This is a genomic window from Pedobacter sp. Bi27 (genome assembly GCF_918698255.1).
Taxonomy (GTDB): Bacteria; Bacteroidota; Bacteroidia; order Sphingobacteriales; family Sphingobacteriaceae; genus Pedobacter.
The window spans coordinates 634387-865072 of record NZ_CAKKMW010000002.1; the positions used below are offsets into that span (position 1 = coordinate 634387).

Annotated in this window: 193 protein-coding genes and 2 tRNA genes (2 of these 195 running past the window's edge); 67 read left to right on the forward strand and 128 right to left on the reverse strand. The window is 39.3% G+C overall.

What is annotated here, in order from left to right; genetic code table 11:
- Positions 1–28, reverse strand: partial view of a Gfo/Idh/MocA family oxidoreductase gene (locus LQ227_RS08140; protein WP_230142576.1) — the start only. It extends 998 nt beyond the left edge of the window; 28 of the gene's 1026 nt are visible here — the first part of the coding sequence; its start codon is at positions 26–28; the stop codon falls past the left edge of the window.
- Between the two features lie 105 nt (positions 29–133).
- Here LQ227_RS08140 and LQ227_RS08145 point away from each other — a divergent pair, with 105 nt between their 5' ends.
- Entirely contained in the window at positions 134–478 is a 345-nt protein-coding gene (locus tag LQ227_RS08145; RefSeq protein ID WP_131028267.1) for a hypothetical protein, read from the forward strand.
- Between the two features lie 697 nt (positions 479–1175).
- On the opposite strand, the gene LQ227_RS08150 is transcribed toward LQ227_RS08145, so the two are convergent.
- From LQ227_RS08150 to LQ227_RS08165, 4 genes are all read right to left on the reverse strand, one after another.
- Positions 1176–1853, reverse strand: a complete 678-nt coding sequence (locus LQ227_RS08150; RefSeq protein WP_029274435.1) for an OmpA family protein — start codon at positions 1851–1853, stop codon at positions 1176–1178.
- 176 nt (positions 1854–2029) lie between these two features.
- Positions 2030–2722 (reverse strand): ABC transporter ATP-binding protein, encoded by a 693-nt coding sequence (locus LQ227_RS08155; protein WP_230142578.1) that lies wholly within the window; start codon positions 2720–2722, stop codon positions 2030–2032.
- A 2-nt stretch (positions 2723–2724) separates the two neighbouring features.
- Positions 2725–4197, reverse strand: a complete 1473-nt coding sequence (locus tag LQ227_RS08160) for a DUF5687 family protein (RefSeq protein WP_230142580.1) — start codon at positions 4195–4197, stop codon at positions 2725–2727.
- Between the two features lie 66 nt (positions 4198–4263).
- Entirely contained in the window at positions 4264–5544 is a 1281-nt protein-coding gene (locus LQ227_RS08165) for a replication-associated recombination protein A (RefSeq protein ID WP_230148970.1), read from the reverse strand.
- 114 nt (positions 5545–5658) lie between these two features.
- On the opposite strand from LQ227_RS08165, the gene LQ227_RS08170 reads away from it, so the two are divergent.
- On the forward strand, positions 5659–6039 hold the full coding sequence (locus LQ227_RS08170) for a VOC family protein (RefSeq protein ID WP_057931620.1): 381 nt from the start codon (positions 5659–5661) through the stop codon (positions 6037–6039).
- Positions 6040–6202: 163 nt separating this feature from the next.
- Here the strand turns inward: LQ227_RS08170 and LQ227_RS08175 are convergent, their stop codons facing one another.
- Positions 6203–7501 (reverse strand): MFS transporter, encoded by a 1299-nt coding sequence (locus LQ227_RS08175; protein ID WP_230148973.1) that lies wholly within the window; start codon positions 7499–7501, stop codon positions 6203–6205.
- 155 nt (positions 7502–7656) lie between these two features.
- Here LQ227_RS08175 and LQ227_RS08180 point away from each other — a divergent pair, with 155 nt between their 5' ends.
- The gene (locus tag LQ227_RS08180; RefSeq protein WP_230148975.1) at positions 7657–8394 is read left to right on the forward strand and encodes a class I SAM-dependent methyltransferase; all 738 of its coding nucleotides are present in this window, start codon (positions 7657–7659) and stop codon (positions 8392–8394) included.
- 109 nt (positions 8395–8503) lie between these two features.
- Here the strand turns inward: LQ227_RS08180 and hisS are convergent, their stop codons facing one another.
- The 5 genes from hisS to LQ227_RS08205 all read right to left on the reverse strand — a co-directional run bounded on the left by hisS (position 8504) and on the right by LQ227_RS08205 (position 12480).
- On the reverse strand, positions 8504–9895 hold the full coding sequence (gene hisS / locus LQ227_RS08185) for a histidine--tRNA ligase (RefSeq protein ID WP_230142589.1): 1392 nt from the start codon (positions 9893–9895) through the stop codon (positions 8504–8506).
- 193 nt (positions 9896–10088) lie between these two features.
- Positions 10089–10703 carry a LytTR family DNA-binding domain-containing protein gene (locus LQ227_RS08190; protein WP_230148977.1) on the reverse strand — a complete coding sequence of 205 codons (615 nt, stop codon included), beginning with the start codon at positions 10701–10703 and terminating at the stop codon, positions 10089–10091.
- Complete coding sequence (locus tag LQ227_RS08195; RefSeq protein ID WP_230142595.1) at positions 10693–10887, reverse strand: hypothetical protein; 195 nt, start codon at positions 10885–10887, stop codon at positions 10693–10695. The genes LQ227_RS08190 and LQ227_RS08195 overlap by 11 nt, the downstream gene beginning before the upstream one ends.
- Before the next feature lie 231 nt (positions 10888–11118).
- The gene (locus LQ227_RS08200; protein WP_230142598.1) at positions 11119–11469 is read right to left on the reverse strand and encodes a translation initiation factor; all 351 of its coding nucleotides are present in this window, start codon (positions 11467–11469) and stop codon (positions 11119–11121) included.
- Positions 11470–11598: 129 nt separating this feature from the next.
- The gene (locus LQ227_RS08205; protein WP_230142601.1) at positions 11599–12480 is read right to left on the reverse strand and encodes a diacylglycerol kinase family protein; all 882 of its coding nucleotides are present in this window, start codon (positions 12478–12480) and stop codon (positions 11599–11601) included.
- Positions 12481–12705: 225 nt separating this feature from the next.
- Here LQ227_RS08205 and metK point away from each other — a divergent pair, with 225 nt between their 5' ends.
- Entirely contained in the window at positions 12706–13956 is a 1251-nt protein-coding gene (gene metK, locus LQ227_RS08210) for a methionine adenosyltransferase (protein WP_230142603.1), read from the forward strand.
- Positions 13957–14513: 557 nt separating this feature from the next.
- Here the strand turns inward: metK and LQ227_RS08215 are convergent.
- From LQ227_RS08215 to LQ227_RS08235, 5 genes are all read right to left on the reverse strand, one after another.
- Entirely contained in the window at positions 14514–16625 is a 2112-nt protein-coding gene (locus LQ227_RS08215) for a peptidase domain-containing ABC transporter (RefSeq protein ID WP_230142605.1), read from the reverse strand.
- A gap of 5 nt (positions 16626–16630) precedes the next feature.
- Entirely contained in the window at positions 16631–17791 is a 1161-nt protein-coding gene (locus LQ227_RS08220; RefSeq protein WP_230148978.1) for an HlyD family secretion protein, read from the reverse strand.
- Positions 17792–17853: 62 nt separating this feature from the next.
- Entirely contained in the window at positions 17854–18060 is a 207-nt protein-coding gene (locus LQ227_RS08225; RefSeq protein WP_230142610.1) for a bacteriocin, read from the reverse strand.
- A gap of 308 nt (positions 18061–18368) precedes the next feature.
- Complete coding sequence (locus tag LQ227_RS08230; RefSeq protein ID WP_230148979.1) at positions 18369–18902, reverse strand: biopolymer transporter ExbD; 534 nt, start codon at positions 18900–18902, stop codon at positions 18369–18371.
- A gap of 215 nt (positions 18903–19117) precedes the next feature.
- Positions 19118–19648 (reverse strand): superoxide dismutase family protein, encoded by a 531-nt coding sequence (locus LQ227_RS08235; RefSeq protein ID WP_230148980.1) that lies wholly within the window; start codon positions 19646–19648, stop codon positions 19118–19120.
- Positions 19649–19766: 118 nt separating this feature from the next.
- Between LQ227_RS08235 and LQ227_RS08240 the strand changes: the two genes are divergently transcribed.
- A complete protein-coding gene (locus LQ227_RS08240; RefSeq protein WP_230142616.1) occupies positions 19767–20114 on the forward strand; it encodes a hypothetical protein in 348 nt (115 codons plus the stop codon).
- A gap of 116 nt (positions 20115–20230) precedes the next feature.
- Positions 20231–21082: a DMT family transporter gene (locus tag LQ227_RS08245; protein ID WP_230148981.1), complete on the forward strand. Its 852-nt coding sequence runs from the start codon at positions 20231–20233 to the stop codon at positions 21080–21082.
- Here the strand turns inward: LQ227_RS08245 and LQ227_RS08250 are convergent, their stop codons facing one another.
- On the reverse strand, positions 21083–21367 hold the full coding sequence (locus tag LQ227_RS08250) for a putative quinol monooxygenase (RefSeq protein ID WP_230148982.1): 285 nt from the start codon (positions 21365–21367) through the stop codon (positions 21083–21085).
- Positions 21339–21968 (reverse strand): NAD(P)H-dependent oxidoreductase, encoded by a 630-nt coding sequence (locus tag LQ227_RS08255; protein ID WP_230148983.1) that lies wholly within the window; start codon positions 21966–21968, stop codon positions 21339–21341. Before LQ227_RS08255 ends, LQ227_RS08250 begins: the two co-directional genes overlap by 29 nt.
- Positions 21969–22066: 98 nt before the next feature.
- Here LQ227_RS08255 and LQ227_RS08260 point away from each other — a divergent pair, with 98 nt between their 5' ends.
- Together LQ227_RS08260 and LQ227_RS08265 are read left to right on the forward strand one after the other, a co-directional pair.
- Positions 22067–22969, forward strand: a complete 903-nt coding sequence (locus tag LQ227_RS08260) for a LysR family transcriptional regulator (protein ID WP_230142622.1) — start codon at positions 22067–22069, stop codon at positions 22967–22969.
- Positions 22970–23062: 93 nt separating this feature from the next.
- On the forward strand, positions 23063–25555 hold the full coding sequence (locus tag LQ227_RS08265) for a PAS domain S-box protein (RefSeq protein ID WP_230148984.1): 2493 nt from the start codon (positions 23063–23065) through the stop codon (positions 25553–25555).
- 213 nt (positions 25556–25768) lie between these two features.
- On the opposite strand, the gene LQ227_RS08270 is transcribed toward LQ227_RS08265, so the two are convergent.
- Both LQ227_RS08270 and hutH read right to left on the reverse strand, forming a co-directional pair.
- Positions 25769–27775: a urocanate hydratase gene (locus tag LQ227_RS08270; RefSeq protein ID WP_230142624.1), complete on the reverse strand. Its 2007-nt coding sequence runs from the start codon at positions 27773–27775 to the stop codon at positions 25769–25771.
- A gap of 18 nt (positions 27776–27793) precedes the next feature.
- Positions 27794–29329, reverse strand: coding sequence for a histidine ammonia-lyase (hutH, locus tag LQ227_RS08275; protein ID WP_230148986.1), 1536 nt, complete (start codon positions 29327–29329; stop codon positions 27794–27796).
- 76 nt (positions 29330–29405) lie between these two features.
- On the opposite strand from hutH, the gene LQ227_RS08280 reads away from it, so the two are divergent.
- Entirely contained in the window at positions 29406–30299 is an 894-nt protein-coding gene (locus tag LQ227_RS08280; protein WP_230142627.1) for a LysR family transcriptional regulator, read from the forward strand.
- 378 nt (positions 30300–30677) lie between these two features.
- On the opposite strand, the gene LQ227_RS08285 is transcribed toward LQ227_RS08280, so the two are convergent.
- The 27 genes from LQ227_RS08285 to tssO all read right to left on the reverse strand — a co-directional run bounded on the left by LQ227_RS08285 (position 30678) and on the right by tssO (position 63042).
- Entirely contained in the window at positions 30678–31637 is a 960-nt protein-coding gene (locus LQ227_RS08285) for a hypothetical protein (RefSeq protein WP_230148988.1), read from the reverse strand.
- Complete coding sequence (locus LQ227_RS08290; RefSeq protein WP_230142631.1) at positions 31603–36222, reverse strand: RHS repeat-associated core domain-containing protein; 4620 nt, start codon at positions 36220–36222, stop codon at positions 31603–31605. Before LQ227_RS08290 ends, LQ227_RS08285 begins: the two co-directional genes overlap by 35 nt.
- 11 nt (positions 36223–36233) lie before the next feature.
- A complete protein-coding gene (locus tag LQ227_RS08295) occupies positions 36234–37517 on the reverse strand; it encodes a hypothetical protein (protein ID WP_230148990.1) in 1284 nt (427 codons plus the stop codon).
- A 19-nt stretch (positions 37518–37536) separates the two neighbouring features.
- Positions 37537–39354, reverse strand: a complete 1818-nt coding sequence (locus tag LQ227_RS08300) for a type VI secretion system Vgr family protein (RefSeq protein WP_230142635.1) — start codon at positions 39352–39354, stop codon at positions 37537–37539.
- A 12-nt stretch (positions 39355–39366) separates the two neighbouring features.
- A complete protein-coding gene (locus tag LQ227_RS08305) occupies positions 39367–39954 on the reverse strand; it encodes a T6SS effector amidase Tae4 family protein (RefSeq protein ID WP_230142637.1) in 588 nt (195 codons plus the stop codon).
- Between the two features lies 1 nt (position 39955).
- A complete protein-coding gene (locus LQ227_RS08310; RefSeq protein ID WP_230148992.1) occupies positions 39956–40507 on the reverse strand; it encodes a hypothetical protein in 552 nt (183 codons plus the stop codon).
- A 102-nt stretch (positions 40508–40609) separates the two neighbouring features.
- Positions 40610–41005 carry a type VI secretion system tube protein TssD gene (gene tssD / locus LQ227_RS08315; RefSeq protein ID WP_025141860.1) on the reverse strand — a complete coding sequence of 132 codons (396 nt, stop codon included), beginning with the start codon at positions 41003–41005 and terminating at the stop codon, positions 40610–40612.
- A 135-nt stretch (positions 41006–41140) separates the two neighbouring features.
- Complete coding sequence (tssD, locus tag LQ227_RS08320) at positions 41141–41536, reverse strand: type VI secretion system tube protein TssD (RefSeq protein ID WP_025141859.1); 396 nt, start codon at positions 41534–41536, stop codon at positions 41141–41143.
- 514 nt (positions 41537–42050) lie between these two features.
- Positions 42051–42827, reverse strand: a complete 777-nt coding sequence (locus LQ227_RS08325) for a hypothetical protein (RefSeq protein WP_230142639.1) — start codon at positions 42825–42827, stop codon at positions 42051–42053.
- A 5-nt stretch (positions 42828–42832) separates the two neighbouring features.
- Positions 42833–43528: a hypothetical protein gene (locus LQ227_RS08330; RefSeq protein WP_230142641.1), complete on the reverse strand. Its 696-nt coding sequence runs from the start codon at positions 43526–43528 to the stop codon at positions 42833–42835.
- A 12-nt stretch (positions 43529–43540) separates the two neighbouring features.
- The gene (locus LQ227_RS08335; protein WP_230148994.1) at positions 43541–46141 is read right to left on the reverse strand and encodes an OmpA family protein; all 2601 of its coding nucleotides are present in this window, start codon (positions 46139–46141) and stop codon (positions 43541–43543) included.
- A 3-nt stretch (positions 46142–46144) separates the two neighbouring features.
- Positions 46145–46624, reverse strand: a complete 480-nt coding sequence (locus tag LQ227_RS08340) for a DUF4280 domain-containing protein (RefSeq protein WP_230142646.1) — start codon at positions 46622–46624, stop codon at positions 46145–46147.
- A 4-nt stretch (positions 46625–46628) separates the two neighbouring features.
- Positions 46629–47585 carry a hypothetical protein gene (locus tag LQ227_RS08345; protein ID WP_230148995.1) on the reverse strand — a complete coding sequence of 319 codons (957 nt, stop codon included), beginning with the start codon at positions 47583–47585 and terminating at the stop codon, positions 46629–46631.
- Between the two features lie 302 nt (positions 47586–47887).
- A complete protein-coding gene (locus LQ227_RS08350; protein WP_230148996.1) occupies positions 47888–48226 on the reverse strand; it encodes a hypothetical protein in 339 nt (112 codons plus the stop codon).
- Positions 48227–48228: 2 nt separating this feature from the next.
- Positions 48229–49818 (reverse strand): hypothetical protein, encoded by a 1590-nt coding sequence (locus tag LQ227_RS08355; protein WP_230142653.1) that lies wholly within the window; start codon positions 49816–49818, stop codon positions 48229–48231.
- Positions 49819–49825: 7 nt separating this feature from the next.
- Entirely contained in the window at positions 49826–49990 is a 165-nt protein-coding gene (locus LQ227_RS08360) for a hypothetical protein (protein WP_157258313.1), read from the reverse strand.
- Between the two features lies 1 nt (position 49991).
- On the reverse strand, positions 49992–51857 hold the full coding sequence (locus LQ227_RS08365) for a type VI secretion system Vgr family protein (RefSeq protein WP_230142655.1): 1866 nt from the start codon (positions 51855–51857) through the stop codon (positions 49992–49994).
- Between the two features lie 362 nt (positions 51858–52219).
- Positions 52220–52615, reverse strand: a complete 396-nt coding sequence (tssD, locus tag LQ227_RS08370) for a type VI secretion system tube protein TssD (protein WP_025141860.1) — start codon at positions 52613–52615, stop codon at positions 52220–52222.
- Between the two features lie 141 nt (positions 52616–52756).
- The gene (tssD, locus tag LQ227_RS08375) at positions 52757–53152 is read right to left on the reverse strand and encodes a type VI secretion system tube protein TssD (RefSeq protein WP_194126757.1); all 396 of its coding nucleotides are present in this window, start codon (positions 53150–53152) and stop codon (positions 52757–52759) included.
- A gap of 316 nt (positions 53153–53468) precedes the next feature.
- Complete coding sequence (locus LQ227_RS08380; protein ID WP_215124633.1) at positions 53469–54041, reverse strand: NAD(P)H-dependent oxidoreductase; 573 nt, start codon at positions 54039–54041, stop codon at positions 53469–53471.
- Positions 54042–54164: 123 nt separating this feature from the next.
- Positions 54165–55553 (reverse strand): DUF5458 family protein, encoded by a 1389-nt coding sequence (locus LQ227_RS08385; RefSeq protein ID WP_230142657.1) that lies wholly within the window; start codon positions 55551–55553, stop codon positions 54165–54167.
- Between the two features lie 18 nt (positions 55554–55571).
- A complete protein-coding gene (locus tag LQ227_RS08390) occupies positions 55572–56018 on the reverse strand; it encodes a hypothetical protein (RefSeq protein WP_230142659.1) in 447 nt (148 codons plus the stop codon).
- A gap of 56 nt (positions 56019–56074) precedes the next feature.
- Complete coding sequence (locus LQ227_RS08395; protein WP_230148997.1) at positions 56075–58591, reverse strand: ATP-dependent Clp protease ATP-binding subunit; 2517 nt, start codon at positions 58589–58591, stop codon at positions 56075–56077.
- 5 nt (positions 58592–58596) lie between these two features.
- On the reverse strand, positions 58597–60972 hold the full coding sequence (gene tssR, locus LQ227_RS08400; protein WP_230148998.1) for a type VI secretion system protein TssR domain-containing protein: 2376 nt from the start codon (positions 60970–60972) through the stop codon (positions 58597–58599).
- Between the two features lie 39 nt (positions 60973–61011).
- A complete protein-coding gene (locus tag LQ227_RS08405) occupies positions 61012–61989 on the reverse strand; it encodes a PKD domain-containing protein (protein WP_215124637.1) in 978 nt (325 codons plus the stop codon).
- Positions 61990–62023: 34 nt separating this feature from the next.
- Complete coding sequence (locus LQ227_RS08410; protein WP_215124638.1) at positions 62024–62509, reverse strand: type VI secretion system transmembrane protein TssO; 486 nt, start codon at positions 62507–62509, stop codon at positions 62024–62026.
- An 11-nt stretch (positions 62510–62520) separates the two neighbouring features.
- Complete coding sequence (gene tssO, locus LQ227_RS08415) at positions 62521–63042, reverse strand: type VI secretion system TssO (RefSeq protein WP_230148999.1); 522 nt, start codon at positions 63040–63042, stop codon at positions 62521–62523.
- A gap of 179 nt (positions 63043–63221) precedes the next feature.
- Between tssO and LQ227_RS08420 the strand changes: the two genes are divergently transcribed.
- Positions 63222–63656 carry a GPW/gp25 family protein gene (locus LQ227_RS08420; protein WP_230149000.1) on the forward strand — a complete coding sequence of 145 codons (435 nt, stop codon included), beginning with the start codon at positions 63222–63224 and terminating at the stop codon, positions 63654–63656.
- A gap of 26 nt (positions 63657–63682) precedes the next feature.
- Complete coding sequence (locus LQ227_RS08425) at positions 63683–65548, forward strand: hypothetical protein (protein ID WP_230142670.1); 1866 nt, start codon at positions 63683–63685, stop codon at positions 65546–65548.
- A 232-nt stretch (positions 65549–65780) separates the two neighbouring features.
- On the opposite strand, the gene LQ227_RS08430 is transcribed toward LQ227_RS08425, so the two are convergent.
- Positions 65781–66719 (reverse strand): type VI secretion system baseplate subunit TssG, encoded by a 939-nt coding sequence (locus LQ227_RS08430; RefSeq protein WP_230142672.1) that lies wholly within the window; start codon positions 66717–66719, stop codon positions 65781–65783.
- Positions 66720–66835: 116 nt separating this feature from the next.
- On the opposite strand from LQ227_RS08430, the gene LQ227_RS08435 reads away from it, so the two are divergent.
- Together LQ227_RS08435 and LQ227_RS08440 are read left to right on the forward strand one after the other, a co-directional pair.
- Entirely contained in the window at positions 66836–67729 is an 894-nt protein-coding gene (locus tag LQ227_RS08435; RefSeq protein WP_230142674.1) for a TssN family type VI secretion system protein, read from the forward strand.
- A 22-nt stretch (positions 67730–67751) separates the two neighbouring features.
- Positions 67752–68891 (forward strand): hypothetical protein, encoded by a 1140-nt coding sequence (locus LQ227_RS08440; protein WP_230149001.1) that lies wholly within the window; start codon positions 67752–67754, stop codon positions 68889–68891.
- 70 nt (positions 68892–68961) lie between these two features.
- On the opposite strand, the gene LQ227_RS08445 is transcribed toward LQ227_RS08440, so the two are convergent.
- From LQ227_RS08445 to LQ227_RS08475, 7 genes are all read right to left on the reverse strand, one after another.
- Entirely contained in the window at positions 68962–69378 is a 417-nt protein-coding gene (locus tag LQ227_RS08445; RefSeq protein ID WP_230149003.1) for a hypothetical protein, read from the reverse strand.
- 101 nt (positions 69379–69479) lie between these two features.
- Positions 69480–69920, reverse strand: a complete 441-nt coding sequence (locus tag LQ227_RS08450) for a DUF2147 domain-containing protein (protein WP_230149006.1) — start codon at positions 69918–69920, stop codon at positions 69480–69482.
- A 22-nt stretch (positions 69921–69942) separates the two neighbouring features.
- Complete coding sequence (locus LQ227_RS08455; protein ID WP_230149008.1) at positions 69943–70944, reverse strand: NADP-dependent oxidoreductase; 1002 nt, start codon at positions 70942–70944, stop codon at positions 69943–69945.
- Positions 70945–70999: 55 nt separating this feature from the next.
- Complete coding sequence (locus LQ227_RS08460; RefSeq protein WP_230149010.1) at positions 71000–71767, reverse strand: SDR family oxidoreductase; 768 nt, start codon at positions 71765–71767, stop codon at positions 71000–71002.
- A gap of 23 nt (positions 71768–71790) precedes the next feature.
- The gene (locus LQ227_RS08465) at positions 71791–72603 is read right to left on the reverse strand and encodes an SDR family NAD(P)-dependent oxidoreductase (protein ID WP_230149012.1); all 813 of its coding nucleotides are present in this window, start codon (positions 72601–72603) and stop codon (positions 71791–71793) included.
- 136 nt (positions 72604–72739) lie between these two features.
- Complete coding sequence (locus LQ227_RS08470) at positions 72740–73330, reverse strand: TetR/AcrR family transcriptional regulator (protein WP_230142684.1); 591 nt, start codon at positions 73328–73330, stop codon at positions 72740–72742.
- A gap of 165 nt (positions 73331–73495) precedes the next feature.
- On the reverse strand, positions 73496–73891 hold the full coding sequence (locus LQ227_RS08475; protein ID WP_230142685.1) for a helix-turn-helix domain-containing protein: 396 nt from the start codon (positions 73889–73891) through the stop codon (positions 73496–73498).
- Positions 73892–73968: 77 nt separating this feature from the next.
- On the opposite strand from LQ227_RS08475, the gene LQ227_RS08480 reads away from it, so the two are divergent.
- The 7 genes from LQ227_RS08480 to LQ227_RS08510 all read left to right on the forward strand — a co-directional run bounded on the left by LQ227_RS08480 (position 73969) and on the right by LQ227_RS08510 (position 80381).
- Positions 73969–74604: an NAD(P)-dependent oxidoreductase gene (locus LQ227_RS08480; RefSeq protein WP_230142686.1), complete on the forward strand. Its 636-nt coding sequence runs from the start codon at positions 73969–73971 to the stop codon at positions 74602–74604.
- Positions 74605–74792: 188 nt separating this feature from the next.
- On the forward strand, positions 74793–75776 hold the full coding sequence (locus tag LQ227_RS08485; RefSeq protein ID WP_230142688.1) for an AraC family transcriptional regulator: 984 nt from the start codon (positions 74793–74795) through the stop codon (positions 75774–75776).
- Positions 75777–75958: 182 nt separating this feature from the next.
- The gene (locus LQ227_RS08490; RefSeq protein ID WP_230142691.1) at positions 75959–76882 is read left to right on the forward strand and encodes an NADP-dependent oxidoreductase; all 924 of its coding nucleotides are present in this window, start codon (positions 75959–75961) and stop codon (positions 76880–76882) included.
- A gap of 57 nt (positions 76883–76939) precedes the next feature.
- A complete protein-coding gene (locus LQ227_RS08495; protein ID WP_230142693.1) occupies positions 76940–78019 on the forward strand; it encodes an alkene reductase in 1080 nt (359 codons plus the stop codon).
- A gap of 21 nt (positions 78020–78040) precedes the next feature.
- The gene (locus LQ227_RS08500) at positions 78041–78430 is read left to right on the forward strand and encodes an MmcQ/YjbR family DNA-binding protein (RefSeq protein WP_230142695.1); all 390 of its coding nucleotides are present in this window, start codon (positions 78041–78043) and stop codon (positions 78428–78430) included.
- A 529-nt stretch (positions 78431–78959) separates the two neighbouring features.
- Positions 78960–79730 carry a glycoside hydrolase family 11 protein gene (locus LQ227_RS08505; protein WP_230142696.1) on the forward strand — a complete coding sequence of 257 codons (771 nt, stop codon included), beginning with the start codon at positions 78960–78962 and terminating at the stop codon, positions 79728–79730.
- Between the two features lie 126 nt (positions 79731–79856).
- Positions 79857–80381, forward strand: a complete 525-nt coding sequence (locus LQ227_RS08510; RefSeq protein WP_230149014.1) for a hypothetical protein — start codon at positions 79857–79859, stop codon at positions 80379–80381.
- A gap of 1124 nt (positions 80382–81505) precedes the next feature.
- On the opposite strand, the gene LQ227_RS08515 is transcribed toward LQ227_RS08510, so the two are convergent.
- Entirely contained in the window at positions 81506–82228 is a 723-nt protein-coding gene (locus tag LQ227_RS08515) for an SDR family oxidoreductase (protein ID WP_230149015.1), read from the reverse strand.
- 85 nt (positions 82229–82313) lie between these two features.
- Complete coding sequence (locus LQ227_RS08520; RefSeq protein WP_230149017.1) at positions 82314–82490, reverse strand: hypothetical protein; 177 nt, start codon at positions 82488–82490, stop codon at positions 82314–82316.
- 62 nt (positions 82491–82552) lie between these two features.
- Here LQ227_RS08520 and LQ227_RS08525 point away from each other — a divergent pair, with 62 nt between their 5' ends.
- Positions 82553–83452: an AraC family transcriptional regulator gene (locus LQ227_RS08525; protein ID WP_230142701.1), complete on the forward strand. Its 900-nt coding sequence runs from the start codon at positions 82553–82555 to the stop codon at positions 83450–83452.
- 81 nt (positions 83453–83533) lie between these two features.
- On the opposite strand, the gene LQ227_RS08530 is transcribed toward LQ227_RS08525, so the two are convergent.
- From LQ227_RS08530 to LQ227_RS08590, 13 genes are all read right to left on the reverse strand, one after another.
- Positions 83534–84544 (reverse strand): carboxymuconolactone decarboxylase family protein, encoded by a 1011-nt coding sequence (locus LQ227_RS08530; protein ID WP_230142703.1) that lies wholly within the window; start codon positions 84542–84544, stop codon positions 83534–83536.
- Positions 84545–84610: 66 nt separating this feature from the next.
- Positions 84611–85024 carry a cupin domain-containing protein gene (locus tag LQ227_RS08535; protein WP_230142706.1) on the reverse strand — a complete coding sequence of 138 codons (414 nt, stop codon included), beginning with the start codon at positions 85022–85024 and terminating at the stop codon, positions 84611–84613.
- An 821-nt stretch (positions 85025–85845) separates the two neighbouring features.
- The gene (locus LQ227_RS08540; RefSeq protein ID WP_230142707.1) at positions 85846–86232 is read right to left on the reverse strand and encodes a hypothetical protein; all 387 of its coding nucleotides are present in this window, start codon (positions 86230–86232) and stop codon (positions 85846–85848) included.
- A 27-nt stretch (positions 86233–86259) separates the two neighbouring features.
- Positions 86260–86520: a hypothetical protein gene (locus LQ227_RS08545; protein WP_230142710.1), complete on the reverse strand. Its 261-nt coding sequence runs from the start codon at positions 86518–86520 to the stop codon at positions 86260–86262.
- 253 nt (positions 86521–86773) lie between these two features.
- Entirely contained in the window at positions 86774–87472 is a 699-nt protein-coding gene (locus LQ227_RS08550; protein WP_230142712.1) for a hypothetical protein, read from the reverse strand.
- 75 nt (positions 87473–87547) lie between these two features.
- Positions 87548–88300 (reverse strand): hypothetical protein, encoded by a 753-nt coding sequence (locus LQ227_RS08555; protein WP_230142714.1) that lies wholly within the window; start codon positions 88298–88300, stop codon positions 87548–87550.
- Between the two features lie 2 nt (positions 88301–88302).
- Positions 88303–93378, reverse strand: coding sequence for a DUF6443 domain-containing protein (locus LQ227_RS08560; protein ID WP_230149019.1), 5076 nt, complete (start codon positions 93376–93378; stop codon positions 88303–88305).
- 28 nt (positions 93379–93406) lie between these two features.
- The gene (locus tag LQ227_RS08565; RefSeq protein WP_230142719.1) at positions 93407–93772 is read right to left on the reverse strand and encodes a hypothetical protein; all 366 of its coding nucleotides are present in this window, start codon (positions 93770–93772) and stop codon (positions 93407–93409) included.
- Between the two features lie 34 nt (positions 93773–93806).
- Positions 93807–97553 (reverse strand): hypothetical protein, encoded by a 3747-nt coding sequence (locus tag LQ227_RS08570; protein ID WP_230142721.1) that lies wholly within the window; start codon positions 97551–97553, stop codon positions 93807–93809.
- 936 nt (positions 97554–98489) lie between these two features.
- A tRNA-Asp gene (locus LQ227_RS08575) sits at positions 98490–98563 on the reverse strand.
- A gap of 194 nt (positions 98564–98757) precedes the next feature.
- Positions 98758–98831, reverse strand: a tRNA-Asp gene (locus tag LQ227_RS08580).
- Between the two features lie 103 nt (positions 98832–98934).
- Complete coding sequence (gene prfA, locus LQ227_RS08585) at positions 98935–100008, reverse strand: peptide chain release factor 1 (RefSeq protein ID WP_057933254.1); 1074 nt, start codon at positions 100006–100008, stop codon at positions 98935–98937.
- A gap of 492 nt (positions 100009–100500) precedes the next feature.
- Positions 100501–101250 carry a UDP-2,3-diacylglucosamine diphosphatase gene (locus LQ227_RS08590; protein WP_230142723.1) on the reverse strand — a complete coding sequence of 250 codons (750 nt, stop codon included), beginning with the start codon at positions 101248–101250 and terminating at the stop codon, positions 100501–100503.
- A 352-nt stretch (positions 101251–101602) separates the two neighbouring features.
- Between LQ227_RS08590 and LQ227_RS08595 the strand changes: the two genes are divergently transcribed.
- From LQ227_RS08595 to LQ227_RS08610, 4 genes are all read left to right on the forward strand, one after another.
- The gene (locus LQ227_RS08595) at positions 101603–103729 is read left to right on the forward strand and encodes a prolyl oligopeptidase family protein (protein WP_230142726.1); all 2127 of its coding nucleotides are present in this window, start codon (positions 101603–101605) and stop codon (positions 103727–103729) included.
- 11 nt (positions 103730–103740) lie between these two features.
- Positions 103741–104271: a hypothetical protein gene (locus LQ227_RS08600; RefSeq protein WP_230149020.1), complete on the forward strand. Its 531-nt coding sequence runs from the start codon at positions 103741–103743 to the stop codon at positions 104269–104271.
- A 157-nt stretch (positions 104272–104428) separates the two neighbouring features.
- Positions 104429–105439, forward strand: coding sequence for an NAD(P)/FAD-dependent oxidoreductase (locus LQ227_RS08605; RefSeq protein ID WP_029274634.1), 1011 nt, complete (start codon positions 104429–104431; stop codon positions 105437–105439).
- A gap of 42 nt (positions 105440–105481) precedes the next feature.
- Positions 105482–105808, forward strand: a complete 327-nt coding sequence (locus LQ227_RS08610; protein WP_025141835.1) for a 2Fe-2S iron-sulfur cluster-binding protein — start codon at positions 105482–105484, stop codon at positions 105806–105808.
- 594 nt (positions 105809–106402) lie between these two features.
- Here the strand turns inward: LQ227_RS08610 and LQ227_RS08615 are convergent.
- From LQ227_RS08615 to LQ227_RS08635, 5 genes are all read right to left on the reverse strand, one after another.
- Entirely contained in the window at positions 106403–109009 is a 2607-nt protein-coding gene (locus LQ227_RS08615) for a glycoside hydrolase family 2 TIM barrel-domain containing protein (RefSeq protein WP_230149021.1), read from the reverse strand.
- 111 nt (positions 109010–109120) lie between these two features.
- Positions 109121–111379 (reverse strand): GH92 family glycosyl hydrolase, encoded by a 2259-nt coding sequence (locus tag LQ227_RS08620; protein WP_230149022.1) that lies wholly within the window; start codon positions 111377–111379, stop codon positions 109121–109123.
- A 306-nt stretch (positions 111380–111685) separates the two neighbouring features.
- Complete coding sequence (locus tag LQ227_RS08625; RefSeq protein ID WP_230149023.1) at positions 111686–113011, reverse strand: alpha-L-fucosidase; 1326 nt, start codon at positions 113009–113011, stop codon at positions 111686–111688.
- A 231-nt stretch (positions 113012–113242) separates the two neighbouring features.
- Positions 113243–114934, reverse strand: coding sequence for a S41 family peptidase (locus LQ227_RS08630; RefSeq protein WP_230149024.1), 1692 nt, complete (start codon positions 114932–114934; stop codon positions 113243–113245).
- A gap of 184 nt (positions 114935–115118) precedes the next feature.
- Complete coding sequence (locus tag LQ227_RS08635) at positions 115119–115334, reverse strand: hypothetical protein (RefSeq protein ID WP_230142739.1); 216 nt, start codon at positions 115332–115334, stop codon at positions 115119–115121.
- 239 nt (positions 115335–115573) lie between these two features.
- On the opposite strand from LQ227_RS08635, the gene LQ227_RS08640 reads away from it, so the two are divergent.
- Together LQ227_RS08640 and LQ227_RS08645 are read left to right on the forward strand one after the other, a co-directional pair.
- Positions 115574–116176, forward strand: coding sequence for a porin family protein (locus LQ227_RS08640; RefSeq protein WP_230142741.1), 603 nt, complete (start codon positions 115574–115576; stop codon positions 116174–116176).
- A 190-nt stretch (positions 116177–116366) separates the two neighbouring features.
- A complete protein-coding gene (locus tag LQ227_RS08645) occupies positions 116367–118199 on the forward strand; it encodes a PQQ-binding-like beta-propeller repeat protein (protein WP_230142742.1) in 1833 nt (610 codons plus the stop codon).
- Between the two features lie 72 nt (positions 118200–118271).
- Here the strand turns inward: LQ227_RS08645 and LQ227_RS08650 are convergent, their stop codons facing one another.
- From LQ227_RS08650 to LQ227_RS08670, 5 genes are all read right to left on the reverse strand, one after another.
- A complete protein-coding gene (locus tag LQ227_RS08650) occupies positions 118272–120116 on the reverse strand; it encodes a RagB/SusD family nutrient uptake outer membrane protein (RefSeq protein ID WP_230142746.1) in 1845 nt (614 codons plus the stop codon).
- Between the two features lie 12 nt (positions 120117–120128).
- Positions 120129–123596 (reverse strand): TonB-dependent receptor, encoded by a 3468-nt coding sequence (locus LQ227_RS08655; protein WP_230149025.1) that lies wholly within the window; start codon positions 123594–123596, stop codon positions 120129–120131.
- A 263-nt stretch (positions 123597–123859) separates the two neighbouring features.
- On the reverse strand, positions 123860–124657 hold the full coding sequence (locus tag LQ227_RS08660; RefSeq protein WP_230149026.1) for a DUF4397 domain-containing protein: 798 nt from the start codon (positions 124655–124657) through the stop codon (positions 123860–123862).
- A gap of 23 nt (positions 124658–124680) precedes the next feature.
- Positions 124681–126291 (reverse strand): SusD/RagB family nutrient-binding outer membrane lipoprotein, encoded by a 1611-nt coding sequence (locus tag LQ227_RS08665; protein ID WP_230142754.1) that lies wholly within the window; start codon positions 126289–126291, stop codon positions 124681–124683.
- 8 nt (positions 126292–126299) lie between these two features.
- Entirely contained in the window at positions 126300–129383 is a 3084-nt protein-coding gene (locus LQ227_RS08670) for a SusC/RagA family TonB-linked outer membrane protein (protein ID WP_230142756.1), read from the reverse strand.
- Between the two features lie 240 nt (positions 129384–129623).
- Here LQ227_RS08670 and LQ227_RS08675 point away from each other — a divergent pair, with 240 nt between their 5' ends.
- On the forward strand, positions 129624–130370 hold the full coding sequence (locus LQ227_RS08675) for a DeoR/GlpR family DNA-binding transcription regulator (RefSeq protein WP_215124683.1): 747 nt from the start codon (positions 129624–129626) through the stop codon (positions 130368–130370).
- Between the two features lie 35 nt (positions 130371–130405).
- On the opposite strand, the gene LQ227_RS08680 is transcribed toward LQ227_RS08675, so the two are convergent.
- From LQ227_RS08680 to LQ227_RS08690, 3 genes are all read right to left on the reverse strand, one after another.
- Positions 130406–131713 (reverse strand): RagB/SusD family nutrient uptake outer membrane protein, encoded by a 1308-nt coding sequence (locus LQ227_RS08680; RefSeq protein WP_230149028.1) that lies wholly within the window; start codon positions 131711–131713, stop codon positions 130406–130408.
- A 27-nt stretch (positions 131714–131740) separates the two neighbouring features.
- Complete coding sequence (locus LQ227_RS08685; RefSeq protein ID WP_230149030.1) at positions 131741–134902, reverse strand: SusC/RagA family TonB-linked outer membrane protein; 3162 nt, start codon at positions 134900–134902, stop codon at positions 131741–131743.
- A gap of 104 nt (positions 134903–135006) precedes the next feature.
- Positions 135007–136203, reverse strand: a complete 1197-nt coding sequence (locus LQ227_RS08690) for an anhydro-N-acetylmuramic acid kinase (protein ID WP_230149033.1) — start codon at positions 136201–136203, stop codon at positions 135007–135009.
- A gap of 153 nt (positions 136204–136356) precedes the next feature.
- On the opposite strand from LQ227_RS08690, the gene nagB reads away from it, so the two are divergent.
- The 4 genes from nagB to LQ227_RS08710 all read left to right on the forward strand — a co-directional run bounded on the left by nagB (position 136357) and on the right by LQ227_RS08710 (position 141416).
- A complete protein-coding gene (gene nagB, locus LQ227_RS08695) occupies positions 136357–138282 on the forward strand; it encodes a glucosamine-6-phosphate deaminase (protein WP_215124687.1) in 1926 nt (641 codons plus the stop codon).
- 230 nt (positions 138283–138512) lie between these two features.
- Positions 138513–139040: a transposase gene (locus LQ227_RS08700; RefSeq protein ID WP_371824741.1), complete on the forward strand. Its 528-nt coding sequence runs from the start codon at positions 138513–138515 to the stop codon at positions 139038–139040.
- 155 nt (positions 139041–139195) lie between these two features.
- The gene (locus tag LQ227_RS08705) at positions 139196–140356 is read left to right on the forward strand and encodes an acyltransferase family protein (RefSeq protein WP_230142773.1); all 1161 of its coding nucleotides are present in this window, start codon (positions 139196–139198) and stop codon (positions 140354–140356) included.
- A 37-nt stretch (positions 140357–140393) separates the two neighbouring features.
- Positions 140394–141416, forward strand: a complete 1023-nt coding sequence (locus LQ227_RS08710; protein WP_230142776.1) for a LacI family DNA-binding transcriptional regulator — start codon at positions 140394–140396, stop codon at positions 141414–141416.
- A 6-nt stretch (positions 141417–141422) separates the two neighbouring features.
- Here LQ227_RS08710 and LQ227_RS08715 read toward each other — a convergent pair whose 3' ends face one another.
- Positions 141423–142967 carry a glycoside hydrolase family 10 protein gene (locus LQ227_RS08715; protein ID WP_230142779.1) on the reverse strand — a complete coding sequence of 515 codons (1545 nt, stop codon included), beginning with the start codon at positions 142965–142967 and terminating at the stop codon, positions 141423–141425.
- Positions 142968–143174: 207 nt separating this feature from the next.
- Here LQ227_RS08715 and LQ227_RS08720 point away from each other — a divergent pair, with 207 nt between their 5' ends.
- Entirely contained in the window at positions 143175–144077 is a 903-nt protein-coding gene (locus tag LQ227_RS08720) for a hypothetical protein (RefSeq protein WP_230149035.1), read from the forward strand.
- 40 nt (positions 144078–144117) lie between these two features.
- Here LQ227_RS08720 and LQ227_RS08725 read toward each other — a convergent pair whose 3' ends face one another.
- From LQ227_RS08725 to LQ227_RS08740, 4 genes are all read right to left on the reverse strand, one after another.
- Complete coding sequence (locus LQ227_RS08725; RefSeq protein ID WP_230149037.1) at positions 144118–147849, reverse strand: HAMP domain-containing sensor histidine kinase; 3732 nt, start codon at positions 147847–147849, stop codon at positions 144118–144120.
- Positions 147850–147939: 90 nt separating this feature from the next.
- A complete protein-coding gene (gene fabD, locus LQ227_RS08730; RefSeq protein ID WP_230142786.1) occupies positions 147940–148821 on the reverse strand; it encodes an ACP S-malonyltransferase in 882 nt (293 codons plus the stop codon).
- A gap of 87 nt (positions 148822–148908) precedes the next feature.
- Entirely contained in the window at positions 148909–149544 is a 636-nt protein-coding gene (gene folE / locus LQ227_RS08735) for a GTP cyclohydrolase I FolE (protein WP_230142789.1), read from the reverse strand.
- A 12-nt stretch (positions 149545–149556) separates the two neighbouring features.
- The gene (locus LQ227_RS08740) at positions 149557–149967 is read right to left on the reverse strand and encodes a 6-carboxytetrahydropterin synthase (RefSeq protein ID WP_230149039.1); all 411 of its coding nucleotides are present in this window, start codon (positions 149965–149967) and stop codon (positions 149557–149559) included.
- Between the two features lie 105 nt (positions 149968–150072).
- Between LQ227_RS08740 and mqnB the strand changes: the two genes are divergently transcribed.
- Positions 150073–150696 (forward strand): futalosine hydrolase, encoded by a 624-nt coding sequence (gene mqnB / locus LQ227_RS08745; protein ID WP_230142791.1) that lies wholly within the window; start codon positions 150073–150075, stop codon positions 150694–150696.
- A 115-nt stretch (positions 150697–150811) separates the two neighbouring features.
- A complete protein-coding gene (locus LQ227_RS08750; RefSeq protein WP_230142794.1) occupies positions 150812–151660 on the forward strand; it encodes a menaquinone biosynthesis family protein in 849 nt (282 codons plus the stop codon).
- 140 nt (positions 151661–151800) lie between these two features.
- On the opposite strand, the gene LQ227_RS08755 is transcribed toward LQ227_RS08750, so the two are convergent.
- The 3 genes from LQ227_RS08755 to LQ227_RS08765 all read right to left on the reverse strand — a co-directional run bounded on the left by LQ227_RS08755 (position 151801) and on the right by LQ227_RS08765 (position 155131).
- Positions 151801–152496, reverse strand: a complete 696-nt coding sequence (locus LQ227_RS08755; protein ID WP_029274212.1) for a response regulator transcription factor — start codon at positions 152494–152496, stop codon at positions 151801–151803.
- 176 nt (positions 152497–152672) lie between these two features.
- Positions 152673–154493 (reverse strand): sensor histidine kinase KdpD, encoded by a 1821-nt coding sequence (locus LQ227_RS08760; RefSeq protein WP_230142795.1) that lies wholly within the window; start codon positions 154491–154493, stop codon positions 152673–152675.
- Positions 154494–154765: 272 nt separating this feature from the next.
- Positions 154766–155131 (reverse strand): DUF3127 domain-containing protein, encoded by a 366-nt coding sequence (locus LQ227_RS08765; RefSeq protein WP_029274214.1) that lies wholly within the window; start codon positions 155129–155131, stop codon positions 154766–154768.
- Positions 155132–155202: 71 nt separating this feature from the next.
- On the opposite strand from LQ227_RS08765, the gene LQ227_RS08770 reads away from it, so the two are divergent.
- From LQ227_RS08770 to LQ227_RS08835, 14 genes are all read left to right on the forward strand, one after another.
- Positions 155203–156381, forward strand: a complete 1179-nt coding sequence (locus LQ227_RS08770) for a class I SAM-dependent RNA methyltransferase (protein WP_057933303.1) — start codon at positions 155203–155205, stop codon at positions 156379–156381.
- Between the two features lie 67 nt (positions 156382–156448).
- Entirely contained in the window at positions 156449–156943 is a 495-nt protein-coding gene (locus LQ227_RS08775; protein ID WP_057933225.1) for a hypothetical protein, read from the forward strand.
- A 313-nt stretch (positions 156944–157256) separates the two neighbouring features.
- Positions 157257–157538, forward strand: coding sequence for a helix-turn-helix domain-containing protein (locus tag LQ227_RS08780; RefSeq protein ID WP_029274217.1), 282 nt, complete (start codon positions 157257–157259; stop codon positions 157536–157538).
- A 73-nt stretch (positions 157539–157611) separates the two neighbouring features.
- Positions 157612–158256, forward strand: coding sequence for an HD domain-containing protein (locus LQ227_RS08785; RefSeq protein WP_215124698.1), 645 nt, complete (start codon positions 157612–157614; stop codon positions 158254–158256).
- An 82-nt stretch (positions 158257–158338) separates the two neighbouring features.
- Positions 158339–158866 carry a hypothetical protein gene (locus LQ227_RS08790; protein ID WP_230142798.1) on the forward strand — a complete coding sequence of 176 codons (528 nt, stop codon included), beginning with the start codon at positions 158339–158341 and terminating at the stop codon, positions 158864–158866.
- Positions 158867–158959: 93 nt separating this feature from the next.
- Positions 158960–160216 (forward strand): putative DNA modification/repair radical SAM protein, encoded by a 1257-nt coding sequence (locus tag LQ227_RS08795; RefSeq protein ID WP_230142799.1) that lies wholly within the window; start codon positions 158960–158962, stop codon positions 160214–160216.
- A 97-nt stretch (positions 160217–160313) separates the two neighbouring features.
- Positions 160314–161078 carry a TIGR03915 family putative DNA repair protein gene (locus LQ227_RS08800; protein ID WP_230142800.1) on the forward strand — a complete coding sequence of 255 codons (765 nt, stop codon included), beginning with the start codon at positions 160314–160316 and terminating at the stop codon, positions 161076–161078.
- Positions 161079–161306: 228 nt separating this feature from the next.
- The gene (gene groES / locus LQ227_RS08805) at positions 161307–161597 is read left to right on the forward strand and encodes a co-chaperone GroES (RefSeq protein ID WP_010599229.1); all 291 of its coding nucleotides are present in this window, start codon (positions 161307–161309) and stop codon (positions 161595–161597) included.
- A gap of 131 nt (positions 161598–161728) precedes the next feature.
- Positions 161729–163366 (forward strand): chaperonin GroEL, encoded by a 1638-nt coding sequence (groL, locus tag LQ227_RS08810; protein ID WP_230143449.1) that lies wholly within the window; start codon positions 161729–161731, stop codon positions 163364–163366.
- 351 nt (positions 163367–163717) lie between these two features.
- On the forward strand, positions 163718–169591 hold the full coding sequence (locus tag LQ227_RS08815) for a PKD domain-containing protein (protein WP_230149041.1): 5874 nt from the start codon (positions 163718–163720) through the stop codon (positions 169589–169591).
- Complete coding sequence (locus LQ227_RS08820) at positions 169588–170607, forward strand: PorP/SprF family type IX secretion system membrane protein (protein WP_230142802.1); 1020 nt, start codon at positions 169588–169590, stop codon at positions 170605–170607. The genes LQ227_RS08815 and LQ227_RS08820 overlap by 4 nt, the downstream gene beginning before the upstream one ends.
- Positions 170608–170630: 23 nt before the next feature.
- Positions 170631–171290: an MgtC/SapB family protein gene (locus tag LQ227_RS08825; protein ID WP_215124704.1), complete on the forward strand. Its 660-nt coding sequence runs from the start codon at positions 170631–170633 to the stop codon at positions 171288–171290.
- A 226-nt stretch (positions 171291–171516) separates the two neighbouring features.
- Complete coding sequence (locus LQ227_RS08830) at positions 171517–172944, forward strand: L-serine ammonia-lyase (protein ID WP_230149043.1); 1428 nt, start codon at positions 171517–171519, stop codon at positions 172942–172944.
- A gap of 112 nt (positions 172945–173056) precedes the next feature.
- Complete coding sequence (locus tag LQ227_RS08835) at positions 173057–174250, forward strand: aminopeptidase C (protein ID WP_230149045.1); 1194 nt, start codon at positions 173057–173059, stop codon at positions 174248–174250.
- Between the two features lie 270 nt (positions 174251–174520).
- Here LQ227_RS08835 and LQ227_RS08840 read toward each other — a convergent pair whose 3' ends face one another.
- The 11 genes from LQ227_RS08840 to LQ227_RS08890 form a co-directional block, all read right to left on the reverse strand.
- Entirely contained in the window at positions 174521–175432 is a 912-nt protein-coding gene (locus tag LQ227_RS08840) for an AEC family transporter (protein WP_230149047.1), read from the reverse strand.
- A 70-nt stretch (positions 175433–175502) separates the two neighbouring features.
- Positions 175503–176723, reverse strand: a complete 1221-nt coding sequence (locus LQ227_RS08845) for a DEAD/DEAH box helicase (RefSeq protein WP_230142809.1) — start codon at positions 176721–176723, stop codon at positions 175503–175505.
- 184 nt (positions 176724–176907) lie between these two features.
- Positions 176908–177360, reverse strand: coding sequence for an Hsp20/alpha crystallin family protein (locus tag LQ227_RS08850; protein ID WP_230142811.1), 453 nt, complete (start codon positions 177358–177360; stop codon positions 176908–176910).
- A gap of 52 nt (positions 177361–177412) precedes the next feature.
- The gene (locus LQ227_RS08855; protein WP_230149050.1) at positions 177413–177805 is read right to left on the reverse strand and encodes a hypothetical protein; all 393 of its coding nucleotides are present in this window, start codon (positions 177803–177805) and stop codon (positions 177413–177415) included.
- A gap of 4 nt (positions 177806–177809) precedes the next feature.
- On the reverse strand, positions 177810–178043 hold the full coding sequence (locus LQ227_RS08860; protein ID WP_230149052.1) for a hypothetical protein: 234 nt from the start codon (positions 178041–178043) through the stop codon (positions 177810–177812).
- 5 nt (positions 178044–178048) lie between these two features.
- Positions 178049–178315 carry a hypothetical protein gene (locus tag LQ227_RS08865; RefSeq protein WP_230142817.1) on the reverse strand — a complete coding sequence of 89 codons (267 nt, stop codon included), beginning with the start codon at positions 178313–178315 and terminating at the stop codon, positions 178049–178051.
- Positions 178316–178717: 402 nt separating this feature from the next.
- Positions 178718–179071 (reverse strand): hypothetical protein, encoded by a 354-nt coding sequence (locus tag LQ227_RS08870; RefSeq protein WP_230142818.1) that lies wholly within the window; start codon positions 179069–179071, stop codon positions 178718–178720.
- Between the two features lie 10 nt (positions 179072–179081).
- Positions 179082–179633 carry an RNA polymerase sigma factor gene (locus tag LQ227_RS08875; RefSeq protein ID WP_057933206.1) on the reverse strand — a complete coding sequence of 184 codons (552 nt, stop codon included), beginning with the start codon at positions 179631–179633 and terminating at the stop codon, positions 179082–179084.
- Between the two features lie 114 nt (positions 179634–179747).
- A complete protein-coding gene (locus tag LQ227_RS08880) occupies positions 179748–180683 on the reverse strand; it encodes a ketopantoate reductase family protein (protein WP_230149054.1) in 936 nt (311 codons plus the stop codon).
- A 10-nt stretch (positions 180684–180693) separates the two neighbouring features.
- A complete protein-coding gene (locus LQ227_RS08885; RefSeq protein ID WP_230149056.1) occupies positions 180694–181629 on the reverse strand; it encodes a hypothetical protein in 936 nt (311 codons plus the stop codon).
- 246 nt (positions 181630–181875) lie between these two features.
- Positions 181876–182637 (reverse strand): DUF4197 domain-containing protein, encoded by a 762-nt coding sequence (locus LQ227_RS08890; protein ID WP_230142821.1) that lies wholly within the window; start codon positions 182635–182637, stop codon positions 181876–181878.
- Between the two features lie 216 nt (positions 182638–182853).
- On the opposite strand from LQ227_RS08890, the gene LQ227_RS08895 reads away from it, so the two are divergent.
- Both LQ227_RS08895 and LQ227_RS08900 read left to right on the forward strand, forming a co-directional pair.
- The gene (locus LQ227_RS08895) at positions 182854–183432 is read left to right on the forward strand and encodes an RNA polymerase sigma factor (protein ID WP_230149058.1); all 579 of its coding nucleotides are present in this window, start codon (positions 182854–182856) and stop codon (positions 183430–183432) included.
- Entirely contained in the window at positions 183425–184741 is a 1317-nt protein-coding gene (locus tag LQ227_RS08900) for a carboxypeptidase-like regulatory domain-containing protein (protein ID WP_230149060.1), read from the forward strand. The genes LQ227_RS08895 and LQ227_RS08900 overlap by 8 nt, the downstream gene beginning before the upstream one ends.
- A 600-nt stretch (positions 184742–185341) precedes the next feature.
- Here the strand turns inward: LQ227_RS08900 and LQ227_RS08905 are convergent.
- From LQ227_RS08905 to miaB, 8 genes are all read right to left on the reverse strand, one after another.
- Positions 185342–186352: an inorganic phosphate transporter gene (locus tag LQ227_RS08905; protein WP_029274247.1), complete on the reverse strand. Its 1011-nt coding sequence runs from the start codon at positions 186350–186352 to the stop codon at positions 185342–185344.
- A 12-nt stretch (positions 186353–186364) separates the two neighbouring features.
- On the reverse strand, positions 186365–187006 hold the full coding sequence (locus LQ227_RS08910; protein WP_029274248.1) for a DUF47 domain-containing protein: 642 nt from the start codon (positions 187004–187006) through the stop codon (positions 186365–186367).
- A gap of 251 nt (positions 187007–187257) precedes the next feature.
- Positions 187258–188283: a cell wall metabolism sensor histidine kinase WalK gene (locus tag LQ227_RS08915; RefSeq protein WP_029274249.1), complete on the reverse strand. Its 1026-nt coding sequence runs from the start codon at positions 188281–188283 to the stop codon at positions 187258–187260.
- Positions 188284–188416: 133 nt separating this feature from the next.
- Entirely contained in the window at positions 188417–188779 is a 363-nt protein-coding gene (gene secG, locus LQ227_RS08920) for a preprotein translocase subunit SecG (protein WP_230142823.1), read from the reverse strand.
- Positions 188780–188793: 14 nt separating this feature from the next.
- Positions 188794–189843 carry a hypothetical protein gene (locus tag LQ227_RS08925; protein WP_230149062.1) on the reverse strand — a complete coding sequence of 350 codons (1050 nt, stop codon included), beginning with the start codon at positions 189841–189843 and terminating at the stop codon, positions 188794–188796.
- 74 nt (positions 189844–189917) lie between these two features.
- Positions 189918–190430, reverse strand: a complete 513-nt coding sequence (locus tag LQ227_RS08930) for an LptE family protein (protein WP_230142826.1) — start codon at positions 190428–190430, stop codon at positions 189918–189920.
- A gap of 38 nt (positions 190431–190468) precedes the next feature.
- Complete coding sequence (locus LQ227_RS08935) at positions 190469–191719, reverse strand: sigma 54-interacting transcriptional regulator (protein WP_230149064.1); 1251 nt, start codon at positions 191717–191719, stop codon at positions 190469–190471.
- A gap of 69 nt (positions 191720–191788) precedes the next feature.
- Positions 191789–193204 carry a tRNA (N6-isopentenyl adenosine(37)-C2)-methylthiotransferase MiaB gene (gene miaB, locus LQ227_RS08940; protein WP_230142830.1) on the reverse strand — a complete coding sequence of 472 codons (1416 nt, stop codon included), beginning with the start codon at positions 193202–193204 and terminating at the stop codon, positions 191789–191791.
- Between the two features lie 1127 nt (positions 193205–194331).
- Between miaB and LQ227_RS08945 the strand changes: the two genes are divergently transcribed.
- The 4 genes from LQ227_RS08945 to LQ227_RS08960 all read left to right on the forward strand — a co-directional run bounded on the left by LQ227_RS08945 (position 194332) and on the right by LQ227_RS08960 (position 199563).
- Positions 194332–196116, forward strand: a complete 1785-nt coding sequence (locus tag LQ227_RS08945; protein ID WP_230149066.1) for a hypothetical protein — start codon at positions 194332–194334, stop codon at positions 196114–196116.
- 68 nt (positions 196117–196184) lie between these two features.
- A complete protein-coding gene (locus LQ227_RS08950; protein ID WP_230149068.1) occupies positions 196185–197999 on the forward strand; it encodes a hypothetical protein in 1815 nt (604 codons plus the stop codon).
- A gap of 50 nt (positions 198000–198049) precedes the next feature.
- The gene (locus LQ227_RS08955) at positions 198050–198607 is read left to right on the forward strand and encodes a LemA family protein (RefSeq protein WP_230142836.1); all 558 of its coding nucleotides are present in this window, start codon (positions 198050–198052) and stop codon (positions 198605–198607) included.
- Positions 198607–199563, forward strand: coding sequence for a DUF3137 domain-containing protein (locus tag LQ227_RS08960; RefSeq protein WP_230149070.1), 957 nt, complete (start codon positions 198607–198609; stop codon positions 199561–199563). The genes LQ227_RS08955 and LQ227_RS08960 overlap by 1 nt, the downstream gene beginning before the upstream one ends.
- A 206-nt stretch (positions 199564–199769) precedes the next feature.
- On the opposite strand, the gene LQ227_RS08965 is transcribed toward LQ227_RS08960, so the two are convergent.
- The 8 genes from LQ227_RS08965 to gltX form a co-directional block, all read right to left on the reverse strand.
- On the reverse strand, positions 199770–200135 hold the full coding sequence (locus LQ227_RS08965; RefSeq protein ID WP_029274261.1) for a response regulator: 366 nt from the start codon (positions 200133–200135) through the stop codon (positions 199770–199772).
- 19 nt (positions 200136–200154) lie between these two features.
- Positions 200155–200739 carry a chemotaxis protein CheB gene (locus LQ227_RS08970; RefSeq protein ID WP_230149072.1) on the reverse strand — a complete coding sequence of 195 codons (585 nt, stop codon included), beginning with the start codon at positions 200737–200739 and terminating at the stop codon, positions 200155–200157.
- Positions 200724–201542, reverse strand: coding sequence for a protein-glutamate O-methyltransferase CheR (locus LQ227_RS08975; RefSeq protein WP_230142842.1), 819 nt, complete (start codon positions 201540–201542; stop codon positions 200724–200726). The genes LQ227_RS08970 and LQ227_RS08975 overlap by 16 nt, the downstream gene beginning before the upstream one ends.
- Positions 201543–201545: 3 nt before the next feature.
- Positions 201546–201917, reverse strand: coding sequence for a two-component system response regulator (locus tag LQ227_RS08980; protein WP_131030583.1), 372 nt, complete (start codon positions 201915–201917; stop codon positions 201546–201548).
- 16 nt (positions 201918–201933) lie between these two features.
- On the reverse strand, positions 201934–205518 hold the full coding sequence (locus tag LQ227_RS08985) for a response regulator (protein WP_230149074.1): 3585 nt from the start codon (positions 205516–205518) through the stop codon (positions 201934–201936).
- Between the two features lie 18 nt (positions 205519–205536).
- Entirely contained in the window at positions 205537–206670 is a 1134-nt protein-coding gene (locus LQ227_RS08990) for a hybrid sensor histidine kinase/response regulator (RefSeq protein ID WP_230142846.1), read from the reverse strand.
- A 104-nt stretch (positions 206671–206774) separates the two neighbouring features.
- Entirely contained in the window at positions 206775–207617 is an 843-nt protein-coding gene (locus LQ227_RS08995) for a neutral zinc metallopeptidase (RefSeq protein WP_230149076.1), read from the reverse strand.
- 165 nt (positions 207618–207782) lie between these two features.
- Complete coding sequence (gltX, locus tag LQ227_RS09000; protein ID WP_230149078.1) at positions 207783–209291, reverse strand: glutamate--tRNA ligase; 1509 nt, start codon at positions 209289–209291, stop codon at positions 207783–207785.
- Positions 209292–209513: 222 nt separating this feature from the next.
- Between gltX and LQ227_RS09005 the strand changes: the two genes are divergently transcribed.
- From LQ227_RS09005 to LQ227_RS09015, 3 genes are read left to right on the forward strand one after another with little or no spacing between them, the layout of a single operon-like run.
- A complete protein-coding gene (locus LQ227_RS09005) occupies positions 209514–210722 on the forward strand; it encodes a HAMP domain-containing sensor histidine kinase (RefSeq protein WP_230142852.1) in 1209 nt (402 codons plus the stop codon).
- Positions 210703–211212, forward strand: coding sequence for a DinB family protein (locus LQ227_RS09010; RefSeq protein ID WP_230149080.1), 510 nt, complete (start codon positions 210703–210705; stop codon positions 211210–211212). The genes LQ227_RS09005 and LQ227_RS09010 overlap by 20 nt, the downstream gene beginning before the upstream one ends.
- A complete protein-coding gene (locus tag LQ227_RS09015; RefSeq protein WP_086548540.1) occupies positions 211202–211624 on the forward strand; it encodes a hotdog fold thioesterase in 423 nt (140 codons plus the stop codon). Before LQ227_RS09010 ends, LQ227_RS09015 begins: the two co-directional genes overlap by 11 nt.
- Positions 211625–211755: 131 nt before the next feature.
- On the opposite strand, the gene LQ227_RS09020 is transcribed toward LQ227_RS09015, so the two are convergent.
- Complete coding sequence (locus LQ227_RS09020) at positions 211756–212121, reverse strand: DUF6249 domain-containing protein (RefSeq protein WP_230142856.1); 366 nt, start codon at positions 212119–212121, stop codon at positions 211756–211758.
- 137 nt (positions 212122–212258) lie between these two features.
- Between LQ227_RS09020 and LQ227_RS09025 the strand changes: the two genes are divergently transcribed.
- The 4 genes from LQ227_RS09025 (at position 212259) to LQ227_RS09040 (ending at position 214704) form a co-directional block, all read left to right on the forward strand.
- The gene (locus LQ227_RS09025) at positions 212259–212825 is read left to right on the forward strand and encodes a Crp/Fnr family transcriptional regulator (protein WP_230149082.1); all 567 of its coding nucleotides are present in this window, start codon (positions 212259–212261) and stop codon (positions 212823–212825) included.
- A 69-nt stretch (positions 212826–212894) separates the two neighbouring features.
- Positions 212895–213215 (forward strand): multidrug efflux SMR transporter, encoded by a 321-nt coding sequence (locus tag LQ227_RS09030; RefSeq protein WP_057931064.1) that lies wholly within the window; start codon positions 212895–212897, stop codon positions 213213–213215.
- 428 nt (positions 213216–213643) lie between these two features.
- On the forward strand, positions 213644–214225 hold the full coding sequence (locus LQ227_RS09035) for an RNA polymerase sigma factor (protein WP_230149084.1): 582 nt from the start codon (positions 213644–213646) through the stop codon (positions 214223–214225).
- Entirely contained in the window at positions 214222–214704 is a 483-nt protein-coding gene (locus LQ227_RS09040) for an anti-sigma factor (protein ID WP_230142862.1), read from the forward strand. The genes LQ227_RS09035 and LQ227_RS09040 overlap by 4 nt, the downstream gene beginning before the upstream one ends.
- Before the next feature lie 222 nt (positions 214705–214926).
- Here LQ227_RS09040 and LQ227_RS09045 read toward each other — a convergent pair whose 3' ends face one another.
- The 5 genes from LQ227_RS09045 to LQ227_RS09065 all read right to left on the reverse strand — a co-directional run bounded on the left by LQ227_RS09045 (position 214927) and on the right by LQ227_RS09065 (position 221214).
- Positions 214927–215118, reverse strand: a complete 192-nt coding sequence (locus tag LQ227_RS09045; RefSeq protein WP_025141747.1) for a cold-shock protein — start codon at positions 215116–215118, stop codon at positions 214927–214929.
- 104 nt (positions 215119–215222) lie between these two features.
- Complete coding sequence (locus LQ227_RS09050) at positions 215223–216149, reverse strand: hypothetical protein (protein ID WP_230142864.1); 927 nt, start codon at positions 216147–216149, stop codon at positions 215223–215225.
- A gap of 69 nt (positions 216150–216218) precedes the next feature.
- The gene (locus LQ227_RS09055; protein WP_230142865.1) at positions 216219–217094 is read right to left on the reverse strand and encodes a phosphodiester glycosidase family protein; all 876 of its coding nucleotides are present in this window, start codon (positions 217092–217094) and stop codon (positions 216219–216221) included.
- Positions 217095–217357: 263 nt separating this feature from the next.
- Complete coding sequence (locus tag LQ227_RS09060; RefSeq protein ID WP_230149086.1) at positions 217358–219874, reverse strand: zinc-dependent metalloprotease; 2517 nt, start codon at positions 219872–219874, stop codon at positions 217358–217360.
- Between the two features lie 92 nt (positions 219875–219966).
- Positions 219967–221214 carry an aspartyl protease family protein gene (locus LQ227_RS09065; protein WP_230149088.1) on the reverse strand — a complete coding sequence of 416 codons (1248 nt, stop codon included), beginning with the start codon at positions 221212–221214 and terminating at the stop codon, positions 219967–219969.
- 51 nt (positions 221215–221265) lie between these two features.
- Between LQ227_RS09065 and LQ227_RS09070 the strand changes: the two genes are divergently transcribed.
- Genes LQ227_RS09070 through LQ227_RS09085 form a run of 4 tightly spaced genes read left to right on the forward strand, consistent with a single transcriptional unit; the run spans position 221266 to position 225237 of the window.
- Complete coding sequence (locus LQ227_RS09070; RefSeq protein WP_230149090.1) at positions 221266–222594, forward strand: D-alanyl-D-alanine carboxypeptidase; 1329 nt, start codon at positions 221266–221268, stop codon at positions 222592–222594.
- Positions 222595–222624: 30 nt separating this feature from the next.
- Positions 222625–223650 carry a glycoside hydrolase family 18 protein gene (locus tag LQ227_RS09075; RefSeq protein WP_230149092.1) on the forward strand — a complete coding sequence of 342 codons (1026 nt, stop codon included), beginning with the start codon at positions 222625–222627 and terminating at the stop codon, positions 223648–223650.
- A gap of 1 nt (position 223651) precedes the next feature.
- The gene (locus tag LQ227_RS09080; RefSeq protein ID WP_230142870.1) at positions 223652–224698 is read left to right on the forward strand and encodes an aminotransferase class I/II-fold pyridoxal phosphate-dependent enzyme; all 1047 of its coding nucleotides are present in this window, start codon (positions 223652–223654) and stop codon (positions 224696–224698) included.
- Between the two features lie 38 nt (positions 224699–224736).
- Entirely contained in the window at positions 224737–225237 is a 501-nt protein-coding gene (locus LQ227_RS09085; protein WP_230142871.1) for a histidine phosphatase family protein, read from the forward strand.
- A 166-nt stretch (positions 225238–225403) separates the two neighbouring features.
- Here the strand turns inward: LQ227_RS09085 and LQ227_RS09090 are convergent, their stop codons facing one another.
- The 4 genes from LQ227_RS09090 to LQ227_RS09105 form a co-directional block, all read right to left on the reverse strand.
- The gene (locus LQ227_RS09090) at positions 225404–226087 is read right to left on the reverse strand and encodes a M15 family metallopeptidase (protein ID WP_230142873.1); all 684 of its coding nucleotides are present in this window, start codon (positions 226085–226087) and stop codon (positions 225404–225406) included.
- A gap of 169 nt (positions 226088–226256) precedes the next feature.
- A complete protein-coding gene (locus tag LQ227_RS09095) occupies positions 226257–227483 on the reverse strand; it encodes an alanine dehydrogenase (protein WP_230142875.1) in 1227 nt (408 codons plus the stop codon).
- Between the two features lie 74 nt (positions 227484–227557).
- Complete coding sequence (tsaE, locus tag LQ227_RS09100; RefSeq protein ID WP_230142877.1) at positions 227558–227974, reverse strand: tRNA (adenosine(37)-N6)-threonylcarbamoyltransferase complex ATPase subunit type 1 TsaE; 417 nt, start codon at positions 227972–227974, stop codon at positions 227558–227560.
- Positions 227975–228159: 185 nt separating this feature from the next.
- Positions 228160–229713 (reverse strand): PglZ domain-containing protein, encoded by a 1554-nt coding sequence (locus LQ227_RS09105; RefSeq protein ID WP_057931049.1) that lies wholly within the window; start codon positions 229711–229713, stop codon positions 228160–228162.
- A gap of 111 nt (positions 229714–229824) precedes the next feature.
- Here LQ227_RS09105 and LQ227_RS09110 point away from each other — a divergent pair, with 111 nt between their 5' ends.
- Positions 229825–230686, forward strand: the 5' portion of a protein-coding gene (locus tag LQ227_RS09110) for an HD domain-containing protein (RefSeq protein ID WP_230149095.1). It continues 362 nt past the right edge of the window; the window shows 862 of its 1224 coding nt (coding positions 1–862); it begins with the start codon at positions 229825–229827; the stop codon falls past the right edge of the window.

Genomic DNA, 230686 nt, shown 5'->3' on the forward strand with positions numbered 1-230686 from the left:
TAATTGTTTTATTGATATTCGTATCCATAGGTTATAAATGTAGCTAAAAATACAATTACGATTCAAGCTTTAATGTTAAAACAGCAAAGCTTTTACTTAGGCCTTACACCTTTTTACATTATCTTTGCAAGATATGAAGCCGTCTGAGATTAATGCCAAGTGGAAAGTTTTGCAGGAAAAGATTTCAAAGGAATTTGATTCGGATTTTCCTGATTTAAAAGTAATGCTTTTTCTAATTGGCGTTCAGGAATTGGGCAAAGGGCCAAAGAAATATAGTAAACGCCAAAAAGAGGAGCTGATGCACATTGCTACCTGCCGTTTATTGAGCGAAATGGGTTTTTATGAGCTTGAGGGCTTAGATCAGGATGGTTGGCCACATTGGAAATTAATTAAAGCGATACCTCCTTATACCATGCTTGAGCAGGAAATGCTGATGAAATCGCTCGTGGTAAGTTATTTCGAAGATATTTATTCGTAAATTCTATCGTGCTGTTAGATGTTTCTATCCGGCATCAATCTACTCCATCAGATGGTAACATCTGACGGCACAATAATGCCGCGGATTAACTTCCTCGTGGTGTTGGATGTTACCATCCGACACGGATCTATTCAAATACTTATTTAAAAGGTTTGGAAAGCAAGGCCATTTGCTTTTTTTAATGTCAGTCAGGCTTTTCGCTATATCTCCCAATCCGATGAAGAATCGGGATCGGGAGGATGCCGCTTCAATCCCGTTTAGATCATTCAGTTTGTGCAAGTATTTGGGGCTGCAGGGCGGTTAGAAAACTTCCGATTTAGCCTCGGTTTGGGCTAAGCAAAACTTCGCAAGTTTGGCCTGGCCAGCACCGAACCCATTTAACTAAACCTGATAGAAACGGAAAGCCCGTAACGCAGTGGAGGCTTGAAGGGATAGCAGGGCTTTCGGAACCGATGTGCACAGGAACCTGCTTTTCAGAAAAACAGACTAGTTTATTATCTAGTGTCAGATGGTAACATCTGACACCACAACTACAGGAACCTGATTTTCAAAAAATTATGTCGTCTTCATTTAAAGAGTTGTCAACTTAAATAGCAGGTTTGAGAGAAAGTTGACAACTCATAAACAAAAAAACCCCGGTGGATGTACACCGGGGCTGCATTTATAATGACCTCATAGGTAGAGGGAAATTGCGATCTTATCCTTGTTTTTGTGCTGTCGCTTTTAATGCATCGTTAGCAACGATTACAATCTCAACACGACGGTTAGCTGCACGGCCTGCATCAGTTTCGTTATCTGCAATTGGCTCAGCAAAACCTTTACCAATGGTAACTAACCTTGATGATGGAACACCTTGAGAAACCGCATAAGCTTTAACAGCTGCCGCTCTTCTTTCAGATAAGCCCATATTATATTGTTCTGTACCACGGCTATCGGTATGACCGATAATTTTGATATCAGTATCAGGATATTGATTTAATGAAGAAGCTAAACTCTGGATGTTTGTTTTAGCAGCATCTTTCAAAGCCGTTTTATCGAAATCAAATAAAATACCACTATCGAATTTTACAATAATTCCTTCACCTTCACGAATAACTTCTGCGTTAGGAATAGCTTTCTGAATTTCAGCTGCCTGTCTGTCCATTCTACGGCCGATAAAAGCTCCCGCTGTACCGCCAATAGCACCACCAATTAGTGCACCTACTGCTGTATTACCGGCTTTTTTACCGATCAATGCACCAATAACACCGCCAGCTGCAGCACCAATACCAGCCCCTTTTTGTGTTTTAGTTAAACTATCACAACTTTGGAATGCCATCGAACCTACTGCTAACCCTATACTTAATGTCGCTATTCTTACTTTTGAAATACTCATAATAATCTAGATTTATAATTTCTACTCCTTATATTCAAACACAATGCCAAAAAGTTACCGAACTGTATTTTCTGTCTGTTTTGACCAAATTTTACCCTAAATAAAAATTATACGCACAAAAAAAGAGTCCCGAATAACGGAGACTCTTCGATAATGTATCATTCTTAGTACAAAAACTAGGCAGAGAAATAACTCTCCAACTCTTTCAATGTATTTTCGTCTGTTTTAAAATCTTTAATTATCTGCCCTTTTTCAACCAAAATGATCCGGTTACAAACGTCGGTAACGTGGTTTAAATCATGACTGGAGATAAAGGTAGTCATATTGCCTGTTTGCTCTTTCAACAATTTCTTTAAACGGATCTGCGTGGTTGGATCGAGGTTGGCAAAAGGCTCATCTAAAATTAAGATTTCTGGCTTCTGCATCAGGGCGGCCGCAATTCCTACTTTATTCTGATTTCCTTTACTAAAATCGCGGATGTATTTTCCACTGTTTAATATTTCTCCATTAAAGAACTCACCGTATTGACTCAGATAGGCAGAAACATCAGCCACACTTAAGTTATTCAAACTGCCAATAAAAATAAAATACTCCTCTGGGGTCAAATAATCAATCAGAAAACCTTCATCCAAAAATGATGCTGTATAACTCTTCCAGTTGTCGTTGTGCATTACATTTTCGCCTTTTGATAAAACCTCTCCATTAGTTGGGCGGATTAAATCTAAAAGCATCCGGAAGAAAGTGGTTTTACCAGCGCCGTTATTTCCAACTAAGCCAACGGTTTCGCCAGCAGCAATCTGCAGATCTTCGATGTTTACAACGGTTTTATCGCCATAAACTTTTTGTAAATTCTTAACTTCTAAAATCATAATTATTCTCTAAAGCCTTCGGCTATTTTATAACGTTGTAACTCTAATCTTTTTGCAATGTAATTAACCCAAAAACCACGTAATAATAACATCGCCAGGCCAAAAACAGATACGGCAACCAAGCCCCAGTAAGGTTTGTTGAGTATGCCAAATGGTAAATAAATTAATATGGGTGTAAGCGCATAAGGAAACATTAACAACCATTGGGTAGCACCGGTACCCTGATAGTTAAAACTTGCCGCTTTGGTAATATCTAATCTTTTATAGTTTAATGTAGCAAGATAGAGCACCACAACGGTACCAAAACCAATGTTGTATAAATAGGCTGCCAAGTGTAAGAGTAATAACTTCGGACTTAAAAACCCATAAAAACTCGCCAATAAGGTAATAATGGTACAGCCAATGGTAAATAGTAAAAATTTAGCCCTGATGTAATCTTTAAAATTGATTTTATTGGCTAATATCCCGTCAAAATGGGCACTTTGCCATGCAAACATAAACTGGCCATAAATAATAATAGAAACGCCAGTCATAAAAATGGCACCAAACATCATTTGTCCGAAAGCATCGCGATCTATTGCTTTTTCTTTATAAAAAATAAAGCCGTAGAACAGGAAGAAGAAACCAAGAATAACCGAAGAACGGGGGCGTTTGTGGCGAAGGATTAATTTCAGTTCTAAAGCTGCCAGTTCGCCAACTTTACCAAAGCGGTTAAGGAAAGCATAATCGGTACTCCCTTTTTTCTCTTGCTTTGTACTTAATTCTTCTACGTATAAATTTTTACGCAAGAAATTAGAATTGAAGTAAAAAATACCAGCAGCAGCAATTGTAAATGCAAAACCATATAGAGGCTGTGCAGCGATGGCCCTGAAAACCATATCAGAACCTGCCATGATTGAAATAACCTTATAATATTCTAAAGCAGCAAAGGCAGCAATAACAACCAGGCCTAAAAAAGTATAAAGTGTATTGGTGATCGATTTCCGCTTGATGTACAACACCAGATAGTTATTAAAAATCATGATCGAAAATATGGAGACGATGTACATAATTGTAACCAGGGCTCCGTACTCAACAGAAATTTTAATGAAACAAAAAGGCAGAAAAATAAAGAATGGCCATATATTAAATGCAGAGAATAATGCCTTAACATTTAAAAATTTAATAATCTTACTCTTCTGGATCTTTAGGTGCAAATAGGGAATAATACTAAGGGTTGGTAGCTCCTGAAACTGCATGCGCATGATAAAATCGAATGCAAAATAATAGAGGATAATGCCGTTAAAGCTTGTTAGAATGTTTTGATCTGGAAAAATTTTCGGAAGAAAAATACTCATCCCAAAGCCTATCCCAACGGCTACTGCAAAGAAGTAGAGCATAAAAAAACCCAAAACAATCTGGCCAGCAATACTACTGCCTCTGTTTCGCGAACGCCAGAAAGATTTTCTTTGATGGCTTAAAAAAGTACTCAGCATATTTAGTTTAGGTGTTTGATTTTAGTCAATATACTTATTAGTATGCATTAGGCAGAAAATGTTACACTAATATTTGTATTTGTCTTTCCAGTTCTGCTTAAGCTTTTCACGCAACTTCTCTTCTGCAGGGTTTTTCCCTGGATCGTAGAGCTTCGTACCGCTTAATTCTTCTGGAAAATATTCTTGTGGTGAAAAATTGCCTTCATATCCGTGCGAATATTGGTAATCTTTTCCATAACCGATATTTTTCATCAGTTTGGTCGGTGCATTACGGATATGCAAAGGCACAGGCAGATTTCCCGTCTGCTTAACCAAAGCCTGTGCTTTGTTAATGGCCTCATAAGATGCATTGCTTTTAGGCGAACTGGCCAGATAGGTTACACACTGCGATAAAATGATCCGTGCCTCTGGATAACCGATTACATTTACTGCAGTAAAACAGTTATTGGCCAAAAGCAGCGCATTAGGATTGGCATTGCCAATATCTTCTGAAGACAAGATCAGTAACCTACGGGCAATGAACAACGGATCTTCACCACCTTCTATCATCCGGGCCAGCCAATAAACGGCGGCATTGGGATCGCTCCCACGGATGGATTTAATAAAGGCCGAAATGATATCGTAGTGCTGCTCTCCGGCTTTATCGTATAATGCAAGGTTCTGCTGTGCATGTGCCAGCACATTTTCGTTCGTGAGTATAATTTTATTTCCACCGATGCCATTAATGGCAATTTCGAGCACGTTTAACAATTTCCGTGCATCACCGCCCGATAAACGGATCAATGCTTCGTGCTCTTTTATCGTAATATTCTTCTCTGAAAGAAGGCTATCCTTTTTAATGGCTGTTTCCAATAAACCCGCTAACTCCGTTTCGGTTAACGATTTTAAAATATAAACCTGACAACGGGAAAGTAAAGCGGAGATCACCTCGAAAGACGGATTTTCAGTCGTGGCGCCAATTAGGGTAACCAAACCTCTTTCTACCGCACCTAACAAACTGTCCTGCTGCGATTTACTAAAACGGTGAATCTCATCGATAAACAGAATGGGTAGGCCTAAAAAACTATCCTTCAGCTGTGCAGCCCTATCAATTACCTCCCGAATATCCTTCACACCACTGTTAATGGCGCTTAAGTTAAAAAACGGACGATCTAATGCCTGCGAAATGATATAGGCCAAAGTTGTTTTACCTACACCTGGAGGTCCCCAAAAAATCATTGAAGGGAGCTGACTGCTTTCGATCGCCTTGCGCAATACTGCACCTTCTCCAACTAAATGCTGTTGACCAACATATTCATCGAGATTTTGAGGGCGCATACGTTCGGCTAAAGGAGGCAGGTTTTGCATAATGGTAAATATATAAAAATTGAGTATTTTGTTTGTCGATAATTTACTAACCAAATATTCAAAGTATAACTGTTTTAAAACAAAACGACGAATGCTTAGTTCTAATTTATTACTATGGACATTAAAAACTTAGATCACCTTGTACTAACGGTTGCCAATTTAGAAAGCACCTGCAGGTTTTACAGCCTTGCCCTGGGAATGGAAATTATTGAATTTGGCGAAAACAGAAAAGCCTTGAAATTTGGGAATCAGAAAATTAACCTGCACCAATACGGAAGTGAATTTGAACCAAAAGCTTTTAAACCCATGCCTGGAACAGCCGATCTGTGTTTTATTACCGATTTCCCCTTACACGAGGTGATGCAGGAACTTAAAGAAAAATGCATCGAAATTGAGGAAGGGCCTGTAGAACGCACTGGCGCCAATGGGAAAATCATCTCTATTTACCTCCGTGATCCGGATATGAATTTAATTGAGGTGAGTAATTATTTGTAAATGTATCGTTAGTTTTTTGCCACGGAAGCACAGATTAACATATAGAAAAAGTCGTCATCTTGACTGGAGCGCAGTCCGGAACGTTCGGGAGAGAGATCTATCTAGCTAGATTTCTCGACTGCGTTGCACTCCGCTCGAAATGACGACAGATGGCACAAAAAGTCTAATCCTCAATCTTCGAATGGTGTTTCGTATCTTTCATGGTGGTATATAAAATCAACGAGATTAAAATACATCCGGTTACATACCAGTAGAAATAATTTTCGTGACCGATTTTTTTAAACCAAAGTGCAAAATATTCTGCTGTTCCACCGAAAATGGCAACAGTTAACGCATAGGGTAAGCCTACGCCCAAAGCCCTGATTTCAGCGGGGAACAGTTCTGCCTTAACTACGGCATTAATGCTCGTGTAGCCGCTCACAATAATCAAAGCGCCAATCATCAGCAAGAATATGATAGTTGTATTGGTTTCTCCCGCCAAACCTGTTAAAATGGGGTAAGTACATAAAGTACCCAATACACCAAAACCAATTAATAAAGGTTTCCGCCCAATTTTATCAGACAACAGGCCGAACAGCGGCTGCATAATGGCAAAAACCAATAACGAAACGAATGATAATGTTGTAGAGGTTTCTTTACTCAGGTGAACCGTATTCACCAAAAATTTCTGCATATAAGTGCTAAATGTATAAAAGGCAATCGTTCCGCCCAAAGTTAAGCCTACTACGGTAAAAACTTCCTTTGGATATTTCATCAGTACCGCAATGCCACCTTTTTTGTCTGCGGTATTTTTGCTTTTAAAAGCCGAGGTTTCATCGATATGTCTCCGTAGGTACAGCGCGATGAAAGAAAGTATGGCACCGATAAAAAATGGAATCCGCCAGCCCCATTCATGCAGTTCGGCAGGTGTAAGCAACCAATTTTGCAAGATTAATTGAATACCTAAAGCCAGTAACTGCCCACCGATCAGGGTTACATATTGAAAGCTTGAATAAAAGCCTCTATGTTTTTTAGTGGCCATTTCGCTGAGGTAAGTGGCAGAAGTTCCATATTCGCCACCGGTACTCAAGCCCTGGATCAATCTTGCAAAAATGAGTAATAAAGGAGCCGCAATTCCAATCTGTTTGTAACCTGGGGTTAAACCGATAATCAATGATCCTATTGCCATGATAAGCACAGAAAGTGTCATCGAACGTTTTCGCCCAAGCTTATCGGCAATGCTGCCAAACAGCCAGCCACCGATAGGCCGCATTAAAAAGCCTACTGCAAAAATACCTGCAGTATCCAATAGCTGTGCCGTTGGATTACTGTTTGGGAAAAAGGCAGGAGAAAAATAAAGCGCAAAAGCAGAATAAGTATACCAATCGTACCACTCCACAAGATTACCGACCGAACCGCCAAATATAGATTTCAACCGATATTCCACATCCTTAATTTCCTTCTGTTGTAATGCTTTTTCCATAATAGATAATGATTGAATGAGAGCGTTTTGAATGATTGAATGAAATTTAATTTAAACAACAGTTCTTAACCAAAAATATAATAATTTTATAAGGAAAGAGCTGAGTCCTTTTCACTTTATTCATTCACTCCTTCTCTCATTCAATTATTAATAAAATGAAAGATAATTTTTCTACCCAATCTGCCGATTACGCTATTTACCGACCAACTTATCCGCAAGAATTATACGACTATCTGTTTTCGCTGGTAAAAAACAAAGAAACGGCGTGGGATTGTGCTACTGGTAACGGACAGGTTGCGCGTGTACTGGCCCAATATTTTGATGCCGTTTATGCGACAGATATCAGTGAGAATCAATTAAAAAATGCTTTTCAACTACCAAATATTACTTACAAAGTGGAGCCTGCGGAACAAACATCGGTGGGTAATGCTAGTTTCGATCTGATTACGGTGGCACAGGCCATTCATTGGTTTAATTTCGAGGCATTTTACACTGAGGTAAAACGAACACTGAAACCAAATGGCCTTTTTGCAGTGATTGGTTATGGCCTAATGTTTATCGATAAAAAAGTGGATAAGACTGTACATAAACTTTATGAAGATATTCTGGGTAAATATTGGGACAGCGAACGCCGTTATATTGAAGAGGGGTATAAAACCATCCCCTTTCCCTTTGAAGAGATCATTGCTCCTCATTTTCAGATTAAGACTACCTGGAATTTTAACCAGTTAATTGGTTATTTAAATACCTGGTCTTCTTTACAGCACTATAAAAAGGCGAATGAACGCAACCCATTAGAGTATATGTTTACCGAATTAAAAGAAGCCTGGGGCGATGTTGCGGAGAAGGATGTTCATTTCCCGGTTTTACTGCGGATTGGGAGACTAGGTTAACCGCAAAGAAAAAAAAGGCAGGCGCAAAGTGCACAAAGCGGGTACATAACCGGCCCTCTGCGCCTCTCGGCGAAATCCTTCGCGTTCTTTGCGGTTAAAAATGCGAAAACTATTTCAACAACTCCAAAATACCCAAAACAGTCAGTTTCTTCTGCTTACCGCTTTGCATATTTTTTAGGGTAAGTTCTCCGCTTGCAATTTCATCACCACCGATTAAAATTACGTAAGGGATGTTCTTCGCATCGGCATAGGCCATTTGTTTTTTTAATTTCGCCGAACTTGGGTACAACTCTGCCGAGATCCCTGCATTTCTGAATTGTTGAACAATTGGCAAAGCATATTTTTCAGCTTCTTCATCAAAATTACTGATCAACACTTTGGTGCCAACCTCTGCTGAGGCAGGGAAAAGGTTAAGTTCTTCCAGTACATCATAAATGCGGTCGGCACCGAAAGAAACACCAACTCCGGTTAAATCTTTTAAACCGAACATACCGGTTAAGTCATCGTAACGGCCACCGCCACCAATACTGCCCATGGCTACTTCGTTGGTTTTAACTTCGAAAATGCAGCCGGTGTAGTAGTTTAAACCTCGCGCTAAAGTAATATCCAATTCCAGTTTAGCCGTTAACGGCAAACCATAAGAAATCAAACTTTCTACATATTCAAAAACCTGTTCAATTTCTGCAACACCTTTTAAACCTGTTTCTGATTGTGCCAAAACAGTTTTCAAACTAGCCAGCTTTTCTTCGTTGGTACCTTCCAACAAAATTACCGGACGAAGTTTTTCTAAATCCGATTCTGTAAAACCACGTTCCAACAATTCTTTACTTACGCCATCTAAACCAATTTTATCCAGTTTATCGATGGCTACGGTCATATCGATAATTAAATCTGGTTTACCGATAATCTCAGCAATACCCGATAAAATTTTTCTATTGTTAATTTTTATGCTGAAATCTTTCAAACCCAATTTGCTCAAAGCTTCATTGTAGATTAAAATAAATTCAGCTTCGTTCAATAAACTTTCAGATCCCACCACATCCACATCACACTGATAAAACTCACGGTACCTGCCTTTTTGCGGTCGGTCTGCACGCCAAACGGGTTGAACCTGAAAACGTTTAAAAGGCAAGGTGATCTCGTGCTGGTGCATTACTACGTAACGCGCAAACGGCACCGTTAAATCGTATCGAAGGGCTTTTTCTGAGATTAGCGGAATCAGTTTATTGCTATTATCTTCATCTGCAAAATCGAAAGATTTCTTTTTTGGATCTTTAAGAAATTCGCCACTGTTTAAAATTTTAAAAATCAGTTTATCGCCTTCATCACCATATTTCCCTGTCAAAGTCGAAAGGTTTTCGAAACTAGGCGTCTGGATTTCGGCGTAACCATATTTTCTGAAAACCGTTTTAATGGTATCGTAAATAAAGTTGCGTTTTACCATTTCAACCGGAGAAAAATCGCGGGTACCTTTTGCTAATGAGGGTTTAATAACTGACATAGCCGCAAAAGTACAAAAATGTAAGGTTTATTAACCACAGAGTTTTTAAAAGAAGGCAATGGATGTTATTATAAAACACAAAGATACCCAGAACACAAAGAAGTTTTTCTATTTTCAATAAACAAGTCACTAGAAGGCAAATCAATCAATTGTCTTGGTGTTCTTTGTGCCTTGGTGGTGATAGAATGAAAAATTACTTCCCCAACACCTCTTTCACCAATTCCCGATTTGGTTTCGATACCGGAATTTTATCACCAGTATCCATTAAAAGTGTTCCACCATCTTCCTTAAGCCAGCTTTTCACAAACTTCGGGTTAACCAAATGGCTTTGGTGTGCCCGTACAAAACCGTGGGGTTTTAGCAGATCGGAATATTCTTTTAATGACTTCGAAATCAGCAGCTGATCGCCGTTAATAAAAAAGAAGTTGGTATAGTTGTTATCCGCTTCGCACCTGATGATTTCTTCAATACCAACATACCTAATTTCATTCTGTTGAGGTAACGCTATCCTGGTAACTCCTTTAACGGTATCCTTTTTGTCGATTCTTTCTTCAATTGTAGGATTTTGATAAGCAAGCGGAGGTGCAAAGTTTATGGCTACTGTATTCGGAGCAGCGTTTGATGACGTGTTCCGGTTTTTTTTAATCAAAAAGTAGATCAGCATAAAAATGCCACCAAAAAACCCGAAAAAGACGAGGCCTGCTATCAAGAGCATTATTATTTCGGGTGCCCCTAGCATAGCAGCATAAGCTGCCTGTATGCCATACACAACAATAAAAGTTACCCCGAAAACTATCTTATTTTTCATTTTCTACCCGCTTAGATCTTTTGAATAAATATATACATAAGAAAACAAAGCCTATCATTACAGCTATTGAGATAAAGCCCACCATAATGAGGAGGATTATTTCGGGTCCACCAATAGTTGCAGCATGGACAATTTGCAGGCCTATAAAAATGATAAAAAAGAATAAAAATAATAATTGTTTCATGTTGATTGATTTAAATGGTTCAGCAAAACTAGTGACGCGTTATCCATTTAAAAATCAACATTGAGAATAAGTCGGTTTGCGATGAGGATTGATGGGTAGACTTTTAGTATTTTACGAGGGCTGTCATAGTCGAAGACCATTATACCGGGAGAATCAAAAAAAGATCCTTCGACTACGCTCAGGATGACACCTCTATTTTTGACTTATCCTTGAACCAAATAGTGTTGAATACTATCCTCCGGCTTTCTTTACTTTATAGCCATCTTTCTGCAAGATACCCATTACTTTATCGCGTACATCGCCCTGGATCATGATTTCGCCGTCTTTAACTGAGCCACCTACACCACATTTGGTTTTAAGCATTTTGCCCAATACTTCTAAATCTTCAGTACGCCCTCTAAAACCGGTAATTAAAGTTACCGCCTTACCACCACGGTTCTTTTTATCGAGCATTACCCTTAAATCCTGTTGATTGTTTGGCGAAGTAACGGTATCATCAACTTCTTCTTCGTATTCGAATTCTGGATTGGTAGAATACATAATTCCGCCAAGATCACTTAAACTATTTTTCTTTGGTTTCATGTTTTATAAAAGTTCATTGGTTCACTGGCCATTGGTTCATTAGTCAATAGTCCATGGTTGATAGTTTGATGGTTCATGGCCTAATCACCTTCAACCGCTACGCCAAACACTCAACGCTTAGCGCCACACTCAAGGAACAATTACTTTGAGCGAAAGTGGATTTACTACTGCGTGTATCTCTATCCCCATTTGTAAAGGCTCGCCATCTACATGCACTGCGCCAGCTTTTTCTCTGGTAATTTTAATGTTTTTGCCTTTAATAATTTCAATCATATCTGATGTTTCGGCCTTCCCCCTTAACATTACATAACCCAATAATGGCAATTTTATTATCGGGAAAGGTTTAATAATGCAAACATCGAGCAAGCCATCTTTTACCGAAGCGTTAGGTGCGATATAAACATCGTTGCCATACTGCGATGAATTGGCTATGCTAATGGCAAAAGCTTTTCTGGTATATTGAGCACCATCAATATTAATGAGATAAGTTTGGGCTTTATAGTTAAAAACCTCCTTAAAACCCAGCTTTACATAACCTGATAGGCCGCGTTTTTTATCTTTCGAAAAAACAGCGCTCAAATGGGCATCGAAGCCCATACCCGCCAGATTAAAAAAACATTTGTTATTAAACTCGGCAGTATCAATCTCATCAACCTTAAAATTATTGATCAGGGAAAGTGCATACCTTAAATTTTTCGATATTCTTAAAAACCGGGCGAGGCCGTTTCCTGATCCAAGCGGTAAAATTCCCAAAATCTTTTTGTGTTTTAATACTTTACTTGCTACCTCGTTAATGGTGCCATCGCCCCCTGCAGCAACAATTACATCGAAATTTTTAGTCGCAGCTTCATCTGCCAATTCGCCGGCATGACCAACATATTCGCTAAAAACAAAGTTTGGGCTAAACTTTTCCTTATCCAGATATTGATCAATAAAATCAGGGATACGTAATTTCCCTCGCCCACCGGAGATAGGGTTTATAATAAAGAGGATATTGATCTTTGTGTGCAAAGTGTAAGAATGAATGCACAAAATAATCTATAATTTTTGAAATAAAGAAAATATGCTAATTTTGCAGCAGTAAAAAAGTGGATTGATTTGCTATCCCGACACCTCGGGACCGGATTGCAACCACTTAAAAAAATTGCTAATGCCTCCTTTCAATCATTTAAACACCTGTTTCCAAGGGGTTTGGCAAGTATTAATTTGTTTATTTACCATTAATTTATTTAATAAATGTCATATTTATTTACATCAGAATCTGTTTCTGAAGGCCACCCAGATAAAATCGCCGATCAAATTTCGGATGCATTAATTGATAACTTCTTAGCATTCGATCCAGAATCAAAGGTTGCTTGCGAAACTTTGGTAACTACTGGTCAGGTTATTTTGGCTGGTGAGGTAAAATCTAAAACATATTTAGATGTACAACAGATTGCCCGCGATGTAATCAAGAAAATTGGTTACACCAAAAGCGAGTATATGTTTGAGGCCAACTCTTGCGGAATTTTATCAGCAATACACGAGCAATCTCAAGATATTAACCAAGGTGTAGATAGAAGCAACAAAGAAGAACAAGGTGCTGGCGATCAAGGTATGATGTTTGGTTACGCAACAAACGAAACCGAAGATTATATGCCTTTGGCATTAAACCTTTCTCATAAATTATTACAGGAACTTGCTGTTCTGCGCCGCGAAAATAACGAAATCTCATATTTACGCCCGGATGCAAAAAGCCAGGTTACTTTAGAGTACGACGATAACAATAAACCCGTGCGTATCGATGCGATTGTAATTTCTACACAACATGACGATTTTGATGAAGAGGCAACAATGTTGGCTAAAATCAAAACTGATTTAGTGAATATCCTGATCCCAAGAATTATCAAAAGTAATCCTGCATACGCACATTTATTTAATGATAAAATTGAATACCACATTAATCCGACCGGTAAATTTGTAATTGGTGGCCCGCATGGCGATACTGGTTTAACAGGAAGAAAAATCATTGTTGATACTTACGGTGGTAAAGGTGCACATGGTGGTGGTGCTTTCTCTGGTAAAGATCCAAGTAAAGTAGATAGAAGTGCGGCTTATGCTACACGCCATATCGCTAAAAATTTAGTGGCTGCTGGTGTGGCTGACGAAATTTTGGTTCAGGTATCGTACGCTATCGGTGTTGCAAAACCAATGGGTATTTACATCAATACTTACGGTACTGGTAAGGTGGGTAAAACGGATGGCGAAATTGCTAAAATTGTAGAATCGATTTTCGATATGCGTCCTTACTTTATTGAGCAACGTTTGAAATTAAGAAACCCAATTTATAGCGAAACTGCTGCTTATGGGCACATGGGCCGTACGCCAGAAACGGTTACCAAAACTTTCAGAACACCAAACGGTGAAGAAAAAACAGTTACGGTTGATCTTTTCACTTGGGAGAAATTAGATTACGTGGATCAGGTTAAAACTGCTTTCGGCATTTAATTCTTTAAATAAATTTATAGAAGAGGCGTTTTGCAGCATTGCAGAACGCCTTTTTTTGTGGTCTGCGCGTAACTTATGAAGTTTAGGGGGCTAGTGGGTAGGCAAAACTTCGTAAGTAGGCTGTGCTTGGCCGATTCCAATATTTGTGAGCCATCAAGCAACAGAAAAATTAATTGATACTTTTTTGAAAAGCAAGGTTCTGTGTACATTGGCTCCGAAAGCCCCGCCATCCGCTTTACCTCTCTGCGTTCGGTGCCCGCTTCTGTCAGGTTTATTTAACTTTGGCTGGTGGTTCTTAGGGAGATAATCCCCTAAGAAATAAATACACTGAAACTGTGCATACTTCCGGTAATAGTAGCAAGGGCCTAACCTACCTAAACCTGATTGAAATGAAAAGCCCGCAAGCCCGGTCCTTCACCGGGAGCGGACTTGTAATGAAAAGCAGGACTGACATTAAAAAGAGCTTCTGCAATTGCTTTCCAAAAAAATAACTCAAACTCCTCCTTGCTAGACTTACGAAGTCAGCCTGCGCTACAGTCTTGGTAGACTTCGTAAGTTTAGGCCAAATGGTATTTCAGTTCCTGATGGCTGCCCTGTTCAACCACTAAACCTTTATCGAGTACAATAATTTTATCGGCATTGTTCAACGTGCTCGATCGGTGCGTAATTACGATTACCGTTTTCTGTTCAGCTTTTAAAAGTTCGATCATCCGTTGTACATGTTGCTCCGAAACCGAATCGAGCGATGAAGTAGCTTCATCTAAAATCAGAATTTCCGGATCGCGGTATAAAGCCCTTGCAATGGCAATCCGCTGTCTTTGTCCGCCTGATAAAGATGTACCGTTTTCGCCCAAATAAGTCTGAAAGCCTTTAGGTAAAGCCTCAATAAAACCAATTAAACCCAGCTTAGTGGCAATATCAATAATCCTTTGCATATCGGGTTCTTCTTCGCCAATGGCAATATTGTCGATTACGTTACCAGCAAATAAATCGATCTGCTGAGGCACAACCGATACCATTCTACGAAGCGACGAATTGGTAATGTATTTCAGATCATATCTACCAATGCGCACATTGCCGGCCTGTATCGGATAAATATTCTGCAGGATCGACATTAAAGTTGATTTTCCTGATCCGCTCTCGCCAACAATGGCTGTAAATTTACCTTGTGGAATGGTTAAATTCAGATTTTCGAAAACGGGTAGTCTTGCCCCATAGCGGAATGAAACATTTTCGAAATGAATATCCCCGATTTTATCGGCACTCAGTTCAATCTGGTTCTCATCACTTTCACGCTCCAGATCCATAATCTCGAATAACCTGTCGGCAGCAATTACCGCATCCTGTACGGTTTTGTTCATTCCGATTAAAGAAGATACTGGGCCTGTAAAATAACCGATCAACGTATAAAACGACAATAACTCTCCAGGGGTGATCGAATTGCTTAACACATAACCTGCACCCACCCAAAGCAATACAATGGTAATCATGCGCGAAATAAACTCGGTAGAAGTTCCTGATACAACGGCATTTATATTCGATTTAAAACCTGCCTGGAGCAACTTAATAAAACGGGTTTCGGTTTTATCGTTGGCATGATCTTCTAAGCCGAAACGTTTAATGGTACCTACAGCGTTTAAGCTCTCTACCAACTGCGATTCGAGCTCGGCAGCATCTTCCATTAACCTCCGTTGCGTACGTTTGTTAAATTTATCGGTAATTACATAGATTATTAGGTATAACGGGATAACCGTAAGCGTGATGAGTGCCAATTTCCAGTAGTAGGTAAACATCATGATGAACGAGAAGAAAACAATAAAAATGTTGACTACAAAATTTACGCATACATCATTTAAAAATGTTCTGATTTTTACCGCATCATTAATCCTCGAAATAATTTCGCCCACCCGCATGGTATCAAAAAACTGCTGTGGCAAACGGAGCAGGTGTTTGTAGTAGCCTAAAATAAGCTGCGAATCGATTAACTGGCCAGTTTTTAAGGTAAAAATTGTTTTTGCAGAGCCAATAAACAGCTGTACCAAAAGAATAACCATCATGGCTATGCTCATCAGGTTTAGCAGATTATGGTTACCATCTACCAGCACAAAATCAACTAGTTTTTGAACAAAAATAGAGGTGGATAAACCCAGTACAGTATAAACAATAGCACCAAATAAAACTTGCGTCAGAATGCCTTTGTGCGGTTTGATCAAACTCCAAAATCTACCCTGGATTGATTTTTTTTCATTGCCGATCTGAAAGTCTTCTGATGGCAACAATAAGACTAAAGCACCAGTCCATTCCTTTTTGAATTCATCGTGCGTTTTACGGTGCACTTTCCCATCTATAGGGTCCATCACCTCTATAAACTTACTGTTTACTTTGTAAATCACTACATAATGCTGAAGGATATCATTCACAATGATATGTGCTATAGCGGGCGTAGGTATTTTAAATAAACTGTCAAAAGGTGCCTTTACTCCTTTCGCTTCAAATCCTAATTTTTGGGCCGCTTCAACAAGTCCTAAAACGGTTGTACCTTTTTTATCGGTTCCGGCAAGCTGCCTGATGCGGGCAACGGCCAAATCCAATTTATAATGAGCAGCAATTGAAGCCAGACAAGCCGCACCACAATCTGTTATATCTCGTTGCTTAACTTTTGTACTCATTGCTTCTATGTTTTTTGGATTAAATTCGGATTAACCCAATCATCTACCTTATCATAAAGTAATTGATATAAACTGCGGTCGGTTACTTTAAAACGAGCCGTAAAATTCATTCCTTTTTTGAGGTATCCTTTGTAACCGTTTTTAAGCATCAAAAAATTTTTATCCATTAAACACTTTACCTTAAAAGCAGGCTGGTTACCATTTAAGATCACAATATCGTCTGAAATATCGATCACTTTACCTACTGCCAAACCCCACTGGTTATAATTATAGGCATTGATCTGAAAATGCACTTCCTGTCCTTTTCTAATGAGGCCAATATCTGAAGGATTGATATAACAGTAGGCGGCCAAACCCGCATCGGGCGAAACCTCTCCTACTTTTTGGTTGGCAAATACGTATGCGCCATTCTGCAAACCGACTAAATTCTGAACTGAACCATCTATCGGCGCACGTAATACGTATTGTTTTTTCTGCTCATTAAGCTCTGCCTGCTGGCCCGAAAGTTGGCGCAGCTCATTCCGGTAACCATTGGCTTCGGTTTGCCATTGGGTTTTATATTTGGTACGCACCATTAAGTAAACCGATTCGGCCTGCTCTAGCTCGTATTTGTATTTTTCGTATTCTGATTGTGTAAGTACTTTATTCTGATAGAGCTTACTATAGCGCGCAAAATTGCTCGCGGCCTGTCTTTTTGCAATACCAGCATTTTTTGACTCCTGCACATATTGTTGCCAAGAAGCCACATATTGGCCGCTTTGCAAATTTGATGATCCCCCGTTAAATGATAACAGCGTGCTAATGTCCTGTAAAAAATGGGTGATCTGGTTTTTGCGGGTTTCAACCAAGGCATCCTGTTGTTTGGGTAAACCCGCATCAATGGCTAAGAGCGTATCGCCCTGCTTAAGTCTTTTATTATCCGAAAGTTTGTACTGTATTAACCGGCCATTAACCGGTACAATAAGTTCTGTTTTTTCGATGGTCGATTGTAAAACGCCTGTCCCATTTATACTAATAGGTATTTTAACAAATGGAAGGGCAATCAAAACAATTAAAATGGCTGCCACGGCAACGATATAAATTAACTGGCTTGATTTACTAATTTGGGAACGGTAAACGAGAGCGGTATTTGAAATTCTTTCTGTAGAGTAACTGGTTAGCGCCATAGTGTTGAAATCGTAAAGCATCCGCTATTCTGGAAACCAGGACAGCGGATACAATAAATTGCTTATAGACTCCAAACAAGTTTCAAAACATTGGTTACTGTTTTGCTTAAAAATGCTGAAGTGTCTGCACCAACTGCATTTAAAGTTCCTGAAAGAGAAGCTAAAAGTTCGTTTAATGTATTGTTAACAATACCACCACCTTCAACTTGTGACATTTCAGTTGTGTTCATTTCTTTAACACCAAGATTTTTTAATTCTAAACTTTTCATACTAGATTTTTTTTGAGTTTTAAGATCCCTACTCTTTTGAAGGCTTTTCGGGATGCGCCTGATGCTTGGCCAAACACTTCAACGAATGTAATAATATTAGCTATACCGATGTAGTATTAAACACCTAACAAAAACGTAACGACTCGTTAATAACCCCAAAAAAATGCCTCCATCACACAATAAACGCAATCACTACCAAAAAACTAGGGTATTAGTTTTCATATTCAATTTATTCATTAGCCTGAAACCGCCTTGCATTCTTTTTATTCGCTGATTTTTATTAGTCTGCTTTAAAAAAAACAGCTTGGTTAGATACCGTTCATTTTCATAAATGCTACCTCTTTTTCTGCAATATGATCATCGTCAATGGCATATGATTTAATATTGGCAATTTTCATCTCATCAATTACATCAACAAAATCCTGGAACTTGGCCGTTTTAGCCGGCTTAATAATGACGATCATGTATTTGGATGGGTTATGCTGATGGGTTTCAGTAACCAGTTTCTCATTTTTACTGATTTCTTTTTGAATGTTTGCCACAGGTATAACGTGCATATCTGCCTTTTCTATTGTGCCCATGTAACAAACGGCCTTGTTGTTTTTGCCGAGCAGGATGGTCATGGTACGTGATTCGGGATATGGTACAATATCAACACCCTCATCTTTAACTGGCTTAGCAATATCTGCTGCATTTAAGCTGCCCAAAGAAGTGGTGAGCATAAAAAATGCAGTTAATAAAAACATCAGATCAACCATTGCGGTGAGATCTACCCTTGGAGTTGTTTTTTTGGTTCTTCCTTTCGCAGCCTTGCCGCTTTGAGATTCGTTTAATGTTGCCATAATAATTTAGGTTTTTAATGATGATGACAAGCCCTATCAAATTGCATAAAAAAAGCGATTAAAAATTTAATCGCTTAAGAAAAATCGTCATTGCGAGGAGGAATCCCGAATGTTCGGGAAAGCAATCTTACAACTGTCGGTCTATGGCTACCGCATTAAGATTGCTTCGTCGGCCGAAAAAGCCTTCTCGCAATGACGATCATATTAATATAAAATTACTTCACCGCTTCAATTACCCCGCAACCTACCCGTGGCCCTGAGTTACCAGTTGGTTGTGTAGTATAATCGTCGGTACCACCATGCACAATAATTCCTCGACCGATAATATTTTTAATATCGCCATCCTTAATGCTCCATCTATCGGTAGTAACCGAAAGCGTGGCATGACCTTTATTATCTAACATGATGTTGCCAATGTCACCGCTGTGATAATTGGCAGATCCCCATTTGCCGTGAGCTTCTTTAGTTGGGTTCCAGTGGCCGTGTGTATTTTCGCCCATATTGCCACAATCGCCATGTTCGTGAAAGTGGACCGCAACATTACTGTCTGCACGTGCAGCAAAATTCATCTCGATGTCCATCTTAATTTTTCCATCGCTTAATTCGTAAAACTTTGCTGTTCCAATGGTTTTTGTATGATCAGCTGTTTCGGTCAAAGTGGCCTGGGCAATTTCTTTGTCGGTTTTGGCACAAGCACTGATAAGTGCTACGCCTGCAATAGCTAAGCTTAAAAGATATTTTTTCATTTGATAAAAATTAGTTTACATATGAAACAGATTGACAATCATTTAGTTTGCTTTAAAAAGAAGGATAGAAAAACCATTTCGAATGCCACTTGTTTAATCAGTATAAAATCGTATAACTATGGAACAGCCAATTGCAATGAACACTTTAAGTCAAATTTTGGAGAAATTGAGGCTGAAAGGAAAAGATAACGAGTTAAAAATTTCTGATCATGGTAAGATGCAAAGTAAATCGCTCGGAAAAATTTATAAACCCGAAGATTTAACCATTGTTAAAACTTATCGCTTTGAAGGAGACTCAGATCCTGCAGACAATTCCGTATTGTATCTGGTAGAAGATCAGGAAAAAAATATTGGGTATATATTAGATGCTTACGGCATCTACTCTGACAATGAAGGCCCGGCATTTGATGATTTCTTAAAGAAAATTCCAACCGAAAATAGAGATGAACAGGAACTTTTTTGTTAATAGCCTAAAAATTTAATTGGAAGGGAGAATTAGCGTAATCTGATTCTCCCTTTTTGTATTTTAAAATATTGGCAGGTTATAATTCCTTAATTTTGCGCCTCATTTACGAGAACCGGATGAAAAGCAAAATCAATATCCCACCCATACCAGCCGTTTTACTGTCTATTATCAGTGTGCAGTGTGGGGCGGCAATTGCAAAAGGGCTTTTCCCACAAATTGGTGCTGCTGCTACCGCATCGTTACGGATCGGTTTATCAGCGGTCATCTTATTAATCGCTTTTAGGCCAAACCTATTTAAACTAAATGCCAAACAATGGAAATATGTTACCTTATACGGTGTTTGTTTAGGCGTAATGAATATGGTTTTCTATATGGCTATAGCAAGAATTCCGATCGGTTTAGGCGTAACTTTAGAATTTGTTGGCCCCTTGGGCCTGGCTATTTTTGGATCTAAAAAACCTATAGATTTCCTTTGGGTAATACTGGCCGCAGTCGGCATTGCACTAATTGCCCCCTGGACCAGTACAGGACTAAATGTTGTGGGTGTACTGCTGGCACTTTCAGCAGGCATTTTTTGGGCAGCCTATATTATACTGGGTGGTAGGATCTCAAAAATAATGAAGGGCGGTGATGCTGTTGCCATTGGAATGTTATTCGCTACCATAGTCATCTTGCCATTTGGTATTTTTAGCGACGGTTTAAGTGGCCTTAATCCGAAATTATTGGGCTTAGGAGCAGCGCTTGCTCTACTATCAAGCGCCATCCCATTTACCCTCGAAATGAGAGCCCTTAAGCAGCTCCCTGCCCGGACTTTCAGTATTTTAATGAGCCTCGAACCCGCCATGGCTTCATTAGCTGCACTCGTTTTTTTACAAGAATACCTCACTTTAAAAGAGTGTTTTGCCGTGGCTTTCGTTGTTATTGCTTCTGCGGGTTCTTCGTTAACAGCCAGGCGTGCAAAACTGTAATCAGGCCAGTTTTTCTGTTTTATAAATTACAATACCATCCGTTAACATATCTGCTTTCGCTACAAAGGCTAAAATATAAGGCTGCTGATCGTGGAGATCCAAACCTGCCTGATCTTTCCATTCCTCTTGAAAAATAAAAGTATTATCAACTGCAGATTCATGCAGATCGTACTGAATGCAGGCTTCCTCTTTACGGGAATTTACAACCATATCCAACAGCATAGTTCTTAATGCCGCTGTGGTTTCTTTCTTACTTTTAACAATTGCTGTTAGATAAATGCTCATATATTGGTGTATTTAAAAAATTTTGGGTTAAATGTTCCTCGTGCAATTTAAGTGCACTTCTAATATCTGCATTCTTTTCTACATCGTGAAAATGGATGCCATCTATGCGTTCCATTCCGGTAAAAGCGTTCATTCTATGAAAACCAAACAATACGCCATCATCTACACTGGTTTCCATAAAAAATTCTTCAGGTAAGGTAAATGCTTCTTTTGGTGCGTTCCACGATGATGTTACCATGTACTTACGGCCATGCAACATCCCTCCGGTGCCGTAGTTTCTTGTCGGATTATCTGCTTTACGGCCATCACTTAAATAGATTCCTTTTTTATGCCCTTCGGTAAACACAACATCGATATATTGTTTAAACCCATACGGTAACTGAAACCACCAGATGGGTGTATGGTAAATTACAACATCTGCCCAAACATATTTTTCTACTTCCTCTTTCGGGTCGTAATCATGATTGATGTTAGTTGTTTTCACTTCGAAATCTGCCAATGAGGAAAAGAAACTGGCTGTAGCATCAGCTATTGTTTCGTTAAATCTGCCGCCTGAGTGACCAAATTTTTGTCCTCCGTTGATGATGAATATTTTTGTCATTTCGTTTTCTTTTTTGATAAGACAAAATTACAGCGCCTAAATCTATTATTAAAACAAGTTAATTCATAGCTTTGTATCAGAATTATAATAGCAAGATTATGGTTAATTTAGAATGGTACAGAAGTTTTAAGGCAATTTATAAAACAGGGACCTTAACCGGTGCGGCAGAGAACCTGTTTATTTCGCAGCCTGGGGTAAGTTTGCATTTAAGTTCTTTAGAAAGTTACGTCGGCTATAAGCTGTTCGAACGTACGGGCAGGAAGATGATCCCGACCGAAAAAGGGAAAGTGCTTTATAATTTCATTGTAGAGCCACTTACAAAACTTGAGGATGCTGAAAAACATTTTCAAAAAAGCACAGAGAAACATACACCAACCATTAGCGTAGGCATGTGTTTCGAAACTTTTCAGATTACGCTCGAACAATATATATCTACACTTCCGTTTAATGTGATTATCCGTTTTGGCGAATATCCTGAAATGTTAGACCAATTGGATAAAGGTATTTTAGACCTGATTATAACCCCACAAAAAGGCAATTCGGCCAATGTAGAACACGAGGCTTTCTCTTCGGAAACAATTGTTTTAGTGGGTGGAATAGAAACTGATGGGCAAACTTTTGATTCATTGGTTAAAAAGAAAGATTTAGCCGGAATGGAAGCCTGGTTAAAACAGCAAAAATGGTATGGAACAGCCGGTGATATGGAGCACCTTCTACGTTTCTGGCAGCTTAACTTTGGCAAGCATGCCGATTTTCGCCCTAATTACATTGTACCTAACCTCAATTCGATTGTGCGCTGCTTATCTGGAGGAAAAGGCCTGGCTATCATACCCGATTTTCTTTGCAAAAAAGAAGTTGAAGAAGGAAAAGTAAAAGTAATTTGGGAAGGCACCTCAAAACTGACAAACACTTTATATTTTGGTTGTAGGAAAAACACCCAGTATGCGTCAGAAATCCACATCATTAAAAAACTTTTTAAGGAGGTTATGGTTAGTATATAGTTTATATTGAAAATGATCAGGTTAGATCCCTGATTTAATTTTGCTTAGACAATAGATAAATAATTATTTCAGATAATACTTTAAGCTTCCATAATGAGTTATCCTAATCACCTCTTAAGTAGCGATCAATTATTAGAAGTTTTTAATTTGACCCATACGGCCACAGCTGTTCATGTTGGCGAAACGGCCATAATTCAGGCGGCAAATGATGCAATGCTCAGCATTTGGGGAAAAGACAGGAGCGTGATCGGAAAATCGCTGGAAGACGCCTTACCAGAGTTAAGGGGACAGCCTTTTATTGAGATGTTCAGGAAAGTTTGGTTAGAAGGCTTAGTTATCTCAGGAAAAGATACCGCAGCGGATTTGGTGATCGACGGTAAACTGCAAACATTTTATTTTGATTTTGAATACCGGGCGATAAAAAACGATGCGGGTAAAACCATCTGCATTTTACATACGGCAATTGATGTAAGCGAGCGGGTATTTAGACAGCAGGCTGTGGAACAGGCGCTTGAAAGAGAAGAGGCGTTACAACGCGAGCAAACTTTAAACGAAGAACTGGCGGCAACAGTAGAAGAACTTGCCACAACCAATGAAGAGCTTGTGGCCACCAATGAAGAACTCCAGGAAACACAAGAAACGCTGCACGTTTTAAACAACGAACTGGAATTAAGGGTTGTTGAGCGCTTTAACCAGCTTTCGGAAAGCGAAAAACGTTTTAGGACCATGGCAGAAGGAACCGATATTTTTATTGCTGTTGCTGATGAAAGTGGAAATGCCGTTTATTTTAATAAATCGTGGGTAAAACTCACGGGCCGATCGATGAAAGACCTGCTCGACTTTGGCTGGGCAGATTTAATTCATCCTGAAGACAGGGATAGGTATATAAATATTTACCTTTCGGCCCTTGCCGAAAAAAAACCTTTTACCGGCGAATTTAGAATACTCACCAAAAAAGGCGACTACAGATGGTTGCTGGCTAGCGGCCCTCCACGTTTTCATGCCGATGGCTCATTTGCTGGTTACATTAGCTCCTGCATTGACATTACAGAACGGAAGTTAATTGAAATAGAGCGACTTAATCTAAACAAACTTATAGAGGCGAGTTCAGAATTTATAGGCATTGCCGAATTGGACATGTCAATCCAATACCTAAATCCTGCCGCATTACAAAAACTAGGTTGGTCCGGCATTTCGAACAGAACAATCTTAGATTGTGTTTTTCCTGAGGATCGATTAATGGCGGAGAAAATTCTACCCGAGATTTTAAAGAATAATACCTTCAGACAGGAGATTCGATTCTGGAATGAAAAAACAGGACATCCTTTTTGGATTGAATGGAATGGCTTTGCCATTCGAAATGAAACCGATGAAATAGTTGCCATTGCTACGGTAAGTCCTGATATTACAGAGCGAAAACTTTATCAGGAAGAACTGCAAGGTATAAATATGGAAATGGCAGCAGCAAACGAAGAGCTGGCCACTACAAATGAAGAACTTGCTAAAACGCATGATGACCTGATCAAGTACACCAACAAACTATCAGACAGTGAGGAAAAACTCAGACAGGCGATAGAAACCGGCAGAATGGGTACTTGGAGCATAAATCCGAAAACACTTGAAGTTACCATGTCGAGCTTTGTTAAGGACCTGCTGGGCTTGCCTTTGGATAAACCTGCAGAAATGGATATGATTATGAAGGCCGTGAATCCGGATTACCATAACATGCTTTTTTCGGCGCTGGATAATGCCATGAAAAACCATTTACCTAGCGATATGGAATACCCGATTAACAATTTAAACAATGGTCAGGAAAAATGGGTTAGAGCAACCGGGCGTGTATTTTTAGATCAACAAGGAAACCCAACGGAGTATTCTGGCCTTTTCATCGATATTACGGAGCAAAAATTAGATGAGATTCGAAAAAACGACTTCATTGGAATGGTAAGTCACGAGTTAAAAACACCGCTAACTGCAATTAATGGTTTTGTGCAGGTCTTGCAGCGCAAAGCAAAAAAAGATGAAGATAATTATGCCACTATCGCTTTAGATAAGGCGCACAGCCAGATCAGGAAAATGACCGCCATGATTAATGGTTTCTTAAATGTATCCCGTTTAGAATCGGGCAAGCTGCTTATCGAAAAAACAAACTTTAGCTTAGATGAGCTGCTGAAAGAAACCATCGAAGAAACTTATGTGTCACAATCTTCGCATCAAATTATATTAAACCCAACATGCGAGGTCAACATCAATGCCGATCGGAATAAAATCGGGAATGTGCTTTCTAACCTCATCAGCAATGGTTTAAAATACTCAGACAATGGTACACGTATCGAGATTACCTGCAAATTGCACGATACTGAGGTTGAAATTCAGATTAAAGATGAGGGAATAGGTATAAAGCCGGAAGATATTGATAAACTTTTCGAACGTTATTACCGCGTGCAGGGTAACCATACCATTTCGGGCTTTGGAATCGGGCTTTACTTAAGCGCCGAAATTATTGAAAGACATGGCGGCCAGATATGGGCAGAAAGCGAAGAAGGTAAAGGTTCCGTTTTTCATTTTACTTTGCCATTGGGTTAATTAGCACAGCTTTTTACCGCAAAGATCACTAAGGTTTTCGCAAAGTGAGCTAAGTTTTTTCTGGAAAAATGGTCGTTACGGAATTTGCACGATCTATATTTTTTTGTCATTCTGAGTGAAACGAAGAATCTTTCTCTTCTGTATGTGCTGTTACATGAAAAGATTCTTCACTGCGTTCAGAATGACAAAAAGGCGGTTTTCTTTTATAAAACTTTAATCTATCTGTAATCCCTCCAAAACCTCATCATCAACCAAATTCGGCAGTGTAATTTTTAAAGTACCAGTCCGTTCCATTTCGCGTTCGATGGCAAAACGGGCTTCTTTATTTCGTGCCCAGCTTCTTCTGGCAATGCCGTTGTTTACATCATAAAAAAGCATGTTTTGTAGTTTTTCAGCAGCTTGTTCGCTTCCATCCAATACCATCCCGAAACCACCGTTTATTACTTCCCCCCAGCCAACGCCACCACCATTGTGGATCGAAACCCATGTGGCGCCCCTAAAACTATCGCCAATTACATTATGAATAGCCATATCTGCGGTAAACCTGCTTCCATCGTAAATATTGCTCGTCTCTCTAAATGGAGAATCCGTTCCGCTTACATCATGATGATCTCTCCCAAGAATAACTGGTGCCGATAATTGGCCGGTATTAATCGCTTCATTAAACCTCAGTGCAATCTTTGCTCTTCCTTCAGCATCTGCATATAAAATCCGGGCTTTTGAGCCTACTACAAGTTTATTTTCCTTTGCTGCACTGATCCAATTGATATTATCCTGCAATTGTTGTTGTATTTCTGCCGGGGCACCAAGTTTAATCTCCTCCATCACCTCTTTAGCCATTTGATCGGTTAAATCGAGATCCTTTTCGTTACCTGAGGCACAAACCCACCTAAATGGGCCAAAACCATAATCGAAACACAATGGACCTAAAATGTCTTCTACATAAGATGGATATTTAAAATCTACCCCATTTGAAGACATTACATCAGCACCCGCCCTACTGCACTCCAACAAAAAGGCATTCCCATAATCGAAAAAATAAGTTCCCTTAGCAGTATGTTTGTTAACACTGGCGGCATGCCTTTTTAACGAATCCTGAACATAGACTTTAAACCGATCAGCAGCATTGGCCATCATTTCATTTGCTTCAACAAAACTTAAACCTACCGGATAATAGCCTCCAGAATATGGATTATGTAATGAAGTTTGATCAGAACCAATGGCCACTTCAATATTTTCCTGATCAAACCGCTCCCAAACATCAACGATATTGCCAATGTATGCCAGAGATACCGTTTCTTTTCCCTTTTGGGCAAGTATTACACGGTTAACCAATTCACCTAAGTTATCGATAAGTTCATCTACCCAACCTTGTTGGTGCCTTTTGGTTGCAGCCTTAGGATTTACCTCTGCACACACCGTAATACAGCCCACAATATTGCCCGCCTTGGTTTGTGCGCCGCTCATACCACCTAATCCTGCAGTAAGAAAAACTTTACCTGCAGTATCCTTGCCATAAAAACCCTTTTTGCGGAAAGCATTCATTAAGGTAATGGCCGTACCATGAACAATGCCCTGGGGCCCTATATACATGTACGAACCTGCCGTCATCTGGCCATATTGAGTTACCCCTAAAGCGCTAAACTTTTCAAGATCCTCAGGTGAAGAATAATTGGGCACCATCATCCCATTGGTTACCACTACCCGAGGTGCAGCAGTACTTGATGGGAATAGGCCCTGTGGATGCCCGCTGTAAATATTCAGCGTCTGCTGATCGGTCATCGTAGCCAGGTATTGCATTGTTAAAAGATACTGTGCCCAATTTTGGAATACACTTCCATTTCCGCCATAAGTAATCAGTTCTTCAGGATGCTGTGCAATTGCCGGATCTAAATTATTCTGGATCATGAGCATAATTGCCGCAGCATGAACAGTACGGCAGGGATACGTCGTTATGTCTCTCGCATAAATAGTATAATCGGGCATAAAACGGTACATATAAATGTGTCTGTAGTTTTCCAGTTCAGCCAAAAATTCTTGCGCAAGCACCTGGTGCCATGCTTTTGGAAAATAACGCAAGGCATTTTTAATGCTCAGTTTTTTTTCATCTGCATTTAAAACATCCTTCCTTACAGGCGCATGGCTTAGTTCGGTATTTCTGTTTTTGTGTGCAGGCAATGTTGAAGGAATACCTGCCAGTATCTGTGCTTTAAAATCCATTTTTTACAATTTAAACGCTTAATCCAATGTTGATTCTGCCTCGTTTGCAATGGCAACAATTTCACCTTTTTGTACCATTCTAATGGCATTCTCCATCCTATCGTACATAATCTGATCTTCTTCAAAATGATCAATTTCGGTACGCACAAAATCGTGTACTGCAGCCAGTATTTTACCCGGTTTTAATGGATGATGGTAATCAATGGCCTGTGCGGCACAGAACAGCTCGATACCCAGGATTTTCTCTACGTTTTCGATCACCTGCAAGGCTTTACGTCCGCTGATTGAACCCATACTCACATGATCTTCCTGACCTAAAGACGTTGGAATACTATCGGCACTTGCCGGAAAACAAAGTCCTTTATTTTCGCTGGCCAAAGCAGCAGAGGTATATTGAACAATCATAAAACCCGAATTCAATCCGGTTTCTTTCATCAGGAGTTTAGGTACGCCTGGCGTATTTCCTTCCAGGGAAAGATAAATCCTCCGATCGCTGATGTTTCCGATTTCTGAAGCGGCTAAACAGGCATAATCGAGCGGTAAGGCCAGTGGCTGACCATGAAAATTACCACCGCTGATCGTTAAATCGTCATTAAATATTACAGGGTTATCGGTTACCGAATTCAGTTCAATTTCTAAAGCTTCTTTTAAATGCATCCATGCCGTTCTGGAAGCTCCATGTACCTGTGGGATACACCTTAACGAATATGGATCCTGTACCTTGGCGCAATCGGCATGCGATTTCATAATTTCAGAACCTTGCAACAGTTTACGTACTTGCCCGGCAACCGCAATATTTGCCGGATAAGGCCTAAGCTGATGAAGCTGTGCATGAAAAGGTTTTTCAGAGCCTTGTAACCCTTCGATCATCATCGCCGAAATGATATTGGCTGAAGCCAGCACATTTTCTAATCGCTGCACCACTTTAACGGCATGCGCAGCAATAAACTGGGTGCCATTAATGAGGGCCAAGCCTTCTTTTGGACCCAACTGCAACGGACTCATCTGATATTCTTCTAAAAGCTGAGCTGTAGCAATAATTTCACCTTTGTAATGAACTTTTCCTAAGCCAATTAAAGGCAAAAAGAGGTGAGACAAAGGAGCAAGATCACCGGAGGCGCCAACAGAGCCTTGTTTGGGCACTACCGGTATAGCACCGATTTCTAAAAACCAGATCATTCGATCGAGCGTTTCAATTTTAATACCTGAATATCCCTGCGCTAAAGCCTGTAGTTTTAAAACCAACATTAGTTTTGATATTTCACTATCTATCGGCTCTCCAACACCAACAGCATGACTTTTCAAAATATTCTCTTGTAATTTACGGGTATCAACCGCCGAAATCATGGAGGTACACAGTGGTCCGAAACCGGTATTAATGCCGTAAACGGCTTTACCTGAAACCGCTATCCGTTCAACTACCTTACTACTTTCCAGTACTTTATCGCGGGTATTCTGGCTCAATATTCCTTTTATTTCGCCATTGCTGATGGCCAAAGCCAGTTTAGCGGTTAAATGATCTGTTCCGTAATTAAAAATCTGTTGCTCGCTCATGTTAAAAAGGTTTTAAACAAAAATAAGCCCTATATTTGATACCTATAAATACCAATTACATCATCATGTAATAACCATGGGTTATCAGATAGAACTTAGGCACTTAAAATATTTTCAGGTTTTGGCCGAGGAACTGAAGTTTAGAAGGGCTGCAGATCGCCTTTTTATTTCTCAACCAGGTCTAAGCCGGCAGATTAAACAGATGGAGGAAATTTTTAACGCCCCATTGTTCGATCGCAATAAGAAAAAGGTGGAGCTTACCGAAGCAGGCCTGTACCTAAAAAATGAGGTAGATTTTCTGTTCAGCCATATCGAAAACATTAAAAAACAGATCAGCAATATTAATGAAGGCAAACAGGGCGAACTCCGTATTGGTTTTTTAGGCTCAGCAGCACAAAAAATCGTGCCCGAAGTTATATTTAAACTGAACAAAGATTTTCCGGAGATCAGAACCAATCTGGATGAAATGCCCAATAAGTTACAGATCGAACTATTGGAAAAAGACATGCTTGATATGGGTTTTGTGAGGATGCAACAGTTTAAACCCAGCATTTCTAAACACATGATCCATCAGGATACTTTTTCCCTGGTATTGCCTAAAAGCCATCCCATGAAAAAGGCATCATTTGAAGCGGTAAAAAAATTGGGCAATGAACCCTTTATATTTTTCTCGAGTGATGACAGTCCATTCTATTACGACCTAATGATGAGCATTTGCGAGGATCATGGCTTTAAACCCAAAACCTACCACAAATCAGTCAATGCGCTCACCATTTACAAACTGGTTGAAGAAGGTTTGGGCATTGCCATTGTACCCACCGCCCTACAATATGGCTATCAGGAAAACGTAAAGTTTGTAGAGCTTACCCATATTCCGCAAAGAACAGAACTTTACATGATCTGGAAAGAATCTAACCGGAACCCGGCACTAAAAAATGTAATCAAATTGTTGTTGCAGGATAGGGTTTAGGTTGTGACACTTATTTCAATGAGTTTTAGAGAAGAAAAAATTTTACATATACCGGGTCTAATACAGGCACTTTAATCAGATCCTTGATTTTATTTTGTACGCTAAAATTCTTAAATAAAGATTTCTCGACTTCACTGCGCTCCGCTCGAAACGACGGACGATCGGATGGAGAAATCTCTATTGAGTGTCGTCATTTCGACTGAAGCTAACCGATTTTCATCGGTAGCGTAATGGAGAAATCTTTGGAGTTGGTTTTATGCTTCGCTTAAAGAAATTAAGTCGGAGTTCTTTTTGGCATCTACCCTCTTGATTTCAATGTTTTCACTATAGTTATTTATTGCTTTTTTAATTAAAATATTGCCCCAGTTTATCACAGCTCTATTTTTCTAAAATCCGTTTTTCCAGTTGTTGGGTTGTTTCATCCAATGGAATAGGAAGTTGTTGCGCTATAAAAGGTAGAAAATCTTTTAACAAAGGATGCGTAATAAAATCAATAGGTAAGCCTTTTTGAGAACGTAATTGAAGTAGTGCTATAATTTCTACAGGAAAATATTGCCAGTACTCTCGATTAAATGCAAATGTATGGTCTTCTTTGCTATTACTTATATGAAACTCTGCTAACTGATTTACCCAATCATTAACGATTTGCGCATCATCTGAATATAAATTGTCTGTCGCAGTGATATATGCTGGATGAGGAGGGGTACAAAATTTAAGAATTTTCTCTTTCGCTTCAGCATTTCCAAAAATACCTAATATAAATGCAGCTAAATATAAGATACTTGAACGGCCATATTCAGATTGAATGGAATAACCAAAGATTTTTTGCGAGTTAGCCGATAAATAACTATCCAAATGCTCGGCAATCATATTTAATTTATCATTAAAGAATCCGGCGCATAAAATAACTGACAGAGAAATATCTGTATGTAATTTTCCTGCTAAAAACAACCCTTCTTTCTGGCAAAATATCCCCAACAGTACATCCTTATAATAGGCTCCTAAAAGGCATTTAAAGTGCTTTTCGGTTTTCTCCCTTTCAAATTCCTTAATTGCATTTGGGATATCAAGACCATAAATAAAAGTACTCAATACATCAGGAATATGATGTTGAACAATTTCTTTTTCACCAAATACTATTTCCTCAGATTCAAACATTTCGGTGCCTTTAGTAATAAATTCACCCATAAATTGTTCAATGGGAACTCCTTCCGATTCAATAGACGATAAACATGAAATACAATATTGTAATACCTTCTTTTTTATTACTACCCACTCGTTGTTCATATGCTTCAAACTAAAATTACTTACACCCTTTTTGTATTTTAGATATCTCATCCCAATCAGATATCAAAGCCGATTTCACTTTAAACCGCCCTTTAGGCCCTCTACCTACAAATACATCTACTACACGCTTATCACCTATATTCTTTAAAATCCGGTTCGCTTCCTTAGAACTAAGCCCAAAGTCAGAAATATTTTTCTTTGTTAAAATATCATTTATAAACTCATCTGCTTCAAGCTGCCTCGCCGACAATTTCCCAACATCGCCTGAAATATTAGTCTTCACTTCAAAAATATCAAATTTTCCATCATGGCGCATACCCACCACATCAATACCGTGACCAGAAGCATTTTGAACTTGAAATACACGGGAATACTTATTTGAATTTTGTAAAGCTTCTTTCACCCACTTTTCGCCATAATCACCTAGTGCCTGCTGAAAGGTTTTTAAGCCAAATACATCTAACTCATAATTACTATCAAATACATATCCATAAACGGTAGGATTACCTCCAAATAATCCAATGGGATCCTGACTTATATATCCTCCAATTTCCGGATCATAATACCTAAACCTATTATAATAAAGCCCGGTTTCTACGTCTTCATATTGCCCCTGATACCTGAACGGAACAAATTCCCTGCTGCCGCTAAGTTTACGGATTTTTCCATAAATATCAAGTTCGCAATCCCACACTTTTTTACCTGCATCATCAAAAGCCTGTACAGGTGTGCCCAAATAATCGCTAATAATGGAGTAGTACTGGCCATTAACGATTTTGGCACTTGGGTTAAATTCATTCTGATCGTAAACCCAGGTAATTAAATCATTGCCCAGCGGTTCTGTTCTATCATAACTGAGAAGACCGTCTTCATTCACTACTAAATTTGGCCGGTCGTTTAAGGGGTAGCTCCATTCATGAAGGAGTAAATTCCCATCCCACACATAACGATACACCGTATTTTTAACAATTTTGGCTTTCCTCCTTCCTAAAGCATCGTATTCGAAACTGATGATCTCGCCATGTGGATTTTTAACCGCTTTCATCATGCCATTAGCCGTCCAGGCGTAAGCCCAGTCACCTTCTTTCCACTCTGGTAAATCGGGTTCGGCATCAGCTAAGATTTCAAGCATTTCAGCTTTGGGAACATCAGGGCTGGCCATTCCCCAGTTTAATTTTTTGCCAAATAAGCCATTGTCTTCAGGTTTAGTAGCTTCCTCTTTTACCAGACCGATAATATTACGTTTACTTTTTTGTACCAGGTTGCCTTTGGCATCGTAACGGTAATACCATTGGTCATCTTTAAGCAGTTTACCACCTTTATCGTAACGTCTGTCGCTGCGATCGCCTGTTTTATATAAGTTTCCTGTTTCATCGGGATTCTTATAAATCACTTTACCATCGCTATAACTTGCCGAAGAAAGACTACCAAAAGTATCGTATCTGTAATTGATGCTACCGCCCGTAATGCTGTTTAAGCAGCTATTCAGTTTATCGTTTGGCCCCCAGGCATATTGTTTAAATGCTGTGATGGAACGGCTGGCTTCGACCTTTTGACTAATTGGATGGCCTTCATGGTCATAATCGAATGTTGCTCTAACCCCGCCGCTTAAACTGCGGTTGGTTTCCTGTCCGTTTTTATTCCGGCCAATAGCTGCTGTCCATTCTGCCGATCCGCCACTTTTAGCTGCGATGCCATTCAGATAACCAATTTCATTATAATCGTATTTTATATCGGCCCCTAATGAACTTTTTAAACTTGTCAGATTTCCAAAAACATCATATTGATAATTAACCTGGTAGCCATCCTGTATTTCCTGGGTGATCATACCCAACGGATTGCGCCTAAAATTAACCGAAGAAAGTTCGTTCTCCGCTGTAATGAGCAAACCAAGTTTATTGTATTGAAAGGCTTCGTAAGTACCATCTTCATAGCTGCTGTATACCAATCGGCCGCTCAGATCGTAATTGTGGTACACAGCCTTTCCATCGGCCTGTATCGTTTTAATAATCTGCCCGTCCTGGTTACGGATATATTGCTGCTCTTGCCCGTCAAAACCAATTTCTTTTACCACATCATCATTCGCATCTCTTAAAAAGGTATACTCTTCCCCTTTTTCGTTGGTAATACCTTTTAAATTTTCCCACTTATCATAGGTAAAATGAAGGACCTGGGCATTTTGACTGGATGATTGACTGCTTCTTTTTTGTGTTTTTAGGCTACCCATTGGGGTGTAGGCCATGTGCCATTCTTCGCGGCCATCGGTGGCGTAAACCGGAAGATCATAGGCATCGTATTCGAAACGTAAAGCCTCTTCTCCAAAATCTTTCACAAGGATTACGCGTCCCATTTCATCACGTTCCCAGATCGTAGTTTGATCACCATCGGGGCTAAAACGGATCAGTCGACCGTAATCATCATAAGTCCAGCGACGGCTATTGCCTTCGCTCGAAACCGATTCAATTAGTTGATTTAAACTGTTATATGTCCAATGAACTTCATAGCCATCATTATCGCGACAAAATATGGGTAATTTTTGTCCTTCGGTATAATAAAAATCGACTATACGATTATCTTTTTGCACATGTTTAAGCAATTGGTTCTGCTCGTTGTACAACCATGTTTCGTTTGATCCAGCCGGATCACTGCGCAATATCAGGTTATTATTGTCATCATATGCATACTGATACTGCTCGCCATCTGCCGTATGGTAAGTGGTGATATTGCCCCTCTCATCGTATTCATAACCGATTACCCTACCCTCAGGGCTGGAAATCATTTTTTCTTCATTGTAACGATCGTGTTCATACCAGGTTTCGCCACCCATAGCATCTACTTTTTTGTACACCAGATCGTTTTCATCATAATAATAGCGTTCTACTTTACCATCGCGATAATATACTTCGTTATATCCTTCTTCCTGGAAATAGCTAATCGATCCACTCATAAAACCATCTCTGCCTTCGGTATGGATTACGCGGCCCTCTTCATCATAACGCCAGAAATAGGCCATCCCGTTGCGGTTTGTTCTTTTCACTACGCGATCGTGATCATCGTACTCAAAACTGATAGCTTTACCTGCCTGATCGTATACTTTGATCATATTGCCGCGTTGATCGTAATCGTAACTCACCAACAGATCGCTGGTATTTTTATATTGATAATAAACTGCTTTAATTGCCGTACTTGCCTCATTGTGCTGCATTTCGAGCACACGACCAGAATTTTCTACAATGCGGGATAAAAGTTGTTTTTGATAGTAAAATGTAAGGTTGGTGCCGCTATTGTACTCAATTTTGCTTATGCGGTAAATATCGCCATCAACTCCGCCACTAAAAAGCGCATAGGTATAAATATCCTGATCAATGGTGAGCACCCAGGTATTTTCATCGGGCCGTTCCATCCAGATTTTTTGTGCACGATCGTACTGTTTGCCTGAATATGGTTCGATATAGGGCAAAGGCATCACCATATTTTCTTTCGGATGGCTAAAACCAACAATTTCAGCTTCCGGATCGGGATAAATATATAAATCGTAATTATTGTAAACCTGATTGCCCAACATACCTGCATATGGCTTATCGCTGCGCCATACATTGTTCCAGGCCAGTGTTTGGCCACCATGCAGTTCGAAATCGGTCCATTCGAAAAACATGGCACCAGTAACAAAATTAACAGGTTCCAATCCCCAATGACAGAGTTTTTTTGATAGCGGGTTTGTTTTGCCCAACATTCGCTGGAGAAGCTTATTTACGCCTTTTAAGGCCCCTTTAGCTAAAGCCCCACCTAATTTGGTGAGCCCCCTCATAATACCAATGGCCGCAAAACGCATTAAATACTCTTTCAGCGTATAATTATGCGGCGCAAATGTACCACCAACCAACACAGGTTTACCAGTATTAATCTGTACATACATACTCAATAAATCGCTGTAAAAAGCGAAATAAGCCAATGGGTTTTTCTTCAATTTACCAGGTACAGTTGGCAAGGGCTTCAAACCCATTGGCGGGCACCAGCAGGTAAGCACCTGGCCAGGATTAGAACCGCTCATTTCCGAGCCTTGCCCTTTTACAGTAGTAGAACCCCAGTATACCTCGCCCTCATGTGGCGAGCCGGGGATATTCACAATAAAATAAACTGGAATAGAACTGATGTGCCTAAACGGGAGTAAAACACCCATAACTGTAGTGGTAGTAGTGGCTTTATGGCGACCATGTACATAAATTGAGCCGCCCATCGGGATACTGGCCGTACCGATTAAACCCTGTGCAAATTTTGGAATAGGAATACTGAAATGCAGGTAATCCATTGGATCGAACACCATCCCAATAAAAGGATGTGGCAAAGGCAAAGGAATAAACCCAAAAGATGGCGGAAGGGGAATGGTTGTCCAGTGAAAATCGATAGCCAGTACCACATCAAAATGCTTGCTAACATGTTGTACCGCGGTATTGGCCATTGCAGGCTTTTTAGCCTTTACAAGCTTTAAGGTGCTTTTTGCCGCTGGGGGATTACTTCCGGGGGCAACGCCGCCACCACCACCAACGGCTTTTGGTTCGGCTTTGGTTAAGCTTGCAGATAGGCTGATTGACCTATCGGTAGACATATTCGGTTTACTCGCTTTTACTTTTTTCATCCGTATATTTTTTATGATAATGGATTGGCGTGATTTTTTGGCACTTCAGCCATTGATTTCCAGTCTTCTCCGTAATCCTGCCGCATATCCATATCTAATTTTTTGCCCTCAGGGCTTTCCTCACCATATTTTTTTAACATGATCGATGCGGTATAAGCCATCGAACTTTGTCGCCGTTTTTCAACCGGCATTTTTCTGGCAATTTCCAAACACTTCAAATAATAATCCATTGCTTTTGCAGAGCCGGTTATTTTGCTCTCCGAAAGCTGACCAAGTAAGCGGGTACATTCCATTGCTATAAAATCGTTCTCTATAATTTCTGCGATTTTAATTGCCTTTTCGAAGTACTTTTTAGCTTCATCTTTACCCGAATGTGCCAGTAAGAAACTGCCATAGCTCATGTGGATATGTGCACTCAATAGTGTGTTTTCTCCAGCACGGGCCAAAGCCATCTCATATTGTTGGCGTGCTTCACTCCTTTTATTCTTTACGGCTAAACTCTGTGCCAGCATTATTCTTGCTGCCACTACCGCCTCGTGCAATCCTTGTTTCTGGGCGATTACAATTGCCCGTTCTAAAACTGCATTGGCCTGCTCATGTTTGCCTTTACTTAAATAATTACTTGCAATCAGGATCTGCTGCTGGTAATCACTTTCAGGGTCGTTCTTCTCCCGGTTGGTATGTGCTGCCGCATTTTGCATCAACTGGCTCACATCAATATTGATCCTGAATTCGGTACCCTGTTTTAATTTTTTTAAGGTACGGTGTGTATGGTGCTCGGTATAAACCAGTTTAATATTATGGTTATCGAACGCTTTAACACAGCTGCACCATTCGTTAATCCATTCAGATAGGCCAGTTACATCATGGGTGGTAGTTGGTGCCAGCTGAACATGTATTTTCTTTAATTTTAATTCAGGATAAAGATTGCATAACCTTATAAGTGCTGTAACAGGCAAATAGGCATCTGTTTTATAATTTCGGGCACCCTGGCCTGTTTCAATATCCCAAACAACACCGGCTCTTGTATCCTTCTGCCATAAGTCAAAAATCTCCTTCCATTCTTTAACCAAACTTTTACCGTAATCATTTTTGTTCTGGAATTCCTGATAATGGAGCAGGAACATATCGTTGGTTCTGCTTTCTTCTGTTAATTGGTATTTAAAATAAGCTTCGAATAAATTTACTTCGTGCCGCTCACCCAAACAGAGAAACAGGGTTTCTGATGGATGTTGCCTTACTACTTGTTGCCATTGTTTATCTATCTTAAATAATTCCAGTTGTATTGGGTTCATGGAGCTTTAATGTCGAAAATTAGTTTAGATTGATGGTACCGCTACTGATATTCGTTTCGCTTTCGCCTCCCACATTAATCTTTTTCGAAGCCAGATTGGCCTCTGTTTCGCCACTCATCGATAGCGTTTTTGTACCGATATCTAAGGTTTGTGATTCTATCCCGATACCAGAAGTTGGTGTTCCATCTTCAGGCCCTACACCTATACCAATACTGATTGAGGCAGAATTTCCGATGTTTTCTCCCAGTGTTAAAATATCCTTTCCCTTAATGATGATTTTTCCCGTTTTATCCATAAAAATGCTGCTCTCTCCGCATTTAATCAAGATTGATTCTTTAGTTTCGAAAACTGCTTTACCGGCTCCGTCGAGCTCGATAAAATTGCTGTCTTTATCCCGCATAATCATACCCGCACCGTCATCCATGGTTAAAGTATGTCCGCTTTTAGAAGTCAAACTTTTACTGTTATTGCTGGCACTCCCGCCACTACTACTTTTGCCATGAAATACCGAACCCAATACAATTGGCCTGGCAATATTGCCTTCTTCGAAGGTTAAAGCTACCTGATCGCCGATTTCGGGGATAAATACAAACCCCCTGTTTTTGCTCACTTTATCGCTGCTTCCTGCATCTGGTGTAATTACCCGCAGCCACTCCGTTACATCATTGGTTTTACACTCCCATTTAAATTTTACCTTAATACGCCCCTGCCCTTGCGGATCGGCATTGTCTATTACATCTGCCAATTGCATATCCGGGCTTGGTTTACTATAGTTTTTTACCAAAAGGCGCTCCGTTGTAGCTACCACACCTTCGAAAGTGTTATAATATTTACCTGTACCATCAATATCATGGTTGATACTGGTGATTAGAAATTTACCCAAGCTTTCTGTAGAAAAAGACAGTTCTTTTCTCACACTCATCGTAATTTCGGCGATACTGCCAATACTCAAAGCAGCATTATCTCCACTTGCATTTACTTTCAATAAATTGCTGATGTGTGCCTTTTCTTCATTCTGTACATGATTTTTAATGTCGTTGTTATTGTCTACCCGGATAAGCGATGGTTGATTAAAGGTTTTGCTATACATCGCGTTAGACACTTGTATGGCGTGCGCGAGGTCGGGTGGTCCATCTCCCTGTCCGCTGCTTTCACTCTGGAGCATCTCATCCTGTTTTGGGTTATAAGCAAAACGTTTATTCTTGATTGGCGCAATTTCCATGGCATACTGCAGGTTTTGTACATCGCGACCATAAATCAAGGCAACTTCTTTTTGATCATCTGGCTTACCAAAATTCAATTGCTTGCCATCATAATAAAACCATTCATGATATTCGCCCGAAAGCCTGTTCAGGAAATCAAAATCACTCTCCCTGTATTGAATTAAGTAATCAATAGGATCTTTTCTAGCGGCATTGGCCACAATTTTAATATCGTTTGAGGGAACATCAGATGTAGCAAGAGTTACGATCGAATTTAAATCTTTATCGAGATAAGAACCTAAATCAGGACCGCGATCGATCAAGATCGTTGGACTATAACCGCTCACAATCAGTACACCATGATAACCGTGGCTTTGCGCCAGTTCTACTTTGGTTACCAGACCAGCAAATTCCTGTAAACCACCAGAATCGTGGCCAAAGGAAGCGGTAAGGGTTTTACCCACAAAATCGCGACTGTCGTTAAGACTGATCATTCCCGGCGAACCCATCTGATCGTGGTTAAACCGCAGCTCGAAATAATGATGCGCATTAAAAGCTTGTTTTAAGCTAAATGAGGCAAAATGGGTAATTGCCTTATTTTCTATGTTAATTTCTACAATGAGTTTCTTTTCCATAAATTCGATCTTTTAGCAAATCCACAAATAAATTCCGCTGGTTCTGGGGTCTAAGAAATAATCCTGATATAAACATTTATAGCCATCCCAAAGGGTAAAATGACCTGTCGCATCACTAAACTGGGTTTTAAAGCAGATAATACCCGATACGCCATCTATTTTATTTTGAAACGCCCTTAAATCATGATGTGCGATCCAAGTGTCTCTAACTCCTTTTTCCACTTTAATATCGGGTTTTTTATATTTGTGGTTGAGGTAGTCGAAAAATTCGCTCACCCGGAAACAATAGCGCTTTTGATCAGCTCCGGCAATAGTTTCGAACTTTTTAGTATACGGATACCGAGTGGGTATGGCATGGACTTTTACCTTTTCCTGGGCCAGGAAATCCTGTTTTGTGGTATATTTCCAGCTAGGCAGGCCTATGCTAAAAACCTTGTTATTAATACCTAGATAATTAAACGCCCTGCTCATCCTCACCACACAGGTATTGGTAATGTAAGCAGCATTAACAGCCCCACCAATTGTTGCTTTTACCAGTTCGCTACTTGTTGCTGGGTAATTTATCCTTAAATCGGTAAAACTTGGCAAAGAAAGTGGCATGCTATTTTTTGGTTAGAAGTGAATCAAGATATTTAGTACTTTTAAATGATGCATTTTCCAGTGCATAGAAAAATACATTCTTGTTTCCTGAAGATGAAAGAGTTGATTTAGCTTTCTGAAGAAAAACAATCAGCGTATCATTTGGGTATTCAATATATTTTAAATCACTCATTACCATATACTTCAGGCTATCCATAGGTTTTAGCTTCCCCTTAAATGATTTCAATACTTTCGCACTAAAAACCTTTTCAGCATTGTAAACGGAGTCAACCCTGGTAATATTTACCAGCACAATGTACCCTGCTTCCTTTTTAAGCTCATGCACCATTTCTTTTGGCGGATCTTGATTTTTTTCGCCTTCCAGGTGTTTATTTGTATTAACTAAAGCCAAAGAATCTTTATTAACAGCAGCAGGTAAAACATTCTGCTTCTTATTATTTTGCTGGCATGCGGCAAAACCTATGGCTAAAAGAGCCCATAGTAAGTTATGTGCATATTTTTTTGTTTGCTTCTGTATATTTTTATCGATTTTAAAAGCAAATACATCTGCCATGAGAAGGTATTTAAATGTTTATTGCGATTCTATTCCGTTTAATTAAGGAAAAAGCATAAGACCAGGCACTAGAGGGATATCTGTGGCCTGGTCTGCTAAGATTTAAGCTTTAGGCCAATCGTTTTCGTGTTCTGCGTTGCCCAGTTTTAGCTTACGGGCCGATACCACAAAACTTAATGTCATAGGTGTATTGTCGTTTACCGCAATACCCTCGTTATACTGGATGATATAACCATCTTCGAAAGACAGTTCCTTCATTTTTGCATCTTCTTCGCCTTTTTTGAAAACCAATGTTCCTGAAAGCGGCTTATACTGGTTGTTTACCATCGATTCGATCACAGAAGTATCCTCGGTTGATTCGATTTCGATGTGGATGGTGCCACCATAAACACCTGACGATGGACGGCCTTTTGCGTCAACATCTCTATTTAATGAAAAGCTGCACTGTAGTACATCAAATTCTTTTGATCCTAAGTTTAAACGGGTTTTGAATGCCATTGTAGTAAGTTTTAATGTTTTTGAAAAATGAATGAATTGCGACGGGCGGTTGGCGTAGAGTGTAAAGCGGTTGGCATTTTATTTACCTTAAACCCTAAACCTTACACCTTCAACCTTTCTACCCTCAACCTCCCTTTAGGCTTTTGGCCAATCGTTAAGGTGCTCGGCGTTGCCTAATTTAAGCTTCCTGGCTGAAATCTGGAATTTGAGCGTCATCGGGTGATCGCCCACAATGTTGATCCCTTCGGAATATTTAACAATGTAGCCATCTTCGAAGTTAACTTCTTTCATTTTGGCATCTTCCTCTGTTTTCTTGATCAGAAGGGTTCCTGTAATAGGTTTGTACTGGTTGTTTACCATCGCCTCGATTATTGAGGTGTCTTCGGTTGACTCGATCTCAATGTCGATGGTACCGCCGTAAACTCCGGAAGAAGGTCTTCCCTTAGCATCTACATCGCGGTTTAACGCATAGGCACAATGAAGCACATCGTACTCCTTGCCCGAAAAATTTAATCTAGCTTTGAAAGCCATAGTTTTAAAATTTAAAGGTTAAAAAATTTGATTAGTATAGCCTCCGCTACGTTAAATATAAACCAAATATTAAGCCAATTATTGTGTATGTTACTCATATATAACAGCTAACGCGTACACCAAATTCTAAAATATTATCCTACGGTTAGCAGAACGCAGATTTTTGACAAGAAAAAAAATGTATTTTTTTTGAAACCACCAGCCGTCTCATTTTCGCTACATACAATAGCTTAAAATATTGTAGCATTTTTAGACAAGGCGTTACTTTTTGAAGCGTAATTTTGGACAATTACTAATTTTATACCAATCGAAAGCAAGGAAAGTGATCCAGTCTTTAGCTGCTCCATCTCTCCTATTTAAGGCCGATAACTCAACAGACATCTTTACCTGCACATGCATTTTTCCAATATGCCCCGGTTTTTAAGGTCTTTAGTTTGAGCACTACAGCCAAAAAAATACAATTGCGACTATAAATAGTATTCTCTTCTAATTTTTATTCCTGGTAATTGTGAATCTAGCGGATAATTTCGAACCCATTATTACCTTTTGGCAGGTGTATATAAAAAGGGAAACCAAACTCTTCATTTGCTCCCTTTTTGAGGTAAGAAATAATAGGGCTGTGATCCTTTCTTTTTAGGTTTAACAATTTATTCTGTGCATAAAATTCTAATTTGGTTTGATTAGGAAATTCTTGTAAAACATAATCTTCCTCTGCCAACATAGCGAACATATTTTTTAACGCACTCAAATTATCTTCTTCCAAATACATGGAAGTATCCGTTTCGTGATATCTCTTTTTTAACAGAGCGGATAATTCGTCGATTTTCTTATCCCTGAAAAGAAGGTATATGCTGCGATAAAAATCATTAACAAGTTTTAAGCTATTTTCATTTTTAACATCAATCATATGGGATGCTACCCAACCTAATGTTTGATAAGGTACTTCAGCTTTAAAAACACCTCCTATTTTTAATTCTGGTAGCTTTTTTTCATTTAAAGCCGGGGCATCTAGTTTTGTTATTGTCTGTTGATTATCAAAATTACCGTTTGCCGAATCCAAAACGTTTATTTTTATCTGAGCTTCGGCGTTAGGATTAATCAGTTCACCTTCAACTGGCTTTAAAACAACACTAAAACTTTGATTGCCGCTTGATAAAATAAAGTGGTTTATCGGGTATTGAGAATGGATGCTACCTCCTTCGGTATGGGTATGAACAACTACATCGTTTACAATGAGATCAAAATTTGCCAGTGAAATATTGTATTCCAGTAAATAATATGGTTCAGTCATAAAGGTTATTTTTTAAAAAGATGTGCATACGGACTGTCATATTCTTTTAATAGCGGCTTAGCATATTCCTCAACAATGTGATCCATATATGCCTTTTTAGTTATAATCTTAATTGACATATTTAGGTTAGCATTAGTCGGATCTATAACCAGTTGGGTTAATACATCATTTTTGCTCCAAAACAATTGTTGGGGATATTGCGTAGCCTTATTATCAAATTCATCAGCAACTTCTTTAACAAGATGTGGCATAAGGCTTTTTAATAATGCAGGCGTTTCCTTTTCATTGTCATCAAATTTTCTTTGATTATAAATAATGGAATCGGGTGTCGAATAGCTTTTCAGCATATCCTTAAGTAAGTTTGCAGCATCTTTATTATCCGGATGTACACTAATAAAACTCACATCGCCATTGTAGGTTACTACTTTTGTTTCTAAAACTTCTGCGATTTTCGTTTTGTTGAAAGTTACATTATCGTTCCCTGCGAAAAAATAATACACTATCTTTTCTCCCTTATCAACCAACTGAACACCATCTTTTGTTGGTAGTTCAAAGCGTCCCTTTTGTTCCTTTATATTTTTGGTGAATTCAGACAAATCTACATTGGGCTTTTCGGCAAGGACCAAATCTTTTAAGTCAATTTTTTTTGGACTGCAGCCTAAAAAGATTAAACAAACTAAAAAAGCTATATTTTTCTTCATGAGTATATAAAATTAAACCAAATAATGTTTCTTAAATTTAACATCGTCTTTTTCAACAAGAACAGCATCACCATCAAAGCTAAAAGTTCTCTTAATAAAACCAAATTTAATTGTTGTAGCAGCAACAAAGGTGGCTTTTATGCCTCCGAATTCTGCTATTGGAGCGACAAATACTCCTTCTTTATCAGCGCCTAATTTTACGCCTCCGGTAACGCTTGTTTTAGCATCCGCTTTTACAATCCCCGAAACCCCCATACTACCCGTTTCGGCTTTGGCCGTAGCTTTAAATTCGATATTGACCTTGAGCTCACCGGTAATTTTGACTTCACCGGTTGTTTCCTTAGGGAATTTAACATTGATGATGGATTTCCCTGCAATATTAAGTGCACCGCCTACGGTAATCAAAAAAGTTATCTTAACATATTTGTTCATTTTATCCTTAATCCAAGTGAGTACTTCACCAGCCCCCGGACATATAGCATTTCCACCATATTTTAGAACAATATCGATTAGATCTATACTGAGAGCGGCTTCTATAAGCGGTTTTGTTTCTGCGCCGATTTCGACAATCTCTCCAACAACTTTGTTTGTTTTTTTTAAATACCATTGAGCAGACACCGCTAAAACTGGTGCCTTCACCTCGAACATGAACCTACCTTTGGCCAAACAGGAATTAGATACACGATCTGCCATTTGCTTAACCTGATTTATAACCCTCAGGGTTTTAGCAATGCGTTCTGACCACTCTTTACTAAATTCAACCTTTTGCTTTTTACCTGCTGAGGTAGTCCATTCTCCTACAAATGATAACTCAAACTTTTGAGCCATCTCACCAAAGTTTTCAGACCAGCCGGCATCTACTGCAGCGCCTATTGCTTTCTTTTTTGCGTCATCTAACTCATAACCGTACAACTTATTACCGTAGGTGTAGGCAAAGGGTTGGGTATGCGACCATTTAAATTCTATGGTCCATTTAATATCAGAGTATACATGTATAGCCAGTGTAGGATTGTTCTGAACAGAATAATACCTGCAAGAATGGATATGAACCATGTAATTATTCATTAATCCATCCCGCTTGGGCCAAATGTAATTTAATGGAATAACATTGAACTTACTCATTGTTGATACTGCCGGAACTGTAATTTTGCCCTCATTCTCCGCTTTTACATCAATGTTGATTAATTTGATGGTTTTATTGTGCTTTTTGCGGTCAAAACAAGCTTTGGTATCGAATTTTACGGGTTCTACGGTAATATCTTTTGGTTTATTGCCAACAATAGTTTCATAAATAATAGTTTGTGCATTATGCCCGTAATATTCAAATGCAATATCTACCCTCCGGTTATTCTGATAGTCTGCCTCATTTTTATATTTAATATTGTCGCGACCTTTTTTATCGTCTGTGGGGGTTACTTCTCCATGTCCGGCCGTTTTGATCCGATTAGGATCTAATTTCCCTTTGATAAAAAACTCTCTTACTGTTTTTGCCCTGTTTTCTGATAATACATTGTTATGGTTCTGTTTACCGATTACACAAGCAAAACCATCAAGTTGAATAGTACTGTATCGATGCTCAAGCAAGAACCGCAATATATTATTAAGCTGCTTAAGACTTTCGGGTAAAAGTTCTGTACTATCAAATTTAAAAATAATAGACTCTAACGTTTTTTCCCGTTTATCGATTACATTTTTAACTCCACTTCCATTATCGAAAACTAGTTCGGGTTTACTTCCTTCTTCTGTTACATTAATTTGTTCAAACTTGCACAACTCAAATCTTGCCTCATTTTTATCGGGCTGGTAAATGGTTACCGGTGTTCTGTTTTCGGGTATTTCTACTATCTGCGATTTAAGTTTATCTTTTATCCTTAAAAACCGGGCATGGGCAGTATCACCCTTACCTCCCGTATCTTCAATATATTTACCAGTTACGGGATGCACCACACGCACATAAAATTCTTCAACATCCGATCTATCATTCATAGACTGGTACCATGAATACGTATTGGGAATTTTTAGGTTAATTTCGCCATTGGTTACACTTACCCGATAAATTTTTCGGGTTTCTTCATCATCTTTTGGCCATAGGCCTAGTGCTGATCTCAATTTTCTGAATACCCTAACCTCTACATTATCATAGCCATTTAAGCCTTCGGTAAAAAGCCTGAGCCAGATGAGTTCTCCGTACGAAAACTGGTAAGTTTTGCGTACATCTGCTCCTCCTTCATTTTGAGTCCACCTGCTGTCTACTATTTTTGCAGGTGATTCGCCCCTGATCTTTAAACCTGATTTACTATCGAAATTCCCGCTCCATGTTGCTTCAATGTACCACAGGTATGGTCCGCATAATTTTTTGGGTATCCGGTAACCATAGCTAAAATTGCTGGGTATTGTTTTCTGAAGATCGATGACGCTTTTCTCGTTAAAAACGGCCCATTTTATATCTTTCTTTCTATCTTGCTCGGTAGTGCCGGGCTGCCATTCTCCTATTTTGAACCAAACATACTGATCTGGAGCTACTACCACTAACTGACCGGGTATAGATCCTTTGTTAGCATTATATACTTTACCTTCGCCGGTCCAAATAATTTTCTTTATTCCCTTTGCCATACGTTATGCTTTAACACTCGCTTCTACACCGTTAAAATTATTTGCAGATTCATCTAAAGATTCTGACATGGGATTGAGCTGTGATTGTACGTCTTTATTTGCGTTATTAAAGTTTTGTTTTGAGGCTTCTGCTTTTTGACCATGCTGAACAATCTCAATGCAATCGGGCCCTCCGATAGGGCAGGTAGCTTTGCTATCTTCGAGCAAAATTTTACCACCGTTTGTAAGGATGGTATCTTCATAAAAACCCGACCATTTGGTTACCACAGCATTACAGGGTTTATTGTACATTTTTGAGCAGGATCCAAACATATTTTTTTCAAAAGTTGGACCGATATCCATTGTGGTTGCTATGGATTTTTGGCTTCCATCTTTATCGTTTGCATATTCTTTGGTATGCGTTAGCACTTTGAGTTTATCGGGCGCCGATCCAAATTTGCACATACACTGTGCCCCCTGAACTACAATATGTTTCTCTGCCATTGCCTTAATTATTTAGTAAACGATCCCAAAATCCTTTTTTTGACGGGCCATCAAGTACCACCATTTCTGTTACGGGCAAACCTTTAACATTGGTATCTAATTCGAAATCGTGATCAAACTCCTGGTCATTTTCGGGAATCAATGCAATTTTTACCTTTACTTTTGCTTTTTCCTGTACACCGTAACTGAAATCAGAAACGACAGATATGATCCGCTTAAATTTCGGGTGTAAAAGATAATATCCTTCATAATTACCAATAGCCCTGTTTGTGATATATAATTCATCCTCCAATGGCATAATAGTACCATCATGAATCAATTCTATTGCCCCAAAGCCATTAGATTGGGCACCTAATTTCTCTTGGGTTAGATAGCCTTCTACGTTAAAGCCTCTGGCTATCGGAAACTTGTATATGGATTCGATTATACGGCTCTGACCATATTCTTTATAAACCGGTTTAAAAAAAGTGTTGATAAACCAATCGTTATTTAAAAATGCCAGGTTTATACTATCAGTGTTGGCCAGCTGTTTTCCCATCCGCTCTACATAGTCTTCTACAAGACCACCTTCAAAATTATCCAGCACCTTCTTTTTAACAGATTGCCATCTTTTTAATATATCCTGGTGATTGTAAATACTTTGAAAACCACCATTTTGATCAACAGTAATTACCAAAGGATAAAACACTTTTCCCGCAGCATAAGCTAAACGATCGGCAACCAGATCGGGCAAGATTTCATTGACAAAAACATCACTAATCCGCTCAATTTGAAATAAAGGTTGTCCCTCTTTACCTGGCTTTAACCTGGTAACACGCACTTCGTATTTCACTTCGTTGCTATTTTCTTCGCCCTCGTTAAAAATAATTAAAACGCCATATTTTAAACATACTTCAGCAGGCCAATCTAAACGAAGGGCGTTTAAGCCTGAATAATATATTGTTTTATTTGAAATGTCCATTTTAAAACCGTATCAATCTATTTTACAAAGAATTATCGAACATACTTAATATACATTTAGCTTTGAAAAACATCATAATACCAATCCCCACCGTATCTGAATAATACAGAAACTATTAACAGCATCGGAAAAATAACACCAACTGCTATAAGGCTAAGTGTTATACCCATCCAAAGGCTTGTCCTTTTAACTTCCATATTATTTCTCTTTATCCCACAGATTTTCCCAAGCATAAATACTTCTTTTAACCAATTTACTGTATTGGGTTTGACTTCGGTTTTGGTAACAATTCCCCACATCACTTATTTTGTAAAAGGATTATCCAGCAATGCATTTGATATCAGATAAAAAGAAAGTATTAAGCTCACTATCGATAATATGCCGAAAAATACAATGCCCCGGGTCAAATATAAAACCCAAACAGTTTCTATTTTCTTAACTAAAAGATCTGCTAACACGAACAAAATGGCTGTTGGAATACCTATTACTAAGCCAAATTGTTTTATGGTCTGTAATATTGCACCGATAGTAATTTTATCTGCAAGACTACCGAAACTGTAAATAAAATACAGCGTAACAATGGTGGTTGCTAACAAAAGAACGATCAAAAACTGAATCAATAGATGAGGTATATTTTTCATAGTTATTTCTTTTTATAGCCGGGATTTACCTTTGAGCTAAATGCACCTCTTAACCCTGTTTCTACATCTTTCCAAAATTTAGTGTGACTTAAACTATGCGATACTACTGCCAGATAGGGTACTGTACCTGGCCGTGTAAGTAAATCTGGATAAGTTTTTTTATCTTTTTCTGCAACTAGTGGTGCATGATATTTGGAAACAAGTTTTGAATATACCTGCAAATCTTTTCTCAATTTAGTGATTTCGGTATCTAATTTACCAAAAACCAAAGGCTCTATTACTTTATCTATTGCTAATGTGATCAACAATAAAGTAACTGGATCAATAAATTGACTAAATAGACGCAGCAAAAGTTCTTCGAGATTGTTTCTTTGCATTGCTCCCACTGTCCCAGAGATAAAGCCTTCACATATTGCTTTTTTACCACGGCTATGGTAAGGGTCATGTGTGGTAATATTAACATCCTGAACACTTAAGCCGGCTGCTTGATCTGCTGGAGTCCATGCGTTAACCTCAATGCTATCTGTTAATCCCGTGTTTTCTGCAAATATCCTGGCCATTAAATGCAAGATATAACTGTCGCGCTCATTGGTTTTTATATCAAATAATGTATTTAAAATAGCTATTCCCTGTGTTAACTTTAAATTCGCAACAAACTTAGCTTTACTATAACCGTTGTTCGTATTGGAAAAATTGCCATATACATCATAAGTCCATTTTAAAAACGTATTAAGTAATCCCACAAATTCGTCTCTTTCTTTATTTAAAGTCGGTTTGTTAACATTTATCCCTTTAATATATTTGATAAATTCCTGTGCGAGTACATTTGCGCCTTTAAAAGCTTTTGCCATTTCACGCCACACAATAGCACCTTCTTTGTCAGACATCCAAATACCGAGCAGATTAGATTTAAGTGCCTCGGTATCTATCCCAGCAAGTATTTTAAGGCCATTTTCAAAGTTTTTCACATGAAAATCCTGAAGAAATGCCTCCAAATTCACCAAACTGAAGTCTGCAACAAGCTGTTGTGTTAAATCGTATTCATTATGTACGTTAATAATTTTACAGGCCTTATGTAGCTTTGCATGGTTTAGCTGGTGTTTCTTTTTAAAAAAAGGAGTAGATAGATAGGTAATACTTTTAATTTTCCATAGTTGAGGAAATGCTTTGCCTTTCTCTGAAGTAATTAAATTGGTAAATTCATTAATAACATTGCCACCATGCGAATGGCCTATTAAATGAAGATGTACCTCTTTTCTTTTAAATTTTGGGTATTCTCTATCGATTAGGTCTAATAAACGCGCTGCCGCCTTATTTCTTTCTTGGGTATTATTATCTCCAGACCAGCTGAAAAATGTTCCTTCTATATGTAGGTCATGAAATTGTGGCTTTAACTCCTTTACCTTTGCCCAAAAATTTTCGACACTTTCTTCTTCACCACCCCAGTACTTGGTATTTGCTTCATGTTTTAAACCTTTGGTATTAATGGGATCAGTTGTACCAGCAACCATCATCACCAAATCTGTAATCGTTTTATCTTTTGTAGCTTCAGGTACAACGAACCTCGGCTTCTTAAACACTACATTTGTCATAGCCTGCTTATTTACCGGTGATATTGATTTTTTTGTTCGAAGCTAAGACCAAATTTTCTCCCAAGGCAACAATCTCTACCTTTTCAGCAGTTTCAAATGCGGTTTGCGAAGTGGAAACATATTGATCAGTAATTGTAATGATCAGGTTTTTAGCAATTTTCTTAATGGCCATATTAAAAAAGATTTGATTTTTCCGCACTGTTAATCTCTACAGTTTTTTCAGAACTCTCCAACAGCATGTTTTCTTTGGTGCTAAAAATAGTTACCTTTTCAGCATACTGTGTAGATTCCTGAGCACTTCTCATGTATGCTTTTTCTACCATTTCAGTTTTATTGTTTGCTGATTCTTTCATATCTCCAGTGGCGCTGATATTGATATCTTTTCCGGCTGTTTGTGTAATGTCTTCGTTGGCACTTGTGGTAATGTTCTCACCGGCACTTTCTGAAATGTTTTTACCCACCTTCACATCCATATTTTCCGCTACATTGATCTGCATATTCTTACAGTTTAAAGTCATGTTCTCCAAAGCGGTAATGGTTATATTATTGCCTTTGGTATCGATATGGATAATATTATTGTGGATATCGGTGATTTTTATGCCTTGTGTACCCTGATTATCATCAAATTCTATTAAATGTCCGCTTCTGGTAATGATACTTTTAAGGTGATTTTGAATAAGCGGGCTACTATCTACGCTTGAGCTGTGGTAAACACTTCCCATTACTACGGGCCGTGCAATATTCCCTTCTTCGAACGCAATCATCACCTGATCATCTATTTCGGGGATCGCGAAGTAACCACGGTTATTACCCCTATCGCCAACACCGGCACTTGGCGTAACTACGCGCAACCACTCTGTAACATCGTTGGTTAAACACTCCCATTTAAATTGCACTTTTATACGGCCCTGGCCCTGTGGATCGTTATTATCAATCACATCTGCCAGTTGCATATCCGGCTGTGGTTTTTCGAAGTTCTTTACCAGTAACCGTTCGGTTGTGGATACTTTTCCTTCGAAAGTATTGTGGTATTTGCCGTTTTCGTCTATATGATGAGTAATACTGGTAATAAGAAATTTACCCAGGCTTTCGGATGTAAAAGCAAGTTCTTTACGGAGGCTCATTGTAATTTCAGCAATGCTGCCTATGCTTAAACCGGCATTATCGCCCCTGGCAGTTACTTTTAAAAGCTCACTTGTATTCGCTTTCTCTTCATTTTCTACCAGGTTTTTAATGTCGTTGTTATTATCTACCCTGATTAATGAAGGTTGGTTGAAGGTTTTACTAAAAGTAAGGTTAGAAGCTTTTACAGCATGGGATAAGTCGGGTGTGCCATCTACTTTACCTGTGCTTTCGCTCAGCAGCATTTCGTTCTGCTTCGAATTATAGGAGAACCGTTTATTTTTTATCGGTGCAATTTCCATTGCATACTGCATTTCCTGAACATCTCTGCCATAAAACAGGGATATTTCCTTTTGTGTATCGGGTTTTCCAAAATTAAGCTGTTTGCCATCGTAAAAAAGCCATTCGTGGTATTCGGCCGAAAGGCGGTTCAAAAAAGCAAAATCGCTTTCACGATATTGGATAATATAATCTATTGGTGTATTTCTTGTGGCATTGGCCACCACTTTTAAATCATTGGCTGGCGTATCTTTAGTTGCCAATTTCACGATCTCATTCAGGTCTTTATCTAAATATGAACCCAAATCAGGTCCACGATCGATTAAAATAGTTGGGCTATAACCACTTACAATTAGAACACCATGGTAACCATGAATTTGTGATAGTTCAACTTTAGAAACCAGGCCTACAAAATTCTGCATGCCTTCTGCCGAATGGCCAAAAGAAGCGGTTAAGGTTTTACCCACAAAATCGCGGCTATCATCTAAACTGATCAGTCCTGGCGCGCCCATCTGGTCGTGGTTAAAGCGCAGTTCAAAATAGTGATGTTCGTTAAAAGCCTGTTGAAGGACGAAGGAAGCAAAATGTGTAATTTCCTTATCCTCTATATTGATTTCAGCAATGAGTTTCTTTTCCATATTAATTTATCTTGATCACAACAATTACCCTAAGCCAAATGCTGGGTATGCACATGCTCTTATATTAAAAATGGATACATTTTCTGCAGACCGTATGTTCAGATGAATATTGTGTGTTGATGCCGAACCAAACATTTTACCTGAATAGTAATCGTTTTTTACTGCAACATGTTTGGAATGGTTAGACATAATTGAGCATTAATTTTTGAGATGGCTTTGTAATTAATATACGCATCAAAAGCAATATTAATTTTTTGGGATGATTGGGATGATAGGTAGATGTAGGGTGATGAAAATAGCAACGGATTAAAAGCGCCCCAGAAAAAGCCGGGGCGCTTTTAATACTATATTCTTAGTGATGACTAAGCTTTAGGCCAATCGTTTTCGTGTTCTGCGTTGCCCAGTTTTAGCTTACGGGCTGATACGACAAAACTTAAAGTCATAGGTGTATTGTCGTTTACCGCAATACCCTCGTTATACTGGATGATATAACCGTCTTCGAAAGACAGTTCTTTCATTTTTGCATCTTCTTCGCCTTTTTTGAAAACCAATGTTCCTGAAAGCGGCTTATACTGGTTGTTTACCATCGACTCGATCACAGAAGTATCTTCGGTTGATTCGATTTCGATGTGGATGGTGCCACCATAAACACCTGACGATGGACGGCCTTTTGCGTCAACATCTCTATTTAATGAAAAGCTGCACTGTAGTACATCAAATTCTTTTGATCCTAAGTTTAAACGGGTTTTGAATGCCATTATAGTAAGTTTTAATGTTTTTGAAAAATGAATGACTTGCGGGCATGGGGTTTGGCGCATGGCGATTGGAGATAGCATAGGGTTAATACAACCTTAAACCCTAAACCTTACACCTTCAACCTTTCTGCCCTCAGCCTCCCTTTAGACTTTTGGCCAATCGTTAAGGTGCTCGGCGTTGCCTAATTTAAGCTTCCTGGCTGAAATCTGGAATTTGAGCGTCATCGGATGATCGCCCACAATGTTGATCCCTTCGGAATATTTAACAATGTAGCCATCTTCGAAGTTAACTTCTTTCATTTTGGCATCTTCCTCTGTTTTCTTGATCAGAAGGGTTCCCGTAATAGGTTTGTACTGGTTGTTTACCATCGCCTCGATTATTGAGGTGTCTTCGGTTGACTCGATCTCAATGTCGATGGTACCGCCGTAAACTCCGGAAGAAGGCCTTCCTTTAGCATCTACATCGCGGTTTAACGCATAGGCACAATGAAGCACATCGTACTCCTTGCCTGAAAAATTTAATCTAGCTTTGAAAGCCATAGTTTTAAAATTTAAAGGTTAAAAAATTTGATTTATTGTAGCCTCCGCTACAGTATCAGCATTAACCAAAGATCAGGCCAATTACGCATTATATTGCTCATCTATAGTGAATAATCTTATTCTTGAAATCAAGATAAAATCCTGAAACGCACTAAACGATTAGTTAAACGAGTTATTGTTGTGGAAAACGTGTGGAAAAGTTTTAAGATATTTTTAGTGTTACAAATACAACGTGATAGAGAATAACTTACGTAACTGTAGTGGTTTTACCCAAGATGTAGTCTTTTTGGACAACAATTTCCCCTAATTTAAAGTTTTAAATCAGCTGTGAACCAAATTTTTCCATTTTAGCTACCCATTTTTGGCTATAATGATTTTCAAGAGAATGTAATTCACCAATGGTGTTGGTGAGCACGGGGCTCATTCTGCATTTCTCGAAAACAACTTTTTTGATGGATAGGTAAGTTGTTTTCTTATTTGCTTTCCATTCTTTAAAAGTAGCCTCATCCAAAATAGACACAATCCGTGCCGAACGACCACTAAAATTATTGTTTACGTTTTGCTGCTGGGTGGTAAAAATCTGGTCAGGCATAAATAAACGATCAAAAAAGCCCTTAATCTTTGCGGGAATATGGTCTACATATACAGGGCAAAAAAGCACTACATGGTTACTCTGCCTAATTGCGGTTAAAGCTTTTTGCAAATCGGGCTCTAACTCGGCAATCTGCCTGTTATTGAACAGCTTATTCGAGTTGAATATCAGGTCGATAATGGCCAACTCTCGTACGATTGCACCAGCACTTTCGGCACCTTGCTTATACGCGTTAATCAGGAAATTCGTAGATGCGTTTTTTTCAATATCCCCATTCAGGATAAGTATTTGCTTCATTTTTTTTGATTAATCTGATCAGGCCGATGCATTACAAAATTATAAAGAATTTGTTAAGTGTTATGCATAACCCATAAAAAAACCCAACGCTGGGGTTGGGTTTTTATTTTCAGTTATCAAAAACTATTGCTGATTATATTCTGAACTCCATGTGGTACTTTCATCTTCACCTTTGTGTCCATCCAGTTTTACCACAAAACTTTTAGCTGGGAAATATGGTGTGATGTGGATATCCAGGTGGATCCTGTCTTTCTGTTGTTCATCTCTTTCGAAACGCATTATTTTAAATCGCTCGATTAAACGGTCGGCTCCCTGAATACCATCCAGGAACTTAACAATCTGGCCACGAAGGTCCTGTTCCGTTTTAGAAGTCCAGTTTTCGAAAGCCCTTCTGTTCAGGAAATCGAATAATACTTTGGTAATATAATCGAATACACGTACAACCGAATAAGTTTGTAAACCGATGTTATCGCCATTAAATAAGGTTTTGGCAGAAAAAGCCATAACTTTACCATATTCGTTAACCATCGGCACCAAGCCTACTCTTTCTAAATGGGAGATTTCACTTTTCTTTAAATCGAATTTTACACCATCTACTTCATTTATAGCACCATGTTTTTTACCTGCAGTAACCTGCGACATTAAGGTGTAATACATTTTACCAGCAAGTGCTGCTGATCCGGGTACGGTTAAATCGTCTTCCTCACCCACTTCTGCAACTTTACCACGGCCGACTAACCAGTTACAGGTCATGATTACATTCGATCTGAATGCATCACCTCCGGTAAAGTTTGCTGCGGTAAATAAATCAAGTACATCATCCGGCTGATCAAGATCGGCAAAATCGGTTACCAGCATGGCTTTGTTGTTATGCGCAATTTTACCCCATCTCTCTAATACTTTATTGGAACCCATATAGCCGGGCACAACCATTAACGAATAGTTATTACGGAGATCCAAACGGTCGTAATTCTGTTTTAACTCATCATCTACGTATTCAATAAAACGTGGATTATCAAGATCTTTGATCTGATCCATTGATGCATTTAACAGCACTACATTTTTAAGTTTGTCGGATTCGGTATTTTTATAGAACAAATGTACCGAACGGTATGCCTGCTCCAGTTCTCTCGTGCTTTCTAATGCGGTACCGATGTTTTTATTCAGGTTTTCTTCGGCAGCATTCAGTTTTTGGGTACTTTTTTCTACCATATCGGCAACTGAAGTAGAAGATTCAAGCACATCAATCCAAAGCTGGATTTTCTTTTTCAGCTCTTCGCGTTCTTTCTTTTTCTCATCACCGGTTAAAAAGATCTGTTTACGGGCTTTACGTTCAGGGTTTAAATTCTGCAGACCATCAACAGTGGCTTCCAACAGATCGAAACCGCCAACACGGGCCAGTTTTTCGAGGTTATCTTTAAGTGATGTTTTTTCTATGGTTTTGGTTTCAGCTGGTTTAAAGCCTGCCTGGCCTGTATTTTCGTCGGTTTTTAATTCTTGAGGGTTTGACATGTTTTCTTGGCGTTAAGATTATTTATTTTGCTCCAATTCGTCAACAAAGTTCTTCAAAGCGTTAATGAAGGCCGACTTTGTTTCTTCGTCATCAAGTGTGGCTTTTAAGGTTTTATTCGATTTTAACTGTTTGATTACATTAAGCGACATTTCTCTTTCGATGTTCACGTTAGTAAGGTAATTACTTTGGTTGATGATGTTTTTCACACCAAAATCGCCCAAATCGTTAAAGTTTATCGTTTCGCTAACGGTAGATCCATCCTGCTTTTCGAAAGCAACCTTCACATTTGGTTTATAATGTTCGAATACATCTTTCACCGTTTTTAATCCCTCTACTTTTTCTGGTTTTATCGGATCGTTATCGGTAAGTTTCTGTACAAAAAGCGTTTTGTTGTGGGCAATTTCTGCGAAAGCTTCTGAGGTGTCAATTTTTCGCTCGTTACCACCAATTTCATAGTTAAACATAGTATGTTGATTTAGGTTTACGATTATTTTTTTCTAATAATATAATAGTTAACGTTTTAACTCAATTTTTGTTCCAATGTTACGGTTTCTGGCTGAATAATATTCCATTCAAGCTTATCTTCGGCTGCATGTTTGCTTACCACAACCTTCGATCCTTTTTTTAGTTCACCAGAAATGATGTATTTCGAGATCGGCCTGCGTAAAAGATTTCTGATAACTGCCGATAACTGCCTTGCACCATATTTTGGCGTAAAACCATCTAAAGCGATCATTTTTTTGGCATCTTCTGCAATTTCAAAATCGATACCCATTTTATTGAGCGATTGTACCAAACTGCTTAACTGGATTTCGAAAATACGCACCACATTACTTTCGTTTATCGGCGCAAAAGGAACAATTTCGGAGATCCTGGCTAAAAATTCGGGGCGAAAATGCCCGGCCATTACCTCCATTAACTGATTTGAAGCAGGGATTACACCTTTTCCAATCTGTTCGGCAATCCATTCACTACCAATGTTCGAGGTAAAAAGAATGAGTGAGTTGCTAAAATCGCCCTCTTTTCCCAAACGGTCGTGCATGTGGCCTTCGTCCAGGATCTGTAAAAAGGTATCGAAAACGGAAGGGTGCGCTTTTTCAATTTCATCGAAAAGCAGTACAGAATAAGGCTGTTGCCTGATTTTATTCACTAATAGACCACCTTCTTCGTAACCTACGTATCCTGGAGGCGCGCCATAAAGTAAGGCGGCACTGTGTTCTTCCTTAAACTCGGACATATCGAAGCGGATCATTGCTTTTTCGTCGTTGAACAAAAATTCGGCGATTGATTTGGCCAGTTCGGTTTTACCGGTTCCGGTTGGTCCCAATAAAAAGAAGGATCCTATTGGCTGTCCTTTTTTGTTCAATCCGCTGCGCGATTCGAGTATGGCATCTGAAACAGCTTTTAATGCCTGATCCTGTCCTACCACACGTTTTTTAAGGTAAGCTTCCATATTGAGCAATTTTTCCTTTTCACCGGCCTGCAGTTTACCCATTGGGATACCTGTTTTGTAGGCCACTATAGAAGCAATATCCTGTTTGCTGATGCGATCGCTTTTTTCAGCGGCATATTTTTTTAATTCCTGTAGGCTTTTGGTAATATAACCCTGGTATTCATCGGCGGTTTCGAACGCATCGGTCTGTGTTTCATCGGTTAAGCGGCCCAGCAAAACCGGACTTAATTTATTCTGAAGCAAAGAGAAAAGCCATTTATAATCGGCAAATTTCTCTGCTTCCGATTCTTCGGTATTGCCATTTAAAGCTTCCAGATCGGTTTCCAAACTTTCGATTACCTGATCAGAGGTATCGTTCATCATTTTCATGGCAGCCATTGTGCGGTCGAGCAGATCGAATGCAGAATCAGGGAGCCTTCTATCTTTCATATAACGTTTGGCCAGGCGCACACATTCGCCCAAAGCATCGGGTTCGATGGTTAAGGTATGGTGCTCTTCGTATTTTACGGCCAGTTTCTGCAGCATTTTAATGGTGCTTTCTTCGTTTGGCTCATTTACCTGCAACACTTCAAAACGTCTGCTGAAAGCCTGCTCAGGCTCGATAATTTTGCGGTACTCATCAATGGTTGTGGCACCAATTACCGTAATTTCGCCACGGGCCAGTTCCGGTTTCAGCAAATTACCTATACCCGCACCCAAGGGGCCCTTACTATCCAATAAAGTGTGGATTTCATCAATAAACAGCACCGCCTTTTCAAACTGTTTGATTTCTTTGATGATGTTTTTTAAGCGGTCCTCTATTTCTCCCTTGTAAGAGGCACCTGCAATTAACGAACCTAAATCGAGTTCAAAAAGCTGCACGGGTTTTAAGTTCTCGGGTACATTCTGGTTTACGATATCAATGGCAAAACCGTCAACCAAAGCGGTTTTACCTACACCGGCATCACCGGTTAGGATTACATTTGGTTTGGTGCGGCGGCAAAGGATTTCCATCATCTGCCTGGTTTCCTTATCACGGCCGATAATCGGGTCGGTTTTACCATCGCGCACCATCTGTAACCTATCTATACAATATTTATACAGGGCGTTGCCTGTACTTTTGCTTTCAGCACCAGCGCTTGTTTTATCAGGCGAAACCACCCTCGAAATTTCTTCATCTTTTACATACAGATCCAGGATTTCACGTTCTTTAATCGGGAACGATTTTAGCTGATCGGGCTGAAAACCGATACCCGGTTTTGCCAATGCGGTTAATACACATACCGGGGTAATTAAGTCCAAGCCAAGTTTAATGCGTACATTATCGGCCTCTTCAAAAATCACGGCAATCTCTGGCGCACCGCTTACGGTATCCGTAAAACCCGCCGATTTTGCCTGTTCGTCAATCCGCACCTCAGCCCATTCGCTAATATATTCTTCATCTTTACCAATAGAGGTAATGAACGCGCGCAGGCCAACATCTTTATGCATCAGGCCTTTGAGCAGGTGAGCAGCAGTAAACACCTCGTTTCTATACTCTTTAGCTAAAGACTGTGCAATATGCAGGGCTGTTTTGACCGATTCGCTTAAATTTGTAACTGCCATATCCCTTAGTTGGTTGTAGGCAATACTGCCGGGTTAAAATTATTTTCGGTGATGTAGTAATATATTTTGCCGTTCGAAATAAACTGCTGCTCAATCTGAGTAGCCCTTTTAATCTGTTGAACCGATTGATTTAATAATTTAATGTAGCTTTCGAATTCTTCGAGCGGCATTTTAGAACTGTTCTTTAAATCGCCTACGGTATATTTCTCTAAAAATTTGTTGTTTAAAGGCAAACCGGTTACCAATTTAATGTAGTTGGCCAAGGTTAAACGCTTTATGTTGCCCGATGACTCTTTAATACCCAGCATCTGTTTTGGCATTTTCACATAATTTTTAACAAGTTTACTCCTGAAAGAAGACTGATCGGCCTGCAAATTCTGCCCCAACATCATCGAAAACACATCTACAATCTGTTTGTACTCCATGTTGTTTAAAACGATGGCATATTGTAATGTTAAAGGGTTGTTTTTCACTGCATCAGCCGACAGATTTGCAGTGCTATAATATTTAAACGCATTGTGCGGCATGCGGTCTGCAACTTCCGCGCCAACGGGTTCCGGCAATAAACCTTCTACATCGGCAGTCAGGTTTTTACGCAATATACCTGTTAAACGGAAAGCACTATCCAATGAACTGATCTGGTTATAGATATCGGAGCTGGTTTCTTTTACGAAACGGCGTAAAGCAATCGTCATGCTCTGGTTAGAATTTACCGAACCTTTTGTCGGGAAAACTACCCCACCCTGGATTAAACTGTTTTTGGGATAATCTAAATAGTAGGAGATAGAATCCTGTAAACTGGTATTATAAGGCTGGAAGCTTTTTAAACCCTCACCTTTTACCATGGTGTTTTTTCTGTATTCGGCAGCGCGGATAGCCGATTCGGAAACGAGTTTACGCGACTGGATTACAAAATCGTTAAATGACTGATTGAAATCGCTATACACCTGTAAGGCTAAAATACGGGCATCTGCCTGCGCAACCTGCTCGCTCAATTCGTTAATCAGGTAATTGTTGGTTCCCCCGGTATTTCCGGTACTGCCAACTAAAATAATTAAATTGGTTTCGTTCTTTTTTGCTTTAAACAAGCCCAATCCGGTTTTTATCGCTTGAAAAACAGGCTCTTCGCTTACTTCTCCATTACACCTAACGGTATTTTTAGCCTGATTTGAAAGGAACGTCATCAACTGTCTGTAATCATTCTGGATCGGGCTTACAAAAATACCTTTTAAAGCGCAACCACTTTCACCACGGTACACTACACCGCCGAAGTTCACTTTTGTTCCTTTACCAAAATCGCCCATAATATTTTCGAAAGAAGCGATGGTATTGGTCATTCCAGAAAAATATTTGGTCATTGGGCTACCACCGTCCACTACAAAAACAACATTTACCTTCGTTTTATTTTTACGGAGGTTGAGGTAGTCCTGATAAGAAAGTGCAGAACCGTTAATGGTTAATATTTTATTGTCTTTTTTATTGTAAACATCTGCAGCGATACCTACTGTGTTACCTCCTTCATCGTTTGAAACAACAGGTACACTACGCAGGATCAGGTTTTCCCTTGGCAATAAGGGGTCCACTGTGAAAGTTGTTCCTTTATTGATTCCGTTTTTGAGGGCTACCGAGGTAGAATCATCCCTGTCATAATCGCCTGGTTTAACTGAGGTAATGTACAAACGATCGCCCCAGCTGTGTACGGCTTCGGCAGAAACCCAACCGTAAATACTTTTTAAAGCGGTATCTGCAACCAGCTGGTCATCAGAACCTATCAGGTATTTCTTACCATCTTCTGATTTTTTGTAGATATAGGCAATTTCGTGCAGCCTTACTTTTGTACGTCGGTCTTTAAGTTCGGGTGTATTGTAAACCAGGATAGAATCAGTAGTATCGAAATAGAACTTTGGTTCGGTTAAGGCATTTTTCCCGTTTACGATACCGATGGCTTTTTCTGCATAACCTGTTTTTTGGTTAGAGAAAGCGCGTTGCCATAAAAGCAGTTTAGATTTTGCGATCCAACCATAACTGATGGCACTTTTTTTATCGTTTATTTTTCTGCCCCTGATCATTCCGGCCTTGTATTTAATCAGTTTCAGGTAGCCGTTTTCTTCTTTTGAAACATAGAAAGGTTCCATAAAGCTGATTTTTTTCATAATCAGGCTTCCACCTGGTGCAGTAGTAGTATAATTATCTTCACGGTCTGAAAAAACAATCCATGGCAAACTGCTGCTACTGGTATTGTCCATTACGTTTATACTTTCTGAAGGCCTTTCGTAAGATTTAGGCATGTATTTTACTCTTTTGCCAAAGGATGCCGGCGATTGTGCGTAGGCAAACGATATTCCTATAAAAAGGAGGGTTAAGGCATAGTATTTTTTCATAATCTGTAGATGAGCTTTAAAATTAGGTGAGCGGTTAATTTATCTTGTTTTGGCAGGTGCATCAGCAGTTGTTGCCGCAGGTTGGGCCGTTCCCGAATGTTGCTTAATGTTTACCAAACTGGCACAGGTAGAATTTGGCTTGATGGTTAGCTGCGCTTCATCAACGGCTATTTCTCCCCCAAAGGTGAGTCCCATGCAGTATGAATAAATATCGGTCTGTTTTTTCTTACCGTTCATTTCTACATTTACCGTTACTTTTTCGTTACCGCACATGTATTTGTTAACGAGATAATAATAGTTGGAGTTAAAATCGGCACCATTGGCAATGGCCTGTAAACGGGCCCTGATATCATCGATGGTTTTACGTTCGCCATCACCAGGGGCAACAATATCTTCAACGATTTCGGCATTTGGATCAGTGATCAAAATGTTTAGGAAAGCGGGTTTACGGCTTTTATCCGAGCGCAGGCGTACCACATATTTCCCTGGGGCACGGTAGGTGTATAAAGCAGTTTTTCCTTTAACATCTACTCGCCCGGTTTCGCCGAACGACCATTCGAAATCTTTTCCTTCCCCGTCTCCTTCGAGCCTGATTTCTTCATTAACCAAACCTGCGGTTGGGCCGCTAATGGTTAATACACTATCTACAACCGGTGTATGAACGGTATCGCGTACGGTAACCGGAAATTCCTGACGGAGTTCGCCATCAACGGTTAAGCGTACAATATAAGTGTCGGGCTTTGTGTAGTGATAAGAACCGGTTTTTGTGGTGGCTTTTTCGCCGTTTCCGAATTCCCATAACCATTTTGTAGCTTTTGGGGTATTATCGGTAAAAACCAGACTTTCATTTAAATAAATTTCATCTTTTAAGATCCGCGCATCAATTGTCCTTTTTTCGAACAATGAACTTTTAAATAGGAAAATAAGACCTGTTAGGAGCAATACAGCTAATAGGATGTAGAGAATAACATAGCCCTGCGAATTTGAATTAACTTGCTTGGTGTTTGTGTCAGACATAGGTAGCGTTTTTTATAGGTTGTTTTTGAGGTATTTATCTAGCAGATATGGTTTGCTGCAATTGTCGCCTGTTGAGAATACAATCGTCCAATTGTCGTTTATGCAATTCGATATCCGTAATGTTTCTGTTCTGTTCCTGCCTATCGTAAAACAACCTGTCGTACAGCTGTGCCGTTTGAACAAATATTTTATAGCGCTGGTCTGATGCTTTGCGATCAAACGCAGCCCTGATAGAGCCTAATGAATTCTGTATATCGTTTTTCAAGAAAACCGCCTGTACATTTGGGTTGTAGCGGGTAATCTGTTTATAAGTGGTATCAATAGTAGGCGAAGTTTCTTTTACCATGCTTTCGAAGGTTTCGTTCTCGCTAATTTTTACTTCAAGCTCTTCTTTGGAGATTTCGTAGCGCGATTTATCGCTATAAAAAATACCAAAACTTAAAAGCCCTACGGTAAAAACAAACAGCGCTATAAAAAACAAGAATTGTTCGCGTCTTTCTTTTATACTTAATTTTATCATAATCGTTTTAATTATCGGCCGAACCGTCCGTTTCTGATCTTGGTTGCCGTAGCCTGGTTTGCGCGGTGGCAATCGTCTATCTGTTCTTTATACCTTTGGATATCGCCCCTTGATTTAATAAGCGAATCTTGCAGATCGGCCATTGCACCAACATTGTTGTTTATTTTGGCGTAAAGATCAAAACTCGGACTGGTTTGCGTTTTTTGGGAAATAAGGTCTTTAACCCTGTTGTTGGCGCTTTGGATATCGCCCAAAAGGATACTCTGTTTGCTCATTTCGTTGGCATTGTAATCGCGGTATTGGGCAAGTTCTTTAAAACGGACAAGGATAAGATCGAAATTGGTATTGATATCTTTTCTTAGATAAGATAGTTTTTCGGTTTCCTTTACCTTTTTATCGAGCAGAGTATACTCATAATCAGATGCGGCAAAAAAGAGATAAATACAGAGAATGGAGAAAAGTGTTAGGAATACAAAGTTTAAGATAAACCTCGTGTAAGCAGTTCTGATTTCGATGGCATTAATAGGTTTCATAGAGCATTAAATGTTTCACATAGCAATAGTATAATAATTAATCCGACAATCAACCACACTAAAATCACACAAACTTTTTCAAATTTACATTGTACTATAACAATTTTTAATATTTGTTGTTTGGTTATTAAAACGATATTATTTCTTTTACTTTTAACAAACTTTAAGCCAAACCGTGTATGTCTGAAAATTTTTACAACAAACCCTTCAGATTTAGGTCGGTTTTCTCCGGCATTGGCCTTCAGGCAACTGACCTCGGAAAATCGATTTCGAACCACTTGGAACTGATTATTTTTACCCGTTTTGGGGAGCATCGGTTCCATAACGATTTTGGATGTGAAATATGGGATCTCGACTTTGAGTTAATCGTGAGTGAGAGCATTTGGGAGGAAAAATTCCGCAAATCGTTGCTAAAATCCATTACCGACTATGAATTTAGGATATATAATACCGAGGTAGAAGTACGCATTACTGAGGTAGAAAATGTATACCCCCTACGTAAGATAACCGAGATTAAAAAAAAGGTAGATATTAGCGTTAGAGCACTAATAAAAACCACAGGAGAAAAATATTTTTTTAACACCGCTTTATTTCTTAGCCCATTATCAACTTAATCTAAAACGCCCCAAATATTCTACACATGAAACCAGTTTTTTATTCATCAAAAGATGAGATCCGGAACAGAATTCTAAAAAATGCTGAAGATTTCTGGAATATTAAAGACAGTAACGACTTCGATCCGCTTGTTAGACTGATTATTGAGGCATTGAGCAATGAGCTTTTTAATGTATCCAATGATGTTAAAAATTTAGAGAACAGGATCTTTGATAAAATCAGCCGTATTTTAGCGCCCGATCATTTAACTTCATCGTTACCGGCCCATGCCATTATGCATGCCAGGCCGATTGAACAACAAGACTATCTTTCGGTCTATTCGCAGTTTGCATTTAAAAAGAATATCCCGCAGGAAAATGATAAGGCCAAGAAAACCGATATTTTTTTTAGCCCGCTGCATACCGTAAAATTAAATAACGCATCGATAAGATACATCGTTACCGGAAATACACTTTTTAATGTAGAGCAATTTGGCAAGCAGCCTATACACAATACCCTTTCGGGCACTTCTGTAGAGAAAAATACGATATACATAGGTTTTAACGGCATTAAAGACTGGATGGATTTTAATAAACTAAATTTATTTTTCGACTGGAAAAATTATTCGGTGCCCGAAAACACTTACGATCTGCTCTCGCTGGGGAAATGGTTCTACAAAAACAACGAGCTCGCCGCCTATACAGAACGTTTTATGGATGAACCTTTAACAGGGAAGGTACAGGCTCCGTTTCAGCACAAACAATTGCTTAATCTGATCAAAGCAGATGTTTTACAGTTTTACAGCAACAGATTTATTACCCTGGGCGATCTTAACGATTTTAATATCGACGAAAGCAGGGAACTCCCCCCTGAGTTTGCCAACCTATTCCAGCCGGCTGTTTTAAACCAGATCGATAATTCGGTAAAATGGCTTAAAGTAATTTTTCCGGCAGCTATAAACCAGGAAATGCTGAACGAGCTTCATATTTATATCAACGCATTCCCCGTGGTAAATAAACGGTTAAGCCAGATCAAACACCGGCTTAAAACGATGAACAATATTATCCCGATCAAAACGGAATCATTGGATCAGATGCTTGCGGTAGAAAACCTGAAGGATAATAAAGGGAAAAGTTACAACGAGATTCCCTACACCAATGAAAACCAAAAAGGAGACGGATCTTTCTCAATCCGATACGGAGGCACAGAGCGTTTTGATACGAGAAATGCCAAAGAATTAGTAGATTACCTTTTTGAGCTGTTACGCGATGAGAAAGCAGCTTTTACCGCTTACGGACCTGATTTTTTAAGCACGATCCTTAAAAATCTGGAACAGAATATTGCGCTTATTGAACAAAAAAGCCGCTCGGCGCTTAAAGACACTAAAGAACTGCCCAGCTATATTGTATTGAAACCGATTGATGATGCGGATATTTTATTCCTCGATATCTGGGTTACACAAGCAGAAGAGGCCAACCACATTAATGCCGGAAGCCGTTTAGTGGTTTACGATAACAATAAGGTAAATGCAGAGAGTATCTTTTTATTGAGCCAAACAAAAGGCGGCCGGTCGAGATTGAATGCAACCAACAGGGTGCAGGCTTATAAATATGGTTTAACCACAGCCGACCGGATTATTACGAAGGCTGATGTGATCAATTTTTGCCGTTACGAACTGGGCAACAAATTAAAGGGCATTACTCTGGCCAAAGGCTTGATAATGGATAATAAACCAAATGCAGGCTTTATTAAAACCACTGATATTTTGATCGAACCTGCAGATCAGCTTAACCTTAGCGGGCAGGATTGGGAAGAACTGTTGAGTTTAACTTTGGCGAAATTAAAGCTAAGGAGTACGATGAATGTACATTACCGCATGCTGTTAAAGCCGGTGTTGTATAAAGTGGTTTAAGGTTTTGTGGTAGGACTTAAAATAAACACCATCATCTCGACTGGAACGCAGTGGAATGGAGAGATCTATCTAGATAGATTTAGTTTCGCTGAGCTTTCGGGTTCCCGGCTGCGTTGCACTACGCTCGAAATGGGGTATTGCAAGGATAGCTATCGGTGTAAGATTGCTTCGTCGGCTGAAAAAGCCTTCTCACAACGACGATCTCTCGCTGCTTGTTACAGCTTCAGATTAACTAAAGATATACCGTATACCCTAAATAAGCACTTTCGCCGTCCTCGCTCAATACCGTTTCCTGATAATCGGGTGCGGTAAGGAGTTCTACGTTAACCTCTGCATCTACAGGGATTAAATAGCTGATGGCCATATCCAAAATGGCCCTGTTTTTTTGTCCGGGAATAAACTTAACCAGTTCCTGTGGCGAAGTTGGACCGATATTAACATGATAAGCTTCGTGTTCGGGCGTAAAGCTATCACCAATGATGGTATCAATCCCCAATGCGCTTCCACCCAGCTGCATCTGCATTTCTTCAGCAATTTTTACCGGTGCAATATTGGCTGTAGCATCAACAATGGTAAGCGGCAGGTTGAACAGTGCAGTAAGTACTTTTGATACAAAACCGATATCATTTCTCTTTTGCTGGATTTCGGGCAGCAGGTGCATCCAGATGATGCTCTGTTCTTTGTTGAGCAAATTAAATTCATCCCATCCAAATTCAAAAATCTGACTTAAATCGGAATAGGTTGTTTTTTTATCGAGCATATTTTCATATAACTCGGTCATGATCCTTACATAATTAATTTCCGCATCAAAGGGTGTAAAAAATAGCCTGGCTTCCTTTTCTTCCTCTCTCCTATCCCTGATATCTTTAATCATAGATTCCTCGTCCATACCGGCACTACCGGTTGGCGGACGGTGGAAAAGCCCCTCAGGTAGCATATCATACAATCCTTCGCGGTTGGTACTGATGCGGATGCGTTCGTGCCTTCTTTTTTCAGAATAATAAGCCGTGGTATCCTCAATATCTTTTGCAAAAGCACGTTTATCTGGCCCCAATGGGATAATTTCAATCCTATCGGCATCAATTATCTTACGTTCAATCAGGTCGGCAGCGTGGGCAACGGCTTTGTAATCTGTAAATAGTTCGTTATTAATCAAAGTTTCCTTTTTCATTAAACTTTAAGGCTTCATTTTTGTTATAGGTTAAATTTTTATTACCGAAAAAATAACGATTATAATCAAATATTAAAGATACTATATTTGCAATACATCTCATCTATAAAAATTTAATGGACGTTCAATCATTTTTTATCCGCTTTCTCTTGTTCCCGCTGATCTTCGTCGTATCAACAGCGGTGCTTTCTATCATCAACAAAAAGAACCAGTTTCTCAATAACAAAAGACTTATCGTAAGTGTTCTGCTCATCGGCATTATTTTAGCCCTTCCGGGATTTTTAGGGTTCCTAAATTTTAATTTTATGCCCTGGGGCTACATTATCTGCTGTATTTTTTATCTCTTGATGGGCACGGTTTTCGTTTATCTGTTAACCAAATATTACCCTAAAGATGTACTGGAGCGCAAGGTTTTTATCTTTTTCGCCACTTTAATTTCGGCCATTTTAGCTGTTTATTTATACCAGCTTGCCTTTAACTGGTTAAGCACGGTAAATTTTGGGTGGTTTGGTGCGGGCAGTATCACCTGCTTTTTTGTTCCACTTATTTTTTGGTGGGCTTATGTTTCACTGCTTGGTATCCCTTCAGAAATCTACAAGATCTGGAAATATCCCGATACTCCATTGGACATCAACATGGACCATGTAGATTTTAACCGTTTATTGGTACTGGAGCTGGAACTTTACAAAAAAAGCAGCGATCCCGAACCCTTAAAGGTAAAGGTAAAAGCTGTAGAGAACATGAACTTCGGTATCTGGTTCCACAAGTTTATTGATGATTACAATTTAAAATTTGCCAAAAGCCCTGTAGAATTCAGGGGCGACGATATGGAAAATTATAAATGGATTTTCTTTATCAAAACTTCTTTTTTTAAACGCAATATTTTCATCGATCCTGATCTCGACATTATCGAAAATGGCATTACCGAAAAAATGACGATTTACGCTAAACGGGTATCTGAAAACGCAAACAAACCCAATGAAGTTGGAGAAAGTGCTATCTTTATCTAATCTATAATAAAAAACATCTACCATGATAAAGCCGCTAAAATATAAATCCATTAACTGGATTAATGGCATGAAGCTTTCCAGTGATCATTTTACATTAAGTGATCTTTATTTACAGGACTTTGTACGCGATGCCGCCTCTCTTCATCTAAATAATAGTAATTACGGATTTTTACCGCCTTTTGCAGGTTATAAAAGTTCGCACGATATCGAAATTATCGAAAAAGCAACCAACCATATCGAGGTAAGGGTAAGATATTGTAATGCCATTACGCCCGAAGGCTGCCACATTGATATTGTACAATCGGATAATATGGATACCCTGGTACACAACCATTATTTTGGCCAGTCGGAACCGCGAAACTATGTGATTCTATTAGTGGTAAGTCCGTTTAACCGTGTACCGACAGGCACACCAAACCCTGAAGAAAACCCCATCCGTTACCCTGAACTTGCCAAAAGTTATGCTATTGCGGTTTTACCGGAGAGCGAGGTGGGTTCGCAAACAGCAGATAGCTATTTCTTAACCATAGGGCAGGTTTACTACGAAAATGGCAGGTTATCAATCAACAGCAGTTATATACCGCCCAGCTCAACCATAACAAGTCATCCAGCCCTGATTAGATATTATGAATCTTTTAGTGTTTTACTAAATGATTTACAGCTGGCGGCTTTTAAAATTATCGACAAAACAGGAGGAAGGGACAACATTACGCCGCTAGGCAAGAACATCCGTTTAATATCAGAGAAAATTGTAGATTACATTGCAGGTTTATTTTACGAATATAGAAACATTGCGCACCGCGAATCGCCAGCAGTTTTAGTAGGTTATTTCTCCAGTTTGGCGCACATTTTTTTTACGGCCATTAAACTGATTGATCCCCGCGAAAGAGAAGAACTGTTAAAGTATTTTTACGAGTGGAAAGATGTAACCCCGGGAAACTTTGAAGAGCTTTTAGCCAAAACCATCGAACTGGTTTACGATCATAAACAAATTAACAACAGCATGCTAATGGCCAACGAATTTATGAGTGTATTGGTAGCGCTTTGGAATAAATTGAGTGGATTAGAATATATTGGCCAGCGCAAAGAAAATATTGTGGTTGCCGAACAGCAAGTTGTACAGCAGGTACAGGCCAGAAAAACCTGGACATTGCTGGATTAAATTATTTCTCGGAGTAAATTAATAATGAAGCTGTACTTATAACCAGGTACAGCTTTTTTATTCTTATTTATTAATCGAAAGCAACCTGCTCAGGTCCTGAAATTTTATTGATGTGACAAGCGCACTTGCCCCCACTTACTTTAATTACAACAGATTTAGTTTGCCCGGTTTCTACAGAGGTACCGGTAATTTTCAGATCATCGCCCTGTTCTGACAGACCAAATTTATTATTATCATCAACGATAATAAATACGCCTTTGATGGTACTTGTATAAATACTTGAATTAGCCGTTACCCGCTCTCCTGTTCTTTGGTTGATTACATTGAAATCCTTTACTTCAGCGCCAGCACCTTTATTGTCTACAAATTTAAACATTACCGAGGCAAATTCTTCAGTACACATTTTCTCTCCACAATCGGAAGTTTTATTTTTTTCGCACGAAAACAGGGCAATACCCATCAATAATAGCAGTGTTATTTTTTTCATCGTCTATTTGGTTTTTAATGAAAAACGACAAAGCGCATTAAAACGCTACAAAAAGGGAAATTATAGGCCATATATCAACTAATTCGCATCTTAACTAAACATTACTTCACCCTTTCCCAAACACTTGTCCGGCCAAATAAAGACACACCAATATAACCCCTGATATTCAGATTACCATCCTTTAGTTTCAATGTACAGCTGTATGTTTTACCACTATAAGGATCATAAATCTCGCCACCATCCCACACTCCATCATGGTAAGTAAAATCGTAAAGCATGATCAGCTCTTTAAGGTTACGGCCCCTTAATTTTTCATCCTTGTTTTTTACGTCTTTCCGGGAAGTAATTCCATTCGGTTCGTACATCGTTTTACCCCAGATCAGCTTGCCGAAATACTTCCCTTTTGCTTTATAAATATCAATTTTACCGGTTTTATCTTCACTCAGCCATACGCCTAAAATTTTATCAGCTTCTGGAGTTTGTGCGAAAGTTTTTGTTGCCGCAAAAAGGCACAGCAATAATATTATCCTTAGTTTTTTCATTATACATGTTTTATCAATTAAATCATTTAACTTTTATGACCACTTTTCCTTTGGCACGACCACTTTCTACATAAGCTATTGCTTCATTGACCGATTGGAACGGAAAAATTTTGTCTATCACAGGTTTAATAGCCCCGGCATTTATAAGCGTCGTAATTTCATTTAACTGAGATCCGCTAGCCCTCATAAACAGAAAGGAAAAATCCACATTCAGCCTTTTTGCTTTCTTCCTTACCTTCGAACTTAACAGGCGCATAATCAGTTTCACGAACCAGGAGGCACCGATTTGTTCCGCAAAATCCGGATCGGGAGGACCAGAAATCGAGATGAACTTTCCACCCGGTTTCAATACCTGTAGCGACTTTTCAAGCGTCAATCCGTCCTGGCTGTTTAAAACCAGATCATAATCATTCAGAATTTTCTCAAAGTCATCTTTTCTATAGTCTATAACCACATCTGCACCGAGACTTTTTACCAACTCGATGTTGCCTGGGCCTGTCGTGGTAGCCACAGTAGCCCCCAGATATTTGGCCAACTGAATGGCAAATGTGCCCACGCCGCCTGAGCCAGCCTGAATGAAAACTCGCTCTCCTTTTTGCAGTTTCCCCTTTTCGATGAGTGCCTGCCAGGCAGTAAGGCCCACGAGTGGGATGGATGCCGCTTCTTCCATGGTAAGTTCTGCAGGCTTTATTGCCAAATCAGCCTCATTAACGGCAATGAATTCTGCAAAAGTTCCAATACGATGATCTGCGGGCCTGGCATAAACATGGTCTCCAACCTGAAACTTTTGCACCTGCGCACCAACCTTAGTTATTATACCGGCCAGGTCATGCCCCAGAATAAATGGGGTTTTATAAGGCAAAAAAAGTTTGAACTCTCCTTTCCTTATTTTGGAATCGAGAAGGTTTATGCCGGCAGCGTATACTTCTACCAATACTTCATCGGCTTTCAGTACAGGAATGGGTACATTTTCAATCTTACCGCCTTCCTTGCTTTTATATTTGTCTATTATGAATGCTTTCATATTCTTGTATATTATTAACCACCAGCACAATATGGTGGAATTTATGAAGTGATTTTTATTGCGATATTACTTTATAACTTTTCTTTGGGTTAGCCAGATTAAAAACCATCTTTGGAAAAAGCCGGTTAAGTATATACACTGTTTTAGTATCACCTATACGGATAGTGAGCTTATCTTTTTGAAGGCCAGCAATAAAGTCTTTCACCATATCTGCCGCGCTCATTTTTTTTCCGTTCATGTCCGTGGTCATTTCTGTTGCTACCAGTGGAGGTAAAAGTTCAAAAACCTTTACGCTGCTGTTCAAAATCTGAAGGTGTTTTCTAAGCGATTTGGTGTAAAACTGCAGTGCTACTTTAGAGGCTGAATAAGTTGCTTCCAGCAATGATGGAACATAACTAAGTAATGATGTTGTGTTGATGATTGCGCTTTCTTTCCTTGATTTCAGCATGTCTATGAAAAGATTGTTAAGCCTGATCACCCCAAGGTAATTGACGTTCATTTCATATTCCGCATCCTCAAAATGCTGCCCATTTGATATACCAAGGTTGATTGGATCGGTTAAAACACCTGCATTGTTGTATAATATATCAATACCGCCCAGTTGCTGCACCTGGTTAAAAAGCTCTTGTGCATCATCGGCTTCTGAGACATCGCTTTTAATGGCTATAACTGCCGGATATAGTTTCTTGGCATCATCTAATTTCCCTTGGTTTCTGCCGGTGATGATTACGCTGGCGCCTTTAGCCAAAAATTGTTTTGCTGCTTCCAGCCCGATACCTGATGCTCCACCGGTGATCAGTACCGTTTTTCCTTTTATTTGCATGATTATAATATTTAATAATAATTTTATTTTGAAGCATTTACAGATTTCAGGATGGATTTTTCGAAAACCTTATAAACGAAATGCTGAAGCAGCAATACGATTGATGATCCTTTTCCAACAGGGTAACTAAACTTTGGATTCTTTTCCTTTACTGTTTGCAATAAAGTGGCGATAACCGGTGCAGGATCGGGTGCATTATCAAATGTACTTTTAGTATAGGCGGTTACCTTTTGCCTGAAGGTATCGTACGCTGGGATCGTTCCTGTAGCAACAGTTCCACTTTCACCGATATTGGTTTTAAAACTCATCGGCTCAACCATTACTACCTTGATGTTAAACTGGTTCAATTCAAAACGCAGTGATTTAAAATAACCTTCGAGCGCATGTTTGGAAGCTGCATAATAGGACACATTTGGAAGCCCCACTAAGCCCAGCAAAGAACCGAGGGTAATTATTTTTCCATGGTTTTGCCTTCTTAAATAGGGTAGCAACTCGTTGGTTAATTTGATCGTTCCCCAAAAATTGGTTTCAAACTGCTGCCTCCCTAATTCAATGGGGGTTTCCTCCGCAAGTCCATTTACAAGGTAACCAGCATTGTTAACCAACACATCCAACTGTTTGATCTGACTGAAGAGCAACTGACCAAAAGATGTTATAGAGCGATCATCATTCAGATCTAACGGCAATAACTTATATGGCAGTTTTGCTCGGTATTTTTCGGGGTTCCTACTTGTTCCGATAACCTGGTAGCCATTTTCGTGGAGCCTGCTGGCAACAAGCAACCCAATGCCTGATGAGGCACCTGTAACTAAAACCGTTTTTTGTTTTGATTCCATACTTTCTTTATTATAGACTTTTTAGTATATTTTTACACCAGCTTTTTACATTTAATTTAAAATGCGAAATGGTATTATGTTTTTTAATAGTTAAAAATAAAAAAAGACTTTTTAGTATATTTTTAATGAAAAAAAATTAGATCTCGTAACTTTCTAATTCTGCTTTCAGGTTTTTGAGCAAACTCGCCATCGGTTTTGCGGTGTTCATAGACCTGCACATAATCACTGCACCCTCAACAGCAGCCACGGCTTTAAATGCATATACTGCAGGCTCAAGTTTGTCAGAAAACTCTCCGTCCTCAATGCCCTGTTTTAAGATACTAACAAATAATTCCTGTCCGCGCCTTATTACACCGGCTATTTTCTCTTTAATTGCCGGAAAATGGTCATCAGATTCAACCGCAACATTAAATATTGGGCATCCGCCTTTTAAGTAGGTATTCAAAGGATCCTTGTAAAAATCGAGAAAGGCAAACACTTTAGCCTTTGCTGTTTTACCCTTACCGATAGTTGATAACATTTTTTCACCGTTGGTTTTCAACATAAAATCAACAACCTGTAAGGCAAGGTCTTCCTTACCTTCAAAATGACCATAAAGGCATCCTTTAGTCAATTTTGTTGCAGCAAGCACATCGTCTATATTAGCACCTGATATTCCTTTCTGATTAAAGATAGGGGCTGCTGTTTCTAAGATAAATTGCTTGGTTCTTTCGGCTTTGGTAAGCATATTAATAAATTTTACGATGCAAAAATATACTAAAAAGTTTAATTAAAAATACTTTTTAGTATATTTTATTCTTTATGGTATCGAAATGACAATCACCGCGATCTAAACAAAAAGACAAATATTCCTTAGCGCCTGATTTATGATGCACGGATGCAAGTTATTAACTTATGCCGGAAACTGTTCCATTGTTTTAAAAAGTGGCTCTTCTCTTTTTTGCCCATCTTCAATTGCCCAGTTTGCCATGGCGTATAACACAGGCCGCAAAGCCTGTCCCGCATCCGTCAGACTATAGGTAACGTGTGGCGGTATTACAGGTAATGCTACCCTCGAAATCAGTCCGTCTGCTTCCAGCTGCCTCAAATGTTGGGCAAGCATCTTTTCTGTAATATGAGGCATCGCCTTTTTTAACGCTCCGTACCGCTTTGATCCAGACATTAAGTGGAAGATGATAATCGGTTTCCAGTAGCTGCCAATTTTTTCCATCACGTACGTAACCGGGCACAATTTAAAGACCGTTTGCTTATTTAATTGTATGGTTGATGTTTCTTTAACTTCATTCATTTTACACTTACTTTTAGGTGCGTACTTGCACAAATGTTAGTTCAAATATACCTTTGATTCAATTAAAATATCACAAAATGAAAAAAATTCTTGTATTTGGTGGTTCTGGCGGAACCGGAAAACATTTTATTGAACAGGCGCTAAACGCCGGATATGCTATAACGGCTATTGTTAGAAATCCCCATGCCTTTGCAATAGTGCATCAAAATCTAAAGGTTATTAAAGGAGATGTTTTAATTCCACATACCTATGAAAAAGAGTTTGATGGGCACGAAGCAGTGGTTTCCTGTCTGGGTATCCCTAAAATCCAGCAAACGACCTTGTATTCTTCTGGTATCCGGAATATTGTAAACATTATGGAGAAATCGTACCCGAAGCGCCTAATCTGTATTTCGTCAGGCGCATTAGACATCCCGCCTAAGAGCTCGTTTATCATGACTTTTCTATTGAAGCATGTATTACAAAAGCTCTATAAGCCTGTATATGCTGATATGCGTATAATGGAAGGAATAATAAAGACGTCAGGCTTGGACTGGACAATCGTTCGGGCGCCAAAACTAACAGATGGCAAAGCAACAGGAAAGTATAAAAATATAACTGGTTTGCCGCTAGGCGGCATTCCGAAAATCTCGCGTGCTGATTTAGCCGATTTTATGTTTACGCACCTCGTAGACAGCGGGACTTTTAAAAGTACAATTGATATCGCCTATTAAATGATCAGAAAATGAAAGAATACATTTCTGTTGAGGTAAGGGAAATCAAGACCAAACTTCCCTCTCCATCTCCAATCCATTAAGATGTATCTTAGCGCCGAAATTCCAAAAATGATAATATTAGAAGAAAGTGGTGTAACTTTAGGATGTTACATCACCTCAGGTTTATAAATTAGTAATTTCTTGTAATGATTTTCGAATTTACAGCGGTTCCGGGTTTTGACTTTATCATACAGTTTTCCGAACTAATTAATGTTTCTATAAGAGATAACTTTTTGGAGATCCCAAAGGAAATGGGAGAAGGTTATGTACGTAAGGTTAGCTTTGGGGATGATTTTAGATTAACGATCCACCGGTATATATTAAAGGAAGACCTGATAGTTAAGCGCAATCCAGCTGCACAGGCCAATGATATACGCACCATTTTCTTTTACAATGGCAACGATGATCGTGAAGTTACATATAACAACGAGGCGAATATCCCATTCTCACAAAAAAAGGACGCTTCTATACTCCTATCTACAAATGATTTGCGCACAGAAATCCGTTTTCCTGCCGGCAGCAACATTCAATACGTGGTTGTGGGCATTACGGCCAACCGATTACGCTCAGTTCTGTCTGTTGAAAAACCAAATGGTACGATAACAACCATTATGGATGCAAATGCCTCCTTTCTCTTTTTCGAAAACCTGGATCCCGAAATGCAATTGCTCCTTAAAAATATTGTATCTGTTGATATGAATAACGCTTTGAATAATTTCTACGTGCAGATCAAGGTACAGGAATTAATGTATCTGCTTTTCAGTAAACTGTCGCTTAGGGAGAATACGACTTTTAAGAGTATAAATAGCAACGATGCAGAAAAACTGCTGGCCATCCGCAACAAAATATTGAGTGATCTTAGTACCCCACCGATACTAAGTGAATTAGCCAGTATCACTGCCATGAGCGAAACGAAACTTAAGCAGCTCTTTAAGCAAACATTTGGAGATACCATCTATAATTATTATCAAAAAGCAAGAATGGAAGAGGCTGCTTTTCTGTTGAAACAGGCCAAACATTCTGTTTCTGAGGTTGGATATGAGTTAGGATTTTCGAATCTCAGTCACTTCAGCCGGTTATTTGAAAAACAATATGGCATTACACCAAAGAAGTTTTCCTATACAGCTTAATTTTCTATTTTCCGAAAACACTGCCCCGTCATTTGTCGGATAGGACTATTCTTCTGTCTTTTTGGGTTATTTTACCTACTGAATAGCTAATACCTTTGTTCGTATATTCAGTATAACACAAAGTAACTTCTACACCTGATATTCTTTAGGTGTTGAGGTATACAGATTAAAATTCAAAAGCAATGAAAGCAATACAATACAACGACTACGGAAATTCAGATGTGTTAGAACAGGTCGACGTTCCGGCACCATCAGTCCAGAATGGAAATGATGTGTTAGTTCAGGTTAAAGCAGCAGGTGTAAATCCGATTGACATTAAAATTCGGATGGGCTTTATGAAAGCCGTCCGCCCCGTAGAAATGCCGTTTATTCCAGGCGGTGAGGCAGCAGGAATAGTTGTCGCCATTGGAGATGATGTATCCGCCTTTAAAGTGGGCGATGAAGTGATTGCCCTAACCGGCACAAATGCTTACGCAGAATATGTAACCGCAAACGAAAGCTTCGTGGTGCCAAAACCAAAAGGGCTTTCCTTTGCAGAGGCGGCATCAATCGGTGTCAACATTGGCACTGCCCAATCCGTTCTGTTCATTACTGGTAAACTGGAAAAGGGACAAAGCGTATTAATCCAGGGCGGAAGCGGAGCTGTTGGTGGTGCGATGGTGCAGATGGCTAAAGCCGCAGGCGCATACGTTATTGCAACAGCATCGGGAAAAGGCGTGGCATTGGCAAAAAGTTTTGGTGCCGACGAGGTAATTGATTATAAATTACAAGATGTTGCGCGTGTGATTAAGGATATTGATCTGGTAGCGGATACCGCAGGTGGCGAAGCCCAGGCAAAGCTTTTTCAAGTGCTAAAACCCGGTGGCGTGCTATTGAGCATTGTAATACCACCATCACAGGAACTGGCAGATCAATACAAGGTAAACGCGGGTTTTGTCGCCTCCAACATTTCAGCCCAAACCTTGCAGAATGGCATTGAACTATTAAAAATTGGAAAATTTAAACCGGTTGTTTCTAAGATATTCAAGCTCGAAGAAGCAGCCGTGGCACAGGATTTTTTAACAGCCGGAGGTATAAATGGAAAGGTTATCCTTACGATCGATTAACAATCGGGCACAATTAAATTTACAGGTTCATATCACCAATGTAATGAAAAACAACTCATGAAATTACTAGAAAAAGTAACATTAGGAAATAAAATATTAAGGAACGCGATGGCAATGGCGCCAATGACACGAAGCCGTGCTAACCTGGAAGGTGTAGTGTCAGACCTAACGACCCTATATTACACGCAGCGGGCAAGCGCAGGACTTTTGATCACGGAAGCCATTAATATCTCAGAACAGGCTATTGGAAGTCCGTTTACACCGGGACTTTATCATGATGGGCAAATTGAAGCCTGGAAGAAAGTAACGAAGTCTGTACATAACAGTGGAGGTGTAATTTATGCCCAGCTATGGCATACTGGTCGTGTCGGACATTCTGTGGATAGAAACGGAAAGCTCCCTGTGGCGCCATCGGCAATCGGGATAAAAGGACAACAACATTTTACTTCGCAGGGAATGAAAGATTACGAAACGCCTCAGGAGTTAACTACTCAAGAAATCAAACAGATCGTTAAAGATTACGGTAAGGCCGCTAAAAATGCCATCGAAGCAGGTTTCGATGGCGTAGAACTTCATGCGGCATTTGGATACCTGCCAAACCAATTTTTATCGGAAAGCGCTAACCTGCGCACCGATGAGTATGGCGGCAACATTGAGAACAGGAACCGCTTCGTACTGGAAGTGATGCAAGAACTGGTTGATGCTTCCGGGAGCGATAAAGTAGGCATTAAACTATCGCCAACGGTTTATTATAACAATATAGAAAATAGCGATCCTGTTGCTCAATTCAGTCCATTGATCGATGCATTGAATGAATTGCCATTGGCTTATATCCATTTGATGAACGGCATTTTCCCTTTAAACAATTACCCCCATTATCCTAAAAATGCGATAGAAACATTTGGCAGCAGCAGTAAACACCTGGTAATTGCCAACGCTGGGTTCAATAAAGAAAGCGGAGCGGCAGAACTGGAGAAGGGAATCGCGAAAATAATTTCTTATGGCTCTTTGTTTCTCGCCAATCCTGATCTGCCAAAAAGATTTGAATTAGATGCCGAATTTAACCAAATTGACCAGGCTACAATGTACGGTGGAGGTGAGCACGGATATACTGATTATCCTTTCTTGAAAGATTGATCTTAGATAATTTAGCATGATATGAACGCAGTAAGTGTGAGAGAATATTGTCTTTCCTTCAAAGGAGTTACCGAAAAAATGGCTTTCCAAAAGGCCTCTTCTGAATATGACAGGAACTTACTGGCGTTTTATGTGAAGGATAAATGGTTCTGTTTTTTTAATGTGGATGAATTTGATTTTTGTACCTTAAAATGTGATCTTGAGGAATCAACAAAACTTCAGGAAAAATATGAAGATGTAAGGCCTGCTTATCACATGAATAAAAAACACTGGATTAGCATTTATTTTAACAAAAATGTACCTGAAAAGGTAATCAGGGACCTGTTGAAAAACTCATATGAACTTGTGGTGGCCTCACTAACTAAAAGGATCAGAAAAGATTTAGAAGAGGATGCTCGTGAAAACGGGTAAAACTCAGAGAAAGGTGGGCATCGAACAATTTGGTGAGTTTTGTTTTTCATTGGTTCTCTCGAAAAAGCGCAGGTATAACAGCTATCTTTTTATTTACATCGGATAGCGCCCCATTTCGATATCGAGTTACCACATCTTTTAAGGCGCTACCATATTTACAAGAAAGGGTAACCGTTAATTGCAGCACAGCTATGGGCATATTGGCTCTGGCAGTGGATACAAGAATGGCTACCCTTTTTTACACTAACCGTTAAATGGTCTCTCCTCTACAATTATAAAATAGCCCGATAGGCTCTGATGTGAACAGCCCCATTCTTCAGCACTATCTTGCGATCGGGATTTTTATTCTTAAAATGTCCGAAGCTTACTTAATTAATACTGCTCTGTAATCCGACAGCAAAAAAAACGCTATCAGGCTATTCCAATTCCAGACCGTGTTGAACATTTGTATAACAAATTTGCTGATTATTAGCCATATCCCAGGTCTGAATACGGTTATTTTGCTTCCCTAACCAATTATATATCTTATATGAAAAAACAAAATTCACTTACAGGTGTAACCAGGAAGGTTACGCTCGTTGTGGCTGCAACCTTAGTGTTTGCAAGCGCTGCATGTTTAACAGGCTGTAAAAAAGATGAAAAAATGGTACCTGGGGATGTTACTGCTCCGCCCCCTCCCACCAAAGCTGTCGCCACGGTAGAATCCTATCAATCGGGCACACACAACGGCTTCTTTTGGTCGCTTTGGAAGAGTGACGGCGCGACTGGCACAGTCAATTACGCCAATGGTACCGGGGGAAATTACAGCGTAAACTGGAACGGCTTTAACGGTAATTTTACTTGCGGTAAAGGTTATTCAGTAGGGTCAAAAACCTACAAAATAGGGTATAACCTGAGCACTTATTCAAACTCCGGAGGTGGTACTTTTGGCTGGTACGGATGGAGCAGAAGCCCTTATTATGAGTATTATGTGAATGAAACATGGGGTGCGGTTTCTCCTCATAGCGGTACTTACCTGGGAACATTCGAAACCGATGGTGCAGGTTATAACGTATGGACCCGATGGATGACAGGTAAAAATATCGACGGTGGCGATGGTTTCAGACAGATTTATAGTTCCAGGGTTACGAAGGTTACTACCGGGCAAAATCGCGTCATTACTTTTGCCAACCACTATAACAAGTGGCAAAGTTTCGGCTATACGCTTGGTCAGTTAAATATTCCTGCAATTATGGTTGCGGAAACATGGGGTTCTAATACGAATGGCAATATTAACTGTACCATTTGGGCGGCACAGTAAACACTTCTTTAAACCCATCACAACCACATTACTGCCTGGCAATAAGCCGGGCAGTATGTATTGCAGGTAATTCTGATCAATACCTGGATTAAAAATGCTTTTAATATTATTTAACAATTAGTTAACATGAGATCCATACTTTATTTCCTTGCATTTTTCATTTTTATCCTTCCCGCCTGCCATTCGCCAAATCCTAAAAACATAGATGGAAACAAAAAATCACTGATCGGAAAATGGCATCGGTTTTCCAGAGCGAATGGATATAGCGAATTTGATATTGATTCGCAATATGTAGTTTTCTATAATCAGAAAGTTGGCCGCTTTAAGCTTCCTTATAAAATAGAAAATGATTCTTTAAAATACCTTACTAAAGATTATGTAGCTAAGATTACAGACTACGGAGACTCACTTCTTTTGGAAGGCAACGATAGTACTCAAGCCGTGTTGTACAGGTTTAAAGAACCGCATGCTCCTTTTGCAACAATTCCCGAACAAAAAGATTCTGTATCATTTGCCTCATACATCGCTGATTTCGATAAAAGATTACTCAGCGAGTTTGAGAAAGCCGGAATAAAGATTTCTGATGGTATGGAAAAACGTGAGGGATCTGCATACGAAGAACTGTTAAAAAAGAAATCAGCAAATAGGTAAACGTGATGTAAATGCTCCTGTAAGCTGGTATTACATGGAGCATTTATATTCAGTTGAATAGCTGTTTTCTCCTTAGCAAGCCAGGCCAAGTGCCACTATCAGCCCTATGTACATCATGTCCAAACGTGGCTTTCTGCTTTCATTAATGTGCTGCACCAGTTGCTGCCAATTACACGACCTACTTTGCGCGAGAATGCGCCATTTGCGCTTTTCGAATACGTTGCCATAATTTTTGTTTTTATTGAAAAAATGTTTGTTCAAAAAGAGATTGCTGTTTATACCGGTATGTTTAATCCATGCCCAAACGTAGCGACTTAACAGCATTGACGCCTCATTATGAGCTTAAATGAGCCAAATTGAGCTAATTAGCCCTGTTATTGAGCTAAAATGGACCGTCACAGTTGTGAAATAGTAGTGCAAAGGCCCGGGCGCTTGTGGCGACCCAACATCATTAAGTTAAACCATTAGGCACGAAAAATAATTTAACCACAGATAGAAAGGATGCACACAGCTATAAAAATCTGTGTTTATCTGTACGCATCTGTGGTTAAAAACGCTTAACCTAATTACATTGGGTGGCGGCCTACTCAAGGGCAGCATAACCGTAAGTGGTGGTGCGATTCTGCGAAAGCAGGCGCTGGCTTTACCTTTTAGGTAGAGAAAAGGTAAAGCCGGGGTAACCCTGGGGTAACCTTGGGGTTAACTTGGTAGCAACAAAGGGTAAAGAACAGGTAATGCAGGGGTAATTAAATACGGCCCATTTGCTGGCTTTCCAGATAGCCAGCCAGTAAATCTTTCAGGTAAAAACGATCGCCGCCAGGTTTTTTATAGGCTTTAAGGTGCGTCTTTTACCTAACGTTTGTAGGTGCTTTCGCTAATGCTCGGGGAATCTTTAACCCTGATAATTAGTCAGTTGAAAAAATAAAGAAATAGGCTTCGAAAAAGGGTTACAAAAACATCTGATAAAACGAAAAAAGTGGAGGACCAAAATTGTAGTTTCATAATAAATAGTGTATAGGATTTTATCGAACTTTTTCAGCACCATCGGACGTCCGCTGGTACCTTTTTATGCGCTCAATTTTTCATTTCAGACACGCTAACTTCAAAATATTGGTTGTTTCTTCTTATGGGTTCATTCTTTTAAACATTCCCTGTATTTCAGTGGGTGTTGCTTTCGATAACATTTCGCTATATCCAAAAGTCAATTCATCTTTACCTTCTTTTAGCTGTTGAAATATTGCATTAATAAAATCACCAACAGAAGGGTGCTCGCTGTGCAAGCCTTTGCCACCCAGATCAGTGTTGAGAGCTGGTGGGATCAATTCGATGATCGCTATATTTCTTGATTTTAGCAAATGCCTCAATGAAATGGTAAAGGAGTGAAAAAAAGCTTTTGTAGCACAATAAACAGGTACTTTTGTAAGAGGCGTAAATGCCAGGCCAGAGGTTACATTGATGACCGTATCCAGTGATTTGAGTTCAGTAAAGAGTGAAATTAAATGCAACGGCGCTAAAACATTTATTTGAATCTCATTTTTTGCTTTATCATAAAAGTGCTCGTCTGATATATCCATCCAGTTTTGAATACCTGCATTGTTTACCAATACGTTCAAATCACTGTGGTGTTCAGCAATCCATTGATAAAGTTCCGTACGCTCGGATTCTTCCGATAAGTCGCAAACCTTTGTTATTACTGCCGGAAATTTGTCAGCCACTTCTTGTAGCGCTTCTTTCCTTCTGCCACAAATAATAACCTGGTTGTTTTCCTGAATAAATCTTTCAGTTAATCCCAAACCGATGCCACTGGCTCCGCCAGTGATTAAAATTTTATTGTTTGATAATTTCATTGTTTTTTGTTTAATATTCAATGTTTTAAAGCATTTTTATCTTTTTCAATTCTATATCTTTTAACTTGTTCCAAACAAAAGCAAACTATAAACCCAACAATTTTTCTGCATTTTTATACTCTATCTTTTCTTTAGCCTCGTGCGAAATGGGCGCACTTTCAAGAAATTGCCTGATGTGTTTATCGTATAGGCGAAGTTCTTTATACTTTTGCATCAGATCGTTATACGGATTCCTGTTTCTCTTACCAATTTTTCTGTTCATTGGCGCTTCTGCAGGGATTATTGAAATACTTAAGCTATTTTCACTTTAAAATAACCGAAGTCATGGGAAATCCCCTTAGAATTGAAAGTGTTGCTCAGATCAATAACGAGCGGGGGCAGAAGACCCTGCATCCTTTGGTCAGTGTTCTTGATCAGTCGCTATCGAAGCCCGTAAAAGAAGCACGTTATATTTCTGATGTGTACATGATCTTTTTAAAAGACGAGAAGTGCGGGGAGATGAAATATGGCCGCAATCACTATGATTATGAAGAGGGAACGCTTCTTTTTATCGCACCAGGACAGGTATTTGGTTTTGAGGAAAGCGAAAACATGATACAGCCGACAGGCTGGGGATTATTCTTTCATCCCGATCTCATCCGTGGAACCCATCTCGGTAAATGCATTAACGAATACAGCTTTTTCTCTTATGATGTTAATGAAGCACTTCACGTATCCGATGCAGAAAGAGAAATTGTGCTGGAGTGTTTTAATAAGATCCGGTATGAATTAGCGCATCCTATTGATAAGCACAGCAGGACATTGATCGTTAGCAACATCGAAATGTTCCTGAATTATTCTGTTCGCTTTTACGACCGGCAGTTTCTCACCAGAGAGCATATCCATAAGGACGTATTGACTGGGTTTGAGGGATTACTGAACGAGTACTTCCAGTCGGAAAAGCTGCAAACGCTGGGATTGCCCTCCGTTTCGTATTGTGCAGCGCAGCTCAACCTGTCTCCAAAATATTTCGGAGACCTGGTAAAAAAAGAAACAGGAAAATCTGCGCTAGAGTATATACACCTCAAACTGATTGATGCTGCAAAAGAACAGATACTTGACCTTAGCAAATCCGTAAGTGAGGTTGCGTATATGCTTGGCTTTAAATATCCCTCACATTTTACCCGTTTCTTTAAACAACAGGTTGGGCATTCGCCCAATGAATACCGCAATTCTATGAATTGATTGAAGCCGGGAAATACGCATAATTTCTTACCAGGCTGCAACGCTTTTAAAAACCAGATCCTTTATCGTCCCTAACAAATCCTATTTTAATTTACTAAAAACCTCCAGCATCGTTTCATTATCTAGGCTGTTCATATCTACCAGTTTTAATGTTTTTACCATTTTTAGGGTCGTTGTTTTGTAGTGCTGGAAGTGTGGTGTTCGCAAATGAGATTGATATGCGGCTTTACTGGCGTATATTTCTATGATCCTAACCTCAGTGGGGCTTTTCTGTTTAAACATAGGAAAAATAGCAATTACACCAGGCTCGATTTTTATAGAAGCCGCTGCCTCCTGTCGCAAAATGGATTTATACTCTTCGAGGTATTCAGGTAAAATTTCGATTTCAGAAATACGCACCATCATATCCTTCTCCATTACAGGAACCAATGGTTTTCCGATTATTTTCCTGATGGTATTTCTCTGTGTTTTATTCACGTTTGTTTCAACCAGCATTGCTAATTGCTCTAATTGATTTTCAGTTATGCCTGTATTCTTCCCCATGTTGATATGGGCCTGCAGTTGGCCCTCTACACCTGGCATCGAGGCCAGAGCCGCAATTGTTACCATTTCTCTTTGCTGATAGCTCAGCACATCACTAACAAAAATGTCGGCAAATAAATGTTCCTTTAAAAAAGCATCAATACGCGGTGCAAATTCCCCGAAGCCTGGGGCAGGTTTTGATTGTGGGGCCCTGGTCAGTTCTTCCAACACTTTTCTGCCCTGTTCATATTTATTTTTAGGGTTATTTTCTACAACAATTGTTTTCCCTACTTTATCTGTGATCCCTTTTCCTTCTCTCTCCTTTGCAACAGTCATAAAAACGTTAATGGCATTAAGGCTTCTTGGAAAACCACAATATGCATAAAGCTGAACGAGCGCTTCTTTGATTTCATTAATTGCAAGCCCTGAATCCAACCCTTTATTCAATTCCACTTTTAACAGTTCCACGTTTCCCGTAGCTGTAAGTGCCGAAATCTTTATCAAGCTTTGCTGCTGTGCAGATAAATCCGTATTAGCTGTTTTATTTGGTTGTGCATTCATTTTGATCATACTTATTGTGAGCACAAAAAATAGTATTCCCTTTAAAAATTTGCTTTTGCCCATCATTTTGATTGCTTAATTTTTGTTGGCTGCGTTGAACTCTTCATCAGTTACAGGGTTTAACCAAACTGCGTTAGTTTCACCTTCATAATTGGTAAGGGCAATATGTACCATTTTTGTGCTGGCGGTAGCTCCATGCCAGTGTTCCACATTTTCTGGAATATTGATTACATCACCTTTTTTGATGACTTGGGCTGTTTTCCCTTTTTCCTGGTAAAGGCCCTCGCCTTCGGTTATAATCAGTACCTGCCCTTTAGGATGTGTATGCCAGTTGGTTCTTGCCCCTGGTTCAAAAGTTACACTACCCAACACAAAATTGTTGTTCTTATCTTTTGCCAGAAGTGTCTGCAGATAAGCATCTCCAGTAAAATATCCATTGGTTAATTTTTCTCCTTTAGGGAAAAGAGCAGTGGTGTTTTCTGTTATCATTTTTTCTTGATTTTTATTGCTATTGCAGGCCATTATAGAGAATGAGATTCCCGTTATAAAAGCTAATAACATTATCCTGAAAATTGTTTTCATTGCAATGAAGTTTATTGTATTAATTCAAGGTTATTTTTAGTTTCAGATTGCATTTCTCACCAACGGTGCCACAAAGTTCGTCACTAAAGCTTGCAATGGGCTTATACAGAATACTGTTTTATTTACCAGTTTTACGGTTTTGAGCTAAATAGACATGGCTGTGGTCTGTTTATTAATTTGCATAGTACTTATTCACCTAATTATTTTGGTTACCCCATTAAAAAGAAGAAGCGGGTATTACAGCATAGGAATAATATTGGGACTGAAAAAATGAATGCTTTGGTGTTTTCAGCAAACGAAAAAGCCTGTAAACATTTAATTTACAATATTTTAGTTAAATTTAAAACTATTTTCGCGGAATGGACGGGACTCAATTAACCTTATTTGAAGTAATGATCAATTTAGATAAATATTTAACTTTTTTAGCATCCAATATTTTAACTGATTTATTCCCCAAAACTCCGCGGTCATCTATTTTTATGGATTTTATATGTTCTAAGTAGATATTTTTGACATCTAATGATGGATTTGACACCCACTGATGCAAGATGTGAGATAACAGCCAAACCACTATTATAACAATGATTACTAAAATTAATTTGATTTTGTACATGTCCTCTATTTTCTACGCGGTATAGATAATCCTGGTATTAGCTTAGATTCGGTAAATGAGTATTGAAGGCCAATGTCGCCTAAATCACCGAATAGAACCCATCCTACCAAAACAGTTAATCTTTACGTGCTCTCCAATCTTTAACTTTGAAAGAGGTTATTAAAGAGTCTTTTAATAGTTGAAACATTAAATTTTTGGTATAAACAGGATCAATGTTATGTCCATAGTCTACAACTACCCGATAATAAACAAAATTTGAATCCTTGCTGTCAGGAATACCAATCAATTTTTCCAGCTGACTATACTTTAGTCCTATTAGTTTATGATTATTCAATAAGTCATCTAGCATTCTTTCTCTCAATGCCGGGGGATAGAGTGGATCGTCAGTGGTATTCCAACCTGCCTTATCAAAACTGATGTCATTATTACATGATACAAATAGCATAAATAGGACAGCGCAAAATATCTGAGCACTTGTCCGTTTATTGTTTTTAATAATCATTAATAATTAAATTTATGTAAGTAGCCTTTATTTAACAACATGTCCAACATTTGACAAGACACATTCGCGAGCAGTCATATTGCCAATAGCATCAAGCTCCTCAAGGAATTTACTCAATTCAAAGGACTGAAGATTTGTTACAAAGGCACCTTTGAAAGCTGGGATAGCGAGATTAATATAAGTCTTTAAATGGTTACCATCCCAATAATCATCAGCATATGGATACGGCTTTCCTTCTATTTCGAATTCTACAAATTCTGATTGACTTTCATTTATTGATATTTTCATAAATTACTAATTTGATTTCGGCATTACTGTTATAACTTTTGTGCCAGAAGCATTAGTAACCACCTTCAAGTCGCCAGATGCGCTAATGTGCACAACTGTAGTCGCGGTATTTCCAGAACTGACACTCCCATTTTTTATCGCGTCTCTTACTCCAGCAGTAGATATAAATTCACCTCATTGAAATAAGATTTAACTCCTCATGCGGAATTGCAAATAACTGATATTGCCAAATAGCCATTTATGAGCAGTTTCTTTATAACTTTGGGATAATGTAACGCCTAGTCGATATAGGGTAAAAATCATTACGCTTTGATAGAAACTCTCCAACATTTATCGGAGTCACATGCGCTATTTCAAGCTCTCTTATAAATTCCCCCACGAAAGTACAGAATTTACCATCTTTTGTTAATTCTGGGGTGTAATATATATTTAGCGTGTTTTCTGGTCTATATATATATTCTGCTCCCTCTTGCACCCGCATCAGTTCCCCAACATATACTGATAACAGATAGGCCAAAGGGTAGTCCTTGCGTTTTGTACTAAATCTTTTGGTGATGACCACAGATAGTCTTTCGAGATAAATCGGGTCGAGGCTGACCTTAACATCAAAATCCAGTTTTTTGGATAACTCTGCGCAGTAATAAGGAATCGATTCTTTTAGGTTGGCAATCCTTGTCTTTTCTTTTTCAAAAAATGATCCATCGCCTTTTACCGGATAGACTCCAGATGCGATCATTGGCTCCAGATATTTAATATCATCGGCATATAGCCCTTCTCCACTTGATGCAGGAAACAGTGTCACCGTACCATCTTTATAAATGGTAACAAGCGCCATATTTGATTTCAGCTGATAGAAATGATCGATATTATCGAATTTTTTGTCGTTTATCTTACTCAGGGATTTAATATCCATAGCGCTGTAAAACTCCTTCTGGGCATTTGATTCTTCCATGCTTGTCAATAATATTAGGGCACTCAAAATAATCAACGTCACTTTCAAGTTCTCAAAATACCATGAGCCATATCTTTATAACTTGGGGATAATATAACTATCAGGGCTCCTTCTTATCGGATAAAAATCGTTACGCTTTGATAGAAACTCTCCAACACTGACCGGAGTGACATGTGCTATTTCAAGCTCTCTTATAAATTCACCCACAAAAGTACAGAATTTACCATCTTTTGTTAATTCTGGACTATAATAAATATTTAAGTTATGATTTAGACTAAATAGATATTCTGCCCCTTCTTGCACCCGCATCAGTTCCCCAACATATACTGATAACAGATAGGCCAAAGGGTAGTCCTTGCGTTTTGTACTGAATCTTTTGGTGATGACCACAGATAGTCTTTCGAGATAAACTGGGTCAAGGCTGACCTTAACATCAAAATCCAGTTTTTTGGATAACTCTGCGCAGTAATAAGGAATCGATTCTTTTAGGTTGGCAATCCTTGTCTTTTCTTTTTCAAAAAATGATCCGTCACCTTTTACCGGATAGACTCCAGATGCGATCATTGGCTCCAGATATTTAATATCATCGGCATACAGCCCTTCTCCCCCTGACGCAGGAAACAGTGTCACTGTACCATCTTTATAAATGGTAACCAGTGCCATATTTGATTTTAGCTGATAGAAATGATCGATATCATCGAATTTTTTATCTTTAAGTTTACTCAAAGATTTAATATCCATAGCGCTGTAAAACTTCTTCTGGGCATTTGATTCTTCCATGCTTGTCAATAATATTAAGGCAGTCAAAATTAAAAATTTATTTCTCATAATCATTTTATTAATGGGACCGCAACAGTTGTCAGATCTTGTTTGATTGGAATGCCGTTCTTTACCGACAACTTAAAATTGACGTTCATTCTTCCTCCATCCATACTGTACTGGGCCTTATACTGGTAGATAATTATATTCAGGGCACTAGCCGCCAAAAGAACAGATTTAGCAATTTTTACTTCTTTAGTGGTTATGAAGGTCAGCGACACTGCACTGGCCCTCATGCCTCCGTAAACCCTGTATTCCCTTGGAATTGACGCCGCAAGATTTGTTAAATGACCGAGCACTTGCCCTGTACTGGTTGAATTATAAATGTCCCCAGACTTAGCTTTTACTTCAAACCAGGCTGCCTCCTTAACCCTTATATTTGGTTCAAACCAACCAGTCTTTAAAATCCCGTCAGCAAAGCCATCTGGTTTTGTGGTCCTAGTCCCCCCTGACATTTTTCTGGTATCCGATGAATAATGGTCTGCTTCAAACCCGCTTGCTATAGCGGACCTATGCCACGAGTCTTCAAATATTTTGCCCACCCTATCTTCTAGGGCACCACCTGATAAGCCAGGATTCAAACTACTTATATAGTCGACCAGAGTCAATTTATCCAAAAAAGACCAGGATGTCATGCTGAGTGCGATTTCAGCTTTTTTATACTCCTGTTCTTCCTCAGTCTCTTCCCCGGCCATCCTCTTCAACCTATCATTACCATCGCTCATCGCAACCCCCATTCTCGCCCAGCCAATCAATGCCTCTGCCCCTGGAATTGGCTCCATTCCATCCGGATCAATAAACCTGATTGGATTATTAAAGGCATAATTATATGGAGAATGCCTCCTCATTTTATCGGCAAGAGGATCAATCACATTCCAACGCCCAATTACCGGGTCATAAAACCTTGCACCATAATCAAGCTGCCCGAGTTCATCCTGCAGCTCCTTACCGTTATACAGATATTTATTTACCCCTGCACTGGCAGCATTTCTCATCCCAAACGCATAATAATTATCAACTTGTAGGGGCTGTAATGCAAGCGTAGTTGGATGTCTATTGAACGTATAACGCACATTACCCAGATGATCGGTCAGGTTATGCTCATAAGTATAAGTACCACCACTGTTCCTGGCTATACCTGTTTCGGTATGGATGATATCGATCGAATTTCCATTGTACTCTATTCCATCAATGTAATTCCGGGTTGTCCCATTACTAACTTTGCGGAGTTTTTCACCAGTAGCGTCATAAGTATATGTTATACTTACAGATCCGCCAACTGCTGTTACGGGAAGATTCTGGTTATTATAGGTCAGGGCAAAACCATTCCGTCCATCAAAGGTTGCGTTCCCATTTAAGTCATATTGATAAACCCCTGTAGCCAATGGACCTCCTGTAATCTGGATCAATCTGTTTCCACTATAGTTGTATGTCCCCACTGTACCATTATCCCTGCTCAAGGTCTTAATATTGCCCATCTCGTCATAACTTAACATCTCGCTCATCGAAATCCCCGAAGTGGTGCTTCCGTTGGTGAGCCTGTTTAGATGATCATACTGGTAGCTGAACGAATTAGGAAAATTATTGGACGATCCCCAGCGTTGATAAGAGATGTTGCCGTTATATTGCGGCCTGTCAGAGTCGTCATAGTTCAGTTCTATGCTAAACTGATCTGACACATCTTTTTTCATCCAGCCCCGCTCATTGTAGCTTAAAGTACTCCTGTACAAGAAATTATCGCCACCAGTACCATGAAGGTTCTTATTGAGCAGTTGTCCAAGCTCGTTATAAACAAGCCTAATTAGCTCAAGTTCACCCTGTCCATTAATATTGGAAAAGCTTTTTATCTTTCTGCCCACATGATCGTAAGTATTCCTGTCAACAATCGATGTTTCAGCTGAACCCACATGGTGATTCCTACTGATTGATTCTACCGCCCCAGCAAAATCATAACTATTGGTAATCTCATCATAGTTGGATGTCTCCTGGTTACCCGAAAGGTAATGCTGTTTAAAAGCTTTAGCCAACATTCCCCTTTCATCGTAAAAATTCAAAGAAAGCATCATTACTGATGTTCCAAGCACTTTTACCTTGGTCCCAGTCAAAAACCCCTTAATTCTGGAACTAGCTCCATTGTAGACATATGTATTACCTTCTGGAAAAGTGTAGTCATCATAATAATTAACCGTATAGTTATCAGTTCCTGTTCTGGGAAACGCATCATTGCTATAGTCGCTGCCAATGTTTCTGGTCTCCCACATCAGGTGACTTACCCCATCAGCCATTACGGTTTCCTGCAGGGCACTTCGATCCAGGGCATTGTCATAAACACCGGTACACACATTTCGTCCGAACCTGTCATACTTGGTAAACATCCACTGGTTCTGTACACGTTGGTTGTTGTCCTGACTAAGCACTACCTGGTCGAGCCTATTGTACACCATATATTCCCAGCCTTTACCCGGAATCTTTTTTTCCACCAACCTATTATGGTTGTCATAACGGTACTGGTAACAGAAATCGTCCAGTTTTGCCTGGGTAATTTCTCCATCGTCCGGTCTGGCGCCAGGAGGAAGCACAAAACAGAGATTGCCCAGATCATCATAGATATAATAGGTCGAGAGCATCTGCAAAGCCCCACCGGTCGGCTGCTCGAAGTGCCGCTTCACAACGATATGGCCTTCCTTATCTTTATACTCGTAAATACTTCCTGCCTTACCATCTGCCTCAGTCCAGTTTTCATCCTTAACAATGGTCAGGAACAGACTACTATAACTCTGGCTCCCGTTTTCAGACAAAGTCCGCAGATGCTGCTGTCCAGGAGAAGTATTGATCACTGCATCATAACGCCTGATTATTAGGTCATGAATGCCCGCATAGTGGTTTCCGGTGAATTCACTTCTCACTGTATGGCCTGAGCCCGGCTGCCAGGTATTTCCTGGAGCTCCTTGTTCCAGCATTCTTGATAAAGGAGATTTCTCAAACTTCATTTCTGCAAAAGGATAGTCTGTAGCGACATGATCAGTAGCCAGCTGGGTATAAAAGAGTTTTTGTCCGCTATTCCCATATCCACCTGTACCGTTCAATGCATTTATCCTAAAAGATCCGGCTAGGCCATCAGCAGCTGTATAAGGAAGATACTTTACCGCTTCCCTTCCAAATTCATCGTACGCAATCGGTTGGATCACATCCCTTCCATATGGACTGGCACCAACATTAACTAACTGCATCGCTCTTCCAAGCCCATCAACATACTGGATATTTCTGTTCACATCAGAAATACTGCTACCAGGAAGGGAGGCAACGTCGGTCAATCGCGTCCGTGGCGTATAGGTGTAAATATAATTGTAGTCCGATGTGGATTCAGAAGCTGATCCGGAGACCTCAATACTTATTGCAAAGCTTCCGCTGCCCGAACTATTATAAGCTGTAATGGTATATGTCGTTGCTGAGGACGAGGTATTTGGTATACCGCTGATCATACCCGTATTGGCGTCAAGTACCAAACCAGATGGCAACGCAGGGCTGATGGTATAACCTACCATCTCTGCCAACTTGCGGATATTATGGGATCCGTTCTCAGCAACAAAGAGATATCCCTGTCCATCGATGCTCAGTCCGTAGACCGAATTGAAACGGATTACCGAACCCGTGCCATTGACAGTCCCCGCTGAGGTCGTACCGGCATAACTGGCTACCACACCCGAAGAGTTGATCTTCCTCACCGTATTATTCTGTTGATCGGCAACATATACATTTCCGGAGGCATCGACAGCAACTCCATTTGGGTAATTAAAGCTTGCTGCTGTCCCAGTACTGTTCAAAGAACCTATTGAGCCGCTTCCGGCCAAAGTGCTTACTACGCCTCCGCTGATCTTTCGGATCATATGGTTAAGGCGGTCCGCCACATACAGCGTCCCAGAAGCATCAAATCCAAGTCCCATCGGATTCCGAAAAGATGCCGACAGCAAGGCCCCGTTTGCTGAACCTGCTGCCCCTGAACCTGCATAGTCGCCCACCACTCCTGAGGGAGTAACCACCCGAATTTTATGATTACCGTAATCCGCTACATACAGATTACCAGAAGCATCAAATGCCAGACCGATCGGACTGCTGAAACTCGCCGCGGTTCCCGTGCCGTTGGCCGACCCCGCAGCCCCACTACCTGCAAAAGTAGTGACCACACCTGACGGGGTAATTTTCCGTATCCGGTGGTTCTGTTGGTCGGAAACAAAAACATTTCCAGAAGCATCCACCGCGAGAGCAGATGGGTGCTGAAACTGCGCTGCTGCCCCTGTGCCATCTGCATAGCCCCCATAACCTATACCAGCAAGAGTGGTAACCTCTCCCAAAGAACTGATCTTACGGATCAAATGGTTACCTGCATCGGCAACATATACATTGCCTGAGAGATCCACCGCAGTACCTAAAGGGTTGTTAAAATAGGCTGAGGAACCGTTTCCATTGGAAGCGCCCGAAGCATTTGCACCAGCAAAAGTAGTAGCGGTCACCCCCCCTGCTACTTGGCTTCCCGTATTTAGAGGCGAAAGGTTCACAGATGAACCCACAGCAAACACATTTACCGCATTATAACTAATCACAGGCACTCCTGAAGAGCCGCCTGAATCGAGCGAACTGATCTGCAGCGCTATAGTGCCTATACTACTACTATACCCCTCAACGGCCAGATAGTAGGTGCCAGTGGAAAGGGTATAACTCAAGTGAGACCTGGTTCCACAATCAGGTGAATCATCCTGAAAAGTCACTACTGCCCCACTGGAATTCAATATATGGATATAAGTATCAAAATCACTCGCACATAAGGAGAAATCCAATGTCGCAGCCCCCGTTACCACAAAACGGTAATATACCTCTGGACTGGACTGCCCCATATTGTTTGTATAGGTCGTCCCTCCATAAGAAGCGCTGTTACGGCTATCCGTAAAAACAGGGCCGCCACTACCGTTATAGCTGCCTACATAAATTGCCGTAGACATGGAGGCCCCTGTCTGTGCCCTACTTTCTAAATTGAAAAGGAGCAGCAAAAGGCACACGCATACCGAGATTCTGAGCATTAATTTTTTCATAACTTTACAAATAAAATGATGTTCAAGACTAATTATCCTTAACCATTTGCCCCTCACCTATACGTTCAGATGGTGGCACTAGCTTTTCCAGTTGGAGTGGAGTTAATATTGCTCTGAGTTTGATATTCCGCCCCTCCATTAATGCTTTTATTCTGCTCTTGCGTAGCTGACCAGAAACCGAAGTATCTCTTTCCACAGTCAGGAGACTCGCCTTATAATCTGTTTGAATTTTTTCCACTTGCCCTGCCTTCAACGAATCCACCAGAAGGGTTACTTTATAGAATGACTGTAAGCCCTGTTTATTTTTATTCTCTTTTTTCTGCTGTGCACTAACCTCAGCCCCACTGTACAGCATAAATATGAACAGGGCAAAGGCGATTATATTTTTTTTCATTTGAATTAAATTGAAAATTTTACAGACCAAACTATTATTCATTAAAAAGCACCACGGTATGTTCTGTATTAGGCTGTAAATTCAGCAGGTCACCGCTTCGTAATAGCGTGCTCCCCCAAACAAGCCTGGAAAGGCTTCCGTTATAATTATCTTCAAAACGAATACCCAACTTATATTCTCCAGGCTCTATGTATAGCTCGGCGAAGTTGTTGGTGGGTGTATTGTATGGTATCCGCTTACTCATCACAATCGAATTATTCCGGAACAGGTCAACATAAACCGCCCTTGGAATGATGCTGCCAGATGGCCAGGTATTGAGTTTAATCAATACATTTGCCTCTGGCTTTTGGGAATCTTCCCCTACAATCATGGAACTCCAGTAGGAATTGAGGTTTTGCTCAGCATAAGTATTTGCCGAAAGAGATGAAATTGGGTTAAAAAAAGCACCAGCTGGCTGAACGGAATTTACAACCCGACGTACATTATCACTAAAAATATGGTTGAAGGTCAACATCATAGGATTATTTACGGTGCTTAGCGTTTTTGCCAGTGCAGGGGTTTTAGCCAATACATATTCATGTTTTTTCACAATGTAACCCTGGTCATCCTTAACAGTAACCAAACGGCCATAATCGTCGTAGCTGAAATATTTTGATCTTCCGTCAGGTGAGGTTGTCGCAGCCACACCGATCATGGGGATATGGGCATATGTGCTGACCATAGCATTGGGAAGGGCAGCACTGATACTGCTCCCAATTGCCTTGATCTCAGTAATTGTGGTAGCAGTATATACCTGCGAAGCATTAAAAGATGAAGTGACATCATAATACCCGACACCATTTATCTCAGCTATAGGATACTGATCGTTATAGCCCCATAAATAGGTCTTGACCAGTTTACTTTTTTCAGTAAGCTGCAGCACATTTTCATGATCATCATAAAGATCAAAACTCATCAATACTTCAAGAGGTCCTGTACCTACCGACTTAAACAAAGTAACAGGTAGAATATGCATTCCCAAATGCAACGCTGCATAATCCGTCTTTGAACGTGCCGTTTCAACCTGAACGTTGTTGTCATTTATAGCGTAACTGATCTCCTCAATCACCTGACTGATCATATTACGGTTTTTCATCGTATCACATACAGCTACACTAGGATAATCGTAAGCATATTTAAGTACTTTGGATACCGTACCATTGTTCTTTCCGGAAGTTGTTATCCTGCTGATCTGTGGATAGGTCGGATTGTTATATTCATAGGCCGTAGTCTTTTCCACCACGTCATTCCCCTTGAGCCATTTCTCAGATTCTGAACTAAGCAATAACTTCGCCACCTGGATCCCATACTGACCAGCATTAAAAACATCATAAACACTTTGAGAACCATTGATGAATGAATTATTGAGATTATACAGTGAAGCATCCGAAAGCCCTGTGGGGTAGCCATTAAAAAAATGATAATCAATCTTGGGATAAGAATAAATTACCCTGATCTGGTCTGCCTTACTGTACTTGGAATACGTAAATTCCTTACTGTGTACCAAGTTAAAATTCCCAGATTCAAATGCATAATCTTCAATCAGCCGTTCAGCCCCCATCAGTCCGTCCGTCTGGAGTACCGGTATATTAGTTCCTTCGATCTTGGCATCACTGCTGAACGAGTATGGGCCAAATTGGCCGGGAGGATAGTAATTATAAACTTTTTTGCCAGTCATTCCTCCAAGGTCGCTATTGTATTCGGTCACTTTGGTATAATAAATCGGAGCACCGTTGGGATAGGTGTAATCCGTTGAAGAAGCAGGAACATAAGTAGTCCTCTTTTCCGAAAACTTAACCTGAAGGCAGCCACGGCTTCCACAGCTTGATGAGATCGGTGTAAAATCCTCCCCTATGTTGGTCGATCCAGGTCCTGCCATATAAGCTACAGTCTGACTATAGTTGTATGGCTTGAAGGTCTTCCGTGCCACATCATATTCGCGGTACGGGGAGTTGACTAGTATACCTGTCCCATCTTCCATATCCCCATATCTATAGTACTTATAAGTTGCCGGCTTGCTTGACCTTCCATCATAATGGCTAATGGTCTTTACCCTTAACCCACCTGTCATCGCATATAAGTCCTGATGTGGACTCACCGCCTGCCTTACAGCATTGGCCTCATACTCAAAATCAACATATCCGCCTGTTGGATAAATAATCCTTCTTAACATCCCTGCATTCAAAGAAACTTCATCCACAGCTTCAATATTCCTGTTCTGACTATTTGAAGTACCAAAAGTAAATACAGAATTGATCCCATAGCCATAACATGCATCTTGTGGAGAAGGATAAAACATCTGGCTAATCTTTGTTTCCGGAATGGCGGTAAAGCCGACATTTTCATTTACCTGCGAAGTAAATACATTGGCATAGCCCCATGCATCCTTGCCCTGCAGGTGATCGCCAAAACAGAATTTACTCCCATATAAGAATTTATAGGTTTCAATAATCGTGGTACTACCTGAACATTTTATTGAGTCCAGATAACGCGTGGCGTAGGCACTTCCATTTGCACTGGCAAAGGCGGCAAGATTTTCAGGCAAGGCAATCGACTGGAAAAAATCAAAGGACTTGACCTGTTGATTATCCGGCTTCTTGATTTTGATCGAGCTCAACTGTTCGGCTCCATTGAACTCTACATAGCCATTGCGGAAGTCAACTCTTGCCATCGCAATACCAAGAACAGTAGTTCCAGCGGAATTTGGCGTCTGTGCCGGATAGGTTTTTTCAACTACATTATTCGACTGATCAAGGTAAGGAAAGTGAAAAACCGATCTTCCGTTTGACAGATGTTCCATATATTTTGGTGAGGACAAACGATAAGAACGGTACTGGGACATCAGACTTTCATAGGTGGCGTAACTGGCGGTAATCTGATCGGCCCTGTAATAGGTATCCATTCCACACGGATTCTCATTCGTATAATACTCAATTGATTGGTTATTCGCATTAAACATTACCGGTGCTTTCAATTGATAACTAAAATTCAAGCTTTCTGTCCTATTTACATTTTCTATTTTACGGCATTTAAATGCAGTTTTGATCAAACCTGTAAACTCGACACACTTCGCTGCCCTTTCCCCAACGTTCATCGCGCCCCTGGCGCCAAAGTAGTATGTCGTACCATCAGTGTCCGTGATGATAAATTCTCCGTCAACATAATTAATCCGAATATTATCAAAGGGCACTGGAACAATTGAATATGAACTGCCAGTGTCATTTTTACGAAAATAAAATGACCCGGATTTGGTTAGCAATTTATAGTTGAACTTATCAGGCATGCCGTCTTGCTCACCTCTTGCTATCTTGTGGTTATCCAATGCATCATTATCACTAATGGGATATTGTAAATCAGGGCTATTGGCCCTAAACACCTTTATGCCGTTATTCTGGATGTAGCCCCCAGCTTCAAGATCATCAATGCCGTTTACACTTCTGGTAATCTGGATATCAGAGCTTAGTGACCAGCCCATTCCCGCCCTGGTCGCTTTTTCCTGTATCTTAAAACCGCCGGCATGGTAGTTCAGGGTAATGGGCATATTGAGCCCCCCAGACTGAACGGTATATAATGGCACAGAAATATCCGGGATACCCGTATTGAAATTCACCGGGTAATTGACCATTTTGATGAGCGCCGCAGCTTCGGGCGACACCGGTACCTTTGGCTGGGCTTTAACAGAACTGCCAACCGCACACAGTACAGCCAAAGGCATAGCCAGTAGAAATAATTTTAATTTCATGTTCTATGAATTGATTAAAGAGAAGAGACCTTATAAGATATATTCAGCAAGGCAATACCGCTGTTGGAGATGGGACGTGACTTATGGGTAGTCATTGAATGTTGAGAGAGTCGTGTCATGAGACGTTGCTTTATTTGATGCTAAAAATAACCGGAAAATACAACTTTGTATTACCTCCATGTAACAAATGTAAATGGATTACTGCAGGAAAACAGGGGTTTAAATCATAAAACTAAGGGGGTAAATTGGGCATAATCTAAAAAGCAGGTCTGTTATCTATAATTATTCCTCAGATTTATATTCTGATTTTACCATTTATTAAACCTAGCGTAAGGGATCAAATAATTTGGTTTATGCAGCAAGTACAATTATCTTTTCATTTTTAACAGCGATTACTCAGTTATACATTTTGACAATTTCAGCAGGAGTGTGGAGCTTATATAGAAAAAATATCAGTTTAATCACATCGTATCTCGTTCTCAACCAACCATAAAGCATGAGCATTATTATTTCAACCGCGCGAGCGTTTTGATTTTCCAAAAGGCACAATAAATATTGGCAAACCACTTATTTGGGACCGCAGCTACTTCTTAAAACACCTTTTCAAAAGAATTTTTACGGTACCGGAAAGCAGGCTGAAAGAATTCTACCGTCATCATTTGCATTACTATTTAGCCAATAACGTCAGAAATAGTGTGAAACTGTTCTTTAAATTTGCGGGAGCTTTTCAAAAGATAATTAGAAGCATTAGCTGATAGATATATACGGCAAAAACCACGTTAGGACGCAAAGGAAATTCGATTCCCCCCAACTTTTCCGCTTGATCCCAACTTTTCCGCTTGATCCAAAAAATGAATATTTTAGTGTTTTCCAGTAAACGAAAAAGCCTGTAACATTTAATTTACAGGCTTTTAGTTAAATTTAAAACTATTTTCGCGGAATGGACGGGACTCGAACCCGCGACCTCCTGCGTGACAGGCAGGCATTCTAACCAGCTGAACTACCACTCCTTTTGCTCTCTTTAAAGTTCGAACCTCTTTCCCCTTTCGGGAGTACAAATATAGACACTATATTCAGTTTATCACTATAACAATCGACTTTTTAATCAATAATTACGTAACACGCTGAACCTCATTCTAAATATTTTGATCAAAACGATTATTAAACAAAAAAGCCTCAACTTTTTCAAGTTAGGCTTTTGTTGCGGAATGGACGGGACTCGAACCCGCGACCTCCTGCGTGACAGGCAGGCATTCTAACCAGCTGAACTACCACTCCTTTTGTTCTTCTTTAAAGTTCGAACCTCTTGTCTCTTTCGAGGTTGCAAATATAGAGACTATATCTTAATTTGCAAACTTTTTTTTCAAAAATATATAACTTACTATCCTACAGCACCTTCCTGCATCTTTTCTGCATTTTCTGCGAACTGAAGTGCATCAATAATCTCCTGAATATCGCCATCCATAATGCTTGGCAAGTTGTACATCGTTAATCCGATACGGTGTTCGGTAACACGGCCCTGCGGATAATTGTAGGTTCTGATCTTAGCCGAACGATCGCCGGTTGAAACCATTGTTTTACGTTTAGCGGCAATATCACCGTTCTTTTTCTGCAATTCGATATCGTAAAGTTTACTACGCAACATCTCCATTGCAATAACACGGTTACCCAATTGCGAACGCTCCTGCTGGCAAACCACCACAATACCCGATGGCTTGTGCGTTAACTGCACCTTGGTTTCTACCTTATTTACATTCTGCCCGCCGGCACCACCTGAACGCGAAGTTTGCAGTTCAATATCGGCGGGGTTAATGTACAGATCAATTTCTTCAGCTTCTGGCAAAACCGCTACAGATGCAGCTGAGGTATGCACACGGCCCTGAGTTTCGGTATCTGGCACACGTTGCACACGGTGCACGCCACTTTCGTATTTTAACTGACCATAAACATCATCGCCACTCACTTTGAGAATTACCTCTTTATAGCCACCTGCTGTACCTTCCGTTACATCTACGGTTTCTACCTTCCATCCCTTGGTTTCGAAATAACGGGTATACATGCGGTACAAATCGCCGGCAAATAAAGCCGCCTCATCTCCACCCGTACCACCACGGATCTCGAATACCGCGTTTTTGGCATCTTCAGGATCTTTAGGAATCAACATCAAACGGATATTGCTTTCCATTTCTTCCTGTTGTTTTAACAAAAGATCGAGCTCTTCTTTTGCCATCTCGCGCATTTCAGCATCTTTCTCAGTAGCTAAAATTTCTTTGTTGGCATCGATATTACTCATCACATTTTTGTAGATTTTATATTCATCTACAATCTTGCCCAAGTCTTTATATTCTTTGTTTAAAGCCGCAAAACGTTTCATATCCTGAATTACATCCGGATTGCTCAACGATTCTTCCACATCTTCCCAACGCAGCTTTATAGCTTCTAATTTATCTAACATATTTATTCTTGTTGAAATTTCCTGACGGTGGGTATAGGCCCAAAAATTCAGGAAATGCAAAAATAAGGAAAAAAGCTGAATTAGTTTGTTTAGGATTAGCGGTTAATTGGTTAACGGTTTGAACTGGTTAACTGTTTGGGCTTAACGTCTAAATCAAAATCTTGCCAGTAATCCGAAAATGCAAAAAAGTTGATGTTAAGGTTTTGAAAACGAAGGGTTCTGTACCTGTGGCAGCCGATAGTCCCGCTATCACTTCAAGTCCTCGCTACGCTCCGGGCTTTCCGTTTTATCGGGTTTAGGAACAAAGAATGGTGCATTTTAGGCATCATGCAACCTCAAATAGATGCGGGAATGATGTATCTAAACGGGATTAAAGTGGCAGCTCCCGATTCTTTACCGATAAATCGGCACTAAATTAACATCGGGACTATAACGAAAAGCCCGACAAACATTAAAAAAGCTACAGATACTGCTTTCCAAAAAACAAAAATATTACAGTTTTGGGTTATAGTATTCCAGTTTCAACTCCACACCATCAAAAACCCCATAAGAATTATAGTTGAGCCATTCGCCAATATTAACATAGCGGCTCCCATTACCCAAATCGATATCGAGCGGCAGGTGCCTATGTCCGAAAATAAAATAATCGAAATGTGCTTTCCGCAACTGCTCTTTGGCATAAATCGCCAGCCATTCTTTATCTTCTCCTAAAAAAACTTCTTTTTCGGTTTGTGCAGCCCTACTCCCCTGGCTCCATCCATTGGCAATACCGATCCCCAGATTTGGATGTAAACGGGCGAATAACCATTGACAAAACTTGCTTCTGAAAATCTTTCTTAAGAATTTATATTTGTTATCGCCCGGCCCTAAACCATCGCCGTGGTGCAGGTAGAATCTCTTACCACCTCTTTCAATGATCAGTTCATCGCTGATGATTTCCATGCCAATTTCCTTTGTGAAATAATCGCGCACCCACATGTCATGGTTACCTTTAAAAAAATAGATTTTTATCCCGGCATCGGCCATGGCTGCCAACTTACCCTGTAAACGGATAAAACCTTTCGGAATTACTTTAGCATACTCGAACCAGAAATCGAAAATATCGCCCATTAAAAATAGCTCGCTACAATTCGGCTCAATAAAACTCAGCCAACTTACAATACGCGCTTCACGGGCACGGCTTTCGGCATAATTTGGCGTGCCTAAATGAAAATCGGAAGCGAAGTAAATATTTTTTGACATGGATTTTCAAAGGTAAAAGAAAAAAGTGGAAAGCTTAAAGACTAAAGCCGAAAAGACTAAAGCTTAAAACGCCTTAATCTGTGAAATCCTAAAATCTGTGTAATCATCCCGTAAGGAAAAAAGCAGAAAGACCAAAGACTAAAGCAAGAACACTAAACTAAAATCACCTTAACAAATCGGTGTAATCTCTAAATCTGTGTAATCATCCCAAAGGAAAAAGCTTAAAGACTAAAGGTTAAAACGCCTTAATCTGTGAAATTACACCGAAAGGAAAAATCTGTAAAATCTCAAAATCTGTGTAATCAACCCAAAGGAAAAAAAGACATATATTAGTAAACAAATCTTATTAAAGATGAAAAAACAAATTCTATTAAGCTTATTTGCATTAAGTCTGTTTGCCTGTAACCAGGGCAAAAAACCTGCAGAAAAAATAACATTGATGAAATACCCTGAAACAAAAAAAGACAGTACAAAAGATAATTATTTCGGTACCATAATTGCCGACCCTTACCGATGGTTAGAAAACGATACTTCAGCAGAAACCAAAGCTTGGGTTGTAGCCGAAAATAAGCTTACTCAAAACTATCTCGAGCAGATTCCTTACCGTGCCGACATTAAAAAGCGTTTAACAGCATTATGGAACTATCCTAAAGAAAGTGCGCCATTTAAGGTTGGCGAATATTATTTCTTCATCAAAAATGACGGGCTTCAAAACCAAAGCATCTGGTTTATTAAAAAAGGGTTAGATGGCAAAGAAGAAGTTTTCCTCGATCCAAATAAACTTACAAAAGACGGAACGGCAGCCATTTCGATTTTGGGCTTCTCTCACGACAAAAAATACCTGGCCTATTCGGTCGCACAGGCAGGATCAGACTGGAGCAATATTTATGTAATGGAAATAGCCAGCAAAACCAAATTAGCTGATGAGCTGAAATGGACCAAATTCTCTGGCGCGGCATGGAAAGGCGATGGTTTTTACTACAGTAAATTTGATGAACCTATTAAAGGAACTGATCTTTCTGCAGCCAATAAATATCAAAAAGTATATTTCCACAAATTGGGCGATCAGCAGCAAAATGATCAATTAATTTTTGAAGACAAAACCAATCCGAACCTATATTTTGGCGCCAGTGTTACCGAAGATGAACGCTTTCTGGTGGTTTATGCCAGTGCAGGTACTTCGGGCAATGCTTTATATTATCAAGATCTAAAAGCACAGGGAAGCAAAATCGAACCTTTGATTAAGGGTTACGAAAATAACCACAGTGTTGTTGATAATATCGGTGACAAATTATTAGTAAACACCGATTTAGGAGCGGAAAACAAACAGGTAGTTCTGGTTGATCCAAAGAATACAGATCCTAAAAATTGGCAGAAAATCATCCCCGAATCTAAACTGGCACTAGAAGGTATTGGAACCGGAGGAGGATTTTTATGGGCATCGTACCTAAAAGATGCAAGTACGAATATTGTCCAGTTTGATTTGACAGGGAAGAAAATCGGGGAAGTAAAATTACCTGCAATTGGCACTGTTGATAGCTTTGGCGGCTACAAAGAAGATAAAGAATTCTTTTACAGCTTTTCTAATTTCACCACTCCAGGTACCATTTATCGTTACGACATTAACAAGAGCGAATCGATATTATATAAAAAATCAGGACTCCAATTTAACACCGATAACTACGAAACCAAACAGGTCTTTTATCCATCAAAAGATGGCACCAAGGTACCTATGTTTATTGTACATAAAAAAGGGATCAAGCTTGATGGCAACAACCCTGTTTATTTGTATGCCTACGGTGGTTTTCAGGTTAGTTTAACGCCTGGGTTCAGTCTTTCGCGTTTGTTGTTTTTAGAGCGTGGCGGCATTTACGTTCAGCCGAGCTTACGCGGCGGAAGCGAGTATGGCGAAGCCTGGCACAAAGCCGGTATGTTAGCAAAAAAACAGAACGTTTTCGACGATTTTATTGCTGCAGCCGAATACCTGGTTAAAGAGAAGTATACCAATCCATCTAAAATCGCTATTTCGGGCGGTTCCAACGGCGGCCTGTTGGTAGGTGCCTGTATGACCCAAAGACCCGATCTGTTTAAAGTGGCTTTACCTGCAGTTGGCGTGTTAGACATGCTGCGCTACCATAAATTTACCGTGGGTTGGGGTTGGGCAGTTGAATACGGAAGCAGCGACAACAAGGAAGATTTCGATTACCTGATTAAATATTCGCCGCTCCATAACCTAAAAAGCGGTGTTAATTATCCGGCAACATTAATCACCACAGCAGATCACGATGACCGCGTAGTACCTGCACATTCATTTAAATTTGCAGCAACCCTACAGGATAAATACAAGGGCGAAAACCCGGTTTTAATCAGGATCGAAACCAAAGCAGGCCATGGCGCAGGCAAACCAACAACGAAAGTGATTGAAGAAGCGGCTGATGTATGGAGCTTTGTGTTTCAGAATTTAGGAATGAGCTGGTAAAGCTATCAGCTATGATGAAAATACATAAAGAAATTAAAAATAATGAGCTGTATTTATATCAAAACGGAGCGCTTATCTATAAAAAATGGTTAGCAACAGGCGAATCAAAAGTTTTCGATTTAATGGCTTACGACAAATACACATTAGTAAGCTTTAATGAAGTAGAGTACGGAAATTCAAATTCATTAGTTTCAGTACAAGCAGAATTGGAATTACACCTAACAAATGACGGGGGAAGGAAAACGGGTATTATATCAGGATACAGGCCTAATCATGTATTCGAATATAAGCAAAGCCAAATATTACAAAGCTATATTGGTGATATTAATTTTAGTGAATGGCCTACTATAGAACCTGGAGAGAAAAAGATCGTAAAAATTAGATTTCTTGATTTTCCTTCCCTCCACCAATATTTACATGTTGGGCGGGTATGGCATATTCATGAAGGTGAACGGGTTATTGGCAAGGCTAGAATATTATCTTTTTATGATTCTGGAGATGGGGGGGCCAAATTTCCCACTAAATCCATAGACCAATTATAATTTGCTTTAAACTGCTAAAAACCCTTAACTTTTGTTTTTACCCAATGCAAAGCATATAAAATATTGAATACAACAGGATTACAAAATTATCTAGAATATTTCTAAATAGCAGGATTGATAATACTTTATTTTGTAACTTTGCGTCAAATTTTTTTTAATGATCACTACTGATATAGCCGTAATAGGCGCTGGTCCGGTTGGCTTATTCGCCATTTTTGAAGCCGGTTTATTAAAAATGCGTTGCCATTTAATTGACTACCTGCCTCAGGTTGGTGGTCAGCTGTCTGAAATTTACCCTAAAAAACCGATATACGACATCCCGGGTTATCCTTCTGTGTTGGCCCAGGAACTTATCGATAACTTAATGGAGCAGGCAAAACCTTTCCATCCAACGTTTACTTTAGGCGAGCGTATTGAAGGTTTAGAGAAACGTGGCGAAGCAGATTTCGTTTTAACAACCAATATGGGTACGGTTATCGAAGCTAAAGTTGTGGTAATTGCTGGTGGTTTAGGTTGCTTTGAGCCACGTAAACCTGCTGTAGAAAATTTAGAGAACTTCGAGAATGGCAAAGGTGTAAACTATATGATCCTTGACCCAGAGAAGTACCGCGATCAGAAAATGGTGATTGCCGGTGGTGGCGACTCTGCTTTAGACTGGACCATTTATTTAGCAGAAGTTTGTTCTGAACTAACTTTGGTGCACAGAAGCGAGAGTTTCCGTGGTGCTCCAGATTCGGTTGCTAAAGTAATGGCATTGGCAGAAAGTGGTAAAATCAATCTGATTTTAAATAGCAATCTTCAGGCAGTACAGGGAACTGACAAATTAGAACAAGTTGAAATTGTACAGAACCGTACCATGGAAAAAACTGTGGTAGAAGCCGATCACTTAATTCCTTTGTTTGGTTTGAGCCCTAAATTAGGTCCGATCGAAGATTGGAACTTAAATATCAACAAAAGTGCAATTGAGGTTAACGTTGATGATTATTCGACAAATATCCCTGGAATTTATGCTATTGGCGATATCAACACTTACACCAATAAACTAAAATTGATTCTTTGTGGTTTCCACGAGGCTGCATTAATGAGCCATAGTGCTTATTCTTACATGAACCCAGGTGTGAAATATACCATGAAATATACAACCGTAAACGGAGTTTCAGAATTTTAAGCTTTCTACTATATTTGTGAATCAATATAAGTAAGCTAAAAAATGGAAAACAATATTAATATATACATGCAAGAGCCGGATGGCTCGGTTACTGAACACGTTGCACCAACCGACATGGGTTTAAGCCTGATGGAGTTTTTAAAAGCATCAGAGTACGATATTCTAGCTACTTGTGGCGGAATGGCCTTATGTGCTACCTGCTGCGTTGATGTGTTAGAAGGCGAAGAAAAACTTAACGAAATGACAGACGATGAGTATGCCATGTTAGATACTTTGCCTGATCTGTTGCCAAATTCGCGTTTAGCCTGCCAATTGCAGTTAAACAACAATATGGACGGATTAAAAGTGAAATTACATGGCGTAAGCTAGGTTGTAAAAGATATTAAATGGAAAAAGGCTATACTTATGTATTGCCTTTTTTTGTTTTCAATAGATCCGAATTGTAAACGGCCAACCGAAGACTGCAAACTGATTTGGGCGTTACCCAATCCCGTGGAATACGGGAAGGGTCCGGGCTTTTCAGGGCTACGCTTCGCTCCGGTACCGATGAAAACCTGTGAAACAAGCAAGCATACCATGATTAAATAAAAACAGATGCTTAATCGGTACTGAACCCTTACAATCCCTAACGCGGACTCATCGCAACTTTAGACCTTTAAGGTTTTGGAGCAGCCCTTTGTTATTAAACCTGATAAAGCGAAAAGCCCGGAGCGCAGCGAGGACTTGCAGCGATAGCAGGGCTATGATCCGCCACGACAACAGAACCCAACATTTCCAAAAACGACGAAAATAAGCCTACGCTTCAGGACTAAAAATCTTTAATTTCTAACGCTGGGATTACAAATCCCGAATAACGGAATCTTGTATCAGAGACCTCGCAGGTTTTGAAACGGCGCAGCCCTCAATGAGACCATTGAAAACAATATAATTTACGAATTAAACCTACGAGGTCTAGATGGCAACTTATTGAATATTTACTTTCTGCTTTTCTACATTCCAGCCATACACTTCTACAGCTAAATTACTTTGTTTCCCTGTATATTCTACCGTTATCGTTTTACTTTCTCCAGGTAAAATACTCACGTAGTTATCGTCATAAAAAGCAGGAAGCACACGTTCGCCGGTATTGCCATTTATTAAAGCAACACGGTTAAAAAATGCCACTGGGTTTCCGTTTGCATTACTCAAAGTAACCGTTACCTTGCCGTTTTTCTGATCAACAGTTGTAACTTTTAACGGTGCCTGTTTGATGCTTTTTAAACCCGAATATTCGCCATCTTTACCTGGAAGCCAATAAATATTCTCGCTTAAAATATTTTGCTTCTGATCTAAAATCCTTAAAGAAACGAACACACCTTCTTTTTTATCCAGTTTTGCCAGGAAATCATTCAAAGGGAACAACCTTCTTACTGAAGACGGACCAACTGAGTTAAATACCTGAGAGTAGAAATAATCTTTGCCATCCATATCGTAAGCTTTCGCCTGTACCATCAGGTTGTTTTTAGTGCTAAACCCATTGTTTACGATGGTAACCATGCTATCCAAAGGATTCATCATCACATGCAAAGGTTCACTTCCTTTCCTTAAGCCATATAAACAGGCATTAGGATCAAGGTAATAATCGTACATCTGTCCACGCATGGCTGTCCAGGGGTTTTGGGTTTTCCAGATGATTGAACCGGTATACCAGTCCCACATTTTGTTCGAGAACCCCTCCATTAATGCCCTGTATTGATCGTAGTTGGCCAATTGAGCCTTCATCGCAAAATCTTCTGCACTTTTTGGCTTGCCATACGGATTAAGGTATTGCTCGTAAGAGATGTATTTATGATAATCCCATACCGAATCGGGCTTAGCTTTGTATTGAGGCGCAATCAGGTTTTCTTTTGGGATAAAACGGAGCAGGGAAGCGTAATCGCCTACCCCTACCGATCCTACTTCCGAATTGTAAGGAAATGTTCTGGTACCCCAAAAAGTTTTAATATCCTGTATACCGTAAGGGCCATCACCGTTCCCTCCAATGGAATTGAAAGACATTTCGTCGCTATTGGAGAAATCAAAAAGTTTTCTCGTTCCATCTAAGCGCGGCAGAATATCGTTCTTTAAAGGCTCCAAAATATCTTCCGGTGGTGTAATCTCATTTCCACCACACCAAAAAGCAAGTGAAGCATGGTTTCTGATCATTTTGATCTGATCTTCAATGGCTGTTAAGGTTAAATGATGATCATCAGGATAATTTCTCCTTGTCCATTGATCTTCTTTTTTCATTGGATCTACCCACCGCCCGTTACAATCGCCACTGAACCAGAAATCCTGAAAAACCAGCAAGCCATATTTATCGCAGGCATTGTAAAACTCAGGCCTTTCTAAAATTGCTCCTCCCCAAATCCTGATCAGGTTGAGGTTCATATCTTTATGATAACGCACTTCAGCATCGTAGCGGGCATCGCTAAAACGGAGCATTGCATCAGAAATAATCCAGTTACCACCCTTAATAAAAATCTTTTGCCCGTTTACCAAAGCGCCCATACTTTTGGTATGCTCGTTCCAGATATTATCTATTTGGCGAACCCCCACTTTAAGCTGTTCTTGATCCAAAACCTGATTGGCTGCTATAAATTCGATCTTCACATCATACAGGTTCTGCGGCCCGTATCCGCTTGGCCACCATAATTTAGGGTTGTCGAGCTGTAAATCCGGAAGTTTAACCGTAGTTGTCTTATTGGCTGCAATAGTAGTTGGCTGTTTAACCAATTTTCCGGCAATTTGATATTGTAAAATGCCAGAAACAGGCTTATCGGTCGGATTTTCAACTTCAACAGAAACTTTAACGGTAGCCGGATTCTGTTTCCCTTCTGGTAAACGTTTGCCTGGAACCAAGGTAATAACCTGTGGATTCAGGATATTGATGCTTTTTGTTTTCTCGATGGTCACTTTATCCCAAATACCTGTATTCCGATCACGTGTAGGCTGAATCCAATCCCAACCGGCTGTATATTGTGTGGTTAAACCTTTGGCAATGGTGCCATCACCACCCTGGCCACCGTTGGGGTTACCTGGAAAATCCGGAGGGTAAACAATTACAGCAATCCTGTTTTTCCCGTTTGAAGATAACAGTTTGGTAATGTTATATTGCGCCCTAAGGTGCATCCCAACCTGGGTTTTTGGATTAACTTTTTTTCCGTTTAAATAAATTTCGGCTTTGTAATTTATTCCCCTAAACTGCAACCAAACCTGTTCGTTACCCGCCGCGCGCTCTTCAAAATCTTTTACAAACCAATAGGTGTAATAATCGTTACCGGTTTTATACACATCAGGAATTTTCTCATTGTTCATTCCATAAAATGGATCGGGTACTTTTTTGTTGTTCAGCAAAGTCGTTAATACTGTGCCTGGTACAGTTGCAGGCATCCAACTGTTAATCGAAAAACCTGTTTTCGAAATTTCTGAACCAGTAGATTTAGCATCTTTGATATTGGTACATACCCAACCCGAATTTAGTTCATAGCGCTGTTGTGCATTTACGGTCAAAGCCGAACAGAGTAAGAGAAGTAGGAATATTTTCTTCATTATTATTAAATTATTGAATGAGTGATTTATTGAATGAGAGAATGTTTTATTTACTGAATGAGAATTTTCACTATTGGTATAGTAAGCATTCAATCATTTTCAATTTAATCATTACTTAGTTGAAACTGGTCTGTCTTCTTGTTTTACACCCCAGGTTGCTGATGGTTTATTGCCCATATAAATTTGCATATTTCCGCCCGCTGTTATGGTTTTATGCAGGATAAATGATTTAGTATAAGCTTTGCCATTCAGCACAATTTTCTGAATGTACTTATTCTCTGCACTATTACCCACAACCTTTATATTGAATTTCTTATTCCCATGCAGCGAAATGATTGCATCGTTAATTAATGGCGTTCCGAAAACGTAAGCCCCGTTTGCCGGATTAACAGGATAGAAACCCATTGCCGAGAAGACATACCAGGCGCTCATTTGGCCTACATCTTCGTTACCACACAAACCATCAGGTTTTGAAGAATAAAAATCTTTGTCGATTTTACGGATCAGATCGGCAGTTTTCCATGGCTGACCTGCGTAAGTATATAAATAAGGGATGTGGTGGTTGGGTTCATTTCCCTGTGCATAATTACCGATCAACCCACTAATATCCGGCGAACCGTTGGTTCCCAAATCTAAGGGTAAGGTAAATAGTGAGTCGAGTTTATTGATAAAAGCTTTATCCCCTCCAAAAAGATTGATCAGCCCTTCTACGTCTTGTGGTACCAGCCAGGTGTATTGCCAGGCATTCCCTTCTACATAGTCATCTTCACGGTGTTTGGATGAAAAGGGATCGAATGGGCTTCTCCAGTTTCCATCGGCAAGTTTACCACGCATAAACTGAACGCTCGGATCGAAATATAAACTATACAGTTTCGTTCTTTTGCTAAAGTAAGTATAATCTGCTGTTTTATTCAGTGCCTTAGCCATTTGTGCAATGCAATAATCATCAATAGCATACTCCAAGGCCTTACCCACTGATTCGTTTATTTTATCGGCAGGAATGTATTTAAGCTCTTGAATGTATTCGATGCCATCTGTTTTTTGCATAGCCGATTGTTTTATCGCTTCGTATGCCAGATTTACATCAAAACCCCGGTATCCTTTTAAATAAGCATCAACAATAACCGGAACAGCATGGTAGCCCACCATGGTATTGGTTTCACTGCCCATTAAATGCCAAACGGGTAGTTTACCCTGTTGTTTATAGATGGCCAACATGGTATTTACCACATCGTTTACTTTATCCTGGTGCAGAATGGTGTACAATGGATTAGCTGCACGGTAAGTATCCCACAGTGAAAAGGTAGTGAGGTTATTGAAACTGGCCTTTTTGTATACCTTTTTATCTGTACCGAGGTAATCTTTGTTTACATCGTTAAAAAGTGACGGGGCCACCATGGTATGGTACAAAGCAGTATAAAATATCTTTTTGGTCGTATTTGAAGCCTCAATTTTTACCTTGGCAAGTTCTTTTTCCCACTTCGCATCACTGTTTTTAACTGTAGCGGTAAAATCCCATCCTGGCAATTCTGTTTTTAAGTTTAAAATGGCATTTTCAATGCTTACCGGAGATAAAGCAACTTTAATCTGTAGTTTATCATGATTAATGCCATTAAAGTTTACCGCTGCTTTTAGTTTTTTGCCAGATAATGCCAGGCCGCTTTTAACGGCTGTGCTATCGTATAATGCAATACTTTTAATCGGTTGTGAAAGTTTGATTACAAAATACAAACGTTGATCGTTGGCCCAACCTTTCGAATTACGATGCCCTACAATAGTGGTCGCATCGAGCTGTTTAAATGATGCAGATACAGGTGCATCCCAGCCTATACCTTCTATCAAATCGATAATGACATGTGGGTTTTCAGCACCTTTTTTAAAAGTATATTGGTGAAAACCAACTCTTTCGGTTGCTGTTAGTTCGGCTTTAATCTGGTATTTATCAAGTAATACACTGTAATAACCAGCTTTGGCTATTTCATTTTGATGCGAAAATTTAGACAGGTAGCCGTTCTGGTCTTCGGCTGTTTTACCTTTCTCAAGCAATAATTTACCTGTTGCAGGCATGATCGAAATATCGCCCAGATCGCCGATTCCGGTACCACTTAAATGCGTATGTGCAAAACCGGTAATGGTATTACTAACGTAATTATACCCACTGCACCAATCCCAGCCTTCAAAAATGTTGTTCGGCCCGAGCTGAACTGCACCAAAAGGAACATTTGCGCCTACAAAAACGTGACCGTGTTTTGCTGATCCGATTAATGGATCTACATACCGGGTAAGTTTGGTGTTCTGCTGCGCAGCTGCATTAAGAGAGAATAGAGAGGCCGTTAGAAATAGAATAGACGAGGTTTTCTTGAACTGCATGTGTGCTTATAATTTCTTACATTAGAATTTAAAGCCTAAAAGTAAAACGTTTTACGTTTATTCTCTCATAAAGAGGAAAGAATTACATCAAAAGCATTGGATTTTGTCGATTATTGGGAGATAACAGGCTTTTGAACGCGAGAGATCGTCATTGCGAGAAGGCTTTTTCAGCTGACGAAGCAATCTTACAACTATCGCTAATAGCGAACGCATTAAGATTGCTTCGTACCTCGCAATGACGATTCTTTTATTGAAATCAAAAGATCCTTCACTGCGTTCAGGATGACAGCATATATAAACGTCCTGTTACCCAATCTCCAAAACAATTACCCGATCCGGTTCTGCACTATTTAAAGTTGCAGTAATGTTTAATGTTGATTTTTTAAAGGTATAGTTTACCGGACTTTTATCTTTCAATAAATATGCTTTTTTTATTTTCTTTAGCGGAACGTTTTCTAAGTTAAGTGTAGTGGTTTTTCCGTCAACCAGGTGGATATAAACTTTTTTGTCGCTTTGCGTAATGCTTCCCCAGGCCTGTGGTTTTATAAATCCGGCTTTAGTACCGTAAATGCTTTCGCCATATACTTTAAGCCAATCGCCCAAACCGACTAATCGGTCTTGAAACTCTGGTTGAATTTTACCACTCGGCATTGGCCCGATGTTCAGTAAAAGATTAGAACCTAAACTTGCTGCTTTAACCAACATATGCACCAGTTCTTTATTCGTTTTGTAATAGGTATCACTCAGGTTATATCCCCACGAATTTGAAATGGTTTCGCAGGTTTCGAGCGGTAGTTTATCTGATGCCTTTTGAAAACTTAAACCTGATTTATTCTCACCTGGAAGATCGCGTTCGAACATTTGAAAATCTTCTCCGGCAAAGGGTGTAAGGTGGTGATTGTTACCAATCATGCACTGTGGCTGAAGTTTGTGGATTAAACCATAAATTTCATTGTATTTCCAATCAATCCTTGATGTCCTGTCTTTTGATCCTTCTGGTTCAGTCTGATCCCAATGCCCGTCGAACCAGATTCCGCCAATTTCACCATAATTGGTCAACAACTCTGTTAATTGGTTTTTCATGAACTGCAAATAACTTGCATAATCGCCTTTACCAGTCCTACCTGAGTTCTGTCCGGTACGGCCGGTTTCGTGCGGATAGTCTTCTCTTCGCCAATCTAACAGCGAATAATACAGGTATAGTTTTATGCCTTGCTTATGGCACTCATCTGCCATCATTTTTACAATATCTTTTTTGTAGGGCGTATTCATGATATTGAAATCAGAATATTTTGTATCCCACATGCTAAAACCATCATGGTGCCTGGTAATCAGTGTAATATATTTCATTCCGGCATTCTTCGCCATGCTCACCCATTGTTCGGCATTAAACTCAACAGGATTAAAAAAATCTTTAAGGTTGGTATAATTATGAACATTCAACTTTCGTTCGTTCATTACCCATTCGCCGCTCCCTGGTATACTAAAAGGCCCCCAGTGGATAAATAAGCCAAAACGGGCATCGTTAAACCATTTACGGCTTTCGATATTTGATGGAGATGGGCTGTAAGTTTGGGCGGAAACATTGAATGCTACAAAGCCAAAGAAACACAAAAGCAGTATTTTTTTCATGCGAATATTTTCGATTTGATTAGAATTTGAAATTAATCATTTATTCACGTTAATCAACCATTAAGCTAATAGGGCTTAAGCTTTTTCCATTAAAACTTAAGATTCCACATTAAAAACCAAATTTAGGCGCAGTTGTGTTAAGTTAAGTAAAACAAAAAGTATATAAACAGCTATTTTGCTTTCTAACCTGGCAAGGTTGAAAAACTTACTATTTATTTTATAGTCAACCTATTAATCAACAACAGCAAGCGCTTTAACTGGCTTACCTATTACTTTGTAATTTCCATCGCCTTTTAAAATGGCCAGGATCTGCGATTGGTTCGTAAAAAGATTTTTTGCTGCAGCCAATTCTTTATCGTACTGGAAGCTCTGCTCAATTCTTCCTTTTTCATAAAAATATCGGCTTACGATCTGTGTTTCTAAAACTCTTTTTATTTCTGCTTTATGGCTAACCAGATCAGTTTTTTTAGAAGAGGTAAGTTTATATTTAAGATTCTCCAGATCGGTTTTTACCTCAGCAGATTTATTTTCCTTTTCGGCTTCTAAACGTAAATCGGAAAGCAACCTTTCGGTACGGCTTAGGTAGGTTAAATCTTTATCGGCCAAACTGCCAGAAAACGCAGCATAGTCCGCATCAGATAACTGGAAAGTTTTGGCCGAGGCCAAACTTGGTTTTTCTTTCCTGTATTGATTTGCGTAGTTAAAGAAAAGGTTTTTATTAAGCATTGAAATGGTAATCGGGCTGAGCTTTATGGCATCTACCACAATATCGGGATAAACACCATTACCACTGTACACGTTTCTTCCCGCTTTGGTTTGGTACATCACCATGGTCGAATCGGCAAAACGTTCTGCAACACCATCTGCATTTTTGTGTGCATAATCTAATTTTTGGATGCACCTGCCTGATGGTGTATAATATTTTGCCACAGTTACTTTAACCAAGCTGTTATAGGGCAGGTTAAAGGTTTGCTGAACCAAGCCTTTGCCATAACTACGTTGACCAATTACAATGGCACGATCCAAATCCTGTAAAGAACCCGCAACAATCTCTGAGGCTGAGGCCGAATTTCCATTTACAAGCACTACTAACGGAACCGAGGTAGAAACCGGGGTTAAAAGTGTTTTATAGGCAATGGTTTTCTCTACATTTTTGCCTTTTTGGGTCACAACAAGCTGATCTTTATTCACAAAGAGGTTCACAATTTTAACCGCTTCCTGCAAAATACCCCCGCCGTTGTTTCTCAAATCTAAAACCACACCTTTTGGGTTTTCTTTTTGAATTGCCAACAGGGCATCTTTAACTTCCTGTCCGGAATTTTCAAGAAATTTATCGAGTTTGATGTAACCGATGCCATCGCCAACCATTCCTGAGTAAGAAACGTTAGGCTGTTTTATTTCATCACGGACAAGTTTTTTAGTGATTTCTTTTCCCTCTCTGATCACCAACAAATCAACGGCTGTGCCTTTAGGGCCACGCAATAATTGGCTAACTTCTGAGCGGTCTTTTCCTTTTATAGCAGTTCCATTGATGCTCAGCACCTGATCGCCGGCTTTAATATCACCTTTATTTGCAGGATAACCTTCGCTCACTTCATTGATAAACAGTTTGCCATCAATAAAAACAGTACTTGCACCAATACCACCATATTGAGTGCTCACATATTTCAATTTGTAATCTTCAATCTCCGATTCTGGAACATATTCGGTATAAGGATCTAAACTATCTAACATGGCATCAATCCCCGTTTTCATCAATTGGGGGGCATTGGTGTCATCAACATAATTGATATTGATTTCTTTATAGAGCGAAGCAAAAATATCCAGATTTTTAGATACTAGGAATAAATCTTCTTTAAATGAAAAAGACAAAACAGCCAAGCCAAAGGCCGCTGCTAAAAGACCATATTTTAGTTTCTTCATTCCCTTATATATTTTAATTCCGAAGGGCAAGTTAAATGAAATACCGCTCTTTTTGGAAGATTATTATTGATTAAGTACAAACGTAAATGTACAAAAACCGATAAATATTAAAAACAGCTTATTTGGGCTAAGCGTAAATTAAGCGTTACGCGAAAAAGAAGAGAATGAAAACAAGGAAAATTTATTAAAGTCTGTTACCCTTGGTATCGGCAAGTGCTTTTTGAATAGTAAATTCGATGTAGGTGCGGTCGCGTTTTACCAAACGCATTAAATCTTCAATCAGTTGATCTTCTTTGCCTGGCGTAAATGCTAAAGGCTCGTTCGCCAGATCGCGATATTTCCTTAAGAACTTGGTTTTTACTTTAAATGCAGTTTCTGAAGTAAGTTGAAAATTAGCCATGGCATATTTTATTTGATGCAAAAGTAAAAAATATTTGCTCAGGTTAATACCTTTTTATGTGATGTGACAAAAAAAGTGGAGATTCGCGGATTCTTTTTGCACGATAATTGTGTTAAAAGCACGTTATAAAACCTAATCGGTATAAAAACCGCTTAATACAAATTTTTAAAAATGAAACCATGGCAGGTATCATTGATCGTTTATGGTTTTATAACCTTTAAAAAACAAAATTAAACAACATGAAAAAAATCATCTTCTCTATTGTTTTCCTAACCTTGGGTTGGGCAACATCAAAGGCACAAACGTTTAACCTCGGGGTTAAGGCAGGCGTAAACTTAGCAAAGTTAAATGCAGATTTTGCAAGTGAAGAAAACCGTTTAGGTTATCAGATCGGTGCCTGGGCACGCATTGGTGGCGCTAGTTTGTATGTGCAACCAGAGGCTTACATTGGCAGCAAAGGCAATAAATTTATCAGCATTACGCAAGATAATGGGAACGAAGTTACAGCTGAAGGAAAAGTAAAATTTACCACTTTAGATGTACCTGTTTTATTGGGAACAAAATTTGGTGCTAAAAATTTAAACTTCCGCTTAATGGCTGGTCCGGTTATTTCATTTATTCTGGATGAAAATTCGTCGTTTAGTTCTGCCTATCAACAAGCAACCGATTTCGACAACTACAAAAACCAGGCGCTGGGCCTACAGGCTGGTGCTGGTGTAGATGTGGGTAACATTTCGGTTGATTTACGCTACGAAGCTGGTTTATCCAACATCAGTAAAAGTGAAAAATACAGCCAAAAGCCGAACTTGTTTCAATTGAGTTTAGGATTTAAAATTTTGTAATTTTTTCAACAAAACGAGTAAGAGGCGGCCAATGGTCGCCTTTTTTTGTTTAATCCTTTTTTTGCAATTGAAAAAGCTATTTCTTAACCTGTTACAGCACACTTATTAATATGTAAAATTGGCATTACAGCCCTGTTTAAGCCCTAAAAAATGTCGATTTTTATAGTAAAACAATTAAACGAAAAACAAAATGAAACATCCTATTCTTTTACTGTTTGCTATTATTATATCGCTCTCTGTAAAAGCCCAAAATTTTAAATATGCTTTTGTAACTGATACCCATGTTGGGTCATCAACAGGCGAAGAAGATCTTAACCGAACTGTTGCTGATTTAAATATGCTGAATGACATCGATTTTGTGATCATTACTGGCGATATCACCGAAATGGGCACTAATAACGAGCTTAAACTGGCCAAAGATATCCTATCGAAATTAAATAAACCATACCACATTATCCCTGGAAACCACGATACCGGATGGTCGGAATCAGGAGGAGTAAATTTTATCAAAGCGTTTGGCGGCGATAAATTTATTTTCGATCATAATGGCTACCGTTTTATAGCATGTGCATCTGGCCCTTACGTAAGGATGAGCGATGGGCACATTCCAAGGGATGCTACCGTTTGGCTGGATAGTGTGCTTAAAGCAACACCTAAAAATATGCCCATTATTTTTGCCAACCACTACCCATTGGATAACAGTTTGGATAATTGGTACGAAGCAACAGATAAGTTAAAGAAATATAATATCCAGTATGCCATTTGCGGCCATGGACACAATAATCATCCTTATAATTTTGAAGGTATTGAAGCCACAATGGGCCGCTCTAATCTAAGGGCAAAGGATAGTATTGGTGGGTATAACATTGTAACCATGACCAAGGATAGTGCATTTTTTCAGGTTAAAAAACCAACCCGGGATATTCTTCCGGTATGGCGAAAAATTGCACTAAAAACTTTTCTGGCCGATTCAAAAAAATATGATCGTCCTGATTTTGCCATCAATAGCAAATACCCGGGCACAAAAGAAGTTTGGACTTACCACTCTAACGCAAACGTAGTGAATACACCAACTTACACATCGAACAATGTTATTTTTGGCAATAGCTTAGGTTTGGTTGAAGCCTTAAATAAAAATACCGGGAAGAAAGTATGGACATTTAAAACCAAAGGCGCGATCTATTCATCACCAGTTGCTGTTAACAATATGGTTATCTTCGGTTCAGGCGATGGCACCATTTACGCATTAAGTGCAAAAACAGGAAAGGAAATCTGGCATAAAGAAGCAAGCAATTCGGTATTAGGTTCGCCAGTGGTTAACGGGCAAAAAGTGTACATAGGAGGCAGCGATAATACCTTTAGGGCATTGGATATTAAAACGGGGAACGAAATATGGGCATTTAAAGAAGTAGAAGGTACAATTGTGGGCAAGCCACTTATTTATCAGGGCAAAATTATTTTTGGATCCTGGGGCAGGCATCTATACGCACTTGATATTAACAGCGGGAACTTGTTATGGAAATGGAACAATGGCCAGGGCAACAGAATGTTTTCGCCAGCTATGGTAACGCCTGTTGCTTATAACGGCATCGTTTACATTGCAGCCCCTGACCGCTATTTAACAGCCATTGATGCTAACAATGGCAGCACGCTTTGGCGAAACAAAGAAGCTACGGTTCGCGAATCGATCGGACAGTCCGCAGACAGTACCATCATTTATGGCAAAACCATGCAGGACGAAATCGTAGCTTATAAAGCGCAGGCACAAGATCCGGGTGTACTTTGGCGATACAATGTGGGCTTTGGATATGAACATGTACCATCCATGTTGATTGAAAAGGACGGAAAGGTGTTTTTTGGAACAAAGAATGGTGTTATTTATGCTATCGATCCTAAACAACAAAGCACGGTTTGGGCACACAAAATAGATAATTCGATGATCAATACCGTAAATGTGATTGATGGAAAAAATATACTTGCGAGTACAATGGATGGAAAAGTAGTTTGGTTAAGCACGAAATAACAAGCATAAAAAAACCTCCTCAATCTTATTAAGTTTGAGGAGGTTATATTAATTCAACAAATACTTAAAGCACTACCAGCCTGTAGTTTGTGTAAGCTTATAGCCCTTTTCCTGATATTGAATAATCTGCGCCTGCCCTACTGGTGCTAAATATGCCCTATCTGTAAATGCATTTCTATTCGCCGCATTGGTAACCATCCAATAACCTACCATGGCCGCAGCATTTGTGCCATCATAGGTAACAATGGTGCCATCAGTCTTTTTAACCTTAACATTTCGAGCGGTTGCATTAGCGGGAGTTAAATAACTTGCAGCCTCGGTTTGTACATTAACCCATGGCCCCAAAAAATAGTCAGGATTGGTACTGAAATCCATATTGTTTAATTTTTTCCAGCGTTTTAAATCCAACAACCTGGTATGCTCAAACACAAATTCCATGCGACGCTCCCTGCGGATTTCCCAGATCAAGTCTGGAACATCGGTATCTTTAGCCGGATCAACAGGAAGTGCCCCTAACGTTAATGGAGCTGTTTTTAATACCCCTTTTGCAGTTGCCGCAGCATCTAAAGGCCGGTTTCTGATCGCATTTACCGATTTGTTCAAATCAGCCTGCGTTACGGCTGTACCACCAAAATACTGAGCCAGCACTGCTTTGGCTTCTATCCAATTTAATACTACTTCTGCTAACCTCATTACAGGTGCATCGCTCGTATTGGTATTGCTGCCCCATGCAGCCGGATAAGTTTTACCGATATAGGTTAAAGCCTCTCTTGATGCAAATTTAAAACCGTAAAGCAATGTTGCCGAAGGAACCAGGGCTTTATCATAAAATGAAGCTTCAAAACGGGGATCTCTTGTTTTTACCAGATCGGCAATTGTAAATGAGTTGGCTCCGGCAACAGCAGAGTTTTGCCATACTTTACCATCGTTAAGGAGGAAAGATTTGATTAAAACTAAATTTGCATCAACTCCTACTACCTCTGTTCCATTTTGGTAAGAACCAATACTGTGTGTAACTGTTAAAGCAGCATCGTAAGTCCTATAAAGCAATACTTCCGGATGCCCTGCCAGGTTATCACTCGAAAACAATGATTTAAAATCGCGGGTGAAATTATATTTGTTGCTATTGATCACATAATCGCCTGTCTCAACAGCAAATTCTAAGTATTTTTTTGCTCTTGCCGCATCTAAACCATGGTAATGCTCATAAGTTCCTTCAAATAACATGAATCTTGAGATAAAAGCAGCAGCAATGTATTTATTTAAAAACTGAGCCCCGTCATTTTCACGCATATTGGCCATCACAAATTTAAAGTCATCATATACTTTATCCATAACCACCCCCCTGGCATCTCTATCTTTATATAAAGCAGCCAGATCGGTATCCGAAAGCTCTTTATCAAAATAAGGCACATCGCCAAAAACACTTACCAAACGACTGTATTCAAACCCCCTAAAAAAACGGGCAACTGCTGTCCAGTGGTTATAGGCTTCGGTAGTAATTTTAGGCTTTGCCACATCGTTTAAACGGGCAAGCATTACGTTCGATTTTCTGATCCAGGCAAAATCCCAGGTGGGGCCTGCATAGGTACCCAACCAATCAGCTGCTTCAGAAACAGACCCTCTTGTAGTAGGCACACTACTTTCAAAGTTAATCTGAACATTTTTGCCTGTTAAATCATCAGAGAAAGTATAACCCCTAACAGGTGTATAATCAACTCCAAAGCCAGTACTGTAACCGTTAAAATAGTTCGGGTAGTAACTGTTGGCGTACATGCGGATATCATCTTCACCACGCCAATATTGTCCATCAACATAAGATGTTAAGGGTGGACGGTCTAAAACATCCTTATTACAAGACACCAGAAGTAGGCAGGCCATAACCGGCAAACCATATATGTATTTAAAATATTTCATCTTCTTAATTTTTTAAAAATTCAACTGAACACCAAAAGAAATACTCTTGAAGGCTGGGATTCCGGTTCCTGTGCGACCGCTGTTATAATTTGATTGATCCCAGATCGAATAGCCGCTAACACTCTCCGGATCGATTGGCAAATCACCCAAATGATCCCAGGTAAAGAAATTCTCTAATGCAGTATATACCCTAAGTGAGCTGATACCTACTTTTTTGGTCAACATCTGTGGAAAAGTATAACCAACGGTTAAATTTTTCAATCTTAAATAAGCCATATTTAACAGATAGCGATCCTGAACCTGCATGTTATTGGTGGTTCCACTGGCTGCATTGTTATAAGCAGCAGGGTAAAAAGCATCGGGTGTTTGCGGCGTCCAGTAGTTACCTGCAATTGCTTCGGGCATTGCACCATCAGCCGAGTTAAAGCCTGGGATAGCTAAAAATCCAGCACCCCATATTTTACGGCTACCTACACCCTGGAAAAATGCACTAATATCAACCCCTTTAAAATCGGCCCCCAGCCTAAAACCATACTCGTAACTCGGGTTAGAATTTCCGATTACTTCTAAATCGCCGTGATTGGCCAATGTACCATCTCCATTACTGATTTCCCCATCGCCGTTAATATCTCTAAACTTAACATCACCAGGGCCAAAACGGAAGTTGGATGAATTTTGTAAAAATGGTTGGTAAACTGGTTTTTCGCCATTTGGTCCGGCTTTTAGTTTATAGGCCTGCTTACCTGCATTCAGCTTACTTTCAGCAGATGTTAAAGCAATCAAGATTGGTTTACCCGAGCCATCTAGTTCAAAATCGCTGGTTTGGTACAATCTATCGGTACGGTAGCCCCAAATTTCGCCAATATCCTTTCCATTATAGTTATTAAGTACTTGCGTTCCAGAACCATACTCGGTTAACCTTGTTTTGGCATCAGAAATATTTCCTTTGAAATTAATTCCTAAACCATTTTTAAACCTGTGGTTAAAATCTAAGGTCAATTCCCAACCTCTGGTTTGTAGCGAACCGAAGTTTCCCTGTGGCGCTCCGGCACCAAAAGTAAAAGGAATGCCTTCCTGTGGCACAATCATATTATTGGTGTTTCTTTGAAAAACATCAAAAGAAAGATTTACCTTATTATTTAAAAGGGTTGCGTCTAGTCCTATATTGGTAGTTACAATATCCTGCCATTGAATTGCTTCTTTAATTGCATCAGGCGTACCTACATAATTTACTTTGGCACCGTTTGCACCAATCCAACTCGACTGTCCGCTTGGCATAGTTGCAATGTATAAATTGTTAGGTACGGTCTGATCGCCTATTGAACCCCAGGACCCTCTGAATTTTAACTGATTTAGCAGTGGTTTAGTCCAGGCCATAAAACTTTCTTCACTGGCTACCCAACCTGCCGAGAATGAAGGAAACCACCTCCACTGCAAATCGGTTGGGAATTTAGAAGAACCATCGTAACGCAAGTTACCTTCAATAAGGTATTTGTTTTTAAAAGCATAGTTTACACGACCAAAATATCCCAATTGTGCTTCCCATCTTTTATCTGACCCAGGAATGTTTATCCCACCTGGGATAATACCCATCACTGCGCTAGATGGAAGTACGGTTTGAAGTCCGGTACCAAACCTAAACTGTGGGTTTATGATATCGCTTAAATTGGTGATTTGACCAAACTGTGATTCTGCGGTAGATGTAACCCGGTTTAAACCTAAAATAAATTTAAAATCGTGGCTTTCCTTAAGGTTTAAACTATAAGTTGTAAAAGCATTAATGGTATGGCTAAAATAGCTTGTAGCAGATCGTGCAAAATGATCTGGACTTGAGCCTGGTGTGGTATACATATCCATAGACAGATCATAAGCTGCAATTGCGCCGGCTGTAGTGCTTGATACCACCTGGCCCTGATCGTTTACATAAACAGGTGCACCACTTGCATCTAAACGCGCTTTAGGTGCTACCCACGAGTTTCTTGCGGTAAATCTAGTGCCCGGTCTTTTCCAATCTTCGTTCTGATTGGTAAAAGTATAATCAAAATCTACCTTCCAGTTTTTTAAGATATTAACGGTAGATCCTAAATTTACATTGGCATAATTTAACAATATATTAGCGGTATTTGCTGAAGCCACTTCACTTTCAGGACTGCGGATGGCATCTCCATTCTCATCTTTGCCCAATGGGTACAAGGAACTCCAACGATATAAATACAACCATGGATCGGCAGTTGTAGAGCTTGTGGTATAAGCATATTGTTTATTTCTCCGTGAATATAATGCGCCCCCACGTATGGTAAGGTATTTGTTGATTTCACTTGAAATTTTAAATGAAGCATTGTAGCGCGTAAAACGATCTTCTTTTGCCGGCTTTAGCATCCCACTCTGATCGAGCAATGCAAGTCCGATATTATAAGATGTTTTTCCGGTTGTACCACCAACTGATAGGTTATGTTGTTGGGTAGGTGCCCATTCTTTGATCATATAATCGTAAGGATCGTAAGTTCTTACGCCCATTTTCTGGTTAGCACCCTGAACGTACCAATCTCTACCAAATACTGTTGGGTCGTTTGGCCCTATTGTACTGCCGTATTTCTCTTTCCAGGCAACCGCCTTTTCATAACTTGCTCTATCTACATAATAAAATGCGCCAACTGGTGTGGTTACACCAATACGTTCAGCAGCATCAACCGTATATTTCAAACCGTTTACATCAGCCATCTTTAAGTCTTTCCAAACGTTTTGGAAAGAAAAGTTATTTGAATAATTAATTGATGGCTTATCAGTGCCTGAGCCTTGTTTAGTAGTAATTAATACCACACCGAAAGCGGCCTTAGCGCCATAAATAGATGCTGCTGCTGCATCTTTCAAAATGGTAATAGAGGCAATATCATTTGGATTAACCAATTGGATGCTTGGAATCTCTACATTATCCAATAAAATCAACGGAGAACTTCCCCCAGCAAATGATGCCAATTGTCCTCTAATTTTGATCACCGGGTCAGAACCAATCTCTCCACTGGGAACAGTTACACTTAAACCAGATGCAGCACCCTGTAGTGCTCTACCAACATCTGCAATTGGCCTGCCCTCCAGCGTCTTTTTTACATCAATGGTAGAAACTGCTCCAGTAAGATTGCCTTTGCGCTGAGTTCCATAACCCACCACAACTACATCATCCAGCCCCTGAGCATCTGTTTTCAGGCTAACATTGATTGTTTTACCTGCGCCAACAGTTCTTTCTGTAGTTACATAACCGATATAAGAAAACACCAATATATCACCATTGGAGGCTTTTATAGAATAATTTCCGTCGGCGGTAGATTGTGCAACGATAGTGCTTCCCTTTACTCTAACGGAAACACCTGGTATTGGTCCATCCTCAGATGTAACCTTACCTGTAATGGTAGTTTGTTGTGCAATGGCATGGGCCAGCAACACAAACGTACCAAGAAAAATTAATAGTAGTTTTTTTTTCATAAACGTAAGTTTAGAATTGTTTTGTAGTTTAGTCTTAATACCGCATAAAACAGCAATATTTAAGTAAATATCACTAATTATTTGATTAAAAAAAACAAATTTGGTTTTGCAACATCTATATTACCGCACAAACACGCAAAAAAGCGCATTATCTGATTATTAAGCAGTTATTGCATTATCTTTATTTCTTTCTATGCTGCTAAAAAATCTGGGAAATGAAAAAGCCAACCGCTATGGGTTGGCTTTTATGTCTGTAATTTAATCTATCTGATTAAAAAGAACGATACGTAAGGTCTACGTGGTGCCGTTGTGATGCCACTATAGCCACTGGCAAAAATGGTATAAACCCTTTTGTTTAAAAAAGTACTTGCACTGGTATAATTAGCAAGAACTGTTGCGGTTGTTATTGCTGCTCCAGCCGGCCTGATTTTCCAGGTTTTTGATTGCGCAGACCTTAATGTAATCTCGTTAGTAATGTTTAAATAATTTACGTTGCCTGCAATGAGCGAGTCTTTTGTATTATCGCTTGCACTGGTTCCGTAATATAGATCTACAGATGGTACATTTGGCATTAAGTTGATAAACCGGTATTTACAATAGGCCGTATCCGGCCTGGTAAAACTTTCCTGAGTTAAAACATTCTTGGTATTTGCAGCGGTATCGGTAATATGCGCAACATAATTTTTGCCTGCTTCTATCTGGAAGGTTGTACTATATAACACAACCGAATCAGTTCCATCATCCTTCTTTTTGGGAAGGATAATCGATAGTTTTAGATTGCCAGGACTTACAGCAAGGAAATCAGCCGTAGAACTGCCTCCTGTGTTATACCCACCACCAGGAAAAGGAGTACGTGCAGTAATTACACTACTAACTCTTTTATCGTTAATTTTAATGGCTATCGCCCTATTGTTATAATAGTAAGAGGCATAGTTCACCTTTAATAAAGCCTGGTCGCTGGTCAATTTTTCTGTTTCACCATAATCGAGTACATTTTTGGTGCAACCCGTTAAAGCCATTGCAATAAACAGACTGGCAAATAAGTTAGAAAATATTTTCATCTTGATATTTTTTAAATTAAAAATTATGGCTGGCTAAACCAGGTTTCTTTGGTCATATAATCAACATCTAGCCCGCCCCACTTGCGTAACTCCTCACTATTCCAAACATATTCAGAATTGTAACGTGGCCTGAAACGGTAAGCATATTTCCCGCCTAAAAGAAGGTCGGCTGTAGGAATTTGATAGAACTGCCTGAATACCGTTGCACTGTAATGATGCTTCCTGATATCAGACCATTGCTCTAAACCGGCCCAGCCCCATTGGGCAATATATTTTTGCCCCATGATGTCGGCCAATGTTAGTGTTGCGGCACTTTGGGCAACTTCATTAGAGGCCAAATAAGTATTAATTTCGGTATCAGTTATCAAAGGATCAGGGTTTTTAGAAGCCCTGCCATAAGTGTTGCAAAAAACCATATGGCCAGATATACCAAGCCTGTATGCAGTAAAAGCATCTGCTGTTTTTCCCTGTAAAAACAAGGCTTCTGCTTTTGTAAACTGTAATTGCGAATAGGTCATGATCGGATATCTCGCTGCATCGGCAAAAATATATTTCCCATTATAGGTAGTAGCACCAGCGGGGATGCTTCCGAAAACAATAGGAAGACCAGATGTACTGCTTCCCTGCGTTGGAACGCCGGCAATATACCTGCCCAAAGTAGCTGTAGCCGTACTTGCCGGCAACATCCTGCTCAACCGTGGATCGAGTGAGCTTGTTGGATTTGTGGTAGGTACTCCCCTCACTCCACCTGCAAGATAGTTTAAGATAGTGGTCGAAATCCGTCCATAATAGGTAGCTGTCGGTCCTGAAGGATTGATATAACCCAATGTGGGACCGAATGGATTGGTATCATCGGTACTTGCCGCAGAGAAATAAACCGTTGCTGATTCCGCTTCATTGGCAAAAGATAAATCAGTGTATTTAACAACACTATCAGCATACATGGCAGTAAATCCTGGTTTATTGACCAAATGACTGTACTGTAAAGCGTAAATAGCATACACAAATTTTCTCCATTTGGCCATATCTCCTTTATAAATCCCATCTCCGGTAACACTTGCCAATTGTGTAGCATAATTAAGTGGGCTTTTCATTGTAGAATACTTAAGCGATTGCTCGCAATAGTAACGCACTTTTGCATATACCTCTGGCTGATCGTGGTAAGGAAACCTTAACATTCCTGGTGTAAAAGCCTCATCCAGAATAATCGGGCCATAGAGATCCGTTGTTTGTTGATAGGCCCAGGCCTTAATTGCATAACCAATTGCAGCATACTCATATTTTTGATTGGCAACTGCATCATTAATTAAATTTTCCAGGTTCAAACCCAAATCAACATAGGTCATTCTCCAGATTACACCTCCATTATCGCTCGAACGTACAAAAGTGTGTTTTTCAAAAGCAATAGATCCATCATCAGTTGATGCACCAATAAGATTTTGCGTAATTTTCCAGATAAAGCGGTAATCCTGTGAGGTTCCGTTTGTCATTTGAAATAGAATGGGAGGAAGCAACAGTTCTGCTTTACTGGTTTGAGGCACGGCAGGATTTGTATTGATATCGAGGTATTTTTTACATCCTCCGGCCATTAATAATACTGCCGCAGCAATATATAGTTTATATAATCTTTTCATGTTGTTCACTATAATTTAACCCTAAATCCTACATTAAAACCTATCGGTTTGCCAACATTACCATAATCGATACCGAAACCACCAATACCCCCAACACCTGGCGAATTTGCATTACTCTCTGGGTCGCCACCTGAATAATTGGTAATCAATATCGAATCGGTTAAAGTAAAAAAGGCCCCGAAGCTCTGGATAAATCCGATGCGTTTAACCAGCGATGGGGGAAAATCATATGCCAGCGTAACATCCCTTAAACGCAGTGTTTTGATGTTCCGCTCTACGAACATCTCTGGCGATACGTTAAGAGAATAGTAGTTAGAAGCATAGAAAGGTGTTACTGCAATCGTATTAACCGTAGGGTTGGCCGTATTTTGCAATCCATCGGCTAAAACCCCTTTAATTACGCGCGGCAGCTCTCTATCGAGGGTTTTCAAACTAATCCCTTTAATGTAAGATGCGTACTCGGTACCGTTAACTACATCGCCGCCATATCTTAAATCCCATAGGAAAGAGAGATTAAAGCCTTTGTAGCTAAATCTGTTTACAAAACCCAGCGTAAATTTTGGATTCCTGTCGCCAATGGGATAATATTGTGTATCAGAGCTTGTTGGCAAACCAGAAGACGTATTAATCAAGATATCTCCTCTATTATTTCGATCAAACCTGGTTCCGCTAATCGCGCCCGTACTGTAGCCAGGATGAACTGCGCTTCTGATTTCACCAATTACCCAGGTATCAGATTCGTAAAGTTCCGGAAGCTCATTTGCCAGCGATAATACCACACCACGATTGCGGGTAAAGTTAAAAGTAGTGTTCCAGTTAAAATCTTTTCCTTTTATCGGGTTACCTGTTAACTGTACTTCGATGCCACGGTTACGTACCGTACCCCCATTCATCATCTCTAAAACGAAACCTGTACCATAGCTTAAGCGTGGGTTAATGATCTGATCTCTACTTAATAGGTTGTAATAGTTAAAATCAAGTCCGATCCGGTTTTTCAGAAATTGCATTTCAGTACCGATTTCGAAATTTTCAGATACCTCGGGCTTTAAGTCTGGGTTACCACCATAGTACGAATAGGCATAACCACCACCTGTAAATCTTTTAGCTTCGTAGTTTGTACCTGTAGAATATTCTCTCCAGGGCTCTTTACCTGTTAATGCATATGAGGCTCTTAACTTACCGTTATCCAGCCATGGCAAAGCCGTTTTAACGGTGGCCAGATCGGTAAAGTTAAAGGCCAAACTTGCTGATGGATAGGCAAAATATGGATTGTTTGGCATTAACCGCGAAGCGCCATCAACCCTACCCGACAGGGTTAAATACAATAAGGTTTTGTAGCCCATTATGGCCTGTGCAAAAGCACCAACTGTACGGTAGCGGTTTACATAGGTTAATGTACGCTGTGTTGTTGGCAGCGTATTATTGATACTGTAAAAATTTGGATCGTACATATTCGTACCACGCTGAGAATCGGTAGTAGAATTATAATCGTTAAAAGTAGCACCAATAACATAGGTATTGTTAAAATCTCCAAATTTATGCTTGGCACTGGCCGTTAACGATCCATTAAATACCTTGGTCAACTGATCATAGGTCATAACCGTTCCGCCTGTCGGGGCTGCGGCAGAACCCGAACCACGGTAAGATTGAGCATGATATACCGACAATCCTTTGGTATTGGCAATGTCGGCTCCAATAATCCCATTAATCCTTAACCATTTTGTCGGCTTTAGTTCCACATTCGTATTTGCAATTAACCTGTTAACCTTATCGTTATTCACATTTTTAACAACATCCCAAAGCGGATTATCGAATTCCGAATAGATGCTTGCCAGATGCAAAATCCTGTTTCCGTTGATATCTTGGTAATTCTGAACATCGTAGGCAGAACTAAACCGCATCAACTGAAGCAAAGATCCGTTAGCACCTTTATTTGCCTTATCGTTATTAGAATTGATGTAGTTGAAAGTGCTTGTTAGTTTCAGTATCGGTGAGATGGTACCAACAGCAGTTATCCTCGATGAGATCCGCCTATAACTTGTTGTAGGGATTGTTCCTTTAGTATCGGTGTATTCGTTAGACCAGCGATAAGAAAACTGCTCCGTTCCGCCTTCAAATGATAGATTATGCTTTTGCGTAAAACCTGTTTCGAAAAAATTATGGATATTATCGTAAAGTGGTGTACTTGGTAAAAATGCCGGCCCAAAAAAGTTAGAACTTCCACCATCGTAAACTCCATTAGAAAGCCCCGAGTTGTACTTAGTTTGTATCTCTGGAAACTTATTCAGCTGCTCTACCCTAAACGAATTATTGTAATTAATGCTTCCGCGACCAGCCTTACCTTTTTTTGTGGTAATCAAAATTGCGCCACTGGCACCGGCACTTCCATATAACGCTGTGGCCTCAGGCCCTTTCATTATCACATAACTTTCGATATCGTTTGGGTTAATATCCATCCCTCTGTTAGAGTAATCCTGGTCTCTGTTTGCGGCTCCCGAAACTAACTCTCTTGTTTGATTTAATGTACTGTTGTTAATCGGCACACCATCTACAACAATCAGTGCATTATTATCTCCGCTGATCGATACAAATCCCCGTAAAACAATCTGCGCAGAGGCTCCTGGGTTTCCATTGGTACTATTAATCGATAAACCTGGAACACGACCTTGCAAGCCTCCAAAGAAATCGTTTCTCTGGGTTTCGGCAACTTCAGATCCGGAAACTTTTGGCGTTGAATAGCCTAACGATTTAGCATCGCGATCAATCCCATAGGCAGTAACCACAACCTCATTAAGATTGCTGGCATCAGCAGAAAGGGTTACATTAATGATGCTATTTGCACCAACAGCTCTTTCAACACTTTTGTATCCAACATAAGAAAATGTTAATACATCGGTTTTTAATGCCTTTATCGAATAATTTCCGTTACCATTGGATTGTGACACCATGGTACTCCCCTTCACCCGGATAGAAACGCCGGGAATGGGGCCGTCAGCGGAGCTGACCTTACCGGTAATCGTTATCTGTTGCGCGAAAACCTGCGCACACAGCATAATCATACCGATAAAACTAAAGAATAGTTTTTTCTTCATAATTTGTTAGTAAGAAAGTGGTTATTAGAAGTTGTTGTTTGTATTCCGGTTTATCAAACGCGCAAATTACCGCAGCTTTGATGTTAGTTAAGTAAATATGATGAATGTTTTTGAAAATAAAAACAAATAGGAAAGATTTATTATGCTAACAGACAAAACTTTATCGCACAAACACGCATAAAAACGCAAATAATATAATTTTAAAATCTTTTTATACATTCGTAGAAAATCAAATGATTTATGCTGAAAAAAGAACGCCACGACTTCATCATGCGCCAGATTAACCTGCATAACCGGGTATTAACCTCTGATCTGGTTCAACTGCTTAATGTTTCGGAAGATACCATCAGACGGGATTTGCAAGAGCTTGTTGATGAAAACTTGCTTTATAAGGTTCACGGAGGCGCTTTATCGAAATCTTATCACAGTTCTTTTGACGATAGTACGGTTTATGCCAGAGATAGCAAGATTGCGATTGGCAAAAAAGCCGTTCAGTTGATAAAAGATGGCATGGTAGTTTTAACCGGAGGAGGAACAACGATTTTAGAATTTGTGAAACGACTTCCACAGGGCCTATCTGCTACATTTTTCACCATTAGTCCGTTGGTTGCAGTAGAACTTGCTAAATACAATAATATCGAAGTGATTTTAATTGGTGGCTTGTTTTCTAAAAATTCACAGGTTACTTATGGCGGACAGGTAATTACGCAACTTTCAGAAATTAAGGCTGATTTATGCCTGATGGGAACCAGCGCCATCCACCCAGATGAAGGCTTAACGGATACCTACTGGGAGATTAACCAACTTAAAAAGGCCATGCTGGCCTGTGCAAAAAAAACCGCTGTACTTTGTATTTCCGAAAAGCTGGATATTGCTTTAAGATTAAGGGTTTGCCCGATAGAAAGCATTAGTTATTTGATAACGGAGTTAGATTTAGATCATGAATCGCTTTCGCGTTACCGAGAAAAGGAATTGAATATTTTATAAAAAAGTCCCGACAAAAATCGGGACTTTTTCATCTGCTAGAAAATAGGATCTTTAGGGGTATTGGTATTATTATCTCTTTCTGCGAAAGGATAAGGGAAAAAATCACGCTTGCGATCAGCTAAAGGTTGAGCAAATCTTCTCATATCTTCGAGTTTTAAGCCCGACATAAAGAGTTCAATACAACGGTGTTTGTAAATCAGATCTAAAAGCTGTTGTTGTGTATAAGGGCCAGTTAATGCCGGCAACCCTGCTCCCATTCCATAATTAGGATCGAGCGCATTTCCTGTTGCCGGACGTGTTACTACTTTATTTAGTTCAGTTAATGATGATGCCAGATTAGGAGTTGCCTGTCTAGCATATGCCTCTGCCTTAATTAAAGTCATTTCGCCAGGTAGATAAACTGGAATTGATGTTAAGCTTGCCGCGCCAAAGCCATTAATGCGCACTGTAGTGCTAATTGCTGTATAAAATGGAATTCTTGCATCGCCTGCATCTGGAATATTAGCACCGGTTTGTCCTAAGTTTATATTTTTCGGTTGAATTACATTATTGGTAGAGGTGGCGACCTCAAAGATTGGATTGAGGTTTTGTGCATCAAAAGTCAGTGCCGACCTTTTGGTTAAATCAACAGCATTGGCACTACTTAAGGCAAGGGGATAATTACCAACAAACAATGCATAACGAGCCTTTAAGGCATTCAAAGTATTTGGGATATCTATTCCTGTAGGAATGTTGCCCAAAAACGAGGTACTTATTGGGTTTGCTGCAATTAAGGCCAAAGCATTATCAATAGTCGCAATAGCTTTGTTAAAGCCTTCAGCCCTCGTAATAAAAGTTACGTTCTGCCCAGTTCCGTTTGGAACTTTCTCCCAAAACTCTGACAAGTTACCTAACGCTAAGGCTTTAAATATACTGGCATGTGCAATTAGGCCCGAAGCCAACCCTTTATCAGCAAGATTAGCGGCATTCTTAATCACATTATCTGCGTCGAAAATGATTTTATTTGAACTGGTCCAAACATTCAGCAATACCGAATTTGTACCATCTACAAGTACTCCTCCAGTCATCAACCTATCTTCATTGGTATTTCCTGTATTAACAGAAATTAACTCGTTGGTAGTTATACCATTAACAGTAGTTGCGGCATAGAGAAGTCCTGCTCTGGTTGTAGAGAAATTTTTCTGAAGGCCAACCGTAATTCCGGTCAAACCTCTTGTAGAAAGGAGCACATCATCGGCTACAGCACCGTTAGGATTTAAGTATTCCTTTTTACAAGCAGCCAATGAAACTGCTAATGCAAAGAGAAATGTGTAGCGAATATATTTTGATCTTGAATTTTTCATCTTAATATAATTTATTTTTTCAATGAATTAAAACTTAGCTTGTAGACCGAAAGAAAATGTACGCGGAATAGGTACAGCACCAAAGTCGATATTTCTTAAAATTGTCGATTGCCCACCCGCATTCAATTCAGGGTCATAACCTTTATAATTGTCCCATGAAACCAAGTTTCTACCACTAATATTCACGGTAAGATCTTTAACAAACTTTACCTTACCAATATTATAACTTAAAGAGATTTCCCGCAGTTTAACGAAGGAACCATCATCAATGCGCCACTCTTCAACATTGTAAGCTCCGGCAACATAGCCACGTGGCAGCTGGCCTAAATATTCTGCTTCAGCTACCTTGCCATTACCCACTCCTTGACGGGTTCTCCAATCGGCATTCCAAACATCGCCACCCTGTACGGCATCTAACTGAATATGAAGACTTAACTTCTTATAAGTAAAATCGTTTACAAATGACCCTGTATAGTCTGGGTTTGGATCACCAAGAACCTTACGTAGCGGATCTCCCGTAGGCAATCCGTTCGCATCGCGTTGTACAGTATATTCAGTTGGCGATTTTTGAACACCTCTTTCTGTTAATGGAATCCCTTGCGCATTGGTTAATAAACTTCCATCAGCATTTCTAGCAAAGAAAGTTCCATAAAAAACACCAACAGGATAACCGTCTGTTATAGAAACTGGCGCCCCTGCATTTGTATTGATTAAACGCTGCGCACCAGATCCGATAATTTTGTTCCGGTTTCTATTGTAAATTACTGTGGTGGTCCAGGTAAAATCCTGGGTTTTAACTGGCACACCCGTAAGCATAAGTTCAATCCCTTTGTTTTTAAGTGACCCGCCAATATTATCCAAAAGACTAGAATAGCCCGTAGTAGGAGCAATTATCACTCCCAATAATAGATCTTTAACGCTTTTATTGTACCAGCTAAAAGTCAAGCCTAAACGGTTATTAAAAAACGACATATCTGTACCTAATTCCAATTCTTTTTGACGCTCTGGTTTAACATCAGTATTAGCAAGTGTGCTGCTGGATGCTAGCGATGTTTTGCTATTTAACGCACTGGGTAAATAAACATTAAAACGATCATAAGCACCAATCCCCGTTAAATTACCCGATTCGCCATACGCTGCCCGAAGCTTGAACGCATTCCACCAAGATGAAACGCCAAGGCCCTTCCAATAATTAGCTGATGACAACACATAACTTACATTTGCTTTTGGATAAAATTGTGTTCCGTTGCCCTCACCAAAAACAGTTGATTGATCGACCCTGATTGCACCCGTAACAAAAAGATGGTCTTTATATTTAAAATTCTGTTGTAAATACGCCCCGCTTATTGAGAATTCTGACCGGTTATCATTATTTGGCAATATTGTACTGGCACCATTTACGGTTTGAATAAGCGGCGCAAGCCCTCTACCATTTAACAAACTGAACAAATCTTTCTGATATTGGTACGATCCACCCAATTGCGTTGTAGAACCTAACAGATCAGATATTTTTGCATCGTAGGTGAAATTTAATTCATTATTAAACAGTGTCGTTGTTGCATTTGCGGCACTGGCATAACCATTTAAGGATGGGTCTAAACCAGCTCCACCACCATAAAAACCAGTACTCACATTATAAGTAAAGGGCGGAATAAATGTTGTTCCGTTTTGGATTGAATTATCAACCCCCATGGTATAATCTATAGTCAGGTTTTTTACCGGATTAAGCTTTAAGCCTAAATTGGCAATAATTCGGTTGGTAAACTCGCGTTGTTTAATATCTTCGATAACCGATACCGGATTTACACGACCTCTCTCTCCAACTGCTTTTAAATTGCCTAATATATCTCTTGCAAAAATATCGTGAAAATTACCAATAATGGTGACTGAATTCATGGGTGAAAAAAATGAATTTCCATCCGGTTTTTCATTGGCATCGCTATGCACATAATTAAAGCCCGCAGTCATCTTCGCCCAGTTATTAATTTTTTGATCCAGATTTGCCCTAAAGTTCATCCTTTTGAAATCTGTATTTCTGATAATCCCCTGATTGGAAAAATAACCTGCCGAAGTGTAAAACTTGGTATTTTCGTTTCCACCAGAAAGTGAGACTGAATTATCTGTACCCACCCCGGTGTGGAAAATATAATCCTGATAATTGTATCTGGTAACCGGAGTCTGCCTTACATCTAACGCTGCAACAGTAGCTGGAGGAATGATAACGGTCTGAATGATATCTTGCGTTACAGAGTTTGCATTTTCCCCAAATCTGATGGGAGCTTGGTTTACTTCAATCTGTTTACGAAGCTCACTGATTGTTAAGCTGGTGCTAAAACTTACTTGCGGCTCCCCAGTTTTACCCCTCTTAGTAAAAATCTGGATTACCCCTGCATTTGCCCTCGACCCATAAATGGCCGCAGCAGCAGCACCATTTAAAACCTCTATATGATCAATATCAGATGGACTAATGTCAACCATTCTATTCTGCCCGATATTTCCAACTTGAACCCCATTATTAATATTATCGTAATTCCCTGATGTATTGGTTACTCTGGTTGTAGAATTGTTTACAATTACGCCATCAATGATGTAAAGTGGCTCTGATGATGAGTTAACCGAACTCACTCCTCTTAAACGAACAGAAATTCCGCCCGCTGGGTCTCCAGAATTTTGGCTGATCTGTGCGCCGGGTGTTTTACCTTGTAATGACGCCAGTGCATTTCCACTAGGCGCCTTGTTTAAATCATCACCTTTTACCGTGCTCACATAACTACCGAGCTGCTTTCTGGTCGTTCCCTGAGAGGTACCCGTAACAATTACCTCATCGAGCCCCACTGCATCACCACTTAAAGCACTATTTGCCTGAACTGTGGCATTATCCCCAAGTGTTACCGTTTCGATATTCGATTTAAAGCCGATAAAAGAAATCTGGATCTGATATTTACCAGGTGCTAAATCAACCGAAAAGCTATACGTTCCACCCGAACTTGTGCTTGTTACGAGATTTGTATTGATAATTTTCACAACAGCACCGGGAACAGGGCTGTTATTTGCGGCATCGGTAACCTTACCGCTTATGGTATACCGTTTGTTTTGTGCCTGCGCCATTTCTGTAAATAAGAGCAGCAGAAATGGGATCAACAAAATTGCGAAGAATCCTGGTGACCATTTTAGGTAACTTTTTTCCATAAAATTTGGTTTTGTTAGAAGATTAGTGTTAAAACAAATTTAACAAAATACCGCACAAACCAAATTTTTAACCTTTACAAACTGATTTACAAAATTGTGCTTACTTAAGCTGGTAAACTGATTTTGCCCATGCAAACCGAAGGCACGCCTTGCCTATCGCCAAAGTTTATCGGTTTGCCACAGAGTGTTTCGTTGGCCAACACAGCAAACAAAACAGCTTCTTTTGCATCGGGATCAATATTTAAGTCGTCAGTGGTTAGGAATTTGCAAAAAGGTAGCTTGCTTTTAAGAAGTTGTACAAGCAAGGGGTTATGCATTCCTCCACCACTCATAAAAACCTTTGCTTTAGCATCTTCGCCAAAGCAACGCTTAATGGCATTAGTAATGGTTTCTGCAGAAAAATGACATAAGGTAGCCATTATATCGGCTGCACTTAGACCAGTTGTTGAAGACTGTTCTTGTGCACTGATTAAATACTCCAGATTAAACAATTCCGGTCCTGTGGTTTTAGGAAAATCCAGATCAAAAAAGCTGCAATTTAACAACGCAGACAATAGACTGGGATTAGATTCGCCTGCCAAGGCAACAGCTGCATTTTTATCATAAAATTGATTAAAATGTTTCTGCATATACTGGTCCATCAAAGTATTTCCTGGGCCAACATCCGTCGAAAAAATTTCACTGGCATCCGTACTGCCCGGCAAATAGGTGAAATTTGCTATGCCACCTATATTTAACATCACGCGATCTTCACCAGCTTTCGAAAACATCAAATAATCGCCATAAACTGCTAAGGGAGCACCTTCGCCGCCAGCAGCCAAATGTTTTTGCCTAAAGTCAGAAAGTGTGATAATTCCGGTTTTTAGCGCGACATGGTCTCCATCACCAATTTGTAATGTCCCGTTTGGATAATCGGTCATTTGATGCAACGATTTTGGTGCATGAAATATGGTTTGTCCGTGGCTGGCTATAAAATCTATATCCTCATTTTTATAGCCCCATTCTTCCAGGGCTTCATTTATTAGTTGGGCATGGGTATTCGCAATATGCTCATTCATTAAGCACACCAACTGTAAATCGACTTCTTTTTTAGAAAAAACGGCCTTTATTTTGGCTCTAAAATCATCCGTATAATCGCCTGTTTTAAATTTTAAAATCCTGATATCCGTTTCAGCACCGCTTCCCTTTACCAAACAAAGCGCAATATCCAGTCCATCCATTGATGTACCACTCATCAATCCTATAATTAAGCGTTCCGATTTCCCTGCTTTCGAATACAACTTTTCAATCTGTGTGTTCATATTGGCTTTTTATCTTAAAAAGATCAAACGTTTGTCTGCCCCTTTAATCGAATTTTATATAAATACTTGCAATAAAAGTAAATATCCTTTGTTACAAATTGGGCATAACTCTCTATATTTACTGCTCCGTACATTAAAATCCATATAAAAAAAATGGCTAGATTAAATCTACTGGAGGAGACACGTTTCGAGAAATTACCGGTAAGCGTGTTCGAAAATCCAAAAATTGCTTCAATTAATGTTGCACACCGCATTGCCGAGCTCATTAAATCTAAACAAGCAAGCAACACACCTGCAGTACTGGGCTTAGCAACAGGTGTTACCCCAATTGCGGTTTATGCCGAACTGGTTAGACTGCACAAAGAAGAGGGCTTGAGTTTTAAAAACGTAATTACTTTCAACTTGGATGAATATTATCCAATGGCGCCAACTGCGGCACAAAGTTATGTTACGTTTATGAACGAAAACCTTTTCAATCATATTGATATTGATAAGAAGAATGTTCACATCCCTGATGGTACGCTTGCACTGGAAGATATTCCTGCATTTTGCTTAGAATATGAAAAGAAAATAGGTGATCTTGGTGGTCTTGATATCCAGATTTTAGGTATCGGCCGTACAGGTCACATCGGATTTAACGAACCGGGATCTGCACCAAATTCTGGTACCCGTTTAGTTACTTTAGATGACCTTACCCGCCGCGATGCCGCACGCGATTTCGGCGGAAAAACCTTTGTACCAACTAAGGCCATTACCATGGGTATCGGTACAATTTTCAAAGCAAGGGAAATTATATTAATGGCCTGGAGCCGTAAAAAGGCTTCGATTATCAAAAAAGCTGTTGAAGGCGAAATTTCGGGCGATGTTCCGGCAACATACCTACAGCTTTCTGACCATGTGGAGTTTATCCTTGATGCACCTGCAGCTTCAGAACTGACCCGCTTTGACACCCCATGGTTGGTGAAAGACTGTGTTTGGACAGATGCTCTGATCCGTAAAGCGGTGATCTGGCTGGCCAATACCTTGAAAAAACCGATCTTAAAGTTAACCGAAGACGATTACAACAATAATGGTATGGCGCAACTGGCTACTGAAAAAGGACCAGTGTACAATATCAATATCCATATCTTTAATAAATTACAGCACACCATTACAGGTTGGCCAGGAGGTAAACCGAATGCTGATGATTCGCAGCGCCCGGAAAGAGCAGAGCCTGCTAAAAAGAGAATAATTATTTTCTCACCGCACCCTGATGATGATGTGATCTCGATGGGTGGTACTTTTCTCCGCCTGGTTGATCAAGGGCATGACGTACATGTAGCTTACCAAACCTCAGGTAATACTGCAGTTTGGGATGATGATGCGCTTCGTTTTGTTGAGTTCAATGTAGATTTTACAGAGAAAATGGGCATGGACAATACCCATTTGAAGGATCTCTATAACAAAATGAGAACCTTTATTGAGCAGAAACAACCAAACCAGATAGATACGCCAGAGATCCAAACAGTTAAAGGATTGATCAGAAAAGGCGAGGCTATTGCCGGCGCGAGATATTGCGGTCTTGAAGATGACCATATCCATTTTCAGGCGCTTCCTTTTTACGAAAGCGGTAAGGTTCAGAAAAACCCGGTAACGGATGCTGATATCGAACTTACAATAGCGCTATTGCAAAAAGTTAAGCCTCAGCAGGTATATGCGGCAGGCGATTTTGAAGATCCGCATGGAACACATATCGTTTGTTTTAATATTATTTTAGAAGCATTAAAACGTTTACGCAAAACAGAAGCTTGGGCACAAGATTGCTGGTTGTGGATGTACCGCGGTGCATGGCACGAATTTGAAACATATGAAATCGAAATGGCTGTTCCAATTTCTCCACAGGAGCTTGAGCGTAAAAAATATGCGATTTTCAAACACCAGAGCCAAAAAGACAGAGCGGTTTTCCCTGGTGATGATGCCAGAGAGTTTTGGCAGCGCGCCGAAGACCGTAACCGTGACACGGCAAAAGCTTACGACGAGCTTGGTCTTGCAGAATATGAAGCAATGGAGGCTTTTGTACGCTGGAAATTTGTGGATTAATTTTTTTCACCTGCGAAGTCTCAATGGGCAAGAGCCTTGCAAGACTTCGCAGGTCTTTAGCAAAAGACATAAACCTCCAGTTTCTCTCCAATACACTTTTCATAGCTAAACTTTTAACGCGCTTTACTCGATTCTCAAAAAAAATATTTAACTTCTTCCTCAATTAGTCCATCCCTAATTAATTATTCAATCAAGTAGAATATGAAAAAGAGGAAGGCTGCTGCTACCACATTTACAATAGGGGAAACAATAAGGGTAAAATCTTTTTTGAAGATGGAAATTATATTTTCTTTTTAAGGCAATTTAAAAATTATGTCTTGCCATCAGTTGATGTATTTGCTTATTGTTTAATGCCAAACCATTTTCATTTTTTTATCAGGGTAAATGATGGGTTGAATTATGAAAAGGGAATTAAAAACATGCTTATTTCTTATACCAAGGCAATAAACCAAAGCTATAACAGAGTTGGAAGTTTATGGCAAGGACGGTATAAATCGAAGAAGGTCGATTCTGAGGCTTACTATACTCGGATCATCATTTACATACACCAAAATCCATTAACTTCAGGATTGGCAAAAAAAATGGAAGGTTATAAATATTCTTCTTTCAGTTCATATTTATCAGACGAACCAAGTTCAATCTGTAAGTCCGAAGTCTTAGAATGGTTTGGTGATTTAGCAGGTTTAGCAGGCTTTATAACTGGTCATAAGATTAACGAGAAGTGGGTTTTCGCTTTGGCCCAACTTCCGGAGTCTTGATGGCCGAGCGCTGCAAGACTTCGGAAGTTTTTCTAGACATCTCCATAGACTTACGAAGTTTCCCAAGCGCACCATGCCTTACTAAACTTCATAAGTAATTTCTCATTCTAAAAACAATACTCTAAATTAGTTTGCTGAACCCAAACAAGCTAATCATGACCGAACCTAAACCACGATTGTTATCTCTTGATTTTTTCAGGGGATTAACCGTAGCCGCAATGATCTTAGTGAACAATCCGGGCAGCTGGGGGCATATTTACGCGCCTTTGGAGCATGCGGAATGGAATGGATGTACCCCCACCGATTTAATTTTCCCATTCTTCTTATGGATTGTTGGTGTATCCATTGCATTTGCCATGAGCAGCAGCAAAACAGATCCGCCTTCACATCAAAAAACGATCATAAAAGCCATTAAACGTGGTATTATACTTTATTTACTCGGTTTCTTTTTGGCCATTTTCGGAAAAATTATCAGTGCCATAATAGATGAGAGATCGATTTGGGAAGCTTTTCAAACGGTTCGTCTTTTAGGCGTTTTACAAAGAATAGGCATTGTTTTTATCATTAGTAGTATCATTTTCATCAAAGTATCGAACAAAACCATATTCAAAATCTTAATCGTAATCCTTGCCCTTTATTGGGCCTTAATGACATTTATTCCTGTACCGGGAGTAGGCTATCCCAACCTGGAAAAAGAAACGAATTTAGCTGCCTGGATCGACCGCGGGATTTTAACCGAAGCACATACCTGGGCCTCATCCAAAACCTGGGATCCAGAAGGGGTTCTGAGCACATTACCAGCAGTAGGGACCTGCTTATTTGGTATTCTGGTTGGCGTTTGGATGCGCAGAAAAGATGTAGACAATGCAACTAAGGTAGCCTGGTTATTTACTACAGGTATAACCGCTGTTATTTTAGGTTTACTTTGGGATTTACAGTTCCCGATCAATAAAGCCCTTTGGACAAGTTCTTATGTACTCTATGCAGGTGGATTGGCGTCAATAGGATTGGCACTTTGTTACTGGATCATCGATGTTCAGGGCTACAAAAAATTTACCACTCCTTTTGTTGTTTATGGTGTAAATGCGATAACAGTCTTTTTCTTGGCAGGCTTAATGCCGCGGGTATTAAACCTAATCCAGATTACCAAATCTGATGGGACAAAAACAGGATTATTGGTGCACTTTTATGAAACTTGTTACACGCCGTTTTTTAGCCCCATAAATGCTTCCTTAGTTTGGGCCATAACCTATGTGCTCGGTTTTTATGTGTTATTATATTTTATGTATAAAAAGAACATTATTATTAAGGTTTAGTAAATTTACGCTATAATTGATCGCCCCCCATCTGCAATTGAAAAAGAAAACCACCATATACGATATAGCCAAGGAGCTTGATATTACTGTATCAACAGTTTCGAGGGCGCTTAGTGGCTTTCCGGCAATAAGTGATGCCACCAGAAAGGCTGTTGTTGAAATGGCTAAAAAATTAAACTATAGCCCAAATAAACTCGCCTCTGCATTAAAATCCGGCAAAACCCATATTATTGGTGTAATTGTACCAAGTGTACAGGCACATTTCTTCGCATCTATTATCCATTGCATAGAAGACGGGCTGAAAGACAGCGGCTACCGTGTTATTATCTACCAATCAAACGAATCTGTAGAGAATGAAATAAACGGCGTAAGAACCTTACTAGAGGCGCAGGTAGACGGCATTATGGCCTCCTTGTCTTTAGAAACAAAAGATGTTTCGCACTTTGCCGAAATTATTAAGCAAAATAAACCACTTATTTTATTTGACCGGGTAAATCTAGAACTAAAAGTTCCTACCATTACACTTGATGATTTTAAGGCAGGTTATATCGCTACGAAACATTTGATCGATCAGGGCTATAAAAAAATTGCATTTGTAACCACCGTTCATCAGATTAAAATATTTAACGATCGCTTAGAAGGCTACAAAGCAGCCTTAGCAGACCATAACCTTCCGCTAGTTGAAGAACATATTATTTTTGGCGGCTTATCCATTAAAGATGGTCGGTTTGGCGCTGGCAAGTTAATGCGCAGCAGAAACAAACCTGATGCTATTATTGCAGGTGATGATTTTACCGCCTTAGGCGTAATTAAAAAGCTTAAAGAGATTGATGAAACACCCCCTGAAGTTGGTGTAATTGGTTTCGCCAATGAAGCATTCTCCGCTTACATTACACCTAACCTATCAACAATTGATCAGCATGCGCCACAAATGGGCAAAGAATGCGCTAAAATGTTTCTGAAAATGATTAATCAGGAGAACCCATACGCCAATATGGAGCATATCGTGCTCGATCCAGCTGTTGTAGAAAGAGAATCAACCAATAAGAAAGATAAATAGCGCTTATTATTCTTTCGCTAAAGGAACTTCGACACCAACAGGCCCACTCGGTTCACTTTCATTTTTTAATCGGTCTAGCGCAGTTACAAGGTAGCTATACCGCTTTCCACTTTCTACATTGGTATCAATATATGACAGATAATCTTCAAAGCTTATTTTAACGATGTACTTAGGATCGAGTACCGAAATTTTTTCTCCTTCACTAAAGCGGTAAATTACAAATCCAGAGGCCGTTTCTCCATCTTTTGCCTTTAACGGAAGTTGCCATTTTAAATGTACGCCATCTTTTAGTGCATCAGCCGTTAATGCTTGAGGCTCGTTTGGCGGCACTTCATCCAGCCATGGCATTTGCGGTGGCAAAGCAGGGTACTTATAAAAATCATTTTTTAAAGAGTCGCCTACGGCTTTAGCAACTGTACTTAATGATTTAGAACTAAAAAACACGCTCCCTTGAATTCGGTTGTTATTTCTTATGTATCTAATTTGATTGGGTATTTCACTTAAGTTTTTCCATGCTGCTTCTGCCCTCGAATTTACCAGATAAGCACCCTGTCCGACATAAACATGCCTACCAAAGGTATTATTGCTCCACCAGTCGACTAAAATACCATAGGGAGCTACTCTTCTGGTAAACGTAAAATAAATTTGAGGGTTGATGTAATCTACCCAGCCTTCTCTAACCCATTTACGGCTATCGGCAAAAAGTTCTGCATAATTGGATAGGCCACTGGTAGCAGAACCTTCGGGATCTTCATTTTTATTTTTCCAGATACCAAAAGGACTAATGCCAAACTTTACCCATTTTTTATAGTGATGAATACTATCGTCCAGCTGCTTGATGAGCAGATCGACGTTGTTGCGCCTCCAGTCTTTTATATCTGAAAAATTATTGGGGTATTTGTAAAAAGTATTGCCATCGTTAATCGTTTGCCCCTCTACTTTATAAGGGTAAAAATAATCGTCGAAGTGAATTCCATCAATATCATATCCTTTTACTACATCTAAAATTACCTGAACAATATATTCCCTTACATCCGGAATACCCGGATCGAACTGCTTTTTGCCACCATAGGTAAAAAACCAATCAGGGTGTTTACGATAAGCATGGTTTTCGCTTAAAACAGCTGTACTGCTCATACTTGCCCTATAAGGATTAAACCAGGCATGAAGTTCCATCCCCCTGAAATGAGCTTCTTTAATGGCAAAGGCCAAAGGGTCGTAACCAGGTGCAGGTGCTAAACCTTGTTTACCCATTAACCATTGGCTCCAGGGCTCTCTGGATTTTGCGTAAAACGCATCGGCTGCTGGTCTAACCTGCAAAATAATTGCATTCATCCCTTGACTTTTATGTCTTTCTAAAATACCGATCAGCTCCTGCTTTTGTTGGTCAATGCTTAAACCTGGCTTCGATGGCCAGTCTATATTGGTAACAGTAGCCACCCAAACACCTCTAAACTCCCTTTTTGGTGCAATTTTTGATAAAGGTTGTGCATTTAATATATAAGGTACTACAATTAAAGATAAAAGTGCGTATAGGAAGTTTTTAAGCATTATTTCTGTCTTATTTTTTTATTCAGGCTGTGTGTTTGTGTTGATTTGAATACAAATGAACATTAGCAAGTAAACGATTTTTTTTAAAAACTCTTATAAGTTTTTAAAAAAAATTAATTTGCGCCCTACTAAAATTAATTGTGTAACCCCATTTACCTATGGAGAACAAAAGTATATTAATTTACAGAAGATACAGCGTTATTAAAAATGGAACCACAAAAGATTAATAAGGGTGATAGAAACAAAATTTACTTCCTGGTCATCGTTATTGCAGCTTTAATTGGCACAAATGCTTACTTGTTTTTTAAAGATCGACAGCAAAGTGAAAGATTTGTTACAGTTAGTACAGAGAAGGATAAACTGCGGCTCGAGGTAGAAAAAATTGAGGTAGAGCTGGATAAGGTCAATGCATTGAACTTGGATTTAAACGAGAAACTTGTTGAAGAGCAGAAACTTGCCCGGGTAAAAATCGAAGAACTTAAAGCAGCTTTAGAAAAAAACCAGATTACCCAGGGCGAACTCGACAAGGCCAATGCACAGATAAACGAACTGAAAACATTTGTAAAAAACTACAATGATCAGATTATTCAGTTGCAGAAAGACAATATCTTCCTAAAAAACAGTCGCGATAGTTTACAGAATACCCTAAGAAACATCAGCAGTAAGGCATCGAACTTAGAGAACGAAAACGCTAATCTAAATGCGAAAGTTAAAACTGCTGCGGTATTAAAGCTTCAATCTGCCGAAATTATTGCTTTCAGAACGAAATCAAGTGGTAAAAAAGTTGAAGTAACCAAATCGTCTACTGCCGAGAAGTTAAGTGTGCGCTTTAATGTTGTGCCTAACCAATTAGCAGAAAAAGGACATCATAACATTTATCTCCGGGTATTCGATCCAGCTGGAAACCTGCTTGCAGACGAGGAAAACCATTTTGAGGCTGATGGACAGGATATGCAGTTCAGCCATTCTATTTTTATTAACTACAATAACGATGACAGTACCTATGTTATCGACTGGGCAAACCCTAAACCATTTATAAAGGGCATATATACCGTAATTTTATATGCTGATGGTAATACCATGGGCAAGGCTCAAGTGGAGCTGAGATAAATCCCACCACTGATTAACCAATATCTACCTGTTTTTTAATTTAAGCTAAAGGAAAGTTCAGATAGAACGTTGTTCCTAAACCGCTTATTGAGGTAAACTTAATTGAACCTCCCGCATTTTCTACAGCCTGCTTAACAAAGGCTAAGCCTAAACCTGTACCTGATGTTTTTGTAGTGAAGTTCGGTACAAATATTTTATCGTGCAGGGCTGGTGGGATGCCTTTCCCATTATCTTTTATTTCGATATATGCATTTTTTGCATCTACATATATAATGATGGTAATGCAGCATAAAGTTTCCTCATCAATAGCTTCTATTGCGTTTTTAAGCAGGTTGTTAAACGTTCTCAAAAGCTGATCGTGATCGGCCATGATTTCGATGTCCTTCTCACTTTTATCAAGCACATCAATGGTTACATTTTCCGTGCTTTTAAATACTTCTCTCGCCTGTTCAATAATCGGAAGTAAAGAAAGGCGCTCCAGATTGGTGTCGGGCATTTTGGCAAAATTAGAAAACTCAGAAGCAATTTTCGAAAGGCTATCAATCTGTTCTATAAACGATTTGCTAAATTTATTAAACTTGAGTTCGAAGTTTGGATCTTTTTCTTTCCACGATTTTTCTAACAGCTGAACACCTAATTTTAAAGGCGTTAACGGATTCTTGATTTCGTGGGCAACCTGTTTCGCCATTTCGCGCCAGGCACTCTCCCGTTCTGATCTGGCGAGCTTAATCGCACTATCTTCCAAAGCCGCAATCATGTGGTTATACTCCTTAATTAAAGATCCGATCTCATCATGCCTACGCCATACGATGGGCTCGTTCTTTTGCCCGATTTTCGTTTTACTAATACTATCCTGAATAAAAGTTAGGGGACTGGTAATCTGATTGGCCAAAAATACAGCCAATACGCCAATAGCCACAAATACAAGGGCGTAAAGATTAATCAGGTTACTTACAAATAACGCCAGTTTATCTGTATATTCTTCTTCGGTAGAATAATTTGGCAGGCCGATATAGGCAATTGTTTTATTTTGTGCATTCCTGATGGGGGCATATGCCGCAGCGTAGGTTAAGTTGCCTATCTTTTCTTCAGTATTGATAAATTCTGATCGATGTAAGCCTCCTAAAGAAGCAAAGGCTGATGGGCCCATCTTTTTACCAATAATTTTATAATTATAGAGTTTTGGATAAGTGGTCATGATCAGGTTACCACCTAGATCGTATAGGTTCAGATCCGCATTATTGATATCTGCAAAATTGTTAAAATCTGCTGCTGCATTCTCGTCGTTTGCAATAATACCATTACTAAAAATCTGCTTTTCAAAATTCTGTTGAACCTTCCTAATCTTATCTTTTAATATAGTATCCTGCTGCCCACGGTACTCATTGTTCATGTAATAGTAAGTTCCCCAGCCTACAATAACCAACGTTGCCACAACTGCCAACACTATAGATACCTGGATTCTGGTTTTGTACAAAATTTTATTGGCATTGATCATTAAAGATCTATTGATACTAAACCAGCCCACCTTATCATCATCGAGATTTTTGATTAGCCATATTAAACCATAAAGTAACAAAGAGAAGATGATAAATATCAGGAAGAAAAACGATAGCGCAGCTAAACGTTCTACATAATCTACCTTCTCTTTACTGATTACAACCATTTTGCTATCAGTAGGCTTATAGATTAAATGGCTGTAACGAAGTTCATCATCATTACTGGTTATAAAATCATCCTTTTTACCTTTAAATATGCTTCCATCTAAAGGGTAGGTATAATTTCCAGATTGATTAAGCAATTTATTATTGCTGTACAAGGCAATAGAATAACCCTTAAAATCTTCGTCTTTGATCATTTTTTGATCCCCTAAGAGATCGGGTAGCCGATTGTTATAATTATACGGCTTCGAGCGGAGTTCGATAACGAGTGTACCTAATAAACTGCCATTATCTACAACGGAGATGATACCAAAGTAATCCTGATAACCAAATGTATTGTTAACCTGATAAAAAAAGTTAGACCCATCAATTTTAACAGAGCCAGCCTCAACCAGGTTTTTATATTTATCAATCGGCGGTGTATCAGCATTTTCTATCGCAGCACCCAATCTATCATATGGATAGATCTGATAATCGTAGCGGTTTAAATAGCCATCTAAATAATCTTTGATATGATTTTTGAGCACCGAGTAACTGCCTTTTCGGTTTTGAGTAAAATAGCTTGTCAGAAAATTATCTTTAACAATTTCATTCCCCAAAGTACCTAAAGCAATAATGGCATTCGGATCTTCTGACGATTGCACCTTTCTGGCCAGAGGCTCCCGCAAACTTCTTTCCTTAATATCTTTATACTTGGTGTATTTAATAGACGTATTAAAGGCCAGGCAGAAAAATACGATGGCAAACATGCCGATTGAGAAGTTTTTTTCTTTTAAATAAACAGCCCGTGCCACGATAAATAATACAAGAGCAAAAACGATAAAAAATGCATTAAAATCTACCACTAGCTTGTAGATAAAAACACCTGCAAAGCCAATTAAGAAAATAATAACCCGCTCTTTATTGGTAACATTTAATTGACTGCTTACCGTTGCAGAAACAGCCGTTATCAGGTAAATCTGAAACCAGGCCAGACATAAAATCACAATACCTACCCAACTGGTACCGCTAAGCTTAAGGATATTAACGATATCGAAATTAATTTTTGAGTTAAAAATCAACCCGAAGAAAATATCATCGGTATCCCAAACTATCCGCCCTATCAACACCATCAAGCCAGCCTGAATAACAATTCCAATTATTTTGCTCCGCTTAATCCATCCCGGAAACTTATATTGTTCCTTATGGTTGTACATAAACAGGAGTAGCCAGGTTAGTGCAATTACATTCAACAGAAAATCGCCCAGCGAAGGCATCAGAAAATTATCGGCATATATCCTTGGATCAAATAGATCTAAAGTAAACCTGTGGTTAAACCAACCATAATATAAATCTGTTAACCGAAATGCCAGGAAGAAAAACAACAATAAAAAGGTACCCCAGGCAATATGTCCACGCCGGGCAATAAACGAACTTAAAGAGTTAAAAAACATGCAGATGCACAACATACCGGCAACAAACAACCATAATTGCGTACCCGAATAATGGGTTTCTGCATACCCCGGCTTAACCTTAAGTCCGAATAAAAACTTATTATCCAGGCTTTTTATTACATATACATCCTTATCGGTAAAAGATGCAAATGTTAATATCTTGGTATTTGATAAAATTGGATCGATATCATTTTTAAAATACTTTGTTTCTTTAAAAGGATATTGAGATTGGATGGTGATCAAGAAAATAAGACTAAAATCGCCCTGGGTACTTTTAATCACCTCATACCAGCCGTTATAAAAAAACAATACCGAACTACCCTCTTTTATTGTAGTTGGATCTATTTCTGATATTTTATAGGTACTCCAGAATTTAAGCTGATTGTTTTGGTAGGTTAATAAATTTATACCGTTGTTTTTGCGATAGACAGTGATAAAATCTATTGCACTATTAGGATCGAGATGAAATTGTTTGGCCTTGGCAACCTGTTTTTTATCAGCCAGAAAACTTTGAACAGATCTTTCTTTGATTAAAAGGTTGTGCTGAATCTCTTGTGCATCGTGCTCCAGAAGCTCATTTTTGGTTGTAAACCTGCTTAACGAAATAGAAGTTGCAATGAGGCAACAGCCCAAAACAAGCAATAGAAATCTTATTTTTACACCAAAGCTCATTTTCATCTACGGATAAAGATATTAAATATTGATAAAAAACAACGCCATAAACAGCTGAGTTTATGGCGTTGGCACTAATATTCTATTCTGAATAAATTAAGCTATGGCAGCACTACTTGTTTGTACTTCGCGGCTTACCTTTTTAACCAATCCCTGTAACACATTACCTGGGCCAACTTCTACAAATTCAGTTGCACCATCAGCTAACATGTTCTCTACTGTTTGTGTCCAACGTACAGCACCCGTTAATTGTTTAATTAAATTGCCTTTAATTTCAGTTGGGTCAGTATATGGCTTTGCATCAACATTTTGGTAAACCGGACAAATTGGTGCAGAAATATGAGTGGCCTCTATAGCTGCCTGTAATTCAATTTTTGCAGGTTCCATTAAAGGAGAATGGAATGCACCGCCAACATTTAGTTTTAAAGCTCTTTTAGCGCCTGCCTCTGTAAGTTTAGCACAAGCCAGATCAATCCCTTCTATACTGCCCGAAATTACCAATTGCCCAGGGCAGTTATAATTTGCAGGAACTACCACAGCATCAATTTCTGCGCAGATTTTTTCAACTACATCATCAGCTAAACCTAAAATAGCGGCCATGGTTGATGGTTGTGCTTCACAAGCTTTTTGCATGGCATTTGCACGCGCAATAACCAGTTTTAATCCATCTTCAAAGCTTAATGCGTTTGCGGCCACTAATGCCGAAAATTCGCCTAAGGAATGGCCTGCAACCATGTCTGGTTTAAAATCATCGCCCAAGACTTTGGCTAAAATAACCGAATGCAAAAAGATTGCAGGTTGGGTTACGTTGGTTTGTTTAAGCTCTTCATCTGTTCCGCTAAACATAATATCGCTAATGCGGAAACCGATAATTTCATTGGCCTGTTCAAATAATGCTGCAGCTTTTGGGTGCTCATAAAGATCTTTACCCATACCTACAAACTGTGCTCCCTGTCCGGGAAAAATATATGCTCTCATTATAATTAGTTTGGCGTATCGCGTTTATCGGCTAGCGTTTTTATCTATTGCCCTATCTTGATACCTATTACTTTCTACCTGATACTATTAATCTAAACTTGCCGTAATTAACCTTAAAAACTCAGCTCTTGTTTTATCGTTACTTAAAAAAGTTCCTGTAAAGGCTGATGTTGTGGTTACCGAATTTTGCTTTTGCACGCCACGCATAGACATGCATAAGTGCCTGCATTCTATCACAACTGCAACACCCATTGGGTTAAGGGTATTTTGAATACAATCTCTGATTTCGTTCGTTAAACGTTCCTGTACCTGTAAACGACGGGCAAAAGCATCAACTACACGTGGGATTTTACTTAAACCTACAATGTGTCCGTTAGGAATATAAGCAATGTGTGCTTTACCGAAGAATGGTAGCATATGGTGTTCGCACATCGAATACACTTCAATATCCTTAACTACAACCATTTGGCTATAATCTTCTTCAAACATTGCGCCCTTCAGTATCTCATCGGGTTTTAAATCGTACCCATGTGTTAAATATTGCAGCGCCTTGGCCACGCGCTCCGGTGTTTTTAGTAAACCTTCGCGTTCTGGATTTTCACCCAACTGGCCAAGAATATCTTTATAATGTGTAGCTACAGCTTCAATTTTATCTTCGTTGTAACGGTCTATTTTTACATAGCCGTCTCTCGATTCGCCTTTCAATACGTCTTTATCGCTCATTAATTTAGGTTTTTAACCAAAGTATTCAACAAAATTATTTTCGGTCTCGTATATTTTTACGCAATGTAAAACTGCACCACTATCTGCAATCGGCGCCCATAATTGTTTCCAGATTTCTATGGCGAGATTTTCTGTTGAGGCCAACTTGCCTTTCATAAAATCTACATCAAGATTCAAATTTTTATGGTCAACCTTATCTACCACATAGTCATTCATTACGTCTTTCAGCCATTTCAAATCAACAAGAAAACCGGTTTCTGGATTAACTTCGCCTTTAACTGTAACATATAACCAATAGTTATGGCCATGCCAATTGGGGTTGGCACATTTACCATAAACTTCATTGTTTTTATCATCATCCCAATCGGTACGGGCCAATTTGTGCGCCGCATTGAAGGATGCTTTTCTCGTTATGTAAATCATTACTATAAAATAAAATGCAAATATACGGATAAAGGTTTAAGCTTAAAGACTAAAGACCAAAGCTTACATAAAACTTAAATGAAAACAATCTGCTAACTTTACGTTATGAAAACTTTAGTTGTTGCTGCTACAAAAGCCGAACTCACCTTCTTTTATCAACATTTTAATTTGCCGGAGGGAGATTTTGTAGAGAGTAAAAATTTCGATCTGCTGATCACTGGCGTTGGAATGGTAGCAACAGCCTTTGCCCTGGGCAAACATCTTTCATCTAAATATAGTCTTGTGGTAAATTTCGGCATTGCTGGAAGCTTCGATCGGGATATAGCTTTAGGCACCGTATTAAATATTACCGAAGATACTTTTGCCGAACTGGGCGCCGAAAACGGAGACGAATTTTTAACCATAAGCGATTTAGGTTTTGGAGAGAACCATTACACCTCCAAAACACACAAAAGCGTTAACCTACCCGTAGCAAAAGGGATAACCATGAACTGTGTAACGGGGAGCGAAAAAAGCATTAAAAACCTGATTAAGAGGTTAAACCCAACTACCGAAAGTATGGAAGGTGCCGCGGTTTTCTATGCCAGTAAACAGTTAAATATAGATTGCTTACAGATTAGAAGTATATCTAATTATGTAGAACCAAGAAATAAAGACAATTGGAAAATTGGCTTAGCTATTAAAAATTTAAACGATTGGGCCATTGCTTTTGTTGGAGAAATGAACTGATTATGACTGATTAGTTTACCACAGTACTTAATTTTGATTTATGAACCCGACACCATTAAAATAGTTATTTTAATTGTCAAAGGCTCCATCTAACAACTGAAAAAAAAATAAATAGATGAAACTTACACTAGGATTTTCTCCCTGCCCTAACGATACGTTTATTTTCGACGCACTAATTCACCATAAAATTGATACAGAAGGATTAGAATTTGAGGTTTCTTATGATGATGTAGAAACGTTAAATCAAAAGGCACTTAGGGGCGAATTAGATATTACCAAGTTAAGTTTCCATGCTTTTGCCTATGTTGCCAACCAGTATGCTTTACTCGACGCTGGGAGTGCCCTGGGTTTTGGTGTTGGACCGTTATTAATCAGTAAGAATCATTTCGATGGAGAAAATGACACTGATCTCCAAACGCCAGACTCCAAACTAAGGGTTGGAATACCAGGAAAATACACTACGGCTAATTTTTTGCTGGGAATTGCTTATCCTCATTTACAAAACAAACAGGAGCTTGTTTTTTCTGAAATTGAATCGGCTTTACTTAACGGGCAGATTGATTTAGGATTGATTATTCACGAAAACAGGTTTACCTATCAGGATAAAGGTTTAACCAAAATTGTTGATTTAGGCGATTACTGGGAAAAACTAACAGGTTGTGCCATTCCATTGGGCGGCATCGTAATCAACCGTAATTTAGATCGCGAGGTACAGTTAAAAGTGAACCGTTTAATCCGCCAGTCGGTAGAGTTTGCCTTCGCACATCCAAAATCGGGGATCGATTTTATCCGCCAGCATGCCCAGGCCATGGAAGAAAGCGTGATGTACAAACACATCGAATTATATGTGAATAAATACAGCATAAACCTTGGTGAAGAAGGCCGAAAAGCAGTTGATACTTTATTTAAACTTGCCCAGGAAAGAAATATTATTCCTGCTATTCAGGAGAATTTATATATCTAATTCATCGATCCGTCATCTCGGCCGTAGTGGAGAGATCTATAAAAGATTTCTCATTTCGCTGCACTCCAGTCGAAATGACGATAAATCGGCATCATGATAGATCCTGAAACAAGTTCAGGAGGACGATTGGTTTAATTAATCTAACTCACCAATAGTTTATAGCCTTTTCCGTGCACGTTAATAATTTCTACTGTCGGGTCTGCCCTGAGATACTTACGCAACTTGCTCAAAAACACATCCATACTCCGTCCGTTAAAGTAATTATCATCATGCCAGATACTTAACAATGCCTCTTCGCGCGTTAAAACGGTATTCTTTTTCAAGCACAATAAACGCAACAGTTCGGCCTCCTTGGTAGAAAGTTTTTGCTGGTGATCGTTATCGGTAATAATCTGGGTTGTATAATCGAAATGATATTGACCGATAGAAAACTGTGTTTCGGCAGCCTCATCGTTGTTATCTGTTTTATTGGCCACGCGCTTAAACATCGCATTAATGCGTAGTAAAAGCTCTTCTATACGGAAAGGTTTGGTAATATAATCATCACCACCTAAATCGTAAGCAGCAGATTTATCTTCCAGCATGGTTTTAGCCGTTGCAAAAATAATGGGTACCTGTGTGTTTACCTTCCTAATGTCTTTACCCAAGGTAAAGCCATCTTTTTTAGGCATCATCACATCCAGAATACATAAATCGAAGTTCTGCTTATTAAACGTTCTCAATCCATCCTCGCCATCGGTGCATAATACTACATCAAACTTGCCTTTAAGCTGCAAATAGTCTTGTAACAATAAACCTAAATTTGGGTCGTCTTCTACCAGAAGTATTTTTTTCATTTTCTTGTTTTTATTCACCTATGTAGCACTGGCCACACTGAAAGTTTGATTCTGAATATGCATAACGGTTTAATTTATGCTGTAGATTAAATTAATACTCCACTATTTTAGCTAAATTAAATCTGCTCTATTTTAATGTATCGATAAAGCAAGCTTTTGTACCGATGTTTAACTGTTTATAAAGGTAAAGATATTTCGAACGTGGTTCCTCTATCTTTTTCGCTACTTACCTTAACGGTTCCATTCAATTTTTTTATTATATCCTGAACATAATTTAAACCTAAGCCAAAGCCTTTAACATCGTGTAAATTACCTGTTGGCACCCTATAAAACTGGTCGAAAATCCGTTTAGACTGCTCCTTGGTCATTCCAATACCTTTATCTGCTATTTCGATAATTAAATTTTTACCTGTATTGCGGGTAGTAATGGTTATCTCTGGCGTATCGCTACTGTATTTATTTGCATTATCAATAAGGTTATAAATTACATTAGACAGATGCAGCTCATCGCCATATACAATGGCATTTTCTGCCTCGGTATGTACATTGATAATGGCATTCCTTTTCTGTAACTGCAATTCCATGCTATCCAGCACAATCACAATCAAATCGTTCACATCTACTTCGGTGTTCTCCATTTTAAGTTCACCTTTTTCTAAGCGGGCAATACTTAAAACACGTTCGATATGATTCCCTAAACGAACATTTTCATCATAAATAATCCCTGCCAGGCGTTTTAATCTGGCCTTATCTGCTGTCACCTCCGGATCTTTCAAAGCTTCACTCGCAATCATGATAGTAGCCACAGGGGTTTTAAACTCATGCGTCATGTTATTGATGAAATCTGTTTTCATCTCCGACAGTTTTTTCTGCTTTAAAATAGCGTAAAGGGTATAGGAGAAAATGAAAACAAGTACCAATAACAGGCCGATGGATGAGGCAAGTGTTGCACTTAGGTTAGAAATAATTGCCGAATTTTTATTCGGAAAACTGACGAAAAGCATCCCGGGATCGCGAAAGATATCGTTTCCAAACAAAGGTGTTTTGTAGGTGTTTTCGGGCAAAAACTCTCCTTTAACGTTAGATGCCGTCATATAAATGGTCGAATCTTTTCTCGCTAGCGAAATCCGGTAAGAAGGTTCTAGTGTAATATTATTGGCAAGGAGTTCTTGCTTTAATAAAACGCCTAACGAATTAAAATTGATGCGTTTATAGATTGGTACATTGGCTTCCTGCAATTCTTTAGATACATCCTCAACTACACTCGATCGGGTATATGAAAAAGTATCTTTGCCCAATGCTGCAATTTTAAGTTCTAATTTTTTCCGCTCAATCTCATCTTCGCGTTGAAATTTTTTCTGTAAATCGTTAGGGATCTTTGGAACATTTGCAAAACCGGGCGTGCCATCTCTGGGATCAAAAACCAAATACCTTAATGTATCGGGCAAACTTTGCAGGCTTTTAAATTCGAATGTTTTTGGTGGCGCCGTAAAAGGCTTGGAGCGCATGCTATAACCTTTTAAAATAAGGCTCTTGATATCAATAATCGCATCCATCTGTAAATCCAGCTTGTCGCCGTTCTTCGAACTCAACGAAGTATATTCCCTTTCAGAAATTACATTGGGCGCCCGATAAGATACGCGGATGATACTATCTTGTTGGTTCAGGTAACTTTCGATCTGATTTTCCCTCTCGGCTTGCCGCAGCTCTGCCTCTTGTACATATTGTTGCCGTAAATCCTTAATATCCAATGCCCGTTGCCTGGAGTCTTGTAACTGCTTCAGTTTATTTTCAGCATCTTTCCTGTTTAAGTGATCGGCAACATTTCTACGCTGTAGTTTATTTACTACCGATGTTAGCGTTTGGTTTACCTGCTCATCAAAAAGCTGAGATTTTAGTTTATACGACTCCCTGATGTAATACAGCTGCATTACAAAAACACCAAGCAAAGCCACCGTCATTAAAACGGTAATTAACCAAAAACTCTTTTTCTTCATGAACTAGATTGGTTTTAAAATTAAAAAAACCGGAGCATAATCTTCTTAAATCTAAACAGATATCAAAAATACTGATTAGCTAAGCGAAGTGTTTGTTTTTAACATATTTTAACAGCGCAGAGAAGACTTCTGAAGTTTTCGGAAACACGGGCCTGGTAAAATCGAAAGTCTAAGCGATGGAAGAACTTCGGATTCTGAGGTGGGCCAAAAAAAATGCCGAGACTAAAGCCTCGGCATGGTTCAAAATTGTTTGCTTAAAAAAGATTCTTTATTTAGAAAGGCAAATCATCATCTTCACCTGGTGCATTGCTTACATCAACCGGAGCTGCATAAGCTGGCGTAGCTGCTGGAGCACCTGCTGCAACTGCATTTATACGCCAAATAACCAAACTGTTAAAATATGATGTTTTACCTGCTTTATCTGTCCAAGGGCGACCCCGTAAATTAAAGAAAACCTCAACCTCATCGCCTGCTTTAAATGTATCTAATAATGCAGTTTTATCTTGTAAAGCCTCAAAACGGATATATTCTGGGTATGTTGGATTTTCTGCGTATTCTATTATTAAATCACGCTTTTTAAACGTTTCACTTACTTGTTGTGTGGCACCTACTTCGTGTACTTTTCCTTTAATTTCCATATCTAATACTACTTAATGTACTATAAACATCAAATCTCTATAATTTTATTGATAACTTCGCATATATTATGATGCAAGTTTTCCACAATAAAAGCAAGGTAATCATTACCTGCAACAAGCGCCTTTCGCCCTATTTACAAGATGAAGTTACGGCTTTAGGTTACACCATAGAAAGATCTTTCGCTACGGGTGTTGAGCTTAATATTACCCTTACAGAGTGTATAAAGCTCAATTTGAACTTGCGCTGTGCCAGTCAGATTCTATATGCCATAAAAAGTTTCAAAGCCATTACACCCGATGATTTATACAATGAAATTGCAGCCATTGAGTGGGAAGAACTGATCGATTTTTCGGGTTATTTCTCGGTAACCTCAAATGTTGATAACCCAAATATTACCACACCACTTTTCGCAAACTTAAAGGTAAAGGATGCAATTGTAGACCGCATGAAAGAGAAAAAGGGCATCCGCCCCAACTCTGGATCTGATGCAAATAAAACAGTAGTGCATTTATACTGGAAAGATGCAGATGCCGATGTTTTTATGGATACTTCAGGCGAAACCCTTGCTAAACACGGTTACCGTAAAATTCCCGGAAAAGCACCGATGTTAGAAGCCTTGGCTGCTGGTGTTATTTTAGCAACAAATTGGGATAAGAAATCGCCATTTATTAACCCAATGTGCGGTTCAGGAACATTAGCTATCGAAGCCGCGCTGATTGCGACCAACCGTGCCCCTGGATTATACCGCATGAATTATGGTTTTATGCACATCTTAGGTTATAATGAAGAAGATTTTTTCGCTGAGCGTAGAATTTTAAAAGATCAGGTAATTAAAAATGTTGATCTTAAAATCGTAGCTTCCGATCTTTCGGAAGATGCAGTTGAAGTAACCCGGAGAAATGCTAAAACTGCTGGTGTTGATACTTTAATAGAATTCGAAGTGTGCGATTTTGAGTTAACACCGGTTCCTGAAGATGGCAAAGGTGTTGTTGTTTTTAACCCTGAGTATGGTGAGCGTTTAGGTGTGCACAGCAAGTTAGAATTGACTTATAAACGTATGGGCGATTTTATGAAAACGAAATGCAAGGGCTATTCTGGATATATTTTCACAGGAAATCCTGATCTTGCAAAAAAAATTGGATTAAAAGCTGCTAAAAAAGTTGAATTTTATAATGGTAAATTAGACTGTCGTTTACTAGAGTATGAATTATATGATGGCTCTCGCAGAGCACCGTTAATTGAGGCCTAGTCTTTTTCATTGAAAATTAATATATTACGCTCTCTTACGTACCATAACGTAGAAAATTTTGAAGAATATGGAATTTGATGACATGGACCATATGCCCGAATGGGAGCATTTTAGCCGATTTGGCCGAGATGATGAGGATGAAGAAAATCTATCAAGTGTTGATGCAGAAAAGGTCAGACTAAAAGTGACCAGGGCTAAAAGCCTTTACAACCAGGCAAGAGCCGTATATAAATATGCCGCCCTGTTCTGCGAAACACTGGAAGGAGAGATGGCCGAAATGACCGCTAACTTAATTATGCAGAATGCCCTCATGTTATGCCCTAAAATTGTTGGGGCAGAAGGTGCAGATATGTATATTTTAAGAATGGAAAACGCCTCTATTATCCGAACCAATTGCCGTGAATTAGAAACCCAGGTGAGAGCAGCAGATATGTTCGAAATCTGCACTCCAGAATATAAAGACATTGTTTTAGACGAAATTGAAAAATTTCGTCTACTCTTCATCGAATGGGTTAAATATTTCGAAAAAGACGAATTTGAAGATGACTGGGGGCTATATTAAGCCTTAATAATTAATTTTTCTGCGTTTTCTTACCTCCCACCTTTTCTCTTGTTGATTTGAGCTGCATCACGCAATAATATTCTAAATGTATCATATCGCTCCTTCCACCTAAAGCACAACAATCAATACAAAAACCTGATTATCAATCAAAAACAGAACCCTTAAACATTTAGGTTATTTTTTTGTTGTAACAATTAGTTCATTAATCCGTTTCGCGTAATTCCCAATAGTACTAAAATTTATAATTTAAAATCTGTTGCGGTGAAAGTTTCGTACATAATGAAAAAACATTAAAAAAATTTATCCCTTTTTTATGGAAGATGTATTGGCTTTAAAAACAAAGAATGTTGCCGGCAATATTAGAAAAATTAGAGAATACAGAGACTATACTCAAGATTATCTGGCAGCGAAATTGAAAATATCTCAAAATGCCTATAGCAAAATTGAGCTCGGTTATAGTAAATTAACGATCGATCGTTTGTTCCAAATTGCAGCAATTTTGGAGGTTGAAGTATCTCATTTATTAACCCTTAACCACAATGATTTAATTAAAATTATTGCTGATGATGAGAACCGGACAGCAGCCGCGAGTTAATATCCATGCGCTGTTGATATCATTTCTTTTACCCTGCAAATAATTCCAATACCTTTGGAACAAATTTAGAACGATGCAGGCTACCATTCAAAAAACTATCGATTTTGTTCAGAAAACACTAGCCAATGCCGAGGCAGGGCACGATTGGTTTCATATTGAGCGTGTTTTTAAAACCGCTCAAACCATTAATCAACAAGAAAATGGCGACGAACTTGTAGTCGCCTTTGCCGCATTGTTGCATGATATTGCTGATCCTAAATTTAATAATGGTGATGAAGAACTGGGACCGAACATGGCTGCTTCATTCTTAGCATCGATAGCTGTTGATGCTGAGGTTATTGCCCATGTTAAACTGATTATCCAGAACATGTCGTTCAAAAATAGTTTTGATGGCACAGGTTTCACCTCAAAAGAAATGCAAATTGTACAGGATGCAGATCGTTTAGACGCCATAGGAGCCATTGGTATTGCAAGAGCATTTACCTATGGCGGATTCAAAAACAGGGTACTTTACGATCCGGCTATTTTACCCGAAGAACACCTCACTAAAGAAAGTTATAAAAATACCACTGCGCCTACCATTAACCATTTTTACGAAAAACTGCTGTTGTTGAAAGACATGATGAATACTGAAGCAGGGAAAGCAATAGCCATAGAAAGACACAATTTTATGCTTCTATACCTGGAGCACTTTTATAAAGAGTGGGATGGTAAATAATCAGCAATAAGCCATAAAAATACCTAATAGTAAGTATTCCGAAACCATGCATTTGGGCTTAACTTTACAAAAATTAATCCTCATGCATCCTTATAAACTAAAATACCATAAAAATAGTGTTTTGTTAATCGCGATGGTTGGCATTCCTGTGTTTTTCATTTCTTTAATGCTGTATTCTCTTTTTAGTTTACCTTCGTCGCTTTCCGAAACATCCACGTTGATATTTGTTTCGCTATCGATTATTTTAATGGCACTTCTTTTATTATGGATTACCAAAACACAGATTTTTGTACATAGTAAAATTTTAATCAGTGAAAAAGGTATAAGTTTTAAATTAAAAAGTACTTCTTTCTTATACCGGAGAACCGAGTTTTTTTCTGGATGGGAAAATGTAACCAGCGTAACCGAAATGTTCGATAACCACAATGGAGGTTACTTTTATCAAATTGAATTTAAAGACCCCGATTTCGTGGCCAACTTTAGTCCGCTTAAAAACCACGAAATAGAGGCCGACCGCTTCTTTTCAGAACTGCAATACTATCAGGAAAGTTATAATATTGCGCATCAACTCCCAATTAGCAGAAAGCTTAACCCTTCGAACAGTTTTTAATTAACATTATTATTCCAAAATAGAATAGGTTAGACAAATCTATTTGCTAATATTTTTAGTTATTAAACTATCTTTGTTAGCAAATATATCCCTATGTTCGACCGAATCCGTGAAAAATTAAATATTCTTGCTGACGCCGCTAAATATGATGTTTCTTGTTCATCAAGCGGCGGCACGAGAAAAAATACCAATAAAGGCCTTGGCGATAGTCATACATCCGGCATTTGCCATACATACACTGAAGATGGCCGATGTGTTTCGCTTTTAAAAATCCTCCTAACCAACCATTGTATCTACGATTGTTTATTCTGCGTTTCGCGGAAAAGCAACGATGTAAAACGTGCGGCCTTTACCGTAGATGAAGTGGTAGAACTGACCATGAATTTTTACCGCCGCAACTATATTGAAGGCCTGTTCTTAAGCTCAGGAATTTTCAAAAATGCCGATTTTACCATGGAACGGCTGTTGCTAGTGGTTAAAAAACTCCGTTTGGAACAGAACTACAACGGCTATATCCATTTAAAAACCATTCCGGGTGCCAGCGATGAACTGATTAAGGAAGCTGGCTTATATGCTGATCGGATGAGTATTAATTTAGAAATGCCAACTGAAGCCGGCTTGAAACTTTTGGCTCCCGAGAAAAACCACGGGGAAGTAATTAAACCTTTGGCTTTTGTGCAACAGCAAATCAGCCAGTTTACGGCCGATAAAAAACTGATCAAACATGTGCCAACGTTTGTACCTGCGGGACAAAGCACACAAATGGTTATTGGCGCCACACCAGAAAGCGACAAAGATATTATGTACACCGCGAATACCTTTTACAAAAATTTTTCTCTGAAAAGAGTTTATTATTCGGGTTATGTACCCATTAGCAACGACACTAGGATGCCTGTACTTGGTACACAGCCGCCATTGCTGAGAGAAAACAGGCTGTATCAAACCGATTGGTTAATGCGCTTTTATGGCTTTAAAGTGCAGGAAATTTTAAACGATGCCAACCCGAACCTTGATATTGATATCGATCCAAAATTGAGCTGGGCGATTAGAAATATGCAGCATTTCCCTGTGGATATTAATACGGCAGATTATAAAATGATTCTCCGGATACCGGGTATCGGCGTAATGTCGGCCCAAAAAATTGTGCAGGCCAGAAAGTTCGGAAAACTCAGGATTGACCAGTTGAAAAAAATCGGCGTAGCTTATAACCGGGCCAAACACTTTATTGTTTGCCTGGATAGCCCTTATCAGCTGAAAGATTATCAAGGCACACAGATTAAAGCTTTTATTTTGGCCGAAAGCCAGAGCAAATGTTTAAAAACAGATAGCAACCAGATGATTTTGTTTTAAAACCCTACGATCGTCATTCCCAACTTGATTGGGAATCTCAAAGCTACGGCATTAAGATTCCCGCCTTCGCGGGAATGACGGACTAAAATAAAACCCAATGACCTACATTTTCGATGGCACTTTTCAAGGTTTATTAACCGCTGTTTTCGAATGGTTTGAACGTAAGCCAGGAAAAGTTGTGCTAAAATCTATTTCAATTTTTCAACCCGAAGCTTTTGCAGAAAGTTTTACAGTTAGCACCAGTGCAGAAAAAGCAGATCGGGTTTGGGCAGGGCTGCAAAAGAATCTCAAAAAGGATTGGCAACGCAAATACTACTGCGCCTACTTATCAGAAATACCCGAGGCTTACAACCACCTCTTTCAGTTTACCGTATACATTTTTCAAAATCAAGTTGGTGCAGAGAGTAATTATGGCAATCCGCATGTAATTGCACTGGCTAAATATGCCAAAAGCGTAGAAAGGGAAAAACACAGAATGGAAGCATTTATCCGTTTTCAAAAAACTGGTGATGGGCTATTTTATGCCAATATAGATCCTGATTTTAATGTATTGCCTTTAATATCCAATCATTTTAAAAACCGTTATGCCGATCAGTCTTGGGTAATCTACGATTTAAAGCGCAAATATGGCCTACATTATAATTTAACAAGCGTTGAAGAAATTACGATCAGCTTTAGCAACGGTGCAGATAAGCAAAATCTTGCACCAGTTTTAATGGATGAGCGTGAGGGATTGTACGCTACCCTTTGGAAAGATTATTTTAAAAGTGCCAACATTGTAGCGCGGAAAAACACCAAACTGCATTTGCAGCATGTACCTAAAAGGTATTGGAAATATTTAACGGAGAAAGTTCCAATTTAGCGAACAAGAGTTGACATCTCTAATATATACAGGTTAGTCAGTGGTCAACTCTGAATAAATCTGGCTAAAAAAATCAAAACTTACTGCCATGCTGACACCCACATTCTCAATTAGCGTAAAAAGTTTGACAGTTTGGTGAAAATTTGTCCCGCTAAACCTCTTGGCATAAAAAGTGTTAATTGTAAGCTTAGTTAAAAACTCAAATCAAAATAAAAAATAATAAAAGTTATGGCGTTAAACCTTAAACCAATTGCTGGCAGTTCGAACAGAGTAATAGTTGAACCGGCTGCGGCAGAAGAGAAAACTGCATCAGGTTTGTATATCCCTGATACTGCAAAAGAAAAACCATCTAAAGGAACTGTAGTTTCTGTTTCTGAAGAAGATGCTGAAGGTAAAAAAGCGAGTGTAAAAGTTGGCGATGTTGTAATTTATGGTAAATACGGTGGTACCGAATTTCCTTACGAAGGTAAAGATTACTTAATTATGCGCGAAACAGATATTTACGCTGTTGTTGGGTAATAATTTAGGATTGAATGACTGAATACCTCAAATGAGTGAATTCAGCATAAATCAACAAATAAAATAATAATGTTAGAATGAAAAAGCAGAAACTCAATCATTCTCTCATACAATCATTCAAAATTTAAAAAATAATGTCAAAACAAGTAAAATATAACGTAGAAGCTCGTGATGCCCTGAAAAGAGGTGTTGATATTCTTGCAAATGCAGTAAAAGTAACTTTAGGTCCAAAAGGACGTAACGTAATTATCGATAAAAAATTCGGTTCACCAGCAATCACCAAAGATGGTGTTACAGTTGCAAAAGAAATCGAATTGAAAGATGCCGTTGAGAACATGGGTGCTCAAATGGTTAAAGAAGTAGCTTCAAAAACAGCTGATATTGCTGGTGATGGTACTACTACTGCAACTGTATTGGCTCAGGCAATTATTACTACAGGTATTAAAAACGTTGCTGCTGGTGCAAACCCAATGGATTTAAAACGTGGTATTGACAAAGCGGTTGCTGCTGTTGTAGAAAACTTAAAAGCGCAATCACAAACTGTAGGCGAAGACAACAACAAAATTAAACAAGTTGCGTCTATTTCAGCTAATAACGATGAAGTAATTGGTGCTTTAATTGCTGAGGCAATGGGTAAAGTTGGTAAAGACGGTGTAATTACCGTTGAAGAAGCCAAAGGTACTGAAACGGAAGTTAAAACGGTTGAAGGTATGCAATTTGACAGGGGTTATTTATCTCCATACTTTGTTACCAATGCAGATAAAATGGAAGCTGAATTAGATAATCCTTACATTTTAATCTACGACAAAAAAATCAGTAACATGAAAGAATTGTTACCGGTTTTAGAAAAAACTGTTCAAACTGGCAAACCATTGGTTATCATTTCTGAAGATTTAGATGGAGAAGCTTTAGCAACATTGGTCGTTAACAAAATCCGTGGTTCGTTAAAAGTTGTTGCTGTTAAAGCTCCAGGTTTTGGTGATAGAAGAAAAGCAATGTTAGAAGACATCGCGATCTTAACCGGTGGTATTGTGGTATCAGAAGAAAGAGGTTACAAATTAGAAAATGCTGATTTAACTTATTTAGGTTCTGCTGAGAAAGTTGTTGTTGATAAAGACAATACAACGGTAATTAACGGTGCTGGTAACTCAGACGATATTAAATCGCGTGTTAGCCAAATTAAATCTCAGATCGAAACGACTACATCTGATTACGATAAAGAAAAATTACAAGAGCGTTTGGCTAAATTAGCTGGCGGTGTTGCCGTTCTTTACGTAGGTGCAGCCAGTGAGGTTGAAATGAAAGAGAAAAAAGACCGTGTTGATGATGCTTTACATGCAACCCGTGCGGCTGTAGAAGAAGGTATTGTTGCTGGTGGTGGTGTTGCTTTTATCCGTGCAGTTGAAGCTTTAGCTAACCTAAAAGGCGCTAACGAAGATGAAAACACTGGTATCCAGATCATCCGTCGTGCTATCGAAGAGCCATTACGTCAGATTTGCGAAAACGCAGGTATTGAAGGTTCTATCGTAGTTCAAAAAGTTAAAGAAGGTAAAGCTGATTTCGGTTATAATGCACGTACTGATGTTTACGAAAACTTAATTGGTGCCGGTGTTATCGATCCAACTAAAGTAAGCCGTGTAGCGTTAGAAAATGCAGCGTCTATTGCAGCGATGTTATTAACTACCGAAGTTGTTTTAGCAGACGAACCTGAAGAAGGTGGTGCTCCAATGCCTCCAATGGGCGGCGGTGGTATGGGTGGTATGATGTAATACCATTCTATAGCGAAACTATTTCGTGTAAAAATACACCCTCAAGGTATAAGGCCTTGGGGTTTTTTTTATGCCTTATTACAGCAAAAACGAAGCTTTACCAAAGCTATAACCCATTCATTTAGTTGATGTTGGTGTAAAATTTTGTTACTGTAATGCAAAAATTACGTTCTTTGCAACGAATATTTATTGACGCGTCTTAGGTCGAATGCTCATCTCTGAGATTGGATTAAAGCAAGTTTAACAACAACGCTTCCAGAACGCAATAAAATCATTCCCTAGTGTTAGAGATTTATGAAGATTCGTTGTAAAAGGAAATGGCTTTCTTTTGTCCTGTTTTTTGGGGCATTTTTGTTCACGTCAAATGTTTTCGCCCAAATTACCATAGGCACAGTCGATGCAGGCCCCTTTACCCCAGGTAGTACCATTGCGGTTCCTTTTAATATTAGCGCAGGCTGTGCGGCTCAAGGAAACCAATTTCAGTTGTATCTTTCTGATCAGAATGGAAATTTTGGCGCCGAAACACTTATTGGCAGTTACACAGGCTTCTATAGTACTTATATAAATGGTAAACTTCCTGTAACTCTTACTCCTGGTACAGGTTATCAGGTTAGGATAAAATCAACCGCTCCTGCATTCACAAGCACACCATCAACAGCTTTTGAAGTAAAGGCGGGGCCACCAGTTGAGGCTAAATTAACATCAACATTATTAAATGCGACAAACGATGAAACTTTTGGTACCTGCACCAGTAAGGCCAATAATTCTTTCTTCCTTACTAATGCATCTACAGCAAACAGTACGGTTACCGCGAGCATAACCGATGAAGTAAATGGCGGGGGGCCAACTTTAATCAATTTCCCTACTGCAATACAACCTTTTACCGCTCAACAGACACATTATACCATTTATACTAAAGCCGTGATGCCAGATGGTACTGTGGCGACCAAGGCCTATTTACTGATCAATAATAAAGCCATAACAGCTTTTGCCAATTCGGGTAATACAGTAGTTTGTTTGCCTTTAGGCACCCTAACATTTAGCGTAGATATAAGTTCTAGCGCAGGTATTCAAAACAATTTTCCGGGAGATATTTATACGATTACCTGGGGCGACCAAACCACCTCCACCTATACCCTTTGCGAGATTGTTGCCAATGGCGGTAAGGTTACCCATGCATACACCAGATCATCTTGCGGAAGTGTTTCTACCTCAAGTGCAGGCACAATTTACAATGCTTTTGATGTATCCATTAATGTATCGAATGCTTTCTGTACCACAATGGGCACACCCGTTTCCTCTTCGGCAAAAGTGGTGGTAAAACCGGTAAATTCGTTTGCTTTCAATACGCCGGGCTGCACCAATGCCAACATCACGTTTGTTAATACATCTGTTTTGGGCGAAAACCCAAACACCAATACAGCAGCCTGTACACCAAATAATGTAACCTATAACTGGTATGTTGATGGTGTGATTAAAGAGGTTGACAAGCCCAAATCATACAATTTTGTATACAAGTTTCCAACTCATGGAGAGTATACTATCCGGTTAGAATCTAAAAATATTACAGGCGAGTGCGATGCCGATCCGGTAGAAATGAAAATCTGTATCCAAGATCCGCCGAAGCCTGATTTTAGTCTACCCTCAACGACCATTTGCTCCGGAACAACTTTAAAAGCTACAGACCTTTCTGTTTTAGATAATACCTGCAATGCAGCCAATAACTATTCATGGTCAGTTAGCCCAGCGGTGGGCTTTGTTGGTGGTACAAATGCAGCAAGCAAAGAACCGGAGTTCAATTTTACCAGTCCTGGCACCTATACTATTACTTTAAGCATCAGCACGCCATCATGCGGCGTAATTATCAGCCTCCCACAAACTGTTGTGGTTAATGTGGGGCCTGTAGCTACTCTATCGCCTGATATTACCCTATGCAATCTGGCTACTTACGATTTTAACAATACTACAACAGGGCCAACCCGAACATTAATTACAGGTACCACAAAAGATTTACCCGATAGTTATACCTGGACTGTTACCCCTGCCGGATCGGGCACCTATAGCTTTACTGGTGGCACAACCTCCAATTCTAAATATCCATCGATAAAATTCGATAGTTACGACACTTATACCGTAACTGTTGTGCACAAAAATAATTGCGGCACCGCAACCGATACCCAAATTCTAACCTTCAGTACAGCACCAGTGATTAGTGCAGGGCCAGATCAAAATATCTGTTTTAACGACCCCAGTTTTACACTTAGCGGAACTATAACTGGCGCGACCATTACGCAAACCTGGATTGGCGGATTAGGAACATTTACACCCAGCAGAAACGATTTAAATGCAACATACACGCCAACCGCAGCCGAAAAAACAGCGGGCACGGTTACTTTGAGGTTAAGGATTACCACCGCACTCGCCGCCCCCTGCAACCAGATTGACGACGATATTATTCTAAAAATAAAACCCAATATCAGTTTAATCAGTGCAGCAGCTAAAACCATCTGCACAGGCAATAGCGTTGCATACACCCCAACTTCTGCAGTAGCAGGTGTAACTTATACCTGGACGGCGACTGGAACTGCAACTGGTTATACCACCAACGGAAGCGGCCCCATTAACGATATCCTAACCAATACTGATCTTAATGCCGACGCAAGCGTAACTTATATCATCACTCCCCATTTTGATGGCTGCGATGGAACCCCATTTAATTTAGTGGTTACTGTTAAACCTAACCCTATTGTAACACCAACTGCAGCCAATGCGACCATCTGTAATGCCACCTCATCGGCCATAACCTTATCAACAAACCTAGCAGGTGTAAACTATACTTATACCAGTGTGATAACCGGAGCAATAACCGGAAATAGCAATAGAGCAGTAGCATCGGCAGGAACACAGATCAACGATATTTTAACCAATTCTGGTACCACCGCAGGTACAGTAACCTACACCATTACACCTGTATCTACAAATGGTTGCCCAGGTACACCAGCCAGCATTACCATTACGGTTTTGCCAAGCGCAACACTGCCAAATGCCGGCCCGGATGAAGCGATCTGCAACGCCAGCACTTATACCCTAAAAGGAAATACACCAACAGTTGGCACAGGCAAATGGACAATCGTTGCTGCACCAACAGCCGTAACTTTTGCAGATGACACAAAGGGCAATACAACAATTAGCGGTTTACAGGCCGGAAATACTTATACTTTTAGATGGACAATAAGTGACACCAACTGTTCTACATCCAGTGATGATGTTCAGGTTACCATTAACCCGCTCAGTATTGGGGGCACAACCACTGGCGACGTAAACGTATGTGCGGGTGCAAATAGCGGAAACATCAATTTAACAGGACAGGTTGGAAATATTATCCGCTGGGAAAGATCTATTGATAACGGGGTTAACTGGTCTACCTTAACCTCAACAGCAAATCCCTATGTGTTTTCTAACCTCACCATAAGCACACAGTACCGTGCAATAGTACAAAGTGGTAGCTGTGCAGAAGCCATATCAGCCTCAACTACCATCACAGTAAATCCGGGTACCGTTGCAGCAAATGCAGGCGCAGATCAAAACTTATGCAGTGGAAATGGCATTACCTTAAATGGCAACAACCCTTCGCCTAACAGCGGTGCGTGGACTTTAATATCAGCACAAACCGGCATTACCATAACCGACCCTACACTGTACAACACCACGGTTACTGGTTTGGTACCAGGGCAAACTTATGCCTTCAGGTGGACCATTTCTGGTTTTAACGGCTGCCCTCCATCTGTAGATGATGTAACGGTTACTTATTACTCACCTGTTACCAATAATATTAGTGCATCATTAGCACCAGTTTGCGCAGGCCAAAGCATCGCTATTACAGGCGATACGCCTACTGGCGGAACGGGAACATTTGCCTACCAATGGCAGAGCAGCGCCGACGGAAATACCTGGAGCAATGTACCTTCGGCCATCAGTAAAGACTTAAGCCTAATTGTAAGCGCTTCAACCTATTTCAGAAGATTAGTGAACAGCACCATCTGTACTTCAATTAGTAATTCGTTACAGATTACTGTTTTACCAGGCCTAACCAACAATACCATTTCTGCCGATCAAAACATTTGTATCGGCACGGCTGCAGCAGCTTTAACAGGTACTACGCCGAGCGGTGGTAGCGGAACTTACGTGTACCAATGGCAATCGAGCTTAAATGGAACAGCCTGGAGCGATGTATTGGGTGCAAACAGTCTAAGCTTTACACCTCCAACACCAACCGTAAGCATTTACTACCGTCGATTGGTAGCTAGCGGTGCTTGCAGCAACAATTTAAGCAACCAGATTAAGATAACAGTTAATCCACATGCTAAGGCAGAATTAGTCTTTAATACAGATAAAGGTTGTTCACCCTTTGTTTTAACGCCAACCAATATATCGGCCACGCCTTATACAGACCGCAACAATACTTACACCTGGTTTGCTAATGGCGTACAGATTGGTACAGGAATTACCTTTCCTGGCTATACCATTGCAACAGATAACGAAAGTGTTATTATCAAATTGGTCGTAACTAGCGGCCTTGGCTGTAATAACGATGAAACCAGTCATACTTTTAGCACAATACAAAATGTAACCGCCGCCTATACACAAAATGCAACATCTGACTGCGGACCTTTAAACGTTGTTTTTAGCAATACTTCCAATTCACTAACAGCAGCTACCTTTAACTGGGATTTCGGAAACGGCGCTACTTCAAATTTGGCTCAACCGCCAGCGGTTACCTACCAGCCAGACCCAACAGGAAAGGATCTTACTTATAACGTTACTTTAAAGGCAACTACCGCTTGTGGCACCACCACGCAAACCTCAACCGTATTAGTAAAAGCAAAACCGGTTTCTGTTTTTTCTCCTGATAAAACAACAGGCTGCTCCCCTCTGCCTGTTACCTTTAGCAATACTTCCCCTGGAAATTATACCAGCTATACCTACGATTTTGGTGATGGTTCCGCACCTTTAACTGTTACCGATAAAAATAGCGTAAGCCATACCTATACCACTTTGGCCGTGAGAGATTATGTTGTAAAAATGACCGCAACCAATGAATGTGGAAGCAATGAATCTCAATATTCTATCCGCGTTTCGCCTAATGACATTACGCCAGAATTGGTCGTAAACAGCAACCAACTTAAAGGTTGTGCACCTTTAAAAGTCGATTTCTTTAACAATACCAAAGGTGCCGGCACTTTTGTTTACGATTTTGGCGATGGAAGCACTACGGTTACCCATACTGCACCCGAAACTATATCGCATACATTTACCCAACCCGGGAAATATACCATTACTTTATACGCATCAAACAACTGTTCTAATGCCTCAACAACCGAAACTGTTGAAGTTTTGCTGCAACCTTCTGTGAGTTTCACATCAGATAAGACAAGTGGCTGTGAGGGTGTTACCGTAAAGTTTAAAAACACCAGTACAGGTGCTATTGGTTATGTTTGGGATTTTGGAGATGGTTCTCCAATATCCAACGCTATAGAGCCTACGCATACTTTTAATGGCCCGGGGAAAAATTATACCGTTACCTTAACAGCAACCAATGCACTAGGCTGTACAAACAGCACTACCATAGCCGATTTAATCCATGTTGTCGCCCTACCCGTAGCAACTTTTACCGTTATTCCAGGCAATGAAGTATCCATTCCCAATTATTCATTTGCCTTTAAGGATATCAGTACCGATGCCGTAAGCTGGGAATGGACTTTTGGTGATGGATCGGGATCAACCCTGCAAAACCCAAACCATACCTATGCCAATGAAGGCACTTATAATGTAACCCTGAAAGTACTGAACAAAGAAGGCTGCTCTTCCACTACTTTCCAATCAGTGCGGATTATTGGTGTACCGGGTTACTTAAATATCCCCAATTCATTTATGCCCGCAAGTGCGAAAAACGAAATTAAAATCTTTAAAGCAAAAGGCCGCGGCATAAAAGAGTGGCAAATGTCAGTTTTTAATAAATGGGGGCAGTTACTTTGGGAAACGACCAAATTGGATGATGGCGCCCCGCTAGAGGGCTGGGACGGCACTTATAAAGGACAGGAACAACCGCAAGGTGTTTATTACTGGAAAGTAGATATAAAATTTATTAATGGCAGCGATTGGAAAGGGATGACTTACGATTCATCTCCTCCAAAGAAAACGGGTGTAATATATTTAATAAGATGATGAGGAGAGGGATAATATTATTTGTGTTTTGGTTGCTGCCGATGGTTTCGTTGGCGCAGGACCACATTTATTCGCAGTTTTACAATGCGCCGATTTATTTAAATCCGGCTTTAACAGGTCAGTTTGAGGGCGACATCAGGTTTAATGCCTTATACCGCAACCAATGGACGGGGTTAGCAAGTGATTTTTCGTACATGAGTGCTTCTGGTGACCTCAATCTACGGAGATTAAACAGCGGCATTGGTCTAATTTTTAACCGCAGCAGCGAGGGTACTGCTTACCTGGTAAAGAACAATATTGCCCTAAGCTATTCTTATATCATCGGTGGAGACGATTTTGCCTTGTCATTTGGCTTGCAGGGAGGCATTACCAACCAAAAGCTAAACTGGGATAAACTTGTTTTTGGCGACCAGATCGATATCAATACAGGGTATATTCCCGGTAGTATTTCTGGCGCCGAAAGACCAAGTGTAGACAGTCGGTATTATTTCGATTCCAATGCAGGCGCCAACCTGGTGGTGGGGAAATTCATGATGGGGTTAGCAGTGCATCACCTTAACCGTCCGGATGAATCCTTATCAGGTTTTCAAGCCAAATTGCCGATGCGTATCTCAGGCAATTTAAGCTACAAGTTAACCTTGGTACCAGATGAGTACGATCGCGATGGAAGTTACCTCATCCCATCTATTGTTGCCTACAAACAGGGCAACGTAAAATCGTTCAGTGTGGGCATGCAATATAAATATGCGGGCATAAACGCAGGCATATGGTACCGCAATGATGGCAATTCGAATGGAAATGATGCGATTGTTTTTTCTGTAATCTTCGATATTTTTAACCGCAGAACGAACGGCGAAAAATTCAGGTTAGGCATCAGTCATGATGCTACAACTTCTAAAATCAATTACAGCAACACTGGCGGAACATCCGAAATTGGCGTGGGTTATGAAAAATATTTTCCAAATAGTTCGAATGGTGGCAGGGCAAATGGCCTAAGATGTTACGATTTTTATTAATTTGCCTTTGATAATTCAAGGCGATGAACGAGATCATAGACCAAAACCATTTCATTACACAAAGTGAAATCAATAAATTTCTATTGGCTACCCTGCTTTGTGGCATAATCGGAGCAGAACGAGAATACAGAAGTAAATCTGCAGGACTCAAAACCATGATGATGATTGGTTTGGGTGCTACTCTATTTACCATCCTTTCCATCAAAATCGGTCCAACCAGTCAAGACCGCATTGCCTCGAACATTGTTACGGGAATCGGGTTTTTAGGCGCTGGGGTAATCTTCAAGGAAGAAAACCGTGTTAAAGGGCTCACCACCGCATGTATCATCTGGATTGTTGCTGCAATTGGAATGGCCGTAGGCTCCGGTTATTACGAACAGGCTATAGGGGTAACCATTGTGGTTTTATTGGCGCTGATTATTTTTCCCTTTTTAGAAGAAATTGGCGATCGTCGTTTTACCAAAAGGCTTTACCGCATTGTTAAAAAACAACATACCCACGGCGATTTAGAAAGTTATGAAGAAGTTTTCCGCGAAAGTAAACTCAAACCACAACGAGGGAAACACCAATTGGTAGATAATATTATCACAGGAAACTGGATTGCTACAGGCACACCTAAAAATCATCAGAAATTTGTGGAACGCATGCTTAAAGACGATGAGATTATTGAATTTGATTTTTAACTGTGGTCAACAGATCATTCTCCTGTTGCTGCAGTATCACTTTTTTCTCTTTAATCACAATCGTAGCCGACCAGCTGTCGTACCATGGTGGTTTAGATTAACTTCCTGATAGTTGTTTTTGAGCGTTTATATCCAATATTTCTAAGGTAAAATATTTTCATCTCCAGCCAAAATTAATTTATCCAAAATCATAAAACAATCATAGCTTTGTGTAACTATATTCATAATGATCAAGGAACAGATTTCAGTTTTCGATATTTTTAAAATAGGCATCGGCCCATCCAGTTCACATACCTTAGGCCCATGGCGGGCCGCACAACAGTTTACAGCTTCGCTTGCCCAAAACAATTTGATTGATGAAATTGAGGGTATAAAAATACTGCTTTATGGTTCGCTTGCCAAAACAGGTAAAGGCCATGGAACTGATGTAGCTATTCTACTCGGTTTAACAGGAGCTGATCCGGTAACTTTTGATGTAGATGCCGTTACACCAACTTTCGAAAGCATCCAAAGAGATAAGAAATTAAATCTTGCTGATCATTTAATTCTTGATTTTGATTACGATAACGACCTTCTTTTTCTTTTTGCCGAAAGTTTGCCCTTTCACCCAAATGCAGTTACTTTTCAGGCATTTTTAAAGGGTGGAAGAGCTTTTTCAGAAACCTATTACTCTATTGGTGGCGGTTTTGTAGTTAAAGAAGGAGAAGACAACAGTAAAAAACCACAGGTAGACCTTCCGTTTCCTGTAGAAAAAGCAAAAGACCTTTTACACTGGTGTTTATCTACAGGTTTAAAGGTGAGCGAAATCGTAATGGAGAACGAACTGGCCTGGCGCACTGAAGCAGAGACCAAAAAAGGCATCCTGCAGCATTTTGCCGTTATGCGCGATTGTATTTATCGCGGCTGTCATACCACAGGGTTTTTACCAGGCGGTTTAAATGTGGCGCGAAGGGCATTTCCGCTAAACAAACGATTAATTGATAAAAGTGAGTATTCAGATTATAATAGCTGGGTAGAAGCCATTAGAAAAGGTGGAAACGGCTTTAATTATACTTTAGACTGGGTAAGCTGCTTCGCGCTGGCTGTTAATGAAGAAAATGCATCTTTTGGTCGTGTGGTAACTGCCCCTACCAATGGTGCCGCAGGCGTAATTCCAGCTGTATTGCAATATTTTATTACCTTTTGCGATGGTTACAGCGAAGAAAAAATCATTCAGTTTATTGCCTGTGCTTCAGAGATAGGCAGTATTTTCAAAAAAGGAGCAACCATATCAGCCGCCATGGGCGGATGTCAGGCCGAAATCGGCGTTTCTTCGGCCATGGCTGCAGCAGCGCTAACCGAGTGTTTAGGCGGCTCTCAAAGACAGGTTTTAATGGCAGCAGAAATTGCCATGGAACACCATTTGGGTTTAACCTGCGATCCGATTGGCGGTTTAGTACAGATCCCTTGTATCGAAAGAAATACCATGGGCGCCATTAAAGCCATTACGGCCAGCCAGTTAGCATTACAAAGCAATCCTGATAAGGCAAAAGTAAGTTTGGATGCAGTAGTAAATACCATGTGGGAAACCGCCCTCGATATGAATGCCAAATACAAAGAAACATCTGACGGAGGATTGGCAACCAATATCCCAATTAGTTTGCCAGAATGTTAATTCAACATTGTTGCAATAAAATGACTAATGTTATCGATTTACTACAAATTTTCTAAGGCCAAATCAACAAGTATTTTTACATTCGCTGACTTTATTAATTATTCATAAAAAAATGATCAACTACACAAAAATCAGTGTGATTGGTTTGGCTTTGTCGTTATCTATATCGGCGACTTATGCGCAAGACAATCTCGTTAATTCTTTAAAAAACAACCAAAGCGAAAACAGTGCTTCTTCTTTTAAATTCACTGAAGTGATTAACCTGGCCAATACACCAGTTCAGAATCAAGGATCATCAGGAACCTGTTGGAGCTACTCTACCAACTCATTTTTAGAATCAGAAATGATTAAAGCTGGTAAACAGCCCGTAACGTTATCTCAGCTTTTTTCGGCCCGTAACGCTTATGTAGAAAAAGGTAAAAATTACGTGCGTATGCATGGTGCGGTTTCATTAGGTGATGGCGGTGCTTTGCACGATGTAATCAACATGTACAGAAAATACGGTGCAGTTCCGCAAGAGGTATATACCGGATTAAATTATGGCACTAAAATTAATAAAACTGCAGAGCTTGGCGATATTGAAAAAGGTGTTTTAGAAGCTGTTGTAAAGAATGCAAATGGCGAGTTAACCCCAAACTGGTTAAAAGCTTATAGTGGCGTAATTGATGCTTACCTAGGTGCTGTACCAGAAAACTTTACGTACAATGGCAAAAAATACACACCAAAAACTTTCGCTCAGGAAGTGGTGGGTTTAAATGCCGACAACTACGTAGAACTTTCATCGTTCAACGACCATCCTTTCTATAGCAAATTTACTTTATTGGTACCTGATAACTGGTCTTTCGATCAGGTTTACAACGTTAAAGTGAACGAGTTAACAGATATTATAGATAACGCTTTAAAAGGCGGTTACACTGTTGCATGGGCTACAGATGTAAGCGAAAAAAACTTCAGCTGGAAAAACGGTGTGGCTTTTGTTCCACAAACGCCTTTCGCTGATATGACCGTGAAACAGAAAGCAGATATGTTTAACGGCCCGCAGCCAGAGATGGAAATTACGCAGGAGAACCGCCAGCTTGCTTTCGACAACTATCAAACTACTGATGATCATGGCATGCACATTGTTGGTTTAGCCAAAGATCAAACAGGTAAAGAATATTATATCGTTAAAAACTCTTGGGGAGCAACTAACGATTATAAAGGATATTTATATGTAACCAAAAACTACGTAAAATATAAAACAACAGCAATTTTATTGAACAAAGCAGGTATCCCATCTGCAATTGCTAAAAAATTAGCTTTGTAATTAAATCTAAATCGTTAAAGGAGCCGCAGAAGAAATTTTGCGGCTTTTTTTGTTAACCACAGAGTTCACCGAGCTTTACACAGAGGGACACAAAGTGATGGAAGATAGAAGTCACCTTGTCAAGTAGACCTTCAACTCCACTCACGGTGACGTCTCCTAATTAAATTAAAGTTTTATCTGTGTCCATCCTTTTTATCTGTGGTTAAAACATGTAAGCCTCTGTGATCTCCGTGCCTTCTCTCTGTACGCTCTGTGGTAAAAAAGCAAACATTAAACCAGCCCTGAATAAGTCAGCACCAACCACCATAAACCCGTGGTGATAAAACACAATAAAATTCCGATTCCAACCACTAAATTAGAAAGCTTCGGATTAAGATTATACTGATCGGCTACTACACCAGCGGTTACCAGTGTTGGCATAGCCATTTCGAAAATTGTTATTTTGGTAATCATTCCGCCCATACCTAAAACAAGTGCTGTAACCAAAACTATCAACGGCGCTAAAATCAGTTTGTATAATAAAGCAAAGCTGATGTGTTTCAATTCGCTAAACCAACCACCGAATTTTAGCTGTAAACCTATTGAAAACAATGCCAATGGACCAACCGTCCCCGCTAGTTTCTCGAATAATGGATCTAGTGAAGAAAGGTCAATAAAATGTGGGAGAGTCAGCGCCAAAACACAACCTATAAGCGGCGGAAACGTCAACACTTTTTTCAGCACCAATTTTGCGCTTAGCTTCTGATTCTGCGAAGAGCGGATGGCCACAATAACGCCAATGGTAGATAAAAGCATAAAGGTAGCCTGATCGCAGATAATGGCAACAGCCAGTTCCTTTTCGCTAAAATAAGCCACAATTAAAGGAAATCCTACAAATGAAGTATTACTTAAAGAACTGGTTAGTTTTAACCCGCCAGCAGTGGATTTATTAATATTCTGGATGCGACTATACAGGGTAATAAATAACCAACCAAATAGCCAGACACAAATTGGTGCCAGTACAGGAAAGAATAGGTCCTTAGTCCAGGTAATATGTGGCAGATATTTAAAAGAAACTGCTGGTAGTGCGATATAGATAATCCAGGCATTAATGCCTTTGTGCGCATCTTTGGGTAGCGATTTGCTTTTTCTAAAAAGAATCCCGGCTAAAATGCATAAACCTATAATAATGAAGTTTGCCATTGTTAGCGTAAAGATAATTTATAAAAGAAAAACGCCAATAAGAAATGTACTTATGGCGTTTTTAAGTAATTTATACAGAAGGTTTTGGTTTTTTCTTTTTGTTCCAAACCTTTTTCTTACCCTTATGTTGAGGTCTCTTTTCTTCCACATGCGTAATTTCCATTACAGCTATGCTTTCTGGCAATGGCATTCGGGGAACTTCCTTTTCGATTAATTTTTCGATGTTATCGAACTTGCGTTTATCTCTACCGTTAACCAATGTAATGGCCGTTCCTTTGGTTGCAGCTCTTGCTGTACGGCCAATACGGTGCACATAATCAGCCGGATCGCCAGGAACATCATAATTGATTACCAGGTCTATTCCCTCTACGTCGATTCCGCGAGATAACACATCTGTTCCGATTAAAATTGGCAATCTTCTATTTTTGAAAGCCAGTAAAATATCTTCACGTTCTTTCTGCCCTAAATCGGAGTGAAAAGCTTCTGCTTTAATACCCAATCCTTTAAAGGTTTTATACAACGCTTTTACTTTTTCTTTTGTCGAAACGAAAATGATACTGCTTTTGTATTGGCCACTTTTAAAAATATCGGTTAATAAGGCCTGTTTCTGTTGGTCGTGAATGTTATAGGCTTGTTGATCGATCCCCTCAGCAGGTTTAGCAATTGAAATGGTAATCTGCTTCGGTTCGTGCAAAATCTTACCCGCCATGGTTCTTATTTTCGGTGCCATAGTAGCCGAAAATAAAAGTGTTTGCCTTTTCTTTGGCAGGTAGCTAATAATTCGGATAATGTCGTCGTAAAAGCCCATATCCAACATTCTATCTGCTTCATCTAAAATTAAATGCTGCAAATGTTCCAGTTTTAATACACCTGAAGATAAATGTGCCATTAGTCTACCAGGAGTGGCAATAATAATATCCACACCATTGCGCATAGAACGTTTTTGCTGTTCGTAAGCGATACCATCTCCCCCACCGTAAACAGCTAAAGAGCTGATATTGGTAAAATAAGCTAGCGCTTCAACCTGTAAATCAATCTGTTGCGCAAGCTCGCGTGTTGGAGCCAATATCAAGGTATTGTTGTGCCTATCGGCAGCTTTACTAATTTTATCCATTACGGGTAAAAGGTAGCTGGCCGTTTTTCCTGTACCGGTTTGAGCGCAGGCAATCAGATCATGATTATCTAAAATTACCGGGATGGCTTGTTCTTGTATTGGAGTAGCGCTTTTATACCCCATGGCCATTAAGCCTTCGTATAAATCGGGGTTAAAATTAAAATCGTTAAAATTCAATCTATTGTGTTTATGTCTTTTAGCAAAAGTACCTTAAAATACCGCGAATAGCAAACCGCATTTTAATATCGATATATTAAATGATTTTAAACGGCATATGTGGTAACGCCTTAGGTGGTATAAAAACAAAAAAGCCCCGATTGTAATAAACAACCGAGGGCCTGGAAATTATAATAGACGAAACTTAGTCTACCAGAATATCTTTTTCTGGTGTATTCGTTTCAGGGTTTTTAGGTAGGGTAACCTTCAAAATTCCATCAGCATAACTCGCTGAAATATTTTCTACTAAAACTTTTCCATTTAGGCCAAAAGCCCTTTCGAAAGTGCCGTTGCTATACTCTCTGCGGCTATACTTTTTAGCGGAATCGGCTTCTTCTTTAGCTTGGTAAGAAATGGTTAATACATCATCTTTTGTAATTACCTTTAAATTCTCTTTAACCAAAGCTGGTGCAAAAAGCTCAATAATAAAGCTGCTTTCTGTTTCTTCTATGTTAACGGGCACTTTTCTAAAGCCCTGGTTAAACATGGCATGTTTGTGGTGACCGAAAGGACCACCAAAGTGCCTTCCAAATCTTCCCTCTCCTGCGCCAAAGCGACTATGCATCTTGCCCGAAAGGCATCTATGTTCGTTGTACATTTTGTTTAATTTTAATTGTTGTTTATTCTGTTAATTTATCGGCTTAAGCCAATTAGTTGTAAGCCGCCTGCTCCGTTTTAGGGATACCCAATAGCTGTGTAATGATATTTGCATAGGGATATGAAGGCGAGAAAACGGCGTAATCAAATCTTACCCCCCTTATCTGAACCAAAATATCATCGATAAATTTCATTGGCTCAAGCAGGGCGCTGATTAATCCCGATTTAGGTTTTTCTTCTTCATCAATCGCCTTTTTCCCTTGGAAAATATTCAATTCCCGATTGTAGGCTTTAAAGTCAGCACCGATTTGTTCTATAGGAACCTTAAATTCGTCCGAGCTAAAGAAAGTTACCTTCTCCCCTCGGGTAATCAGCTCGGTTGCCATACCCAAAATCGGACTAACATCGGCCAGAGATGGATCGCTTAAAAAAAGTACCTGTGACATAACGTTATCTATTTACTTTGTTTACACTATCAACAGGACTAATCACGGCATTATCCATTTTTCTGCCATGGTGACTGTAACTATGGTTTCTATGATGTTCTTGCTGGCAATCATCCTGATAATGCCTGTTTTTAAAATCTAACCGATCGCGGTATCCATTCTGAACGGCCAGTACATTTAAGCTGTAAAAAGTTCCTGCAGCAACAGCCAATGCCAATAATATTCTAAATGCTCTCATGGCGGTTAATAATTTACGTTAATGTTGTTAACTGTTCCATTGCCTTGTACGGTTGGCCTGTACCATTGGTTATCGATTGGCACAATTGGGTTGTAATGATTTTCGAAACTGTTAAAGCGGTTATGGAAATAACGGTGGCGCCTACCGATAAAAATCCTGAACATTAAACCGATCAGCATGATGGCCAATATAAATTTGAACACAAATGGTATGAAGAAAGCGACTGTACCGAGTACAATCCCGAATCCTATGGTTTTTAATATCTTTTTCATCTTCTATATTTTTTTTACGGTAACCAATTCATCATAAACAAATTGACTAACACATCTCTGTTTTTGTTATTTACATAGGAAGACGGAGCAACTTTATTTTTACTTTAAATTATTTTGTTTTTTTTATTTACTAAGGATTTTGTCATCCTGAACGCAGTGAAGGATCTTTCTAAGTGATTAATCATCCTTTCGTTATGTCATCCTGAGCGGAGTCGAAGGATCTTCTAATAGATCGTCATTTCGACTGAAGTGCAACGGAATGGAGAAATCTGTCTTGATAGATCTCTCCACTCCGCGTTGCTGCGGTCGAGATGGCGATTTGCGAAGAGGCTTTCAAGATGTTCAGAATAACGGAGAAATAGATCAAACAAAAAAGCCCCGAATTTAATCGAGGCTTCTAAATTATTCCTTATTGCGATAGTGGCCCCATCCGCCACATCTCCGTTTATATTCTTCTTTGAATTTTGCCCTTTCCTCATCGTTCATCGTCTCCCATTTGGCACGCATGCTTCTTGCCCGCTCGCGGAAGCCATTATGTCCTCCATGCCCACCTTTATTAAAGTTTCCAAAAAGCAACCTACACAGCACAAGTAAACCGAGGGCTTGCCAATAATTAAGTTTGCCTGCATGTGCCACCTCAGGTAAAATCCAATTCCATAAAAACATAACCACATAACCCAATACCGCTGCAATAAGCACCGCCACGGGTAAAAAGAAAATAAATTTCTTGCGCCGATTAAAATTTCTATTCATCATGTCTGCAAATTTAATAGTTAATAAATTCCTGATATAAATTTTGTAAACGGTTACGCAGGTGTTTTACAGCATAACCCTTTCTTGATATTAATGTTTTGATATTCTCACCGCTTTCATCTGCCAGTTCCTGAAAAGTGCGTTCTTCCAATTCGTTCTGAACAAACACATAACGCTGATTCTCCGGCAGTTCTTCCAAGGCCAAAAACAATTGATCCCAGAATAGTTTTTTTAAACTTTCTTCTTCTGGTGAGTAGGCCTCGGCAAGTAAAATCTCTTTAAAATTGATTTCGCCATCTTCACCTTCGAAAGTGAAATCTTCTAACGATTCTTCTTTTTGTTTACGGTATTTATCGGTGATCTTATTTCTTGCCACCCGATATAGCCAACCACTAATCTGCTCGATGGCGCCAGCCTCGGGTTGATTGCTGAGCTGAAACCAAACATCCTGTAAAATATCTTCAGCGTCCTCATCCGTATTCACCCTTCCGCGGATGAAACTGAATAAGCGCTTACCATAATTGGCAACCGTTGAAATGATATTTTGAGGTTCGTTTGTTGGCACTAAATTTTGCTTAATAACCCAGTAAACGGATGAAACTCAATATTACTTTAAATTTTCTTTACTTTTTTCGGAAAATCGATTTTTTCAGTCAAAACACCCTGATTTTTTAACGACTTATAGCAAGCCTTTTTTGAGTAATCCTTCGTACAGTTTTTGATAAGTTGGCGCGGCAATACCAAGTTTTCCGGCTTCCCGTACAATGTAGCCTGTTAACGACTCAACTTCTGTTTGTGCTTTTTGATTGAGATAATCGCGGTGCATGGATGAGGTAACCTCGTAGGGCATCGATTTCATCGTATTTAATGTTTTGTCTGAAATGTCATCACTGATGGTTACGCCTTTAGCCAGGGCAAGGTTTTTCACTTCTTCAATTAACTTCAGAACAGTTTCAAGATTTTCTTCCAATACCTTTCCAATAGCGCTATCGAAATAAGATGTAGCGGTAGCCGTAGGAGAAATAAATATAAATTTTTCCCAGATGGCGGTGGAGATTTTATTCGAAACCGTTACATCGATTCCTGCATCAAACATTAAATCTTTCAGCTGTAAAACCGCTTCGCCTATTGGTCCATCCATACCAAAAGATAGCTTTTGAATATTCCCTGAATTTTCGATTATACCTGGTGATTTAATCTTGGAAACGATAAATGCACAACCTTTTAAAACATTTGCATGGGGCAGGATTTCTAAAATTTCGTCACTTGCACTAACACCGTTTAAAAGGGGTAATAATATCGTTCTATGGTTGATTAAGGGCTTTAACTTTTCGATGGTTTGTTTTAAATCGTAGCTTTTCGTGCAGATTATAATATAATCGGCCACGCCAATTTTACTATAATCATCAGTAGCCAGATATGGCTTTGTTACAAAATTTTCGTCCCCTTTTATTACAGTTAAACCCTTGTTTTGGATCTCCTTTAAATGTTCGCCACGGGCAACAAAAACAACTTCTACATCATTTCCGTTGCTGTATTTCTTAGACAGTAAGCCCCCGAAATATCCACCCACCCCACCAATCCCTACAATAACGATTCTTGTTTTATTTGGCATAATAAACAGATTATTTCAATGCACCCGTAGGGTTATTTCCTTTATCCACTACCGTTTTAATATTCCCCTCTAAATCAGAAACATATATTTTGCTTTGTGTAAAGGGTTTTTCAGCTCCGCTATAAAAAATCCGATCATCGGCCGTAAGAAAAACATAAGGAACATTTATACCTTTTGGCGAAATCCGTTGTACTTTTTTACTGGCCAGATCTAAAATATAAACTGCTTCACTTGGCCCCGTTAATCCGTCTAAACTATCAGCATTTCCTGCATTAAAAATCAATTTTGCCCCATCTTTTGTATAAAAGAAACGGTTGCTACTCGCAATGGAAAATTCTTTCCCAATCAAATCGGCTATTAATTTAGTATCGATTAACTTTCCGGTACGGTCAAAGGTGTAAAGTTTGGTAAGATCCTGTCCGATGATTTCCTTTTCATTTTTCCAGGTTGGCGCGTAAACATTTATTTTAGATGCACTATCGAGCATCACATATCCAGAATTATCGGTTTTTATAACACCTATCTTCCATAAGTTTTTACTGTTAAAAATATTGAAAGCGATCGCAGCTCCATCAGGCGACCACATGGCCTGATAATAATTATTACTATTTACCTGCAATTTACCCTGGCTCTTGTTTTCCATATCGGCAACCCAAATGGATCTGTTCCCGGCCGAATCGCTCAGGGTATAGGCCAATTTATTTCCATCAGGAGAAATAGCCGGGTCGGTAGCACCGCCGAACGAAATCTGTTTCATGGTATCGATACTCGTGGCTACAATTTTATCTCCGTCCTGATAGGCTAACGCGAAATTTTTACTACTTAAAGAAACAGTATCTAAAACAGCTTTCGCATTTTCTGCCTCGGATTTATTGCTATTGCAGGAAGTAATTAATGCAACGCAGGAAATTAAAATAGAAACTAATGTGGTGCTGATTTTCGTCATGTACAATTTTACAAATAGTTTTTGTGTCTGCGGTTTTTGAAGGGAAGCAGAAGCTTTATTTTACTTAATACAAACTTTGTGCTGATCGATTTTATCCTTCGCTCTGGTTCCTGTATCCACGAGCAACAATCAATACCTACACTTAAATCTAATTCAGTCTGTGAGGACACAGACCAAGGAAGAAGACCGAGGCAATTGATATCTTTCTGCCGTGGTTCGTGTCTTCACGAACCACAACTAAACAGATTAAATCTTTTTCTTATCCGCGTAACCAAATACTTTTTGCAACAAGGTTGTACTTCTTGAGCTTAAGTTTCCCCTAATTTTGAGTTCTTCCTTCGCAACTTCAACAAATAAACCATCTATCGCTTTTTGGGTAACGTATTCGGTTAAATTCGTATTTACAGGCTTAACCAAAGGCAGGCGATTGTATTGTGTAGTTAAGTCGCTATAATATTTGGTGGCATTTACCTTATTTAAACTTGTGGTTACAATCGGGCTAAATTTTTGCATCAGCTGAGAAGTAGTTACCCTTTTAAAGTATTCGGTAGCCGCGTCTTTGTTACCCAGTAAGATATTAGTCGCATCGGTTAATGTCATTTGTTTAATGGCTGAGATAAAAATAGGCTTTGCTTCGGTAGCAGCATCTTCTGCGGCCCGGTTTAAGCTTACAATCACATTATCACAAAGTTTGTTCAAGCCTATGCCACGTAATGTTCTTTCAACTTTTTGTGCTTCAGGAGGCATCAAAATTTTAACAGCCAGATTGCCTAAAAAACCATCTTTAAGCGAAAGCCTATCGGCACCTGCAGAAACACCGATTTGTAGCGCTTCCTTAATCCCTTGCCCTATTTCAAAAGTAGACGGCGTTCCGGTGGCAGCTGTAGTAGTGCCCTGTTTTTCGGTTACTTTTTTAAATATATCGCTCAGTTTAATCTGTGCGCTAACATTTAGGCTTGCAAATACCAGCATGGCCAGTGATGCCGATAAAATATTGATCTTTTTCATTTTGTGTGTTTAATCCTATTTAGCAAAACAACTGCCATAATTCTTATTTACCCTCAAAGATAAGCCTTTGCACATGCAACAATGTTAAACCACTTAAAAAGATAAGGAACAATGTAAAATATTTAGGCCCTTCTCTTCCTAAAAAATTAGTTTATATGCCATCACTCAGAAATATTTTTTATACTTGAAAGATAATTCGAAATAGCTACCATTTTTTTGAGGTTTATAAAAAACACATCTGGGAACGCCCAGCAAGACGACGCCAAACTGATTGCCAAGTATAAAAATACGGGCGATTTAGACGCGTTGGGTACGCTTTACAATAAATACATGCATTTGGTGTTCGGGGTTTGCTTAAACTACTTTAAAGATGAAGAGCAAAGTAAGGATGCGGTAATGCAGATTTTTGAAGAACTGGTAACGAAGCTGAAAATACACGAGGTGCAGAACTTTAAAAGCTGGCTTCATGTTTTAACGCGGAACCATTGTTTAATGGCACTACGTAAATCGGCGAAGCAAAATAATGTCTCATTAGACGATACTTTTGTGGAAAATAGTGAGTTTGTGCATCTGGATATAGACAACACAAAAGAAACGAAGCTTACCATTATGGAAAAGTGTATGGAAACTTTGCCCGAAGAACAGCGAAAAAGCGTAGATTTATTTTATTTACAAGAAAAATGTTATAAAGAAGTAGCCGATATTACGGGCTACGACATGCTTAAAGTTAAGAGTTACATCCAAAATGGTAAGCGGAATTTAAAGATTTGTATAGAGAAAAACAGTAGTGAGTAACGATTGGTTAGATATTGATGTTCTGGAAGATTACCTGGATGGTAAACTTGATGCTAAGGCTATGCACTTTGTAGAAAGACAGGCTTTGGAAGATCCTTTTGTTGCCGAAGCATTGGAAGGACTGAAACAATCACCTAAACGCAAGCAAACACTTTCTATTTTACAAAAACAACTGTACGACCGTGTTTCTGAAAAACCTATAAAACGCAAGCTTTGGGGCATTACCACACAAAGATTAAGTATTGCAGCAACAGCAACTGTAGCATTTATTGCGGTAAGCATTTTATTCTTTATGCGTGAAACGAACCGCAGGAATGCAGAACTTGCTGCACATAAACAGGGTGGTGTAATGGTTCAGTTAGATAGTACAACAAGTATTGCTTCAGTTCAACCCAAACCTAAAGAAGATACGGTTACGCAAAACTCAACAAGGGCAGCTTTGGTAGACAAGGCAATTACAGCCGCAAAAACAGGTGATTTAGCGAAAAACACTAAAGCAAAACCTGCATTAGAACGGGCAGCGCAACAAATGGCCGAGGTAAAAGCTGCCTCAGATTATAATCGGGCTAGAGCCGCAAAAGCAGAGAGCTTCGACGCATCCGCTTATAAAGCAAAGGCAGAACAAAGTATACAAAATGAATCTGTAGTGGCAGCAGCAGCGCCTGTTCCGGCATATGGCTCAAGTAAAATTGCGTTTAGCGGCAACGTTGTAGACCAAAGCAATGGCCAACCTGTTCAGGGTGCTGTGGTAAAGTTAGCGGGCTCTAAAAATGTAACCGCAACTAATGCTAAAGGTTATTTCTATTTACCTGCCGATAGTAACGCAAAAGATAAGGACTTATTGATTAATGCCATTGGCTTTAAAGAATTGCCTGTAGCTGGCCTACAAGATCCTAACGCGATAAAAAGTGCCTTGAGTGGGAATAAATCGCTAAACGAAATTGCATTAATTACAGGTTCGAACGGGCATAAGAAAGAAAATATTGCGGCACCAAAAATTACATTGCGTGCAGAACAAAACCTGGATGGAAAATCAGTTGATAGCATTACAAAGCCTATTCCGGTTTCTACCATTAACTATAACCAATATTTAGAGAATAACAATAAACTTTATAACCCTAAAGGCCCAGAACAATTTGTGATTTTAAGTTTCAAAGTTAAAAGTAACGGACGCCCAACAAATATCAGCGTTATAAAATCATTGAACAAAAAAGCCGATGCGGAAGCCAAAAGACTGATTCAGGAAGGCCCTGATTGGGTATTGCCTAAAAACGGCACTGATTTAGTAGAACTAAGCGTTAAGTTTTAAGTTTCAGCTATTTATTACGGTTCAGCGAAAGGTTTCAGGCACCCAATATTTTCTAATAAACTTTCTATTTTTTTAAAATTCCCTCGCATTTCAGCTTAAGGGATAAGTTATTTATAAAACGTCAATGGTAGAGGTTAGAACTTTTCAAATACATCGGAGTGTTGATGAAAGATTCGTAAATTATTAAGCCTGATGCTTCTGTCAGGAAATAACACAAGGCACTTACTAAACACATCATTTAATAACTGAAACGGAGATTTTGGTTACATGTTGGAAGGTATCGTCATCTCGACCGTAGTGTTCCAAAGGAATTCCTTTGGAGGAGAGATCTATTAACATAGTTCAAAGATTTCTCCATTCCACTGTGTTCCAGTCGAAATGACGACCGTCCCTGCAATCTGTCATTGATATCCTAGCCGAGGAAAACCACTGAGGACATGAAGTTAGGTCCAAGAGCTCGGTGTTACTCCGTGTAAAACTCCGCGGCCTCTGTGGTAACACCATAAGCCTAAATGCTATCTGTTGTAAAAAACAAACCCCCAACAAAAAAGACCAAGGCAATTAGCTTTGGTCTCTTAAGTATATTAAAGGATTTTGTTTTTATTTTAAGTAATAGATCACGGCATAAATAATTGCCGCTAATGTAGCCGAAACCGGAATGGTTAAAATCCAGGCCCAGATTAAGTTGATGGTTACACCCCAACGTACTGCTGAAACGCTTTTTACTACACCTACCCCTACAATCGAACCTGTAATGGTATGCGTTGTAGAAACCGGAATGCCAAAATGCTCTGTAATACCTAAAGTTACTGCTCCAGCGCCTTCGGCAGCAACACCTTCCAGTGCGGTTACTTTGGTAATTTTGGAACCCATGGTTTTAACAATTTTCCAACCGCCGCTCATTGTACCTAACGATATTGCCGAATAACAGGCAATTGGCACCCATGCAGGCATGGCTTCGAAATTAGGAATTACTTTTGAGGCGATTAAAGCTGTTGCAATGATCCCCATTACCTTTTGAGCATCGTTACCTCCGTGAAAGAAACTTAATGCAGCAGAAGAAAGCAATTGCAGGCGTTTAAACCATTTCTCAGCAGTTGCTGGCTTAGCATAACGACAGATGTTGATAATGATCAGTGTTAATACCACTGATATAACCATACCGATTATTGGTGCCAGTACAATGAAGGAAACAATTTTTATTACATAACCCGTGTTTACAGCATCAAGCGGACTAGCGCCTATAAGTAATGCATGTGTCATACCTGCACCAGCAAAACCGCCAATTAAGGTATGTGATGAACTTGAAGGGATACCATACCACCAGGTTAAAAGGTTCCAGATAATTGCAGCAACTAAACCTGCAAGGATAACTTCTAAAGTGATATAATTTTCAATTACCGTTTTAGCAACTGTATTGGCTACTTTGTGATCGGTAAAATAAAAGTAGGCAGCGAAATTGAACAACGCAGCCCACAAAACCGCCTGAAAAGGCGTAAGAACTTTTGTAGAAACAACTGTTGCAATCGAGTTAGCGGCATCGTGAAAGCCGTTAATGTAATCGAAAGCAATAGCCAGAATTACAACAACAACCAATAAGGTAGTTACCATGTTTGTTTTTTATTAAGCGTTTTTAACCAAGATAGTTTCAAGCACATTCGCCACATCCTCACACTTATCTGTCGCTTTTTCTATCGTTTGTAAAACCTCTTTTTGTTTAATTAATTCAATCGCATTGGTTTCGTATTCGAATAAACGGGCTACCGCTAATGTAAATACATAATCAGCCTGATTTTCGCCACTATTAATACGGATACAAGCATCGGCAATTACGCGGATGTTTTTGAAACTGCGTAATTCTTTGATTGCTTTATCAATATCAGTACACATTTCTACCAAAAGCTCGGCAATTTTAACAATCGGCTCGTTAATGGTATTCATGTTATACATCTGCATACGGTTTGCAGTACCATAAATATAATCGGCAACATCATCAACAGCAGTAGCCAATGCATGGATGTCTTCTCTATCGAATGGCGTAATAAAGTTCCTGCTCAGTTCAAGAAAAATTGAATGGGTAATATCATCACCTACATGCTCCAAGCGCTCAATTTCTTTAAAAATTGTTTTTCTGCTTTCAGCATCACCTGTGCTAACCATTTCTAAAAGGGTTTCTGCAATTTTTAATGCATTGCTACCTGCCTGCTCGAAAAGCGGATGAAACTTTTTGTCTTGAGGTGTAAAGAACTTAAAAATATTGTTCATGTTAATTTTTAATATGTTGCAAAGCTACAAGCCCAATGTTAAGTTAATGTTAATTTATTAATTATATTAACTAATTATCTCCTTATTTAGTCAGGCGTGCGTTATTTCTATACTTTCAGGTAGCTGACAATGAAATAAATAGGTTATCAACAGCGGTAAATTGCTTTTCGGAATGAAATCGGATGCCACATTTTACGTGCGTCCCGTGTTTCCGTGGCAAAAACAGAAGAATGATTATCGGCGCTCTAAGGCTACCCGCCTTTTTGTAGCGTAAAAGCAAAGGTTGTGCCTATGCCTGGCGTACTTCTTACCGAAATGGTTTGTTGGTGTGCCTCTAAAATGTGTTTTACAATGGCTAAACCTAAACCTGTGCCTCCAACTTCTCTCGCCCGGTGGGTATCAATGCGATAAAAACGCTCAAATAAACGCAACAAATGTTTTTCTTCTATACCGATGCCGTTATCGGTAACTTCGATCAAAACCTGATCGTGCAGTTCAAAAATTTTAATGGCTGTTTCGCCACCATCAATGCCATACTTAATACTGTTTACCAGCAAGTTAATTAACACCTGCCTAATCTTTTCGCGATCGGCCGAAACCAATGTAATGGCAGTATATTTATCTTTAAAAAAGAGTTTAATGTTTTTTGCTTCAGCGCGGTCTTCGAGGTTTTCCATTACCTCTTTTGCCAATTGCACAAAATCGAATTTTTGGTAGTTAATTGGCGATTCGCCTGTTTCTAACTTTGAAATAACGTCTAAATCATTAATTAAATAACTCAGTCGCTCTACATTGTTTTCAGCTTTTTTTAGAAACAATACAGCCTGATCCGGGTCATCTACCAAACAGTCCTGTAGCGTTTCGATATAACCTTGAATGGCAAAAAGCGGGGTTTTAAACTCGTGCGAAACATTTGAAAGGAATTCTCTTCTAAACTGTTCCTGTTTTTTTAATAAATCTATTTCTTTTTTCTTTGCGCCTGCCCACTCCTTTACTTCTTGTTCTACATCATTAATCGGATCAGAACTCACGTACTCGCCGAGCGCATCTTTTAAATCTTTACCTAGTTTAAGGTTATGGATGAGCTTATAAATGAGTTTAATTTTGGTGTAAATATATTTCTCCAGCAAATAATAAAAAACCAAAAAACTGCACAGAAACGATACGCCAAAAGAAATAGCCATGTAATACAGGCTATGCTGAAAATAAAAATTAACCATCCCGATGGAAAGACCAACGGCGAGAGCAGTAAATAGAACCAGCACACTTAATTTCATGCTGCAATTTAAAGCTTTTTATGTTAAATGTGTGTTAAGAGACAAAGGGTTGATTCATTTTTTACGGAATGTTAAAAAACAAAAAAGCTTTCCCTTTTTGAGGAAAGCTTTATAAAATACGGGTAAGTATTACTTATTTCTTTGTCGAGTCTGTTTTAGCCGGAGTCGTAGCAGCAGGTTTAGTGCTGTTTAAACTTCCGCCAAGTGGAGATGGTGATGGTGTTTTATCTAAACGCTCTTGTATAGCTGAGTTTCCAACTGCTGCAGTACCACCGCTGGTTTTAGCAATTGTAGTAACGGCAAGGGTTAACACTACGATCAGAGTTAACAATACCCACGATCCTTTTTCTAAAACATCGCCGGTACGCTGTACACCAAACATGTTACTGGTGCCACCGCCTGTAGCTAAACCTCCGCCTTTAGGGTTTTGTACTAAAACAAATAAGCCTAAGGCCACACACGCAATAATTAATAAAATGATTAAAAAGGTTACCATGGTAATATTATATTTTAAAATTTCTTTTCTATAGATTGGATAAGGTCGGCAAAGTAACGGCTTTTTTCCGGATATTTCAAACTTAATTTTTTATAAGTATCTATGGCTTTGTGATAAAGCATTTGCTCGATATAAATTTTAGCTAAAGTCTCCGAAACAAGGTCGTAATTGTCTTCTGCACTTTTCTTTGCCTTATTTTCATTGTCTATCTGTTCTGGCTTCGGCGGCTTGATTGTTGGATCTTCTTTTAAGAACCGCTCGATAATTTCAGCTCCCTTTGCATCTTTAATTTCGGCAGAAGGATATTCTGCTAAATGATCGGCTACCTCGAAAGGCGTTTGAATGTGAAAGATGTGCTCTACATATTGTTGTTGAAACTCAGCTCTTTCTTGCTGCTGGTTGTTCTGCGGCTGTGGTTTTACCTTACCAGCGTTAGGGCGGGCATAAGGTTGAAAAATCTGCTCGTGCTCTTTACGGGTTTTAGCCAACCACCATAAAAACGTGTACGGAAGCTTATCGTCGTTATATTGCGAAACAAAATTCCTTTCGGGCTCATCAGGAACAACCGTTTCAATTTCTGGTACGGTCGTAACCACATCGGTACTTAATTTCTGTTCAAAGGCAAAGAAATCGGTAGCAGCTACACTTTCAATAAAAGAATCATCATCTGCAGGTAAGTCCATTAAATGACTATCAATACCCGGCAGGTGATTTGGCGTTTCTATAGGAATTACCGGGTTTTCTGAGTGAAGATCCGGAGCTAATTCTCCTATTTCTTCAAAAACTACCTGTTCATCCTGTGTATTTTCAGCAACTATCTCGTTAATTTCTTCTTCTTCTGTTGTTTCGCGGACTGAAACCATATTTAATACATGGAACAGTACATGCCCCTGGCTATAAAGTGCTGCTTTTGGCACAGCTGATGCACTAGCCTTGGCTAACAGTAAATGAATGGGCTGGGCATATGGAAATTGCGCCACCATTTCCTGCAACATGGATACATGCTCTGGTCCAACCTTTCCAGGTTGCGCAAGTAAATCTGCCAGTAGCTTTTTGTTATCCATTATCGAGGTTTGCCGCTAAGTTAAAAAAATGTAGACGGGTTTTGAAAATTTTGTCTTTTAGAATCCTGCTTTATTTACCACTGCGCAAATGCACGGTTAAAAATATCTTCCGATAATTGTTTGTTAATATTTTCGATGGCTCCAGGCAATAAGGTTTGAATTGGTGCCCCATTGATCGGAAAATCGAAATATCTGGTAAAGCTTTCTTCAAAACTTTCTTTTTCGTGTTCTTTTATATTGTTCTTATACTTTACCGAAACGGTTATGGTTAATCTGTTTGCACCTGAAGTAGGTGTAGCACTATTTTGAAGCGCAACGGGTTTAATATCATAGCCCGTTATTCTTCCTTCAAACGATGCATCGCCTTCGCCTGTGGGAGAAATAATCAATTTGGTCTGATTGCGGATCCGGCTCTTTAACGATTCGGTAATCTGGTTACTTAGTGTTGGTACCACTAATGGCGCATTATTTTCGAATACCCGAACAACCACCGTTTTTAATCCTGTTGTTGATGCCCCACTGAATTTATAAGAGCAAGCGCTCAATATTGAAGCAACAAGGATTAAAGCAAATATTTTTATTTTCATCAGTATATAAATATATAATTTGTTTTAAGGCGATGAACTTATAAATTTAATTCTTTAATTTTTCTGTACAGGGTACGCTCTGAAATGCCCAGTTCTTGTGCAGCAAACTTACGTTTACCCTTGTGTTTTTTTAATGCTTTTTTAATCAGATCCGATTCTTTATCCACTAATGATAAAGATTCTTCTACCTCTTCGGCCTCATGTGCAAAATAATCAGCATTGTTATTGTTGTTGTTGTTATTATTATTGCTTGGTGTAGGTTGTTGAATGGTAAAGGCATGCTCTTGCCCTGCGGGCAGTTCCACATCGCGATATAGCTGATTGATATACTGAGGATTATCTGCCAAAACGGTAGCGGTATTTCCGCCGTGCTGAATAATTTCGGCAACAAGTTTTTTAAGTTCAACCATATCCTTTTTCATATCGAAGAGGACCTTGTACAAAATATCTCTTTCTGTAAAATCTTCTTTCGACTGAGAATTAATCGTCATTGGCAGGTTACTTCCGGCCTCGTTCGGGATATAGTTTAAAATGGCTTGTCCGGTTACATTCCGGTCTTTTTCCAATACGCAGATCTGCTCGGCAATATTTTTTAACTGACGAACATTACCCGGCCAGCTATAATTGGTTAAGATCTGAATGGCATCTGGCTCCAAATGTAATGCAGGACTACGGTATTTATCGCTAAAATCGGCAGAGAACTTTCTGAATAATAAATAAATATCTTCTTTACGCTCTTGCAAAGCCGGTATGCGCAATGGAACGGTATTTAACCTGTAATATAAATCTTCGCGGAATTTTCCGTTTTTAACGCGGTTATATACATCAACATTGGTTGCCGCAATAATGCGGACGTCTGTTTTCTGAACTTTAGATGAGCCTACGCGCAAGTATTCGCCGCTTTCTAAAATACGCAGCAAACGTGCCTGTGTACCCAAAGGCAGCTCAGCAACCTCATCTAAAAAAATGGTTCCACCGTTTGCTACTTCAAAGTAACCTTTACGTGCCTCGTGTGCACCTGTAAAAGATCCTTTCTCGTGGCCAAACAGTTCAGAATCAATGGTTCCTTCGGGAATGGCGCCGCAGTTTACAGCAATAAAAGCACCGTGTTTACGGGCACTCATTTGATGGATAATCTGCGAGAACACCTCTTTACCACTACCACTTTCGCCTGTTATTAACACCGACATATCAGTTGGTGCTACCTGGCTTGCAATATCGATGGCACGGTTAAGTAATGGCGAATTGCCAATAATACCGAACCGTTGTTTAATATTTTGTGTATCCATTCTTTAGATTTGAGTATTGAGATTTGAGATATTAGACCTTACGCCTCTTGCCTTCTACCCTCTACCTTTTTAAACTATTTTACCTATTAACGTAGCTGATGTACATTTTTCGATAAATACATTTGCATACTGGCCTGGTTTAACGCCTTCAATTGCAGGAAAAATTGCCATGGCTCCGCTATCTCCTCTTCCGCAATAATCCAGATCAGATTTTTTAGAAGTGCCTTCAATCAAAACACGAACAGTTTTACCCACCCACTCTTGTAAGCGCATTAACGAATGTGCCTGTTGCTTAGCTAAAATCTCAGCTAAACGGCGTTTTTTTACTTCCTCGGGAATATCATCTTCTAATTTACGGGCAGCTAAAGTTCCTGGTCTTTCAGAATAAGTGAAGTTATATGCAAAATCATATTCTACGTAATCCATCATACTCAGGGTTTCTTGATGCTCTTCTTCTGTTTCAGTACAGAAACCAGCGATGATATCGGTAGAAATTGCACAACCCGGAATAATGTTACGGATAGCATCAATACGATTGATATACCATTCGCGGGTATAAGTCCTGTTCATTAGCTCCAATATGCGGGTATTACCCGATTGAACTGGCAAGTGGATATAGTTACAGATGTTATCGTATTTAGCAATGGTATGTAAAACCTCGTCGGTAATATCTTTTGGATGCGAAGTAGAAAAACGTACCCTTAAATCAGGGCTAACCAAAGCTGTTTGCTCCAAAAGTTGCGCAAAGTTTACGGTTTCTGTTCCATCTTCCGATGTCCAGGTATATGAATCTACGTTTTGGCCTAAAAGTGTAACCTCGCGATAACCGGCCTCAAATAAGCCTCTTGCTTCTTCTATAATGGAATGGGCATCTCGGCTGCGTTCGCGGCCACGCGTAAAAGGAACCACGCAGAAAGAACACATGTTATTGCAGCCGCGGGTAATGGAAATAAAGGCGGTAATTCCATTGCTGTTTAAACGCACCGGACTAATATCTGCATAAGTTTCTTCGCGGGATAAAAGTACATTAACCGCTTTATGTCCACTTTCCACCTGTTCAATTAAGTTAGGCAGATCGCGGTAAGCATCAGGGCCTACTACTACATCAACCAACCGCTCTTCTTCTAAAAATTTAGATTTTAAACGTTCTGCCATGCAACCCAAAACCCCAACAATTAATTTCGGGTTACGGCGTTTTTCGACACCAAACTGCGATAAACGGTTCCTAACCCTGGTTTCAGCATTTTCGCGGATAGAGCAGGTATTGATGAAGATCACATCGGCCTGGTGATAATCCCCTGTGGTTTCAAATCCTGTTTCAGAAAGAATAGAGGCAACAATTTCACTATCAGCAAAATTCATTGCACAACCATAACTTTCGATGTATAATTTACGGGCGTCGGCTTTAATTGGTGTATCTAAAATTAAAGCTTCACCTTGCCTGGCTTCATCGTGCGTCTTATCCTGTACTTGTAAATCAATCATTATTTAAAAACATTTTGGGGATTGCAAAAATACATAAATAAAATTAAAAGTGACAAATTGACATATTTTGTTTAAATGTTTACAGTACGATTATGATAATCGTTATTTAGTTGACCAGATTGCGTTGGCGGGAAAAACTTTCAAGATAGGGTTTTGGAAAGGGGTGGTTCGATTATTATGGCGGGGTTCAGCCCCGCCCCCGCTTCTGCCCCAATTGAAAAAATTGTGGCATCCCGCTACGGTCGGGTTTAGATTACAGCTGTTCTTGCTACTATGAGGGGTTTTCCGTGCTGCCGTCCTAACCCATCTAACCCTTGGCGAAGCGGTACCCTGCAGGCTGGAGGCACGACGGCCAAAGCGTACAAGCGAAGCAAAGGAACAAACAATGTTTCTTGTACTGCCCTTGCGCTCCAAAAAATTAATAATTCCTTTTTATAAAATAAGTCAGGATGTTTTTGAAAATGTATGCTTCGGTGCCCATGGAGGACTGCAGCCCCGCTATCCCTACTGCCGATAGAAAAAATCGGCATTCGTACTATCGGGTTTAGATTACAGCTGTTCTTGCTACTATGAGGGGTTTTCCATGCTACCGCCCTAACACACCTAGCCCTTGGCGAAGCGGTATCCTGCAGGCTGGAGGCACGACAGCCAAAGCGTAGAAGCGAAGCAAAGGAACAAACAATGTTTCTTATACTGCCCTTGCGCTCCAAAAAATTAATAATTCCTTTTTATAAAATAAATCAGGATGTTTTTGAAAATGTAGGCTCCGGTGCCAATGGCGGGCTGCAGCCCCGCTATCCCTACTGCCGATAGAAAAAATCGGCATTCGTACTATCGGGTTTAGATTACAGCTGTTCTTGCTACTATGAGGGGTTTTCCGTGCTGCCGTCCTAACCCATCTAGCCCTTGGCGAAGCGGTACCCTGCAGGCAGGAGGTACGACGGCCAAAGCGTACAAGCGAAGCAAAGGAGCAAACAATGTTGCTTATACTGCCCTTGCGCTCCAAAAAATAATTTCAACTATAAAGCATCCGTAGTTTCTCTTTGGTCTTTCTGCTTGAGTCTTTTGCCTTGCCCCTAAAAAACCTTTCGCGCTTCTATCTGTTACCTATCGATAAGCCATAACAAATGACAGCTCAGCATAGAAATAAAGTTTGGATCTGGATAGGAAGCATATTCGGCATATTGATTTTAATTGTTGCATTTGGCGCCATGTTTTTAAGCGCCCGATGGAAACCTATATTGACCGAAAAAATTAAGTCTGGGGTTTATAATGGCTCGCACCATTTATATCGGATAGATTTTAAAAGCATTAACTTGAATGTTATTACAGGTAGCCTGGCACTGCGCAATGTTACGCTAATACCCGATACGGCTGTTTTTGATAGCTTAAAGAAAAAACAACTGGCACCTGCACATACTTTCGAGCTTAAATTAAAGAAACTGCAGATCAGCCGTGTTGGAATATTGACGGCCTACTTTAAAAAACGAATAGATGTAAATGAAATCCTTTTACAAAAGCCATCTATCAATATGATTTTTAACAAGGTAACCAGGAAACCCGATAGCATAAAAGATGAAAAATCACTTTACGAGCAGATTTCGAAAACCTTTAAATCGGTACATGTTAAAAGCATTAAAATTATAGATGCAGATTTCGATTACATCAACAAAACCGCAGCAAAAAAAACCAAAAATTCAATCAAACACCTCGATATTAACATTAAAGATTTCCTGTTGGATTCACTTTCGGGCAATGATACAACTAGGTTTTACTATATAAAAGATGCATCTTTTCAGATTGCGGGTTATAAATCGATAACGAAAGATAAAATGTACGCAATGAAAGTTGATACCATTAAAGGCTCTACTGCATCAAAAAAAATAACGGTTAAAGGATTTAAACTTACACCGTTGTACGATGAGCTTACTTTTGCCAGAAAATACAAGATCCAGAAAGACCGGTATAACCTCAGTTTTGATAAAATTGAATTTAACGGCGTTGATTTTATTGGTTTAAATACTGACCAGAAACTGCATGCAAAATCGTTGAGGATTGGGCCAGCAAATGTAGAAGTTTTTATGAGCCGAGAATCGCCGCCACCAGGTTTTGATAAAGGCCGAAACTACCCGCATATGGCCCTAAAAAGATTAAACATACCTACCCTGATTGATACGGTAAAGCTGAGAAACATTAATGTTAAATATGCTGAATTTAACCCGGCGAGTAAAAAAATTGGATCGGTTGACTTTAAAGCGCTAACAGGAAACATTTTAAACGTAACCAACGATAGTTTACAATTGCGCAAAAAGAGCCATGCCCTGGCAGATTTAAACTCGCTTTTAATGGGTACCGGAAAGCTGAATGTAAAAATCGATTTCAACCTTACCGATAATAATGGCGCATTTACCTATAGTGGGAATCTGGGTAAATTTGATCTGAAAAACTTAAACCCGCTATCGAAAGCCCTGGGTTTAATAGAGATAGAAAGCGGCGATGTGAAACATATCGATTTTAGCGCAAATGGAAATTTAAGATCTGCATCGGGCAAGATGAACATGCTGTACACAAACCTGAAAATAAAGCTCTTATCAGACAATATTGATGGAGAGGGAACCAAGGAAAAAGGTTTTTTGTCGTTTTTGGCCAATGCCATTTTAGTTAAAAACGAAAATCCACAAAAAGGCGAAGCGCCAAGAACAGCAAGCATGGCCAATACCAGAATTAATTCGGCCTCCTTTTTTAACCTGATGTGGAAAACCGTTTTTGTAGGTATAAAGGATATTGTAGGGGTTGGTGTGGTACCTGAAAAGAATCCGGTAAAACAGCAAAAAGTAATCGCAAAAAAAATAAGGGAACAAAAAAGGGCAGACAGAAAAGCAGCGCGGAAGGCCCGGAGAGAAAAAAACTGAACTTACATTTTTCAAATATATGTTTATAACCGTATATTGCTAATAAAACCACAGCCGCTCATTTTTTAATGCCTGATACCAGAAGATACCGTTACAAAGTTTTTAAATGGATTGCGTGTACATTACTCAGTGTTTTTATCGTACTCGCAGGTATAGCCTGGCTGCTAAATGTTAAGTCTCGCCCTATTTTAACCGATAGGATCAAAACACTCCTTTATAAATCAACAGATAGTTTATATACTATTAGTTTTACCAAGGTTTCTACCAATGTTTTTACGGGTAATGCCACCTTACAGAACGTAAAAATAATACCTGACACCAATCGGTTTAAGCAACTCATCGCCTTAAAAAGAGCGCCAAATAACTTATATACAGTTTCTTTAAAAAAACTGGTGGTGAAGCGCTTCCACCCGTTAACCTTGTACCGCGAAAAAAAACTGCAGTTAGAGGAAATCATATTTGATAAACCTGAGGTAACAATGGTTAACCGGCAATTTGCTTTTAATGAGGGGCGTGCTCCCAGGCCCATTAAATCACCTTATGCTATCATTTCTAAAAACCTGAATGAATTTAGCATCAAAAGCATCCGGTTTAAGGATGTAAGTTTTAAATACATTAATAAAAATGTACCCAATTCAGTACCTTTCTCTATTGACGACCTCAACATTACCTTAACCGATTTGCTGGTAGATTCTACATCTGCTGAAGATCCTACAAGATTTTACCTGCTTAAAGATATTGTGATCAATCTGAATAACTATGTATACCGTACGCCAGACAAGATGTACGATATCCAATTAGATAAGCTGGATTTCAGGGCAACAACGGGTAAATTAAGGATTAACAGTTTTGCTTTAGTACCACTGCACGATGAGATGAACTTTGGCAAAGTTGCCGGTTTTGCGAAGGAACGTTTCAACATCAAGATGAGCGACATTATGCTTAATGGGATTGATTTGCCTTTATACATTAGCAAACAAGAACTTTGGGCAAAGGAAATGGCCATTACCAACGGTTTCGTTTCAGTATTTAACCATAATGGCCTCCCAAAAAAACACCAGGAAAACAAAGTCGGAAAGTTTCCCCATCAGCTTTTGCAACTTCTTGATGCGCCTATTCTGGTCCAGAAAATCCAGCTGAAGGATATCAACGTGAATTACGCGGTTTACAACAATGAGAGTAACCAAAAGGGGCAGATTAGTTTTGAACATACCTCGGGCATTATAAAAAACGCCACCAACCTCGAGAAAATTAAAGCCATAAACCCCATTATGGAGGTTAACCTAAACACTTACCTATTTGGGCAGGGAAAGCTTGATGTAAACTTTATATTTGATCTTACCGCTAAAGATGGTGCCTTTTCTTACAATGGGGTTTTACACAATTTTAATGCGCGGGTTTTAAATCAGATTACCAAACCCTTGGGCTTGGTCCGCATTAACCGTGGGAGTGTAGATAAATTGAAGTTTAACTTTAAAGCGAACGATTTAGGCGCAAAAGGTACAGTAGCGTTCTCCTACTACGACCTTTCTGTAGCGCTGATGAAAAACGATCCTGAAAAAGATCACCTGGTTACCCGCGGTTTTCTTTCTTTCTTAGCCAATGCTTTAATCATTAAATCAGAAAACCCCGGTGTAGACGGAAAGCTGGTACCTGTAACCGTTAATTACAGCAGGCCGGCAAATACATCTTTCTTTAACATGATCTGGAAGAGCCTTTTTACGGGCATAAAATATAGCATTGGTATTACGGAAGAAAAGCAGAATGAAGTACGTGAGCATATTGCAAAGTTTAAGGCCATGCGGGCCAATCATATGCATAGGAAACAGAAACGCTTAGAGCGGCGGATAAGGCGTGAACGGCAACAAAATGAAAAGCGATAACATTTTGTAACCTTTTCTTATCTTTATTCTCTAAACCTTAAACTAAAATTATGATTATTGCCCTCGTTATTATCGGATTTATATTCCTTATCGGGATTTTCTTTTACAACTCGCTTATCGGGAAGAAAAACCAGGTAACCAATGCCTTCTCGGCCATTGATGTAATGCTTAAAAAACGGTTCGACCTTATTCCAAATCTTGTTGAAGTGGTAAAACAGTACACTACTTACGAGCAGGGAACTTTGACCAAAATAGTTGAACTAAGAGCTAAAGCAGGCTCACCAAACATCAGCAATGCAGAAAAAGCAGATTTAGATGCCCAATTGAGCAGTAGTGTGAAAGGTTTAATGGTTAACATCGAAAATTATCCTGACTTAAAGGCCAATACCAATTTTATTAACCTGCAAACCACCTGGACTGAAAGCGAAGAACAGATTGCCGCCGCCAGAAGAACTTATAATGCTTCGGTAACCGATTACAACAATGCGATTATGATGTTTCCGGGCAGCTTATTTGCCGGAATGTTAAATTTCCAGCCCATTGCCGTTTTAGAAACCGCAGCTGAAGAGCGTAAAAATATTAGCGCAAAAGAGCTTTTCAATAATTAATGTCGTTCGATATTGCAAATAATGTAGCCTTACAGCAGGTTTTGGCTACAATGGAGGTAGAGCGCAAAAGAATTGCCGGTACCCAAACCAAAGGTTATATTTTTATTGTTGCGGGCATTCTGCTCTCTGTTCTAGGCTTTTTCTTAGGTTTTCCTATTCCTGGTGTAATTGGTGGCTTAATACCCCTTATTTATGGTGGTGTTTTGTTATTTAAAATCAACGATGCTTTAACAGCTTACCAAAATGCCTACAAAACCAGTGTAATTGGTGCTGCCCTTAAATTTTTAGACGAAAGTTTATCGATTAATCCTTACCAGGGAATTGAAGCCTCGGAGTTTATGTACACACAGTTGTTTAGCACTGAGCCTGATCGTTATAAAACAGAAGATCTGGTAACTGGGTGTGCTGATAAAACCCGGTTTTATTTTGCTGAGGTACATGCCGAATATAAAACAGTAACCCAAACAAAAAACGGAACCCGAACAGAGTGGCACGACATTTTTAGAGGAATTATCTTTACTGCCGATTTTAACAAGAAATTTAATGACGTAACCATTGTAAGGCCAAAAGATTTCGGGGCAGCTTTTGGTGCATGGTTTTCAAAAAACCTGTTTTCTTTTGGTAGTAACGATGTTATTCAACTGGAGAATATAGACTTTGATAAGACTTTTGTGACTTATGGCTCCGATCAGGTCGAATCCAGATACATCCTTACGCCTGCCATGATGGAGCGGATATTAAACCTCAACCATCAAACAAAATATAACATCAGTTTATCCTTTATTGAATCGAGGATGTATATCGCTTTCCCGCTTAACCGGAACTATTTCGAAGCACCTGTTTTTAAATCATTGCTAAGTCCGGATACCGTAAATGAAGATATCTCCACCATAAAGTTTATGTATGATATTGTTAAGGAGCTGGATCTGAATACAAGGATTTGGGGTAAGGAATAACAGATTTCAAACAGAAATTCGTTATCTCGACTGAAGCGGAGCGGAATGGAGAGATCTATGGAGACAGATTTCTCGACTTCGTTGCACTCCGCTCGAAATGACGATCTTTCGAGCCCTAGAACTTCGGAAGTTTAGCAAAGCCCAGGTATAGACTTACGAAGTTTTTCCTGCGCACCAGCCATTTGAAACTTCGTGAGTCTTAGGCGCTAGCTCAAGTGTTTTTTCACAATTTCTTCGAGTGCAGCAATATCAAATGGTTTCGATAGGTAACTATCAGCACCAGCTTCATCGGCTAATGAAGATATATCATTATTGGCCGAAAAATAAATTACGGGAATATGTTTTAAATCAGGATGGTTTTTTAATGCCTTGGTAGCTTGTATGCCACCCAGATCGGGCAACCAATTATCCATAAAAATTAAATCAGGCATATATGCGGCAACCTGTTCTTCTATGTTATTGGCATTTTCAGATGTTTTTATCTCATACCCCGCATCTTCCAAAATAAATGTACAGAGATCAAGGATATCCCTATTATCATCAAAAACAAATATTTTTTTTGTAACTATCATATTAACCTCCGAAAAGCAATTAACCATTTAACTTATTTATATAATCAGCCATATCGTGGCTATCCAATATCACATGCGGCTCAACATTCAGCACTGCCTGTTGCGGCATATACGGCATTATGGCCGTATTTGGATTCTGTATAACCACTCTACCTCCAAAATTGTTTACACTTTTTAATCCCTCTACTCCATCTGCATTAGACCCTGAAAGTAGAATACAGACTAGTTTTTCTCTAAAAACCTCGGCCGCTGATTGAAAGGTAACATCAATTGATGGTCGGGAATAATTTACTTTTTCCGAATAATCTAAAGATATACTTTGGTCTTCCTCTATCAGCATATGGTAATCTGCAGGCGCAATAAAAACTTTGCCAGGGCTTAAAAACTCTTTTTCTTCTGCTTCACCAACCGCTAGTATAGTACGAGATTTTAACAAATCGGTTAAAAGAGATTCGTTACTTGCTTTACGGTGAACTACTAATATAATAGGGAAATCAATATCTTTCCTTAGGGCTGGAAAAATTTCGAGCAACACATCTAAACTACCGGCCGAGCCGCCAATAATTAATGCTCCGCAAGGCGTAGAATCTAAAGTTTCCGCCATATTTTTTCCATTTTAACCCTTTTGTATTCTTTGGCTTTTGGCCAAAACTCCAAACTTTCTTTACTTCCTAAAGCAAGGTATCCTAATTTCTCGATGCTACTATCAAAAAGGTTAAATACTTTATGCTGCAAGTCTTTATCAAAATAAATTAATACGTTTCTACATAAAATCAGCTGAAACTCATTAAAAGAATGATCGGAAACCAAATTATGCGTAGAAAAGATCATCTTCTTATTTAAGCTTTCATCAAATTTTGCCAAAGAGTAGTTCGCCGTATAATAAGCAGAAAAATCTTTTAAGCCACCCGATTGCAGGTAATTTTCCGAATACTGCTTTAAATAATTTAAGGGAAACATCCCTTTTTTTGCTTTATCTAAAACCGATGGATTAATATCAGTAGCATAAATAAGCGATTTATTAAGCAGATTAAGTTCTTTTAAAACAATGGCAAGCGAATAAGCCTCTTCTCCGGTAGAACAGCCTGCCACCCAAATGCGGATAAACGGATAGGTACCCAGCACGGGAAGGACATCGTTCCGCAAAGATTTATAAAAAGAAGGATCGCGGAACATTTCGGTAACATTAACCGTAATTTCCTCTAAAAAACGCTTAAAATATTGCTTATCTGTTTTAACCGTGTAACGAAATTCGGCGAAACTCACAAAATTATCCAGTCCGTAAAGACGTATAATTCTCCTTTTTATTGATGCATGAGAATATTCCAGAAAATCATACCCATGGCTTTCCAAAACATCATTCAACAGGATTTCTACCTGTTCATTATCTATCGCATCACTGATCACCTGTTATTTTGTAAAATTTTCGATTTGCATTAATAACTCGTCAACATTTATCGGTTTTGAAACATAACCCGATGCACCTGCACTTAAGCAACGTTCCTTATCGCCAACCATGGCCTGGGCAGTTACCGCTAACACAGGGATATTCTGCATTTTAGCTGATTTTTTCATCGCTGCAATAGCTTGATAGCCATCCATGTCCGGCATCATCATATCCATTAAAACGATGGCAACATTGTCATGTTTCTCCATAACAGCAAACCCCTCTTGGGCACTTATAGCTGATAAACAATCGAAACCTTTGGCCTTTAAAACAGCTTTTAAAGCAAAAATGTTTCGGTTATCATCATCAATTATGAGAATTAATTTTTGAGGCATAAAAATAAAAAATGGTTTATGATTTATGATGATTTTCGTATAACCAGACCCTTAACAACGATATCAACTGATCCATATCTACCGGTTTGCTGATATAATCGGATGCACCTGCAGCAATACACTTTTCGCGATCGCCCATCATGGCTTTTGCCGTAACGGCCAAAATAGGCAGGTTCCGGTATTTGATATCCTGCCTGATGGCTGTTGTAGTTTCATAACCATCCAGTTCTGGCATCATCATATCCATTAAAACAACATCAATTTCAGGGTTTTCATTTAATAGCTTAAGGGCTTCCTTCCCATCGGTAGCTGCTACCACTTTCATCTGGTGTTGCTCTAACATTTTGGTTAAGGAGAAGATATTACGCACATCATCATCCGCTACCAGAACCGTTTTACCAACCAATACATCCTGTAACTCGGAAAACTTTTTAGGCGTTTTGCCTTTCTCCTTGCTTTTTTCTTCTACCAGATGAAGGAACAAACCTGCTTCATCCAAAATACGTTGATAAGAATGCGCCGTTTTTACAACGATAGAATCAGCATATTGCTTGATCCGGTTTTCTTCACCCTTTGAAAGGTTTTTACCGGTGAAAATGATGATTGGTAAATTCTCTAAACCAGGTGTTTTCTTTACCACTTCGAGGGTTTCGTAAGCATGTTTATCAGGAATACCCATATCCAAAATCACGCAGTTAACCTCTGGCTTATGCAGGGCTGAAACACCTTCGTTTACCTGGTTAACAATTTCTGTCTGGATATTAAAATTGCTTAAAAAATAACTTAGTGCCTTGGCGTGCTGTTCATTTTCTTCTACAATAAGTACCTTTTTAGGGTGACGGCTTAAAGCATGCTCTAGTTTTGAAAAGATCTCTTGCATGTGCTCAAAGGCAAAAGGTTTATTTATGAAATCTATCGCACCTTTTAACAAACTTTCCTTCTTAACCTGTAAAGAAGACATGATGTGCACTGGAATTGGACGTGTTGAAGGATCCGATTTCAGCTCTTCCATTACCTGCCAACCATCTTTAACAGGCAATTGGATATCGAGTAAAATGGCAAGTGGTTTAAAGGTTTTTGCCATTTCAATACCAACATCTCCACGAACGGCAACCAAACCTTTATAATTTCTTTTTCGGGTAAAATCTAAAAGTGTTTTGGCAAAAGGGGTATCGTCTTCAACAATTAAAATTACCTTATCATCAGGCTGAATATTATCCCGGTCATCTTCAATCTCTTGCGGAATATTTTCGACCGTTAAGTGGCTCACTTTTTTTACCGGAGCCTCTAAAGCAATTACAGGCTTCTCTACATGAGGTACAGCGCCATCAAAACCTTTATTTCTATCAATGGGCAAGGTAAGTGTAAAAATACTTCCTTCGCCCTCTGTGCTTTTTAAATCTATATATCCGCCCAATAGTTTTGCCAGCTCTCTACTAATTGAGAGTCCAAGGCCTGTGCCACCAAATTTGCGCCGTGTTGAGCCGTCGGCCTGTTGAAAAGCTTCGAATACCATGCCTTGCTTTTCGGGTGCAATACCTACGCCCGTATCGGTAACTTTGAATACCAGCGCCCCCAACTTTTCATTTTTAGCAATATTTAGGGTTACCGCACCTACGGTAGTAAATTTAATAGCATTTGATAGCAGGTTTTTAATAATCTGCTCTAAGCGCATTTTATCGGTATGAAAAAACTCAGGAACATCTGCAGATTTTTCGATAACAAAGTTTAGGTTTTTATCTTTAGCCAAAGGATTAAACAGCGAACGCATGTTTAGGATAATCTCATCAACCTTAATATTTGCCCGATCGAGTTCCATTTTGCCAGCTTCAATTTTAGAAAGATCTAAAATTTCGTCTATTAAACTTAAAAGACCCTGACCTGAACTTTGGATAACCTCTGCATATTCCTGATGCTCGCGATCCATCGCCTCATTTTCGGCCATTAATCTCGATAATAGCAATATCGAATTGAGTGGTGTTCTTAACTCGTGCGACATATTGGCCAAGAACTCTGATTTGTATCTCGTACTCAGTTCTAAAGCTTCTGCTTTTTGCTGAATTTCTATATTACGTTCTTCAATCAGTTCATTCTTTTCTTCCAATAGGCTGCTTCTTTCTTCCAGCTCCTGGTTGCTTTGCAACAATTCTTCTTGCTGTACACGCAATTCTTCTTCGCTGGCCTGAAGTTTCTGTGCCTGTGCTTCTAACTCGGCATTTAAGCCTTCTAACTCATTGTGCTGAACCTGCAATTCTTCTGATTGCGCCTGCGTTTCTTCTAATAACTGCTGAAGCTTTTGTCTGTTCTGTGCGCCCAACAATGCGGTACCCACATCAGATAAAACCAAGTTTAAAAAGTGTAACTGCAGGTCGCTGTATTTACCGATAGTGCCTAATTCTAAACCACCTATTGAAATTTCATTTCTAACAATTGGAAGCACAATTAACTGGGCTGGTTTTATATTCCCTGTAGCGTGTGTAATGGTTAATTCGCTCTGTGGAACATCATCCAATAATATTGGCTTACCTGTTTTAACCGCCTGGCCAATTAATCCTTGGCCAAGTTCTAAGGTTTGGGTTAAATTTTGTCCTTGCAAAGCATATTGCCCTTTTAAATGCAGGTATCCATCATCCTTAAATAAATAAAGGGCACCAATCTGGCTTTTGGTATAATTGGCCAGAAACTCAATAATATCTTCTGCTAAATGGAAAACATCTTTTTCGCCAACCATTTTTACGTTTAAGTTAGCTACACCGGTTTGCAACCATTCATTCTCTTCTAAAGTATCGAAAGATTTTTTCAATGATGATGACATTGCATTTAGCGATTCGGAAAGCTCGCCAATCTCATCCTGGGTTTGGCTATCGAGTTTAATGCCATAATTTCCATTAGAAATTTGATAGGCAATTTCTTTAATGGCAACAATACGTTTTTCCATCTCGGATTTTTTATCTTCAATTTCCTGTTGAAGTTTAACACGTTCATCGAAATCGACTGATACTCTCCGGTAAAAAAACAACGTAATCAGAATGGCAAGGAGCGCTGCAATTAAAATCAGTATCGGGGTATAAGATGTAAGTTTATTTAATTCGTTAGTTCTTTCTTCAAGCAGCCTTTTCTCTTCAGTTATAATGTTGCTTACAATTGATCTGGCATCATCCATATAAACCTTGCCTTGAAACAAAACCGTAGGATCAATAACACCGCCTAAAGTTTTAATCTCTATAGTCGATTTAATGATATCCATTCTTTTAAAAAGAATTTTTTTAAGCGCTGCTATATTTTTTTGCTGAACACTATTATGCCTGGTATCGAGTTCAACTTTTTTTAGTATCGAAGCGGCCGAATCGCTGGCACCATAATAAGGTGTTAAAAACACCTTGTTTCCAGTTAATAAAAAGCCCCGCTGACCAGTTTCGGCATCTTTTAAATAGGATATTATATTCTCCGTATTTAAAATAACCTCATCACTGTGTTTAACCAGCTCGGTACTTTTAATAAGGTTGCCAATACTTACATAAGAAGCCAGCGAACTGATAAATAGAATAATTAGCGATAAGCCAAGGCCTAAACGTAAATTATTTTTAAGAGTTGTTTTCATTATATGGATTAAGGATAATTAGATTTGATTTTTAAGGATTTCCTCTTCTGTGGTGGGGATGATAAAATAAAACTCAGAACCTTCATCCGGCACACTTTTCACCCCAATTGTGCCTCCGTGGCGGTTAATAATTTCCGAACAGATATACAAACCTATTCCCAGACCATTAAACCGGTTGCTGTTATCTTCTACCCGATAAAATTTATCAAAAATCTTATCTTGCTGCTCTTTTGAAATACCAATACCAAAATCTTTTACAGCCAGATAAAGTTTTTCGTCTTTAATATTCGTGGTTACATTAACCTGATTGGTACCCGGAGCATATTTAATCGCATTCGTAATAAAATTGATGACCACTTGCTCCAAGCGCATTTCATCACCAAATATCATTTCGTCTGTTTTGCCCAGTTTGCTGATTTTAAAATCAGGATTAGATTGCTGCAACATCTCGATGGCATTGTTTACCATGTTATCAGCATAAAAACTTTTCATGTTAAACTTCATCTTTCCACTTTCAATTTTTGAGATATCGAGCAGATCGACAATTAATTCGTTTAGTTTTTCGAGCTGGGTACTCGCTTTTTCGAGATGGTTCTGGGCCATGGTTTTATCATCTCTGTTAAGGCTGCGCTGTAGCAACTGAATGTACCCTTTTACGCTGGTTAAAGGTGTTTTTAGCTCATGACTGGCAATGCTGATAAATTCGTCCTTTTTATGTTCGGCCTGTTTTCGGAACTCGATTTCTTCAAGCAATTTTTCCTGCACCTCGTTAAGTTTTCTATTCTGCTCGTAAATGCGATAAAACGTTTTTATTTTGAGGAGCAGCACATTAATATCAACGGGCTTGGTAATGTAATCCAGTCCACCACTCAGGTATCCTTTGGTAATAAATTTTAACTCTGTATTTACAGCAGAAAGAAATATAATGGCGGTATCTTTTGCCTTACTAAAACCAGAAATGGTTTCGGCTACCTCGAAGCCATCCATATCTGGCATTTGTACATCGAGAATAATCAGGACGTAATTGTTTTTTAAAACTTTTTTCAGCGCCTCTTCGCCAGACGATGCGGTATCAACCTCAAAACTGTGTGCCTGTAATACTTTCTGTAACGAGATCAGGTTTTCTGGCCTGTCATCAACTATAAGGATCATCTTTATTAAAACAAATAAGAAGCCGGGATAATTATGTTTGGTTTTGAGATAAAAACCTCATTAACTGTAAACAAACAATGCGCTTTTAAAAAAGTTTTTATTTTTTATAAATTATTCGAATTAAAAGTATCGCCCTGTCTAATATCGCCTGTTTCGAAGCCTTTTTTAAACCAATACATCCGTTGTGCGGAGGTACCATGGGTAAAAGAATCTGGCTGAACATCGCCTGTAGCCTGTTTTTGCAATTTATCATCACCTATGGCATTGGCAGCAGTTAATGCTTCTTCTATATCTCCTTCATCCAATTTAAAATCTTTAAGGTTTTGAGCATTATGCGCCCAAAGTCCAGCAAAAAAATCAGCTTGTAACTCTAATTTCACCGATAAACGGTTATATTCTTTTTCGCTCACCTGGCCTCGTGCCTGATCTAGCTTTTCCGAAATTCCCAATAAATTTTGAACGTGATGGCCTACCTCATGTGCAATTACGTAAGCCTGTGCAAAATCTCCGGCAGCACCGAAACGGTTTTTTAAATCATCATAAAATGATAAATCGATATAAACTTTATGGTCGCCAGGGCAATAAAATGGCCCTACGTTAGCTCCTGCATTGCCACAGGCGGTTTGCACAGCATCTCTAAATAGCCTGAGCTTAGGATACTCATATTGTTTGCCCATCGCCTGAAATTCTTTATCCCATACTTGCTCGGTTGATTCCAATACACCCGCTACAAACTGTGCCTGCGGATCGTTAGCTGGAACGCCCTGCTTAACTTCTTCGGTGCCTGTGGTAGCCGGGAGTTGACTAACTAAGCCAGTTAAATCTTTGCCAAAAATTAGGCCGAGCACCACGATTATTATACCTACGCCGCCACCGAGGATGGTTTTCCCTCCGCCACCGCTTCTTCCGTCTTCTACATTATTACTGCCTTTACCAAACCATTGCATAATTTACTTTTTTAGTTTAATGAATAACCTTAATTATGGGACAATTGTTATACTAAAGTATAAATTATTTTTATTGATTTATTCTTTTGGATTATTGCAAAAAAAAGAAGTCAGGTTTTAAACCCGACTTCTCCATATTATCTTCTTGCATTCGCAGAATGAATGCTAACTATTAAAAACGGCAATTGCTTTTGCTATCCTGGTTTTAGTTTCTGTTAGGCCCAACAACACAGCAATCTCAAAAACACCGGGCCCAAATTTACCGCCCACCAGCATAATGCGGAAAGGCAACATCAATTCGCCTGGTTTAAACCCTTTTTCTTCGGCCAAGGCTTTAAAAGCTGCTTCGGCAGATCCCGCATCGGTTAGTGCTAAACCATCAGCAAAAGCATTAAAAAAATCAGCTTTTTCGGCCGTCCATTTTGGTTTTACCGAGTTTACATCATATTCTGTCGGCGAAGTAAAAAAGTAACTGCTCTGTGCCACAAAATCAGGCAATAAGGTACAGCGATCTTTAATTAAATCAATAACGGTATTTAAATAAGCATCATCGTTTATTTCAATGCCAACTTTTTGCAACTCCACTTTAACGCTTGTCGCCAAGCGCGCTGCGCCCTGCGATTTAATCCACTCATGGTTATACCACTTGGCTTTTTCGAAATCGAATTTTGCGCCTGCTTTACTAATTCTTTCTATCGAGAATTTTTCTTCCAGCTCTTTTAACGAGAATAACTCCTGATCGGTACCATCATTCCAGCCTAAAAGTGCCAGCATATTGATAAAAGCTTCGGGCATAAAACCCATTTCCTTAAATCCTTTGGTTACATCCCCAGTTTTTGGGTCGGTCCAGTTCATGGCATATACCGGAAAACCTAATCGGTCGCCATCCCGTTTACTTAATTTTCCATGCCCATCTGGCTTTAAGATTAAAGGTAGGTGTGCCCATGCAGGCATCTCCGCTTCCCAACCTAAATATTTCCAAAGTAAAATATGGACCGGTGCTGAAGGCAACCATTCTTCTCCCCTAAAAGCATGACTAATTTCCATCGCCTTATCATCAACCACAACGGCTAAATGATAGGTTGGCATTCCATCAGCTTTTAATAATACTTTATCATCAACCAACGAGGTTTCGAAGCTTACGTCACCACGGATTAAATCGTTAAAATGTACAATTTCATCAGTCGGTACTTTAATACGGATAACATGTGGTGTTTTGGCTGCCAATAACTCTTCAACCTCGCTAATGGTAAGGGTTAAAGAATTACGCATCTGCATACGTGTGGCCTGCCCGTATTGGAAATTTGGAATTTCTTTACGTTTGGCATCTAAATCTTCCGGGGTATCGAAAGCGTAGTAAGCGTAACCATCGCTAATTAACTGTTCGGCAAATTTACGGTAACTGGGTTTGCGCTCGCTTTGGCGGTACGGGCCATAAGCTCCTGGGTTGTTAGGGCTTTCATCAGGTGTAATGCCACACCAATCTAAACAGTTAACGATATATTGTTCTGCACCTTCTACAAAGCGATTTTGATCGGTATCTTCTACACGAAGTACAAAAGTTCCATTATTTTTTTTTGCAAATAAATAATTGAACAAGGCAGTGCGCACACCACCTAAATGCAAACCTCCGGTTGGGCTTGGGGCAAATCTTACTCTAACTTTCTTATCCATAATTGGTTTGTTGAGCGCTTGGCGTTAGGCGTTGGGCGCTCTAGCGCTTACCGCTCTGCGCAAAACGCAAGACGTTGCAAATATATGTTTTTCATCCATTTTATAGCGTTTCATCTGCGATGAAGCAATTAGGCATTCGAAATGATTACTTTAAGGTTTGTGAAAAAGCATAATGGTTTTATGTTTTTTTCGTTTTGTTATTGTAATTTGGCTAGCTAAAGCATGAATCCTTATCAAAAGAAACGCCGCTGGAAGTTTTTCCTTCTCATTTTTGCCATCTTAATTGGCATTGCTTCAGTATTTTACACCGATTCTTTTGTAAAAAAAATGGAACGCGAAGAGGCAGACCAGTTTCACCTTTGGGTGAAAATTCAGGAACGGGCCATGTTTCTTTACGATAATGACGATTATCGTGTAATTGTAGAAACGGTACGTGCAACCACCAAAACACCTGTAATCATGGTCGATTCTGCAGGAACGATTACTTCTTTCTTTGGTTTAGACAGCACTAAAACCAATTATCCCGTTGCAGATGCCAAACTCACTTACGATAGCTTATATTTTGTAAGGCAGTTAAGGCAGATGAAAGCGCAGCATCCACCAGATGAAATGAATTTTTTGGGCAAAAAGTTTAAGGCATATTATCGCGACTCTTTCATTTTAACACAATTGAGGTATTTTCCATACATCCAAATGGGCGTTATCTTCCTTTTCCTTTTAACAGCTTATGCAGCATTCAGTTCGGCCCGGAAAGATGAACAAGACCATGTTTGGGTAGGTTTGGCCAAAGAAACGGCTCACCAGCTGGGTACACCAATATCATCACTCATGGCCTGGACAGAATTGATGAAATCGAAATTTGATGCAGAAGATGATCCGCTGATTGCCGAAATGGAGAACGATATTAAGCGCCTGGAAATTATTACCGACCGTTTCTCGAAAATCGGTTCTAAACCTATACTCGAAGATCATACGGTTTACATTGTAATCAGCGATTTTATCCGCTATTTTAAAGTACGCACCTCAGATAAGGTTAAATTCAGCATTACCGGCGATGAGCAGGTAAGGGCCATGCTAAACGTTCCATTATTTGATTGGGTAATTGAAAACCTTTTAAAAAACGCAGCAAACGCCATCGAAAACGAAGGGTCGATCTCCATCAACATTATAGAAAATTTAGCCAAAGAACAGGTGTTTATTGATGTGAGCGATACCGGGAAGGGTATTCCGAGATCTAAGTTCGATGCGGTTTTTCAACCGGGCTATACTACACGTAAACGCGGCTGGGGTTTGGGTTTATCGCTTACCAAACGTATTGTAGAAAATTACCACAGCGGAGAAATTTTTGTAAAAGACTCTGAACTGGGTAAAGGCACAACTTTTAGAATAATATTAAAAAGCAGTTTAAGATATGAACCGACCACAGCCTAACGAATATCCAACTTGGGGCGAAACCTATATCAGTAAAGTAGATCGAGATATTTTCGAAATTTTAAACGATCAGATGCTAAGTCTGCCGGTCTTATTTAGGGCAAACGCCGATAAAGCTGATTACGCCTATGCTGAAGGCAAATGGACACTAAAAGAAATGTTAGGTCATATTATTGATGCTGAACGTGTTTTTGCCTTTCGCATTACCTGTTTTGCCCGAAAAGAACAGCAGCCTTTACCTGGTTTCGAGGAAGGTGACTATGTAACCTATGCCCGCTTTGCCGAGCGAGATCTGGAAGATCTGATTGAAGAGTTTATTGCCCTGCGTAAAGCCAATTTATACCTTTTTAAATCTTTAAACGAAGAAGAACTGAACAGAAAGGGAATTGCTTCGGGCAGAGAAATTAATGTAAAATCTATTTTATTTATTGTGGGCGGCCACATTATCCATCATGTTTACATTTTAAAAGAACGTTACCATGTGGTTTAAAAACTTTACAGTTGACGAGCTGAACAACCGCCCTAAAAATCATTTAGGTGCGCTGCTCGATATCCGCTTTACTGAAATTGGTGAAGATTTTATTATCGGAACCATGCCTGTTGATGAACGTACACATCAACCTGCAGGGATTTTGCACGGCGGCGCCTCGGTGGTTTTGGCAGAAACCTTGGGCAGTATAGCTTCTTATATGTGTATAGATCCTGAGAAGTATGTTGCTGTAGGTTTAGAAGTAAACGCAAACCATTTACGGCCAGTAAAAAGTGGGTTGGTAAAAGGCATTTGCAAACCTTTACATATTGGGGCCAAAACCCAGGTTTGGGAAATCAAAATTTACGATGAACGTGGAAAGATGAACTGCATTAGCCGTTTAACCGTAGCGATTATTAATAAGCCGCAGTAGATGTACTGTCAGATGTTTCCATCTGACTGTTATTTAAATCTAAAAGCAAATTATCTATTGCTGACAATACAAGAATAAAGAGAAGTCAAGTTTTTATAGCGATGTGGCCATTAAACTTGACTTCTCTGATATTAAAGCATTTTATTGCTATCCAGCCATTTCTTCTCTACAAGGTAAGAAACAATTAAGCCCAGTCCGCCGAAAATTCCGATGAAACCAAAGTAAATGGCTACCGATTGTCCCTGCTCACTACGTGTCATGTCGCTGCCGAACACTCCTCTAACTGTAAATAGCGCTACCAGCAGGCCGATTCCTAAACCAACCAAAAGCAAACCGAACTTTAAACTTAAAAACGGTTTTGGTGTGGCCTTATGCACACCCGGATCGATCCCCCTTTCGATCATTGCCATTTTCTCTTTGTTTGATAGGTAGCGGATTCCGAATACCATTGCGAATGCACCTAAAAAAAGCGAGATTGGGACTAATATACCTTCCATGATTATAATTTTTAATTTGTAAATATTCTATTGTTTAAATTGAACCGTGTTCTGTGTATTATGACTACATACTTTTTAACCAGGTTACACCCTTGCTGAAAAAAAATCGATAGCTTTATCAAACATTAAAAATTCACTTGTACAGTCTGTTAAAAAATATAGAAATCTTTAAGCCGCTCAGCAATAAAGCTTTAGAAAGGTTAGCTGCTGTTTCTAAGCGGGTAGAACATCAGAAAGGAACGATTTTAATCTATGCAGATAAAATAGAGCCTTATTTCTATATCCTCGAAAGTGGCATTGCCAGAGCCTATTCTGACGGAGAAAACCAGCAGGTAACCTTTTGGTTCGGACAAAGTGGTGCCGTTCTTTTTTCTTTTAACAGCTATATTAATAATAGCCCCGGGTACGAGAACATTGAGTTATTGGAAAACTGCAGTTTAATTCAAATCAGGTTAACCGATCTTTTTTCGCTTTACGATCAACATTTAGAAATTGCTAATTGGGGCAGAAAAATTGCAGAACAGGAACTAATTGCTACTGAAAGAAGATTAATAGACCGGGCTTTTAAAGGGGCAGCAGAACGTTACCAGGATTTTCTAGATCAATCTCCCGAACTGATTAAAAGAGTAGCCTTAAAACATATTGCCTCATACCTGGGTGTAACACAGGTTACCCTAAGCAGAATAAGAGCAGCTCATAAATAAATTCATTTTTTAACATTTGTAAAATGTTGCCTGATGAATGTGCCTTAAATTTGCAGAAACACATTTATCATGAACTGGATTATCTTAATTATTGCCGGCCTTTTTGAAGTTGGCTTTACCACCTGCCTTAAATTATCGAACAATTTTTCGAATATAAAATGGAGTACGGCTTTTTTTGTCTGTATTATTTTGAGTTTCTTATTACTAAATAAAGCAACCCAAACTTTACCAATGGGAACTGCCTATGCTGTTTGGACGGGTATCGGTGCCGTAGGAACAGTAATTATCGGAATTTTTTATTTCAATGAACCAGCAACCTTCTGGCGGATATTTTTTATCTGCACACTTATAGGATCAATTGCAGGATTAAAGTTTTTCGCTTCACATTAGCGAGCACTTGCGAAGTTAATTATATTCACTAGCTGGTGAGCAAAAAATGATTAATTCCTTTTTTGGAGCGCAATGTCTGTGCAGTTAATCAAGTTGGTTCCCGTGTTGCGCTTGTACACTTTCCCGAAAAATCGGGATTCCTCAGCCTGCAGAGTACCGCTTCACCCAAGTCTAAATGGCCAAAACAGCATTTCATTTTTAAGGCTGCAGGGCGCACCCACGTTGTTCATAAACCTGATGGCAGCGGCAGCCCCGAAGCATGAGGGCTACAGCGAACAGCAGGGCTTCAATTTCCTATTAAAAACGGCCCTTTCATTTCCGAAAAACTAACCTATTACATTATTCACCTGCAACGGATAAATAATAAACCTTCTTAATGATGTTTCTCGTGTAACCTACTTATCTTTAATGTAGTCTTATTGCTAAACATGGAGCAAAAACCTACAGATTTAGAGCTGATCCAAAAAGTATTGAACGGCGAAACCGATCAGTATGCTTTATTGGTAAAGCGCCATCAGCGATTTGTATTTACGCTTGCTTTAAGGTTTTCGAAAAACAGGGAAGACGCCGAAGAAATTGCGCAGGATTGCTTTGTAAAAGCATATAAAGCATTGGGCACCTTTAAACAAACAGCTAAATTTAGTACCTGGCTGTACACGATAACCTATACTACGGCGATGACTTTTTTAAGGAAAAACCGTTTAGATACTACGTCAATACATGATGAAAGCACCATTTTACAGCTCGAAAACCATACCTCGGGTTTTAATGCAAATGGCTATGAGCGGCAGGATAGCCATGCTTTTTTAAATATTGCCATTACCCAGCTTTTACCGGATGATGCGGCTATTATTACCCTATTTTACAAAGGCGAACAGAGTTTAGAAGAAATTGGCGAAGCGCTGCATATGGAACCCAATACGATAAAAGTAAAGTTGCATAGGGCCAGGCAAAGACTTAAAGAAAAATTACAATATTTGTTAAAAGATGAAGTAAAGGAGTTACTATGAATACAATAGAACAACAGCTTTGGGATTATATTGATGGGAATTTGGATGATGCTTCAAAAAAAGCCATCGAAGAAAAAATTGAATCGGATGCCGAGCTTAAATCGCAGTACGAGGATCTGCTTAAGCTTAATTTAGTTTTTGATGGGCTCGATCTTGATGAACCCTCTATGTCTTTCACCAGAAATGTGATGGAAAGTGTTGCCTTAGTTCCTGCCCCTATGGCGATGAAAACAAAGGTTGATAAAAAGATTATTTATAGCATTGGAGGCTTTTTTGTGGTCTCGTTACTCGCCTTATTGGGTTATGTGTTTTATAACGCTAACCTTGAAATGCCTCAATTCGATTTAAAAGTGAATTTCGATTTCAATTTAGAGAAATACATTACGCCTACAACTATTTATGCCTTTCTTTTTGCAGATCTGGTGATCGGATTAATTTTTCTCGACCAGTTTTTAAGGAAGAAGGTTGCGCAGAAGTAAGAACGCTTAAATTATTCCCGCAGATCAAATTGGTTTACGCAGATTTATGCTCATCTGCGCTTTCCACGAAATCTGCGCCTGAATTACCCAAACCAGGAACAATAAAATAGTAGGTCATAAAAAGTGAGAATAGATCCTGAATGAATTCAGGCAGCGAAAAATAAAACAAAAAAAGGCCGCCATCGCAAGAAAGCAGCCTTCTCTGTAAATATGATAAATAAATTAAATTACTTTCACATTAACGGCATTTAAGCCTTTTTTACCGTTAGCAACTTCGTACTGTACTTTGTCGTTTTCACGGATTTCGTCGATAAGACCTGTTGAATGAACAAAAATTTCGCTATCGCCATTTGCAGGTACGATAAAGCCAAAACCTTTAGTTACATTGAAGAATTTTACTGTGCCTTCTTGCATTGTATTAAATATTAAAATTAAGTATGCAAGGTAAGTTTTAATTTTTAAAATCAAAATAAATTTTAACATTTTTTTAACGTTAAAATTTTGTAAATAGCAGATTACTAAGGCTTTTTAATTGCCTTCCCAATTATTGTTAAAGTAATTTCACTATTATGCGGAATCCCGAGTGTCGTTCCGGGAGCCACATCAAAAAGGTTTCTAACATAGATATCTGCTATCCCCTGAGCCACCTTTTTTTTAGTTTCAACGTTCTCGGGAAGCACATTATAAATCGTTTTTACGTGTATCCTTCCCTGAAAATCTACAACCGCTGCAACCTGGTAAGCAAAATCTTTATAAGCCCGATCTATCCTGATAATATACTGCGGAAACATATAATCGTAAGCTTCGGTCCTGTTATTGGCCCGATCAACCGTACTGATTTTTTCTACCCTTACAATTTTACTTTTTGGTATAAACTGAACCGGATCTGTTGCAGCAAAAGCACTATCGCTATTTAAATTAACTTTGGCAGCACGCTTCTCTATAAAAGCAGTATCGGCCTTGCTTGGTTTTTGCAGATCGGCAGCCTTGGCCTTCAATTTGTTTTTAATATAATCCTGCGCGTAAAAAGTCATATTTACATCCGAGCGAACATCCGAAGCAATTACTTTTCCATCAACCTGAATCCGCTGAAAAACCAAACTATCCTTACTGATGTGTTTTACTTTAAAAAATTCCGCAGCAAAATTATATACATTCCCGTGATCGTACTGCATATAGAATTTTTGCATTCGTTGTTTCTGTGGACTCCAGGCCGACATGGTATCTTCCTTAACCACTTCAATGATCCAGGATGGTTTTTGCATAAAACCTTCCGTATTAAAAGAAAGTCCGTTTTTAAAACGGCGTTTTACCTCTTGATAACGGATGCCTTTTACAGGCTCGAAAGTAAAATCTCTTAAAGTTGGGTCGCTGGTTTTAGTGCCAAACTTACAGGCAGAAAGCATCAGTACAAAAAAGAAAAAGTATATCGTATTTTTAATCATTTCAACAAAAATCTTTGGCTAAAATAAGTTTTTTTAACCAGAGCTAAACATGCTGTAATAGATACAGGTTTATCTCCGTACTTGTTTTTTCACCAAAATGACGTTAGCTACTTTGCGCTGCCCTTCATGGTCCCATTTTTTATTATCAGTTGGATAGTTGACAACACCATTATCGGGCATTCCGTTTACCCACAAAGTTGTAGAACCTCCACCATCAAAATTTAGGGCACTGGCGCAGCCTAGCCAACGCATTAATTTGGTTAGCTCAAACAAACTCATACCTGCCGAGTTTTCATTTCTTCCATCAACAGTTAACAAAATCACCCTGCCATTAGGCTTTACGCCTAAGCAAGTACGCGGATGGCGCAAACGGCTAAATCCAGTCGTATCCAGCTTTTCATCAATATCGTTTAGAGTTAATAAGGGGCCGTTTAACAAAACATCTTTAGCGGCCAGTTTTGTTTCCCAGTCACTTGTCCCATCCCACTTTTGGATCGAAATTTTTCCGTTCTCAATTACAACCGCCGCTTCTTGATGCCTTGCCCGATTTCCATTTTTATCCAAGCGGTTAGTATTAATGGTTTTTCCATTAACACGAACAAAATCTACTGAACCTCCATTTTTTACATCGAAAAAGTTACCATTTACCGCAGCAATTGCTGTATCGCGTAATCCAAAATTACTGGTAGTAATTAGTTCTCTCTCTTCTGCTCCAATAGCAAAAACCGCCTTCCGGCCTGTATTTTTTATTTCTAAGAACGAAATGTTTTCGTTTGCAGCGAAAAGGTTTTTCTGATCAAAATGATGCTGGAATAAAGTCACCTGTTTGGCAATTCTGTTTTTATGCCATTTGGTTTTTATAACCGTTAACGAATCTGCACTTTGACCAAAGGCAGATAAACTGTATGTAAATAAGGTAAGGGCAAATAATAATCTTTTGAGCATAATAGCTGTTTTAACCATAAAATTAAAAAACTGCCATGTGTTTAGCTTAAAGCATCAAAAATTATACAAAGGGGATTAAATAGATTCGTCATTTCGAGCGAAGACGACGATCTTTTGATTGTAAACCTGCTAGGTTTGACTTATAAAAAAACGGAGCAATCAATTTAATGACCTGCTCCGCTTTTTTAATGATTGAATGAGTGAGTTATTGAATGGTGCATTGCTTTTCATTCAATCACTCACTCATTTTATCATTCAATCATTTATTTCTTAGGATCTAAAATATCTTTAATTCTGATATTCAAATCTTCATAATGTGCCTTGGTAATGGCATCACCTGCTGCTGCTCTGGCTTTTGTAGTAGCCAATAAAGTTTTTAACTCTGCTCTAACCAATGGTCTGATATCAGATAAGCCAACATTGATTGGCGTTAAACCGTAACTTGCTGCATAATCTACAGGAAACCCAACCGGAAGTTCTGATTCTTTGGTCATTAAATCCTGTAAACGGTCTACATAAGCACGTTGTAAATTACGTTTAAATGCATCTGCTCTTCCTGCAACAAAAACCGACGATCTTAAGTCCGTAAATAATTCAGGTAAGGTGTATGCTTTTGCTGCACCGTTTTTAGTTTCGTTGTCTAACAAACGAGCAATACGTGAAGCGGATAATAAATTACCTAAAGTATTCGCTTGAACACTTTTAATGCGGTTTAACAATACACCATTATCAAATTTACTGAGTTGATCATTGCTGATTAACCAAAGTGGGGTAGTAAATAATTGTTGATTGAAAAAAGCAACGGCTTCTTTTTGCTTTGTTTTAGGCAAATAGGCGTAAACTGGCCCTTTTTGCTCGTAGGTTTTAAAGTTTTCGCTTAATCCACCAACGTTTGTTGCCACGTGTCCCATATAACGGTTAAACTGGCCAACAATTTCGGTGTAGATTTCTTTTAAATCACTGTAATCTTTTCCTTTTTGATAGGTCCATTTTTCTACGTTAGGCAAAATACGTTTTAAGTTGGCAATGCCATATGTACTTGCTTTCATTGCGTTGTCGCCCAAATCTTCGCTCTGCAAACGAGGATCTAATGAAGTTCCCTGACGGCCATAGAAATACAAAGGATTACCTGCATTTTTCAATGTCCACTGGTCTAAAATTTCTTTTTCCTGTTCTGCAGTTTTGTTTCCAGGAATCCAAGAATAACCCCATTTCACTACCCATTTATCATATTCTCCAATTTGGGGGTGAAGCTTGGTTACACCATCGCCAGGTTGAGCGATGTAGTTAAAACGCGCATAATCCATAATAGATGGTGCAGTACCATGTTTATCTGTAAATGCTTTTGAACGTAATGAATCAACCGGGTAAGCATAGCTCGAGCCAAAGTTGTGTGGTAAACCTAAAGTGTGGCCAATTTCGTGTGAAGAAACAAAACGGATTAATTCGCCCATTTGCGCATCCGTAAATTTAGCTTTACGAACTTCAGGATTAATGGCTGCTGTTTGTACAAAATACCAGTTACGCAATAGATTCATTACATTATGGTACCAACCAATGTGCGTTTCTAAAATCTCTCCGGTACGTGGGTCGCTAATATGCGGGCCGTAAGCATTGGCAATATCTGATGCAAAATAGCGAACAACTGAATACCTGGAATCTTCTACACTGAATTGAGGATCTTGTTGAGGCGTTGGCGCTTCTTTACCTATAATGGCATTTTTAAAACCTGCAGCCTCAAAAGCTACCTGCCAATCATTAATCCCCTGGATTAAAAACGGCACCCATTTTTTAGGCGTTGCAGGATCGATATAAATTACAATCGGTTTTACCGGTTCTACCAGTTCGCCACGTTTATAGGCATTGGTATCTTTTGGAACCAAATTCCATCGGTGAATGTAGGCTGTACGCTCTGCCTTTTGTGCGTTGCTTCCATAATCAATTTGAGATTGACCAAAAAAACCAACCCTGCTATCCATTATCCTGGCTTTCACAGGGGTTTTTGGCAATAATAACATCGACGTATTGAATTCGAAAGTAACAGCTCCATTACTGTTATCGGTCGGAGATTCTGCTGCCCGGTATGTTTTAGCGGTTTTTACTTCAACGTTGATCGGGAAAGTTTTTACCGTATCGATATAAGAACGTGTTGCATCGTACATGGTAACTTTATAAGCTTTACGGATCTGATCGGTAGCACCAATTGCCATTACATCACCGTTATAAAAATCAGTAACATCAATCACAACACCAGTAGTATCCTTATTATAGGCTTTAATTTCAAAACTGGCTAAAATTTGTGCAAGATTAGAGTTTTGCACCGATTCGTACATATCGCTGTTCGGATCAGCCTTTGTTGCATAACTTGGTACGCGGATGTAAACTTGTTTGCCTCTACGCTCCCATTTCCATACCTGCTCATTTAATTGTTCCCCGCCATATTGCTGGTTACCAACTTTTACCCCTGCTGGCACCTTTGCCAATCGGGTAACTACAAGCATTTCGCGGTTGATCATTGAATCTGGTATCTCAAAATACCATTTATCGTCTACCTTGTGTGTTTTGAATAAACCGTTTGTTGTTCTGGCTTTTGCGGTAATTACTTCAGAAAATGGTTTAATTCCTTCTTTTTTTGGTGCTGCTGCCGGGGCTGCAGTTGGAGCTGCAGGAGTAGCTCCTTTTGTTGTTTTAGATTTTTTCTGCGCATATACCGAACCTGATCCGGCTACACCAAGTGCTACGATACCTGCGAGGGCAAGTACCTTAAAGTTTTTCTTCATGTGTATATAAAAGTTAGTTTGCTTGGCAATAAGAGGTTAAAGTTAGAACCTTGTTACACGACAATTCTTTTGTAACTGGAAAATTACGCTTTTTAGATCCTCTTTTCAAGGCGAACCACTTTAAAATAGACTTGATTATCCCTAAAAATCTCAAAAATTACATTCCTATCTGCTTTTGATTTAAACATTTCGGTAAGCTCATTTAAAGAATAGGTATCTATACTTTTGAAATTTACCGCGATAATTTCATCATCAGGGCATAATCCCGCTTTTTCTGCCGGACTATTTTCGTCTATTTCACCAATCAGAACTCTTTTATACTCTTTCTGATCGAGGTAAATTACCATACCTACCATATCATGCTCGAAAGGAGTTTTGCTTAAACCATTAGGCTTAACATAAATAAAACCTCCCTGGTAGTTAAACTGGATATTAAATTTCCGCAGCAAATCCGCTCCCACATTACCGTTCCGTTTTGATAAATCGATCTTATCCGCAATACTCTTAAAATCAGGAAATCCTGCAACAACGTCTTTAAAAACATGGCCGCCTACATTAAACTTGCCTACACGGCCAATATATCCCTTAATCTGGCCGCTAAGGCTCATTCCTAAATTTGCTTTGATTTTTTTTTCGGGCAGCGGGAATTCGGTTCCATGGAGCATTTCGAGCGATAAAGCATGGCTAGCTCCTGTGTCCATTAAAAACCTAGCCTCAACGGTTTTACCGCCAGGAACATCAACAGTACCTAAAATATACGGTTTCTGATTCTGAATCTCAATGGGTATTTTTTTGCCAAGGTATTTGATTTTGGCATCGTGATCATAAATAATCAGCCTATTTTCACTGTATCTTATATCAACAATAAAGCTGTTAAAAAAACTGAAGCCCAGCAAGCCGTAAATTTTCAGTCCCAAATGCCCCGACAGGTTAAAGAGATCTTCTTTTAAGATTGCCGTTGGTATATTCTTAATGCTTGTACTGCCTACTTTAACATCCAGACTTTGAGAAACATAGGCCTCAACTGTTTCAATGCCCAAGCCAGATACTTTAATTTTACGGAGTTTACTAAAATTCAAAGAATCGATAATCGATGGATCGGTAATAATCATTGGTCCGACTCCGGTATCAAGAACAAAATCATACGGCCCCTTACCATTTACATACACCGGAATAACCATCAGGTTTTTGATGCACTTAAAAGTAATTGACTGTTTTTGCCTGTTTCTTTTAAAAAGGAATTCCTGGCCAAATCCAGAAAAAGCAAGAAATACCAACCCCAAACAAATTGTTAGTTTGCGTAAACAGATTATTACACCGGGGTTATATTTGGTTAACATTAAACTAAATTTAATAAATTAGTTGATAATTATGTCCCCTAAATTTAGAACATGTTTACTTTAAAAAATCATAATTTTATTTTTCTTGCATTTGCACTATCTATTTGTTTGTTAACAAGTTGCTCAACCAATAAAATCATTTCAAAAAAAGTAGCTAAAGAATTTAAAAATTCGCAGGTAATCAAACAATATCAGGTTGGTTTCGCCCTTTATAATCCTACAGATAAAAAAATGATTTTTCAGAAAGATGCCGGTAAATATTTCACCCCAGCGTCTAACACCAAACTTTATACTTTTTTTGCAAGCTTAAAAATGCTGCCCGATTTAATGCCTGCCTTAAAATATATTGAACGGAATGATTCATTGATTTTTTGGGGTACAGGCGATCCATCTTTTTTACAGTTTGCAGTAAAAGACAAATCGGCTTACAATTTTCTTTTGGCTTCGAACAAAAAACTATTCTTTTCTCCCGGACGATATTCGGGCAGTTTTTTTGGCGATGGCTGGTCGTGGGATGATTACGATTATTATTATCAGCCAGAAATTACCGAAATGCCAATTATGGATAACATGGTTACTTCTACTTATGCCACTCCAAATAAAATCAATATCGAACCAAAGGTGTTTGCCTCCTGTTTCGAAATAGATTCTACAAAAAAAGCAGGCAGTTTTCAGGTAAGCAGAGATTTTTTAAGCAACCGCTTTCATTATCCTGCCGTTTCAGTACAACCGGGCTATAATCAGCAAAACCCATATAAAACCAGTGCACAGGTTACCGTCGAAATATTATCAGATACACTGCACAAACCTGTCGGCATTATAAACTTAAAAATACCATCGTATGCTATAACTTTATCGGGCGCAAAGCGTGATTCAGTTTTAAAACACATGATGCTACCCAGCGATAATTTTATCGCCGAACATTTGTTATTGGTTTGCTCCAATCAGATTGGCGATACATTGAGCACAACAAAAGCCATTGATTACATTACGAAAAACTACCTTTCTTTTTTGCCTGATAAAGTAAAATGGGCTGATGGATCTGGTTTGTCCCGTCAGAATTTATTTACGCCGCGTGATAATGTATACCTCCTTGATTCCATTTACAGGTTGGTGAACGATCCCGAAAAGCTTTTTGGTCTGCTGCCAGCAGGCGGTAAAAGTGGCACATTAAAAAATGCTTACCCCAAAACCGACAAACCTTTTGTTTTCGGAAAAACAGGTTCGCTCGGTGGCGTTCATAATCAAAGTGGGTATGTACTCACAAAAAAAGGCAAAACGTATATTTATTCTTTCATGAACAACAGTTTTGTAAAACCAACTGCCGAGGTACGTGCAGAAATGGTAAGGATAATCACTTATATACACAATACTTTTTAAGCATATGTAACATCAAATAACACCTAACCTATGAAAAAAATCTACCTATTGATTGGCATCTCTACCATGCTGATTATATCAGCTTGTAAGAAAAATGATCCCATAACCGATCCTATAGAACCTCCTATCCCTACTACACCATATATACCCGACAATAGCTTTAAAATTGTAAGCTATTTCCCAAGTTACCGAGATCCAGCCAGTATTGCAGATTCGAAGTTCAAAATGATTACGCACCTCTTTTATGCTTTTCTGAACCCCAATACCGATGGAAGTTTAGCTGCGTTGGAACAATCCGGTCGATTTACAACCGTAATGCAAAAAGCAAGGGCAAATGGCGTTAAAACAGGCATTTCGATATCGGGTACGAAAAGTATTTTTGTAACCATGGCGGCATCTGCAACGGCCAGAAACCTGTTCGTAAAAAATGTGCTAACTTTTGCCAAAACAAATAATCTGAACGGCGTAGATATGGATTGGGAATATCCAAGCACCAGCGATGGATCTGCAGATAATTACGTGCTGTTAATGAAAGAGCTTTCAGATTCGCTACACAAATACCATAAATTTTTAAGTGCGGCCATAACCCCTGGTGTATATGCCGGCAGTATCCGGGATGGATTAAAATCGGAAGTTTTTCCTGCTGTAGATTTCTTTAATATTATGGTGTACGATGGCATTGGCTGGGATAAAAATGAGCCTATACAACATGCATCCTATAACATGGCCGTTGCCAGTTTAAATTATTGGCTAAGCACACGCGGTATGCCAAGAGAGAAAGCCGTTTTGGGTATCCCGGCTTATGGTAAAAATGCCAATAACTCGGCCAAGGCCTATCGCGATTTTGTAACAGCGGGGGCTGATGTAAGTTTAGATAATGCATCAATTGATGGCGTTCAATTTTACTTTAATGGAACCATAACCACCAAGAAAAAAGCTAAACTCGCTAAAGATATTGCAAATGGAATCATGTTCTGGGAATTTTACCATGATGACAATGGCGATAAATCTATTATCCGCGCTGCAAATGATGAGCTTGGACGAAACTATAATTAATATGAAGCCTAATTTTAAATCGATTGATCAACCTTTTTCTAATAACATAAATATTGAAGGAAACACCTATTTATATTTCGGGGGGACGGCTTATCTGGGCATTCCTAAAAATCAGGACTTTATTAATCTATATGTCGAAGGGATTAAAAATTTCGGTTTAAACAACGGAACAAGCCGTACCAACAACATTCAGCTTGGCATTTATGATGATGCTGAAAAAGTAGCAGCAGCACGATATGGAGCAGAAGCTGCGCTGATTACTTCAAGCGGATATTTAGCTGCGCAGCTTACCGTTAAGGATTTATCCGGATTAGGAAAAGTAATTTATGGCCCTGCAGCACATCCTGCACTTTGGTTGGTAGAAAATCAAACCAAAAACGTAAAACTATTTCGAGATTGGGAACTAGAAACGATTGAAAGAATAAATTCATCTGAAGAAAAAACCTGGATTTTGATTAGTAATTCCATGAATAATCTCGTCCCCGAAATTTATGACTTCGACTTTTTAAAAGAGATCAGTAAGGATAAAAACATAATTCTTGTTGTTGACGATTCGCATGGAATAGGCGTAAACAACGATGGTATGGGTGCCATCGTAAATCTTCCCAAACAAGAAAATATCGAAAATGTAGTGGTTGCCTCTATGGCAAAAGCACTGGGTGTAGATGCGGGCATTGTTTTGGCCTCCAATAAAATAATCAATAAACTTAAAAGTACAAATACCTTTATTGGCGCTTCTCCGTCAAGTCCCGCCGCACTTTATGCATTTATCCATGCTGAAGATATATATAGAAAGGCCCTAAATAAACTGAAAAACAACATGGTAATGCTTGAAAAAGCATCAAATCTTACCTGGAAACACGAATGGGATTTCCCTGTGTATCTACTGGGTGATGTAAATTTTTCACAACGTCTTTTGCAAAAGCAGATCCTGATTTCGTCTTTCCCTTATCCGAACCCTACCGACGAAACTTTAAACCGTATAGTACTTTCTGCCTGGCATGAAAAGGAGGATATTGAAGAGCTAATCGCTGCCATATCTTTTTAAAGCTTTTCTTATCCAATTAATTTTTGAATATTTATAACATGAAAAAACTGCTTGTATTACTGTCGTTAACGCTTCTCTTTGCCAACATAATTTCTGCACAAACTACCACGGTTTGGATTGTTAGGCACGCAGAGAAAGATAAATCGAACCCACAGGATACCAACCCCAATCTCTCTGATGAGGGAAAAGTTCGTGCAGGAGATTTAGCAACTTACCTAAAAAAGGTAAAATTTGATGTTGCTTTTGCCACGCCGACGAAAAGAACGCACCAAACATTGGATTCATTAGTGGTTCCGAAGGTAATCGATTATAAAGACGTTAAATCGCTTGTAGACAGCATTAAAACCAATTACGTTGGCAAAACCATTATTGTAGCAGGCCATTCTAATACCGTACTCGAGATTATTGAAGCCCTTGGCGGCAAAAAGCCTAAAGAGGAGTTAACAGATGATGATTACGATTACATTTTTGAACTGGCTGTAAAAGAGGATAAAGCGAAGGTAAAAATGGAACAATACGGGAGGCCGCATCATTTGTAGTTTGTAATGTTAGGCGTTACCACCTGACGATTGAAACGCTAAATTTAGTGTAAGATGGCAACATCTTACACCACGAAAATGCTCCAGAAGTCTTCGACTACGCTCAGACTGGCAACCGCTTGGAGAGAGTGCAACCAAGCTCCCTGCCTAATGAACCCATTAGCCCTTAAAGTTTTTCGAAGGGAATATCCATTAAATCGTACTTTTTCCAACCGGCAAAATCATAGTGCCACCATTCGTTCTCCAGTACATTCATCTGATATTTACCCATTATTGCAATTAAAAAATCGCGGTTCTTTTTAGCCTCTGGCGATACCTTCTCATATTTTGCCGCAGCAGATGCCAAAAAACTATCGTAAGGTGTCGGCATTGGTATTTCTTTGCCTGTTTTCAGATCAATCAGGGTTAAATCTACCGCACAACCTCTGTTGTGTTTAGATCCCTTTGCCGGATTAGCCACAAAGTTTTTATCACTGGCCTTTTTATAAAACTCAATGGTAATAGCGTAAGGCCGGTATCCATCGAATATTTTCAAGCCATAGCCTTTTTTATTTAATTCCTTTTGGATTTTTTTTAACGATTCTACTACTGGTTTTCGGGCAAAAGCCCTTGCCTGTTTATACATTACCTGCTGCATAAAATTATTCTTAGTGGCGTAGCGGATATCTAATTTGATATTGGGAATGGCTTTTTTAATTTCAACCAATTCGTTATTCGGATCCGTTTTTACCGATGCCAGATATTGATTATAGGAACTCACCACCACCAGTTTTTTTATCGCGGAAGGTTTATTTTGGGCGCTAACAACCACTGAGAGGAAGAAAAATAACGTAAAGAGATTGAGTTTCATATAATTGGTATTTGGTATAGGTCATTACCGCTGTTAAGTCAAAACGGTTGTCAGTCTGAGCCTGTCGAAGACCTTTACATTTGATAACCAACAAAATGTCCTTCGACAAGCTCAGGACGACATTTCGTTGATTTATCAGCTAAATTAATAGTCTCGTTACTGCAAAGTTTTATTGATTCGAAACAACCAATAATTCAAGATCCTTAAACGGCAGATTAAACATATCAGCCAGATCTTTATTGGTACAGTTTCCCTGATAAATATATAATGCTTCGCGGATACCGGGCGTATTCCATACCATGTTCATTAAACCTCCAAATTCACCGATATCCAATAAAATAGGCGCAAAAATGTTCGTTAAAGCGTAAGATGCCGTTCTTGGCACACGCGAAGCAATATTTGGCACACAATAGTGGATTACATCGTATTTTCTAAATACCGGATTGGTGTGGTTTGTCACTTCAGAAGTTTCAAAACAGCCTCCTTGATCAATGCTTACATCAATTACCACCGAATGTGGTTTCATCCGGGCAACCGTCTCTTCCATTACTATGCACGGACTCCGCCCGTGGCTAGCTCTGATGGCGCCTATTACTACATCGCAGGTTACAATAGCCTTATTCAACACAATAGGTTGCATTACCGAAGTGAATACCCTGCTTCCTAAATTATTCTGAAGGCGGCGTAAGCGGTAAATGGAGCTATCGAAAACTTTAACCTCGGCTCCTAATGCCAAAGCTGTTCTGGCGGCATATTCGCCCACCGTCCCTGCGCCTAAAATTACAATCTCTGTTGGAGGAACGCCAGTAAAGCCGCCAAGCATTAAACCTTTTCCGCCTGTTACATTGCTCAAATATTCTGCAGCAATTAAAATAGAGGTCGACCCCACTATTTCGCTCATGGCGCGTACCACGCTGAGTACATTACCTTCATCGCGAAGATTCTCAAAACATAATGCGTTAATTTTTTTATGCATCAGCGCTTTCAGATAATCCTGCTTTAGCGTTCCGGTTTGCAACGAAGAAATTAATGTTTGCCCTTTATGCATCATCTCAATCTCTTCCAACATGGGCGGTGCAATTTTCACCAGGATATCGGCATCGAAAACTTCTTTTTTGTTATAGGCAATTTTAGCCCCCTGTTCAGCATACTCGGTATCAGAAAAATTAGCCCCAATGCCAGCGCCACTTTCCAGCACAACACGGTGCCCATTGTTTACCAATAATGCAACAGATAAAGGGGTTAATGCAATTCTATTTTCCTGGAAAGAAATTTCCTTGGGTATTCCTATATATAGACTGTTTTTTTTATTTCTGGTTTCAAGCTTTGCCTCTTGCGTTTGTAGTAAACCCTGACGAGCTATATCGGCCATTCCTTCGCGTAATCCTGTAGCCATGTTGAATTTAAAATTTTGATAGTTTTAGGTTGTTCAAGATAAGGAAAATCTGTTAATTTATTGATAACTAATTGTTATACCTTCGAAAACCTGAATAATCTGCGGTTTTCATCCAGCACATTTATCTCAATTTTAATATGTTTTTCGGGTAGTAACTCTTCCACTCGTTCAGGCCATTCTATTAAACAAACTCCACCACCATAAAAATATTCTTCATAGCCCAAATCATAAGCTTCGTGAATATCTTTTATTCTATAAAAATCGAAATGGAAAACCGGGCCCTTAGGACTTTCATATTCATTAACGATAGAATAGGTAGGACTCGAAACCACATCATCAACACCTAAATGTTTACAGAAATTTTTAATGAAGGTTGTTTTCCCAGCACCCATATCACCTTCAAAAATGAAGACTTTTTGGCCACTGGCAAAATCTGAAAGCTGTTGTGCAACAGCAGGTAAATCAGCTAAACTGTTAACTTCGATATCCATTTTAAAAAATAAAGGCAAAAGTAATACATAATTGCATTGCTTTTGCCTGATTATTTTGTGATTTGTCAGTCTGAGCCTGTCGAAGACCCTACCATCATAACAGATCCTGAAATAAATTCAGGAGGACGGTCTTATTAAAAACGACTGGGCTCATATCTCAAATCTAGTATCTCAATTCTCTTTTATTACCTCGGCGAATACGTCACCACTGGAATAATCATTTCCTCGAGTGAAATACCTCCATGCTGGAAGGTTTCGTTATAATAATTCACAAACTGATTGTAATTATTCGGATAAACGAAATAGCTATCTTCTCTTGCAAAAATATAACTGCTGCTGATGTTGATTTTAGGCAACAATGCATCATGAGGATTTTTAATCAAAAACACTTCTTTTGCATTAAAATTAAGGTTTCTACCTTGTTTGTACCTCAAATTGGTGTTTGTGCTTCTATCGCCTATTACTTTAACCGGTTTTTTAACACGGATGGTTCCGTGATCGGTTGTAATAATCACTTTTACCTTTTTCTGTGAGATTTTTTTCAATAAGTCCCAAAGTGGCGAATGCTCAAACCAGGATAAGGTTAACGAACGGTAAGCGGCATCATCATTAGCCAGCTCGCGGATCATCTGCATATCCGTACGGGCATGACTTAACATATCAACAAAGTTGAATACAATGGCATTGAAATCGTTCTGCAACAAGTTATTGGTCTGATCAACAAGATCTTTCCCCTGCTCAAAAGTGAGGATTTTATTATAACTGAATTTACAATCTTTTCTTAAACTACGTTTAATGTTATCGGCCAGAAAAGCTTCTTCGTGCATGTTTTTCCCACCCTCATCATCATCGTTCTGCCACAGCTGTGGAAAACGTTTCTCCATATCCAAAGGCATCATGCCCGAAAAGATGGCGTTACGGGCATATTGTGTTGCTGTTGGCAAAATGCTCGTGTACATATCTTCTTCATCGATCCTGAAATATTCAGAAATTAGCGGATTAATGATTTTCCACTGATCGTAACGTAAATTATCAATCAGAATAAAAAAGACAGGTGTGGTATCGTTAATATGAGGGAAGGCTTTTTTCTTTAACAGCTCATTAGAAAGCAAGGGGGCTTTATCTTTTTCTTTAATCCAACCTAAATAATGTTCTTCGATAAATTTAGTAAACTGTGTATTGGCTTCCTGTTTCTGCATGGTTAAAATTTCATGCATTTGCGGGTCGTCAAGTTTTTCAAGTTCCAGCTCCCAAAAAACGATTTTTTTATACACATCCACCCACTCTTCGTAATTCAGCCTGTCGCCCAGTGTCATACCCAATCGGCGGAAATCCTGTTGGTAAGCCATAGAAGTTTTCTCGCTTACCAGGCGTTTGTTATCAATTAGTTTTTTAATGGTTAACAACACCTGTTTAGGATTTACAGGTTTAATCAGATAATCGTCAATCTTACTACCAATCGCATCCTCCATTAAATTTTCTTCTTCACTTTTGGTAATCAGCACAACAGGAACATCCGGATTCAGGTTTTTAATGGCCGATAAGGTTTCAATCCCACTCATCCCCGGCATATTTTCATCCAAAAAAACCAGGTCAAAATGAGCTTTTCCAAATGCCTCCAACGCATCGTTCCCATTGGTAAATGTAGTTACATGGTAACCTTTATCATTGAGCAATAATATATGAGGTTTTAATAAGTCGATTTCATCATCGGCCCATAATATTTTAGTTTCTTGCATGTTATTGTAAAAATAGGTAAGTATTGCCTTTTAATTTTGGCAGGTAAATCAAACTATAAATAAAAATAGCAATTTTTGTACCGTATCTATCTATTTAACTATTTTTAACGATTGAACAAGAAGAAAATAATCAATGACCCGGTATACGGTTTCATCAGCATTCCGTCCGAATTAGTTTACGATGTGATCTCACATCCTTATTTCCAACGTTTGCGTTACATCAAACAGCTTGGAATGACTCATTTGGTTTATCCAGGTGCATTACACACACGTTTCCACCATGCTTTAGGGGCCATGCATTTAATGAGTTTGGCCATAAATCTTTTAAGAAGTAAAGAACATATCATAACCGATGGCGAAGAAGAAGCCGCCATTTTGGCTATTTTACTGCACGATATCGGCCATGGTCCCTTTTCTCACGCATTAGAACATTCTTTAGTAACTGGAATTAGGCACGAAGATATTTCGGCAAAACTAATGCGCGATTTAAATGTGCACTTTGACGGGCGGTTAACCCATGCCATCGAAATTTTTAATGGCACCTACCCTAAAAAGTTTCTTCATCAACTGATTTCCGGTCAGTTAGATCTCGATAGAATGGATTATTTAAACCGCGACAGCTTTTTTACAGGCGTTAGCGAAGGCGTAATCAGTTTCGACCGGATCATTAAAATGTTTAACGTTTACGATGATGATCTGGTGATTGAGGAGAAAGGCATTTATTCTATAGAGAAATTTTTAATTGCCCGCCGGCTGATGTACTGGCAGGTTTATCTGCACAAAACTGTTATTGCTGGCGAGATGATTTTGGTAAAGCTATTAGAGCGTGCAAAAGAACTATCAGCCGCTGGAGCCGATTTATTTGCTTCACCATCATTGAATTATTTCTTAAAAAACGATATCAACGAGGCCAATTTCTTCTCTCAACACGAAAATCTCGAGCATTTTACCAACCTGGATGACCAGGACATTT

Coding starts and splice junctions, on each gene's coding strand:
- LQ227_RS08830 (WP_230149043.1), top strand. CDS start 171,517: ATGATCAAGGAACAGATTTCAGTTTTCGATATTTTTAAAATAGGCATC.
- LQ227_RS08840 (WP_230149047.1), bottom strand. CDS start 175,432: ATGGCAAACTTCATTATTATAGGTTTATGCATTTTAGCCGGGATTCTT.
- LQ227_RS08715 (WP_230142779.1), bottom strand. CDS start 142,967: ATGCTTAAAAACTTCCTATACGCACTTTTATCTTTAATTGTAGTACCT.
- LQ227_RS08555 (WP_230142714.1), bottom strand. CDS start 88,300: ATGAGAAATAAATTTTTAATTTTGACTGCCTTAATATTATTGACAAGC.
- LQ227_RS09020 (WP_230142856.1), bottom strand. CDS start 212,121: ATGGAAGGTATATTAGTCCCAATCTCGCTTTTTTTAGGTGCATTCGCA.
- LQ227_RS08525 (WP_230142701.1), top strand. CDS start 82,553: ATGGGAAATCCCCTTAGAATTGAAAGTGTTGCTCAGATCAATAACGAG.
- LQ227_RS08280 (WP_230142627.1), top strand. CDS start 29,406: ATGGGTTATCAGATAGAACTTAGGCACTTAAAATATTTTCAGGTTTTG.
- LQ227_RS08720 (WP_230149035.1), top strand. CDS start 143,175: ATGGAACCACAAAAGATTAATAAGGGTGATAGAAACAAAATTTACTTC.
- nagB (WP_215124687.1), top strand. CDS start 136,357: ATGGCTAGATTAAATCTACTGGAGGAGACACGTTTCGAGAAATTACCG.
- LQ227_RS08445 (WP_230149003.1), bottom strand. CDS start 69,378: ATGAAAAAAATAACACTGCTATTATTGATGGGTATTGCCCTGTTTTCG.
- tsaE (WP_230142877.1), bottom strand. CDS start 227,974: ATGGATATCGAAGTTAACAGTTTAGCTGATTTACCTGCTGTTGCACAA.
- LQ227_RS08635 (WP_230142739.1), bottom strand. CDS start 115,334: ATGGCTAATTTTCAACTTACTTCAGAAACTGCATTTAAAGTAAAAACC.
- LQ227_RS08680 (WP_230149028.1), bottom strand. CDS start 131,713: ATGAAAAATTCAAGATCAAAATATATTCGCTACACATTTCTCTTTGCA.
- LQ227_RS09095 (WP_230142875.1), bottom strand. CDS start 227,483: ATGGCTACAGGATTACGCGAAGGAATGGCCGATATAGCTCGTCAGGGT.
- LQ227_RS08850 (WP_230142811.1), bottom strand. CDS start 177,360: ATGTACAACGAACATAGATGCCTTTCGGGCAAGATGCATAGTCGCTTT.
- LQ227_RS08960 (WP_230149070.1), top strand. CDS start 198,607: ATGTCGTTCGATATTGCAAATAATGTAGCCTTACAGCAGGTTTTGGCT.
- LQ227_RS08690 (WP_230149033.1), bottom strand. CDS start 136,203: ATGAACACACAGATTGAAAAGTTGTATTCGAAAGCAGGGAAATCGGAA.
- LQ227_RS08780 (WP_029274217.1), top strand. CDS start 157,257: ATGGAAGATGTATTGGCTTTAAAAACAAAGAATGTTGCCGGCAATATT.
- LQ227_RS08965 (WP_029274261.1), bottom strand. CDS start 200,135: ATGATAGTTACAAAAAAAATATTTGTTTTTGATGATAATAGGGATATC.
- LQ227_RS08225 (WP_230142610.1), bottom strand. CDS start 18,060: ATGAAAAGTTTAGAATTAAAAAATCTTGGTGTTAAAGAAATGAACACA.
- LQ227_RS08670 (WP_230142756.1), bottom strand. CDS start 129,383: ATGAAGAAAAAACTATTCTTTAGTTTTATCGGTATGATTATGCTGTGT.
- LQ227_RS08660 (WP_230149026.1), bottom strand. CDS start 124,657: ATGAAAATATTTTCTAACTTATTTGCCAGTCTGTTTATTGCAATGGCT.
- tssR (WP_230148998.1), bottom strand. CDS start 60,972: ATGAAAAAATACTATGCCTTAACCCTCCTTTTTATAGGAATATCGTTT.
- hutH (WP_230148986.1), bottom strand. CDS start 29,329: ATGAGCGAGCAACAGATTTTTAATTACGGAACAGATCATTTAACCGCT.
- LQ227_RS08250 (WP_230148982.1), bottom strand. CDS start 21,367: ATGAGCATTTATCTAACAGCAATTGTTAAAAGTAAGAAAGAAACCACA.
- LQ227_RS08350 (WP_230148996.1), bottom strand. CDS start 48,226: ATGAAAAATATACCTCATCTATTGATTCAGTTTTTGATCGTTCTTTTG.
- LQ227_RS09010 (WP_230149080.1), top strand. CDS start 210,703: ATGAACCGACCACAGCCTAACGAATATCCAACTTGGGGCGAAACCTAT.
- LQ227_RS08905 (WP_029274247.1), bottom strand. CDS start 186,352: ATGGTAACTACCTTATTGGTTGTTGTTGTAATTCTGGCTATTGCTTTC.
- LQ227_RS09005 (WP_230142852.1), top strand. CDS start 209,514: ATGAATCCTTATCAAAAGAAACGCCGCTGGAAGTTTTTCCTTCTCATT.
- LQ227_RS09055 (WP_230142865.1), bottom strand. CDS start 217,094: ATGCTCAAAAGATTATTATTTGCCCTTACCTTATTTACATACAGTTTA.
- LQ227_RS08450 (WP_230149006.1), bottom strand. CDS start 69,920: ATGAAAAAACTAAGGATAATATTATTGCTGTGCCTTTTTGCGGCAACA.
- LQ227_RS08220 (WP_230148978.1), bottom strand. CDS start 17,791: ATGGCGCTAACCAGTTACTCTACAGAAAGAATTTCAAATACCGCTCTC.
- LQ227_RS08640 (WP_230142741.1), top strand. CDS start 115,574: ATGAAAAAAATCATCTTCTCTATTGTTTTCCTAACCTTGGGTTGGGCA.
- LQ227_RS08435 (WP_230142674.1), top strand. CDS start 66,836: ATGGACGTTCAATCATTTTTTATCCGCTTTCTCTTGTTCCCGCTGATC.
- folE (WP_230142789.1), bottom strand. CDS start 149,544: ATGAGCGATAAAGACGTATTGAAAGGCGAATCGAGAGACGGCTATGTA.
- metK (WP_230142603.1), top strand. CDS start 12,706: ATGTCATATTTATTTACATCAGAATCTGTTTCTGAAGGCCACCCAGAT.
- LQ227_RS08475 (WP_230142685.1), bottom strand. CDS start 73,891: ATGAATGAAGTTAAAGAAACATCAACCATACAATTAAATAAGCAAACG.
- tssD (WP_025141860.1), bottom strand. CDS start 52,615: ATGGCATTCAAAACCCGTTTAAACTTAGGATCAAAAGAATTTGATGTA.
- LQ227_RS09075 (WP_230149092.1), top strand. CDS start 222,625: ATGAAAAAAATCTACCTATTGATTGGCATCTCTACCATGCTGATTATA.
- LQ227_RS08790 (WP_230142798.1), top strand. CDS start 158,339: ATGCATCCTTATAAACTAAAATACCATAAAAATAGTGTTTTGTTAATC.
- LQ227_RS08495 (WP_230142693.1), top strand. CDS start 76,940: ATGAAATTACTAGAAAAAGTAACATTAGGAAATAAAATATTAAGGAAC.
- LQ227_RS08550 (WP_230142712.1), bottom strand. CDS start 87,472: ATGGAAGAATCAAATGCCCAGAAGGAGTTTTACAGCGCTATGGATATT.
- LQ227_RS09030 (WP_057931064.1), top strand. CDS start 212,895: ATGAACTGGATTATCTTAATTATTGCCGGCCTTTTTGAAGTTGGCTTT.
- tssO (WP_230148999.1), bottom strand. CDS start 63,042: ATGAAACCTATTAATGCCATCGAAATCAGAACTGCTTACACGAGGTTT.
- LQ227_RS08800 (WP_230142800.1), top strand. CDS start 160,314: ATGACCTACATTTTCGATGGCACTTTTCAAGGTTTATTAACCGCTGTT.
- fabD (WP_230142786.1), bottom strand. CDS start 148,821: ATGAGAGCATATATTTTTCCCGGACAGGGAGCACAGTTTGTAGGTATG.
- LQ227_RS08935 (WP_230149064.1), bottom strand. CDS start 191,719: ATGGATACACAAAATATTAAACAACGGTTCGGTATTATTGGCAATTCG.
- LQ227_RS08625 (WP_230149023.1), bottom strand. CDS start 113,011: ATGAAAAAAATACTGCTTTTGTGTTTCTTTGGCTTTGTAGCATTCAAT.
- tssD (WP_194126757.1), bottom strand. CDS start 53,152: ATGGCTTTCAAAGCTAGATTAAATTTTTCAGGCAAGGAGTACGATGTG.
- LQ227_RS08500 (WP_230142695.1), top strand. CDS start 78,041: ATGAACGCAGTAAGTGTGAGAGAATATTGTCTTTCCTTCAAAGGAGTT.
- LQ227_RS08650 (WP_230142746.1), bottom strand. CDS start 120,116: ATGAAATATTTTAAATACATATATGGTTTGCCGGTTATGGCCTGCCTA.
- LQ227_RS08950 (WP_230149068.1), top strand. CDS start 196,185: ATGCCTGATACCAGAAGATACCGTTACAAAGTTTTTAAATGGATTGCG.
- LQ227_RS08270 (WP_230142624.1), bottom strand. CDS start 27,775: ATGGATTTTAAAGCACAGATACTGGCAGGTATTCCTTCAACATTGCCT.
- LQ227_RS08420 (WP_230149000.1), top strand. CDS start 63,222: ATGTCTGAAAATTTTTACAACAAACCCTTCAGATTTAGGTCGGTTTTC.
- LQ227_RS08595 (WP_230142726.1), top strand. CDS start 101,603: ATGAAAAAACAAATTCTATTAAGCTTATTTGCATTAAGTCTGTTTGCC.
- LQ227_RS09090 (WP_230142873.1), bottom strand. CDS start 226,087: ATGAAACTCAATCTCTTTACGTTATTTTTCTTCCTCTCAGTGGTTGTT.
- LQ227_RS08955 (WP_230142836.1), top strand. CDS start 198,050: ATGATTATTGCCCTCGTTATTATCGGATTTATATTCCTTATCGGGATT.
- LQ227_RS08770 (WP_057933303.1), top strand. CDS start 155,203: ATGCAAGTTTTCCACAATAAAAGCAAGGTAATCATTACCTGCAACAAG.
- LQ227_RS08705 (WP_230142773.1), top strand. CDS start 139,196: ATGACCGAACCTAAACCACGATTGTTATCTCTTGATTTTTTCAGGGGA.
- LQ227_RS08300 (WP_230142635.1), bottom strand. CDS start 39,354: ATGGAAAAGAAACTCATTGTAGAAATTAACATAGAAAATAAGGCAATT.
- LQ227_RS08590 (WP_230142723.1), bottom strand. CDS start 101,250: ATGTCAAAAAATATTTACTTCGCTTCCGATTTTCATTTAGGCACGCCA.
- LQ227_RS09015 (WP_086548540.1), top strand. CDS start 211,202: ATGTGGTTTAAAAACTTTACAGTTGACGAGCTGAACAACCGCCCTAAA.
- LQ227_RS08230 (WP_230148979.1), bottom strand. CDS start 18,902: ATGGCAACATTAAACGAATCTCAAAGCGGCAAGGCTGCGAAAGGAAGA.
- LQ227_RS08620 (WP_230149022.1), bottom strand. CDS start 111,379: ATGCAGTTCAAGAAAACCTCGTCTATTCTATTTCTAACGGCCTCTCTA.
- LQ227_RS08775 (WP_057933225.1), top strand. CDS start 156,449: ATGGAATTTGATGACATGGACCATATGCCCGAATGGGAGCATTTTAGC.
- LQ227_RS08980 (WP_131030583.1), bottom strand. CDS start 201,917: ATGCCTCAAAAATTAATTCTCATAATTGATGATGATAACCGAAACATT.
- LQ227_RS08335 (WP_230148994.1), bottom strand. CDS start 46,141: ATGGCAAAGGGAATAAAGAAAATTATTTGGACCGGCGAAGGTAAAGTA.
- LQ227_RS08425 (WP_230142670.1), top strand. CDS start 63,683: ATGAAACCAGTTTTTTATTCATCAAAAGATGAGATCCGGAACAGAATT.
- LQ227_RS09080 (WP_230142870.1), top strand. CDS start 223,652: ATGAAGCCTAATTTTAAATCGATTGATCAACCTTTTTCTAATAACATA.
- hisS (WP_230142589.1), bottom strand. CDS start 9,895: ATGTCAGTTATTAAACCCTCATTAGCAAAAGGTACCCGCGATTTTTCT.
- LQ227_RS08310 (WP_230148992.1), bottom strand. CDS start 40,507: ATGGCAGATGTATTTGCTTTTAAAATCGATAAAAATATACAGAAGCAA.
- LQ227_RS08530 (WP_230142703.1), bottom strand. CDS start 84,544: ATGATCAAAATGAATGCACAACCAAATAAAACAGCTAATACGGATTTA.
- gltX (WP_230149078.1), bottom strand. CDS start 209,291: ATGGATAAGAAAGTTAGAGTAAGATTTGCCCCAAGCCCAACCGGAGGT.
- LQ227_RS08885 (WP_230149056.1), bottom strand. CDS start 181,629: ATGACGAAAATCAGCACCACATTAGTTTCTATTTTAATTTCCTGCGTT.
- LQ227_RS08175 (WP_230148973.1), bottom strand. CDS start 7,501: ATGGAAAAAGCATTACAACAGAAGGAAATTAAGGATGTGGAATATCGG.
- LQ227_RS08165 (WP_230148970.1), bottom strand. CDS start 5,544: ATGCAAAACCTGCCTCCTTTAGCCGAACGTATGCGCCCTCAAAATCTC.
- LQ227_RS09040 (WP_230142862.1), top strand. CDS start 214,222: ATGAATACAATAGAACAACAGCTTTGGGATTATATTGATGGGAATTTG.
- LQ227_RS08835 (WP_230149045.1), top strand. CDS start 173,057: ATGATCAACTACACAAAAATCAGTGTGATTGGTTTGGCTTTGTCGTTA.
- LQ227_RS08380 (WP_215124633.1), bottom strand. CDS start 54,041: ATGAAGCAAATACTTATCCTGAATGGGGATATTGAAAAAAACGCATCT.
- LQ227_RS08360 (WP_157258313.1), bottom strand. CDS start 49,990: ATGGCCATTAAGAAAATTGCTAAAAACCTGATCATTACAATTACTGAT.
- LQ227_RS08645 (WP_230142742.1), top strand. CDS start 116,367: ATGAAACATCCTATTCTTTTACTGTTTGCTATTATTATATCGCTCTCT.
- LQ227_RS08215 (WP_230142605.1), bottom strand. CDS start 16,625: ATGAGTACAAAAGTTAAGCAACGAGATATAACAGATTGTGGTGCGGCT.
- LQ227_RS08235 (WP_230148980.1), bottom strand. CDS start 19,648: ATGAAAAAATATCTTTTAAGCTTAGCTATTGCAGGCGTAGCACTTATC.
- LQ227_RS08325 (WP_230142639.1), bottom strand. CDS start 42,827: ATGACTGAACCATATTATTTACTGGAATACAATATTTCACTGGCAAAT.
- LQ227_RS08765 (WP_029274214.1), bottom strand. CDS start 155,131: ATGGAAATTAAAGGAAAAGTACACGAAGTAGGTGCCACACAACAAGTA.
- LQ227_RS09070 (WP_230149090.1), top strand. CDS start 221,266: ATGTTTACTTTAAAAAATCATAATTTTATTTTTCTTGCATTTGCACTA.
- LQ227_RS08540 (WP_230142707.1), bottom strand. CDS start 86,232: ATGATTATTAAAAACAATAAACGGACAAGTGCTCAGATATTTTGCGCT.
- LQ227_RS08990 (WP_230142846.1), bottom strand. CDS start 206,670: ATGATCCTTATAGTTGATGACAGGCCAGAAAACCTGATCTCGTTACAG.
- groES (WP_010599229.1), top strand. CDS start 161,307: ATGGCGTTAAACCTTAAACCAATTGCTGGCAGTTCGAACAGAGTAATA.
- LQ227_RS09065 (WP_230149088.1), bottom strand. CDS start 221,214: ATGTTAACCAAATATAACCCCGGTGTAATAATCTGTTTACGCAAACTA.
- LQ227_RS08440 (WP_230149001.1), top strand. CDS start 67,752: ATGATAAAGCCGCTAAAATATAAATCCATTAACTGGATTAATGGCATG.
- LQ227_RS08820 (WP_230142802.1), top strand. CDS start 169,588: ATGATGAGGAGAGGGATAATATTATTTGTGTTTTGGTTGCTGCCGATG.
- LQ227_RS08880 (WP_230149054.1), bottom strand. CDS start 180,683: ATGCCAAATAAAACAAGAATCGTTATTGTAGGGATTGGTGGGGTGGGT.
- LQ227_RS08345 (WP_230148995.1), bottom strand. CDS start 47,585: ATGGACATTTCAAATAAAACAATATATTATTCAGGCTTAAACGCCCTT.
- LQ227_RS08460 (WP_230149010.1), bottom strand. CDS start 71,767: ATGCAAATAAAAGGAAAAACGGTACTGATCACCGGTGGAGCATCAGGT.
- LQ227_RS08865 (WP_230142817.1), bottom strand. CDS start 178,315: ATGAAAAAGATATTAAAAACCATAGGATTCGGGATTGTACTCGGTACA.
- LQ227_RS08145 (WP_131028267.1), top strand. CDS start 134: ATGAAGCCGTCTGAGATTAATGCCAAGTGGAAAGTTTTGCAGGAAAAG.
- LQ227_RS08395 (WP_230148997.1), bottom strand. CDS start 58,591: ATGGCAGTTACAAATTTAAGCGAATCGGTCAAAACAGCCCTGCATATT.
- LQ227_RS08985 (WP_230149074.1), bottom strand. CDS start 205,518: ATGAAAACAACTCTTAAAAATAATTTACGTTTAGGCCTTGGCTTATCG.
- LQ227_RS08925 (WP_230149062.1), bottom strand. CDS start 189,843: ATGGATAACAAAAAGCTACTGGCAGATTTACTTGCGCAACCTGGAAAG.
- LQ227_RS08870 (WP_230142818.1), bottom strand. CDS start 179,071: ATGATGAATAGAAATTTTAATCGGCGCAAGAAATTTATTTTCTTTTTA.
- miaB (WP_230142830.1), bottom strand. CDS start 193,204: ATGATTGATTTACAAGTACAGGATAAGACGCACGATGAAGCCAGGCAA.
- LQ227_RS08245 (WP_230148981.1), top strand. CDS start 20,231: ATGAAAAGCAAAATCAATATCCCACCCATACCAGCCGTTTTACTGTCT.
- LQ227_RS09035 (WP_230149084.1), top strand. CDS start 213,644: ATGGAGCAAAAACCTACAGATTTAGAGCTGATCCAAAAAGTATTGAAC.
- LQ227_RS08890 (WP_230142821.1), bottom strand. CDS start 182,637: ATGAAAAAGATCAATATTTTATCGGCATCACTGGCCATGCTGGTATTT.
- LQ227_RS09045 (WP_025141747.1), bottom strand. CDS start 215,118: ATGCAAGAAGGCACAGTAAAATTCTTCAATGTAACTAAAGGTTTTGGC.
- LQ227_RS08785 (WP_215124698.1), top strand. CDS start 157,612: ATGCAGGCTACCATTCAAAAAACTATCGATTTTGTTCAGAAAACACTA.
- LQ227_RS08385 (WP_230142657.1), bottom strand. CDS start 55,553: ATGTCAAACCCTCAAGAATTAAAAACCGACGAAAATACAGGCCAGGCA.
- LQ227_RS08630 (WP_230149024.1), bottom strand. CDS start 114,934: ATGAAGAAACTAAAATATGGTCTTTTAGCAGCGGCCTTTGGCTTGGCT.
- LQ227_RS08600 (WP_230149020.1), top strand. CDS start 103,741: ATGATGAAAATACATAAAGAAATTAAAAATAATGAGCTGTATTTATAT.
- LQ227_RS08760 (WP_230142795.1), bottom strand. CDS start 154,493: ATGAAGAAAAAGAGTTTTTGGTTAATTACCGTTTTAATGACGGTGGCT.
- LQ227_RS08750 (WP_230142794.1), top strand. CDS start 150,812: ATGAAACTTACACTAGGATTTTCTCCCTGCCCTAACGATACGTTTATT.
- LQ227_RS09085 (WP_230142871.1), top strand. CDS start 224,737: ATGAAAAAACTGCTTGTATTACTGTCGTTAACGCTTCTCTTTGCCAAC.
- LQ227_RS08565 (WP_230142719.1), bottom strand. CDS start 93,772: ATGAAAAAAAATATAATCGCCTTTGCCCTGTTCATATTTATGCTGTAC.
- LQ227_RS08930 (WP_230142826.1), bottom strand. CDS start 190,430: ATGAAAATAAAAATATTTGCTTTAATCCTTGTTGCTTCAATATTGAGC.
- LQ227_RS08825 (WP_215124704.1), top strand. CDS start 170,631: ATGAACGAGATCATAGACCAAAACCATTTCATTACACAAAGTGAAATC.
- LQ227_RS08755 (WP_029274212.1), bottom strand. CDS start 152,496: ATGAAAAAAATACTTCTGGTAGAAGACGACCCAAATTTAGGTTTATTG.
- LQ227_RS08150 (WP_029274435.1), bottom strand. CDS start 1,853: ATGAGTATTTCAAAAGTAAGAATAGCGACATTAAGTATAGGGTTAGCA.
- LQ227_RS08290 (WP_230142631.1), bottom strand. CDS start 36,222: ATGAAAAAAGTAAAAGCGAGTAAACCGAATATGTCTACCGATAGGTCA.
- LQ227_RS08455 (WP_230149008.1), bottom strand. CDS start 70,944: ATGAAAGCATTCATAATAGACAAATATAAAAGCAAGGAAGGCGGTAAG.
- LQ227_RS08510 (WP_230149014.1), top strand. CDS start 79,857: ATGAGATCCATACTTTATTTCCTTGCATTTTTCATTTTTATCCTTCCC.
- LQ227_RS08665 (WP_230142754.1), bottom strand. CDS start 126,291: ATGAAAAGATTATATAAACTATATATTGCTGCGGCAGTATTATTAATG.
- LQ227_RS08485 (WP_230142688.1), top strand. CDS start 74,793: ATGATTTTCGAATTTACAGCGGTTCCGGGTTTTGACTTTATCATACAG.
- LQ227_RS08480 (WP_230142686.1), top strand. CDS start 73,969: ATGAAAAAAATTCTTGTATTTGGTGGTTCTGGCGGAACCGGAAAACAT.
- LQ227_RS08410 (WP_215124638.1), bottom strand. CDS start 62,509: ATGATAAAATTAAGTATAAAAGAAAGACGCGAACAATTCTTGTTTTTT.
- LQ227_RS08610 (WP_025141835.1), top strand. CDS start 105,482: ATGGAAAACAATATTAATATATACATGCAAGAGCCGGATGGCTCGGTT.
- LQ227_RS08305 (WP_230142637.1), bottom strand. CDS start 39,954: ATGCCACTTTCTTTGCCAAGTTTTACCGATTTAAGGATAAATTACCCA.
- LQ227_RS08180 (WP_230148975.1), top strand. CDS start 7,657: ATGAAAGATAATTTTTCTACCCAATCTGCCGATTACGCTATTTACCGA.
- LQ227_RS08265 (WP_230148984.1), top strand. CDS start 23,063: ATGAGTTATCCTAATCACCTCTTAAGTAGCGATCAATTATTAGAAGTT.
- LQ227_RS08970 (WP_230149072.1), bottom strand. CDS start 200,739: ATGGCGGAAACTTTAGATTCTACGCCTTGCGGAGCATTAATTATTGGC.
- LQ227_RS08195 (WP_230142595.1), bottom strand. CDS start 10,887: ATGAAACAATTATTATTTTTATTCTTTTTTATCATTTTTATAGGCCTG.
- LQ227_RS08240 (WP_230142616.1), top strand. CDS start 19,767: ATGGAACAGCCAATTGCAATGAACACTTTAAGTCAAATTTTGGAGAAA.
- LQ227_RS08795 (WP_230142799.1), top strand. CDS start 158,960: ATGTTCGACCGAATCCGTGAAAAATTAAATATTCTTGCTGACGCCGCT.
- LQ227_RS08190 (WP_230148977.1), bottom strand. CDS start 10,703: ATGAAAAATAAGATAGTTTTCGGGGTAACTTTTATTGTTGTGTATGGC.
- prfA (WP_057933254.1), bottom strand. CDS start 100,008: ATGTTAGATAAATTAGAAGCTATAAAGCTGCGTTGGGAAGATGTGGAA.
- LQ227_RS08910 (WP_029274248.1), bottom strand. CDS start 187,006: ATGAACAATATTTTTAAGTTCTTTACACCTCAAGACAAAAAGTTTCAT.
- LQ227_RS08570 (WP_230142721.1), bottom strand. CDS start 97,553: ATGAAATTAAAATTATTTCTACTGGCTATGCCTTTGGCTGTACTGTGT.
- LQ227_RS09105 (WP_057931049.1), bottom strand. CDS start 229,713: ATGCAAGAAACTAAAATATTATGGGCCGATGATGAAATCGACTTATTA.
- LQ227_RS08515 (WP_230149015.1), bottom strand. CDS start 82,228: ATGAAATTATCAAACAATAAAATTTTAATCACTGGCGGAGCCAGTGGC.
- LQ227_RS08725 (WP_230149037.1), bottom strand. CDS start 147,849: ATGAAAATGAGCTTTGGTGTAAAAATAAGATTTCTATTGCTTGTTTTG.
- LQ227_RS08255 (WP_230148983.1), bottom strand. CDS start 21,968: ATGACAAAAATATTCATCATCAACGGAGGACAAAAATTTGGTCACTCA.
- LQ227_RS08160 (WP_230142580.1), bottom strand. CDS start 4,197: ATGCTGAGTACTTTTTTAAGCCATCAAAGAAAATCTTTCTGGCGTTCG.
- LQ227_RS08470 (WP_230142684.1), bottom strand. CDS start 73,330: ATGCTTACCAAAGCCGAAAGAACCAAGCAATTTATCTTAGAAACAGCA.
- LQ227_RS08505 (WP_230142696.1), top strand. CDS start 78,960: ATGAAAAAACAAAATTCACTTACAGGTGTAACCAGGAAGGTTACGCTC.
- LQ227_RS08200 (WP_230142598.1), bottom strand. CDS start 11,469: ATGAAACCAAAGAAAAATAGTTTAAGTGATCTTGGCGGAATTATGTAT.
- LQ227_RS08995 (WP_230149076.1), bottom strand. CDS start 207,617: ATGCAATGGTTTGGTAAAGGCAGTAATAATGTAGAAGACGGAAGAAGC.
- tssD (WP_025141859.1), bottom strand. CDS start 41,536: ATGGCTTTCAAAGCTAGATTAAATTTTTCGGGCAAGGAGTACGATGTG.
- LQ227_RS08405 (WP_215124637.1), bottom strand. CDS start 61,989: ATGTCTGACACAAACACCAAGCAAGTTAATTCAAATTCGCAGGGCTAT.
- LQ227_RS08330 (WP_230142641.1), bottom strand. CDS start 43,528: ATGAAGAAAAATATAGCTTTTTTAGTTTGTTTAATCTTTTTAGGCTGC.
- LQ227_RS08655 (WP_230149025.1), bottom strand. CDS start 123,596: ATGAAAAAAAAACTACTATTAATTTTTCTTGGTACGTTTGTGTTGCTG.
- LQ227_RS08155 (WP_230142578.1), bottom strand. CDS start 2,722: ATGATTTTAGAAGTTAAGAATTTACAAAAAGTTTATGGCGATAAAACC.
- LQ227_RS08855 (WP_230149050.1), bottom strand. CDS start 177,805: ATGTCACAGGTACTTTTTTTAAGCGATCCATCTCTGGCCGATGTTAGT.
- LQ227_RS08945 (WP_230149066.1), top strand. CDS start 194,332: ATGACAGCTCAGCATAGAAATAAAGTTTGGATCTGGATAGGAAGCATA.
- LQ227_RS08390 (WP_230142659.1), bottom strand. CDS start 56,018: ATGTTTAACTATGAAATTGGTGGTAACGAGCGAAAAATTGACACCTCA.
- LQ227_RS08560 (WP_230149019.1), bottom strand. CDS start 93,378: ATGAAAAAATTAATGCTCAGAATCTCGGTATGCGTGTGCCTTTTGCTG.
- LQ227_RS08340 (WP_230142646.1), bottom strand. CDS start 46,624: ATGGCAGAGAAACATATTGTAGTTCAGGGGGCACAGTGTATGTGCAAA.
- LQ227_RS08260 (WP_230142622.1), top strand. CDS start 22,067: ATGGTTAATTTAGAATGGTACAGAAGTTTTAAGGCAATTTATAAAACA.
- LQ227_RS08915 (WP_029274249.1), bottom strand. CDS start 188,283: ATGAAATTAAGTGTGCTGGTTCTATTTACTGCTCTCGCCGTTGGTCTT.
- tssD (WP_025141860.1), bottom strand. CDS start 41,005: ATGGCATTCAAAACCCGTTTAAACTTAGGATCAAAAGAATTTGATGTA.
- LQ227_RS08490 (WP_230142691.1), top strand. CDS start 75,959: ATGAAAGCAATACAATACAACGACTACGGAAATTCAGATGTGTTAGAA.
- secG (WP_230142823.1), bottom strand. CDS start 188,779: ATGGTAACCTTTTTAATCATTTTATTAATTATTGCGTGTGTGGCCTTA.
- LQ227_RS08285 (WP_230148988.1), bottom strand. CDS start 31,637: ATGAGATATCTAAAATACAAAAAGGGTGTAAGTAATTTTAGTTTGAAG.
- LQ227_RS08685 (WP_230149030.1), bottom strand. CDS start 134,902: ATGGAAAAAAGTTACCTAAAATGGTCACCAGGATTCTTCGCAATTTTG.
- LQ227_RS08365 (WP_230142655.1), bottom strand. CDS start 51,857: ATGGAAAAGAAACTCATTGCTGAAATCAATATAGAGGATAAGGAAATT.
- LQ227_RS08295 (WP_230148990.1), bottom strand. CDS start 37,517: ATGAACCCAATACAACTGGAATTATTTAAGATAGATAAACAATGGCAA.
- LQ227_RS09060 (WP_230149086.1), bottom strand. CDS start 219,874: ATGAAGAAAAACTTTAAGGTACTTGCCCTCGCAGGTATCGTAGCACTT.
- LQ227_RS08430 (WP_230142672.1), bottom strand. CDS start 66,719: ATGAAAAAGGAAACTTTGATTAATAACGAACTATTTACAGATTACAAA.
- LQ227_RS08605 (WP_029274634.1), top strand. CDS start 104,429: ATGATCACTACTGATATAGCCGTAATAGGCGCTGGTCCGGTTGGCTTA.
- LQ227_RS08355 (WP_230142653.1), bottom strand. CDS start 49,818: ATGACAAATGTAGTGTTTAAGAAGCCGAGGTTCGTTGTACCTGAAGCT.
- mqnB (WP_230142791.1), top strand. CDS start 150,073: ATGAAAACTTTAGTTGTTGCTGCTACAAAAGCCGAACTCACCTTCTTT.
- LQ227_RS08675 (WP_215124683.1), top strand. CDS start 129,624: ATGCTGAAAAAAGAACGCCACGACTTCATCATGCGCCAGATTAACCTG.
- LQ227_RS08465 (WP_230149012.1), bottom strand. CDS start 72,603: ATGGAATCAAAACAAAAAACGGTTTTAGTTACAGGTGCCTCATCAGGC.
- LQ227_RS09050 (WP_230142864.1), bottom strand. CDS start 216,149: ATGATTAAAAATACGATATACTTTTTCTTTTTTGTACTGATGCTTTCT.
- LQ227_RS08520 (WP_230149017.1), bottom strand. CDS start 82,490: ATGAACAGAAAAATTGGTAAGAGAAACAGGAATCCGTATAACGATCTG.
- LQ227_RS08170 (WP_057931620.1), top strand. CDS start 5,659: ATGGACATTAAAAACTTAGATCACCTTGTACTAACGGTTGCCAATTTA.
- LQ227_RS08740 (WP_230149039.1), bottom strand. CDS start 149,967: ATGATTTACATAACGAGAAAAGCATCCTTCAATGCGGCGCACAAATTG.
- LQ227_RS08545 (WP_230142710.1), bottom strand. CDS start 86,520: ATGAAAATATCAATAAATGAAAGTCAATCAGAATTTGTAGAATTCGAA.
- LQ227_RS08615 (WP_230149021.1), bottom strand. CDS start 109,009: ATGAAGAAAATATTCCTACTTCTCTTACTCTGTTCGGCTTTGACCGTA.
- LQ227_RS08535 (WP_230142706.1), bottom strand. CDS start 85,024: ATGATAACAGAAAACACCACTGCTCTTTTCCCTAAAGGAGAAAAATTA.
- LQ227_RS08860 (WP_230149052.1), bottom strand. CDS start 178,043: ATGAGAGCATTTAGAATATTATTGGCATTGGCTGTTGCTGCAGGAACT.